The following is a 230,686-nucleotide window of genomic DNA, read 5'->3' on the forward strand; positions in this document are numbered from 1 at the left end:
TCGCCTTCTCGAGCAATAATTGCTGGAACCTGGTACCGATCCGATCCCCGCGAAATATATAGAACTCTAAATGGATATGATGCTTCGCCTGCTCCATCGCCTTGAACATCGCTTCATAAGTTGCCTCGCCATTCGTAAGCACCTCCGTCTCATTACAGCCACTAATTGGACTCTCAGATAAATGCGTCAGCAGCCGGAACAATCGCCCTTCCCGACGCAGTTCATAGTTATTGCTCTGGAATTTCCGGGTCACGATCGAAGAGTTCTGCCAGATCAGCTTTCTTTTTCTGCGAAAAATGGTCGTACCCTTCTTCCGAACCTTCCGCCTATTCTTATAATCTTGAGCAACGAAATAATAGACCGCAAATCCAATCACCGGAAAACAGAATAATATGAGCAGCCACGCCACAGTCTTCGATGGATGCCGGAATTCAACGATCAGGATCGTCGCTATTTGAAATATAAATACAGCTAACAAGATAGCGAGCCATGTCATACTTCGGATTCCCTCCCTCTTTGCTTTACGTCCCCGCTCAGAGGATATGATCGCTTTCGATCTCGCTATACTTATTTTTAACAACAATTATCGTAACCTATACGCATTCATAACCATCCTTGAACATCATTCGCAATATTTTTTCGGCATGTTTTGGCGGACAACCGAATAGAATCCCATCTATAGCAGTCTATTCCAATCGAATCGGTGCTTTTGTTCCGGTAGAAAGGAGAATCATGAAGAAACGATGGTTTACTAGCAAGATGACGCTGCTCGTGATTCGTGACGCGGATCAATCGGTCAGACAAATCGAAGTACCAATGTTGCTAGTCATCTCCGTTCCTCTCATTACTGCTGTGTCCCTAACTAGTTTTGTCCTCGGACTTGAAATGCGCTCTTCATCTCAGATTGAAGGGCTGCAAGGAAAAATATCCGCCAATGCCACAGCAAGCGCAAATACCATTGAGCAGAAAGACCACGCCATTACCTCTCTTCAGAACGAAGTCATTGAACTGTCCTCAGATGCGCAAATGATGAAAGAAGGAATCGAACGGATCCATAAGATGGAGAAGACGCTGCAAGGTCTGATCCGCAAATACGGCAAGACGGAGTCCACGAACGATTCAAGTGTTACCCCTCTCCCATGGGATGCGACAGAGGATGTCGGCGGTGAATATTTCCCAGTCAGTAATGAAGAGATTCTTCGACTCGCGCAGGATACGGCCATTGATCTGGAGCAAATGGAAACGGTCATTCAGGTCATGCAGCAGAACGTCTCGAAGACGGTTGAGCGGGTCCAGGATGTATTTCAGAACACGCCAACGGGTTGGCCAACGACATCTCATCGCTTGACCTCGAATTTCGGTTACCGCCGTGATCCGATGACAGGCAGAGCTGCATATCATGCCGGTGTCGATATTGCGGGGAAAGTGGGAGATCCTGTCTTCGCCGCCGCCGATGGGAAGGTCATTACGACTGGGTCCGACAATTCTCGCGGGAAGTATATTGTGATTGAGCACGCGAAAGGCTACGACACCTGGTATATGCATTTAAGTCGGATTGAGGTCGATGAAGGGGATGTTGTTGTCAAAGGGGATCGCATCGGGCGACTCGGCAATACGGGACGAAGCACGGGCCCCCATCTCCATTTCCAAATTGCAAGGGAAGACCAGCTTATTGATCCACTGCCTTTCATTACGAAACCGAAGGAGGAATAATACATGATGCGGCGACAGAAGAAACTACGTCTAACCGATACGTTAATCGGACAAGGAACGACAATGGATGGACATTTGACATGCCAGACGAACTTGCGAATCGAAGGACATTTTCAAGGGGAGATTGAAGTCAGCGGTACGGTGACCATCGGGGAACAAGGCGTTGCAACGGCGAACATTCAAGCCAGAGAACTGATTATTGCGGGCAAAGTCTTTGGTGATGTGACGACGAAGGGGAAATTAATCATTACTAGCAAAGGCCAATTCCATGGGAATTACCAAGGCTCTTCGATTATTATTCATGAGGGCGGCATCTTCCGTGGCGAGAGTCTAATGGAGAAGCTAGAGCCTCGGTCCATCGTTCAAGATTCAGAATTGCCTGCGATTACGAAGAAGAACAAGAAGCAGGCAGGCTAGAGGAAGTTCTCCGACGGCTGAGGCTGGTTGGGCAAGACCTCCTTGGTTCCCACCATAAATGATCGTAAAGGAGGTCTTGATTTACTTCAGGACAGGGGGACTCTGATGATTCACAAAATTTACGAACTGCTCTTGAATCTGAGAAAGAGAATAACAAGCCTCGCAGCAACCGAGCGGTACACCAACACGATAATATCCTGTTGTAAACACAATGCGCTGTCGCTGTACACTTTGCCTCGTATTGCATACCAAACAATAGATGGATTCCGTATGAGTCATCTTCACTCAACCCCCAATGAGCAGACTTGCAAATGATACTTACGATATTTTAATGTTACAATATGTATCGTATCAACGTTACAACATTTCTCGCAAATTGTCAATTCATACAGTATTAAATTTCATGCATTTCGGTTCACCCAGTCGACTAATGCTTCATGCCAATGACGCATCGGTGGAATTCCCGTTCGCGTCAGCGCTGCGGGATCTAATACAACCCGTTCTGGGCATCTGGCACGGTGCGTCGTACGTTGGGAAGAACGACTAGGCCATTCGAGCGCAGGGGTAAGCGCCCCAACGGCTTCTCTGAACTCTTGTATGGAACAGGAACCGCTATTCGTCACATGATAGAGACCGGAGCAATGCAGCTCTAGCAACCTCTCAACACTACGAATTAAATCTGGCACATAGGTTGGGCAACCAATCACGGAGGGGTCGACTTGCCATACCGATGAGCGGGACGAGCTTGCTGCACTGTGGATCTCTTCCTCTACAGGACGAGTTCCGAACAGCCAAGCGGTTCGAACGATTAATGATTGCGGTTGGATCGCCTGGACGAACCGGTCGCCAGCGACTTTGGATGCTCCGTACGTATGGACCGGCAATGGATATGCCGTCTCCTCATAAGATTGATCTGGCGTCCCTTGGAAGACTTGATCCGTGCTGAAATGAACCAGCTGCGCACCAACCGCTCTAGCAGCTAGTGCAACATGCCGTGCGCCGTACGCATTGATGCGATAGGCCTCCTCCGGCTCCTCCTCTGCAAGATCGATATTCGTGAAGCCTGCTGTATTCATCATGAGTTCCGGCTGATACGCCTCGCATACTTTCATGACGGACCCTGCGTCTTTCACATCAAGCTCTTGTCTGGTAAGGGCAAGGACTTCCGTGTGAGGTGCCCACGCCTCACGGATGGCTGAGCCTAACCTGCCCTGTCCCCCGATAATTAACACCCTTCCCCGAGAGCTCATCCTGCTTCGCCCTCGAGTACGAGCTGCGCATCCGCTAAGAATGGATGCTGTTCGTCTTTGGGCGACAACAGTGGGTGGTCCGTCGGCCATGGAATGGCTAGCGCAGGATCATCCCAACGAATGCCCCGATCATGTGCAGGCGCATAGAACTGATCCACCTTGTAGCTAACTTCAGTGTTCGGAACAATCGTACAGAAGCCATGGGCGAAGCCTTGAGGGACGAGCAGTTGGCGTTTATTCGCTGCGCTCAGTACATATCCAACCCATTGTCCGAAGGTCGGCGAGCCTGGACGAATATCGACAGCTACATCATAAATCGCACCTGTCAACACGCGCACCAGCTTCGTCTGCGCCTTGGGGGAGAGCTGATAGTGGAGGCCTCGCAGGGTCCCCGCAGGTTCTGACAAGGAATGATTATCCTGCACGAAGTGATAAGGAAGCCCGGCCGCTGCGTACTTCTCCTCGTGGTAACTCTCCATGAAGAACCCCCTTGCATCGCCGAAGACATCCGGTTCAATCAATACGACACCTTCTAACTTGGTCGGAATAACTCGCAAGCGTTCAACCTCCTCCGTGATATTACATGTAGAACTTATCGCGACTTTCACTTCAACTAAATCGATAAGCTGACCTGCAATGCAGCATCTGTACTGTTATATGCGAGGTCTCCCGGCTTTGATGCCCCGTGAAGGAAAACAACTTTGCCGCAGCGCCCTTCGCGCATGAGTTCGAAAGCTTCTTCATACCGGTCCAGTGTGAACGTATGTGTAACGAGCTGGTCTAGCGGCAGGATGCCGCGATCCAATAGCCCTTTCATCTGATACCATGTCTCATACATGCGGCGGCCTGTAATGCCTTCCACACGAATGCCCTTGAAGATGATCTGCCCCATATCCAGCGGCACATCCTGCGTTGGAATGCCGAGTAGCGAGACGCGTGCTCCGTTCGCCGCTCCCTCGAAGCCCTCGCGAATCGCATCTGGATGGCCTGACATCTCAAGCACGACCTCCGCGCCTTCACTGTTCGTATGCTCGCGAATCGCCTGCGACAACTTCACCTCTCCGCTATGTATCAAGACATCCGCGCCCATACGGTGTGCCATGTCCAAGCGATACGGATTAATATCTGCCGCGATGACCTGCGCTGCACCGCATGCTCTCGCTACGGCAATCGACATCAGTCCGATTAATCCTGCGCCAATGATGGCAACCGACTTGCCGACAATATCGCCCGACAGCACCGTCTGCACAGCATTCCCAAGCGGGTCCTGAAGACAAGCAATCTCGAATGGCATATCCGGCCGGTTGTGGATCACGTTGCTGGCTCTCACGACGGCATACTCCGCGAAGCATCCCGGCGCCGTAATGCCGAAGCTCAATGTGTTCAGGCATACATGCGATCTTCCCGTCCGGCACGGCTTGCATATTCCGCACACCATATGTCCTTCTGCAGAGACGTGGTCGCCAATCTTCACATGGGAGACCCTGCTGCCGACCTCTTCCACAACCCCAGCGAACTCGTGCCCGAAGACATGCCCCGTCACCACGGACTTCTCTGCCCACGCATCCCAGTTATAGATGTGCATATCCGTTCCACAGATGGAGCTCGCTACGACACGTACGAGCACCTCGTCCGGGCCGATCACCGGCACGGGTACCTCCTTCAGCACTGCGCCGGGCCCCCGGTGTTCTTTGACTAAGCCGATCATTGTTCTCATGTGTATTCCCTGCCTTTGTATTTTGTTATTCTTACAAAACAAATAGAACTGATCTTAAGCTCCATAACACAGCTCTGTAATCAGTTCTTTATCGATTATTTCTTTATGGCGTAACGTTAATAATATTTCCCGTATAATCTCTCCAGTTTGTTCCATCGTAATAAACAGGTTTTTTCTTTACTGTATCATAGTACGTATCGCCTTCAACTGGTGTCTTCGACACTTCCGTACTTCTTTTTAAATTAATGAACTTATCCTTTAAGACAACTTCCGTATATTTACCATTAGAATTGCTCGGTTTACTCCGATAGAACAATCTACCTGTCAGCGTTTGATAATTAAAGAAGCCTGCATTGTAATCGGTCGATGGAAACCCCGAAGTACTGTTCTCATCGATAATTGTTGGCGTGAGCAGGGTTTTTTCGTAGCCCTTATAATACAATGCTAATTTCTTAGCATTATACCAAACGGACCCAGAATCTATCGTTGACATGACCCCGTTATTAATATCTCCTTGCAGCTGCGACATTCTAAGCATTGGGATACGTTCCGCTAACTGTCTTCCCACCCAGGCCATGTCCGCTTCTATATGGTCGTCTACAGGTAAATTGCTTGGATTGACATTCCCTTGAATATAATGATGACCTTGTACGACCGAAATTGCTTTTATACTGTATTTTCTACCTATTTTGGTATCCAAAAAGATATTACCGCAAACAATTGTGAAGTCTGCACCAAATAGATTAATGCCGCATGTCTGGTCATGGCTAGTTGCAGGGTTTAGATCGAGGATATTCCAGTTTTGAATTCGATTATTCGTAAGGATGATGTTAGAACATCTGGATTCTGGATAACCTACTCCATTTACCGTAGCTATCCCTGATGTTGGAACGTTCTCGATGGAGTTGCCACTGACAACAATATCTTTCGAAGAATAGATATTAATAGCCCCAAAGCTATATTCCTTCATAGACGCCGCACTTATGCTATTACCCTCCACAACACATTGTCGAACTCCCCATAGTTCTATACCATCATATCGATTATTAATGCATATATTACTTACAATCGTTATATCATAGGTTTCATATTGTTTGGAGGAAAATGCTGTTATTCCCTCTTGGCCATTACCAATTACGATATTCCCTATCGCTATATTGCTGAAGCACTGACGTTCTACTGGATCTGTAATGCCTATATTGGCATCGAACAAAATCCCTTGACCACCACAGTTTTCAATATGATTATTTGCTATTTTGCAATATTTTGATGACGAAACATTAATTCCTGCATTATTGCCTGGCCCAACATTATTAAATAAAACTTTATTCTTAATCCGGTTCCCATCGACAAGAATGGTCGAGCAATCATTCAAATAGATGATCCGTTCCGTTGTGTTGAGTGTATCCTCAATATAATTATTGACTATCATCCCATCCGAGCATTGATAGAGGTACCATAATCCGGAATTTCCACTCACCATAAGATTATGAATTATAAAGTCTGTACATGAGTATAAATTGATACTTATTCTCCCAACAAGGTTAGCGATTTCAAAAGAGGATGCATTCGTTGCATTAATCACCGTATCGGCACTTGCTGCCGTATTTGATTGTAATACCGCACCGATATCACCTACGAGCCTTACATTGGACAGCATATTAATTGTACTCGCATTATAATTTCCTGGTGGAAGTACAACCGTCCCTCCAACAGCCGATGCTGTGTTAATCGCCGCCTGAATAGCCTTTGTATCATCGTTACTACCATTAGCCAATGCTCCGTACGATTGAGGATAAAATTCATTTGTTGGAGGTGGATCTGAAGCAGCCGAAATAGACACTTTACCAGCATTTATACCGCTAGTTTCATTAGAAGTACGATTACGGAATATGAATTGCATAACTTGCTTTAGCTTATCCTTTAATCCTGCCATAAAGCCTAACCTCCTTATCTGTCCTACACATATAGTCTATTTGATAATCATAGTATTCAGATAAGTGGTTATCGGTTATAGTCTTATATTGATTTATATGATTTTAATCCAGTCATTGTTACATCATGCTGCCGACTTTCCGAGAGTGCCATAGTATCATTCTGTTCCCAACTTGATATTTGATCGAGTTGGACGGCATCGTCTTGCATAAATAATGATTCATACTTTTTGACAATTTTCTCCCACGAATATTCGTTGTATATCCTTTCTTTTGCTAAATATTCAAGCTGCGCCACCATATCTACCGTATACCGCTCAACATGATGAACCAGAGTAGTCAGTGAACCTTGCTCTTTGGTAAAGTAAACAGCCCCATCCTCACCCACTTCTCGATTAAAGATAACATTCAACAGTAAGTTAATCTTCGTAGATGCTAGCGCCTCCAGCAAAGACGGATTTGTTCCTCCAACTTCGTGTCCATGAATGTAACCATAAGCAAGCTCCCGGATCTTCTTAAGCAACGCTTGATCATACACGGTACCGACAAACTTAATTCGATCATCTTGTTCAAAATTTGTTTTAATACGCAGCTCTTCATAAAATTTGTTATGCTCAACATTCGTAATAATTACAAGATTCTTTTTCGACTTTGACTTCATAAATTCGGCGATCATGAATTCATAATTATTCTCAGGAACAAACCGACCAATGATTAGATAATAATCATTGGGCCAAATTTGATATCGATCCATCCACTGAACGAGATTCGCATCATGATTCGCTATATCCGATCGTTCAACATCTGCCCCATAGGCAATAAATGTAGTAGTAGGATGATATTGCGCATAATCTTTATGAATATATTGCTCGATGCCTTTGGAATCGCAAACGAGAAGATCGGCATGTTTTACCATTAGTCGTTCTGATAATTTCCAATATTGTTTAATCCATCTGTTCCACTTTCCTCTTTTCCACTCATGACCATCTGGATTTACATATACCTGAACTCCCATGGCCATCAATTGCTTTTTATAGGCATAAAAAAAAGGCCCTATTCGACAGGCCAAGATATATATTACGCTATTATACAATTGATGCTTCTTAATATATTGAATACATGCCCGCAAGCTCAAAATGTCATATAATACCGCTCTAGCACTCCCTATAGATGGGACCTTTATACGGAAGCACCTCGCTTGTTGATATTGGAACTCCCCACCCTCATCCGAAAGGCACGCTACATGATATTGAATGTCTTGATTTTGTCTTCTTTCTGTCAACCGATCCACAAATGTCTCAAATCCACCATACTTTGCAGGGATACCCTTTGATCCAATGATAAATACATGCTGCTTCTTCATTTAACAACACCAACCTCCAAACCAGTATAGCCCTTCATTAATTGTTCAACATGTTCATACATCGAAAATCGCAAATCCATACAGACGAGATTTTGATTAATCTCTCTCAGAATCTCCCTTGAGTGAATTACTTCCCGTAGTCGGTTGGTTAGTTCATAAATATCCGGAAGCACAATAAGTCCGTTTATCCGATTTTGAATCAAATCTTTACATCCTACCTGATCTGTGACAAGCACGGGGACACCAAACGACATCGCTTCAAGCCCAATAAACCCGAACGTTTCTTTCCATATACTAGGAACAACAACAATATCGACCTGATCAAAGATCTGTTGCAATTCGTGATATTGATAACGACCATGAAAAATGTATCGGGACGAATCATACGTATCCGCATCATCCGATGAATCCCCGTATACATGAAGGATCCAATTCATTTCCCCTTGTAACCTCAGCTGCTCTAAACTCTGATGCAATAAAAAAAAGCCCTTGTAGCGATCTACCGGGCCTAAATAGGCAATGCGTAAAGGCTTATCTGTATGTTCGAAGTATCTTATACAACGTCGGTCCTGAATATCACGGTGCTGGATTGGAATAACCTGACCATTCCATTCCCCATACTTTTTATACTCTTGCTCCGCAATTGTGCTATTAAAATGAAACCAATCAATTAACTTGAGCATCCCCAAGTAGTACATGCGAAGATTAACATATTGCGCTGCTTGATGTCGATTAAAACTCCTAGTTGGATCTGACATTCTGCCATTCGCAGCCTTATCGGAATGCATTCTTTTTTTGATTTTCTTGCGTATTGCTTTTATTCCTTCGCTATTCTTAAAGAACCTATACACTTTCGACTGCATCAAATAAATCATAGTCATACTATAAGCTTCTTGATTACAACTTACACATCCAATGCCATGCAGATAATTATCACACAAATTCCCCGTTGCATCGATTAAATTAACACGAGGGCAAATACCATAATAATCATGCGATGTAAACACTACACGAATATTCAAAGCTCTAGCTGCTTCAATTAACTCTCTGTGTATTCCCATCAAAGTATGGAGATGAATCACATCGGGATTAATGTCTTGTAAAAATGATAAGTATACCTCTAACTGAACGGGTTTAATCCATAAAGCGGGATGTTTAACCCCACCAAGAAGAGATACGGGTAATGGATTAATGATTTCAAACACTTGAATACCTTGATGGTTCTTCTCTTCTCGTATCGTAGTATTTCTTCTTATTATATAACGGCCGGGATACAACAAATAGACTTGATGCTCTTTCTCAAGCTGTGTTCTCATGAGGTCATAACTATACTTTGTCAAACCTCCTGTACGAAAGGGGGGCAATCCTAAAGAAACATGTAAAATTCTCATGATTGTATCTCCGATATATTAGACTTTTTCATAGGCTCAAGCGATGGAGTGTGGCTAAAATTAAACTGCAATAAATCTTGCCGCATAAACACCTTATTAGCAATCAATCCATAAATGATCCAATTCATAGGATTCGTAAAATAACCTCCTGCAACCTGATAGCTTACGATAAAAATAAACAATGACCACTTCAGCATTCGCTCATCTTTATTCGTTCTCCAGAGGACGATAAAATGAAAAGCAAGAAGCAATACCATCATCGTCATCCCGCCTTCGGCCACGGCATACATAAATGAATTGGAAATGACCTCGACAAGTCCAACATTCGCATAAGCATTCTGAATCACAGGTGTATTTAAATTGCCAAATCCAATGCCAACAAAGTTAGAGTTTAGTAGCATCTGCTCCATCACACGAAAACTCGTATTAAACCGGTACACAACCGAACCATCGTTGCCGCTCACAATATCATTCAAACGCAAGTATAAGTTACTATTGCTAAAAATGATTATGAGCGTGGTAGCTACACTAGCAACGATAACTATGATGAACATTAATGCTCTTTGGATCGTAATGCTCTCTCTTAAGTAACAATAATACATGACCGTCATTGCAAGACCTAAACTTAGCATGCCTCCCATTCCAGCTGACAGCATCACTATGACAAAATTTATAACGATGAAAGATATACTTAACAGGTTTTTCTTATAATCTTTCTCTCGCAACACAAAGTACATTAGCATCATAATAACGATACATACATGAAAAGAGGCTTCACTCGGCTCAAAATACAGTAATGAAAAACGTTGTGTTTGATAAATGTTTACATTATCGTCCAAACGCCACAATAAGCTCGTTTTCATCACGAGCCCTAACGCCAATAATCCCATATACATCATCGAAATATAATCCAAGATTCTCTTTAACCTTATTTGCGGCAGCAGCAGTTCTCTCACACGCAAGAACAGAAAAATATTTAAATATATTTTAGCGATATTAACCATCATTCTCTGGATCTCAATATGATCATTTAGGAGCATTTGAAGCAGTGCATACAAAATAATCATATAGATATATCCGGCTGCAGTTAATGTTACTTTTCTTTGCTTCAAGATATCTATTCCGATTAACAGAAGGCTCACAAGATAAAAGAGATCTAAGTTAGGTGAAATAACCTGATGCAGCACGTATATCAAAGCAATTATCATTTCCATACTCTTACATCCCTTTTTCTTAGATTTATTTCGTTAATGTATTGATTTTCTTATCCATAAACGCCATCATCTGCATCGCCTGGGACTGTCTTGAAAATCTGCTGCGTTCCGAAAAATCATATTCTCTCTGCATGATTCTTGCTAACCCTTCTGCAATCTCTTCTTTTCGATGCGGTACGCATTCCCCGTAGTGGTCCTGAACGAGCTGAATCAATTCCCGATCTTCCGTCACAGCAATAATCGGCTTGCAAGCGGCTATATATTCAAAAGTTTTACCCGGAATAGCATAATCACTGCCTTGAACATGGGTCAGAATAACAGCGATGTCCGAACGCTTGAGCAGTTCCACCGCTTTTTCGTGCGCTACACTGCCCACGATGTCAATGGTTAATCCGGAACCTGAAAGTTCAACACTATGTATATCCTCTGCTGCTTGATCATCAAGCAGCCCTACGATTTGGAGGGTAATCTGGATCCCTGTCTGATGCTGAAAGCATTTAAGCCCTTCGATAAACGCTCGAATGTTACGTCCCTTATAGATCGAACCGATGTGTGCAAAAGTTAAATGCTCCACGGAGGGTTCGATAGGACGGTAAGCACAGGCGCTGAAATAATTCTCATCGTAACCATTACGAATCAGTCGAATATCCAGATGCCGATAGTCTTGCTGATAGTAATCTAAGATCCCTTGGGATACCGCTACAACGCCGTCAGCGAGCGCTGCAAGTTTCTGCTCTGCACGCCGATATGTCAATCTTGGCTGTCCTCCTCCGATGTTATGATTAATAATGTCTCGAATCTCTATGATGGCAGGGATGTCAGGCCGCTTCCGCTTAATGTAGTCCAGAATGTAGAGCCCGTATACTTCAGGTATGGTCACGAACACAGCCGCTACTTCCATACTGCGCAGCATGTCATCCAGTTGTTCGAATAAATCTTGATTCAATTGATTGAATTTATGTTGGCTGTACTTGTAATTGCGCCAAGAAGATATGACCCATTTCTGTCGCAGTAACTGTTCCGTACGAGCTCGCCACCACGATTTCTTCGGCTTCACTGCTCCATTCATCGTCTGGGTGAACATACTCTCCGCCGTCTGATAGGTATAGTTCACACCTGCGTATTTACTCGCAGATACAGCATATTTGCGATCGCTTAAGCACACGAGCTCATAATGTTCTCGGAAATAACGCATCAAGCCGGCAAACCTAACCGAAGCTACCACTGGCTGCCCTTCTATGTAATCTGAAATGATGATGACCTTCTTCATCTAGACTCCACCTTTTAAGATTGTGTACTCCCCTTGCAGCACAGGCACAGTAACAACCCCGGCCACGACATCGATCGCATGCAGATTTGGGAGGAGAATTCGACAAGGCTGCACCTCTTCGAACTTCAGCGTAATCTCTTGGCCTGTATACTTCGTGTCATGATCGAATATGAATCGATCCTCTTCTAACAGGACAACCTGCACATGATCTCGCACGTTCACGTAATTCGCGAGCTCCGTCCCCGTACAGTACCATACCTTTTTATCTTCTAAATAATGAAAGATCCCCACAAGACTCGTACAGTCATCAAATATATTCGGACTTTGTCTCTGGCCATCATCCCGAGCGGGTGCAATATGTTCTTGTATACTAATGACTAGACGATGCTCTAACAGATAATCAATTTCCCGCAGCTTCCAACGAACGATGGGCTTCCGTAATAGACGCTTGGCAATCCCTTTGACCGACATATCTGCTTGATATACCCCCCGCAGTAGTCCACCATCCAACGTGGATGGAATATCAATGACGCCCTGACTTGCGAATCGCTTCACATCATAATTCGTGAGCGGATTCTTATCTAGTCCACTGATCGGATCACCGTGTTCGCTCCCGCGATTCCAGTACCGGCACCACCATGTGAAGCCCGCCTGATTAATACTCTCGTCGGAATGTTCATTGCTCATATAACCGCAATACTTGCCGCCTTGAGGTCGCTCACCGATGGCATCTTCATAGATGGCAATCCCTTCTCCAATCCGCTCAACCGCCTCTTCTACACTTCTAAAGAGCTCCCACTCTTGGATGAAATCTGTAGCGCGAGAGCCAACCTTGCCATGAGTCGTTCCATGATATGCAATTTCGAATCGAGGATGATGATGGATGGACTGAAAAAAGTCCTTGCTTGCTTCATCCGCATTGATCGGCAGCGATACCTGCTTGAACAGGGGACGATCCATCATCCCGACGCGCACGCCAACAGGCACGAAGAAGGTGACTTTCACATCAGGGAAATGCACTAATAATCGCTCCTGCAGAAAACGAAACGAGGACCGGTCTTCATCTCTGAAGTAACCCCAGTCCTCGCCCCAATCAACCTGACCATTATTATTGGTATCGACCCACGTATTCGCCAGATCATCAATCATGAATAATACTGGCGATTCAGCATCGTTATACCATTTACACTTGTCAATGTGCATATCCCTTTCTCCTCACCGTATGAATAGCCTTTCGAACCCTTGCCATAAAACGAATGATTTTCACCTTGTTTTTGGATAAATTCCACATCGTAAACGAGTAGTTCACCTTAAACTGATCCGTCCACTTGAACTTCCATGGGTAGCTTCCAGCTCCGTAATCGATTTGGTGCCCTATCCCATGCTCGAAGATATATTGGATCATCTCCAGCATTAATACATCCGATAAACTGTGAAAATAAGAGTACTTCGGCGAATATCCCGTGTTCCATCCATAGAGCGTTCCGCGGTGCAAGTAGCAAATGCGATAGATAATAATCTCACCCGCTTCATCCTCGAGGATAAACGTTACAACTTGCTTGTTTCCCTCGAAGTAACGCTTGAAAAACTCTTCATTATGGCAATCATCAAAGATGCTTCTTCGCTCCATCCTTCCTTTCTGCGTCCGGAGGTACTCTTTTTCTAACTTATGAACCTCAGATACACGCTGGTAGAGCTCCTTATTATCATCTCCATAGTATACTTTCAACTTGTAATTCACTTCTTTACGGAACTTCTCATTTGTCTTCCTTGCTCTCGGGTAGACGCCCTCTTGAGCGAAATGCTGAAAGCTATCGAACCCCCCGAGCTTAAGGACTGGACAAGATGTCAGGTACCCGACTTGCGGGTTATATTTATCATGTCGAAACAGATAATATAGCAGCTGCGTTCCATTAGATAAATGGGTTAATTCGCATTTATCCCAAGCGTCCTTATGATCTTCAATTGCCGCAAAGATAGCTTTATAAACTTTCAGTTCAGACGACTCATTGGTCTTTTCCGAGATGAACGTCAGGTAATCGCCCTTACCTAGGAAGCAAAGTACGTCGTATGACATGCCTTTTTTCTCAAGATGCCGAATCATAAGCGGTGCGATGCCAACAACCCTGTTATCGCGATATATGCAAATCACGAACAGCTTCTTATCGCCAACCTTCTTATAGACCTGCCACCAAGCATAATTGTATTGAAAGGTGCTGTAATAGGTTGAATCCGGGTCTTGTTGCTCCAGCCGTTCCCAATCTTCCTGCAGTTGACGGAAGCCTTCATCGTCCGTAATAATTTTCGTATCCATGCTCAGTTCTTAGCCCCTTTTAAAAAATGATTTCCTGTACTTCCATGATATGCTGACTAGAGACAGGCAGTCCGCTTGCCCCATAGATCACACTCGCCCATAAGCCTCTCATCTTGGAGAATAACCGATAGAACTTCACTCGGTGCTTCGACATGTTCCACATTTTAAAGGAATAGTTCACTTTAAAATGACGTGTCCACTTAAACTTCCAAGCATAACTACCTGCACCGAAATCAATTTGATCGCCTAACTTCTGATCGAACACATATTGCAACGTCTCCAGCATCAGTACATTGGAGAGACTATGAAAATACGAATATTTCGGTGCATACCCGGCATTCCAATCATACAGCGTTCCATTATGCAAATAATTGATGCTATAGATAATAACCTCACCTGCCTCATCTTCCAGCAGGAACACTATGACTTCCTTATTTCTACTGAACATTTGCTTCAGAAAGTCTTCATTTTGCCTGTTCTCAAATAAGCTCTGCCGTTCTGTTCTTCCCTTCTGCGTCTGCATGAATTGCTGCTGCTGTCTATGAATGGTCGCTACCCGCTCATAGACCTCCTCGTTCGCATTTCCAACAAACGCTCTGAACGTATAGCCGACTTCCTTGCGAAACTTATCTCGCGTTTTCTTTAGTTTTCGATACTCTGAAGTTGTGGTGAACTGTTCGAACGTTCCGTATTCGAGCATCTGGATCACCGGACAGGCGGTTAAATATTTGACATGCTCATTGTACTGATCATGCCGCAACAAATAGTATAGAAGCTGTGTGTCTTGAGCCAAATGCGTAAGCTCGACTTTATCCCATTTGGCAGCATGTTCGTCAATGACACGGAACATAGCTTTCATAATCTTCAATTTCGAATCCCTTTCAGGATCGACCAAGAACGTGAAATAGTCCCCTTTTCCAATAAAGCATAAAGTGTCGCACTCCAGCAGCCTTGACCCTGAACGGCGAATCATAAGCGGGGCAATGCCTACCAGTTTGTTATCCTCATAACAGCAAATGATGAACAGTTCGCGCCGCGCGTCCCCACCAAACGTCTCCCACCAAGAATAATTAAACTGAAACGTACTATAATAGGACGTATTAAGATCAATCCGCTCCAATCGTTCCCAATCCTCTTGAATACGTTTAAACCCTTCCGCATCAGTAATGATTGTCGTATTCATGATTTCGCCTGTACTCCTTTATACGATAGTTTTCTTACCTTTCGAAGGATGACTTGCTGCAGGACATTCATAAGCTCATCTCGAGATATAAAACTACAGAATAGACTAACAAGGACAAATACGATACATAAGACCCCATTCAATAACAGTTCGAGTAGCAGCGATGGCCACATTTGCATGACTACAACATGGATTCCATAGATCGGAACAAAAACTACCAAATACTTATAAGGCTCCCACAGGCTTAATCGCAGTGGATAATACTTTGAACCGAAACGATAAAACAGGAGATTCGAAATCACGTAAGCAATGACCGTCGATAGCGCGGAACCATAGATCCCCATCCAGGGGATAAGAAGCATGTTACACAAAATATTGACTAGCGCAGCAATGACCGTAATGGCAGAGTTAAGCCGCATTTTATTCGCAATATGCAGCCCCAGAGAGTAAAATGCGATCGCTCCTGACAAGAAATAAGAGAGAGCAATAATGGGGATGACATAATTGGCATCGCGGTATTCTTCTGTTGCAACCAAGCTGACACCAATATTGGCGAACAACGATAATCCAAGCACGCATAACCAGCCTACGAAATTATAGAGTCGGAACATCTTCCCAATCCGTTCTTGTCCATTCTCTTCGTTGTAGACCTTATACTTAAATGGCGTGAATACCGAAGTGAATGGATTAATAAAAAACGGATTGATCAACATGCCGATTTTGTAACCAATCGAATACACGGCGACAGAAGACAAGTTCATAAACCCACGGATGAGAAATCGGTCACTTAAAGACAGGACCCATGCCGATATATCACCTAGCATCAGACCTGTCCCATAACTCAGCATCTTCCGAAGCTGATCTTGCTTCCATCTTAGCTTGAAGCTCTTCAGATGGATCAGGAACAGCACGATGAACACCGCTAAATTGCTGAATAGCTGTGCCTGAAGAATCCCGATGATGCCCATATCGAGCACTAGGAAAAAATACAGCGCGAGCAACAATGTCGTGACGATCGTCGCTATCTGTACCGCACTCGATTTCAAAGCTTGAAATTGCATAGCGTAGTAACTCGAATAGATTAAATTCAGACAGACAAGAACCGAGCTCATAATGACAAAAGGTAGGAATAAGTTCGATCCTGGTATCGAATCGAACAGCATCGGATAAATAAACGGATTAACCAGCCAAATGATCAAGACGCAGATGCTTCCCCATAGTAACGAGAAAGTTAATGCCGTGTTGCGTAGTTCCTGCCGATTCTCATACTCATTAAAGAATCGTACCATTCCCGAGAATACGCCGAGCGTTATGCCGAGCATGAGCAGCTGTTGGACACTCATAATTAAGTCAAATTGTCCATATTGCTCTTGCGTTAGATTGTTCGTATAGAGCGGGATAAGAACCAGATTCACCGATTGCGTGAATAGAGATGAGAAGAAATAGACAACGCCATTCGAGATCATCTTTTTATTGTCCATGCATGTCGGTGACCGCGATGTTTCTCGGTTTTCCTTTTCCGGCAACCCTTGTATACACCGCAATGAGTTCGTCGGCGTAATCCTGATTTCCGCAATGCGTTAACTGATCTTTCCATTGCGAATAGCGCTCGATGAGATCCAGCACTTTCATCGTCAGGTCCGAAACGGATCGGGACTCATACAGAATCGTACCCGCTGGTCTCGCACAGACGTCGCTTGCAATGGAAGGAACACGATAATGCAATGCTTCTGCGATCGTCACGCCATAACCATCCGTCACGGTAGGACGAATAAAGATATCGCTCACCTTCAGAATCGGATAGAACTCGGTATCGACCACTTCATAGAATTGAATCCGTGACGTGAGCTGGTAACTCTTGATTCGCTCTTTCAGTTGGTCATAATAACTTCGTTCTTCATGCGATTGCCCTGCTACCCCCATTACCGCAAATAGGAGCTTCACCCCTACCCCCCGCTGATGCAAAGCATGTACGACTTCAATCAGGAGATCGATTCCGTAGAGATCTTCACCTTGATGGAATCGAACATACCCATTTGCACTGACCACGATATCCTTACTCTCCATGAACTGATAGACGTGAGCGGGGATTGCCCTCGTATCCTCATCGCGCTCTACGGGATGGATATATGCAGGTAGTGTCATGACACGTTCCGGATGGAAACCGAGCTCCAGCAGCATGTGGGTCGTTGCCTCGTTCACGCAGATGATGGCATCGATTGACCGTAGACTCCGAAGCAGCATCTTTCGCTTCATCGGGCCTGATTGCTGGAGTTGAACCGCTAGACTCTCGCCATGAACGGTGAGGATTATTTTCTTGCCGAACAGCTTATAACACCCAAGCGCGATTCGCAGCCTCACATCAATCGTATGGAAATGAAAAAGATCCCCCGTCAAGAAAGGGATCTGGAGCATAAAGCGCTTGAAACTCTTCATCGGCTGCACATGCTGCAGCGGAACATCGATTTTCGATTCATTATAAATGGTATAAGAGATCCCCCGTTGCTCCAAAATGCCTGCTAGCCTCCGAAGATGAATCGAAATGCCGCCCAGTGGAGGCGGAATGGGACCAATTAGGTTAACTTTCATCCCCCACCCCTCGCCGTTCCAATGCACACATCAACGAATTTTAACTTGCCGGCAGGCGTCCTTGGAATTCGCTCTACCTTCTGTATCGATATGTTCATAGCATCCGTTAGTAGTTCAACCAATTTACGTGTCAGCAGCTGCATTTCTTCCATCACGACTTCCTCTGGGAGCACCGATTCGACGATCACATCAATCTCGTCGTACTGACGCTGGACGAATTGGCAAGCCGTAATTGTCTTGAAACCCCTCACCATGATGGCGAGCAATGCAGAGGAGACCATATCTCCATTCGGTTTGTACATAATTTCGGATACACGGCCATCAATCGAAGGTATGGAAGGAAATAAGTAACTCGGCTGATCCGCCGGGTGACTGAACTCCGGTATGGTATCAGATAGTTCATAACGAATGAACGGGGTGACATGATTGATAAAAGACGTTCCAATAATCCCGCCCGTCCCCGGATTACGCTCGACATAGCCGTATAACGGCAAAAAATGATAAGCGGATCGTTCAACGCGGCCCGCCATAATGACCCGTTCCGATTGACCATAATGGACATGCAGCTTAGCTCCTGGAAATACGTGCCGAATCGCTTGCTCCTGGTGGTCGTGGAACATTTCCGAAGCCACGAGTATCGCGTCAGGCCGATAGTTATGATTCAATCCTGACTCCGAGAGCAGCTTCGCGAATAGACTCAATGAGGAAGGATACCCATGTAGATAACGATAACCAGAGTCCAGAATCAATTTCATCATCCGGTGGATATTCTGCGCTGTTAATCGCGATACATTCAGACGAATCACGCGATGGAAGCGATCAACCACATATTCTTGATCTCCTTCGACAATCCCGCGCAACTCGATCCGCCCCTCACCCGGCTCATAACCAACGTCAGACCACAGGAAGCATGTGGCTGCCCACTCCCGTTGCTCCAAGGCCCGATTATAGTACAGCGTTAACGATGTCCCCGTTGTACCGCTCGTCGCACCGGTCGATAACTTTCGAATATCGAATTGCTTCGATACAAGAGACTGACCTCCTTCGCGTACCATCATTTTGTTGATGACAGGAATACGTTGCAAATCCGACTCATTCTTCAGTTCGGAAGGGTGGAATCCGTGTTCATCATATAAATGGCGATAGAAATCAGTGTTCTCGTACGCGTATTTCACGGTTTCGGTCAGCGCATTCCATTGTGCTTCGCGAATTTGCTCCGCTGTCATCTCTTTCATCTGCTCAAATTTGTTCCGCCATTGATAAAATTCCTGTCCAATATTGACATAACGGTATGGTGCATAAGCTAATATTCTCTTTGCTATCTTTTTGGCTATACTCACAGATTATCGCCCCTTCAATCCACTTCATCCCCAACGTATAATCGTACGTAGCATTGCTTCCTTCCCTTTGACCCGCAACAGCCGGCTAGGTACTTGCATCCCATACCGACGCGAGACCCCTTGATCTTGAAGCTCGATCGACTCCGCACCATCGAACAGCACCACGAACGCTTGACCACAAATCCGCAGCCGGATTTCTTCATCACACCGCTCTACTTCGGCCTCCGGTGATAACATATAAGAGGCTACGAGATGTGGCATAGATCGTCCTGCGTCCTCGGTCTGTTCGAACGTATCCACGATTTCGAGCTCGGCCTCACGTAAGAAGAATGCTCTCCGGTGGATAACGCCGCATTTCTGCACATACCCCTGGTGGCTCCCGGCGAAATAGTCCGTTCGGAAGTCTTCGCAGCGCGCGAAGCTCTGCTCGCGCATCAGGAATAGATTGCGCTCATCGAAGTCATTCTGCTCATATCCGTCTGCTTGTACGGTATTATGCACCTTCGTGCTGCGGAACACATTACGAATGCGGTAATCCGCCGTGTAGACATAGGAACCTGGATCCACAATAAGATTTTGGCCTGCGACATGCAGCACGAAACTTAATTGATCATTATGACTGTGCGCTCCATGTCCATGGAACGACAGATCGCCGCAGCGAATCAGGCAATAATCATTTGAATTTCGGAGCACATAATATCCGCCATCAGGGAATGATACAGATTGGAGCGGAACTCTTGCCTCATCATTTGACTTCACACCGCCTGCGATCCACATCGCGTCTTCTTGTTCGAATCGGCCCGCATCACGGAAATCATCTCGATCGAAGAACTCTCCTGCGACAGCGAGCAGATGGCGAAAATCATCCCGAACCCAGCTGCCGTAACGCGATACGATCAGCAGTCTGCCATCATCCGCATCGCCGATTAGCGGCGTCAGGCCATCCGGCTTCATGATCTGGTACATAAAATCATGCATTTTCGCAAGTCTTGCCTCGTATTCCTTCGTGAACGTGACGCCGTTGCGCGCGCACCAGATCGTCGGGATCAGGAACAGCTCCGCGACTAATCGATGATAGGAGGTCGAAGCCTCATAGTTCGATCCGTCGGGATTCACTTGCACGAACATTTCCCGCTCCATTTCGCGGCACCCGTATTCGAGCCAATTCCGAGGATGATTCCAGCTGGACTCCTTGGTGTCGAACACGAAATCTCCGAAATATAGCCCAAGCGCTACCAGTCCAGCCAGATTCGATAGATAGTGATTCCCGGTATGCTCCCCTTCATTCTCGAGATTCGTCATAATGAACAATCCATGTCGATAGAGCGAGGCGTTCAGCTGATTCCAGAATGATTCGCTCAACAGCGGACTATCTTGGAAAAAATACACCGCTGCGATCCAATTCACCGCCCGGATGGCCACATCCATCGTACATGTCCAATTAACGCTCATCTCGACCGGGTTCTGACGAATCCAATCCTCGATCTCCGCTTGGAACTCGAGCGTATACGTCTCATCCTGCGTCAACCAATAGGCCTTGCCTAACGTAAAAAAATGCTGACATCGTGACAGTTCCCAAGGGATCTTCACGTCTGCAGCATTGTCCAAATCAACAATCTTCAAATGTTTGTAGAACGAAGACGGGAACCGATATCCCGCCTTAAAATCCTCGTGCCACGGCAGCGATGCGCCTATGTACCGCTCCCCTGAACCTAGCAAATCAAACCGATGGGCACAAATTCGATCGGCATCATGAATAATTTCCACTTCACGTCCCGAATGTCTAAGAAACTTCACATAACGCTCTCGATCCTGTGGATCGAATAGAAATCGACTCGTGCTTCGGAATGCACGAAATGCCTCTGGCTGAAGCGTCAATGGGGCCCATTGAATCCGATACCGCCGATAGACGTGCTTTGTCTCCCGAGCAGCCTTGCCAGCGATCATCTTCACTGCCGCTTGAATCGGCATTCCCCTTAGCTTCCGCACCTTCTGCATCAAGGTGGACATGTCTACTCACACCCCAACCTTGATCCGGGACTGGTCCGTGAAGAACCCTCTCGTATCGATGACTATCTTCTCTTGCAATAGATCCCGGTCAATCCCTTGGAAGGCTTCATGATTCACGAGCAGCACCACGATATCCGATTTACGGATCGCTTCTTCCGTACCCGTCAGGCGGATATGCTCCGATGACAGTGATGCCGGCAGTGCCTGAATATGCGGTTCTACAACATGAATCGTTCCAAGCTCCATTCGCGAGAGATGCTGTACGATGGCCAAGGAAGGGCTCTCACGCAGATCATCGATATTTGCTTTAAAAGAAAGACCTAGACAAGCAATCACAGGAGATTTCAGTCTCTTTGCCCGCTCGGCAATTTTCTCGATCACATACCCAGGCTTATAATCATTTACAATCCTCGCCGTATGAATCAATCTGGCCTGCTCTGGCGCAGCATCGACGAGGAACCACGGGTCGACAGCGATACAGTGACCGCCGACACCCGGACCCGGCTGAAGGATATTGACCCTTGGGTGATGATTGGCGAGCCGAATCATCTCCCAGACATTAATATCGAGTTGATCACAGATCAGCGACAGCTCGTTGGCGAACGCGATATTCACATCGCGGAACGAATTCTCGGTCAACTTCGCCATTTCGGCCGTGCGCGCATTCGTCTCCAGAATTTTGCCGCTCACGAATTGCCTGTAGAACAAGACGGCTCGATTCGTCGATGGTCCGTCTACCCCGCCGATGATCCGATCGTTTTCGACCAATTCGCGCAGGATTTGCCCCGGCATCACCCGTTCCGGACAATGCGCAACATAGATTCGCTGCTGGATGGCATGCATGGCTTCCGATATGTTCAGATCGGTTCTAGCTTCCAGAATCCATTCCGTGATCTTCTCCGTTGTTCCGATCGGGCTCGTCGATTCCAAAATGACGATATTCCCTGGTCGCAGATACGGCACAATGGATTGAACCGCTTGTTCCACATAGGACAGATCCGGCTTTTGATGATCTTGAAAAGGAGTCGGTACCGCTAGGATGAAGACATCCGCCTCCGCCGGCTTTGTCGACACTTGCAGCTGACCGCTCTGTACTGCCGCTTTCACCATAATATCAAGGTCCGGCTCATAGATATGAACCTCACCTTGGCTGATCCGATCAACCGCATGCTGATTCACGTCAACGCCATGGACATGGAGCCCTTTAATCGCCAGCAGACTCGCCGTCGGAAGCCCAATATAACCTAACCCAACTACACATACCTTCTCTACCATAGGAGACCCTACCCTTATGTATAATTTTTAGAAAGCATCTTTCGTTCCAACCAATACGCGTACCGTTTTGAGGAGAATCAAGAGATCGAAGAGAATGGATTGTTTGCGAATATATTGAAGATCCAGTTCTACCATCTCTTTGAACCCGAGCTGATTCCGGCCGCTAACCTGCCAAAGACCCGTACATCCAGGGATGACGGTTAGTCGCTGCAGATCATAAGAGGTGTATTCATTCACTTCACGGGGGAGCGGCGGCCTAGGACCAACCAGACTCATTTCCCCTCGAATGACATTGAATAACTGCGGCAGCTCATCCAGACTCGTTCGGCGAATAATGCGCCCAATCGGCGTCACCCGCGGATCGTTCTTCATTTTGAACATCGCGCCTTGAATTTCATTCTTATGGAGTAGATCCTGCTGCCTCGCTTCCGCATCCCGTACCATGGATCGGAATTTATACATCTCGAATGGCTTCCCGTCCTTACCGATCCGAATCTGTCTGTAGATCCCAGGCGCTCCGGGCTCTTCGATCTTTATCAGAATCCAGAGAAATAACAGTAACGGCGAAATGACAACACATGCGATACAAGAAATTACGACATCGATAACCCGCTTCATCATGACAAAAAACAGATTGCTCGCCTGCTTATGTACTTGTAATTGAACTTCATAATCCCCCTGCCGTTGCGGCAAACTCACGACTATTCACCCCTCAATGTACTCTTCCTTGCTTCTCGGCCTGCAGCATCCGGTCCAGTTCTCTTAACAGATCTAACCTGAGCTCCTGCTCACGCAGCGCAAAATCCACTGTGGTCAGAATAAAGCCCAGCTTCTCACCCACATCAAATCGTTCCCCGATAAATTCATAGGCGATCGCCCCTTGCAGCAATTGAAGCTGTCCAATCGCATCTGTCAATTGAATTTCGCCTCCGTAGCCAATCTCTTGGCGATCGAGGAACGTAAAAATCTCCGGCGTGAGGACATATCTGCCCATAATCGCCAGATTCGATGGTGCTTCGCCTACTGCCGGCTTCTCTACCACCCTCTGAATGGAATAAGTCCGTCCGCTCGCGTCCAGCACATGCAATGGATCGATGATGCCGTAACGATGCGTCTGCTCGTATGGAACCGGACCTACGCCTAACACCGACCGTCCGTACATCTCATACTGTTCGATCAGTTGACCGATACAAGGCTTCTCCGATCGGACAATATCGTCTCCAAGCAGGACAGCGAAAGGCTCGTTCCCTATGAAATTTCGTGCACACCACACGGCATGACCTAACCCCTTCGCTTCCTTCTGCCGGATATAATGAATCTCCACTTTCGAGGATCGCTGCACCTGTTCGAGCAAATCCAGCTTCCCTTTTTCGAGCAGATTATTCTCGAGCTCATATGCGTAATCGAAATGGTCTTCAATCGCTCGTTTCCCCTTGCCGGTCACAATAATAATGTCTTCGATGCCGGAGGCAATGGCTTCTTCAACGATATACTGAATCGTTGGCTTATCGACGATCGGAAGCATTTCCTTCGGCATGGCTTTTGTCGCAGGTAAAAATCTCGTCCCGAGCCCTGCAGCTGGTATAATCGCTTTTCTCACTCTGCTCATTTCACGTTTCCCCCACTTACCATGTTCTTCATACGTATCAACCACCACATAACTCGTAGATCGACACATGAGCTATAGGGTCCGTAACCCCATAACTCATACTTCCATCACGAAGTATGATAACGGGCATTTAACCCGGCCTCACACCACACCACCGACGATGAACGTCTAAGGTACTTGCGTACCCACAGCATGACCGAGTGCCTACCGTGATAGAGGTGCAGTAGACATGACCTTGGGCGTTCATTCATTGTGTTGCAGGCCATAATAGTAGTAAGGATTCGCCTCGGACTTATGGAACTTCTTATTGTTCAGAACGACACCCAAGAGATGTGCTTGAACGTGCAGCAGCTTCTCTTTAGCCTTCACAATATGCTCCCGTTTCGCTTTACCTGCCATCACGACGAGAATGACACCATCGCTGACCGTCGAGATGACCAGTCCGTCAGCTACGGCCATCACGGGCGCCGTATCAATCAGGATCAGATCATATTCTACTTTCACCTGCTCAATCAGCTCGGTGAACTTCTCTGATGAGAGCAGCTCTGCCGGGTTCGGAGGAATCGGTCCTGAAGGGATGATCGAGAGATTCTCGATCGACGTCAGGCGCACCGTCTCATGATATGGGCATTGGTTCGCTAATATGTTCGAAAGTCCCAATTTGTTCGTCATGTTGAACATGGCATACAATGAGGGATGCCTTAAATCCCCGTCGATGAGCAGTACCTTCTTCCCTTCCTGCGCATAAGCCACGGCTAGATTGCTGATTGTTGTCGTCTTTCCTTCGCCGGCTAACGTCGAAGTGACAGCGAGCACACGCAGCTCATGCTTCCAGCTCGAGAATTGAATATTCGTACGCAGTCCCCGATAAGCTTCTGCGATCGGTGATCTTCGATTGATGTCCATGATTAATTTGGCTTCATTGGCTGATCGTCGCATATTGCTGCTCCCCCACTTTGCTCTTCGCTTTGACACGCGCTCTCGATCGGAGATCACGCTTGCTCATTCGTCCAACCGTTCCTAAGGTTGGCATATCTAGATAACGCTCGACATCATAGTCGGTCTTGATCGTATCGTCTAAATATTCCTTCAGGAGAACAATCCCTACGGCGATCAATAATGAAGCAACAAAAGCAATGACAATATTGAGTTTAATAAGCGGACTCACTGGCGCTGGGTCTGTCTGAGGCTGTGCGGTGTCGAGAATGGAGATATTATCAATTTTCATGATCTTGGGAATCTCTTCTTTGAATACCTGTGCAACAGCGTTCACGATGTTCATTGCTTGCGCATACGAGTTATCACGGATGGTGAGCGTAATAATCTGCGAGTTCTGGGTCGTAATCACTTTCAGCCGATCTCTTAAATCTTGTGCCGACACTTTCAGTTCGGCATGTTTGATGACGACCTGATCCATGATTTTGCCGGAGCTCAGAATCTCTTTATAGGAGTTAATCAGCATAATGTTCGAATTAATCTCGTTAATATCGAGAGAGGGTTTGCCTTCTGCGTCCAGATTGGACTTGTTCACAATTAGGGTGCTGGATGCCTCATAGGCCGGTTTCATCCCGTATATGCTGTATACGCCTGCCGCTGTCGTGCAGATGACGACCGTCAATAGCAGGAACCATACTCTTTTCCATAACATACGTATCAATAATTTCAGTTCCATGATTCATCCCTCCGCCTTGGCTAGATTTCATCCCTATGCTTCTGCTCAAGCAGAGCACTGACATTCGCTGTCATGATCTCCTCCCCCGAATGAGGTGAGCCGCATTCGCATGCAACTGTGACAGGTAGGTCGCCCCTGAGCATTCCACCACGATTTTGCTTCCTTCACGAATATAGAATTTCCGCTGATCAGGATCATGTGCATCGGATGCAATCAAATGAGCCCATTGCTTTTTGCAGATCCATTTCGCCGTCTCTTGAATCTTCTTGCCAAAATAACCAACGAGCGACTGTGTCGTAACTTGCAGTAATACACCATGTGTAAGCCAATGCTGTAACATCGCAGGTTGTTTAATAATCTCGAAATTTCGTTCTGGGTGAGCAATGATGATGTGAGTATGATGTCGATTCATATAAGCGAGGAAATCCATGAAGTAGTCTGGAACAAGTCTGGAAGGCAATTCGACGAGTAAATAAGAGGTGCCCGCTAACGTCTGGATGCGGCCTTTGCGATAATCTGTGCGATAAGCTTCGGTGAGGCGGAACTCCTGCCCCGGCAGAACCGTCAGTGGAATGCCTTGCTTCTTCAGCTTGGCGTTCAAGAGCCGCACTGCTCGTATAATCTTGGATGACGCATTATTGTATTTTCGAGTCGCGTGGTGAGGTGTTGCAATAATCGTATGTATTCCTTGCCTTACAGCCGCTTGAGCCATACGAATGGAGCCTTCTGACGTCTTTGGTCCATCATCACAATTCGGCAAAATATGACAATGCGTGTCGATCATATCGCTCACCTGATTCCCTTTTTTTGCGACTATTTCACTAATGCACGGCTGTCAGAAATATAGTAAAATGATATTCTAGTGATCCGATGACACAGATCGTAACAATATGCTATATAATTGATGAATTCGCTCTTGCTCAGGAATGATTGATCGAAGATAATCATGGAGTAATTTACTTAAGAGGAGCCTCTCAGCCTCAGTCTGAAGCAGCGTAACGCCGTATTCGTACAAGTTCTCTTCTTCAGTCCTCCACTCAACAGCGCCTCTCAGTTCCAAATGAACTTGAAGTATTCGCATTTCAATTCGCAATTCATAGTGGGACTCTACAGGAAACTTGAGGTGCGAGCATATTCGCAATCCTGAAGGGCTCATGTGGACGATAAGCACGGGATGCGTATTGCTCTTCACAGGCTCGCCATTGACGGCTTCAATAGATAATTGGCCGATTTGAGGTGGGATGAGCCGAAGTCTGATATTCTTTCTTCCGATAGGTTTTTGTTTATGTTGCATACACCGATTCCTTCTTCTATTGATGGGAATGAGCATGGTTAACCTAGCTAAAAAAAGGGAATAATGCTACTTGTTGTTTCATAATATCGTTTGTCGATACATTTTGTATCATAGATGACACTATTAATTTACGATACAATTTGTAACATGTCAAGCGTTTTTTATCGTTGTCGTATTTATATTGCATAGCATCCTTGGGGAGGAAAACATATGAAAAACGGGAATCGAATCTCAGAACTGCGGGAGCAAAAAGGGTGGACGCAAGAGGAGTTGGCAACGATGATCGGCATCAGCCGTGCAGCGCTGTCACACTATGAGAAGAACCGCAGAAAACCAGATTTTGAGACTTTAACGCAGTTAGCCGATTTATTCCAAGTCTCCATCGACTACCTCATTGGAAGAACGAATACCGCCCAGCACGCTCTAGATCCTGAAATTGAACAGTTCACGGAACAATTAGAGCTCTCCGATTCGGAACTCTTAGAACGCTTCAATCTTACCGTCGATGGACAACAATTAACCGATGATGAAGCCCGCCGCTTCATCGCATTCGTTCGTGCTGAACGCATGATGAAATCTTAAGAAGTGGAAAACATAACAATCCTCAATCAAGTGAATGAAAATTCTCTCTCCATTCATTTGACTGAGGATTGTTCGTTTGTTAAGAGGGATCGAGCAGCACACGCTTCTGTATGATCTCCAGTGGCCATCGATCTTCCTCAATTCCGAGCTGGTGCAGCAATTTCAAGACATCAATCTCAATCTTTGCCGGCGGCGCATCCGCGACCTTATGAACCGATTCGGTTCCAACAGCTTGCTCTTCGCTCATGTTATGTACCCTCGCTTCTCTCGATATTCCTATGTATGTCATCATCTGGCCGGCAGTTTTGGACTTCCTAATGGAACACAAGCCTTATTATAAATGAAGCGATCCCAGGATGTTGTCGTTATCTGGAAGGGATACTCCCGTTTTTCATTCTATTTTTGTCGAATCCATTTAGGTTTAGTTTAAAGTGTTAAAGTGGTCCTATAGAAGCTGTTATAACGACTCAATTCTATACGAAACCCATACGTTTGAGCATGTGTAGGGATGGGTATGGACTCCAATCGCGGTTTAAATCGCGTCTCCTTGTATGCATGTTGTCAGCGGTTTTTGTCACGATTTTAAAGACGAACGCTTCGCTTATCCACCCCATACCCATTCCCTTTTCTGATCTACTCCACGTCTACTTCAACTTATGAAAACAACAAAAAAACCTCAATCCGTTCTTGAACGGATTGAGGTTCTATCCACACTCGACTATACCTTTACCACTTCACGCATACTGGTCTCGAAAGCCGACATTAATGCCTTCTCGCCCTCAAGTCCTTTCGCTTCAGCTTTTGCGATGTATTCGAGCATTTTCTTATAATCCTTCGGAATCACACGGATGAACCGCGATAGTGTCGCATCCCAATCGGAGAGGATCCGCTCCCCGATCTTACTGCCCGTGTACCGAACATGTTCTTCGATCATCGTGCGCAGTTCCTTCACTTCTTCCGCATCCTCAACACGCTCGAGCAGCACCATCTCCAGATTCACGCGATTCATGAAGCTCTGATCCGTATCAAGAACATACGCGATACCGCCTGACATCCCAGCAGCAAAGTTACGTCCTGTAGCACCGAGTACAACGACTCGCCCACCTGTCATATACTCGCAACCATGATCACCAACGCCTTCTACCACGACATGTGCGCCGGAGTTCCGAACCGCGAATCGCTCACCCGCGATCCCGTTAATGTAAGCTTTACCAGATGTTGCGCCGTAGAACGCCGTATTCCCGATAATGACATTCTCTTCAGCCTGGAATGTTGCCTTCGCAGACGGTCTTACAATCAACTTACCACCGGATAACCCTTTGCCCACATAGTCGTTGGAATCCCCCTCCACCGCTAACGTCATCCCTTTCGGAATGAAAGCGCCGAGACTCTGGCCTGCTGTCCCTACAAAGTTGAAACGAATCGTATCCTCCGGTAGCCCTGCTGCACCATACAGGCGCGTCACTTCACTGCCGAGAATCGTCCCTGTTGCGCGATCCACGTTCGTGATCGGCAGCGTCGCTTCAACAGGTGTACCTGATGCGAGCGCCTGCTCAGCAAGCGGCACCAGCTTTCTCATGTCGAGCGTCAGCTCCAGGCCATGGTTCTGAGACTGCACACAATAGCGTTCGCTGTCCTCAGTCATTTCTGGTTGATACAACATCGAGGAGAGATCGACGCCTTTGGATTTCCAATGCGTGATCGCTTGCTTCGCGTCTAGATACTCTGTACGTCCAACCATCTCATTCACAGTACGGAATCCTAGCTCTGCCATAATCTCACGGAATTCTTGAGCAATGAATCGCATGTAATTCGCGACATGCTCAGGGTCACCTGTGAAATTCTTACGCAGCTCTGGATTTTGGGTCGCGACCCCTACCGGACACGTATCCAGTTGGCAGACACGCATCATGATGCAGCCAAGAACGATTAATGGCGATGTCGAGAATCCATACTCCTCGGCACCGAGCAACGCAGCAATAGCAACGTCGCGGCCGTTCATCATCTTCCCATCCGTCTCGACAACAACACGATCCCGAAGGTTATTGATCATGAGCGTCTGATGCGTCTCAGCAAGCCCTAACTCCCAAGGCATCCCTGCATGACGAATCGATCCTTGCGGCGATGCGCCGGTTCCGCCGTCATAACCGCTCACGAGAATGACATCTGCGCGGCCTTTCGCAACACCTGCTGCAATCGTACCCACGCCGACCTCGGATACAAGCTTTACATTGATACGGGCACGTGGATTAGCGTTCTTCAGGTCATAAATTAATTCAGCCAAATCTTCGATCGAATAGATATCATGATGCGGCGGCGGCGAGATCAGCCCCACGCCTGGCGTTGAGCCGCGAACTTCCGCAACCCAAGGATATACTTTACGTGCTGGCAGCTGACCGCCTTCACCTGGCTTCGCACCTTGCGCCATCTTGATCTGAATCTCATCAGCATTCACGAGATAGTTCGAAGTAACACCAAAGCGGCCCGATGCGACCTGCTTGATCGCGCTGCGGCGTAAATCGCCATTCGCATCCGGAATGAACCGTGCTGGATCTTCGCCGCCTTCGCCGGTATTACTTTTTCCTCCAATGCGGTTCATCGCAATCGCAAGGCTCTCATGCGCTTCTTTACTAATCGAACCAAAGGACATCGCCCCCGTCTTGAAGCGGCTCATAATCGATTCGATGGATTCCACTTCCTCAATCGGCACGGGAACTCCTGCATGCTTGAAATCTAGCAATGAACGTAGCGTTAGATGCTTCTTATTCTCACCCTGTACAAGGTTCGAGAATTTCTTGTATAGTTTGTAATCATTCGTGCGGCACGCATGCTGCAGCGTATGAATCGTCTGTGGGCTGAACAAATGATCTTCCCCGTCTTTACGCCATTGATACTCGCCACCCGAATCGAGCGTCAGATCATTGGCTGTTCCTTCCTCAAAAGCACGACGATGCGGAGCAAGCGTTTCTTCCGTAATCTCCTCAAGACCAATCCCGCCAATGCGAGAAGGCGTCCAGGTGAAATATGCATCCACGAATTCTTCTTTCAAGCCGACAGCTTCGAAGATTTGAGCTCCGCGGTACGATTGAATCGTCGAGATTCCCATCTTGGATAGAATTTTCACGACACCCTTCGTCGCAGCCTTAATGAAGTTCTTCACGGCTTTCTCATGAGTAACCCCGTGAAGCAATCCTTGGCGAATCATATCATCGAGCGTCTCGAAGGCAAGGTACGGGTTCACCGCACTGACGCCATAACCTAGCAGCAAGGCAAAATGATGTACTTCACGCGGTTCGCCGGATTCGAGCAAGATGCTGACTTTTGTTCTTGTGCCTTGGCGAATCAGATGGTGATGAAGCGTCGATACAGCCAGAAGGGCCGGAATCGCCGCGTTCTCCGCATCAATCCCACGGTCAGACAAAATAATGATGTTATGCCCCTTGGCAATGACCCGATCCGCCGCATCGCACATCACTTGCAGCGCATCACGCAGACCTTGGCTTCCCTCATTCGCGAAGAAGAACATCGGAATCGTAATCGACTTGAAACCTGGACGATGCAGATGGCGCAGCTTCGCGAACTCTTCATTCGACAAGACTGGTGTACTCAGATGAATCTGACGGCAGCTCTCTGGCTCCGGCTTCAATAGATTGCGCTCTGGACCGATCGTTGTGCCTGTCGCCGTAACGATTTCCTCCCGAATCGCATCGATCGGCGGGTTCGTCACTTGCGCGAACATTTGCTTGAAATAGTTATATAAACGTTGAGGATGATCCGATAGCACAGCTAGCGGAGCATCGTATCCCATGGATCCAATTGCTTCCTGTCCCGTTACCGCCATCGGCTCGAGCACTTTGCGCAGCTCTTCATAGCTGTATCCAAAAGCCAATTGACGACGGTGAACCGCTACACGGTCCGGTTCCGGAAGTTCCTTCGCATCCGGCAAATCTTCAAGCGCCACCAGATGCTCATCAAGCCATTCCTGATACGGATGCTCTGCAGCGATCTCCGCTTTGACTTCCTCGTCCGAAATAATTCGTCCTTGCGCAGTATCAACGAGCAGCATCCGACCTGGACGCAGACGGTCCTTATAGAGGATACGCTCTTGATCCAGCTCCAGTACGCCTGCCTCTGACGCAAGTACAATCATGTCGTCTTTGGTCACGACATAACGCGCCGGGCGAAGTCCATTCCGGTCAAGAATCGCACCGATCTGAACGCCATCCGTAAAGCCCATCGCAGCAGGGCCATCCCAAGGCTCCATTAACGAGCTGTGATATTGATAAAATGCACGTTTCGCTGGATCCATACTCTCATGGTTCGACCATGGCTCTGGCACCATCATCATTGCAACATGCGGCAGAGAGCGCCCTGCCAGATACAAGAACTCCAACGTATTATCGAACATCGCCGTATCCGAACCGTCTTGGTTAATGATCGGCATAATCTTCGCTATATCTTCTCCGAACACATCCGATGCAACCAACGTCTGACGCGCATGCATCCAGTTCACGTTCCCGCGAAGCGTGTTGATCTCACCGTTATGAATCAAATAACGGTAAGGATGGGCCCGCTCCCAGCTTGGGAACGTATTCGTACTGAATCTCGAGTGAATCAGCGCAATCGCGGATTCGAGCGCCGAATCCTGCAAGTCCACATAAAAATCTCCGACTTGCTCTGTCGTCAGCATCCCCTTGTAGACGACCTTTCGACAGGAAAAGCTTGAAATATAGAAGGTATCCGCGCCTTCTCCACCCGCGTAACGGATCGCTTGTTCAGCGCGTTTACGAATCACATACAATTTCCGTTCAAAAGCAAGATCATCCGCTGCAGCAAGCGCCTCGGAGCGACCGATGATCACTTGGCGCACAAAAGGCTTAACCGCTTTCGCCGATTTCCCCAGTTTCTCATCATTCGTCGGAACCGTTCTGTAACCGAGCAGCTGCTGTCCTTCCTCTTGTACGATCGATGCGAGAATCTCTTCATGCTTCGTCCGTAACGCTTCGTCTTGCGACATGAACAGCATCCCCACGCCATATTGTCCCGCTTCAGGCAGCGTAACACCCAACGCACCCATTTCTCGAACGAGGAACCGATGCGGGATCTGAATCATAATTCCTGCGCCGTCTCCTGTATTTGGTTCACTTCCTTGACCGCCGCGGTGCTCCATGTTCACCAAGACGGTTAGCGCTTGTCGTACAATTTCGTGCGACTTGTGACCTTTGATGTGCGCAACGAACCCCATACCACAGGCATCTTTTTCATATTGTGGATCGTATAATCCCTGTTTCGGAGGCAGGCCATTACCGTTCTGTATCATCGTAGCATCGCAACCTTTCAAAGAGTAATTAGAAGTTATTCAAAGTGTCAAAAACGTATACAGTGCCAATATTGTTCAATCATTGTATCACCCGTAAAAAGTCAAGACAATTTAATTCTTTTTATGGTCGTGATAAGAAAGTTTATACTATTTTCAGCAAAAAAATCTAAAGTTTGTGCAAAAATGTACATGGTAAAACGATAGAAAAAATGCTCCAGAAGCGCATATCTGTGCATTCTGGAGCATTTCTCATATTCTATACGATTATACTACTGCATTTTCCTTTTTATTACCATAGACAGCTTGGAAGAATACGAAAGTTAATACCAAGAAAATGGCCGCAAAGATGGATAAGATTCCAACATTATGCCACATCATGGCATGGTCGCCCATCGAAATGATCGCTTTGAATCCATTGACTGTATAAGTCATTGGGAGCCAAGCGCCTAACATTTGATAGAACTTCGGCGTCAATTCAACCGGGAAGGTACCGCCGCAAGTCGTCAATTGCAAGATCAAGATTACGATCGCAGCGAATCGTCCTGGGTTGCCCAGCGCCGTAACAAGACCTTGAACGATGAACATATACGTTAAGCTCGTTACAATACTGAATACCACGAACAAGGACACGCTTTCTACTTCCAGCCCTAGTCCGTACAGCAGAATCGCATCTGCGAATAGCGCTTGAAGGACACCGATACCAATTAGAATAAATGTCTTGCTCACGAACCGGCTCCAGCCAGAAGCATTCGCAACCGGGCTTTCACGCAGTGGAATGACAATCGTGGAGATCAAGGCGCCGACGAATAATCCTAGCGATAAGAAGTATGGCGCAAATCCCGTACCATAGTTCGGCACTTTGTTAATGCTCTTCTCAACGAGTGTTACAGGTGTCGCGAACATATCAACACGTTCATCTGTGCCATGGATACCCGACGTTTTATCTGCTGCATCATTCAGCTTTGTAGCCAGTTCACTAGAACCGTCTTTCAGCTTCACAAGACCTTCTGTTAACTTGCCTGCACCATCATTTAATTGCGTGGAACCGCTGGATAATTTAACAACAGCATCGCCAACTTGCTTCATGCCGCCAGGGAGCTGAGCCGTACCTGCTGCGAGCTTCTTGGCTCCGGCAGCAAGTGCTTTACCGCCAGCAGCCGCTTCAGACAGTTTCGTACCAAATTGCGTCATACCGCCTTGCAGCTGTGCTTGCCCTGCTTCAAGCTGTGTTGCGCCTTGGCTTAACTTCACTTGACCATCATGCAGATCCGCCGTACCTTTGGCAAGCGCTTGGCTGGCTGCGAGCAGCTGCTGCAATGCTGGGTTCTGTTCACTCTTCGTTGCTTGAATATATTGCTCAAGACCTTTTGCTAATTGCTCTGCGCCGCTCGACAATTTCGCACTGCCATCTACCGACGCATTCAAGCCTTGCGCCAATTGTTCTGTTCCTGCTTTAGCCTTATTCGCGCCTTGCAGCAACTGCTGCTGCGCACCAGTTAATTGCCCAAGACCGCCAGCAAGCTGCGATGCACCTGTCTGAAGCCCCTTCGCGCCTTGATCGACAGCTTGCGAACCTTTTTGAAGCTTATCAACGCCAGATTTCAATTGACTTGTGCCCGAGACGAGCAAGCCTAAATTCTTCTTAAGCAGATTTGCACCAGATTCCGCATCATTCACGCCGTTCGATAGCTTTGTTGCGCCATCACCGGCTGTTGTTAATCCTTCGGACACCTCTGTCAGCTGATCGAATACCGTCTCTGTATAAGATTTTGTAACCTCAGCGGATACTTCGGATTTCAGCGTCTGCATTCCCGTCCCACCGATTTGAGCAGCGAGGAAGTTGTGCCCTTCATTGGATTCAACGATGATTTCTGCTTGCTGTGGTTTTTCTTCCATTAAAGTCGTTGCTTTCTTCGAGAAATCTTCAGGAAGCTTTACAGTTAGATAATAACGATTATTGCGAAGGCCATCCTCTGCTTCCGCTTCATCGACGAAATGCCACTGGAAGGCTGGGTTCTCTTTCAATTTCTTCACGACATCGGAACCGACATCAAGGGATTTCCCTTCATAATTCGCCCCCTTATCCGCGTTCACGACTGCAACAGGCAGCTCGCTCATTTTCGCGTATGGATCCCAGAACGTTCCTAGGAAGATCCCGCTATACAATAATGGAATGAACAAAATTGCAATGACAGGAATTAATACTTTTGGACTTCTCACGATCGTGGAAATCTCTTTAGATAACACCGACATACCTTTCATATGCTTTCTCTCCTCTATCTGCTTATATATGATAATACTGAATGACCATTCTTGTCATTTAGTCATTCTTGGTGAAAATAAAAACGTCATCGAGTTATGACGCTCTTATACCTAAACTTTAGGCGACAATCCTTCTATAAAATACAATCGGAAATACTCTTTAATAGCTTCCTTCTCAAGCGGTTCATGCGTTTTGCGCCACTCCGCCGTTAATGCCACATATAACTTCAACATCACAAATGAAGTTACCGCAGGATCACATGCTCTCAATTCATTCTTCGCAATGCCCTGGCGAATCGCTTGCTCTATATACTGAAGAATCGTCGATTCAATCTTGCTCAGTCCTTCGTTCGCCTTTTGGGTCCCGAAATCCTTCACTTCATGCGACAACTGAATGACCAGCTCATGTTGACTGCGATAGTCCAGTGATCGATCCAGCACACGATACAGATTTTCGAAGAATGGCTTATCTGCCTGAATTTCTGCTTCAACAATATGCCCCAACTCTTGAATAACCTGCTGCAAGATCTCATCGAACAGCTCTTCTTTATTTGCGAAAAAAGTATAAATCGTTCCTTTTCCTACGTTTGCAATCTTCGCAATCTGATCCATTGTCGTCGCTTTGTATCCAAACAGTGCAAAAGATTTGGATGCGGCCTCAACCACTTGTTTTCTTCGATCAATGATCAACGTACAAACACTCCTTTCTTTCGTGTATAATATAATGGAGCCGAGAACTGACTGACCAGAATTCAAAACCGGTCACTTGGTCATTCATTACTTTACCATGCCTTTTTACCAATTGCAAGTGAAACAAAATCTTTTTTTCAATATATAAAATTTAAAGGTTTCACGAATAAACTGTTCTTAAATTTCTCGTTTAAAAGCTTCCCGTCTTATGAAATGGACGACGAAGTCGTTTATGCTTATTCATTCTTTCTCTTACATATTTATATATTTATGGATATTTTACATAGAATGCTCTATTCAATACTGCAATCCTTCGTTACAATGGAGTATAAGAAGTAGGTGAAAACATGCGAAAGAAACGGGTCCTTCTCTTATCCGAAGCATTCGGAACGGGGCATACCCAAGCCGCTTATGCCTTAGCTGTCGGCTTGAAGCAGTTGTCCCCCCAAGTGCATACGCGGGTTATAGAACTCGGTAAATTTCTAAATCCTACGGTAGGACCCTTAATCGTCTCCGCCTACCGGAAGACCGTGAGTACAAGACCTGAATTAGTCGGTAAACTCTACCGCAACAAATATAAGAAACCATTAAACCGCATTACCCAGCTCGCGCTGCATCGGATCTTCTATGCACAAGCCGCGAGTGTTATTCGACATTTGAGGCCGGATATGATCGTATGTACGCATCCTTTTCCGAATATTGTGATTTCCAGGCTGAAGCGGCTTGGACTCGATATCCCATTATTTACGCTCATTACGGATTATGACGCCCATGGAACATGGATCAATCCAGAAGTGAATAAATTCCTCGTCTCAACACCGCGCGTTAGAGAGCTGCTGCTCGCACGAGGCATTCATCAGAGCCGGATCGAGGTAACTGGCATTCCGGTTCATCCGAACTTCTGGAAGCCGCATAACCGCGATGAGATTCGGGCCGAATTCGGCTTTCATGCGGTTCCTACGGTTATGGTGATGGGCGGCGGATGGGGGCTTGTATTCGATGAAGGGCTGCTAACCTATATGGCGCAGTGGAAAGACAAGATCCAATTCATCTTCTGTATGGGCAGCAACCAGAAAATGATTCAGAAGATGCAAGCGGACCCGAACTATCAGCATCCGAACATTCACATTCTTGGTTACACGCATGAAGTCCACAAGATCATGGACGTCTCGGATCTGCTCATCTCGAAGCCTGGTGGGATGACGTGTACAGAAGGATTAGTCAAACGGATCCCAATGCTCTTCTATGATCCGATTCCTGGGCAGGAAGAAGAGAACTGTGAATATTTTGTTCAAAATGGACATGCCGAAATTCTCACATCGACGGAGACGCTTGATAAATGGTTCTCCCGTCTTGTGAATGATTATGATTCCGTCATCAGCCGCCGCACGCAGCAGCTGCAGCAGATGACAGCATCCTCATTCGATCATCCTTCGCATTGTTCCCAAGCTGTGCTTGATCTATTATAAGAAAAACCTCTATCGAAGTCCTGTCATGTGAGCGACCGCGAATAGAGGTTTTTTCATGCCAAATGAAACAAAGAAAGCAAGAAACGCCCAATTAAAGGGCAGTTCCTTGCCTCTCTCATTTACAGGATACTTCCGCCGAAAATAAAGCGATATTCAAACGGAGTGCCTACAAAGCTTTGAACCAGAACGCCGCCTGATTTTTTGGAATACGTATGAAGAACTTTACCATTGCCAAGGTACAGGCCTACATGCGTTACCCGTTGCTTTTGCTTATTAAGTTTCTTGTAATCCGCTGGTTTGGCCCCTTTATAGCTCATGAAGAACATCAGGTCACCGCGTTTCAAATTCTTCCAGTTCGTTGTCGTCTTCCCAATCTTCTTCACATAAGCAGCTTGCTTGCGCGAATCCGTCGGCATTGTAATGCCGGTCGCTTGGCGGTAAATCCAACGTACAAAATCAGAACAGTCGAATGTTTTCGAATTTTCCCGATTCGAGCCAAATTCATAAGGTGTGCCCAAGTAGTTCATACCCGATTTGACCACTTTTTCAATTTTCTGCGTTCGGGTCAGCTTCGGTGCTGCGGCGACGGAAGCCGAAGCACTCGGGCTCGCTATGTATGCGGCAGCAGCTCCACGCAATTTCGCGATATCATCCGCATGAGCAGCTTCTAACTGCTCGATCTCTCTCGGATCTGTTACTTGATTGGAAGCAGCAGAACCTTCATTCGGATCGAAATCGCCAAGTTCGTCGTCCCTGTCGATAGTCGTGTCATAAGTTACTGTGGATTGCTTCGATTCTACAATCGATTTGCTGGGTGCATTCGCATGGGCTGCTGGGATTGCAGTAAATGCCGAACCTACCATAGTAACCATTAATAGACCTAGAATTAATTTCTTCATGATGTATCCTCCAAGATGCGAAATATGATAAATAATCATCCATTGATGTCAATTTTGTTTCTATTTAATTACATTTACAGACATATAATCCTATCTATGTATTCACCTCCCATTTATGTCACTCCCTCATTATAGAGGGCTGTACACCCTACTTCTATGCGACTTTTCACTTATTTACCCCCATTTAATAGGTATATCGAACTATATCAAATACAACATTTATCCATTTTATATAAAAAATGAAATTAAAAAGATGTCAAAAATTTTATCTTTTCGACACCTAAACTAAAAAGCCCTAACGCTCTTCAGTTCCAACTGAAAAGAATTAAGGCTTCTTGCGGGTTAACGTGAATATCCCATTAATCTTCGCTTTGATGCTCGTAAGGCTCCATATGCACATGGACATGCATAATATTATGTTTCTTCTTCATTCGTCGCTCGATTTCGTCACTAATTCGATGCCCTTCCGCAATATTGAGCCCTGGATTCACTTGAACCACAACGTCGACGAGCACTTTATTGCCATGTACCCGAGCCTTCATATCTTTGATCGTCTCGACACCTGGAATGCGTGCGACACTCGAACGGAAATTAAGCAGCTGCTTCTCATCGAATCCATCGGTCAGGACAAGTGTCGCATCCGTGAAAATATCCCATGCGGTTTTGCAAATAAGGACCGCTACGAATAACGCTGCCACACGATCGAGCCATGGAAGCCCGAATTGAGCGCCAATAATCCCGATCGCCGCGCCAATACTAACGAAGACGTCGGAACGTGTGTCTTTGGCTGCTGCCATTAACGCTTGGTTATTGATCTGAATCGCGAGCTTGCGATTATACCGATAGACAAGATACATGAACACCGCAGAGATCAGCGCAACCCATGCCGAATTCATCTCCGGTACTGTTGTGCCTCCTCCAGCTATCCAATTGCGTATCGTCTCAATAAAGAGCTGAATGCCGACGGTGGCCATAATAAAGGAAGCCATCAGCGCCGCTACGGTCTCCGCTCTTAAATGCCCGTAGGGATGGTCTTGATCTGGCGGCTTCTGGGAAATTCGAAGTCCAATAAGTACCGCAACCGATGCAATGATATCCGTTAAATTATTCAGACCATCGGCCGTCAGTGCACTTGAACCGAAGATTACCCCGCAGATCAGCTTGAACGTGGATAAGATCAAATATGAGATAATGCTAATCCACGCGCCTCGTTCGCCTTTCTTCATATCTGAGTATGCGTCCAGAACAACACCTCCTATCACCCTTCTAATCTATTCATCGATGTTCCAATTTGAATACATTCTTTATCATTGTCTCCTTGAAGCAGACTGCAAAAACGTATACAATGGAAGGGTAGTCAATCCCTATTGAAACGAAGCCCAAGCTTCGATCTGTTGAAGGCAGGTGGAACTAAAATGTCTGAAACCAATGAACCGAAAAAAATAAACCTAGCGGATGCCATCAAACAAAAGCTTGCCCAAAAAAAGGCGCAGCAATCCGAGCAGAAGAATCAATTTAACGGCGCAGGCGGCACGAAGAAGCTCGTCACGCAAAATAACAAAAAGCCGAATAACCAGAGACGTCGTACAGGCGGATCGTAGGAGAAAAGACCGGGAAACGGTCTTTTTTCTTTTTGTGCGGGAAGGGAGGATGAAGTTGACAGGCAGGAGAGGGGCTGGGTATGTCCGCTTTCGTCGCTGTTGAAAACAGGAAGTCTGATTGAATATGTGATGGTCACTTCCCGTTTTAAAAGGCGAACGCTGGCGCTCTGTATCGGACATACCCTGCTCCCTTTTAGGCCAGTCAACTTCATTCAGCTTGCCGACCGTTTTCCGGTCGGGGGAGGGCAAAGGAGCCTTACCCCGTCTGAGCGGCGGGGTAAGGCTTGCTGGCGTTGCACTTGGCCATGCCTATCTCCTCACTTTCAACCATTCGTCCTATACCAAACAAAATTAGCTTGGCACTTCCCCTAATACCCCTAATACCCCTAATACCCCCTAGGCTATACTGAATATTTGCAGTAACTTCGGCTCGTATTGTGGCGATTTGGCGGCTACCGTGGGTTTTTACAGTAACTATGGTCGGTTTGAGCGATGTAGAAGGTGATATTGGCATGCTATCCTGCTAGAATCCAGTATAGCTGCCCGACAGCACCCAAATCGCGTCGCTTTATTGGATCGAATCCAGTATATCTGCATCATGCGCCCGATCACACAAAAAAAGCTCACCCTCCTGCAATCACATTCGGGTAAGCTTTCTCTGCATTATTCCGTTAGTTCCACCACTTATAATAAACCGTCACGTAAGAGGTTGGGCTAGTAATTTGCGGGTCGATCACGAGCGTCTTGCCTCCCACTGTGACAGACACCTCTTTCTTGTTCTTCTCGGCCTCTTCGATCTTCTTGAAGAAGGTGTTATCGACCTTGAAGCCATACAAATTCAGAATATCGAGCATCATATTCCGCTGCACCACATCAGTACAATTCGACAGTGAGACACCGCTGAAGCCTTTGATCTGCTGCTCGAACTGCACCGCTACCGACGTATCCGTCTGGTTCTGCTGCAATGTTTTCGTCAGAATGATCTTGTTCACGCCGTCATCGTACATGCGGTATCCGGTGTAGTTCGGGAATACTTTTTTCCGAATCGCCAGATACATCTCATCGCGGTACGAATCCCATGCGGTCGGCAGCTTCGGCAACCGAGCCTCGGATGTCACTTCGAGCGGTCTGTCATACATCTCCTGCATGCCATGATCCACCAGATTACGAATCAATTGCAGCACTTCGGCGCGCGTAATCGTTGCCCCGCCCATAAAGCCTTGGATCGTATTCTCGCCTTTCACGCGGCCGTTCGCATACTTTTTGCCGAGTACATACTGGATTGCTTGCTCACCTGCGTAATTCACACCATCGCTGCTCGAGACCAGCTCAGCCACATGCGCCCGGTTGACGTACTGGTTCCGGCTCTTCGGATTCGCGTATCCATCCACCGGGTAGTTCTTAAAATGAAGAAAATCATAATATTTGTCCGACCAATTGTCGGTAATGAAATTATCTTCTAAATCTTTGCCCGTAATCCCCACAACGAGCATCCGAATGAATTCCGCCTCCGTCACGTTCTGATTCGGCATGAACATCCCATTGTTGTAGCCCTTTACGATCCCTTTCTCAACGCCCCATTCGATCGTCGTCTTCGCCCAATGATTCTGTATGTCGCTGAAGGAAACACTGCCCGCCGCAGATACCGTTCCCGCAAAGAGCAATCCCCCTAACACGATCGCCGAAAAAACCTTGTAAAGCGTTTTCATACCTTGACCTCCATTGTCATGTTCTTCCACCTTATCCCGCGTGGGAGTAAGGCTACCGAACACATTCTACCTGTCAGAAAATCAGACGGTCAAGCACATTAGCAACAAAAGTCGAAAGATGGGTGAATCAGACTAAGCCTGTCGAATCAGTAGAAGACTTAAGTACTAGGACTCACCGTTTCTGATTTGTGAGCCGAGTCTGGTGTTAAGGCGATCCAGATCGAACCGCATAATAATAGAATACAGATAGCGAAAGGGAGCAGATGATTCATTTGATACAAAAGTGTGCTCGCGACAGGTGCGATGATCGCCGAGACGCCGTTCACAGATTGCGTCAACCCTGCCACTGCCCCCTGCTGCTCTTGCGGAACGGCCAGCGACGCCCCCGACATATATCCAGGCAATTGCAGCCCGCTGCCAATCCCAAAGATGAAAAACGCCACATAATATGCCAAGGAGGATGCCGTAGCCAAAAGGATGACGAATCCAATGATGGTCATGAGCGCTCCAATCCAGATCATCTGCAGCGGGGTAAGCACCCGCTTTCTCATCAGAACAAGCTGCGTCATCAGCATCGCAACACCCGTTAACGTTAGCGCCAATGCGAGCATTTTGGCGGTCGCAGACACCGATAGTCCCAGCCGGTCTTGGAAGTAAAAACCGGTATTCACCTGAATGGATACAATCGCGGTGAGCGCGAAAAGCCCAAGAGTCAAATACTTGCGCACGCCTCGGTGCCAAGGCATTAGCCGCTGCGGTTTTTTACCCATTCTTACTGTCGATGGCGGCAAAATAAAAATAACGGTCAAAAACGCAATCAGCGGCAGAATCGTTCCCGCATACAACGGCCAGATCAATCCGAACAGCACGAGCACCCCGCCCAGCGCAGGCCCGAACACGAGTCCCATGCCATTCGAAGCGCTGATGATCGCCATCCCGGACGAACGATCGCCGGAAGCCGTAATATCGGCCATATACGCTTGTGAGGCGGTTGGCACCGCGGGAATGAAGGCCCCCACGAGAAACCTGCCAATGCTAATCAAGATGAAAATCGTCAGCACCGGCAATGTGCCTCCAAATCCGAGCTGAATCTGGTACGTATAAATGGCATAGCTTGCGCACAAACCGAACAACCCGACCAAAATAATCGGCTTCCGGCCAAACCGATCGCTTAACCGTCCCCAGACCGGTCCCATTAGAGCCGTGCCGATCGCCCCGATCGTGACCATCCATCCTGCTTGACTCTCGCTTAAGTGCAGCTCCCGGACGATGGGGGACAGCACTGGCATAATAATCGATACCCCTAGATAAGAGATAAACGCACATATAAATATCAATACTTTCGTCATCTTCACAGACCTTGTCATCTGTCTACTCCTCCTTGATGGTGTTCTCTTCTCTCCTATGAGAAACATTATCATTTAGAGGAGCGACGCTCTCCCCCGGGAAGGATTTTTTATCCCCCAAGCGGGATTGCCCCATGCCAAAAAGCCCTTCGCATCGGCAGCAGCCAATCGAAGGACTCAATGAATATCAGCATTATCTAGAACATCTTGCAACCAGCTCACCTGGGTTTACACCGTATCGCTTACGGAAGGCAACGGTGAAATGACTCGGATTGGAATAACCTACAGCGCAAGCCGCTTCTCCGACATTCATCCCGCCATGCTGCAGCAGCTGCATCGCATACTCCAATCGTTGATCCCGCAGATAACCGAATAAGGTTGTTCCGAATACTTCCTTGAAGCCTGCCTTCAGCTTATAATCATTCAGCCCGACTATACGGGCAATTTCGATCGTCGAGGGCGGTTGGTCCATATGGGCGAGCAGCACATCGCGCGCATGCAGAATGCGTTCACGATCATCACGTCGCAACACGGACGCCGCTGGTTCCTTGCCCGAAGATTCGATCACATACCGCTGCAAATAATAGGCGAAGAGCTCCAACATTTTACCCTCCAACATCATTTTTCGAAGCGGCAGCGGATAATCGCAATACCGAATTTCATGCAGCAGGCGCTCCACGTGCGCATCCATCGGATGCTGAACCATCCGGTACCCCTGCTGTCCGATCCACCGCTGGATATCGAAGCCCTGACCAAGCCCGCTGCTCTCCAAATACTGCTTCATCAAAGAAAGCTCCATGCGCAGTTCAAGAAATTCCGTATCGATATCACGAACCAGCTCGACCACCGCGTGCATCTCCTGGATGATGGAAATGCGGCATTCTTGCGCCATCATAATGATTTCACGACCCTGCATATCGAAATGGTATCGCCCCTTCAAGCAGAATGTGAGCTCGATCGCCGGCTCTGCGGAGCGAAATACCAATACTTTGTCCTCTGCCAGCCGATAGCTAGACGTGATCATCTCCATCCCGTCACGCAATCTCATGCGCGCGATGAGGCCTTCGCCTAAGCCAGCAGGCATATTCACGGTCTCGATCCCACTCTCCGTGGAGAACACTTGCCCGATCTGGGATACATATTGATTGTACGTATGATGGAAAGCAGCCATCACTTGTGCTTTACTCACAGGCGTATGCACCTCCTAATCTCACGCTGATCGAACATCTGAACATCTAATTGAGAATCATTTTCATTATAATTTTAGTTGCTCCATCCTGCAAGAGAACAAAAAAAGAGCACAGAAGCCGCTGCAGGCTCTGCACTCTTTTCCATCTAACTTAGTTATATAGTTTCTCACGCAATTGTTTGATCTCATCGCTCTCAAGGTACTCATCGTACGACATTTGACGATCGATGATCCCGTTCGGCCCGATCTCAATAATGCGGTTCGCAACCGTCTGAATGAACTGATGGTCATGGGATACGAAGATCATTGTCTCTTTGTAATCGATCATGCCGTTGTTGAGCGCCGTAATGGATTCGAGATCCAAGTGGTTGGTAGGCTCATCAAGCAGGAGCACGTTCGCACCATGAAGCATCATTTTGGATAACATACAACGTACTTTCTCGCCCCCGGACAAGACAGAAGCTTTCTTCAGCGCTTCTTCACCGGAGAAGAGCATACGGCCGAGGAATCCACGCAAGAACGTCTCGTCTGGATCTTTGGAATATTGACGAAGCCAGTCAACCAAGTTGATATCAACGCCGTCGAAGTATTCTGCGTTATCTTTCGGGAAATAAGCCTGCGACGTCGTAATCCCCCAAGAGAATTCACCGCTATCTGCTGTCTTCTCACCCATCAGGATTTGGAACAACGTCGACTTCGCAAGACCATTTGGTCCCACAAGCGCGATTTTGTCACCTTTATTCACGATTAGATTCAAGTTCTCGAACAGCTTCTCGCCATCCACGCTCTTCGTCAAGCCTTCAATCGTAAGGATTTGTTTGCCGCCTTCACGATCTGCTTTGAAGTTAATGAACGGATATTTACGGTTCGAAGGACGAATGTCATCGAGCGTAATTTTCTCGAGCTGTTTCTTACGGGAAGTCGCTTGCTTCGATTTGGAAGCATTCGCGCTAAAACGTTGAATAAACGCTTGAAGCTCTTTAATTTTCTCTTCTTTCTTCTTGTTCGCATCGCGTACAAGTGTCAGAGCCAATTGGCTGGACTCATACCAGAAGTCATAGTTACCGACGTACATTTGGATTTTACCGAAGTCGATATCCGCAATGTGCGTACATACTTTATTCAAGAAGTGACGGTCATGGGATACCACGATAACAGTACCTTCATAATCCATCAAGAAGTTCTCTAACCAGCTGATCGATTCGATGTCCAAGTGGTTGGTAGGCTCATCGAGGAGCAGGTTATTCGGTTGGCCGAACAACGCTTGCGCGAGGAGAACGCGGACTTTCTCGTTACCGGAGAGCTCCGCCATTTTCTTGTCATGCAGATCACGAGGGATACCAAGACCGATCAAGAGCGCAGCCGCATCCGACTCCGCGTCCCAACCGTTCATCTCTGCGAATTCGCCTTCCAGCTCACCCGCACGCAGGCCGTCTTCTTCTGTGAAGTCTGCCTTCGCGTAGAGCGCGTCTTTCTCCTTCATAATGCTATATAACTTCTGGTGACCCATAATAACGGTCTCGAGTACCGCGAATTCATCGTATTCGAAATGGTTCTGTTTCAGCACGGCCATACGCTCGCCTGGTGTCATGCTTACGTCGCCTGTGTTCGCTTCAATTTCGCCGGAAAGAATCTTCAGGAACGTCGATTTCCCCGCTCCATTCGCTCCGATTAGTCCGTAGCAGTTGCCCGGTGTGAACTTTATATTGACATCTTCAAATAGCGGGCGCTTGCCATAACGCAAACTAACGCCTGTTACTGTAATCATGAATTAATCCGTCCTCCCTTAAAATAGAACCTGTATATCAGCTTCATCCTTACCAAATCCCTATTATAACACAAAATGATCCGATAAACGTACTGTTTCGCCGTGTGCGGGCACAATTATTCGCTCTTTCGCAATATTTTTGCGTCTGCGTTCTCCTTCGAGTCGATCAAGCGCTTCCTTCGGTGTGTCATCTGCTAACCGGAATGCTCCATAATGCATCGGAATCATGACTTTGGCGCGCGATTCGACGAACCCGCGAAGGGCCTCCTCCGGTGTGACATGCTGCGTCTGCATGAACCATTCCGGCTCATAGGCACCGATCGGCATCAGCGATACATCGATATTGAACCGTTCGCCAATTTCCTTGAATCCGCGGAAATATCCCGTATCCCCCACGAAATGGATCGTTGGGTACGGTGCCGTCGAAGACGGAATCGGCTCAATCATATACCCGCCCCAATGCGAAGTGTTCGTATCGGTGAGCGTACGTCTTGTCCAATGCTGCGTCGGCACGAAGGTAATCTGCACCTCGCCCAAGGTTAATGCTTCCCACCAGTGCAGCTCTGTCACATTGCTGAAGCCTTTGCGCAGCATCTTGCTCTTGAGTCCGGCTGGCACGACGAGCATCGTCTTCTCGTTATACAGCTTCCGCACGGAACTGATATGCAAATGGTCATAATGCGAATGGGAGATTAAGATCACGTCCATCGTCGGGAGCGCTGCAAGCGGCACACCCGGTTCAGCGAGTCGGCGCTGGAATCCCATACGCTTCGCCCACACCGGATCGGTCACGATATTTAAACCTGCATATTGTATGAAAAACGTCGAGTGTCCGATCCAAGTTACCGTCGGCTCTGTACGATTTTTCTTCAAATAATCAATTTCCGGCTCTACATTCGGGACGACGAAGCTGTAGTCTTTGGTCTTCGCACGCCGTTCTTTCTGCCATTGTCTTAAGCTCTTAAGGTCATTGTTCATCTTCATGAAGTCTAAATTGTGGAATCGTTCTTTTGCCATGCGTTCTGCGCTCCTTTCCCGTAGTTCTACTATAGCAAAATTTGGTCGTAAAACAAAAAAATCCGGCCTTCCTTCATAATTCACTTACGTAAGGATACCCTAGTGGGGTATAATAAGATCACCCAACAAATTGCAGACTTGGCTTCGAAGCTAATTCAGGTACTTTGCGGGGACCCGAAAATATGAATTCCAGGATGATCAACGAAGAACGTTGCACATCCATAGGAGGAAGGTCAATGAAATTAATATCCATTGAACCCACGCCAAGTCCGAATTCCATGAAGCTTCATCTGGATGAGAGGCTTGCGCCTGGCGTTCGTAAAACGTATACGCTAGACAATGAACGTTCCGCCCCGCCCTTCATCCAGCGCATGCTGGCGATCAGCGGCGTGAAGAGCGTGTTCCACACCGCCGATTTCGTGGCGCTAGACCGCCATCCGCGCGGTGATTGGGCAGCGATCCTCGGCGAGGTTCGCGACATTTTTGGCACGGCAGACGGCGGCGCGGCGCTCGCCGCATGGGACCCGAATGCGGCGGTGAGCTACGGGGAGGCACAAGTATTCGTGCAATATTTCCGCAGCATTCCGATGCAGATCCGCGTCAAAGCCGGCGTTAACGAAGAGCGGATCGGGCTTGGCGACCGCTTCACACAGGCGGTCACAGCCGTGGCGAGCGCGACGCTAATCAAGGAGCGTCGCTTGGTCGAATTTGGCGTGCGATATGGCGAGCTTGCCGACATCGCGCGTGAGGTGGAGCAAGAGCTCGAGGCGGCTTATCCGCCTGAGCGGTTGCAAGGGCTTGTCACGAAGGCGATCGCGCTCGGTGCGAGCGAGGAGCCTGTGATTGAGGAGCGCGGCGAGCTGACGGACAGCGAGCTCGAGGCGCTCCTGCGCGACGCGGACTGGCGCGTGCGGTACGCCGCGCTAGACCGCATGCAGCCGAGCTTGGCGCGGCTGCCGCTGCTCGCGGAAGCTTTGCGCGATGCGCAAAGCTCGATCCGCCGCCTCGCCGTGGTGTACCTCGGCGAGCTGCGCGCGCCTGAAGCGATGCCGCTCCTGTTCGCGGCATTGCGCGATTCGTCCGCGGCCGTGCGGCGGACGGCAGGCGACACCCTGTCCGATCTAGGCGATCCCGCCGCGATCGGACCGATGATTGAAGCGCTGAGCGACTCGAACAAGCTCGTTCGCTGGCGCGCCGCCCGCTTCCTGTACGAAGCCGGCGACGAGTCCGCGCTTTCCGCGCTGCAGACTGCGACGGCTGACCCTGAATTCGAGGTCAGCCTCCAAGCCAAAATGGCGGTCGAACGCATCGAATCTGGCGAAGCCGCAGCAGGCACCGTCTGGCAGCAGATGGCGCGCCGCGGCGACAGCGAATAATACAACGAAGGGAGTCCCCTTGTTTTCATGGGACTCCCTTTTCGTTTGGCGATATTCACGCTATACTACCTTTATATAAAATCTGAATTGGTCGTGAAGCACACGCCGCTTTGTACCCTCCCCTTTGTAGGTGGATCTGGGTCATAGCGGCTTTTTTGCGTGCGTGGCCATTTGGATTCCAAAGAGGAGGTATGGCATCATGTCCAAGTTCAACCAAGCATTTGACACGTGGTTGCATACAGCGATCACACAAGAACAGAACCATCGAAGGCGCGAAATTCTTGAGAAAGGACTCGGCCATGGTACGATGGATTTTCTACGAGCCATCTGGTTCCCCGCCGTACGGCACTTCGATGATCTGCATCCCGAATGGGAAGTTCGTGATTTTCATAATGGCTATCGGTATTTGGATCTAGCTTATATGCCTGGCGGCGATGTCAAAGGCGGCATCGAAATTCAGGGATACGGCCCCCATGCGAGGGATCTCGATGTTCGTCGGTTCAAGGACTTGTGCTGGCGCCATTGCCTGCTGGCACTCGACGACTGGCTCTTCCTGCCTGTTGCTTACCTTTCGATAACCGATGAACCTAAGCGCTGTCAGCAGCTCGTCCTGTCTTTTATCGGCAAATTTGTTGCAATCGATGCACCTGCTCACTTGAACTGGCTTGAAGCCGAGACGATTCGTTTCGCAAGGCGGCACCTCCGCCCATTCACACCATCGGAGTTGGCCAGTCATCTACGTGTGTCAGATCATCATGCGAGGCGGATCCTGCACAAGATGGTGGAACTGCGGCTGTTGTACGTGGCAAGTGGCAATCAGCGTTACCGGACGTTTGGCTTACGGACCACGTAATATTTCGTCCAGCACATGATCACTGAATGCACATACCCGATCCCCCGACACCGTCAGCCTAACGAACCCAGTAACCCTTATTCGCTTATTTTCAGCCACTTTTGATTTCTAACGAACGACAGGTACGCTATCCGGTCATTTTTCAGCTCTTTTCGCATCATTTAGCCCCAATAGCGTATCTGTGGTTCGTTAGCCCACGAAACGGCCCATTTCTCGCCAAATAAGGTTACCTCGATTCGTTAGACGCACGCTTGTCCCATAGTTGGATACTGGTAGGTTGCCAAGTTACTCCATCCGGGTACTTCCGTCCTAACAGCACACTCGCCCACCGCTCCCCTGCCTAACGAACCCAGTAACCCTTATTCGCTTATTTTCAGCCACTTTTGATTTCTAATGAACGACAGGTACGCTATCCGGTCATTTTTCAGCTCTTTTCGCAACATTTAGCCCCAATAGCGTATCTGTGGTTCGTTAGCCCACGAAACAGCCCAATTTTCGTCAAATAAGGTTACCTCGATTCGTTAGACGCACGCTTGTCCCATAGTTGGATACTGGTAGGTTGCCAAGTTACTCCGAATACTCATCAGCACCAGAACTCCAACCAGCAGGGGCTTTCATTACCAGACATGCAATCGCTACCGCTCCCCCCAATCTAACGAACCCAGTAACCCTTATTCGCTTATTTTCAGCCACTTTTGATTTCTAACGAACTACAGGTACGCTATCCGGTCATTTTTCAGCTCTTTTCGCATCATTTAGCCCCAATAGCGTATCTGTGGTTCGTTAGCCCACGAAACGGCCCGTTTTTCGTCAAATAAGGTTACCTCGATTCGTTAGACGCACGCTTGTCCTGTCGTTGGATACTGGTAGGTTGCCAAGTTACTCCGAATACTCATCAGCACCAGAACTCCAACCAGCAGGGGCTTTCATTACCAGACATGCAATCGCTACCGCTCCCCCCAATCTAACGAACCCAGTAGCCCTTATTCGCTTATTTTCAGCCACTTTTGATTTCTAACGAACTACAGGTACGCTATCCGGTCATTTTTCAGCTCTTTTCGCATCATTTAGCCCCAATAGCGTATCTGTGGTTCGTTAGCCCACGAAACAGCCCATTTCTCGCCAAATAAGGTTACCTCGATTCGTTAGACACCCGCTTGTCCCATAGTTGAATGCTGGCCACTGATCAAGTTACTCCGTCCGGCTACTTCCGTCCTGACAGCACACTCGCCCACCGCTCCCCCTGCCTAACGAACTCAGTAACCCTTATTCGCTTATTTTCAGCCACTTTTGATTTCTAACGAACGACAGGTACGCTATCCGATCATTTTTCAGCTCTTTTCGCATCATGTAGCCTCAATAGCGTATCTATGGTTCGTTAGCCCACGAAACGGTCCATTTCTCGCCAAATAAGCATACCTCGATTCGTTAGACGCCGATCCACCACGATCCCACACGAATCCGCCGCCCACCGACAGCACCTGCCAGCCGCTATCTACTACTCCATTGGTGCCCATAAGCACCTAGCGCCCCCTTGATCCACGCCTACGTCCACCCAATACCCCAAACATACTAATCTCCCTAATTACTGGAACAAATTCTGCCGTCAATACGTATGAATTAACAAAGGAAGGAGCTGATTGGATGTTCTTCATATTCGGTTTGATCATCATCGGTATTGGTCTGCTCAATGTCCTCAATCCCACCTTCGCCTGGTACATGAAGGAAGGCTGGAAGGTGAGCGGAGACTCTGAGCCGAGCGATACCTACCTCGCGCTAACCCGTTTTGGCGGCGTCGTCGCTATTATTATGGGGCTGTTCGTGATGATATCGGGCTTCGGCACGTAGCACGCCTAGACCCGTGCCCACCAGCACCACACGTCTCCGCTACACTTCTGCAAACTGCGTCTCATACAGCATCGCATACACACCATGCTGGGTTAGCAGCTCTGAATGGCGCCCCCGCTCCACAATGCGGCCGTCCTGCACAACTAGAATCTGTACCGCAGCTAGAATCGTCGACAGTCGATGCGCGATAACCAGTGTCGTACGGCCCTTCATCAGCTCTTGCAAGGCCTCCTGCACATAGCGCTCCGACTCGGAATCCAAATGCGAGGTAGCTTCGTCCAGCAGCAGGATGGTTGGGTTTTTCAGAATGGCCCTTGCAATGGAAATCCGCTGCCGTTCGCCGCCGGACAAGCGATGCCCGCGCTCTCCGACCATCGTGTCATACCCCTCCGGCAGCGATTGAATGAAATCATGAATATAGGCTTTACGACAAGCCTCTTCGATCTCTTCCTGCGTCGCATCTTCACGTGCGAACCGCAAATTCTCCCGCAATGTCGCGTGGAACAAGAACGACTCCTGCGTAACATAGCCGATATGGCGGCGCAGCTCCGCGAGCTTCACATCCCGTAGATCCATGCCGTCCACCTCGATGCTTCCTGCCGTTGGGTCGTAGAGCCGCGCAATAAGACTGATCAACGTGGATTTCCCTGCGCCGCTCGGACCAACAATTGCAACCACTTCAGTTGGCTTGGCCTCGAATGATACCCCCCGTAGTACCAATTCTTCCTCTTGCAGTCCGGCTTCATGACCCTCACCTGGATTCAGATCAGGCCCTCGTTGCCCGCCGGCATAACCGAACTTCACGTCTCGGAAGGTAATCCGGCCTGCTGGCGCATCCAATGCCTTTGCATCCGGTCCATCCTCCATCTCCGGCAACATATCCATGTATTCGAAGATTCGACCGAACACGCCCAGCGCCGTCACAACTTCCACATGCAAGTTCAACAAGGTTCCGAACGGCTGATATAACCGTCCCAGATAGGCGGCAAAAGCAACAATCGCCCCCACCGTCATCGTGCCTTGTATCACCGCATAGCCTCCATACAAATAAATAATCGCGGTGCCAATCGGTCCTAACACGCCGACGAACATCATGAACCAACGACCCATCAGATTGACCTTCAGCTCCATGTCCATCACTTGCTTATTCGTCGCTTGGAATTGTGCCGCCTGACTTTGTTCCCGCCCATAGATCCGAGTCAACAGCGCGCCCGAAATCCCGAACACCTCGCCAAGCTGGGAGGCCATCTGTGCACGCACCTTTTGCGTTTCCTGCCGCATTTTTTTACGAAGACGAGATACCTTACGCACCGGAATCATTGAAACTGGCAGGATAATCATCGACAACAGCGCCAAACGCCAATCCAGCACGAACAGGATAACCGTTGTTGTTACAACGACTACGCTCTGTGTTATCGTATTGACGACCAGATTTGTTACCACGCCTTGTACCGCCTGCACATCTTCGGTCACCCGCTGAATAACCTCACCAGACCGTGAATTCGTAAAAAATCCAATTGACTGTCGCTGTAAATTGCTGAACAACCCTTGCCGCAGATCACGCATAATCCCTTGGGCGACTTTAAAATTCATATAGTTCTGCCACACCCCAAGAACGCCGCTAAGGACAGGCAAGCCGATCAACAGTGCAACCATCACGAGCAACTGCCCACGATCCCCAGCTGGGATCGCATGGTCGATAATGACCTTCATCACCCAAGGAGGCCCGAGACCAATCACAGCACCCGCAAGCGCAAGAACGATAATAAAGCCGAGTAAGGCACGGTACTCTCGGAACAGCCTCCATACCCGTCGAAGGGATACGTCTTGCACGCTCTCTCTTAATGTTTTCTTCTGAATCGTCCGATCCGATCCTTCGAGACCACGCCAAATATTTTTCATGACCTATAACACCTCAATTCTATTCGTTCATTATAGGCCGATCAGGAGAGACATTTCACCCTCAATTTCAATAAAAAATCCCCCTGTCTAGGAGGATTATAAGCACTTTAAAGATATTAGCCTATTTAACGATGATTTTCCCTACCATAAAATTATGCGGTTTACAGTAGATCTCGTACTCCCCAGCTTCAGGGAAGGTCTTGGTGAACGTATCATTCTTCCCGAGGGGCTCACTGGTAAAGGAACCGTCCTTAGCAGTTACTGTATGCTCCACATCATCCTGGTTGGTAAATGTAACTGATGCGCCTGCTTCGATCGTCAGCTGATCGGGTTTAAAGGCGAATTCAGAAATACTGACCGCATATTTCTTGGCGGATTCCGCCTTATCTGCTACAGTCGGCTGATCAGACGCTGCCTTTGTCGTAAACGTGATCACTTGCTTCACTTCCGGCTTAATCGGTTGGTGATTATTCCCTACTAGTTGGACCGTTAAAGTGTGCTTGCCTGGTTTAACATGATCGAAGACGGCGGGTTCAGCGTTAATCATTTTATAGGCCGCTTTGGGGTCGCTTGCGTCGGTATCCAGCCAAATATGTACATGCCCCTGGCCTTCATGCGGTTCCGTATGCGTCCGGAAATCTGTGAGCGCATGGTTAAACACAGCAACCCCCACTTTTACCGTGTCGGTATACAACATTGCATCTTTCGTAGGGCCTAGAATTCTTACGGAAGGCGTATTCGCCGATTGTAACGAAACGTTTTTTTTCGCAGGGTCAAACTTCACATCCACCCCTAAATTCTCCGATACGAATCGGATCGGAACCATGGTAACGCCATTTACGACCTTCGCCGGTTCATCTAATGCTACAGGAATACCATTTAAGGTTGCTGTCTTCGACTCTAACGGGAGCAGGTAGATGTTAGATCCTTCGGTGACCTTAACCGTTCTGGTCTCGGCTTCATAACCAACGACAGCACCGATGGCTTCTGCTATGGGTCTATAAGGTACCAGGAGTCGCCCATTCATCAGCAACGGCTGCTCACTGAAGACAATCGCCTTGCCGTTGAATGTCGCAGACACACCCGTTGGCGATACTGGCGCCTTCGCCGCAACCGGCACCGTTCCGAGCATGGCTGCGAATAATGCAGTCGTTAGAAGCATTTTACTCATCTTATTCATCGTTCATCCTCCTTAAATGTACCGTACTTGACGGTGAATGCCTTTATTTAAGGGAACGAACACATGAGCAGTCCGGTTTGATGCGATGACCAATTTTTTCACGTACCCAGCACTTTCTTACCGCGAGGCTGCTCCCCGACCGCATCAGGCTCGAGCGTAATACCAATGGCTTCAAAAGGAACTTGTTGCTCCTTCATATCATACGTAAGCACGCCATTCCCTTGCTCATCGACAAGAAACACCCCTGCGCTTCTTCGCGCTCCATTGTGGATCAGCCACACCTGATAGGCTTCCTGTCCCTTCGCCTGCGATAATCCTTGCACGCTAAATACGAGCTTCTTCGCATCGCCTTGCTGCATTAGCCATGCACTGCCTTTAGCTGCATCGCTACTCGAGTCCGTCGCGTTCAATGTAAAGATTTGCAGGACTTGCGTCGGCAGGCTCGCACCAGTCTCCATCGCTTGAAGCCGATCCCGTAAGTGGTTATTATTCCAAGAAACCCCAATCAAGAGAAGCAAAAGAACCGATGCTGCGATCCATCCTGTATTCATAGTCCATTTTTTCTTCACCACAGGCTGCTCTACCTTAAAAATAGAATCCATGACCTCTGCTTTCAAATCCGCTGGCGCCTCGATTTCTTCTAATGCATATGGGATTGCATGCCACGCCTCCCGCATCTCTTCGAGTTCCCTCCTGCAGGCCTTGCAACTTCCGATATGATGTTCAATACGTCTCCGATCCTCTTCATTGATTTCACCGAGCATATATTCCATGAGTTGATCTGTGCCGTGACAGTTCGAGGTCTCCATTTATGTCTCCTCCTTTTCCTGCATCAAGTGATTTCTTAATATTTTCAACGTTTGGTGAAGTCGGCTTTTCACCGTACCTACGGGCTCATTACGCATTTGTGCGATTTCACGAAGCGAGTAGCCTTCCCAGTATAAGCACTGTATAAGTTCAACTTGGCTCTTGGATAAATGCTGATAAGATCGCTTCACTTGCTCCCGAATCAGCTTCTGAGATACGATGTGCTCCGGTGTGTTCTCTGTCCGGTCGGGCATGATCTCCCAGATCTCCGGCTCCATCGTAACTGCTGTCTGTTCTCTCCTCTGCTTACGGATATGGTCAATCGTAATATTCCGTGTCACCGTAATCAACCAATTGATATATTCACCCTTACTCGGATCATAACCCGTCCGGGTCGTCCACAAGCGCGTGAACACAGACTGCACAATGATTCTCGCCTGCTGCTCATCTTTCGTTGACTTCATGGCAAAAGAGTACACGAGCTTCACATATCGATCATATAACTCTTCCAAAGCCGGACGATGCTTGATCATCACAAGCTGCATGAGTTCAAGATCTGTCTTATTCTTCACGAGTTCCGCTCTCCCTCTTTTCTGGTCCCTGTTCTTGCACCCATTCTACCACAGAATTTCCCATGTGCTTTTTGAAAAATGAAGTTCATTAATTTTAACTGAAAAAAGCTGCCCTGCCCCCTCGTTCTTTCAGCCTATTCAACGAATTGGAAGCAACTAACATTGATCCCTCGCTGGTTCTCAGCTATACTAAAACTCAAATTTGCAATTGAATAGAAAACCCTCATCTTACGAAGGATGAGGTAGAGGTCGCGGTTGTTAAGAGTAAGAAAGCGGAGAGCCAGAGAAATGCTCAGTGATGCTATTCTAAAAGGAACCACCGCCGAAGTTCACTAAGGTACTCTGCCTTAGCGTGCTGGGGCTGCTGCTGAATAAGCGCAGAACTGTCACATGGGATGCATCCCATGTGTTGTGCTATCTTATTCGTACATCGTAGGAGCCGTAGGGGTTGAATTGAACCGCCGTACATTGCTACGGCGGTTTTTTGGCATTCTAGCAGCATATCGCTATATATTGTTCTGACATCTAAGAAGGAGTGTTATTATGTCTAAATCCACATCCCAAGCTGCTCCGGAGCTGCAACGCTCCCTCAAAGCTCGCCATCTCACGATGATCGCGCTGGGCGGATCCATTGGAACCGGCTTGTTCCTCGCTTCCGGCGGCGCGATTGCTACCGCAGGACCAGGCGGCGCCTTGCTCGCGTATGCCGCTGTCGGCATCATGGTATACTTCCTCATGACAAGTCTCGGGGAACTCGCCACGTATATGCCGGAATCCGGCTCATTCAGCACCTATGCCGGCCGGTTCGTCGATCCGTCCCTCGGCTTCGCACTCGGCTGGAACTTCTGGTACAACTGGGCGATTACGATCGCCGCAGAACTTGCGGCTGCCACGTTGATTATTAAATACTGGTTCCCGAACAGCTCCTCCTTCATCTGGAGTCTTCTGTTCCTTGCCATCATTTTCTTATTAAATGCGCTATCCGTTAAGGGCTACGGGGAATCTGAATATTGGTTCGCATTGATCAAAATTGCGGTCGTCATCGTCTTCCTCGTCGTCGGCGTCCTGATGATCTTCGGCATTATGGGAGGCAAGTCCCCAGGGTTCAGCAACTTTACGATGGACGGCGGTCCGTTCCATGGCGGGTTCCTGACGATCCTCGGCGTATTCATGGCTGCCGGTTTCTCCTTCCAGGGGACCGAACTCATTGGGGTAGCTGCCGGTGAGAGTGAAAATCCACGTGAAAATGTACCGCGCGCCATTCGTCAGATTTTCTGGCGTATCCTTATCTTCTATATTCTCGCGATCTTCGTCATTGCGATGTTAATCCCGTACACGAATCCGAACTTGGTGCGCGGCGGTCTTGAAGACATTGCGATTAGTCCGTTCACGATTATTTTCGAGAATGCGGGCCTTGCGTTTGCGGCAGCGGTCATGAACGCCGTTATTCTTACGTCGGTACTATCGGCAGGTAACTCAGGGATGTATGCATCCACGCGTGTCCTTTGGGTTCTCGCCAAAGAAGGCAAAGCACCGAAATTCCTCGGCAAGCTGAACCGTAACGGCGTACCGATCAACGCACTCATCGTCACGGCTGCCGTCGGGATGCTCGCCTTTCTCGCATCCTTCTTCGGTGATGGTGTCGTATACACATGGCTGCTCAATGCCTCAGGGATGTCTGGGTTCATCGCTTGGATCGGAATTGCGATTAGTCATTATCGCTTCCGTCGGGCCTTCACCGCACAAGGCCGCAGCCTGGATGAGCTGCCGTATCGCGCTAAATGGTTCCCATTCGGTCCGATTTTCGCCTTCATCATCTGTATGATCGTTATTCTCGGCCAGAATTATCAAGCATTCCTTGGGGAGACGATCGACTGGAATGGTGTGTTAATCTCCTACATTGGATTGCCGCTCTTCCTCATCGTCTGGCTCGGGTACAAATTCGTGAAGAAGACAAAAGTCATTCCACTGCACGAATGTCAGCTGGACCCGCCAGCTAAATAAAGTTTCAGACAAGCAAAAGCCTCTCGATCCACGTTCAACGTGATTCGAGAGGCTTCTTTTTAATAATCCCAGCTAGGTATGAACGGCCTGCTGCTCCCGCAAATGCGTTAGACAGCTCTGCGGCTTTCTCCCTACCACCAATACGCCATTGGCCACATATCCTTCTTCGCGATCGCGAAGTTCATGAATGAGACGTGATCGGAATAAATCAAGCTCCGCTTCGTAAGCAGCGTCCACCGCTAAGTTGCGCAGCTCTTGCGGATCTTCATCGAGATGGAACAACTGCTCCGACCCTGTCTGCGAATACCAGATGTACTTCCAATGACCGTCTGTTACATAATGATGCGATAAGGCGCCATAGGCATGTTCACCATGGAGATAGGTTCGCCACGGACGTTCCTGTGTCTCGTTGCAGAGCGGTACAACACTGTGTCCATCGACGGATGGAGGAATGACTGCCCCTGCTGCATGAAGGAGCGTAGGCATAATATCTCGCATTTCAACGACTTCCGATACAGTGCTGCCGATTTTGAATCCCAGCTTGCCTGTTCGATCGCTGATAATGAACGGGACTTTGGCGCTGCCTTCGTACGCAAGTGCTTTACGATAATAATGATGGTCGCCCATCATCTCGCCATGATCTGATGTGAACACAATGACCGTATTATTCAGCTCGCCATATTCATTCAAGGCATTGATTAATCGTCCAATTTGATAATCCAAATGCGTAATTAATGCGTAATAGCCCGCTCTGGCGCGCTGCAGTTCATCCGGCCGCAGCTTCTTGAGCCCTGTGACAGGACTTGCGCTGCCCGCTTCCGCTGCGAATTCATTCACCCAATCTCCTATCGGCGGATCTGGAAGCGTCTGATGGATATACATGTCCAGGTAAGCTTGCGGCGGATCGAACGGCGGATGCGGACGTACGAAGGACGTCCAGAGGAAGAAGGGCTTCGACGGATCGCGGCGTCGCAAGAAATCGATCGATTGCGTCACGGCCCAGTTCGTCGGATGCAGCCGTTCTGGCAAATGCCAAGGTAAGGTCACCGTCGATGCGTTGCAATCGAGCGCCATATCCATGATATCCTGATGCGAACCGGCTTGTTCGCGCAGCCAATGCAAGTAATCATCGCATTCATCGAAATGCCCTGCCGCAGATTGGCTCTTGCGATCCCGGTTATAGTGCATATAGCCGTCATGCAGCACGACATTGTGGAAGCCACAGAGATTGCGCGTCGGATACACATGCATCTTGCCGACACATTGCGTATGATAGCCTGCATTCGCCAGCTCTCCCGCCAACATATGCTCATACTGCCATGGGACCCGGTCTTCATACCCGACTCTGCCATGTGATTGTTGGCTCATCCCCGTCATGATCGCCGCCCTTGCCGGTACACAGGTTGGAGTCGCCGAATAGGCATTGCGAAACATGACGCCGCTCTCAGCCAGCCCGTCCAAATTCGGGGTGCGCACGACGGGATGCCCCGCGCTGCTTAGACAATCTGCACGCATCTGATCCACGGTAATCAACAAAATATTCGGTTTCATTCCTCTACCTCCGCTTCATAATCAATTCATTGCTAACGCTTAGATATATAGATGTACAACCTTTCCCTGATTTTACCACGGTTCGAATCCGCTCGATATGTATTGTTCTACGATCTTTTTGAAGGATATTTACATTTTGAGCACGAAGAGTTATTATGTAATTACGTAATTACGTATTACAATAAAATTATTTGAGGTGATCCTGTTGAAACGAAATGTTGAAGCGGAATTAGATGAATTGAAACTGCAACTAACGGAACTTCACGCTATGGTCAAACAACTGATCTCATCAAACCCTGCTCCTTCAGTCCATGCTTCGCACCCCCGCCCTGCAGCCATCACATCCCAAACCAATACAGTGCAAGACCCTGTTCACCAAGGCGGCGTGTATTTCTCCGGACATTTTCAAGGCAGTCTTTCCCGTTATCAGTGGGAGCCACAAGAACGCCGAGCCAGCCAACTGCTGGATTTAGATGGCGACAAGGTTGCTAAGATTCTATCCGCGCTTGGCCATCGTCAACGGCTGGATATTCTGCGCGCGGTCATACATGAGCCGCTTACGGGTGCCGAGATCGTCGAGCGCTTGAATATGGGGACAACGGGGCAGCTCTATCATCATATTAAAGCTCTTGTCGGTGCAAATCTCCTGATTCAAGAGGATCGCGGCGGCAAATATACGCTGCCGGATCACCGAGCTCTTCCCCTGCTCCTCTTGCTCGCCTCCGCAGGGGAACTGCTAGATACGAGCGACTATATGGAGCTAGCCCACGTGCGTGAAGATGCAAGCGGCTATCTTGGCAGCTCACCGGAAGCTTATGATCCGCTTGCGCTATTGCGATCCGTGATCGAGAACAGCATCATCGAACACCAAGCCGGTTATTGTTCTGAGATCAGCATCATCTGGCACGAGGACGGTAGTGTGACGGTTGCAGACAACGGCAGAGGCATCCCGGTAGGAGCAATCGGCGGCGCATCGAAATCGAATGTTCAAGCCGTCCTAACAGAGCTTCATCACAGCACAAGCGTATCCATTCCAGGATCGTGTTCGGACAAAGGAATCAATATCCCTGTCGTCAATGCCCTATCGGAGAGATTATCCGTAGAGGTACGCCGAGAAGGCAAAATCTATCGTCAAGACTATAAGCACGGCATCCCGCTATCCAACGTGAATATCGTGGGACTCACTCGCGACACAGGCACGAGCATCACCTTCCTACCTGATCCCGACATCTTCCGCGTATCCTTCGATCGCCATCGACTGACTTCGCTCATGGATGCCATCCAGGCTAGCAACGCCGGTCTAACCGTGCACGTGCTGGAAGACGAATATCAATAATCCTACATTGTGGCGTTTTGGTTCCAAATTAAAAAAGCTGCCGATAGAATCGGCAGCTTAACTTAAAGTGCGCTGAACACATCAAGAACCCCAGAACACTTCCGTCTCATAATCGAAAGATACTTTTCCGTTCTCAGCATTCCGCTCAAACAATGCACGCAGCGCATCCATCATCGCTTCATAGCTTGGATCCCCAGGGACTGGAATGTACGATGAAGACAACACGCGTCCTGCGAGCCCTTCTAGATCAAATCGCTGATGATTCGGAAATGTACCGATCTGCATGTCTCCTGCTTCGAAAAACGCCCCCAATGCATCCGGCGTAATATTTTTCTGCGTTACCGTCTTATAATCCGTACCAAACGTATGTAAGAATCGATCATATTCTTCCCGGAATGGCGTTCCTTCGGTCAGGCGATTGTTCCATATCAGCACGATCTTGCCCCCTGGCTTCAGAATGCGTTCGAACTCCTTCCGTGCCGCTGTCCGATCGAACCAGTGGAACGCCTGAGCACAGACGATAAAATCGACGGAATGATCCATGAGTCCTGTCTCTTCAGCAGATCCAGGCACTGCGCGATAATTCGGTGCTCCCTCCAGATCCTTCAAGGCTGCTTCACGCATCTCCTTATTCGGCTCGACAGCAATCACCTGACTGCCCCGCTCCAAGAGCAGCTTGGAAAATATCCCTGTCCCTGCTCCTACATCCGCGACGACACTTTCTTGCTTCAGCCCAATCACGCCGTACAAATAATCCATGACTTCTTGCGGATAACTCGGACGGTACAACACATACGTATCGACCCGGTTCGAGAACCGTTCCTTGCTATTCATAAGATCACGCTCCTTCTTAACTATCATTACAGTTCAACACAGGATTATCAACCTATTCGCACAAAAAAAGACGCCATCATAGGACGTCTGTCGTTCATATATGGTTATCGACGGGTCATCTTCGCAATCTGCGGGAGGATCAATCCTAACGCGATCAAGAGACAAGCCGTCACAATGTTCATGATGAACTGGAAGTACCATTCGCTAGTGTAAGCTTCGACCTTCGGGAACATCCCCATAATACAGGCGAAAGCCGTGAAGATGAAACACCAGAGACCAATGATGAAACCCCATGTTTTATTTTTGACGAATTGGTATTCCGACTTGAATTTGTCCGCCGCTTTCATGAGCGCCATGAAAGCAAGGAAGACGAATAAGTAACGAAGCGGCATGACGATGGAGTTGAGATCCAACAGCCAGTTATATAGCGAATTCATATTACCGATGCCTAAGGCTGGAATAATAATTAGAATACCGACCAGGACCCCCGTCATTAGGTAGCCGTTCACCGGTGTGCCGCGAGCGTTCGTCTTCAGTAAGCCTTCCGGAATATACCTCCGGTCCGCGTCGCTTAATAGTACTTTGAGCGGCGCATCGATCGAGAAGGCAAGTGCTGAGATCTGAGCAAGCGTGTTCGCAATCGCATACAGGATCATCAATCCATTGCCTAAGCCGTAATATCCGCCAAGAATCTGAAAGGCGTAATATTGTCCGTTCATCTTCAGATCGGCTGGAATGTTGCTCGAATCGAACATCAACCCCATCGAGAAGGAACCGAGCAAGGCGCAGACGGCAACCATGATCGCGAGCGCAATCATCCCCCGCGGAAATTCACGCGCCGGATTACGTGTCTGATTGACGTACGGAGAGATTTTCTCCGCACCGCCGACCGCGAAGACGAGCATGGAGATCGTCGTGAAGTAGGCGAAGTTAAAGTCCGGGATGAACGATTTGAACGTAATATTCGCCGTAGCGATTTTCGCACCCGTTAGAGCCGGAGCCGTAATCGCCAGCAAGATGTACAGCAGGGACATAATGAAGACCGCAAGTCCCGCAATAGTACCGATTCGCTTCAGGGAAGCTAGCCCGTACGACGCAATCCATAAAAATATAAGAAAGACGACAAGACAAGCCGTCTGAATAATGAAGGGGGAATATTTCGATGTCAATCCGCCCGTCCCCGTAAATGCCCAGCCCAATGCGATAAGAATCCCTTGCGGCTTCTGAGCCAAATAAGGCACGTGAACCACCCAGTACGTCCATGCTGCGAAAAAAGCGATGGTAGGGCCCATCGTTTCCTTAATCCAGCTGCTGACGCCGCCTTTTCCTTCTTTGAAAGTAGAACCCATCTGACCGACCATTAGCGCATAAGGCACGAAATATAACGCAATGATCAGAATCCATGATGTAATAACCGTTAATCCTTGGTTCGCATAGTTGTTGACGACGTTCCCGAACCCCCATACCGACACGAAGGCGATTAGGGCGACGTTGTACCAGCGAAGCTTTTTCTGTTCGATGCTATTCATTTGTTCTTCGTCTTGCTCCTCTCTAAGCTGTCCGTTTAGCCTAATTAATCTACCCCTATCGTGTCCATTTCGCTATGAATTAAGCCACAGCGACACAAAAAAACCTAGCCCCTCCAAGCGATACTTCGGTTTGGATAGAGTCAGGTCTGAACAAACCTCTATCGAGGTTTATTTCGAAGATGAGCGACCGCGATCAGAAGTAGGTTTTATCGCCAATGGTCAAAAAAAAATCGGTCCTATAAGGACCGATTCATTGGCATGACGGCGTTTGGCTGAAGTTCCTTGAACGATTGACGATACAAGTAACCAATACCCGTCGCGACTAAACTTAGTAACCCACAAATGACATAGATCGCTGCGATGCCGAACAGATCCGATAGAACCCCCAGCACCACCACCGAAATACCAAAGATAAACGTATTGAGCGTAGACATCGCTGCGAGCACCTTCGGCAGCAGCTCCTCCTCCACGCTCAGCTGCCTTATCGTCGTAACGGCTACCGTACGCATCTCAACCAGCGGCCCCATGAATAAAGCGAGCGCCAGCGCAATCCAAGCGCTCGTCATATACCCGAAAACCATGGTCAGCACACCATAGCCCATCATCCCAATCATCATGGCGCCGAATCGATTGCGATTAAGCCACGAGCTGATCGCGACGATACATAAGCCGCCGACAATGGCTCCGATAAAGTACGAGACATTGATATAGCCCCACCATGTCTCGTCTTTATTCAGCACCGTCTTCACATAAGCGAGCAAGAAGGCGCCAGCCCAGACCGAGCCCGCTAACCCTTCTAAGAAATCCATAATCGCGAGCGAACGAAGCGCCGGACGCGACCAGATGATCAGCCATCCCTCGCGAAGACGCTGCCATGCACCGGCTTTAGGTACGGACGCCTCATCTTCATCTGACGTCGATTTCTTCGCTTGCTTCAGCTTCGGCTCATGCACCAACGAAGTCATCAGGAACGCGAGGAAATACATAACGGCAATGCTGAGGAGCGTGTACGTCCCGCCGAGCCAATTGAATACAATCGCTCCTCCAGCCCAGCCCGCGAGCTGAACAATTTGATTGGAGGTTCCGAAAATACCGTTCGCCTTCATGACGTGATCCGAGTTGTCGAGAAGTCTTGGAATCAGGGCACTAGTTGCGGGCGAAGTCCAACCGTCCAGGAAGGCCCAGAACATGATCAGCAGGAGCATTATCCAGAGCGTGCCAGGACTTAGCGATTGCCATGCATACCAACCGATGATGCAGAACAAAATGAACTGTAGGAATTGCGAGCTTTTGAGTAAGAACGTTAATGGATAACGATCCAGCAAGAGCGGAGAAGCGAGCCCGCTAACACTCTGGCTAATCATTCTCACGAGTGGAACAAGCGCCGTATACGTCACCGAATTACTAATATGATACATGAGGGTTACGATTGTGATCGTTGCCATCACATCTGCTAGATTGGACAACGTCTGTCCGAATATCAAATTTCTGACTGAACGATTAAACACCGATTCCATTCCTTTTATTTTTATTTCAGAGTAATTTCAAGCAGAATATCGCCCGTATTTTCAAAATCGCGATAGCTGTATCGAATGGATCCATGGAACCCGCTAATCTCTTGCAGAGCTTTGCCCAGATCATCGGCCAGTGTTGTCTTGCGCGTATAGCGCACCTTCACCGTTGAATCGCCTGCGCGCACCGCCTGCTCGATTTTCGTCGATAACCCAGATACGGACGTGACAATATTTTCAGACTTGAGGTAAATATAATTAAGCTCTGTCTCTAACTTTGTGTAAAACGCAGAACGGCCTGCATCATTCTTCTTCAGCTGCTCTACTGTCTTATCGTAGGATTCCGTTGCTGCAGGATAAACCTTCGTCCACTGATGATCTACGCGAAGCTGCTTATCTGTGCGCAAATAATAATGATAGCTGACTTTGCCCTTCTGATCCGGGACGGGATCATCCCACGTCGTATCCAAATGGTACCACTTGCCATCCAAGTTTACGACATTCCAAGCATGCAGCTGTCCTCCGGCTTTTCCTTCGGCGATTCGATTCGTAATGCCTGCTTCCTTCAGCATCCGGTACGTTAGCAAGGCATAACCTTGGCAGACCGTCTTGCCTTCCTTCAGGCCGAGATACGCCGTATCATTCTTAAGTGATGTGTCATAAGCTAAATTCAGAACAACCCAGTCATGAATCGCTTTGACCTTCTCATGCGCATTCATATTCTTGTTAATGATGGTAGGCAGTACTGCCTTCACCTTACTTGTCACGTACGCGGTCTGATCCGCGTCTTCGCGGTAGTCCATATAAATCGTAATGCTCGAGGATAATAGCGAACTCTTGTATTGATAGGAATATTGACGAACCATGAACTGAACGTAAGGATCCATAGCCATCGCATCCTGCAGTGCCTTCTCTAGCTTGGTCTTTGATACACTGTCATGGATGGAATAGGTCATGACGGTCTCGCGATTCAACATCGACTGATAAATTTCTTTTGTGAGCCCTTCCATTGAATTCACCGTAGGTGTATCCACCGCCGCTGTAACAGGATTATTAATGACTTCTACCACAGCAAAACTTAGTGTGCTTACCAACAATATCTTGAACATTTGCCTTGCGAAACGAGGCACAACTCAACCCCCTTGTGAACTAACGCTGAATTTCAGTATCAATTTTACCCTGAAGTTCAACAAGCTTCATAATCGTCTCTGCCGCTTCTGCACGTGTGATCGTAGATTTCGGATGGAACTTGCCTCCGTCTGTGTTCATGACTCCTAATTTCAGCATGAGTGCAACCGCGCCTTTGCTCTGTACTTCTGCAGCATCCTGCAGCTGCGTCACTTCTACATCTTTGGTTAAGAATTTCGCTAGTTGCTCGTATTGTAGTATACGAGTGACCGATTCGGCAAGTTGTTCACGGGTAATTTCGGTCTCTGGTCTCAAGCTTTCAGTTGGATTTCGCTTCAGCCATTTCTTCTCGACGAAGAAGGAAGCCGCGGAATAATACGGACTGTCAAAGGAAATATCCTTGAAAAGTGGCTTATCATCGCGGTAGCTAGCATAAGGCTGCACGCTACTTGTGATCCATTGCATCCATTCCCCGAGCTTAATTGGCTGGCTTGGCTTCACGAGACCTTCTTCATTCGGCTTCAGGACGCCTGCCTGCAGTAATTTCGTTAGCGCGGCTTCCGAAGCCGTGCCTTGAATATCCTTAGCCGTCTGCGCTGAATTTTGCCCAGCTTGATACCAGTACGATTGGAACTTGCCTGTTACAGCGTTCAGCAGAGACTTTTCCTCAGGATTAAATTTCGGGCTATAGACTAAGCGCTGCTCTTGTTGATTGCTCGCATTGGGATTGTTGTAGTCGTATGGACCTACACGCGTATATTGCAGCTGCATCTCGAACTGATTCAAAAACGCAGTGCGTGCTTCTTCCGCCGTAATCGAAGGTTTCAGCGCCTTCATCGCTTCTCGGTCGATTGACCGGGTGGAATCATCATAATTCACGAGCTCTCCGCGGCTCCCTAGTTCGATGCGAACGTTGTTATAGTTCACCGGAATATCGCCTAGGAACTGCTGATACTCGAAGTAAAACCCGCCATTATTCTGTATGTTCTGTTCCGATGGGGTGCGGAGCTTCAAATTCGCGGCCGCGTCCGGGTACAGGAGGTTGATCCAGTAATTCGCTTTTTTCTCCGCATCAGTCAGGCTTATCTCTGGTTTTTTCTTCTCCTTCGTATTGGCATTTCGGTAGGACATATATGGATTGCCTATCGCTATGATCTGACCCGTCTTGGCATTCACTCGTGCGTTAAATTGTTTATCGAACCCATCCGGTCCTACCGGATTCGGTTGATCCCATGACAAATACCATATTTTGACCGATGGATCATTCCAGTCATTCTGCATATTCTGGTTCATCCGTTTATTCTCAGCAGGCGGTTTCAACACGTTCAGAACGATCGCTTTGGCCTGATCCGCTGTTAACTCACCTCCTTGATGCGCCGCATACTGCTTCGCTGTAGGGGTAATGCTCTTATATGTATTCGTATTCAGGTTCGGCTTGGCTTCTTTGCCGGTCTGAGGGTCAACGAATTTGCCGCTCTTCGCATCCACTATGCCAAATTGCACATTCGCAGGCTGGTAAGCGAGCATCATGTCCTTCGAATTGCCGTACGGTTCACCGACAGGCAGATAAGCGAGCTCCATTTTGAGAAGCTCTGCGTAGTATGATTTGGCTTTCTCAGCCGTGATAGATGGCGTAGCCGATGGATAGCTCAATCCCGACATTGAACGGGAATAGCTGAAGATATTTCCTTCCCCATCTACTGATATATTGATAGTCTCATCCGAGGGCAGCCCGTTCACAGGAATATTGTATGAAAAAGAATAATTCGCAGGCCCGAACAGCCCCGAGTTATAAGCGTACATTATGTTATTCTGCGCATTAAGCGTCTTGACGTCGATACTTGGCACGATTCGCCCAATCAACTTCTCAGCAATTTCCTTTGCTTGCTCTCTCGAGTACGTCGGCGGATATTTCACTTGCCCTTTGCTCACTTCACTCCATGGGCTGAAATCCGCCTGCAGAATCTCGCCCGTTAATGCATCGACCCGGCTGCCAAAGCCATAACCGCTATTCCCGATCTGATATTTCCACTGAATCGTCCAGACCATTTCATTTCTCGGCGGATAGACATTCGGATCGCCTAACGTCACGTTCTCCACTTCTGCATCTTTGAATTGCGGGAAGAGATCTCTGATCTTCGCAACAGCCTCGTCTTTCGAGATGTTCGGTGTCTTCTTCTCTGCCGTTTGATTCTTTGCGGGTTGCGAACTACTATTCACTGACGTAGAGAACGTTCCTGAATTTGACGTTCCATCCTTCACGCTCTCTGCAGCGGCAACCTGCTGGATAAGACATACGCTTAGCGTCGTGGCGATCGCCGCTTTTTTAATCAACACCGCTCGGCGGTTATTCTTGGATTTCAATGACATCAATCCTCCTAATCATCAACCAGATATTTCCTTACATATCTTGTTAAACGATGAAGGAGGAAAAAAGTTCCTATTATTTTCGTCTATTCCCTCAAATTAGGACCTCTGCGCTATACGCTGATCCGTCCCAAGGAGATGCCGTCGAAAAAAGGGAATGACGTGTCCCCAGAATTGCTGATCTTGCTCAGAACAGCTATGACCCTGAATCTCAATAAATAAATGCTCCACCTTCGTGTTCACGTGGTCAATAATGTATTGCAGCTCCGAATGCGGAATGAACCCATCATGCCTGGAATGAACGAGGAAAACAGGAATATTCGCACCCTGTGCATTGCGATTAAGGACATGGATAACGTTCATATTTTTGAACAGTTGAGGGGTAATCCGTGCACGCAGCAACCAGATGAACATCACCATATATGCGAGCGGGAACATGGGAATATGAATGCGGCTGCATTCCGACTGCAATACCGTCCGAAGTCGAATTGGCATCGAGTCGGTGATGACGGCCTGTACCGAAAGTCCAAGATCAAGCGCCAGGATCGAGCCCAATCCGCCCAGCGAGTGACCCACGACGCCAATAGCGTCCTGCTGCACGTCGGGGCGAGTACGCACGTATTCAACTGCAGCCAGAAGATCGTCGCGGAACGTAAAGGAGGAAGAGGCTGGGATCTCTTCACTGTCGCCATGACAGCGCACATCGAACAGGAAGATGGAGAACCTGGCATCATACAAAGGATCGACATACCGGAGGGAATATGCGCGGTTCGAGCCCCAGCCATGGACGATGATAATCGTCGGTGCCGTCGGCTGCTCCTGCGTCGCGATGTCACGGCTTGGGATGAACCATCCGCAGCACTGCTTGTCGCCGCTACGGAATTTCACATCTTCATAGGGCTGCTTCGGCACCGCATCATTGACTCGCCGCAGCGGCGTCTGTGATCGCACCCCGAGCAGCCACACCAGCACAAGGATGAGCGCGACCACAAGAACAGCTACCTGTAAGATCATCATGCCCTGCATTCGAAGCACCTCCGATATCACTTTCATGCCAATTGAAAATTACCTGTAGTGTTCCCCGATCTGCTGAAAAAAGTGATGGAAAGCATATGAAAAAGCTGTCCATTGTCACCTTGGTATTCCAGTAGTGGGAGGGGCAGTTGCTGGGCGGGGATGAGCGAATTACTGTGGCCGGGCCGCGGAACTGCGAGCGAAATAACTGCTTTTTGGCAATTATTTGAGCTGGGGCGCGCTTCTGCGAGTGAAATAACTGCCTTTTTGGCAGTTAATTGAGCTGGGATGCGCGACTGCGAGCGAATTAACTGCTTTTTGGCAGTTATTTGAGCTGGAGCGTGCGACTACGAGCGAAATAACTGCTTTTTAGCAGTTATTTGGGCTGGAACACGCGACTACGAGCAAATTAACTGCCTTTTGGCAGTTATTTGAGCTGGGATGCGCGACTGCGAGCAAAATAACTGCCTTTTGGCAGTTATTTGGGGCGGAATGTGCCTCTGCGAGCGAAATAACTGCCTTTTTGCAGTTATTTGAGCCGGAACACGCGACTGCGAGCAAATTAACTGCCTTTTTGCAGTTATTTGAGCTAGAACGCGCCTCTGCGAGCGAAATAACTGCCTTTTTGCAGTTATTTGTAGCTGGAACGCGCGACTGCGAGCAAATTAACTGCCTTTTTGCAGTTATTTGAGCTGAAACGCACCAATACGAGCAAATTAACTGCATTTTCGCAGTTAATTCTCCCCCAACACAAAAAGACTTCCATATCCTCTCGGACATGGAAGTCTTCATTACTCAGCGTGTCGTCTTCGCCGCTGCCGCGTCCACATACGCCCTCGCATTCGCTGTCATCTGCTCGAAATCGCCGCTGGCGATCAGATCCGGCCGCACCAGCTTCGTACCGAGGCCGACAGCTGCGGCCCCAGCCGCGAACGTATCCGCGATATTGCCGAGATCAACGCCGCCTGTCGCCATGATCGGAATATGATCGAGCGGTGCGCGGATCTCGCGCAGATACGAAAGCCCGAGCGATGCCATCGGGAACAGCTTCACCAGCTTCGCTCCAGCATTCCAGGCACGAACGATCTCGGTTGGCGTCATCACGCCTGGCCAGACGTCCACACCACGCTCCGCACCGTACGCGATCACCTGCTCATCCAAATTCGGCGAGATCAGGAACTGTGCACCTGCCGCCACCGCTTCCTTCGCCATCGCGACATTCAATACCGTACCGGCCCCAATGTAGGCCTGTCCATCGAACGACTCGCGCCAGCGCGAAATAATCGGCAGCGCCCCAGTCGTATTCATGGTGACCTCCATGAAGGCTACACCGCCATCGACCAGCGCCTTCGCCGCCGCATCCGCTTGATGATCCGCAATACCGCGGAAGATCGCGACCATGCGATGCTGCAATAACTCCGTCGTTAAATCCAACTCCACTCGTCCTTTCCTACCGAATCATCCTTCAGGCCTTTAATGCCGCGGTGCCCATAACATGACGGACACCCCGACAATACAAATGCCTGCGCCAAGCCAATCGTACAGATCCGGCGTCTTCCGATCCACCATCCATCCCCATAAGACCGCCAGCACGATGAACACGCCGCCGTAAGCCGCATAGACACGGCCGAAAGAAGGGAATTTCTGCAACGTCGGGATGACGCCGTAGGCGATCAGAATCACCGATCCAACAATGCCGTACCACATCGGCCTCGCTTCACGAAGCCATAGCCATACGAGATACCCGCCGCCGATCTCTGCGAGCCCTGCAATCAAGAACAAAATAATCGCAATAACCATTCCAACCGACCGTTAGGCCTGCTTGGACACGCTGCTGTTCGCGAATGCCGCACTGCCAATAACCCCGCCGTTATCGATGAGTTCGCCGACCCGAATGCTCAGACGCTCCAAGTATCCTTTGTAAACCGAACGCTCCAGCTCTTCGCGCATCGGCTTCAATAGACGTTCACCTGCCATTGCGCCGCCTCCGCCAATGACGACCACGTCCGGGCTGAACAAGCTGATGGAATAAGCCAAGCCTTTTCCGAGCACCTTACCGGTATAATTCATAATATCAATCGCAAGCTGATCGCCGGCATCAAAAGCCTTCGATACTTCCGCCGCCGTTAGCTCGCCCTTCTCATACACGTCACGCAGCGAGCTCTCACGTCCCGCAGCTAACGCTTCGGATGCTTGGCGCGCAATCCCCGTCGCCGATACGACGGTCTCGAGGCAGCCTGTTAGTCCGCAGCCGCAAGGCGTCTTCTCGCCATCAATCGTCACATGGCCTAACTCGCCTGCCATATAGCCGCTGCCGTAGAACAACTCACCATTCGATACGGTCGCTGCGGCAAGGCCTGTCCCGATCGTTACGCCATGCACGACATCTGCGCCTTTTCCGGCACCTTTCATCGCTTCACCAAAAATGTACATCCGCACATCATTATCTATAAATACAGGCACGCCAATTTTCTCACTCAATAAATCTGCGAATGGCAAATCTCTCCACTGCAGGTTCGAGTTGAATGTCACATACCCTCTCTTCGGATCAATAAATCCAGGGATCCCCGCGCCAACCGCCTTCAGTTCGCTGCGATCCACTTTCGCATTTTCCAGCAACTCGTCGATCATCGATACCATTTTGTTCAGTACATGATCACTGCCCAGATGCCGTTCCGTCGGCCGCTTAAGCGTTTGCAACAAGTTGTACTCCATATCGACCAGACCGCATACAATGTTCGTTCCTCCAACATCAATCCCTACCAAATAACTCACAACGTCTCCTCCTGCTCTCTACAAGGAAATAGAATCTCGCAATCTACCGTCCATTATATCATAACGGCTCTTTCCGGTTCGGAAAATTCTTAATTTCGCCCCATTTGCAAAAGGATTATTAAGGTAAAATTTCGGCGTATTCTATATAATACTAATGTGATGCAGATCACCACGATCTCGATATCGAATTCATGTACGGGGGTTATCCAGTGACCATTGTTGATATTAGTGAAATTGATGCCTCGTTATTCATTACGATTGCCGTCTTCTTGATGGTCATTTGCCCGCTGCTCAGCCTGGGGGTATTGCGACTTTTTCAAGAGAAGAAGCGTGCTGGTCTCTCCTATATCGGGGGATCCATTGTCGGCTACATTATTTTCCTTGTTGTGATAAAAATGTTCTTCTGAACGCATGTCATCGATGAACTACATAGGTTTGCAATTCATTCCTCCCACTCTCGCGTTCCGCTTACCATAGCGCCGCGCAAGTGGGATTTCTATTTTGTACCTCACGGCGATTGTTGAGATTTTCGCGCAATTTCACTATAATAGAGCGGTTGTGCTGTTTACATCCAGAGGAGGATACATCATGAACAATGATTCCACAGCAATGCAATCCTCGAGACTGCATTACTTCATAATGATTACGGTTATTATCGTGACGGGCGCGAGTCAAGGACTGCTGCTGCCGCTGCTGACGGTCCTGCTCGAGCATATGGGCGTCTCATCCGACTTGAACGGATTGAATGCGGCGATGCTGTATATCGGTATCTTTTCCACCCTCTTTTTCGTAGAGAAACTACTAGCCTATTTCGGTTTCAAAAAACTCATATCCTTATCCTTGATGCTCGTCATCGCTGCCTTAGTGCTGTTCCCGATGTTTCAGAATATCTGGATTTGGTTCGCACTGCGATTCCTAGTCGGTGTCGGCGATAGCGCACTGCACTACGCATCCCAGCTCTGGGTGCTGACATCGAGCAATGAGCAGAACCGGGGACGCAACCTCTCCTTCTACGGGATGAGTTACGGGATCGGGTTCAGTATTGGGCCGCTCGGCATGAATTTGCTTGTCTTTGGCGATTGGGTACCTTTCGCAGCGATCGGCGTGTTATGCACCATCGTGCTGCTCCTCATTGTATTCATTCTGCCTGACTATCAGGTCATGGGGACCAACAAAGAAAATGCGCCTGTGCTGGAACGCCGCTATACACGGTCCTTCCAATGGGCATGGTTCGCGCTTCTACCCGCGTTCCTATACGGCTATACCGAAGCATCGATGAATAGCAGCTTCCCGATTTACGCGCTGCGCATTGGGCTCGAGCAGAACTGGATTTCCTTCCTGCTGCCGTTCTTTGGGATCGGAGGATTGATCCTCCAGTTGCCGCTTGGCGTACTCAGTGACCGGATTGGCCGTAAAAAAGTGCTCATGGGCGCAGGCTTCCTCGGCGGGGTTGCCTTCCTGCTCATTCCGCTCTATGGTGCGAATCCGACGGCCATCCTGGTTCTATTTATGATTGCGGGCGGTATGCTGGGTTCCTTCTTCTCGCTGGGGCTCGCTTTTGCAGCAGATATTCTACCCAAAGCTTATCTGCCTTCGGCCAACGTCGTTGCCAGCTTCATCTTCAGCATCGGCAGCATTCTTGCGCCGAACTTGGCTGGGATCGGCATGCAGCATATTTCGATTTCATCGCTCTTCTGGCTGCTGGGCGGTATCTTCATCGTGTTCGCCGCACTTGGATTCTGGTTCAGACAGAAACAAGCAGAGCAAGTGCGTATCCGCGAATCGGTGCTTGACGCCTAGCCCTACAGACGCGTATGATACTGGAAATGAAATATTTGCTAAACGACGTTGAAAAAGGGGAAGTAGGAGCGCGAACGAGGACTTGCAGAGAGCCGGTGGGAGCTGTGAACCGGTGTCCACCGCACTTTGAATGGCCTTTGGAGTTGTCTTCCGAACCGCTGCTGCGAGAGTAGGAAGTACCGGGGTTCCCGCCGTTATCCAGGGAGCGATATCGATGAGCTGGACTAGACTGGCGAATTCCGTATCGTTAGAGCGGATCCGTTCTCCCTTTCCAAGGCGAGCAACGAATCAATAAAGGTGGTACCACGAAGCTTTCGTCCTTTCATAGGGCGAAGGCTTTTTTTGTTGGTATAGAATACTTCATCGCGTGAAGTTAATGTATCACGTTGCGGGGTTATTTTGAAAGGAGGTGATGGTCATGGAAGATGGTTGGTGGTGGCGATGGTTCATTCACAGTAACGGTAAATTTAATCGAAAGGGTCGCCAGCCTCATGTTGGCGGCTCCCTAAGGAGGATTTCTGATGTTAAAAGAACGTGTATTAACCGGAGACCGCACGACAGGCCGACTACACCTTGGCCATTACGCCGGAAGTTTACAGAATCGTGTACAGCTGCAGCATCAATATGATACATTCATCATGTTAGCCGATGTCCAGGCTTTAACGACCCATTTTGATCGGCCCGAAATGATTCGCGAACATGTGCGTGAAGTAGCACTCGATTATCTAGCAGTAGGCATTGATCCGGAGCATGCGAATATCTTCATCCAATCGATGATTCCGGAAATCGCCGAGCTGACGGTATACTTCTCGATGTTCGTGCGGATCAATCATTTGCGCCATAACCCTACAATCAAAGCGGAATCCCGCGGCGGCAATTTTGATGAGCTCTACTACGGTTTCCTCGGCTACCCGATCAGCCAGACGGCGGATATTACGTTCTGCAAAGCAACGATCATTCCTGTCGGCGAGGATCAGCTGCCGCATCTCGAGAGCTCGCGCTACATCGTGCGGCGGTTCAACGAGCTCTACGGCCCGGTATTCCCTGAGCCGCAAGCGATGCTAAGCAAGTTCCCCCGCCTCACGGGGCTCGACGGCAATGCGAAGATGAGCAAGAGCCTCGGTAATGCCATTGCGTTAAGTGCGAGCCCCGAAGAGATTGCGCTCAAAGTACGGAAAGCCGTAACAGATCCTGCGCGCATTCATAAGCATGACCCAGGGCATCCTGAGCGTTGTCCCATTTATCATTATCACCAGGCGTTTCGCTCGACTGAGGCTGCCGAGATTCATACTGCGTGCGAGCAAGGCAAGATCGGCTGTACAGCCTGCAAGCAGCACATCACGAACACCCTTCAAGAGCTTCTCGCCCCAATGCGTGAACGACGGGCTGACTATGAAACAAAGCCAAAATTCGTCGATGAAATGCTCCAGCACGGGACCGAACACGCTCGCAGCATCGCACGCCATACCATGGAAGAGGTGCGTGAAGCGATGGGGATTCAATATTTCAAATCACATATATAAGAAGGGAACGCATCGTATATGATCCATTATCTTGAATACTGCTTAAGCAAGCCGGGCACCACCTTAACTTTCCCCTTCGGTAATGAAGTACGCGTCCTGAAGGTCGGGACGAAAATGTTCGCACTGATGTCATCCGACGATCCTGCACCCGATATCAGCTTGAAATGCGATCCGGTCCGCGCGGCTTCGCTTCGGGAACAATATACCGACATTAAGCCCGGGTATCATCTGAACAAAAAGCATTGGAACACCGTTACCCTGGACGGCGATCTCACCGATGAAGAGATCAAGATGCTGATCGATCACTCGTATGAGCTTGTCTTTAAAGGATTGACAAAGGCGGAAAAAGCCGAGATTACGGGATAACCTGTAGGTAGGCAAGGACGAAGAAGCAAGCTTACAGCTTGCTTCTTTTTGTGTGATCGATTATGTTTTTGAGTCTTATGAATAACATGTGAATTTTTCCATATTCTGTTGTCGAAGTCCGGTGAATCGAGTATGATCAGAATAGAACGATCGTTCAATAGATAAGGATGACCCATGATGAAAAGACATTACGATAGTGACCAGACTCGCAAGGAGATCGCCGAGAAAGCCGCACATCTGTTTGCGCAAAAAGGGTTCGCAGGCACCTCGATCTCCGATATCTCGCGAGAGACAGGTTACAGTAAAGGGCATGTGTATTACCATTTCGAGAACAAAGAGAAGCTGTTCCTCTACCTCGCGAAGGACGGCATGCGCGTATGGGCCGAGAAATGGAACGCCATCTCCCCGAACTATGATTCAGCCACCGAGAAGCTATATGCGATGGCCACCTTCGTGTTGAATAACTATCATACGCCTCTGCTCAAGGTCGGCCAAGAACTCACTGCCAATCCGAACGTGCAGCCTGAGACCATGCAGGAGCTCTATGGGCTGGCTGCCACGCCGATGCAAGCTTACGCAACAATCCTCCAACAGGGGATGGATACGGGGGAGTTCGCGATCGCTGACTTGGAGGCGACGACTTTTCTGCTCGGCACCTGGTTCGGCGCGTTATGCCAGCATATCTATACGATGGAATACGAGCAGCTTCACGGGATGTTCCGTCAATGCGTTACGATATTCCTAGGCGGGGTTCGGCAGTCATAAATGACTGCTTTCGCCTTGATTAGAACGATCGTTCCAATTGTTCTAATGTAGCATTTCAATGACAAAGAATAGGATGTGGAACAAATGACAGCAGCACAACAAATCGCCATCGTGACCGGAGGCGGATCAGGTATTGGCCGAGCCATTGGACTTGAGTTAGCTCGCGAGCAAATCTTCGTCATCATCGCTGATATCGATCCACAAGGACGAGAGCAGACAGTGCAAGACATTTCACAAGCTGGCGGCAACGCGCGCGGCGTTCACCTTGACGTCACCGACCCATCCCAGGTCGAGGCAGTCATCCGCGATGTTCAGCAAGAATTTGGGCGGCTTGACTATATGTTCAACAATGCGGGCATCTCCATGTGCGGAGAGTTGTACGATACGACGAACGAGCATTGGGAACGGATCATCAATGTGAATCTGTGGGGCGTAATTCATGGTACGCGCTTTGCCTACGAGATTATGAAACAGCAAGGCTTTGGTTATATCGCCAATACCGCATCGGCGACCGGACTCGGTCCTTCACCTACGGCGGCGGCCTATGCCACCACGAAGCACGCTGTCGTCGGTCTGACAACGTCACTGCATTATGAAGCGGAGACATTCGGCGTCTACGTCAGCGCTTTATGCCCTGCCTTTGTGGATACACCTATCTTCGGGAAGAGCGAGACGCCTGGTATGGATAAAGCCAAAATCCAAGCCCAGATGAAAAAACAAAAGCTGATGCGCCCTGACCAGTTCGCACGCATTGCCGTGAAGGGGCTAAAGCGCAATGAACCGATCATCTGCCCGATGCCGCTGCGGCGTACGATGGATGTCGTGTTCACTCTGTTCCCGTCGCTCCACCGAAAGCTCATGCGGTTCGTCTGCAAGACCGCTCGACAAGCCAGCATCGCGGCGCCCGTTCCGCATGATAGCCCCTCGGCAGACAGGGCTCTATAAGGAAAAGCCGCTGATCTCGGTTGATTCCCGGTCCAGCGGCTTCCTTGATGTGCTTACGCCTTCGCGACATGCTCCGCAAAATGCCGTCCCCAGTGCGGCCGCGACCCGTCAAGATCCGTGAAGTCGTATACTTCGGACAGTCCCCACGTGCTATAAGAACCGCCTGTTTTCTCAAGTACATCTGGATCGCTTGCCAACGCGACAAGCGCCCGTCCGATATAATACGGCGTCTCGGATGCGATAAAGTTCGGATCCTTCTTCGCGCCTTCCTGCCAATTCGCTTCCGTCACTTCGAAATACTCCAGCATTTCTTCCGACCGCAGGAATCCTGGCGTTAACGATACGGCTGCGATGCCATGCGGCTTCAAATCCGCTGCCATCGCTTGCGCCAGATGGATGTTCGAGATTTTCGCCAAGCTGTAATAGAGATTGCCGCGGTAATCATAGTTCACCCCGTCCGTGATCTCGATGATCAATCCCTGCTTGCGCGGTATCATCAACTGCACCCCGTAATAACTGGTTACCATATGGGTTCGTACGGCACGTTCCTGCACGCGCAAGCCATTCTCTAGCGAATGCTCCCAGAAAGGCTTCGTCCAATCAATCAACGATTCGCCGCCCCAAATGTCATTGACGAGAATATCGAGACGTCCCTGTTCCTGCTTCACCCGTTCGAAGAGCGCAACCACTTCAGATTCCACCGTATGATCCACGCGGACCGGGAATGCCTTTCCGCCTCTCGCCTCGATCATCTCCGCCGTCTCATCGATCGTCTCACGACGTCCAATATCCGATAGACGACTCCGTACACTGCGTCCCGTCACATAGACTGTCGCGCCCGCTTCCCCTAGCGATACGGCGATCGCTCGTCCAGCGCCGCGGGTACCTCCTGCGACAACTGCTATTTTTCCAGCCAATGGTTTACTCATAAAGTTATCCACCTCTCGTATTTGCTTGTTACTTGTATTTAATGTATCATTCGAATCATGACATCTATTGTCATATATGATTTTATCGAAAGAGAGGGCTGTTCTACATGCGCGGTGACCGTCTATTATCGATTCTATTATGTCTTCAAAGCCATGGAAAAATGACCACATCCGAACTTGCTGCCAAGCTTGAGGTGTCTGAACGAACGATCCATCGGGATATGGAAGCCCTTAGCACGGCCGGGATTCCGGTCTATGCGGAACGCGGCTCAAGCGGCGGATGGGCGCTCATGGAAGGTTATCGGACCAATCTTACAGGACTGCACGCGGATGAGATGATGTCGCTATTGCTAGCTCGTCCTTCGGAAGCGCTGTCCGAATTAGGACTTCATAAAGAATACGATTCCGCGCTGCTCAAGCTGCTCGCTTCGCTGCCCCAAACCCTGCAAGACGACGCCTCCTTCGTTCGCGAACGCATTCATATTGACGGAGCCGGCTGGAATGCGGCAGGTCACAGCGCTGCTTGGCTGTCTCTAGTGCAAGAAGCCGTATGGGAGGCGAAGCAGCTTGTGATTCGCTATGCCTCCACCTCATCGCAGACTGAAGCATCAGAACGAACTATTGAGCCGCTTGGCCTCGTCGTCAAAGGCAACATATGGTATGTCGCCGCCCGCACACTTGAAGGGGATTATCGCACCTATCGGATCTCGCGGATTGAACATGCGAACAAGACCGAGCAGATCTTCGAGCGCCCCGTCAACTTCAATCTTGCCGCCTACTGGGATGCGTCCGTGCAGAGCTTCAAGACCAATCTCCCTCGATACGAAGCCGTCATTCAAGCGCACAACGCCATTCTTACCCGTATGGAGTTTGCGCGCTTTGCAACGGTTCTGGACCGAGAACCGCTAGACGGCAAAGTGCAGTGGAGCACCGCTCGCATCCAATTCGATACGCTTGAATCCGCAGCTTCCTACTTGCTGGGCTATGGACCGGAAGCCATCGTCGTTGCTCCGCAAGCGCTTCATGATCTTGTCGTGCAACAAGCAGAGGCGATCGTGAAGGCGTACCGCAATGCCGAGAACAACACAAAGGGCTGAACAGTCAATGCCGCTGTCCAGCCCCTTCGCCTAACCCCGTTATCGATTCGATGTGATCGAAATATCCGAATATCCGAGTGTTTTCAATTGTGCTTGCGTCAGGAAGACGCGGTCGTTCATAATTCTACTATTATCCGGCGTCAGTATGATTTGCCGTGAATCGACTTGAATCGTATAACGATATCTTGGTTTCGTTACTTGATCCTTCGGAGGCTCAAGCTTGACTTGCCAATGCAGCTTCTGCGCCAACTCGCGCATCGGAATCCATTGAATCCCCTGGCTGCTGAAGACATATGGAACCGGGGCCTCCTGCCCGCCAATATGGACCGTATGGAGAAAATCCTTGATGACCGCAACTGGACGAACAGGCAGCTTCCAGACGTCCAGATTCTCATCGAGCTTCGGTTGCTGTTCGTAATCTAGCTGCGACGCTGCGAATAGAAGCTTCCGCTCCTTCTCATCGACGAATGGACGGGATTTTTTCGTACCAAGGTCGTATACCAATTCTTGACGAGTGGGCTCATTCTTGACATAGACCATCTGGTTGCTCTTGATATCATAGACATATAATGTGCCTAACAAGACCTGCTCCCATTTCTTCGATGCGGGATCGTACGTCACAACCTCATTCTGGCGCTCTTGCTCATTGTATCGTTTCAGAATGATCTTATTGTCCGTCGTCCAGGCCGCCCTTGCATATCCGTAACTCTCATGCCATTCGACAATCTCGCCTGTCTTGGTATTACGCATCCAATAGACATAGCGTTTATCTCCAGGCGTACGGTAATGCGATTGCTCAACAAAAGCCCATTTGCCGCTAGGCGACAACATAAAATTCAGCCCTTCGCGAACGGTGTCATCTGTCCAATTATAGTAGGACGGCTGCTGCTCCATTTCGAAATTATACGATACCTGTACGTTCGGTTCGTCTTTGGGATTCCAGTGGCTTACCCAATCAAAGCCCTCTCCCCATCGGCTTAAACTGCCATCCGACTTGCGCTCCACAATAACATTCCAATATTCGTTCCCGTCATGCCCGCTTACATTATAATAGACCGACCCTGTTTTCTCATCAATCCATCCAACGTGTTGATAATCAATTTTCGGCGCGACATCCGGTCGATTTTCGACGACCATCCCTGATGGCGCACTCGACTCCGCCGCCGCATAACCAATGCTGCCGCCCATCAGCAGCATACAACTCATTGCCAATAGCGCGACCGCTCTCCTCTTCCCATACATGCTCACATACAACACTCCCCACAGCCATAGATTCATAGTTTATAGTTTGGAAATAAATGTATCGACCATCCTTTAGACGCCGACATGACAGAAAGGTTGCAAGCCTCCTTTAATCGGTATTGAAGACACGATCCGTTATCATTTTGCTGAAGATGTCCTGCGTATGTGGCGAAATCTGCGTCCGAACCGGTTCAAGCTGATCTTGGACCTCCTTGTTGCCGAAATCATAACGATTCGCTTGAAGCACCTTGGCGAAATGCGTTAATGTCTGGCCCAGCATCTCCGATGTCACGCCTTGAGCTGGCCTTTCTCTTTTCAGCAACGTCAAATAACGATCCAAATAATCGGCTTTGTCTTCAATACCGCCATCGAAAACATACGCGATTCGCCGCGATATCTTCTTCTCCCCCGTACTCGATGCCGTCGTAAACGGCGGGAGCCAGCCCTCATTCCGATACACGACCACAATCTCATAGCTTCCTGCGGTAATCCGCGGATCCGTGAAATCAATCAAGAACTGCCGTACACCCGGATTGACATAGATTTCTTTGAGCGGGATGCCATTCTCCTTCTCATTGCCCGTATAGGGCTCAGGCACAAGATATGCCCCGATTGTATCCCCTTTGAACTTCACGATCGCGGCATCATCCTTGGACACATAGAACTCTGTACTCTGGATAGCGATAGAAGGGAACCAGGCATTTTTAACAGATGGATATAGATAGAAAGCGATCATGAAGAGGAACATCATGATGACATATAGCCCGTAGCTTTTGCTGATATAAGGTTTGGTTGAAGTCACGCGAACAATGAAGTAGAACCCGATCAGTACAAGCGCGATGACCGCCGCCATGATGAGGTAGCTAATCGAGTGAAGCGATTGATTCCGCAAGACATTCGCCAATAAATAGATAAATAAGAACGGGAAGGTTAACGCGGACAACATACTAAGTCCGCAGTAATAGAGCACGATCGTAAAATATTTCTCGACCTTCGCCATCGTAATGCGAGAATCGGGAATAAAGTAAAACGCAAAATGAAAAAGATAGAGAAATATCGCGATAAAAACCGAGCAGACCATCCCTTTGATCATATACATTACGAAGTTCCACATCATGTTCAGATCGAGCTGATTATCGACAAAAATATCCCGTTCCAACGCGCTGGCTCGGTTGAATAGGTAGACCAGCGCCACAATAATTGCGCCGATGATAATCGTGTGCCTGATGTTCACCCGGTCGATCGTCGACAGTCCATCCTCCGCCAGTGCAGCTACACTCGGCTTCGAACGGTCTGACTTCTTCTTTCTGGGTGCCCACCTCCATCTCCATCGATGTGGTTTGTGCGATTTCACACGCGACAATTCGACTTCTGTCTCCATGGGTGTTCTCCTCTCTGTTTAAAATAGATATGGCTGCTCTGCTTCATCCTCTGGCGTCAATGCCTCGACTGGTGCAATGCATGCCGGGCTGTCGTTCTTAACACTCCCAACGGTGCTGGACACGGCATAACGCGTCATGGTCGATTCGGGGAATGGCTTCAGTAATGGCAACAGCTTGTCCGGATTCGTCTGATGGCGATCCAGCCAATAGGGTTCATCATCCTTGCGCAGAATGACGGGCATGCGATCGTGTACATCCGACACCAGGCTGTTCGGCGTTGTCGTAATAATCGAGAAGGTGCTGATCTTGGCGCCGTCCTCCGGGTTCACCCAGGTATCGAATAAGGCCGCCATGCTAAATATCCCCTCATCCTTCATCATGAACCGCATCGGCTGCTTCTTGCTGCCCACTGCCTTCCACTCGTAGAATGAATCGGCCGGGATGATGCAGCGTTTGCGATAGACAAGATTACGATACGAGGGCTTCTCTAACAGCGTCTCGGCTTTGGCATTGATCATGCCGCCGGCCTTCCGTTGATCCTTCGCCCAGTTCGGGACGAGTCCCCAGCGCAGCGGGCCTAGACGATTGCGTGTGCCATCGTTGACAATGGCAGGGACGCTCTGCATCGGAGCGACATTGTATCTCGGCAAATAAAAGGAGTTATCCGCTTCGTCGATATAGAATCGCACGAGCAGTTCTTCGAAGGTCATCGTAATGGTAAATCGTCCGCACATCGGTGGGAACCTCCTCCGTCATAGATTTCGTACCGGCAAATCGGTTATCATGAACATATACTTCCATCTTAGTGCAAGAATGAAAGGGGAACAAGGACATGTCTAGTACAGAAAAAATAAAATTAACCTCTTACTCTACAAAAGGCGGGTGCGGATGCAAAATCGGCCCTGCGGATTTATCACAAGTCATTCGTACGCTGCCGCCTGCGATCCCGAACCCGAATCTCCTCGTCGGCATTGATACGAGTGATGACGCAGGTGTCTATAAATTAACGGACGAGCTCGCGATCGTGCAGACCGTCGACTTCTTCACACCGATCGTTGATGATCCGTATGCCTTCGGCCAAATTGCAGCGGCGAATGCCATCAGCGATATTTATGCGATGGGCGGCAAACCGCTGACTGCGCTTAATATTGTAGCTTTTCCGATCCATACGCTGGACAAACAGGTCTTAGCAGACATTCTGCGCGGGGCGCAGGACAAAATGAACGAAGCCGGCGTGACGCTCGTTGGCGGACACTCGATCGACGACAAGGAGCCGAAGTTCGGTCTCGCCGTGACCGGTCTTGTCCACCCGGACAAAGTACGTGCCAATGCCGGAGCGAAGCCAGGGGACAAGCTGATCCTGACGAAACCGATCGGTGTCGGCATTCTCACCACGTCGATCAAGAAGGATCAACTAAGCGATGCGGAAGTCGAACGCGTCACGCGCGTCATGGCGACGTTGAACAAGACGGCTGCGGAGACGATGGAACCTTTCGACGTCCACGCTTGCACGGATGTAACTGGATTCGGCCTGATGGGGCACGGCCTCGAGATGGCGAAGGGCAGCGGCGTCGGCCTAATCATTGATGCCGCACGCGTTCCTATCTTGCCACGTGTTCGCGAGCTTGCTGAAGCCGGCTTCGTGCCGGGCGGAACAAAGAACAACTTCGTTCACGTCCAAGATGCCATTACCTTCCCAGCCGAGCTCGATCAGGTGGGACAATGGATCTTATGCGATGCCGTGACCTCCGGCGGTCTGTTGATTTCCGTCGCAGGAGAGCAGGCCGAAACCCTACTTCAACAACTGCAGCAAGCCGGCGTCGAAGCGAGCATCATCGGCGAGACGACCGATCAACATCCAGGACGCATCGTTGTGCGCTAAAAAGGGGTCCTCTCACGTGTTCCAAGATATTACGATCGAACAATTGCTAGCACGAAGAACAAAGGGGGAGCTGACGTTAATCGATGTCCGCTCGCCATCCGAATATCAAGAAAATACGATCCCAGGCAGCTTAAATATCCCGATCTTCGACGATGCCGAGCGCGCCGAGATCGGCACGATCTACAAACAAGTGAGCGTCGAAGCCGCCAAAGAGCGCGGGCTCGAGATCGTCTCCGCCAAGCTGCCGGCCTTCATCCGCACCTTCGCGCAAATCAAAGGTCCGAAGGTTGTCTTCTGCTGGCGCGGCGGCATGCGGAGCAAGACGTCCGCAACAGTCCTCGACCTGATGGGAATCAAAGCCTCGCGCCTCATTGGCGGTATTCGCACTTACCGTCAATGGGTCGTAAGTACGCTGGAAGAGCTGGAACTGCCTCCGGCCGCATATGTCATCAATGGCAACACAGGTTCGGGCAAGACGCTGATTCTGCGTCGTCTGATGGCCGAGGGCTATCCCGTCTTGGACCTGGAAGCGATGGCTGGTCATCGCGGCTCGATCTTTGGGCACATCGGACTGCGCGCGAACAATCAGAAGTCCTTTGAAGCGCTGCTCGTGGAGCAGGTACTCACGCTGCAGGATGCGCCATATGTTCTCATAGAGGGCGAGAGCAAGCGCATCGGCAAAGCCGTCCTGCCTGAGCCTGTCGTGCAAATGAAAGAAGCCGGTACACAGCTCTTCATCGAACTGCCGCTCGAAGAACGAGTACGACATATTCTCGAAGACTACCAGCCGATGCAGCACAAAGATGCGCTGATGCAGGCCTTCAAGCATATTAAGAATCGCATCCATACGCCCATTGCGAAGGAGATCGAAGCAAATCTGCTGATTGGACAATACGAGCGTGCGGTGAAGCTGCTGCTGGAGCATTATTATGATCCTCGCTATGCGCATGCGATGAGCCAATACGAAGGGGAGCAAATCGTGATCCAAGCGGGTACGATCGAGGAAGCGATCGAGGCTGTGAGAGCGCAGCTTCCTAAGAAGAATCAGCGATAGATGATTTACGAAAAGATAGCCCAGGGGGCTATCTTTTTTTCTTGAAAAGGGTATGGGTGATCCTTGTCGAATTACGTCTACATGACAATTTCAAGGAGTGAACCCATTTTGAGTAAACGGATCAAATTACAGCTATCCATGATGCTTGCATTCATGTTCAGCCTTGCCGCCATGCCTCTTACCTTTGCGGAGAGCTCCCTCATTCCGGACAAAAATCTGGAACAAGCAATTCGCATCGAGCTCAAGAAGCCGACTGGTGCAATTACGAAAAAAGATTTGGCGTCTCTGACGTCGCTCTATCCCGAAGATCCCGAGAAGAAAGTCGGCAGCTTATCAGGGCTCGAGCATGCCGTTAATATAGAGAGCCTCATGCTCCCGGGACTAGGTATTAAAGATATCAGCCCGCTGAAGGAACTACATAAAGTCACCTTTTTGGCGCTGAATGGCAATCAAATCAGCCAATTGGAACCGCTGCAAGGGTTACACCAATTAGAGCAGCTCATGATCGATGCGAATGAAATCGAGAAGCTCGATGCATTAGCAGGATTGACCAATTTGACGGACTTGTTAATCGGTCATAATCGGATTAAGGAGCTGTCGCCGATCCAATCGCTAACCAAACTGAGTTGGCTCATCGTCAGCGATAACCAGATCGAGTCGCTTGAACCGCTTAGAAATCATCCGAATATTGAACATCTATACATCGAGAACAATCAAATCCAAGACATTAGCGTCTTAACGACTCTACCAAAGCTGCAAGAGGTATCGCTGAGCAACAACCCTCTGGACGCTAATGCAGAGAAAGTTCTGACCGAACTTACCGCCAAAGGCGTGAAAGTGCTTGAGGATGCAGATGACCAATCTGATGAGCAATCGACACCGCCTTCTGAGCCAGACGGAATCACCGTTCTGTTGAATAACGAGCTAATGAAATTCCAAGCCCCGCCAATCCAAAAGAATGGTTCTGTGCTGGTTCCATTCCGATCGATTTTCGAAGCCTTGGGACTTAAAGTCGACTGGGATCCCAAGGCGCAAACCATCACGGGCAGTAAGGCCAATACGCTTATCAAGCTAAAAGTCGGGTCCGGCACGGCAGAAGTAAACGGGAAGCAGATGAAACTGACGGCAGCGCCATCGACGATTGGCGGCAGCACCTACGTTCCGTTACGTTTTATTGGCGAAGCTGTGGATGCCAAGGTGGACTGGCTGGAGATGGTTCAAAGCGCTGCGATTTATACGAAGCAGCCATTTGCGACCAAAGACAAGAAAATTCAAATCACAGCTTACCAAGACTGGAGTGACGTGACTTCTTCTATTGAGAATACAGGAGATCACCAGCTAGTCTTATTCTCCTCCGTGATGAGCACGATGGTTATTCAGCATTATAGCAAGAGCGATTTAGATATGAGCTTCGACGAATATGTTAGCTTCGCCAAAAAAGATCTCACAGATAAATATGGGATGAAAATGACGGAGCAATCCGTAAAAGTTGGGAAAATCGATGCGAAGCAGTTGAGCTACAGCTTAATCATCAAAAATAAAACCATTGAATATCGAATGATCCTTTTCGAGCAAAACAATGAATTCTATACCCTATTGCTAACGACTCCACCGCAGGTTAGCAAACAAGCCAACGCCGAGTTTAACGAAATTCTCGCGAGTATAAAAATTCCTTAGCAAAATGAATAACGCCCGTTCCCTTGCTCGAATTTCGAAGAGCGGGCGTTTCATTGTAAATCCCCCTTGCTATGCCAGTACAAGTGATATGGGAAGTGAAATAACTGCTTTGCAGTTATTTGGGGCGTGCGGCGCTACTTCGGGCGAAATAACTGCTTTTGGGCAGTTATTTGTGGCGCGCGGCGCCACTTCGAGCGATTTAACTGCTTTTGGGCAGTTATTTGCGGCGCTCGGTGCCACTTCGAACGATTTAACCGCCTTTTAGCAGTTATTTACGGCGCTTAGCGCTACTTCGATGCGAATTAACTGCTTTTTGGCAGTTATTTGCGGCGCTTAGCGCTACTTCGATGCGATTTAACTGCTTTTTGGCAGTTATTTGGGGCGCGCGGCGCTACTTCGATGCGAATTAACTGCTTTTTGGCAGTTATTTGTGATGCTCGGCGCCACTTCGGCCGATTTAACTGCTTTTTGGCAGTTATTTGCGCGCGCCTACCTATACCATCCCGCAAAAAAGAAAACCGTTCTTTCAACCTTCGGCCCCATAACGCGCCTCTGTCAAAAGAACGGTTCTATACACTCTATATCTCCGGAATCACTATCTCCACTTCCCGCTTCAATTGCGACGATCGCAAGATGCCATCCAGAATCGCTTGATTCCGCAGAATCTGCTCTCCTGGAATCGGCGCAGGCTCGCCGGCGCGTAAGGCACGGACGAAGTCCTTCACCTTCTCCTCGAACACATTCAGCTTATGCTCGATAATCGGAATGGCGCTCTCGGTATGATGGCCTTGGATATCATGGAACAGCGAGATCGAGCCGACGCTGCCATCCCATACCCCGCTCCATGGCCCTTTGCCGGCTGGCGTTACCTTCATACCCGCATCGGTACCGAGGAACATCGTCGCCCCAAGCGTATCCATATGCATCGCCCAAGAGGTCTTGAAGTTCAGCACCAAGTCGCCCTCGAAGCGCACGATCGCAACCCCGAAATCCTCCACATCGAACTTCGATGCTTCCCCGTGGTATTTCGGATTTGTCCCGAAATAATTCGACGTATATGCCGAGACGGTTAACGGCTTTGGATACCCGAGTGTGTTCAACGCCAAGTCAAGCGAATAGCAGCCGATGTCTGCCATCGCGCCTGCACCCGCGATCTCTTGTCGGATGAACGAGCCGCCCGGCATGCCGCGTCGACGTCCACCGCCGGTCTCCACGTAGTAAACTTTGCCCAACTGACCGGACTCGACCAGTTTTTTAATCGTGCTCATATTCGGGTCATAGCGCGGCTGGAATCCCACATTGAGCATGAAACCGGTCTTCTTCGCCACCTGGACCATGTCGATCGCTTCTTCGAGCGTAACCGACATCGGCTTCTCCACCATCACATGTTTACCCGCATTCAGCGCGTCGATCGTCGTCTGGTAATGTGCCACATTCGGTGTGCAGATACTTACGCCGTCCAAATCCAGCTCCAGCAGGCGAAGGTGGTCTTCATAAGCTGCGGCGCCCTGTAGCCCCCATCGCTGGATGAACTGCTCCGCACGGCCCGGCATAATGTCCGCCACCGCGACGACTTCAACATCTTCCATTCGTTTATAGGCCTCAACATGGCCGCCAGCAATACCGCCGCTTCCAATAATCCCAATCCGAATTGCTCTTCCCATGGCCATTTGTCACCTATCCTCTCGCATTCATTCTTCGATATAGCGATGGCGTCATCGCATACCGTTTACGGAATACCGTATGCAGGTAGCTTCCATTCGAGAAACCTTCCTTGAGCGCAATATCCTCAATCGGCATCGTCGTCTCGACCAACCGTCGACATACCGCGTTCAGTCGCACATCCTCCACAATCTCACTGAACGAACGTCCATCGCCTTGCTCCTTCAGAATACGCTGCAGCTGCCGTGAGCTGATGTGCAACTTATCTGCAACATCGCTCAGCACCAATTGGCCTGTCGAGTTCGTCTGAATATATTCTAGCGCCAACTGATAGCGATAAGCCTTCATATCCCGGAATGGCAGCTCGGCTTCATTCGGTTCAGAATAATAAGCGCGCACCGCACGCAGCAAGATTTGGACAATGCATTGCTTAATCGTCGTATATACCCCATTGTACCGCTGTGCCGTCGCCTGGTAGGCTTCTAGGAAGTATGGCATCGCCCTGTAAATATCCATCGTCGGCTTCAGAGGTAGCTGCCTCAGCTTCTCCACACAATCGCGCGCTTCATCCACTTCCCAAGGGTTGATGAGCGCATCTGCAAGCACAGACTCCTCATCTCGCTCAACAATATCCACATGAAGACATAACTCTTCCATCGACTCGCGAGAATCCGCCTCTTGATAATGCAGCACATCCGGACCGGTCAGATAGAACATGCCTTCGCGAAGGGTGTACGGCTCATCCACCAGGATGACACTCCCTTTACCGCGAGGGATGAAGTGAAATTCAAATTCCGCATGCTTATGGAACGACACGATCTTCCCTGGTGCAAAAGATGTGAGATGGAACCGGAGAACGCGAATTTCATAATTGCCCCATGTAATGCTCAAATCGAGCCTTTCTAGCGCATCTTGGCGATCTCGCATCACTTCATAAGGAAAACTGCTCATTCCATACACCTCTCATAACATAAGCTTAGTATAGCCCGATTTAGGCCTTCAGCTCATCCAATCGAATACTGCGCTGTTCACGCGCCGATTGATTCGCTGCCTCCATTAATTTCGTTAATTCCACCGCGATCGCGATGTTCTCGTCTGCTGTTGTATCGTTCTTAATATGGTTAATCCATTGCTCGAATGCGCTCTCACGTTTTGCAGGCAACGGCTGCTCTACCCATGCTTCAGATGCTTCTTTCCCAGGGTTCGATGTGCGCAGCAATAATTTCTCATCCGGCGTACCGAATAAGAGTGTGCCTTCCGTACCGTGCACTTCAATCGTAAATGGCGAGAAGTTATTGACGAATCCCGCTTCCACGATCCCCACAGCGCCTGAAGCCGTCGATAGTGTCGCCACCGCGTTATCTTCTACTTCTTTGCCTGTGATATAACCGAATTGTGCCTGTACGCCCACCGGCTGTTCCCCGAGGAATACCCGTGTCAAATACATCGGATGGCAGCCAAGGTCGATCAATGCCCCACCGAGACACTCCTTCAGACCATAGAAATGCTCAGGCAGCCAACCTGCCGTCGCACCATTGTGGGAAAGACGCACGCGAACGAGCGTTACTTTGCCGAGCAGCCCTTGATCCAAAATGTCGCGAATGGCAAGCGTATAGTTATCATTTAATCTTGGAAGAGACACGGTTAATTTGACGTTATTCTCTTTCACCGCGTTCAGAATATCATTGACTTCATGAAGAGTCGGAGCCAGAACTTTCTCGGTAAAAATATGCTTGCCCGCACGTGCAGCAGCTGTAATGACTTCATGGTGCATCGATGTCGGCGCATCCACAATCACGCCATCAATGTCTTCCCGTTGCAGCATTTCTGCAAGAGAACTATGGAACTGGGCACCTTGTTTGTCTGCTGCTTCTTGACCGCGCGCCGGGTTCTCGTCCCATACGGCAACGATCTCCGCTTCTGGATGCTCCTGTGCTTGCTTCGTGTAATCCCATGCGTGTACATGCCAATAACTAATTTTTCCGATTCTAATCATTCTTAAGCTCACCTCTGTATTTAATATTAGGACATCATGAACATAATCTATCATATCATTTCGGGATATTTCACTATGTTTACACGACAGATAATTCAAAATTCACGACATAAATTATATACGTCGCATTTTTATAGAGGGTTCCGATCGATGTGATGAATTTCATGGAAAAGACATTGGTCTTATGCCTGATTACCGTATATAATTGGTAATGTGTTCAATTTGAACGAGCTAAAGTTATTTAGGAGGCGTATACCATGTTCAGCAACATCGGAGCTAGCGGATTTATCATGATCATTATTCTAGCGCTTATTATATTCGGTCCCAGCAAATTACCCGAGCTTGGCCGCGCCGCAGGCAGAACGCTGCGCGAATTCAAAAATGCGACGAATGGTCTCATGTCCGACAATGAACCCGCGAAGAAGGAATCCTCTGCTGTGCAGCGATCCGAATCCGAAGAAAAAGACAAAAACGCGCAGCAATAAGCTGCGGTTAGGTGATAAGGATGCCCGAGAAACTACAAGCCGTCTTACAACATATCGGTGATCTGCGCAGAAGATTGGTGTGGATCATCGCAGTGCTTTTCCTAACGGCCATCATTGGCCTTTTTATTTCCCAACAATTGATCGCTTATCTCAAGAGTGTTCCGCCGGGATCGACGTTCGAATGGAACGCGTTCTCGCCGTGGGATGCCATTAAAGTCTATATGAATGTGACGATCGCATTCGCCTGCGTCATTACGCTGCCGTTCACTTTGTTTCAGATTTGGCGTTTCGTGAAGCCAGGACTGCGGAAGAAGGAGCAGAAGGCCACTTTGCGATACATCCCGTTCGTCTGTCTGATGCTGGTCGTCGGACTAGCCTTCGCCTACTTTGTTGTCTTTCCGATGGCATTTAAGTTCACGACCCGGATGACTGAGAATATGCACCTCATTCCAACGTATGGCGTATCGCAATATTTCGGCTTCATGTTCAGCTTAGTGATCCCTGTCGCTCTAGCATTCGAGTTGCCGGTCCTCGTCATGTTCCTGACGAAGCTGCGTATTCTGAATCCGAAGAAACTGCACAAGTTCAGAAGATATGCCTACTTCATCCTAGTCATCATCGCAACCATGATCTCGCCGCCGGAATTTATCTCGCATCTCATGGTTGCCGTCCCGCTGCTCGTCCTGTATGAGATTAGCGTCGGCATATCCAGCATCGTCTACCGCAAGCAGCTTATCGCCGATCAACAATTTGAAGCCGATGAAGATCGGCAGCACATCGCTTAGGAGGACATCGACACCATGATTACTGGCTTATACGAGGCCCACTTGCCGGTGCGCAGCTTGGCGGTCTCCATCCCATTCTATGAGCGGCTTGGATTAACCTTCGCCAGGTGGCAAGGAGAACACACTGCCTTTTTGTGGATTGAGCAAGGAAAGAGCTGGCTCGGCTTATGGGAGGGAGAGCAGGTCAACCTCCCTTACCATGCGTCTATCCGCCATATCGCCTTTACGACAACATACGAGCAGCTGCGGCATGCCGCGGATTGGCTCCGGTCAATGCAGATTGAGCCCGTCATCTTCCCGGGACAAGCAACAGGCGACCCCGTCGTTCGGCCAGATCAGGGGAATGCCTCAATTTATTTCGATGATCCTGACGGGAACAGCCTGGAGCTTATGGCGAACATCGAGGTTCCCGCTCCGCTGCGTCAGATGACGTCCCTATTAACCATCGAAGAATGGGAAGCGAAGCTCCGTACGATGTAGAACAAATGCATAACATAACCCCCAATCACGGTGAGGAACCTACAATTTGTATGGTGCTTCACCGTGATTTGCATGGTTTCCCCCTCAATCCGATCGTGATATGATAGTCTCGTCATTTTATATATTTTTCCAACAGAAATGGAGGAATTCGCAATGAGCAAGATCCACGCTGCACCTGCCGTTGTTCCGAGTTTAAGAGAATGGACAGGCGGGACAGGGCAATTCCAGTTCCATCACACGACGCGTATCGTTATCGATGGGAAAGACAGCGATGTGCTACGAGAACTTGCAAGCGCTTTACAGGATGAATTGAAACACGTGACCGGGCTTGAACTCACCGTTCAATCTGCGCCAGCCGCAGAGCAAGGCGACCTCTTACTGACCTTGAGCGATGAAGACGCAGCCCTTGGCGAAGAAGGGTATGTCCTCTCTGTGACAGAGCGCATCAGCATCCAAGCACCGGCAGCGGCGGGCATTTTCTATGGAACACGGACATTGCTGCAAATCCTGACGCTAGATACCGAGGGCCATGTTCATGTCCCGCAAGGCATTGTACGTGATTATCCGTCGTATCGCCGCCGCGGCATCATGCTCGATGTCGGTCGCCGATATTATTCGGTACAGTATCTCGAAGAGACGATTAAGCGTCTCGCATGGCATAAGTTGAACACGTTCCAGCTGCACTTCAGCGAATGGAACGGCTTCCGCTTGCAGAGTGAGACGTATCCGGGACTCGCATCGACCAAATCCTACAGCAGAGCAGATATCGATCATCTGCAGGCCGTTGCCAAGCGTTATCATGTCATGATCATTCCCGAGATTGAAATGCCGGGTCATTGCGCGATTCTGAATAAATATAATCCAGATTTGAAGTTCACTTGCCCTTCGATGGATATGGATACGACCGGCTGGAGTATCCCAGAATTTACGGTGGACTATACGAAGCCTGAGACACGGGAATGGCTGAAGAGGCTCGTCGATGAATTCATTCCTTGGTTCGATTCGCCTTACTTCCATATTGGTTCCGATGAGATTCAGACGGAGGAGTGCATGAAAGCTTCGCCGGTCCTCGTCGATTATCAACAGAAACAGAACCATCCGAAAGTCGGTGACAGCTTCATTGAATTTATTAATGAGATGAGCGAGCACGTGAAGCAGGCTGGCAAAATTCCGATGAACTGGAACGGTTTCGAAGACTATGATCCGAGCATTGCGCTGCATCCGGATAACGTCATTACGGTCTGGAGCGACGAAGGAAGCCCTTCGAAGCAAGCGATCGATTTCGCGCAGGAAGGTTATGCCGTCTATGCTTCGCCGGGCAATGTCCTCTATGTCACGCCGGGCAAGCAGCTCGTGCCGAACAACGCCTATGTGTACGAAGCTTGGGAACCGACAGCACATTCGAACGTCATCGGTTATTTCATGTCGATCTGGTCCGACTACTGGGATCAAGTCCAGACGCCGGACGGCCGTATTGGTTATGAGAGCGGACGCTCCTTCAAAGGTGAAGAAGTCGGCGACGGTGTCTATGTCATTCTAGAATCCAATTTTGAAGAAGCATCACGAGGTCCAAGACAGATTCTGTCCGAGCGTATGTGGGGCGGTCCGCGGTCCGCGACGGTGGGTGCTTTCTTCGAGCGCGTGGAACGGATCGGGGATGAGCCTTCAGTTCGAGGATTTGCAGGGCAGCATAATGCATAACTAATCCCTGACTCAAGCTTGCTTCCTGATCACAAGAAGTTCATACTGTAAGGTAGATCAATTGGGAGCCTGCACAGGCTTGAACTTTTTCATAAAAAGGAGTAAATACGCATGCAACAAGAAACGTTGGATTTGTTCCGCAAATTAACAGAGTTCCCTGCCGCGTCCGGCTTTGAACGCGGGCTTCGCGCGCTTGTCAAAAAAGAAATCTCGAAATACACCGATGAAATCATTCATGATGCGCTCGGCGGCGTGTTCGGCGTTATGCGCGGGAACGAAGAGGGTCCTCGCGTCATGGTGACAGGGCATCTAGATGAAGTGGGATTCATGTCCACCCAAATCACGGATACAGGCATGATCAAATTCACGACGCTCGGCGGCTGGTGGGGACAAGTCATCCTTGCGCAGCAAGTGGATGTCATCACACCAAACGGTCCGATCCGCGGTGTTGTGGGGTCCATTCCGAAGCATCTCTTGGATGAAGCCACGGCGAACAAGCCGGTAGACCCGAAAGTGATGTACATTGATGTCGGTGCGGACAGCCGTGAAGAAGCCGAAGCAGCTGGCATTCGCCCAGGCCAACAAATCGTGCCGGTTTGCGAATTTACGCCGATGCTCAATCCGAAGAAGATTATGGCCAAAGCGTGGGATAACCGCTATGGCGTAGGTCTTGCGATTGAACTCATGAAGGAATTACATAACGAGAAAGTGCAATTGCCGAACATCTTATTCGCAGGGGCTACCGTGCAAGAAGAGGTTGGACTACGTGGTGCGCGTACAGCGGCAAATCTGATTCAACCTGATATTTTCTACGGACTCGATTGCAGCGCTGCGAATGATATGACAGGCGACCGCAATTCCTTCGGCCATTTGGGCAAAGGCGCTTTGCTTCGCATCTTCGATCCAACGATGATTACTCATCGCGGCCTAATCGAATTCGTGCAGGACATTGCAGATACACACAAAATCCCTTACCAATACTTCGTATCGCCAGGCGGCACGGATGCAGGCCAAATTCATATGAGCGGCATCGGCGTTCCTTCGACGATTATCGGCGTCGTGGGCCGTTACATCCATACGCCTGCTTCGATTGTGCACACCGACGACATCGATGCAGCCAAAGAACTGCTCATTCAGCTTGTGAAGCACACCGACCGCACAACATACAATACGATCGTGGAGAACAGCTAAACCCTGCTTCCTCTACATCAATAACAAAAAAAAGAAACCCCACAGCCTATCGCAAAGGTTCACAAGAACCGATGCCCAGTCTGTGGGGTTTTATTCGTAGAATCAAACGATCTAGGCCTTCCAGCTCTCGATTGGCAGCCAAATAACCCCGCAGGTCGCGCGTAAGGAATAAATCTTAGGCACGAACAACGGGGCATATGGGGCAAGACATAACACAAAATGGCTTACAATGTCACTGTAAAATACACACTAAGTCCGATCACCAACACAGACGAAATACTGCATAAAATCGTGTGCAGCCCCTCCATCCGATGCTTCACCGCATAGATCAACTGCCGAATCGCAAAAAGAACGCCAACGACATTCAAGACAATCACCAGCACCGTAAATACATTCATGAATGTCGACGAACCCGCCGCCATATCATGATGATGCATCGAGGCCATCGTACTCATCAGCATAGGGGCCGAGAGCCAATGCACTGTATGCAGTACAATAACAGCTAGTAGAGATAGGACTGAAGCTGCCGAATACTTCGACTGCACCCGCATGCGCAACATTCTCGATAACATGCTCACCACATCCTTCTTCCGTTGATGGCAGATGTTCGCGAGGAACTTCTCTTACTCATTATACGGGGGAAGCTTCAGAACATTCGCAATGATTCCGGCGTGCTGCTCGCAGCTGCTTCGTCTACGATCTGGACAAACGCAGACGGGTTTTGTCGAATACGTGCCCCAATCCGCTGTAATGTGGCAGGGGCGAACTGATGGAACATTTGATCCAGCGGCGAGATCGCAGCGAACATTAACTTATCATCTAACTCGTGGTGGGTGTCATGTTGTGAAGTGAATATCTTCTCTATCTCCTCGAGCAGCAGCAGCATGGTGTCTTCTTCGAAATACTGAACCGCCTTCTTCAGACTCGTCCAGAACATCGGCTGCGCAATAAAATACGCGCTCCACCAATAGAACTCGGCTTGGGATTCTATGGCATGATGATGATAAGAACAATACATAAATAACGCTTGTTGACCCGGGGTCAGCTCTCGATAGAACTGAACCTTGGCTACGACGCCGTCTCTGCCTATCGTTTCGTTCTCCCGCATCATCGCTTTGTAGGTCGTGATGATCGGCTTAAAACATACCCATACCAAGCCTTCATCCGTTGAGGAATGAAAGGCCTGGCGCTCCACTTGAAAGTCCATCTTTATACCCACTCCCTATGTATAAATATACAAGATATGGAAGTAGTCGGATAGGTGTTTCTTTTGATTTTATTGCATTTATGTTTGAAATTTCCAAATTTAATCGAATTCGACAAAATATTATAACAAAAATCGTTCCCCTATGAGATGACGCTCTGAGGGAACGATTCTGTATGCCGTTATACCAAATGGCACGCTACATAATGGTCATGGCCGACGTGACGAAAAGCTGGAGCTTCGGCCTTGCACTGCTCCGTCGCAAATGGGCATCGCGTATGGAACTTGCATCCTGACGGCGGATTCGCCGGGCTTGGAATATCCCCCTTCAACACAATGCGATCCCGCTTCAGCTTCGGAATCGGAATCGGTACCGCAGACAGCAGTGCCTTCGTGTAAGGATGCAAGGGATTACGGAACAATTCGTCCCGCGGCGCCGTTTCCATCATGGAGCCCAAATACATCACGCCAATCCGCGTGCATAAATGTTCGACGACACTTAAGTCATGCGAGATGAATAAATAGGTCAGTCCCTGCGATTCCTGCAATCCGCGGAACAAGTTAATGATTTGAGCTTGAATGGATACATCCAGCGCGGAGACCGGTTCATCGGCAATGATCAGGTCTGGATTCAGGACGAGCGCACGCGCGATCCCGATCCGCTGCCGTTGGCCGCCGGAGAATTCATGCGGGAACCGATCGTAATGGTACGAGGACAACCCGCAGGCCGCCAGCACCTCTTCGACGCGATCCCGAATCTCGCCCTTCTGCAATAGACCGTGATCGAGCAGCGCTTCACCAATGGCATCGCCTACGCGAACGCGCGGATTGAGCGAACTATATGGGTCTTGGAAAATGAGCTGCATTTGCGGACGAAGCTTCCGCAGCTCCTTCGGAGCCAGCGTATGAAGATCAATCCCCTTGAACAACACTTCACCCGATGTCTTGTCCGTCAAGCGCAGTATCGTACGTCCAACGGTGCTCTTCCCGCTGCCTGACTCGCCGACAAGACCGAAAGTCTCGCCTGCTCGGATCGACAAGCTAATATCATCGACAGCCTTCACATGGCCGATTGTACGATTGAACAACCCGCCTGTAATCGGGAAATATTTCTTTAGGTTTCTCACTTCAACGATCGGTTCAGACATGAACAGCCGCCTCCTCATATAACCAACAAGCCACCTTCTGGCGGTCTGCGATGTCTCTTAACTGCGGCTCTTTCGATTCACAGATCGCCATGCACTGGCCGCAGCGATCATGGAAATAACACGATTCCGTCAAAGTCAATGGATTCGGAACTTGTCCTGGAATGGAATACAACTGATCCTGCCGCTGATTAATAATCGGCTTCGACTTCAACAAACCTTGCGTATACGGATGTCTCGGGTTGTTGAATAGCTCGACGACTTCGCCTTCCTCGACGATTTTGCCGGAATACATCACGATCACATAATCCGCCATTTCCGCAACAACACCCAGATCATGCGTAATCAAGAGGATCGACATGTTCGAATGCGATTTAATATCCCGAAGCATATCCAGAATCTGCGCTTGGATCGTCACATCGAGCGCCGTCGTCGGCTCATCGGCGATGAGGAGCTTTGGATTGCAGGAGATCGCAATAGCGATCATGATCCGCTGCAGCATACCTCCGCTGAGCTCATGCGGATACGAATGGAAGATCTGCTCCGCACGCGAGATTCCGACCTGTTCAATCAGCTCGATCGCACGCTTGCGCGCCTCCTTCTTGCTCATCTTCAGATGCTCGATCAGCGGCTCCGTAATCTGTTGACCAATCGGGAGTACCGGATTCAGCGAGGACATAGGCTCCTGGAAGATCATCGCAATATCGTGTCCGCGAATCGTGCGCATCTCATTTTTGCTCATTTTCAGCAAATCTTCGCCTTCAAACCCGATCCGTCCGTTCACGACTTTCCCTGCAGGCCCTTCGATTAATCCCATAATGGACATAGCTGTCATACTCTTCCCGCAACCGGATTCGCCAACGATGCAGACAGTCTCTCCTTCACGCACGCGTAGGCTAATATCGTCAATCGCCTTTACCGTACCTTCCTCCGTGTAGAAATACGTACTTAAATGGTCGATTTCAAGTGTGTTCTTCATCCTCTTCACCTACTTCTTATGTTTGGGGTCCAGCACGTCCCGAAGCCCGTCACCGAATATATTAATGGCGATTACCGTTGAGAAAATCGCGAAGCCTGGCGGAATCCACAGCCACGGATGCTTCTCGAAGTCAATGATGCTATTCGCCGCATCAATCATATTCCCCCATGTTGCCGTAGGCGGCATGACCCCAAGTCCGAAGTAGCTCAGAACTGACTCCGATAGAATCGCTCCGCCGATATTCAGCGTTGCTACAACAATTAAGAGCGGGAAGAGATTCGGAAGCAAATGATGGAACAATTTCCGGCGGTCTCGAAGACCTAGAACAACAGCTGCTTGCATGAACTCGCGTTCACGAAGACTGAGCATCTGCCCCCGGACAAGTCTCGCAAGCCCCGGCCAGCCGACGAAGCTCAGCATCATCATGACGATATACATACGATAATCCGTCGGAATTTTCCACTCGGACAATAATGCCCCGAGAATGAACAAGATCGGCAGACTCGGAATCGAGAGCAGCAGATCTGCAATCCGCATGATGATTTGATCCACGATTCCCCGGTAGTATCCCGCGATCGCTCCGAGCAAGCTGCCAATAAATACCGATAACAGCATCGATGCTAAGCCGACAGTTAGTGAGATTCGACCCGCTTGGAGCAGACGTGTAAGCACATCGCGCCCTAGCATATCCGTCCCTAGCCAATGTTTGAGATTCGGTGCATTGTTCATCGCCGTCACGTTCACCTTGCCGTCCGTGTAAGGTGAGAAGAACGGTCCAATAAAGCACGCCACGAACATAAATACAATAAAAATAAAGCCCGATACCGCTAATTTATTCTTGAGCAGCTTCCGCATGGACTGCGTCCATAATGACGTACGAACAGCGGGGAGCTTGCTGCTACGACCTTTGACAACTTCACCTTGCACCATAGCCATTGGGCTCCTCCTCACAGTTTCACGCGCGGATCCGCGATGTTATATAGAATGTCGGATATAAGCGTACCGATGACCGTCAGAACGGCGATGAACATCGTAAACCCCATCAGCAGCGGATAATCTCTGGCGCCGAAGGATTGCATATACAGCTGTCCGATCCCCGGCCAATTGAATATTTTCTCAATGATAAGCGATCCCCCGAACAGCCCCGGCAGCTCGAAGCCGACGAGCGTAATTGCAGGCAGCAGCGCATTGCGCAGCGCGTGACGGAATAATACCTTCTTCTCCGTCATCCCTTTGGCACGGGCTGTGCGGATATAGTCCTGCTTGATGACATCAATCATATTACTGCGGAAATAGCGGGTTAACGATCCAACGCCAAGCAGTGTCATGACGATCACAGGCAGCGCCATATGGTTGATAACTTCCTTGATATACGCTAGCCCCGTCGCATTGCTGCCCGTTGTCATCATACCGCCCGGCGGCAGCCACTTCAGATCGACGGCAAGCGTCTTAATCAAAAATAACCCGATAAAGAAAGATGGAATCGACATCGCAGCGAAAATCCCGATCATCACAAGCGTATCGAACCATGAATATTGCCGATAAGCGGAGATGACCCCAATAATGACGGCGAGCAGCCACGTGAAAAATGTTGAAGTAATGGCGAGCAAAAACGAATTCCAAATATATTCATTGAATAGGGTCAAAACTGGCTTTTGCTGTGCAAGCGAATAGCCGAAATCCCCATGCAGTGCATTTTTCATCCAGAGCAGATAACGATCAATCAGCGGCTTGTTCAAGCCGTAAATCTCGCGAAGCTCCGCTTTCCGCTCCGCTGTCAGCTTCATGTTGCTGGATACGAAATCCCCAGGCGTCAAGGCATATAAGAAGAAAATCAACATCGATGCGCCGAGTAATATTAAGACCATATAGATCAGACGTTTGGTTAGATACGTGCTCATATTTGGCTCCTTAATAGTCCATCCCCTGTCTGCACGACAAGGGACGGAAGAGGTTGTATTATTTCAAAGTCCATTCCGGCAAACTCGCCGAGATGCCTTGCGATGGATTGATTTTGATATTCTCAATACGGCCGTTGTACGCCAGGATCAATTTACTGTAGCTCGTGAAGATGTACGGAGCGTCTTCATTGATGACTTGATACAACTCTTTATAGATCGCTTTGCGCTCCTCGATGTCAGTTGTTGCAAGTCCTTTCGTATAGAGCTCTTTGACCTTCGGATTGTCGTACCCCTTCACTTCACCATCGACGAAGGACATCACGCCTTCCGATGGGTCACCTAGAATCGATGTAGAGAAGGAGACAAGATCGTAATCCCCGCTCTCGAACTTCGCAATCTGTGCATTGAAGTCCGCGAATTGTTCTGCTTCAAGTTGAACACCGATCGCTGCATAGTTTTCTTTGGCCACGGCGATGAAAATATCCGTACCTTTCTTCTTGGAACCAATGAAGTGGATACTCAACTTCTTGCCGTCTTTCTCGCGGATACCGTCCGTTCCTTCCTTCCAGCCTGCTTCATCCAGCAATTGCTTTGCTTTCTCTGGATCATACTTGTACGGGTTGATACCTTCTTCGGTATAAGCCCATGAGCTCTGCTGCGTCGGGATGTTCGCGATGGTCGCGGCTCCTTGGTTCGAATCCACATAGATGGTCTGGCGGTCGAGACCATAGGTTAATGCTTGACGAACAAGCTTATCCTTGAGTGCTTCATGCTCCATATTGAATTGAAGATACCCATAGTTGCTCGCGGTATACGGCTCTAAGTTCAAGAAGCCCAGCTTTTGCAGACGGTCAATATTGTCCGTAGTCGCTTGGAAGCTGCCGTAGTCCTGCTCCCCTGTCTCAATGAATTGGAACGCGTCGCCTTCCGTTGTTTTGTAGATGAAATGTTCAGTCTTCGGCTTACCTGCATAGTAATTCTCATTCGCTACAAAGCGTACTTCCTGACCAGGAATAAATTTATCCAGCTTGTAAGGTCCATTGCCGAGCGGCTTCGCATGTAAGTTCTTGATGTAATCCAGTTGGCCGAACTTGTAGTCTTTGCCGTAATAAGCTTTGGACAAGACATCTGTTCCAAGCACGGTAAGCGCCGTTGCATTGACCTTCTCGAGCGTGACCGAAATGGTAAGTGGGTCGATAATCTTGATCCCTTCGATCGAAGAGGCTTTGCCTTCTTTGTACGCTTTGCCGCCCTTAATATTCGTCGATAGGATATCGTATTGGCCGTCATAGGCTTTGTCGTGCAGAATCGTCCAAGTGAATGCCACATCATCCGCCGTAAGCGGCGATCCGTCGCTAAATTTCAAATCTTTGCGAAGGTGATATGTATACGTTAATTGATCGTCCGAGATGTCCCATTTCTCTGCAAGGCCAGGGATCGGAAGACCTTTCTCATCGACTTTGACGAGCGAGGAGTAGAGGACCGAAGAGACGTTGCCGTCATAGCCGCTCTGATGGAAAAATGGCGTGAATGCTCCGCTCGGATCCGTTAAACCGACGATAATCGTATCCGTACGTTTCTTCGCATTCTCAGGAAGCTTCGCTAGATCTGTCGCTTTGACCAAACTCGTAATGCCGCCGGCTGCCGGTGTTGGAGTCTGTTCGGAAGTTGTCGCTCCCGCTTCGGTCTTGCCGCTGTCCGCCGCAGGCGTCGAAGCAGGTGAAGAGCAAGCCGACAGTAAGAGTGCCCCGCTAATGATAACCGTTAGTACTGAAAATAAACCCTTTCTCATAACATGTCTCCCCGTTTCCAATAAATTGAATTACACATTAAATTCCGACCCGAAAGGTATGAATTAGGTTTGATTGGTTTTATTATAAGAATCAAAACGTGTTCTGTAAAGAGAGAACCCAAAAAAAGTTTTGTATAAAAAGAATATGTATTAAAGATCTCAATCAGAAGAACAGAAGTGAGTCTTCAACTAAACAAAAAAAAAACGCCTCCGGCGTCCTGACAAGGACGGGAAGCGTCTAAGTGAAACATCATGGCGTGCTCTATTCAGAAAAGTTAGCAAGGCAGGCTGTGCTATCTTATTGCGATATCGTTGCGATATAGCGATACAAAATCTCGTCAATTTGCCTAATCGCCTTAAGCCGAAGACTATAGTGCGTCGTAACCTCACCTTCAATATGGGCATGGATGAATCCAGCACTGCGCAGCTTGCCAATATGATCGTGGGTAATTCCTTTGGAAATTTTCAGATGACGAACAATTTCGGTAAACGGCTGCGGTCCATTGTGCAAATAGCGTAAAATCTTCATGCGGCTCTTCTCGCCAATGGTTCGAAGAATCCGATAATGGTGCGGAGAGAGCTCACCCGGCTCATCCACGTACACCCTCGCCGCATAGTGGCAAAGCGTTACTTTGCCAAAGTGCCAAATGACATTCAATGGTTGAAAATGATATTGCGGGACAAGTATCAATTCTTCAAGACCCGGGATGGGGGTGAACAGCATGCCGTTCGTCGTATCGTCAACGAAATCCTCCGGCGACAGCTGCGTCAACATCTCCGTCCGTCTTGTCGCTTCTGCATGGAGCAACTGAATAATCTCGGGGTCCAGCTGACGGAAATACTCTTCGTTCCATGCGGTCAACAGCTGAACGGCATGCGTACGGAATGCCTCCATCTGAGCTGGGAATTCATTGCCATATTGCGACAGCAGTTCGTAGAGTTCGCCTACGGAATGCCCCTCAATCCACGCCACGAGCTCTTCCGGAGACGTCGAATCCGGACAGACGAGGGCCAGCAAATAGATAAATCTCCAATCGCCATTCACCTCGGTATTACCCAGCATATCTCGGAGTTCAGGCGATAATCGCTCCTGCGTCGTCTCCACCCAATCCATCGATAAATCGATTTTCTTATAGGACTTGCGGCATAAATAAGTATGCAGACTGCTAATAAATTCATGCAAAGGCGTAAAACTTACGCGCAAGCGATAATCCAATGCCACACCCCTCCGCTCCTTTCCAATCCCCCATGTGTATAGGTATTTTTATCTTCTAAATGTATAGAAAAGTGTATATTTAATCAAGCGGTTCTGTATCGTACCTCGTCCCCCTTCATTCGCCGCTTGCAATTATTCATCAGATTTTGTATAGTGATTCACAATAAATAAATTCATTTTCGTTGATCGGGAGAGTAATTCATGTGATGCGTCCAAGCGAGCCGGGGCAGTGGGAGCCGGTACGACAGCATGGGTGAACCGGACCCGGGAGAAAATCTTCCGAACAAGCGCGCTGCAGCCGTTCACAGTAGGGAGATTCGGCGCCGTCCGTTATCGGTTAGAGGGGTTAGACATGACTTGTCTAACAACAAGAGTGGTACCGCGAAGCAACAGCCTTCGTCTCTTCATTGAGACGGGGGCTTTTTCTATGTCTAGGGAGGAATTTCGTATGAGATTACAAACTTTCATCATCACACATATCGAGCAAGCCATCACACGTCTGTATCAGCTGTCTCTCAATTCCGAAGAAGGAGGCAAACCGCAAGCTGCCGTTCGGATCGAGCAGCCTTCTCATATGGAACACGGCGATTATTCCACGAATATCGCGATGCAACTCGCCAAAGTGCTGCGCAAATCGCCGATGATCTTGGCTTCGGAGATTGCTGCTCAGCTCGAGCAGGAAGGTAAGCTGGAACAGCTCGTCGAGAAAATCGAGGTCGCGCCGCCAGGATTCATCAACCTCTTCATCGATTGGAGCGTGTGGGCGAGTCGGGACTGGCAGTTGGAGCAACGCAGGGCACAAAAGGCGATTGTCGAGCATACGTCGATCAATCCGAACAAATCAGCCCATATCGGGCATTTGCGCAATGCCTGCATAGGCGACAGTATCGTCCGTCTGCTTAACCGCGCGGGCGTGCAAGTCGAGGTACACAATTACATCGATGACCTCGGCAATCAGCTCGCCGATACGGTCGTCGGGATGCTGCATACGCCGCTGAAGAACGAGCATGCGCGATTCGGGGATTTCTGCTGGGATGTCTATTCCTCGCTGCACCGCGAATACAAGGTTCGCCCTGACTTAGAACAAGAGCGTTCCACCGTCCTTCACGCTTTGGAGGAAGGCCATAATAATACCGCTTGGATGGGTATGCTGGTAGCTGAGCGCATTGTGCGTGAGCAGCTGGAGGAGATGGAGCAGTTCGGCATCGGTTATCACCTACTCGTCTGGGAGAGCAATATTGTACGGGAGGGCTTCTGGGATGCGGCCTTTCAACTGCTGCAGCAGACACCGCAATTCAAGCAGGAGACGGCTGGCAAGCTAGCGGGATGCTGGGTGTTGAAGCAAGGGGATACGAATCATGAGGCACAGGGGGACGCGGATCAGCTCGAAGGGGATCATGAGCATCAGCTGGATAAGGTGCTAGTACGGTCGAACGGCATCTTGACCTATACGGCCAAAGATATTGCCTACCATCTCTGGAAGTTCGGCTTGCTGGGCAAAGATTTCGGTTACAAGCGGTTCGCGGACGGACTCTATACGACCACAGCCGCCAGCCTTGGCGCCCCTGTGGCCGACGCGTTTGGGCATGCCGATACCGTGATCAACGTCATCGATGCTCGCCAAGCGTATCCGCAGATGATGGTGAAGCAGGCGCTGGAGGTACTCGGCTTCCAAGACCAAGCAGATCAGCTCCGTCACATCAGCTATGGCGTCGTCTCGCTTAGTCCACGTTCGGCGGCGGACCTCGGCATCGATACGTCGGACGGCAAGAGTGCCTACGCCATGTCCGGCCGCCAAGGCATCGGCATCAAAATCTCGCGACTGCTCGATCTGATGGAGCAAGTGATCGCAGACAACCGGTCGAACCCGGACGGCTTGTCCAGCCGGTTGATCGCCGCCGCTTCGATCCGCTACTATCTGCTGCGGTTCAATCTGCAGACCGAAGTCGTCTTCGACCTGCAGCAGGCGACCGAAATCTCAGGCAATACCGGGGTCTACCTGTTGTATGCCTACGCGAGAGCCAGTACGCTCATGCATCGCGCTTCGGCAGAGCATGGCATCACGCCGCAGCTTCCTGCAGCGTTCCCTGACCTGCACCGCGCAGAATATGCGCTGCTCAGACAGCTCGCGTTATGGCCGGATACACTGCATGCCGCTGTGGAGGAATTATCGCCGAGCCTCATCTGCACGTACGCCCATGAGCTTGCGACGCTATTCAACAACTTCTACGGCGCCTGCCCGATTCTGAAGGGCGACGACGCTTCGAAGGCGTTCCGAGTCTGGTTGACTTCGAGGTTCCACGAGACGCTTGGCGACGCACTAAATACGCTCGGGCTGCCGACGCCAGAGCGTATGTGATCAAGGGGAATGATTTCTGTCGTGACTGGAAATCGCGGCGGATGGATCCTGGATCGTAAATCGTGGGCCATAGATCGCAAATCATGGTTCGCGGGTTAGACCCACTCTCCGTCTTCCGGAATCCGCACGTTGTAAGACTTCCCTGATGCGTCGAGGGCATCGCGTAGCTTGTCACGTGTCACATGGCAGTGATTGATCGCGTCCATGTGCACGGCAACGACCTGCGTATACGGGGCGTGCTCGCACACGGCGATGACATCCGCTGCATCCATCGTGATTGGATCGCCCATCACGAACTGAGCGCCGCCGGCGTTCACGACCGTGACATCGGGATGATACGCATCCAGCGCTTGCACGACATCGTCGCACCAGATTGTATCGCCTGCAATATATAACGTTGGTTCATTCGCCGCTTGCAGGACGAAGCCGGATACTTGGCCCATCCATTGTCCGATTTCCCCGGTACCATGTTGACCCTGGGTACGGTGAATCGTGATCCCATTGGTTGAGATCGTTGATTCAATGGACGTGACATCCGTGAAGCCATGCCCATGAAGCTGCTCCTCGTTGCCCGGCTGGCATACCACCGGAGTTGTCTTCGGTAGACGCGCAATCGCTGCTTCGTCGAAATGGTCCTGATGCAGATGCGAGACGAGCATCAAGTCCGGTTGAGCCCATACGGCTGCGTCTGCTGGCAGCGGTACGAGCGGATTTCTACGGTCATTATTGGAGTTGATAATCGGCGGATTCGCTTCCGCATCACTAAACATCGGATCTACCAGGATCTTGACGCCTGCATATTCCAGCCATAATGTCGCGTTTCTGATTAATTGGATTTTCATTCTTACAACCTCCTTATCTTCCTGTTACAATGATACACAGAGTCACGGACCGCAGGGAATAATCAGGTGAAAGCAATCAACGTGTTTTCCTTTCACAATGTAAGCATTTCGGTACAGCATGGGGTCCCATTAGGCTGCTAAGGAGGTTTCGCACATGAATGATGTTACGATCGACGCGGTGGATTTGGACATATTGCAATTATTAATCGAGGATGCGAACCGGTCGCACAAAGAAATCGGCCAGAGCGTCCACCTTACCGGGCAAGCGGTCGGTGCGCGCGTGCGCAAGCTGCAGGATATCGGCGTCATCGAAGGCTATACGGTAAGATGGAACCCGGAGAAGCTCGGCCAAGCCGTGCAAGCGCTCGTCACCGTGTTCCTCACCTCGCATACGGCGCATCAACGCTTCCGCGCCTTCGTCGACAGCTCTGACGAGATCGTCGAGGCTCATCGCGTTAGCGGCGAAGGCTGCTATTGGATGCGCATCCGCGTTGGCTCGCCTTCTGCGCTAAGCGCATTTCTCGAACAGCTGCTGGAATTCGCGAATTATAAGGTCAGTCTGACGATTGATCAGGTGAAATAGGAAAAGGGAGAACGCACCCGTGATTGGGCGGCGCTCTCCCTTTTTTGTTGTGCTAAATAAAGGCTGAAGCCGAAGCGATATTGTAGTACTGCTCGTGACTTAGCCTTGTGGCACATCGGGGCATCAGGTCATAGAGGCGTGGGACATATTAGTCGTTCTACGTGATCACGGCATGGCAGCGTGGCTATCCTGGATCATTGCAGGAACTTGACACGAAAATACCACGGGATGCGGGCTATGTTGGATTTTTACAGTAACTTTAGACATACGAGGCTGATCATGCAGCAAAACTCGCTTCTACCCTGCAAATATCCACTATAGCTCGCAAAACATAGAAAAGAAGACCGCTATGCTGGATGAAATCCAGTATAACGGTCTTCTACGTCATGACTGTAGGTTGGGTAGTAACTTATATCCTCACTCGTGCAAGACGATACGAAGCATCGTATCCAGTGATCCGCATCGCGCGCCCCCGCCCTTGAATCGCGTCATGCGAGCACGCGCGGATGGTACAATTCCGGCTGGAGGCATCTTGGCGGCCTGATCTATCGATCTGGCGGTAGCGTTCCTCCGGTGCGGCAGCCAAGACGACGGCCTGATGGGATAAACTGTATTAAAGCAGTTCATAGTCATCGTGATGCGACCGGACGAGCAAATAACTGTTTTTTTGCAGTTAATTTAGCGGAAACATGACTTGCCGAGCAAAATAACTGCTTTTTTGCAGTTAATTTAGACGCTAGTGTGACCGATCGAGTGAATTAACTGCTTTTTTGCAGTTAATCGAAGCCGACTCGCGCCCAACCGAGCTAATTAACTGCTTTTTTGCAGTTAATTTAGTCGGAACGCGGCCTATCGAGCGGAATAACTGCTTTTTTGCAGTTAATTTAGATGCTAGCGTGGCCGATCGAGTGAATTAACTGCATTTTTGCAGTTATTGTAGTCGGAACGCAACCGATCCAGCGAATTAACTGCAAAAACGCAATGAGCCGCCCAACGTTCTTCGCAGAACGTTGGGCGGCTCTATATCTCAGCTTATACCAAACGCCAATCCATTACGCACGCGCCGGCTTCACGCCAATCGTCACGATCTCGCATGGCCCAAGCGGCAGCGTTACGCCGTCCGTTGCATCGCTTGCGAACGGCTCCGCAGGCTGCTCCAAGATCGTCGTCTTGTACAGCTGCGCCGTCCCAATCGACGCCTGCAGCGCCATATCAACCGGCTGCTCGCTCATGTTGTACCAACGCAGCATCATATCGCCCGTCTCCGGATTCATCTTCAAGGAGGAGAATGCCGCAGCCGGTGATTCCCAGCTGAACGGTGCGCATACCGCGCTCACGCGCCCCGCTTGCACGCCCGTCTGGCAAGCCGTCCAAGGCACTTGGAACTGATATGCTTCCGCATAGGCGCCAGATGCGATGCCGTCACCGTCATGTGGGATGACTTCCATGCGCACCGTATGTTCGCCAATGCACTGCGCTTCCGGCGTCGGGAAGTAGCCCCAGTCGCCGAGTTCGCCAACGCTGCGAAGCAGCGTCACGGCAATCGTATTGCGTCCATCGCGGAGTACTTCGTATTCGTTCAATCCGAAGTTCGCTACCGTCAGACCTGCTCCCGCTTCGCTCACGTCGACGAAAGCTTGCTGGTGCTGCGCATTGCTCGGGTTCGTCCACTCCGGTGCAGGCTCGATCGAACGCTTCGCAATCTCGAACATCGAGTCAACGTCATGCACGCTCGCCGTTACGTTCGTCGGGAACAAAGCGCGAAGACGATGATCCTTCGCTTGATTGTTATACGACGTCTCGATCTGTAAGCCACGACCGTGACGATCCAGCGTCAGCACTGTACGAATAGTGAATGGCACCATTTTCGTCGAACGCTGCGCCTTGCGCACGGACCAGCCAACCAACTCGCGCTGCTCGATCTCGAGCAGTTCCTCGGCCGATGCCGGGATTTCCCAAGCATGGACGATCTCGAACGAAGCGCGGTACGCGGAATCCTCCAGCACGCGAATCTGCGCAGGAAGTCCTCTCGTCGTTAACGCTTGTTCGCCATCCGGCTGCTTGTACATATATTCATTGCCGATATCGCCCGTACTCTCATACACGCCAAGATCAGTAAATACGCGTCCTGTCCGCTTATCCGTAAGCGCGAAGGAGCCGTCTCCCGTGATCTCAACTTGCAGCAGATGATTCGCCATGCTGCGTTCACCCGTTACAAGCGAACTCAATTGCGACGCCTCTTCATCGCGTTTCACCCACGCATACGTCTTAAGCCCCATCGCAGGAATGCCCTCAGCTTCGAACGTCAATCGAACTTTACGCGTCAAGAATGGTTGACGGAATTTATCGTTCGGCAGATCATAGTCGAAGACCACACCCAGATCCTCTACCGTACAAGGAATCGCGTTGCCTTCCGTGTCCACGAGCACGCGTCCTGCTAAACTCACGGCTTTCATGCGTTCCGTTCTCTCCTTCGCGGACAGCACATCGCGTTCATAGATCTTCGCCACTTCCAGCTCGACCGACACGACACCCGTGCGGCTCCAACCTGTTGTATTGAACACGACCAGCGGCAGCGGCTCTTCGCCATGTGCGCTGAAGCCCGTTGTATCAATAGCGTCCGCAATCGTGCGTGCGCTGGCATCTACGATCGATTCCGCGACATGACGGCTCTTATCGAAGCGCGTCACCATCTCGCGATGCACCTCGTCCACGCTGCATCCGCAGATGCTGTCATGCGGATGGTTCTGCATGAGCGTCTTCCATGCATACGTGAGCAGATCATGCGGATAAGGACGGCCGAGCAGATCCGCGAACGTCGCGAGCGGCTCCGCCACTTTTTCCAATAGCATCTGTCCTGTCTGGTTCATCTGCTTCAAGTAGACGCGTGCGGACGCCGTATTCACGAGTGTGCCCCATCCATCCGTCCGCTGGCTGCGCAGCTCGCCGCGCACTGAAGATAGTTCCTTCTCCATCGCACCTTCGACCGCTGCGAGATAATCGATGAAATTCGAATGAACGAATTCCGTATCCGGATAGAGCTCCTTCGCCACACGAATCGCTTCCGGCACATCCAGCTGAATCGGTTGATGATCGCAGCCGTTCATGAAGAGCAGTTCCCGCGTCGATGCATATTTCTCCGCATCCGCAAGTTTGCGATCCCAGAATTTCTTTGCTTCTTCTTTATCCGTCGGCACTTCGTTCCCGTTCGAATACCAGTTCGCGAACAGAATTCCGAGCACCTTCGAACCATCCGGTCCTTCCCACGTCAGCTCGGAGAACGAGGACTCATAACCCCCGTCCGATACCGTATTGTTGAAGCCTGTCGGCTTCACACCGCGGCCGAAGAATGCGTTCGTAATGCCAGATTGCTGCATTAACTGCGGCGTCTGTCCGACAAGACCGAACGTATCGGGGAAATAACCGATTTTGGCAGGTTCGCCGAACCGCTTCGAGTCCTCATGGCCGACCTGCATATTGCGTACGTTCGCTTCGCCGCTCGTCAGGAACGCATCCTGAAGAATGTACCAAGGGCCGATAATAATTCGGCCTTCTTGGATGTATTTTGTCAGACGCTCGCGCTGTCCGGGACGAACCTGTAAATAGTCTTCGAGGATAATCGTCTGCCCGTCGAAGCAGAAGCTCTTGAACTCCGGATCTTGATCCAGCTTGTCGAGCAGTGCGTCTACCAGTTCAACAAGGCGTACATGATGCTTCTCGTAAGGGAGATACCATTCCCGATCCCAGTGCGTATGCGAAATAATATGTGCTGTTCTACGTTGTTCCATCGCTTATTCTCTTCCTTTCACTTCAATGTTCACTTCTTGCGGACGATAAGTCGATACGAGCTGGCCTGCTTGATCCGTTGCGAATAGAATCGAGCGCTCCGCAGGGAGTGTGAATCGATAGGTCATGCCCGATACCGGATCCTTGATCTCCACTGGCGCATCCCATGCATATTCGGATACGAAAATATACACGTTGCCGTTCTTGAACGCCAGCTTCTGGCCATATACCCCTGGCAGTTCGCTACCTGTAAGCCAATCCATGACTGGGCTCACGCCTGCTTGACCCGCTGCATAGCGGTACAACGCTTCAATGACTTCATCCCGTTCATTGAGCTCGACGGCAAGCGGACTCCATATAATCCGTCCTTGGCCAACCATCACTTCCACGATTGCATCCCCATCCGATGCCTGCTGCACTGCAGGCACTTCCTTCGCCAGCTGCGCAATGCGGCGTTGACCGAAGGATACCCGGTAACGCTTGTCGCCGATCAACAGCATCTCTTCCCGGCGTACATTGCCAAGCTTCCGCTCGCCAAAAACGTCGTTCAAGCGGTTCGATGTCTGCCAGTAGGCTCCGATGCCGACCGGACCGGTGATGAGCAAGGTTGCGCCCGTCTCCTTTACGATCTCGACAAGCTGTTCCATCGCCTTATCGTCGATGTTATGCGCGCTCGGCAGAACGATCAGCTTCGCCGGATTGACGCGCAAATCTTCGAGGTGGTATTCCGACGTACCGCGGAACGGCCATTTCAGGCTGTAATTCATGACGCGCGTAATACGCGTCGTTGCGTCGAATGCAAACTTCCGATTCGAGAAATCATTCGAATACGGGAATATCACCGCGATATCTTCCAGCTTCCGATCTTCGAACAGGTCGCGGTTCTCGTTCATGAACTGACCGAAATCATAAGATACGTCCGCCTCCGGCTTCTCTGTCCCATCAGCGCGCAATGCGCCGATATGCGATTCATTCGCGTTATCCATATAGAAGTTCGTATTCCAAATCCATTGAATCGCGCCGGCGCCACCTGTGGAGAAGGCATACGCATATTTGCGTTCCAAAATGCTACGCAGTTCGAACTCCGAACGCTTCGCGCGTCCATCCGGCGTCTCGACGTACATAATGCCCGTCTCTTGAATCATGTTCGGTTTATTCGCCGTCTTCGCGAAGATGCCGTCCCACACCAATTGATCATTCAACCACCAAGAATGGACCGTCGTATAATCGACCGCTTCTTCATAGAAGAATGGCGATGGACGCTGCGCTCCGAGCGCTTCATCCTGACCAACGGTGACCAAATGATTCGGAACGATGTCCTTGATCGTATCCGTGAGCTCCTTCGCCCAGCGGTTATGCATATCCATCGAGAATAAGCAGTAATCGAGCCAACGCGTTCCTTTTTTCCCTTGGTGCATGTTCTGCACGTCGAAGTTAATCTCTTCTTCTTCCGGCGGCAGAATGACATCGAAGCTCGGCAATTGTACCGGCGACATGTTCCAGCGCTCCTGCAAGAGTTCAATTGAACCATGGCGTTCTTGCAGCCAGGTACGGTATGCCTCACGCTCATAAGGATCATGTGCGGAACGAGGACCCGCAGAGAAAATTTTCTCCGGTGCGAACATGGAAGGTTCGTTGATTAAATCCCAGTCGACATTCACCGTATCCCGATGACGGCTTACGATGGCGCGAATGAAACGCTTCTGCGCCTCGACGCTCTGTGGATCGAGGTACGGATTCACACCTTCCCACGTCTCCGGCGTGAAGGAGAAGAACGTGAAGGTCAGCTGCAGATCATGACGCTTCGCCGTCAAGATAAACGCATCGATGGCACGGAGCACTTCCTCCGAAGCATGGCCGTCTACTTGCATAATGTTCCGGTACGCCGTCCATACGCCTGTACGAATCCAATTGATGCCGGCTTTCTTCATCTGAGCCATATCGCGATCCCACACATCCACATTCGGCAAGAACAAAAATTTACGTGCGACATCCGACGTCATGTAGGTCATCCCGACAACCGGGAGCGGACGTCCATCCTTCACGAAATAATCGCGGTTCGCAGAGACCGGTTCGCCCTCGCGAAGCAACGCCGCGTCATGTCCCCAGAATCCTTGGCGGAGGACACGCACTTCACCGCTAGCCGAAGTCGCTGTAGCGCAAAGTTGATATAAGCCGCTGCGAATCTCGATTGGCACCGGAATACGTACGTACTGCTGTTCACAACGAGCTTCCGCTTCCACGCAGTGCGTCCAACAAGGCGCTTCTTCATCTTGGTGCGTTAAGGTAAGATCAAATGTCCATCCTTCGACAGCCTCAGCATTGCGCTGCAAGTTCTGCGTCTGAAGCGTAAGGAGCGGACGCTCTCCCGCTTCATAATTGGCATAGTTCGGCTTGATTGAAATTTCCGTCAGACCTTTACCGCAAAATGCTGCCAGCTTCGCCAGCACATCCGCACCGCCTTGTGCCCAGAAAGACGCATGAAGCGGCGCATGCACGAATACCCAGCGCGATCCGACGAAAGTTCCTCGCGAGTTCTCCCATAACACAACTGGCGCGCTAAGCTCCCGGTCCTCTGCACTTTTGCCGATCAACAGCGGCGTAATCTGCGTGCTCATCGTACCTGCCGAACCCATCTGCAGTGGCAAATCCGCATTCTTCGTCGTATGTGGAACAAGGTTCCACGAATCCTCAACCGGGAACAATCCCGCATAATCTGCGAGCAACGGATATGCCGCCGAAGCCTCGACGCGCACCACTTTATCCGCACTCACTTGCAATGCTTCATGAATATAGAGCTCTTGATGGTAACCCGTCTGCTCGGCTTCCACAATCCACTTGCCGTTCTCTTCGCGCACCGGGTGTTTGAAAGGCGCCCCGCCGACACTAAGAAGTCCGCCGCCATTTTTTAAATATTGAATGATACCGTTCCAAGCGGCTTTTGGAAAATACGGCGCGTGCATGTTCACGAAACAGCCGCCTTCCGCGCCTTGTAGTGCCGCAGCAAGACCTTCAGCCCCTACGACGGTTCCGAATTTAGCTAATGCTTCTACTGAAATGCCTTCGGCATGGATGTTAGGAAATGATGGATCAAAGAAAAAAATAGCTTTTGTACTCAAAACAATCCCTCTTTCATTGCGATTTCGATGTGTTCGGGCTTCCATTCCCCTGTGCTGCCTGACTTTGAAGCATATTTAACGTACGCATCGCTCAGCGCGAAATCCCGCGATGCGGATGGCGATGTCATCCCCAATTCAAGCGTTTTCAACCTAGCTAAAACCATGCAATCTATCGAAAGACCCTTTCGGCCAATGCTTCGTCTGTTCATCTAGTGCAACCACAGTGGACATATTTCCCGAATATTGTAACGGAAGGCGTAGTCTGCCGCAATTCAATATTGCGACACAAACCGAAATCCGCCCTTATATTATGTCGTGATTTTATATATCCATCGTTCCTTATGTCATCCCGGATTCTGCTCGGATCTCTCCGGCACTCTTGCCCGTATACGTTTTGAATCGCTTGTAGAATGTATCCAACTTACGAAATCCGATCTCTGTCGCAATTTCATATATTTTTTTATCCGTTATTAGTACAAGGAAGTTCGCGCGCTCAAACCAAACTCTAAATCTTTGAATGACATTTGAACCGTGCTCTTGAATACTTGTCCCCAATACGTTGAATTCTACATACTGATGATGAGTATCAAGCTTACGATTTTGCGAAGTACGAACTCTTTTCTCGATAGCTATAACCTGTCCCAAGAGGGCTTCCCCGCACCTAAGGATAGGTTATATGCGTATAGATCGAGTACCTCTTAACTACAATCCAATAGAAAATGACCTCAGAATCTTATAATCGATTGTTGTGCTCTGAGGCAAGGGTACGTTGGCGCATTGACATGGCAAGGAACGGTTCCGTATAATTTTCACGAAACCATTTGGTTGCAAATCGAAACATCATATTAGGAGGTACATCTCATGACAACAAATACACCGGAGACACTCCCGGATATCGTAAAAGAAATTGAATTTAACGCCCCGATTCAAAAAGTGTGGGATTCGGTATCAAGTGCGGAAGGCATTGCCGCGTGGTTCATGCCAAATGATTTCGAACCGGTGCTGGGACATAAATTCACGATTACATCTACCTACGCGGTGTCGCCGTGTGAAGTGCTCGAGATCGATCCACCGAACAAGCTGGTATTCAGCTGGGGTGAAGATTGGGTCATCACGTTCGAGTTGAGAGCGATTGAAGATCGGACAGCATTCACGTTGATTCATGGCGGTTGGGTGGACAAGGTGGCGCCAGACACGGGAATTCCTTACTCCGTCGCTCGCGACCGCATGAATGGAGGCTGGGATTCGGCTGTGCTGCCACGGCTTAAAGCGTATGTTGAGGGTACGGCATGACGGCTGCACCAAAATATGACATATTTCAAGCAATTGCGGATCCAACCCGCCGGAAGCTGCTGCATCTGCTCGCGGAAGAGAAGGAGCTGCCTGTCAGTGTGATCAGCAGCAATTTCCCGATGAGCCGTACGGCCGTCTCGAAGCATTTGCATGTGCTGGAGAGCGCCGGACTCGTCTCGGAGCGCAAGATTGGGCGCGAGACCAGATACCGTCTGCATGCCGCGCCGCTGCGTGAGCTTAAGGATTGGCTCGCGTATTATGAGCAGTTCTGGGACAACAAACTCGCGATGTTGAAGCATCTGGTGGAGGCGGCGGATGAAGAGTTGAAGTCTGAGCGGAATCCATCGAATGTAACCGGACCGCTTAAGCCGCTCTGATTGCTGCAGTAAAGGTCCATGGGATGAAAGGAGTTAACCACGATGAGAATTCATATCCTCGTTGCAGACGATGATCCGCATATCCGCGAGCTGCTGCGTTTTATTCTGGAAAAGGAAGGGTATGTCCCGCATGAAGCGGAAGATGGCGAGCAAGCGATGCACATTCTGGAGCACGAACAAGTGCATCTTGCGGTGATTGATGTGATGATGCCGGGCAAGACGGGCCTCGAGCTCTGCGAAGAGATTCGGCGGCACCATGATCTGCCCGTCATTCTATTAACGGCAAAAGGTGAAATGGAAGATAAGGAGAAGGGCTTCCTGTCCGGCACGGATGATTATATGGTCAAGCCCTTTGAACCGAAGGAGCTGCTGTTCCGGATTCGCGCGCTGCTGCGCCGGTATCAACTGGTATCCGCCGAGACAATTAAGCTCGGTCGTACCTTGATTGATCGTAGAAGCTATGAGATTCATGCGGGCGGGGACACACTTGTGCTGCCGCTCAAGGAATTCGAGCTGCTGTCGCATCTCGCAAGCAACCCTGGGCGGATCTTCACACGGGAGCAATTGCTGCAAGCGATCTGGGGATCCGATTATGAAGGGGACAGCCGTACGATCGATGTCCATATCAAACGTCTCCGCGAACGGTTCCATGACAGACCGGAAGACTTCATTATTACGACCGTTCGTGGGCTAGGGTACAAGCTCGAGGTGACCGAGACGTGAGAACCCTATACGTTCGCATCGTGATGATCTTCCTGCTGATTACGTTCTTAGGAGGAATTCTTGCCCTCATTGTCACGAACTTCTATTATCTTGGACATATTCGAGATTCGAACGAGAAAAAAATAATGAGCATCGGGGAGGACATTCGCTCCCTCTACGTGCAGAATCCGGACATGGAACTTGGCAGCTATCTGACGCATATCGCGAACCTTGGATATCAGATTTATGCCGTCGACAGTGACTTGAACGGAACCTATTATGGCACTCCCTTCAAACACAAACAGTTCAATGGCGAACATATCAAGCATGTCCTGCAAGGCGGTGTCTATAACGGCATCAAGCAGGAATCCCAATGGCTCAAGATCAATAGTCTATTCGAAAACAGCCTGCGCAACAGCGTCGGTCTGCCTGTGCAAGTTCATGGCGAGCCTTATGCCCTCTTCATTCGTCCGAACATGGAGCAGCAGATCGGCGAAGTGCGGATCATCCTCGCTCTGCTGATCGGCTTCTCGTTCTTGTTCAGCATCATCTTGATCGTCGTCCTGTCGCGCTTCATCGTCAAGCCGATCAAGAAGCTGACCGATGCGACGCATCGCATTGTCGGCGGTGATTACCGGATGGAGCTCGACGTTACGCGGCGCGACGAGATCGGAAATCTGGCGCGGGACTTCACGCATATGGCGCGGTCGATCAAGCAATTGGATAACATGCGGCAGGAGTTCGTCGCGAACGTCTCGCATGAGATTCAATCGCCATTGACGTCGATTCAGGGCTTCGCCCAATCGATCTTGGAGAAGAAGACGACCCCAGAGGAAGAGGAGCGGTATTTGCGCATCATTGAGGAGGAGAGCCGGCGTCTCTCTTCCTTGAGCAAACAATTGTTAACCTTGGCGACGCTCGACAAGGAAGATCATATCCTGAAGCGCTCGAGTTTCCGGCTGGATGAGCAGATCCGGCAGATTTTCATCGTGACGGAACAGCAATGGTCCGATCGCGATCTTGAGCTGGATCTCGATCTCGCCGAGGTGGTCGTGAGCGCAGATCAGCAGCTGCTCTACCAGGTGTGGTACAACTTGATCACGAACGCGATCAAGTTCACGAACCCTGGGGGCATGCTGCGGGTCACCCTGGCAGCGGAGGCTAGGCTCGCTGTCGTGCGGATCGCTGACTCCGGCATCGGCATCCCGGAGGACGAGCTTGCGCATATCTTCGACCGCTTCTACAAAGCGGACAAGACGCGCACTCGGGCGCAGGGCGGCAGCGGCCTCGGGCTGTCCATCGCGAGAAAGGTCACCACGCTGCACGGCGGGCGCATCGAGGTCGCGAGCCGCTTGGGCGAGGGCACCGAGTTCACGGTGCGGTTGCCCGTGGGGTGAGCAGGCTCGCGCAACCGCCTTCGCCACTGCGGAGGCGGTGTGGCGGCAGGCGAGTTGCTGTGAGCTGCGGGCTGGGTGGTGTGATCGGAATAACTGCTTTGGGGCAGTTATTTCGGTGCATCGCGACTAATCCGAGACAATTAACTGACTTTTTGCAGTTATTTCAGCGCATCGCAGCCGACTCGAGCCATTTAACTGCTTTTTTGCAGTTATTTCGGCGCATCGCGGCTAATACGAGCCAATTAACTGCTTTTGGGCAGTTATTTCGGCGCATCGCGGCTAATACGAGCCAATTAACTGACTTTTGGCAGTTATTTCGACGCATCGCGGTTAAGCCGAGCCAATTAACTGCTTTTTGGCAGTTATTTCGGCGCATCTCGACTAATCCGAGACAATTAACTGACTTTTTGCAGTTATTTCGGTGCATCGCGACTAATCCGAGACAATTAACTGCTTTTTTGCAGTTATTTCGGCGGGTCGCAGCCAGTTCGAGCCAATTAACTGTCTTTTGGCAGTTATTTCGGCGCATCGCGACTAATACGAGCCAATTAACTGACTTTGGGCAGTTATTTCGACGCATCGCGGCCAATACGAGCCAATTAACTGCCTATGGGCAGTTATTTCGGCGCATCACGGCCAGTGCGAGCTAAATAACTGACTTTTAGCAGTTATTTCGGCGCATCACGGCCAGTGCGAGCTAATTAACTGCCTTTTGGCAGTTATTTCGGCACAATGCGGCTAACCCGAGCTAAATAACTGCCTTTTTGCAGTTATTTCGGCATCTCGCCCCCCCGTCCGAACCAAATAACTGACTTTTTGCAGTTATTTCGGCAGCCGATCCCGACGCCACGCCACCCCCCCACCCAAAAGAGACCCACCTGCACTCCGCAGGACCGGGTCTCTTTTTTTCGTATCACGCCGTACTTGTAATCCACTGTTCATCATCCGTTCATACTCCAGGTCTACAATGCATCGTATCAAGTAAGAGATAGGAGGCCTTGAACGATGCACCGTTTTTTCCAATCGTTAGCGAATCGCATCAGTACCCGCAAGGGCGCTTGGACCGTGCTCACCATATGGCTCGTCGTCATCATCGTATTAAGCGGCGTAGCACCCAGCTCGAAGAAGTATGCCGTCAGCAGCGGCGAAGGCAGCATTCACGAGAATACACCTTCCGCCATCGCCGAACAGCTGATGAACGAACAATTCCCAACCGAAGATGGCCCTGTTGGGTTACTCGTCTTCCATGCGAAGCAGGCCATCACAACCGAGCAACGCGCCAAGATCTCCGAAGTCAGCACTTGGCTGGCATCGGATCAGAAGCCGGTGCATGTCTCCAGTGCGCTGCCTTTTCACAAGTTCCCGAAACAAGTGCAGGACCAGATGTTCTCGGAGGATCAGACCACCCTATTACTCAACATTGCCTTGGATAAAAATCTCGATTCCGCACAGCTCTATGATACGATGCAGCTGATTCGAGACAAAGTCGCTCAGATCGATATGCTAGATATGCAATTTGAAATCACAGGCCCTGCCGGGATTGCCGCCGATACGACAAGCCTGTTCAAAAATGCCGACTTCGTGCTCATGTTCGCCACCGTCGGGCTCATTCTCATCATTCTGATCGTCATCTACCGTTCGCCGCTCATGGCCGTCATTCCGCTCATCATCGCGGGGCTCGTGTACCAAGTCACCGACCGTATCCTCGGACTCGCGGCCAAAAACGAATGGTTCGTCGTCGACAAACAGGCGCTCTCGATCATGATGATCCTGCTCTTCGCCGTTCTGACTGACTACTGTCTCTTCATCGTCGCCCGCTACCGCGAGGCTCTGAAGACCATGGACTCCAAATACGAAGCGATGCGCGTCGCCTTCGGCCAAGTGGCGGAACCGATTGCCTTCAGCGGCGGTACCGTGCTCATCGCGATGCTAACGTTGTTCGCGGCGATCTTCAAGCCGTACCACAACTTCGCACCGGTCTTCTCCGTCGCGATGGTCGTCATTCTACTCGGCGGATTGACCCTAATCCCAGCGATCTATACCCTGTTCGGACGCCGTGGATTCTGGCCGTTCATGCCGAAGCAGGAACTTCACACCGCTCCGAAAAAGAAGCCAGGTTTCTGGGCGCGCATGGGCGGTGTCGTCACGAGAAAGCCAGGGATAACTTCCGGCATTCTACTGCTGTTCCTAATTCTGTCGTCTATCAATGTCACGGGGATGAATTACTCCTTCAACCTGATGAAATCTTTTCCGAGTGATACGTCATCGAGACAAGGATTCGAGCTCTTGGAAGAGCAATTCCCGCCAGGGCAATTGGCGCCCGTTACAGTGCTGCTCCAATCCAATAAAGAAATTGTCATCGACGCGGCCTATATCGAGAAATTAACAAAGCTAACAAAAGCGCTTGAAGCCGAAGGCGGCATCCATGATATTCGCCCGAACGTCACGCCGGCACTAGCGGCACCGGATGCGAAGCTGCCGGACAAATTCATATCTGATCAGAAGCATACGTTGCAATTGAAGGTAACGCTGCAAGCGAACCCTTATGATCCTGAAGCGCTTGATGTCGTCCGCAACTTACAAGACAAGAGCGAATCCATCTTAGAGCAGGCCGACTTCGATCCGGCGCAGAACACCCTGCATTTCGCGGGACAGACGGCACAGCAGCTCGATGTGCGCGGCATGAATGCGCAGGATACGATCGTTACGTTCTCACTCGTCACCCTTCTTATCGCGCTGATGCTCACGTTCCAAGCCCGGTCAATCAAGTTCGCTGTCACGATGATCGTCACGATGCTGCTCTCGTATACCGCAACGCTCGGACTCGGCTGGATCGTGTTCCATGACATCCTCGGTTACGACGCGATTAGCTATAGACTGCCTGTATATACGTTCGTCTTCCTGATCGCACTCGGCGTCGATTACAACATTATGCTCGTCTCCCGCATCCGGGAAGAAGCGAAGCATCACCCTTGGACTGAAGCGATCAGCCGCGGCGTAGCCAAGACTGGAGGCGTCATCTCCTCCGCCGGGATCATTCTCGCAGCCACGTTCTGCGTGCTCATCACCCAACCGCTGCAAGAGCTGTTCTTGTTCGGATTCACGATGGCAATGGGGATCTTGATCGACACATTCCTCGTGCGCGGTATGCTGCTGCCGGCGTTAATGACGCTCTTGGGGCCACGCAGCACATCTGTAAAAACACCGCTCCATCAAGATCATACCCGGTCGTAACTCAACCTGGATCGGCGCTGCGCAACATGTTGTAATGTTCTGTTCATTCTCCGTTCATATTCATCTCGTATGATGGATCGCGTACATGAACGATTCTGATTTCATCCATAACATCGATAAGGAGATTTCATCCTATGAAAAAGAGTTATTATGCCGCATTCTTTTATCTCATCATTGGCATGTTGTCCGGTGTATTCTACCGGGAGTATACCAAATATTCCAACTTCGACGGGCAATCCGTGCTCAGCGTCGCCCACACCCATCTGCTCGTGCTGGGATTTTTATTTTTCCTCGTCGTGCTGATCCTGTGCAAACTATTCGAGATTCATAAGCATAAACAATTTAACCTCTGGTTCATCGTCTATAATGTCGCGTTCATCATCATGATTGGCGCATTAATCGCACGTGGCATTCTGCAGATCGAAGGATCCGATTTCGCAGGTCTTCCGCATATCGCAGGACTTTCGCATACCATCATGTTCGTAGCACTCATCTGGCTCCTCTTGTTGTTCCGTAAAAAAATCAAAGAGTAGTAGTGCCCGCTTCGCACGCAGCCCATCCTTCAACCTGAAGGGTGGGTTTTTGTGATTCCCAGCGACCGAGCGCTATGCTAGACTATGGTCATCATCTGAACCACGAAGGAGGCAACCATGACATCCATCGCAGTCGACTGGGGATCATCCCGAGTCCTATTAACATGGCAGCCAAGCGCCGAACTGCCGCCACGGCATCTTATCACGAGCGTGCACGGTTTCTGCTTCTACCATCAGCAATTACTAATCGTAGACCTCCATGATCGCGGCTGGGATTTCCCGGGCGGGCATATTGAAATCGGAGAGACGCCAGAGGCATGCTTTCGCCGGGAAGCGATGGAAGAAGGCTACGTCGAGGGCGATTGTACGCTGCTTGGCTACACGATCATCGATCACAGCGAGAATCCGAATTGGAGCGAATCCAGCCCCTATCCGAAAATTGGATATCAAGTATTCTACCGGATGGGGATTACGACCCTGCATCCTTTTGCAGCAGGTTATGAATCATCGCGAAGAGAACTGATTAATCCTCACCATGTCGCTGACTATTACCGTGGCTGGCACGCCGTGTACCAAGAAATTTTGGAGTGCGCGATGCTGGACGAGCACAGGTGAAAAAGACCTTCCCCGCGGAAGGTCTTCCTCTTGTTTAATTCACGCTGCTCGACCAGATCACGTAGGCGTGCTGATCTTTAATCGCACCTAGCTCGCGCAAAAGCGCAGCCACTGGAGATGCTTCCACCGCTTGGCCGTCCCATGTCTCGATGACCCACTTGCGCGCACCCGTCAATCGGATGAAACGCTGGATGATATACTGCATCGTTGGTTTATTCAGCAGGCTCGGTAACGTAGCAGCAGGATCTGAGCCAAGCGTCACGACTCGCTTCCCTTTATTCTCAATCCATAGCGCACAGCGACCATTGAGAAGCACCACAACGTTCCCCTGTCTTCTCGTGAACTGGATCTCAGCCGTATCCGGCCAATCCAGCAGAAGGCCATACAGGTTCATCGGGTCGGTCGCGGTCAATACAGCGATACGGTCTTGCGACATCGTCACAGGGAGCTGAAGCTGTTCGAGCGTCTCCGGCTTTGCGAATTGCAGCGAATCTACGCCCTTTATCCAGAACCCGCGCGTCAGCATACCCATCTGCTCCAGCTGTTTGCAGGCATCATAGACCTGATCCCACACAAAAATAGATTGCATCGCAGCCGTCTCTTTCGTCAGGATGAGATAAGTGTCCAACAGATGCTCGATCCAAGCCGCAGCGGATCGTTCCATCGGCAGTTCTGAGTCCGCAATCGATTCAAGCAAATACCATCGTCCGAGTCCGGATTTAAAGGCACCTTGCGATTTCGCTGGCTTCGAGCCGTGCAGCCGCAGCGGCGAGAACTGGTCGTTCGAGACCACGCCCGCCCAGACCAGATCGATCAGCAGGTCCATAATCTCCGAAGGCGCAAAGGCCATCTCTCGACTTAATGCGGTCAGGAAGCTGGCCCCTTTGCTTCGCATCAGCTCTACCAACTGGGGATGAATCTCAGCTGAAGCCGCCTGACAGAGAGGCGTGTACAGGGGTTTGGACTCCGCGAGAAAGAAAGCAACACGTCCTTCTTTCTCCCCCGCTTCTCGCCTTCCGAGCCAGATGACCTCTCCTTCCGCACATAATTGGTCGAGCCACTCCTTGCGATACAGCTGCATTCGCGCTGGAAAAATACTCGTCTCCCACTGGGCTAAAGGGAGGAACAGCCCTTGCATACGTGCGATGATGTTACGAAGCCCCTCCGGACCCTGCTCTTGATCCTCACGATACAAATCATGCCGACTGCAAACATCGTGACCGTAGCGTGGCGCCTCTACAGGTTCGACTTGCTTGCGCAATTGTCCCGACGCCTTGCGAATGGCCCGCTCTGCCGCCGTTCGGCTCATCCAAGTCATCTCTTTCTCCGACTCTTGGAATGGCGCAGGCTCAATTCGTTCTTGATCCAACTGTTCCTCGATAAACTTGTCAACTTGAGCTGTCGACAGGCCATAGGCGGCGACGAGCTGACTCGCCATAAAATAGAGCTCCCGCTCCATATAACGCTCCAACACGAAAGCCGCGGCCATCGTATCCTCCGTAAGCTTTGCATACGTATCGACCTCATCCGAGCAAATCCAGCGTTTGGCGCCTTGCAGAGAAACCGATTGAATCCGCTGCGCATCGACCAGTTCATCCGTCCATCGCAACGTCTCCTCCGCGTCACGTGTCGCATGAATAAGCTCCGTCGTGCTCAGGTCTCCTTTGCGCTTCAAATATGTCCACAGATCTTGAGATGACTGAATAGCTTGTTCTTCTTTCAGCATGTCCGCAGATGGGGCAGGGAGCAAAGACGCGGAGAACATCTCCCCAGCGAGATCCCGATTAATGCTGAGCAGATGCAGCTGAATATCTTTGCCGATAGCATCCGACTCATACATCTGGTTATTGGCCGAATCTAGAGCGAACTGCCATGCGAACGGGGAGGGTGTCTTGCGATCATCGATCACGAGTTCAAGCGTCCCCGTGTGAATCTCCGACAGCAGCTGCTTCAACCGATGCAGGTCCAACAACTCATACAGACAGACCTGCATCGTCTCCTCGATGAACGGAAATTGTGCCGCATGCGGCACCGCCGCGCGCAGAAGTTCTTGGCTGCGCAGCCGCTGCTTCCATGCCGGCGTACGCGTAAAGCTGCGCGGCAGCAGCAAGGATGTCTCCGCGATGCGGCGGAAGGTCATGCCGAACAGCGGCGAAGCCGGAATCGCGTCGACCAGCAGCTCTTCGACCTTATGCAGCGGCATGCTGAACAGCGACTGGACCACACGCACATCCCAATCCGGCAGAATGAATTCGATCCCGTTATCTTTGAGTGATGTATTCACATGCACATTGAATAAGCGCTCCAGACTGATTTGCAGGACAAGCTGCCACGTTCGGTTCAGTCTTTTGCCGAACCAGCTGTGGATGACCAGATGATGCCGTAGATGATCGTCCTGATAATGCTCCACAATGATCCGCCGATCGGTTGGCATCGGTGCGGCATCGAGCTGGGATCGCATATAGCCGACGAGCTGCTCCGCAGCGCTCGCATCCATGCCGTAGTCTTGCATCAGCCACGCGGTGACTATCTCTTTGGTCTCGGTCTCTAGCTTCGAGGCCATCGTCTGATGGAACCGTCCGATCTGACAGGACAATTCGAAGGACCTTCCCGACGCTTCGGCGCGCCAGAACGGAATTTCACTTACTTCGTTCGCCGCCTCGACGACATAGACGCGATCGTTCTTAATCGATTGAATCCGCCAGGAGGACGTCCCCAGCTGGAACACATCGCCGATCCGGCTCTCATAAATATATTCTTCTTCGAGTTCACCGAGCTTCAGGCGCGACTGGGCATGGTGAATCGGATAGCTGGTGCTCTGCGGGATCGTGCCCGCCCCCATGATGGCGGACATCATCGTCGTCCGGGTTGGCGACAGCATGCCCAATGCCTGATTCCACTCGAACAAAGGGCGGACGAACGGAAAATACCCCGACAACACGCGCAGCGCATCATGCAGCCGTTCGAGCGTCAAGCTCCGGTAGCTGTCGCTGCCCTTCAGTACGGCATACAATTGCTCCACAGACCACGCTTCACTCGCGACCATCGCAACAATCTGCTGCGATAAGATGCCAAGATCGTTCGACGGAATCGTGATCGCTTCGATCTGACGCTGGGTGATGAGATGCGCTTGCACAGCACATTCGGAGAGAATGCCTCGTGATCTAGCGATCATCGTCCCTCGGCTAATATCTCCAACGGCATGGCCCGCTCGCCCGATCCGCTGAATGCCGGATGCCGTGCTCGGCGGCGCATCAATCTGAATGACCAGGTCAATATGGCCAATGTCTATCCCGAGTTCGAGAGATGAGGTGGCGACAAGGCAGGAGAGCTCCCCGGCCTTCAGCGCCCGTTCGACCTCAAGTCGATTCTCGCGCGACATGCTCCCGTGGTGCGCTCTCGCGCGCTCCATGCCTGCCTCTAGATTCAAATGGCGGGTCAGCCGTTCACAGAGCCTGCGGTTATTCGCGAAGATTAAGGTCGTCCGATGCTCCTTCATTAGCGATTGAAGCCGCTCAACAAGCGGAGCCCATATCTCTTCCTTGTTGTTCGTCATGACAGTCCGATCCGGCAGCATCACGGACACGCGATAGGTCTTGTCCATCGCACTCTCAATGATACCAACACGCCGCGGCAGATCGTTCCCTTCGTCGGCTGTATCGCTGCTCTTAGCAGATCGTTCCCATCCGCCCATGAATTGCGCTACGAGTTCAATCGGCCGCTGCGTCGCAGAGACGCCGATGCGCTGCAAAGAACGGCCCGTCAGCGCAACGAGCCGCTCGAGCGTGACGGATAGATGCATACCACGGGCATCCCCAGCCAGACTATGAATCTCGTCAATGATAACCTGTTCCACCGTTTTCAGGATTTCCCGAGATTTCGGAGAAGTCAGCAGCAGGTAGAGCGACTCCGGCGTGGTGATCAACACATCGGGCGGCTGACGCAACATCGCGGCGCGCACCCGCTGCGGGGTATCGCCCGTCCGAATCCCGATGCGAAGCCCTGGCCACGCCAAACCTGACGTCACGGCAACCTGCTCCATCTCGTCCGCGAATTGCAGCATATGATGATGCACATCATTATTGAGCGCCTTCAGCGGCGTAACATAGAGCAGCTTTACCCCCTTCTTGAGCTCGTCTTGCGTATTGACCTGCTCTTTACCACGTATAATTCGCTCCAGACATGGCATTAAGGCGGCAAGCGTCTTGCCCGAGCCCGTCGGTGCAGCAATCAACAAGTGATCATGATGCTGGATTTCACGCCATACACTCCGCTGCACCTCGGTGGCTTCACCGAATTGCGCTTGGAACCACGCACCGAGTACCGCGTGAAATGATGATAATTCCCCCGTCAGCATCAACAATCCCCCTTATCGTCAACAATGTCATATGATGCCATTATAAATAATTTTACATCATTATCCAATGAAGGCTGTCCTAACTCATTTTCCTGTCTGTTCATCTCTTGCGCAAGATAGCCAGATAACACTCCGAAAATAAAATAAGCCCCTCGTATTGCATTAGCATACGAGGGGCAGTGTGCTTCATTGCGCTATGAACTCTTCATCGAAGAGAATTTCTATTATTATCTCCAATCAAGTAAATATTTGTCGATCCTATCCTCTTTATACATTCAATATCTTCCGCGCAACCATCGCCAAGTCATTAATATCAACTTTACCGTCGCCATTCACATCGGCCCGCTTCGCTAGCGACCAGCCCGCATCCGATTCGGATGTGCCGTAATTCGCCGCCACGATGGCGAGATCACCGATCCGAACGACACCGTCACCATTCACGTCTTCAGGAATGACTGGACCCGCAGGTGTGACTTGGATCGCTGCCGAAGCTTGCGCCGCTGTCGTCTCCACCCCGTTCGCATCGCCAAGTATCGCCGATTCAACGCGCATTTGCCCGGTCGCTGTTGACGTCACTTGCTTAGCCCGGAAGATAAGTTTGAGCAGCGATACATCGCCGGTGACTGCATTCGACTCACCCGCACTCGCTAAGATGAACCGAAGCTGTCCCGGTTCAGGATGCGACGTCTTCAGCACTTGTAAGCCTTCGCGCTCCGCCTTGCCTTCCACGAATTCGAATCGACTCGCATCATAGCTTAGGCGAATATCCTGCGCGAATACGGGATCTTTCACATCGGCCAGCCCAAGGCGTACATCAACTTCCTGACCTGCGGTAACTTGCGCTGGTGCACTTAACGTTGCACTGAGCTTCATATCTGCAGTCGTGAAGGTACTGCTGTATGCTCCGACCCCGATCCCCTCGTTGTTCTGCACTGCCCCCTTCGGGATTAAGATCGTATACTGTAACGCCGGTAACAGCTTGCTGCTTGGCTTCATCTGCAGTGTGCTGCCTTGAACGTCAACAGCAGTGGGTACCACCGTCTCACCTTGCCGAAGCTGAATGAGGTCGAATGCCTGCCCCGCCTGAATCCCCTGATCGAATTGAACGGAGATGACTTGATCTCGCGGCACATCCTTCGCTTCATTCGCCGGAGTCGATTGGACCACAACCGGTGCTGCAGCCGCCTGCTGAAGCTGGAACGCATGCGTTACTCCCTTCGAACCTGCGGTCTGAATCTCGACCTTGAGCGTCGGCGTCGTCTGCAGCACGGTGATTGTGTTGTCCTTACTGACAACCGTAAGGTCCGACCGATTCCATTCCAGCGTAACCTTGGACTGCGCCTGCGTCGGGTCAGAAACACCGACCTGCCACGCCCTGCCAGCCTTATGCATGATCACCGAAGCCGGGGTCGATGCTGACAGCTCGCCTAGGGTTCCTGCCTGCCAGAAATTCATCGCCGTTAAGCCGAGCTTCGTCTCCTCCACCGCTTGCAGACTCCCCGTATTGCTAAGCACACGAATATCCGGATTGTCGCTGTACCGCTCCGTCTCCTGTACGCTCTTATTCGGCAGCAGCGTATACGCATAAGTTGCCTCCGACGGATTCGTACCGTGCCCCACCGCGAGCGAGAGATAATTCCTCGTCACGGATGCCGTGTCCGTAAATTCGACCTTCTGATTAATATCGGACCACGCATTCGTTCGTGCTTCCCGCAAACCTACAACATCTGTTGCCTCCGGGAAATAATAACCGATATCTGCGCCTGTCGCATTCCCTTGCAAATGCGCCCAGTGAACGCTAGGAACGGCCTCATCCCAGCCTAACGCCGACGATTTCGATCCCCCATCGATCGTCAGCGCGTTGTCTCCATTCGCATTCAGCTTACGATTCTCCACGATCGTCTCCACCGCGCTCCCATCCGTTGCCTGAATGCCTGCCCCAAGCGCTACAATTTCGTCGTCGAACAGGAACCAGGATTTCTTGCCGCGCAGCGTGCTGTTCCGAGGCGCAAGATCCATCCCTACAGCTCCGTACTGTCCTTCGATCGCAGCACCGCCTACCCAAGCTCGATCATTGGTTCCGCTTGTCCGAGTCTTGCCGTCCGATGTCACGCCAGGCAATCGATACGGATCCACCGTCGGCCAGAAATCGTCATTGAACTGCGTCAAATCGTTATTGTATAGATACGTCATCCCGTCGCCCGTATACCAGGCTGCGAGATTCTCGCTGTTCCCCGTCTCATAATTGGCGATGCGTTTCGAAGTCATGCTGATACCGAATCCAAACCCTGGGCGCAAATGTACGGCCCGATCCATCGCTGGGAATTGCTTGTGCAGGATCAACTCTTCCTTCGGAGCGACACCCGAATCCTGCAGCAGGGACTTGACCAGCTGCATATCGGAGATCGGAAGCCCGGCAGCGAACGAATCAGCAGATCGACTAGACTCGATCCAATGTTTGGCCATGCGCCGAATCTTATCCGCTTCCTCGGCCGGCGCAGCCTGCGATAGCCGCAGTAAAATCACGACAGCTGCCTGACCGATCGTATCGTCCTGCCACGCTTTCCTCGAAATCGCCCTGCCGCGAACCATGTCCATCATCACTCCTCGATAGATGAGAGGCTCGAACGAGTCTTGAATCCAACGATAAATATTGCTCGTCCCCGGATCCGTCACCTCCCAGCTCGAACCCTTCAGCAGAACGAGCAAATCGGCGAGGTGATCGATAAGCACGTAGCCATAACTGCCGGTATAAGCGATATTGGAGTGCTGAATGAAGGAACCATCCTTGTAGAACCCATCCCCTGATGTCACATAGGCGAATACTTGCGAGAGGGCGTCGCGGCCTTGCGCGACTTTCGTGCCGTTTTTACCGATGATGCCGCGTAAGGCTACGATGAGCGACTTGTCCACCCGGTTCGCGCCTGTCTCGGTCAAAGTCGGTGAATTGGTCCGTTTCGTCGGATCGAACACGAACTTGTCGATCGCTCGGATATAGTTCGCCCGCTGCGTCTCTGATAAGTCGCTGTACATCAACGTCATAAGATCGTTCAGCGTCATCGGCGAGCCGATCTCCCAATCCCACCAATTGCCCCGCTCGGTCGCTTTCTCGTTATAACGCTGGGCATATAGCCAATCGAGCGCATCCAAAATATCTTGACGCAGCAGCGGATCTTGATAATACTTCGAACCGACCGTCGCGTACGCGAGCGCCATGTCCTTCAGCCGATTGTAACCGGCCGTAATATCCGCCGAATATTGCGCTTGCGCAGAAGGTGCGTTCAAATCGCTCCACAAATAGGTTCGGTTCGCGGCCTTATTCAGCGTATCCCAATATCCTGTCACATTCGCATTCTTCACCTTCGACTCCATCGTTCGAAGCGCTGCCGCAATATCTTGATCGACCGGATTGTAGTCCGAGCCTCCCGTTAACTTCGCACGCCAGTTGGCCAGCAGCACCGGGAACATCGTATCGATGCGAATCGTTGCTTTGACCTCTGAGCTCTCGGTCCCATCGATCAAGGCTGCTTTGGCATAGATATCCGTCTCCCCTTGCTCTCGGACGGTGACAGGGCCCGAATACGTTTGCCACGTTCCCTCCTTCTTCACCTTGTAGAGCAGTTCACGAACTTTCCCTTCCTCCGCAGGATCAACCTGCAACGTAAACGTCACTTCTTGCTCGCTCCAACCTTCCTGGCTTAAGGCGATCGTCAATGGCGAAGGGCCGTATACCTCAAATTCTATCAGTGAGTAACCGTATTGCGTTGCCCGCTTCGTTCCGAGCATTCGCACATATCTCGCATTCTCTGTCTCGAACGTAATCTCATCGGTTCCCCCGTCGCCTGTCGTCGTTACGAATACGTCCTTCCACGTCCCACCGTCGTTCGAAACTTGAATTTTGTATCCGCTTCCATAAGCAGACTCCCAAAATAACTTCACGCTGTTAATCGGCATCGACTTGCCTAAATCCACGTAAATCCATTCCGCATCCGTCCGATTGCTCGACCACCGTGTCGCCATGCTGCCATCGAATGCATTCGCAGCATAAAACGCCGTCGTTCCTTCCACCGAAGAGGATAATGCTGTTTTCCCCTCCGCCATGTTCACCGTCCTACCCGTAGCTGCCGCGCCATACGCCGTCATCGAAGGGGCAATCGGCAGCATGGAGCACATCAGACTTACCGTTAATCCGAGCAGTAGATTCCGTCGCCAGTTCACCTGCAGACCTCCTTTTCATGAGTGAAAATAAGGATTCAACGAGACAACACAAAAAAGGCACGCGCAAGAAGAGTTGCCTCTTAAAGCTCATGCCTGAATTCAGTAACACGCTTAGGGCTTGAATCTATCCCTAACATAGTGCATCCCTGTACGCTTCGCAATACATTCGACAAAGGTTCCTAGGTTTCTTAGAAATCTCTGTTAATCTGCATGCTTTCGCTACGCCTTCCGCCCCTCCGGCTTATGCTCTGGCTGCTCATGCACCACACTTCCATCGGTCTCGCGAATCCATGTCTCGAACTGCTTCTCACCCTGCTTCAGGCGGATGACACGTGCACCGGTCGGCACAAGGTCATGACGTACGCCGTCCACGAAGCTAACATAACGCGTCGAACGCCCATAACAGAGGCGAATCCCGTGCAGCTCGCCCCAGAAATCATTGCCATGATCATGCCCGACGAAGGTGCCCATCACATCGCCCATATCGACCATTGCCGAGAGCATTCCCGAATTGATATTCGGCGCAGAGCACCAGTTATCGTAGCGATGTCCATAACAAGTATGGAAGTCCCACAAATCGTTATACTCTGGCAGCGGAATGTGGAAGAACGCAAGTGCAGGCAGTGGCTCACCGCCGTTCTGCGCCGTCAATTCACGCGATCTGCCAATGTACCAATCAATCTGGCTGCGGCGGATCCAGTCATAACCGCCAACCCGATGCCCTTGCTGCGCATAGTCGCCACTGTCAAGGAAATAGAGCGCCGCTTCCGTGCGATCACCCTCATGACCTGCGACTTGAACAATGAAGTTCCCTGCGCCATCGACGCCTTCTGGATCTTCTTCCGCAACGTTATGCGCGAACTCCAATTGCAGTGCGTGCATCTGCTTCCGTGGCACTTCGCCTTCCGAATCATGGTTGCCGAACACCGCCGCCCATGGAATGCCGCGCGCTTCAACAGCTTCCACCGCACGACGGAACGACTCGAGCGGATTACGCGCCCGGTTGCTCGCGACAACATCTCCAGCGAATACGACAAGATCCGGCTTCTCCGCATCCATCACCCGCTCCATGAGTGCCTTCGTCTCTGCATCATACAGCGGCGTCTCCGGGTCATAATCAAATTCATCCAGAAACTCAACATCCGAAAATTGCACAATGACAAATGAACCGTCTTCTCGAAATTTTAATGGTTTTTTCATCTTCGATTCTCCTCTGCCCGGATATCCACTGCAATAGCGCACACTTTCACACAATAATACAACTAATCACAATATTCAATAGATTTCATGAAGATCGTGTGAAGATTTAATCAGCAAAATAATCCAACAAGTGCGCAAGGCTATATAGAGACTCCAACTTTTTATCGATTTAGAATGAACGTATCCGGATTTCCATAGAGCTAGCAATTCATTCATTTGTGGCAAGTGTTTTATATCTTATAAAAATTGAATTGGAGGGTCACGAAATGAAATTAGCTAAGAAAAGTTGGACAATTTTGTTACTCGTTGTGATGTTATCCACTCTTCTCATCGCTTGTGGAAAAACGAATGAAAACAACGACAACAATAATACACCCAGCTCGGTTGAAGGAAGTACGACGCCTAACCAAGAAAACAATTCCCTGGACGGCTCGCAGCAAGGTGAAGGAGCATCCGCTGATCCCGTGACAATCACCGTCGCATTTCCGTGGGGGGAAGAAATTTTTAACAATCGATTCAAAGAAATTGATGAGAAATTGCCCAATATCGATATAAAAATGGTTGCCTGTGAGTGTAAATCCACGTCGCTGCAAGAATTGTTCGCAAGTGGAATCAATCCTGATATCATCTTTCCGAACTATGGAATCTCTCACGTTGAAAGCCTTGATATCATACATCCTCTTGATGATTTAGCAAAAAGCAACAATTTTGACGTAGACACGTTAAACCCGGGACTTGTATCTTATATTCGATCATTGGATTCAGAGGGAAGATTAATCGGTATTCCAGACGGCACAGGCTATACGTCCCTTTTCTATAATAAAGAAATTTTCGATTTATTCGGCGAACCGTATCCTACAGAGAAAATGACGTGGGATCAGGCCTTCGACTTGGCTAGGAAAATGACAGGACAGCGCAATGGTGTTTCCTATCTTGGACTTGAACTCGGCGGCAGAGGGAATGTTGGCGATGGTGCCGCCGTACCGCTTAAAGAATTGGCCGTGAATAGGACAGATCCGAATACCGGCGAAGTGCTCATTACGAAGGATCCTGCCTTCTCGAAATATTTAGAACTGATGAAGAAGTATTACAGCATACCAGGTGTAAGATCTGAAGAAGCAAAGAATTCCGATTTGTTCGGAAAAAAACAAGCCGCGATGACGGTGAATTGGACCGCCTATTTCGTCGGCGGGAATCCATTTGAAGATGTAGAATATCTAAAAAATAATATCGCCATGCTGCCTGTACCTGTATGGGCTGATCAACCGAATATCGGTCCTGCCTTAGGGACGACACCGATGATCATTTCTAACTTGAGCGAGCACAAAGCAGAGGCATTCAGCGTGTTGAAGGAATATGTATCTGTAGCGAACCAGACCAAAATCTCAAAATCAATGGCATCCGGGCCTGTGCTTACCGAGGTTGCCGATCAGTATGGTTCAGATATAGAAAATTATGTTGGGCAGGACGTCACGTCTGTGTTCAAGTTAACGCCTGCAACATATAAAGGCAGACAGAGCCTGTGGGATCAGTATGTTAATCTTGACCTTGCAAAGTTTGCTGATTCGGATATGAACATTCAGGAATTTCTAAGAGTCATAAAAGAAGAAGCGGAAACGGCAATTACAGAGGCAAAAACGCAAAATGCGAAAAAGTAACGGAAAAGTCCTCTATCGAAGCAAATAAAAAAACTACGCGAGCTGGCATCGGTGCTCAACCGTGTCAGCTTCTTTCGTTTTCGCTCGGCGTAGAACTTGGTGAATGCCTGGTTATACTTTGTGCAGCTTGTTTGCGGAATTCGGAAGGCGAGCATCTCCGATACTTCCTAAAAACTCTAATGAAATAATTGATATCATTGAATCCAACTCGGTGAGCAATTTGTGTAATGGGCAAACTTGAATTCATGATCATCTCCTCTCCCTTTCTAATCCGACACAAATTAACATACTCGATAAATGTTTGTCCTGTTATCTTTTTAAACGTCCTACAAAAATGAAAGGGGCTCATTCTAGCGATCCTTGATATATCTTTCAGTGTGAATGCCTCACCGTAATGTTCCTCTACAAACATCATCACGTCACGAAGATCCTCTGTCTTTCTTCGATTTGCACGTTCCGCAGGACGATCAGCAGCCACATAACCGTATGCTCTTATTAGTGTGACGACGAGCTGATACAGGTGAGATTTAATGACTAATTCATATCCGCACTTTTTCGCATTCAGTTCAGCGGCAATATGAAGAATGGCTTCTTTAAAGTAACCATAGTGTTCATCCCCAGATTGTACAATTTTCGGCAAAGACAGCTTGCCATGTAATAACGGTTCATGAACGAGATGCATCGATTCCGCAGCTAACAATATGGATTTATTGATTAAGATCGCATGGTATTCAGGGACTTCTTCCTTTTCGATTAAATACGCCCCATGAATCTCCCCCTCTTCAATGAAGAAAAGATCTCCTTCTGTTCCAATATACGAAAAACCTCCAATAAAGAGCTGCATTCGCCCTTTCCTGACATAGATCATTTCCATCACGTGATCATGCCAATGAGAGACGAAAAGGGCATTCCCATAGGCATGCGCTTGAAACAGATTGAACGGAAGATAGTTGCTGATTAAATAAGCCGGTTGGTTCGTTGGCGCCTGAAAAGATAACATCGGACAGACTCCTTTCATGAAGATTTGAATCTATAGACTTGTAGAACCTGAGACAATGCCTCAGGCTCTAATCAAATCTTCCCCCCCTTTATCCGAGGGTTCATTCCGTTATATTATTCCTAGCCTTGTTTTTTCTTCGCTTTTTCGTCCGCAATTTTCGCTTCCAGCTTTTCTTGTAAGGTGCGCAAGTATTCTGGGATATTCATATCTGAACTTGCAAAACCAGGCAAACTTTCAACGATCATGCTGTCAGCTACTTTATTCCACTTCGAGCTTTTGCCTTCCAACAATTTTGCATGATCCGGGAAATAGGCGCTTACATTTTGACCGTTATAAATGTCCTTTTCACTGCCGAATACCGAAATGATATCCCGATTTTTCAGCACCGTCGGGTATCCTGCAGCAGAAAACTTCTTCTGCATATCATCCGCCACAACCTCTTTCATCCACTGGAAAGCAGCGTCTTTGTTCTCGCTGTACTTGTTCAGCACATACATATGCGCTGTCGTTGTTGGCGCATCTTGATCGACGCCTCCCCAGATCGGCAGGCGTACGGCGTTCGTATTCGCCCTTACATTCTCGGGAATTCCCCATTCCATATAGGTCGGCCATGAGACTAACATCGCAGCCGTGCCGCTTGCAAAGAAGCTTGCTTGCTTCTCTTTATTGCGTTCATATAATCCCGGAATGCTATAGAACTTTTTCATGAACTCAAAATATCTTGTTACGGCCGGCTCGGTCGTAAGCAATACGTCATCCGTTCCAGGATCAACGACGTTCGCGATCAGCTCTTTGAGCGGGGCAAGCGTATCGTCGGTCACACTATTCTGCCACCCTAGTTCCAGCCCCCGATAGGCGACGCCATCCCGCTCCCCGGTCAGCTTCTTAGCGAGCTCAAGTGTTTCATCCCATGTCATTTGGTCCGTTGGATAAGGAACGCCGAACATATCAAAAATTTCTTTGTTGTAAAAGAGCGTATACGTATCGGCAAACGTCGGCACGCCAATCATGGAGCCGTTGTCGTCGAAGGACCGAAATAACGAAACGACGGAGGGGTCGATCCTGCTCATGTCCAGTCCGTAAATCTTCGACCATTCATCAATCGGCTCCACCATATCCAACTCTTGCAAGCCGTCAATTCCTTTGGACGTATAAATGATATCCGGGACGACACCCTTCGCATTCAACTCCTGCAAAGCTTCCAACGTCGGCTGACCTTGAATCCATTTCACTTTAATATTTTTTCCTTCTGCTTGAAGCTTATCTTCAATGGGCTGCATCAGCCCAGAGATCTGGTCCAGACCCCATTCATGCTGAATTGTGATGGTCGTTTCCTTGCTGAAATCCGTCACCGCTTTGCTAGTCGGATCATCATTCGTGTTCGATGCTACCGTTTCAACAGAATCTGTCGTGGATGCAGTTTCTTTTTCATTACTTCCTTCCGAACTACTGCCGCTGCAGCCTGACAAGATGGTTGTTAACAAGAAAACAAAAGCAATGATCAGAGAGACTGATTTGTTCATCATTTCATCCTCCTCAGCGTCATTCAATACTTATTTTCCGTTAAGCGACATCAAAGAACATCAAGGATTACATTTTCACCATACCTTAGAAGGAACAGCTTTACTCGACTAAGCCAGTTCTCTCCACACTTTCGATAAAATAACGCTGTGCGAACAGATAGATCAACACGGGTGGCAGGATCGTCAAGAAGCTGGCCCCCATCTTAATCGGCTCTGCCACATATTCCGGGAAGCCGCCATTCTGAATGAATTGTCCTAAAGCCGTGTCAATGAACGTCATCTTCATCGCCAGCGGCATATCGCCCGTCGGACTGAGGAACATGCGCGGATAATAGGTATCATTCCACGTCCAGACGAAGGAGAATAGGAAGACGACCAGAATCGCAGGCCTAGCAAGCGGGAACATCACGCGGAAGTAGAACTTCAGCGCCGTGGCCCCGTCGATTCGTGCTGCCTCTTCCAGCGACTTCGAATGGGTCATGAAGAACTGCCTGAAGATGACGACGAACAAAGCTCCTTTGACCCCGAATCCGAAGATCGACGGCAGGATCAATGTGACCAGATGACCGTTCAGTCCCAATTTGGTATAGAACATAATGGTCGGCAGGATAATGACCTGCGGCGGAATGATGAACGCAAGCATCAGGAGGAAGAAAATCGTCCGTTTGAACGGTACATCCAATCGCGCCAGCGCATAGCCCGCCAACCCACAGGATATACAATGCAGTACCGCGACGCTCACAGCGATGAACAAGCTGATCATGAGCGAATTCTCGTAGTTCAGCAGCTTCCACGCCTCGGCCACATGGCCTAGATAGATGGAGGATGGTACCCATGTCACCGTCGGATCTACGAGATCTTTGACATTCATAACCATCTTCACGAGCATCTTCAGCATCGGATTCATGTAAATATACGAAGTAATAATTAGGACCGCATACAAGATCAGCTTAAACACAAGCCCTTGGTTAATTTCCTTTCCAAGCACCACATTCCGCATTTGCCTGACTCGGCGCTTCGTTAGAAATCGGCGGCCCTTCACGTCAGATAATATCGTCCGCATCTGCGTGTCCCCTCCCCTCTAGGCGTATGTTTTGGCATGTCTACGATTCATGAACGAATAGATCAAGATCACAAGCCCTAGAAAAATGATAATAATGAAGAAGTAAATCCAAGCCAGTGCACTGTTAAACCCGTAATTTCCTGTGTTCACCAGTTCAATGACCGGATTGGATGGGAAGGTGAACATATCAACGACAGTGTAGATTAAGTTAAGCAGAATGAATGGCGACATTGCCGGAAGCGTAATTTTCCAGAAGACTTCCCATGGGGTGGCCCCGTCAATTCGCGCCGATTCATACGCCGAAGTGGAGATGGTCTGCAGCCCGGCGAGGAAGATTAGAATCTGTACCCCGGAGTACCATAATACAAGCACGAAGTGATTCAGAACTTCCTTAACCGGCTTCGCCCAAGAGCTGTCTCCGAGAAATGTATCCAGATAACCGCCTAGCTCGAATCGCTCCAAGAACCCGAGATTTCCTTCCCCCTGATTAATAAACTGCAGGAGCACGGCCCCCGTCGAGAAGATAACTGGCAGGAAGAAGATGGCGCGGAACAAGAATCGCCCATACAGCTTCTGGTTCAATAGAATCGAGATCATCAAGGCAAAAATAACGATCACCGGCACCATCAGAACGACTTCTTGAAAATACGGAATCAACTTATCATAGAGCGCTGAGCTGTTCAGAATGATCTCCCGGTAGAACTTCAGCCCGACGAAATCATATGCCACCTTATTCGGTAGTATCTTCACGGTATGAAAGCTCATGTAGAGTGAAAAAAGGAGCGGAAACCCTAAGAAGGCGATAAAGCCGAACACCCACGGCGCTATGAATAGCGACCCTTCAAGCTTCCGCAAGGAACGAGCGGTAAGCATGCGTTTGCGACGCATAAGATCACGCACCTCCCTCTACCACAATAAAGTCTCTCGCTTTCACGACATGCTTCAAATCGACGTTATAAGGCGCCTCGTTGTAATTCACAATAATGCGTTTGCCTGTAGCGTAAGTCGTCTCGAACACGTCCTGTGCGAGCTGACGATGATTGGTTATGAATTCGCCCTGGACATTCCCTAGCGCTTCACTGTACCGCTGATATTGCGATACGATCTCTTGGATCCAATCTTTATAATACGTGCTATAGAACCGATCCAAATGCGTGGACTTGAGCAGTTCCTGTGGTCTAGCATACGTCACGATATAGGACGGCACTGCCCCGTATTCAATTCCTTTGAGGAAGTTCTCTTCATAATCGTCACTTAAATTCGCGTAATCGAAAGAATACGTCACAAGGCCGTGCAGGACCATTTCCGTAAAAGGAATAGCGCGATCCACGAACAAATCATACGAGTTCGTCGCAAACACATTGTGCATATGATTCACATACGGCAAGGTATACAGGTTGCCATCCGCCACTTGAACTTGGCCAAGCGCTTGCTTCGTCTGGTTCATAATCTCTTGCTGAATGTGCATGGCTTCCTCTCGTGATGCCTTATGTTCCTCGTTATAATCCGTATTCAGTTGATTCCCGATGCCCTGGCCGTACATATAACCATCCACCGCTAGATCCTTGGCATGCTGAAGATCATCCTGAATGACCGTCTGCATGAATTTTGGACTCACAAACGTGGTGCGTCGCTCATCCCAGGAATAGAATTCGATGACGGATGAACCGAGATCACGCAGTCCATCCCGCTTCACACGGAATCCGTCTTTGCCGGTATTGTTGAACGTATACGAGGAGGCATCCAGATAGACTGGAAAGCCGCTTGCATGCGCAAAATCAATGAATTGCTTCATGCCTTCATCCCCGCCAAGCTTCGCCCCCACCGGGAATACCCCGCCAAATTTGCTGTATCCGCCATTCTGCCAGCCGAGATACGTAATGGACATGTCATCGACGCCGAGGGCACCCAGCTCCTGTACAATTTCTTTCGCTTCCCCGGTCGTTGTGAGCGGGAGATACGAATCCCATAGAAATCCTTGCTCCGTGTCCGCCCCGAGAATATGCAGCTGAAGCTTCATCTCGGCTTCCTTGCCTTGAAGCGGCTTCAATCCCTGCTCATCGATCAAATACTGGCGATACCGATCTGCCATCTGCGCATAATCCACACCCGACTGTTGTAAGAAGTAGTATCGTACGGAACGATCCGATTTCGTCATTTCTTTGCTGTACATCAGATACCCGTTCTTCTTCTTCGTATCGGTCGGTTGGAAGAACTTGAACCGGTACTGGAATTCCGCGGCGGCCCAGTTGTATTGGCTGAAGGAGCCGGAAGGCGCCGCCACAACGTTCGCATAATCATCGCCTTCGCGAATGACGCCGACCATCGCCTGATCGGCGGATTTGATACCGAAGACCGGCATTTTGACCGATTTGCGTTCCGACATGATGTTGCGATTGCTATAAGCCCAATCATCGCCGTAGACGCGCTCCGTGTACAAGTTCTGCGTGCCAGCGCGGTATTTCTTAAAATCGATCACCGCCCCAGACCCGTCCGGGATGAGCAGGAACCCATCTTCGTCATCCGATGTCTGTGCGCCGAGGAAAGGGAAGAGTCGAAGTGAGACAAGTCTTGCCAGCGGATCTTTCTTCTTCGTCTTCAATTCTTCCGCCGTATAGACGCGTTCGTCCTTCAGACCTTCGGACAGTACCTTCGTCTCGACGTAGTCCTCACCGAGTGTCACTTCCACCGGGATGGTGAATCCAAGCTCAGGTAGCTCATATTGAATTCGGAATCCGTGCTCTGTCGCTTCGAATTGTGATACCGTTCCCTTCTGAGCAATCAAGTTCGATTCCTTGAGCAAGTCCTTGCGAATATTAAACTCAACATAACGAAACATGAAGGGTGATGCGAGATGATCCTTCCAAGCCGCCGTATTGGATTTCTCCTTCCAATCCTCGGGATTCGGGAATGACCGCCACACGTCTCCCGTCTGCTTATTTACCACTACGAAATGTCCTGTATTCAGATCCACTTTCAATTGTAACCGCTGATTCTCTACCAGAAGTTTGAACGTCCGCTCATCAGGTAATCCGCTTGTTACCGGCGTCCCTGCTGCTGCGATCTTCACGCTAGCCGGCTTCGCCTTTTCTTGTTGCGCCGCTAGCTGAATGGACGAGGTTGCCGATTGCTGCTGCGACGAGGTAGATCCAGAATCGGATGAGGCGAAAATCAACCCCGCAACCGCAGACACAGATATGATGCATGCCGTCATCGTGAGCAGTAATTTCTTCGAACGAAATAATCGCATCACATCGATACCTCCTGATAAATCGTGTAGATGAAGTTGCTGAACTCGGAAGACAGGCCGACCAGAATGAAGATCATCACCCATAGAATCATCATCGTCACGGCGGTAAGCAGAATATTGACGACCGTCTCACCCACGCCGTAATTCTGCATCGCTTGGATATTCCAGAAGAAGAGCAGCCCGCTCCAGAGCATCATCGCCCATTCAATCGCATGATAGATCGATGCTTCGCTTAGCGTGAGCCCGTTCGAGATCAAAGCGAGCGGCAAGCCGAACAACACAACAGGGAAGAGCGCGTAGGAGCTGCCCATGAATACGTCCTTGAACCTTGCCTCCCCTTGCCGAATCGAACCGATCAAATAATTGCAGATAACCCATGATAACCAGACCGACATGAAGATGATCAGCATCGAGCTGGCACCCTTCTCATAATCCGGAACGGGATTGAACGTGAAACTGGAGTAATACGTCTTCACCAGAATCATGACGAGTGTCAGGACGAGAAGGATCAATGCGCTAATATAACTACCTTTGTGCCGATACCGAAGATCGCCGAATCCATCAATCGGATGCTTCAGAATATAGAACACATGCTTGAACTGCTGATACCATCGCTGGTGGTCGAGCAGCGTCGTCTTCGGCAGAATTCTGAACTTGTACTTTCGCTTCAACAGTCCGATGATCCAGATCAAGACGCCAAGTCCAATAAGGATATTCGCGAACATCGCAAAATTCTTCTGGAACCATCCTAACCGCAGCTGCCAGAATGAATCGGAGAATCCGTCCTCATCCCCAGCAAGCTTGAACATATCACGTGCGAGTTCGTAATCCCCGCGGTAGAAAGCAGCCTGCGCAATGCCTTGAAAGGCTGGGGAGAAGTGGGCATTCAGCTTCAGCACCTTATTCCAGTACTTCTCGCCTTCGATATATTTGCCGTCCTGCATGAACTTGTACGCCGCCTGCACAGTCGATCCGAATTCCGTCGGCTTATAGACTTGAACAAGATTGAGCGCTTCGTCCAGGATGAATACTTCGTTCCGTGAATTGGTGGCGATCGCTGTCGGCGCCTTCGTTAACCCAATTAACGAATTTCCCGTCGTTGAACTGCCGCTCCAATAGAACAGCAATTCGCCATTCCCGTCATACTGGGAAATGATGTTCCGCGACTTATCGATCATGAGGATATTCCCGTTTCGATCGACGGAAACGTCGGTTAACTGCGGCTCGATCGGTTCGCTGCTATCGCGCCGATAAGCTTTGTTCTTGTCGAAATCGATATCCTTCTCTTTCCACAAGTCTTCGCCGCGGATGTTAAGCTTCTTCACCTGCTCCGACTTGGAGCCTGAGACAGTATAGATGAAGCCTTGTTCGTCAATTTCAATGTTACGGATCGTTACGGGCAGCAGGCGGACTTGCCGGCTTAGCTGCTCCTTCGTATAGAATTGTCTGCGGATTTTGTCCATGAGATTGACTTCCGTCTTGTTCGTTCCGAAGAACTTCAGGAAGTTCCCCTCGGGATCAAATTCGATAATGCCGTTATAGCTCCCTTTGGATACCACATAGATGAATCCGCGTTGGTCGACGACCATGTTCGTCGGTTCATAGACGAATTGTTCATTCATGAAGCTCGACTTCGGCCGTTTTATCTCTTGCAGGAGTCGACCCTCCCGATTGGTGTGCACGACCCGTTTGTTGCCCGTATCCGCGATGAAGATGTCCCCTTGCTCGGTCACGAACACCCCGTGCGGCTGATTCAGCGGACTCTCTGGCAGCGTAATGATCCGCACCAGCTCACCGCTCGGATTCAGATGAATGATGCGATTGTTATCCGTATCGGCAATGAAGATGTGATCGTTCCGATCAATGAACAAATCTTGCGGCCGTTGCATCGGCGTATAGCTCATCTCGCCTTGCTTGTTCAGCGTCGGAATATCTCTCGCGATGACGCCTTTCGGTGCGTAGGCAGGTTGGGTCATAATCGTACGATCATAGCTGTCCTTCGTAAATGTCCGGTATGGCACATCTGCGAACGCAGCGGTTGGAAACAGTGTTATCGTCATCAAGCAAACAAGCCATAACGCTAGCTTCCGTCTGCCGTGATTGGTTTTCATGTCTTTACCCCCTTCTCCTATCGCTTATTTAATCCCCGAATGCGCCATCGTTGTAATGACCTTCCGCTGGGAGACTAAGAACACAAGCAAGGATGGAATGAACATGATCAATGCGCCGGCCGCCGCCGCGCCTTGCCTTGCCACCGAGTTGGCCAAGTTCGACGTTAGCGTCCCCATATAGAACGGCAGGGTCTTCATCGCGTCATCCTGCATGAACAAGGTCGACGTCTCCGCATTCCCCCAAGCCGATTGGAACGCCAGAATCGTAATCGTCGCCATCGCCGGCGATACAATCGGAATGACGATGCGCAGGAAGATGAAGAACTCCGGTGCGCCGTCAATTTTGGCCGCTTCAATTAATTCGTTCGGAACCTGGTCCATGAACTGTTTCAGGAGGAATACCCCAACAGGCATGGCAATCATCGGCAGTACGTGTCCAAGGTATGTATTCATGATGCCAAGGCTCTGTACAACCACGAATCGCGGAATCGCAATCGCTTCCGTCGCGAATAAGAGCGAGGTGAGGACCAAGCCGAACACCAGCTTCGACCCGGGGAACTTGTGCTTCGCGAGCGGATAAGCGCACATCGCGCCGAAGATCACCATCCCAAGCGTGGCTAAGAACGTTACGACGATGCTGTTGAAGATATATCTGGCAACCGGCACCACCGTCGATTCGGTTAAGGCCAGCAGCTCAGAGAAGTTCTGGATTGTCGGTTCTCTGACCACGAAGGTCGGAGGGAACAAGAACAATTCATGCAGTGGCTTAAACGCATGGTTAAAGATATAGAAGAGCGGCAGCAGCATGAAAATAGCCAGTGGCGTTAGGCCGATGGCTATGCCGATCTGCGTACGATCCACTTGCCTTACGGCAAAGATGAAATCCTGCCATCTCCCCGCCCATGTCCGCTTCGTCGTCATCAATGGAATCTCTTGCATCATTCATCCTCCTTCGGTCCGAACAGCTTCCAGAACAGCTTGCTCAGCAGGAAGCACATGATGAGCAGTACGATGGAGATCGCACTGGCATAACCCAGTTCAAAACGTATAAAGCCAAAGTCCCCAATATGATCGATCATGAGCTGCCCGGCATAGTTCGGCGTCGGATTGCTTCCCGTCAGCGTTGAACCGAGCCCCCCCGACTTGAGCGTATGAACGATGGACATAATCGCGGCGAACAGCATTTGCGGCTTCATCATCGGGATCGTGATATACCATACTTCCTGCAGCCGGCTCGAAATGCCGTCGATTCGCCCGGCCTCATACAATTGTTTATCCACGTTAAGAATACCCGCCAAAATCGCCAGGAAGCCGATCCCCATACTGGACCAGATCGAGATCACGATCATGATGTTCAGCAAATAATCTTTATCGATCAGGAAGTATAGCGGCTTGTCGATCAAGCCCCATTTGAGCAAGAAGCTATTGATATAACCGGACCGATCACCCGTGAACATAACCGTCCATACGACCGTCATCGCCACCCCTGCGGACAAGGACGGTGCATACATCGCTAAGGCATACCAGGTACGAAGCGTCGATGGCAACTGTGCGATTAACCACGCGAGAATAAAGGCGAAGATGTAACCAATTGGGCCAACGAACAACGCGAACTTGAATGAGTTCGGCAGGACATGCTGCAAGAATACGATATCCTGCGAGAACAGATTCTGATAGTTCATCCACCCCCGCCACGTCGGGAACTCAATCGCATTGAAGTACGTGAAGCTTAGCAAGAAGCCAGCGACAACCGGGATCAGAATGAAGATCACAAACAATACGAGAAAAGGAAGGATAAACAAATAGGACAACCGGTATTTCCATATTTCACTGAACAAGTAGCTCAGCTTCTGCGATAATCTACTCTTCGTCTGACCAAGCCCTGCTGGTGCAGGACTTGGATGGTCAGAAAGGATCGGTGTTCTAGTCGACATCCACTTCCGCTCCCTTCCATGGTACTGTCACTTGAGGAAGATCCAGCTTCTTCAATACATTGCCGTCGCTGTCCGTGAAGTTGAACTCCTGCTGCTTGCGCCGGAGCTCCCGATTGATTTCTTTGATCGCTTTCTCCAAGGATATCCGTACATTCTCCCCGTCAATTGCGACGCGGTTCCACGCGAATCCGAGCTCCCGCAGCGTCATATAACCGCCGGGAACGTTCGGAATATCTTTGATCCATTTCCACTGTTCGAGAATGGCCTGCAAATCTTCGGTCTTCCATGGCATATTCACGAACGCATTCACGTTCGCCGAATTCCACCGGAATGCCTCGCCGCGATACTGCTCCAGATTTAGTCCATATTCGGTCTGGATTTCATCCGACATGTACCACTGAAGGAACTTCCAGGCCAAATCTTGTTTTTCCTTCGGCGTATCGTTGAACAGGACGCTAGCCGTCGGTGTAATGCCTGCACCGCCAGACCATCTGGCGATCGTGCCGTCGGGTTGCTTCGTCCCCGGAATCGGTGCGATGCCCCATTCGTTCAGAATTTCCGGCGCTGCGACAAGCAACTGCATGTATTGATTGAAATCCGCAATGCCGATCGGCAGCGTCCCATCCCGGAACTGGTTATAGAAGCTGGCCACTTGTCGTTCCAACCCGTAGACATTGAAGAGATCCGTCCACTTCTTGAACGCTTCGAATGCTTGCGGTTCGCCAAGCGCCGTCGATAGGCCATCCTGCGTATACAGCTCTACTCCATTCTGGAAGAACAAGTAGGAGAAGTCGGCCGGATCGACATAGAAATTGCTCTCATTCTGGAGTAGGGTTGGCAGCATCGCATAGACATCATCCCAAGTATTTGGTACCGACAGCCCGAGCTGCTTCAGAATGTCCTTGCGATAGAACAGCACTTTGAAATTGGTCGTCTCTGGAATTCCGTAAATGCCGCCGTCATAGCGATACGGAATCATCGCGCCAGGATGGAAGCTGTCGACAAGTTTGTCGGCCCCCGGCAGTTGATGCAGATCTAGTGCCGCGTGACGCAGAGCCAAATCGAAAATAGACGTATTCGTCACGCCAATAGCGACATCCGGCAGGATGCCCGCGGCTTTACCCAAGACGAGCAAGTCAGGCGACTGGATCAAATTCACCTTCACACGGACACCCGTCTGCGGGGTGAATTTCTCATCAGAGAGCTGCTGCAGTTCATCGACGTAGTCTCGCCCCTTGAACATCCAGACATTAAGCTCTTGATCATTCTGGCGGCTCAGCTGATTATCCGCCGTGAACGAGTAGTAGAGGGACGCGAACATCCCACCGACCTTCTCGAAGAATCCTGCTTCCATCCGCGGCAACGCCGCATCGACGGGTGCGATGAACAGCTTATCAATTTGTAATTGGCTATCCATCAATTGCGACCGCTGGGATTCCAGCTTCTCCTGCAGCGATCCGATCGTTAATTGGCTATACGGAATCTCGTTCGGTTCATCAAGCAGATCCTTCAGATCCTGCACCGAGGTGCGGAACGTCTGCGACACGCTGTTCGTCTCTTGATTGATCTGACCCATCTGTTCGGTGAGCAATTCGAATTGCTGCTTCAGCCGCTGCAGACGGTCCGTAATGCCTGGAATGTCCTTCGCAACGTCCCATACACGGTACTCATCTTCACTGTTGCCTGTCGCGATGCGAATCTCTTGCGAAATATTGCGAATCTCCGAGGACATTTGATCGATCAACGCAAGCATTGGCACATAAGGCTCATAGCCCGCTTCGAGCCGAATCGAATGTTTTCCCTTGGTCAAATGGAAAGTGTACGGCTCATTTTCTCCTTGCTCTAGCGTTGCTCCATACCAATCGGAGTGGTAGGCGAAGGGATAGTTCGAGAGCTCCTTGAACGGAACTCGCCCGTCGATGGAGATCGTTCGGAAAGCCGATAGATTTTTGCGGAAGTTCTGTTTGACGCGGAAAGCGATCTTGTAAAGACCATCCTCCGGCACATCGAAATCCCATGATACCGCTTGCCCTCCCTTATACCAGACCGAACCGCCAATCGTATTGAAGCGCACAAGATCTAATGATTTCGGCGTTGTTAACGGGCTCCGGTCATATTGCGTTTGAATGGATGATGAGTTTTTGGATGTGAAATTCTCCGCTTCAAGTTCGATGATGTTCTGCGCGGTTGCTGTGGTTGAAGGGTATGCCTGATGTACTTCATCATAGGATTGAATTGTTGAAGGCGCTTGCAAACGAATAGATTTTATCGCTACTGGCTGACGCAGCACCGCGATGCGAATGGTATTCTTCCCTTTCTTCAAATGCCATAAGAGCGGCGTCGCATAAGCGTTCTGGGAATCACGAATCACCTTGCTCTTCCAGCCTGTAATCTCGGTTAACAGTGAACGCAGCTGATTCCCGTCCGCATCGAATTTCTCCGGCTTCTGGTCGACGAATTCCCGCTCGAACGAGATGCTGTGCGCCTCCCGGTAAGGGAATTGTCCATTCAGCTGGATCGTCATCATCACCGGCTGTTTGCTGCCGCCATCTTCCTCCGTATACGGGAAATACTCAGCAGCCATTTCATAAAGCCCCTCTTGCTCCACATCCACCACATATTCGATCCATCCTCGCGGCTTAGACCAGAGCAGTACGTCGTTCTCCCCTTGATAGGAGCCCATCTGCACGGCAGCGTCTGGCGATTGATTCGCAATTGACTTTAAATGGATTGGAATGTCTCTCATTCCTGCTGGAACCTGATCCTTCTCCCACTGCTTCTTCACTTCGTAGAAGTAAGGATCCTGCGAGAGGGGATTGCTCATGATTTCTGAGGGATCGGCTTTTGCCTGCTCTCCGTCTGAATGGCGCGGAAAACCGGCTACACCAAGTACAGCCACAGAAAGAATCATGATGATCAAGGGATAGCTGACTGCCTTGTACCATCGTTTTGCCATCTGTCTCCCTCCATTAATCCGTTAATAAAATTTCAGTCTCTTTGTGGAAAAAGAGCGCTTTGTTCATATCCACGGCGACAGACGCGCGCATGCCGTCATCAAAGTGATACCTCGGATGCGCCCGGGCCACGAACCGTTTATCCATCCCGATATCCATGTGATAATAGCGATCCGATCCGACGAACTCGCTGAATTCCATAATCCCGTTCACCGTGGAGTGTGGATACGTCTCAAGCATGATCTCCTCAAAGCTGATATTCTCCGGACGAATCCCGAGAATCACGACACGATCCACGAGGTTCAGCTTGCGTAATTGTGAAGCATGGCGCTCCGTTAATTGCAGCGAGAATCGATTCGTGTGGAATTCAAGGTACCCGTTATTCTCTTGCAGTTTGCCTTGAATGAAGTTCATTGGCGGGTTCCCGATAAATTTGGCGACGAACAGATTCGTCGGATGGTTATAGACACGTTCCGGTGTATCCACCTGCTGGACGATCCCTTTCTCCATGACCACAATCCGGTCGCCCATCGTCATGGCCTCAATCTGATCATGCGTCACGTAGATGGTGGTTACACCGATTTTCTTATGTAAGCTGACAATTTCGGAGCGCATCAGGACGCGAAGCTTCGCATCCAAGTTCGAGAGCGGTTCATCCATTAAGAAGGCTTGCGGCGTTCTTACGATGGCCCGTCCCAGCGCGACCCGCTGGCGTTGGCCCCCGGAGAGCTCCTTCGGCCTGCGATCGAGGAAGTTCTCGATTTCGAGTACGCGTGCCGCCCGCTTCACCGCGAGGTCAATCTCATGCTTCGGGAGCTTCCGCATCCGCAATCCGAACGCAATATTTTCGTATACTGACATATTTGGATACAGCGCATAATTCTGGAACACCATCGAGATATCCCGTTCCTTGGGAGGGATGTCATTCACGATCGTATCGCCGATATAGATTTCACCTTCCGATACATCTTCAAGCCCTGCGAGCATGCGCAGCGTAGTCGATTTCCCACAGCCTGAAGATCCAACGAAGACGAGAAATTCTTGATCCTTCACATCCAAATTAAAGTCCTTCACGGCATATTCCTGATATTTTCCATAGCGCTTGTGCACATGATTAAACACGATTCTCGACATGATACCCCTCCTAGGCTATAGATGTGCATATCTATATACCTTGATACTAGCAATTTTAGTGTGAGCATAGTGTGTGATTGTTGTGGATTTCGTGTGAAGATGGGACAACGAGTGGAATGAGAGTGGGCGAATACTCGTTATGTTTGAGCACGGGGAGGGGATTGGCAGGAGGCACCACCCGCTGTTAAAAAACGTGTGGATTGAATGAAATTTAGCGGAGTTCACACGTTTTTTAAAGGCGGACGCTACCGCTTCTCCACCCCCTGCCCATCCTCCTTCTATTCCACGTTAGTGCGGGGTTCGACTTCTTTACAACCCACTCGTAGTGCCTGTGGGAGGTGAGAAGGGCTATAGTGGATTTTCGCAGTGTAGGTATTCACATTGGCCGCTCGACAGTGTCTATATTGGATTCCTGCACTATTTTTTGCACTTTTGCATAGGAAAATGGAGATCTGAGCCTGCTATCCTGCTACGATCCAACATAGCACCAAGATAGCGTGAAAAAGGGCTTCTACACTGCACAGAATCCAACATAGGGCGCAAGTTGGAAGAGATAACCCAACCCACAAAATACCCAACAGAAGAACGACTTCATCGCAAATAGCGCGATAAGCGTTCTGACACCAAACATAAAAAGGCCGCCCCCATGTAAATTCACTGGGACAGCCTCTTATTAACCACATTATACTTCTATCTCCATACGCGCCTGACACAACACCCTCATCAATGCGAGTTGGATCGCCGAAATCACGTAAGCGCTAATCACAATTCCCACGAGGACCGCATATGGACTCCACCACTGATGAATGAGCGTGCTCATCAACCCGGACGGGACGAACAACCCGAGTACGAGCAGCATCGTCTTCACCCAAGATTGCTTGAAGTATTGCCAACTGCGGTGCAGAGCCGTACCCAGCTGACTTCGATCCAAGACGATCGTGAACTCCAGATAGATGAACAGGATCCGCAGCACGATGAAGACCACTAAAGCTAGAAACAGACCAATTTCTTGGAACAGCATCACCAGCAAGGTCGTCACCGCGGTCTTGGCAAACATGATCATCAAATAGAGAAATACAAATCGAATCCCATAAGCCCTGCCGTCTCGCATAAACTGTCCGAGGGTCGCCGTCTCACCAAGCGCCGCCTGCCGAAGCGTGCTAATATACCCGCCTTGCGCAAAGGTCATCAAGAGCAGCATCGCTATGACCACAGCCCAGCCAATCGTCGGCACGCCAGGAAGGTTCATGAATTGAAGCTGATTCGGCAGTAATGGAATATTAATCAAATAGCTGACCGATGGTACACCCATCTCAAGAATAAGCCGATACGAGATCATAGGCGTTCCAACAAACCCAACAAGCGCTAGCCCGAGCACGAAAGCGAGCAGATCCAGGGCAATCGGGCATAAGATTAGTATCGGATAACGAAGAACCTGCGCAAAGGCGCGTTGAATCCCCATCCTGGTTGTACCTCCATGGTCACATGATATATCGCAGTATCCCAGCCTTACACTTGCTTAATGTATGGACTTGGCCAGCGGTAAATGTAGTCGAAACGTCGAACCCTCGCCTAACTCGCTCTCGGCATCGATCGTTCCTCCATGGGCTTCGATCAAAGCTTTGGCAATGCTTAAGCCTACCCCAATCCCGCCCGTGCCGCGCGAACGCGCTTTATCCGCACGATAGAATCGGTTGAAGATCAGCGGCAAATCATGCTCTGAGATACCGATCCCACTGTCGATACAGTACATGGTCACGGTATGCGCATCCTTCATCGTCAATCCGACCGCAATCGTGCCGCCCGTTGGCGTATATTTAATCGCATTCGATATCACATTCGTAATCACTTGAATCAGACGATCTGCATCGACCCGAACCGGGCATGGCACATGCAAATGATGTAGATGACATGTAATGCCTTTATCTTTGACGAGAAAGATCATGTTCTCATAGACATCCTTCACCAGTTCCCTCAGATCGACCTGCTGCATAGCCAATTGAAACCTCGCACCTTCTGCCTCCGACAACTTCTCGACCTCATCTACCAGCCGACATAGTCGATCAATCTCGGAATAGATGCGATTCAAATTCTCTTCATTGACCGGATAAATACCGTCGATCAGTGCTTCCATACGTGAAAGCATTGAAGTGAGCGGTGTTCGCAATTCATGCGTCAAATCCTGCATCGACTGTTTGCGCCATGTCTCCTGCTTCGTGAAATCCGCAGATAACGTATTAATCGCTTCGGTGAGCTGGTCCAGTTCCTTCGTTCCGGCTGTCGGGATGACAATGTCGCGATGTCCGCTCGTAATGAGCGCCGCCATCTCCCCGCTTGTCCGCATAGACCGCGATAACCATCGCGCCAAGAGATAGCTCACGAGAATTGCAATAAGAACCACGACAATTATGCTTCCTTGATTTTGATGCACGAGATTGCTAGCCAGAAATGCGAGATACGGGATATGCTGGACATTATTCAAATCAACGAATGTATCTAAATAACCAAGCAGCACCCCATTGACCGAAATCGGTACACTTACCGTATACGGTTTAGTCCATTGATGCGATTTAGGGACAGAATCGAACAGCACGTTCTGATGATCCGGCCCATAATAACGGACATGCATGGCGTAGATGTTAACCGCCTTCCGCATCCACTCCGTCTGCTCCTTTGAGAGCATCCCCGGTTCAAGATTCGAGCGGAGAGTAAAGGCCATTTTATGCGTCTGATCGCGGATCACTTGCTGCTTATACGCTGTCAATGATTCATTCCATGTCAGGCTGAGGAACAAACCCGCGACCACCATTAGAAGAATCGATGTCATCATCAGCGTAAAAAACAGAATGAATTGTGTTCTCCGCAGCATACCGTACTTCCCCATCAGAATCCCTCATCCGAGTGATAGGCGAACTTGTAACCGCCACCAATTTTGGTCACGATGTAGACCGGATTTTTGTGATCTTCTTCGATCTTCTTGCGAATATTTTTAATATGCGTATCCGTCGTACGGCCGTCCCCGATATCTCGATACCCTTGCACTTCATAGGATAATTCTTGCCTTGAATACAGTTTGTTCGGATTCTTCACCAGCACGCTGAGCAGCTTGAATTCCGTAATGGTGAGATTCGCCGGTTTGGAATTCACATAGACTTCCTTCGACTCAAAGTTAATAACGAGATTGCCCCGGTTGAACCGCATGACGGTCTGATTGTTCACGGAGAACATATTCATCCGGCGCTGGATCGCACGAATACGCGCAATCACTTCTTTCATCCGGAACGGCTTCGTAATATAATCATCCGCCCCGAGATTCAGCCCGTTGATTGTGTCCATCTCCTGCGCCTTGGACGTAATCATAATAATCGGGATGTTCGAAAATTTGCGAATTTGCTTGCAAATCTCCTCTCCTGATACACCCGGTATCATCAAATCCAGCAGCAGCAAATCAAACTTAAAATTGTAAATTTTCTGAAGCGCATCATTACCATCTTCGGAAGTATGCACCGTCCAACCTTCGTTAATGAGATACGACTGTAATACATTGCGAATCGAATCATCGTCCTCTACGATGAGAATGTTCATGCTGCTGTCACCCCTCAGAACTATAGTTGATTTGAAGCGATCTATAAGAGCGCGGCGGCTCTATGGGCTGCTGAAGTTTGTTGCCTAGAAAGGACTCTATTAATATAGCATCGAACCCTACTTGGCTCAAGGATTTCCTCTACTACCAGATTTGCACAAAAACACCCGACCATCTCTATAAGAAATGATCGAGTGCTCCATGCCGCACGACTTAATGCGCCTTCGCCATCGCTTCTTTAATTTTCGTCTCCGACTCTTCCTTCAGTACGCGCAGGAACTCTTGGATATTCATGTCGGACTCTGCGAATTTGGAGAGACTGCCGGGGATATCGACATATTGATCCCACTTACTAACCGTTTTCGGCACTGCCGCTTCGCGGGAGAAGAAGGCTTGAATATTTTTACCTTTGTAGATATCGAGATCGGCGCCGAATTCTGCATAGACTTTCGGATCGGTGAGCACTGGCGGGTCTCCCGCCTTCGCCAACTTTGTCTGCTTCTCCGCTGACACGTATTCGGCCAGCACCTGGAATGCAGCATCTTTATGTTCACTATATTTATTAATCACATAAGGATGGGAACCAGACGGAGGCGCGATGTTAGGTAAATCTGCCCATACCGGCACAGGGACCGAGTCCATATTTTTAGCGACTTCTGGATCACCAATGCCCCATTTGATGTACCCCGGCCACGATACGATCATCGCAACATTCTTTTTCCCGAAGGCATAGTCTTTTCTAGCTTCGGGGTCGCGATCGTATATACCGGGGATACTATAGAATTTCTTCATCAGTTCCAGATATTTCGTCATTTCAGGCTTCTTATCGATCAAGACTTCACCCGTCTTCGGATCCGTCAGATTCGTATTCAATTCGAGCAGCGGCACGAGCGCTTCGTAGCCTGAGAATCCAGGACCCATCTCAAGGCCTCGATATTGGATGCCATCACGTTCACCTGTTAACTGCTTCGCAAGATCAACCATTTCCTCCCACGTCATATTTTCGGATGGATACGGCACCCCGAACAAATCGAACACTTCTTTGTTGTAGTACATCGTATAGTTGTCGCTGCTCGAAGGCATACCTGTAAGCTTGCCCTCAGGATTAACCGCACGCCAGTAGGCCAGAATCGAAGGATCAATCGCGCTCTCATCGAAATTATGCTTCGCCATCAGATCATCGAGCGGCTCAATCATGCCTAGCTCCTCTAGCGGTTCAATGCCCCAGTTCGCGAATATAATATCCGGAACGATCTGCTTCGCATTCAGCTCTTGCAGCGGCTCCAGCTTCGCTTGCGCATCGACCAATTCAATCTTGATATTCGGAAGCTTCTCATCAATATCTTTAAATAGATTATCGAAAAAGCCTTGTCCCCATGGATACAAAATTTTCACCGTTACTTCTTCTGTCGAACCTGTAGTCGTTGTATCTCCTTGTGCGACGGCGTCAGTTGTCTCCTTCGCCGTCTCCGTAGCTTCTTTCTGTTCGCTAGGAGCTGATGAACCGCATCCAGCAAACAATGTTATCATCATCGATAGAACAAGCAGCAGAACGAATGGATGTTTCATTTTCATACGACATTGGCCTCCCAAGATAGTCATGTACTCCATACAAGCTAGCGATTCTCTGGTGAATTTTTGTCTGGTACCCCTCTTTTATTTGCAGAATATGGAATCGAATTCAGAGAAATCATAACAAATACGATGTGAAGATGGTGTGAGTTTTCCGTGGAAATTCTGCGAAGAGTGGGCATCTTACAGGCCTTGTCGTAATAATAAACAATCGCATCCAGGCATACAAAAAGGCCGTATTCCGCCCCAAGACAGGAGTAAAATACGACCTTTGATCTACGCTAAATCATCTGTTATTTACTTGTAATCCCAACCGTCACAATCTCACATGGACCTACCGCGAGGGACAATTGTCCTGCATCATTCTGCTCGATCCGAGCGCCGCGTTCTTCTAAGATGTTACTCTTGAACGCATTGTCGAATGGCAAGTGATACGCAAGATCCAGGGTTGTTGCTTCGCGGCTCATGTTGAACCAACGGAGCATCAGATTGCCCGAACCTTCATGCAATTTCATCGAGGAGAACGCTAGCTCTGTGTTCTCGAACGAGTAAGGTGCGAACGTTGACGCCATCGTTCCGCTGTGTACGCCAGTCTGAGCAGTCGTCCAAGGGATCTGGAATTGATATGCCTCTGCATATGCTCCGGATTGGATGCCGTCGCCGTCATGCGGAATCACTTCCATACGTACAGTATGCTCTCCGAGGCACTGCGCTTCTGGTGTTGGGAAATAACCCCAGTCGCCAAGCTCTCCTACGGAGCGAAGCAGCGTAACTGCAATCGTGTTGCGGCCATCGCGCAATACTTCGTATTCGTTCAGTCCAAAGTTCGCTACAGTTAAGCCAGCGCCTGCCTCGGATACATCCACGAAAGCTTGCTGATGCTGCGTATTGCTTGGGTTCTCCCATTCTGCAGCCGGTTCATTGTCGCGAACCGGAATCTCGAACATGGAGTCGACATTGTGAACCGCCGTGTTCAGGTCCGTAGGGAACAATGCGCGCACACGGTGATCCTTCGCTTGGTTGTTGAAAGATGCTTCGATCAGGACGCCTTTGCCACTCTTGTTCAAGCTGATGATCGTACGAATGGTGAGTGGTACCATCACGTTCGAACGTTGTGCCTTCCGGTTCGGATAGTACACGCATGCATGTTGTTCCACATCGAGCAATTCATCTGCCGATGCTGGAATCTCCCAGTGATGCGTCACTTCCACCGAAGCGCGGTATGGTGTGTCTTCCACAACGCGAATCTCCGCGGACAGACCTTTCGTCGTCAGCGCTGTCTCACCTGTTGGCTGCTTGTACATATATTCATTACCGATATCGCCTGTATTCTCATATACACCGAGATCACGGTACGTACGACCGGACTTCTTAACGGTTAATGTGAATGATCCATCCTCAGCGATTTCAACCTTAAGTCCTTCATTCTCCATGGTACGCTCGCCGCTTAGTAACGAAGCCGTTGATACGGCAGCCCCCGCTTGGCGAACCCAAGCATAGGTCGTTAAGCCCATCGCAGGTACCTTCGACGCTTCGAACGTCAGCTTCACTTGGCGGCACATGTATGGTTGACGGAAAGCGTCATCCGGCAGATCATAGCCGAACTGAAGGCCAAGATCTTCTACCGTACAAGGAATGACATTGCCCTCTGCATCTACAAGTACACGACCTGTAATATCGAGATTACGAACGCGATCTGTCGCTTCATCCAGCGTATAACCGTCGCGGAAGTAGAGACGTTCGGCATCCACCGTAATCGTCACAACGCCTGCACGTTCCCAGCCCGTTGTGTTGAATACAACGACAGGACGCGCGTCTTGGCCGTATTTCTCGAAGCTCGATGTATCGATGTTGTCCGCAATCGCTTGCTTCACGTCATCAACAATCGATTCTGCGACATGACGGCTCTTATCGAACCGTGCCACCATCTCGCGGTGCACCTCATCGACGCTGCAGCCGCAAATGCTGTCATGCGGATGGTTCTGCATGAGTGTCTTCCAAGCATACGTGAACAAGTGATGCGGATAAGCATCGCCTACGCCTGCCAAATGTGCCATCGAAGCCAGCGGCTCTGCCACTTTCTCCAGCATCATCTGACCGAGCTGATTCATCTGCTTCAAATAAACACGTGCAGAAGCTGTGTTCACGAGCGTGCCCCAACCGTCTGTACGTTGGCTGCGAAGCTCGCCATGAACCGTCGATAAGTCGCGGTCAAGCGCATGGTCCAACGCGCTCAAATAATCTTTGAAATTCGAATGGATGAAAGATGTATCCGGGTATAGCTCCCGTGCGACGCGAATCGCTTCCGGAAGATCAAGCTGAATCGGTTGATGGTCTACCCCGTTCATGAACAGCAGCTCGCCTGTCGATGCATATTTCTCTGCATCTGCCAGCTTTCTCTCCCAATATTCTTTCGCCTGCTCCGGATCAGCAGGTACTTCATTCCCGTTCGAATACCAGTTCGCGAACAAGATGCCCAGCACCTTCGAGCCGTCCGGGCCTTCCCATGTAAGTTCGGAGAAGGATGATTCGTATCCCCCGTCAGAGACGGTATTATTGAAGCCCGTCGGCTTCACACCGCGTCCGAAGAACGCATTCTGGATACCCGATTGCTGCATTAACTGCGGTGTCTGCCCTACAAGACCAAACGTATCTGGGAAGTAACCGATTTTAGATACATTGCCATAACGCAATGCATCTTGATGACCGACTTGCATGTTGCGTACGTTCGCCTCGCCGCTCGTCAAGAACGCATCCTGCAGGATGTACCAAGGACCGATCATGATGCGACCGTCGCGAATATGCTTCGCAAGGCGATCCTTCTGGTCCGGACGAACTTGAAGATAATCTTCAATAATAATCGTCTGTCCATCCAGGAAGAAGCTGCGATATTCCGGATCTTGATCCAGCTTATCGAGCAATGTATCCATTAATTTAACAAGACGTACGTGGTGCTTCTCGTATGGCAAGTACCACTCCCGATCCCAGTGCGTATGCGATACGATGTGAGCTGTTCTCTTCTTCGTCATGGCTTGTTCCCCCTATTCTGCGGTTACCGCAATGTCCACCTCATGCGGACGATATACTGATATGATCTGTCCTGCCGCATCCGTCGCGAACAACACCGATCTTTCTTCTGCTAGTGTAAATTGATATGTCTTACTCGTATCGGTATCTCTAACTTGGATCGTTGTATCCATTGCGTATTCCGATACGAAAATATATAAGAAGCCGTCCTTGAACCGCAGCTTGCGTCCATAGACACCTGCAAGATCGCCGCCTTGCAGCCATTCGAGGTCATGTTTGCAGCCAGCCGCATCCACCGCGTAACGGTAGAGCTCCTCTACAGCTTCCGTGCGTTCGTTCAATTCGATCGGCAACGGGCTCCAGATCAGTCGGCCTTGGCCCAGCTTCACGTCAATCACCGTATCTCCATCTCCGTCGCGCGCTTCCTTGCTCACTTCCGCAATCCGACGATGACCGAAGGATACCGGAATCGCCTTATCGCCAAGCTTCAGCATCTCTTCGCGGCGGACATTGCGGAGTTCTGCCTTGCCGAGCAGATCTGATAAGCGATCAGTTGATTGCCAGTACGCGTTCAATCCAATCGGTCCGGTAACGAGCAGCGTTGCTCCGGTTTGCTCTACCATTTCGATCAATTTTGCCCATGCCGCATCCTCGAAGTTATGCGCGCTTGGCAGAATAATTAATCTGGCTGGATTCTGTTCCAATGCTTCAAGATGATATTCCGATACGGCGCGGAACGGCAGGTTGAGCTGATACGACAAGACACGCGTTAACCGTGTCGTTGCATCGAATGCGAGCTTGCGATTCGAGAAATCATTCGAATACGGGAATACCGCAACGATCTCTTCCAATGCACGTTCTTGGAACAGGTCGCGAATCTCGCCCATGAATTGCCCGAAATGATAAGAGACATCCGCTTCAGGCTTCTCCGTACCATCTGCACGAAGCGCGCCAATATGAGATTCATTCGCATTATCCATGTAGAAGTTCGTATTCCAGATCCAGTGAATCGCCCCTGCACCACCTGTTGCGAACGCATAAGCATACTTGCGTTCAAGAATGTTCCGCAGCTCCTGCTCGCTGCGCTTCGCCCGGCCATCCGGATTCTCCACATACATGATGCCAGTCTCTTGAATAACATTCGGCTTATTCGCCGTCTTTGCGAAAATCCCGTCCCAGATCAGGTAGTCATTCAGCCACCAGGAGTGAACTGTCGTATAATCCACCGCTTCTTCATAGAAGAACGGGGATGGACGCTGCGCTCCGAGTGCTTCATCCTGTCCTACCGTCACGAGATGATCCGGGACGATATCCTTAATCGTATCGTATAACGCCTTCGCCCAGCGGTTATGCATCTCCATCGAGAACAAGCAGTAATCAAGCCAACGCGTTCCTTTTTTCCCTTGATGCATGTCTTGTACGTCGAAATTGATCTCTTTGGGCCCTGGAATCGTCGCCGCTTCGAAGCTTGGAAGCTGATCCGGCGTCATGTTCCAGCGCTCTTGGAGCACCTCAATCCGCCCATGGCGCTGCTCGAGCCAAGCCGTGAAGGCTTCCTTCTCGAAGCGGTCGCCGCATGAACGCGGTCCTTCGGAGAAGATCAATTCCGGTTCGAACATCGAAGGTTCGTTGATCAAATCCCAATCCACATGCGTCGTTGCCTTATGACGGGATACAATCGAACGAATGAACCGTTTCTGCGCTTCCACACTCTGCGGATCGAGATAAGGGTTCGTCCCTTCCCACGTCTCCGGTGTGAAAGAGAAGAAGGTGAAGGTCACTTGTAAATTGTGTTTCTTCGCCGTTAGGAAGAATGCATCAATCGCACGCAGTACTTCCTCCGAAGCGTGTCCGTCCACTTGCATCACGTTCCGGTAAGCTGTCCAAATGCCCGTACGAATCCAGTTGATGCCGGCTTTGGCCATCTGCGCCATATCCCGGTCCCATACATCGGTATTCGGCAGGAACAAGAATTTCCGCGCCACATCCGACGTCATGTAGGTCATGCCGACGATCGGCAGCGGACGTCCATCCTTCTCGAAATAATCACGGCCGCTCTTGATCGGACTTCCAGCGGTCAATAACGCTTCATCGTTGCCCCAGAAGCCTTGACGAAGCACCCGAACCTCGCCGTCTTCCATCGTGATCGTGCAAGTTACAACATAAGGACCGCTGCTAATCTCGAGCGGAACCGGCATGCGAAGATATTCCACCTCGCGCGTTACTTCTAATATAAGGGAGTTTTCCCACCGATCGGTTCCGTCTTGCCGCTCAACGATAATCTCGACCTGCATCGATTCGAATCGCTTGTCGAAATTCACGCCACGTTCGATCCGCTGCGCCTGCAAGGTTAATACGGCATGCTCACCTGGATCATAGGTCGCATAGTTCGGCTTGATCCATAGCTCTGTAGCATCCTTCGCGCAGAAGGTTGACCATGCAGCAAGTACTGCTAATCCGCCTTCATCGAAGAAACGCGACGTAAGCGGTGCATTCACGAATAACCAGCGTGAACCGCCGAACTCGCCGCGCACATTCTCCCACAGCACGACGGGTGCCGCGATCTCGCGTCCTTCTTGGCTAACCGCCTTCAGCAGCGGATAGATCTGCGTACTCATCGTTCCCGCAGAGCCCATTTGCTGCGGCAAATCGGCATTCTTCGTCGTATGCGGCACAAGATTCCATGTCTGATCGATTTCGAACAGCGATTCTTGACCGCGCAGCAGTGGAATGGTCTCCAGCGCCGCCAGCGTTGTCCGCTGCGCATCGACACGCAGCATCTCATGAATGTAGAGCTGCTGATGATAAGCTGTCTGCTCAGGCTCGATGACCCAGCTGCCGGATTCACGACGTACAGGGAATTTGAACGGTGCGCCGCCAATACTGACCAGCCCATGGCCTTGACGCAAATACGTGAGAATGCCCGTCCAAGCTTCTTTTGGGAAATAAGGCGCATGCATGTTAACGAAGCAGCCCGCGGAAGCCGAAAGAAGGGCTTCTGCAAGCCCTTCGCTATCGACAACGGTCCCAATCTGACGAAGGTCCGCTGCGCTGATTTCATCCAGCGCAGACGGACTCGGGAATGTTGGATCATAGAATACGATGGCAGAACGGATCATAGAATGCCCTCTTTCATCGCCTTGTACACAAGTTGTGAGAACAAGCTGTTCGACCAAGCGAACCATTTACGCGTAAAGACGCTCGGATCGTCCGCATGGAAACCTTCGTGCATATAGCCTGTATCTGCATCCGTGCGCTCGAGCATCGCGATCATCTCGAGCTTCTCTTCTTTCGTTGTTGCTGTAATGCCTTGCATCGACAATGCCATATGCCAGATGTAATCTTTCGGCGTATGCGGGCTGCCGATTCCTTTCGCTGCTTTCCCTTCGAAGTAGAACGGGTTCTCTTTGGAAAGTGCAAATCTTCTTGTATTCTGATAGATCGGATCATCCGCACTCACATACCCAAGGTAAGGGATCGACATCAAGCCTGGTGTACCTGCATCGTCCATGAGGCAGTAGTTGCCGAAGCCGTCTGTCTCATACGCGTAGATTGGTCCGAACTCTGGATGACGATAGATACCATAGATCTGAATACCATGGTTAATGTCCGCTTCGAGGTCTTTCAGTTCTTGCAAGAAGTCCATATCACGGAACACCCATTCCGCGAACTCTTGCATGTGGCGAAGAGCCACAACCGCGAACATGTTGCCCGGAATATTATAGTGGAAGTCGCACGCATCATCGCTGGAGCGGAAGCCTGACCATACCATTCCGGTATAGTTCACTGGCATGCCCAATCCGTTGTTGCGAAGCGAATCTTCAGGAATCCCGTTATTCCGCGTGAAGCGGTAAGGCGACAATTCGAAATGGCGTTGTTCCGTCTTGAACAAGTCATAGATGACGCGCATCGCGGATTTGAAGCCTGCATCGAAGATGTCCGTTAATTCTGTCTCTTTCCAATACATATAAGCGAGTCGCATCGAGAAGCAGAGCGAGTCGATCTCGAACTTACGCTCCCACACCCAAGGGGACATTTCCGTGATGTCCGCCTTGTTCCAATGCCAGTCATTCGCCGATTCATTGAATGCATTCGCATAAGGATCGATGTGGATATAGTTGATGTGACGTTTGATCAGTCCGCTTAGGATACGCTGTAAATCCTTGTCTTCCTTCGCGAACGGGACATAGTGGATGACTTGCTCAACGGAATCACGAAGCCAAGAAGCTGGAATGTCACCCGTGATGACAAATGTCGTTCCATCTTCCATTAATTTCGTTGTCGTCTCCAGTGTGTTCGGGAAGCAGTTCTTGAATAATTGCAAGAGCTTCGGACGATGCGCAAGCTTCTCCTCCGCTTCTTGAATCACCTCTTGAATCGCTTGTGGCAGCTGCAGCTCCGGCATCGGAATTTTTGGCAGTCTAAATTGTTCCATGATTAAGTCTCCCCCAATTTAATTACTCTTTTACCGCACCAATCGTTAGACCTTGAATGAAATAACGTTGGAAGAATGGATAAGCGAAGATGATCGGACCTGTCGCAAGTACAACCATCGCCATCCGTGATGTATCCTGTGGCAAGGATTGCAATAAGCCCACGCCCAAGGATGGATTATTCGTATTCTGCAATAGGAACTGCATACTGTTCTCGATCCGCATGAGCATCGATTGCAGTGGTACAAGATCCGGATTATCAATATACAGCAAGGCGTTGAACCAGTCATTCCAGTAACCTAATGTACTGAATAGACCGATCGTTGCCAGACCCGGCAGAGACAACGGAAGGATGAGTCGGCAGAAAATTCCGAACTCGCCTGCACCGTCAATTTTACCGGATTCGATGATCGCTTCTGGCACCGAGGTGACGAAGAAAGTCCTCATAATCATGATGTAGAAGGCATTCCCTGCCATCGGCAGGATCAGCGCTAGCAATGTGTCTTTCATGCCAAGCAATTGCGTTACAACGATATACGTCGGAACAAGTCCACCATTGAATAGCATCGTAAAGAAGGCGAAGAAGCCGAAGAAATTACGATATTTGAAGCTTTTGCGGGAAATCGCATAAGCAAATGTTGCCGTTAGAATCAAGCTGACGAGTGTACCAATCAGCGTAACGGTAATGGTAATTCCGTAGGAACGAAACAGCTGATCTCCTGCTTTGAATAGATAACGGTAAGCATCAAGGCTCCATTTCTCAGGGAAGATACTATATCCGTTCGCCGCAAGCGTTTGCTCGTCCGTGAACGAGATGATGGTAACGAATAAGAACGGGAAGACGCAGGCAAAGGCGAACAACCCAGCTATAACATTAAACACGACATTTAACCCGACGGGCAATTTATGAAAATCACGCGATTTAAGCACTTTTGTTGACATATCCATTTCCTCCTTTCTAGGCGATCTTTAGAATAATGCGTTGTCCTTGTCCCATTTACGAACGATCCAGTTCGAGAGGATAACAAGCGTAAATCCGATCACCGATTGATATAAGCCAGCTGCAGTACTCATGCCAATCTCACCTGTTGCTTTGAGACCGCGGTATACGTACGTATCGATAACGTTCGTAACGGAGTAGAGTGCGCCCGAATCTCTTGGTACTTGATAAAAGAGACCAAAGTCTGCATAGAAGATACGTCCAATTGCAAGCAATGTTAGGATTGTCATTAGTGGTTTAAGCATTGGGAGCGTAATGTTGCGAATTTGCTGCCATTTACTAGCCCCGTCGATCATTGCCGCCTCGTAGAGTGATTTATCAATCCCCATGATGGCCGCCAAATACACAACGCTGTTATATCCAACGGATTTCCACAGGAAGACTAGAATAATGATAAATGGCCAGTATGCTTTCTCGGTATACCATTGCGTCGGTTCAGCGCCGAACCAACTGCCGATTTGATTGATCATCCCTTTATCAAAGCTCAAGAAACTGAACACGAAATAACCAACAATAACCCAAGATAAGAAATAAGGCAGGAACATACCGGTCTGATACACTTTTGCAAGCTTCTTATTCGTGATTTCCGCAAGAATAATCGCCATCGCTACCGCAAGAACAAGACCGACAATAATGAAGAAGATGTTATATAATAACGTGTTACGCGTAATGACATAGGCATCATTGGTACTGAATAAGAACTTAAAGTTATCCCATCCTACCCATTTGCTTTCCACGATGCTTGCCCAGAATCCATCACGGCTGTTACGGTATTCCTTAAACGCAATAACAACTCCGGCCATTGGCAAATAGGAGAAGAACAGGAACCATAAGGTCGCCGGCAAAGCCATCAGCAGAAGTACTTTATTCTTATTGATATCCTTGAAGAATCCGCCGATCCTTTTCATACGATCACCTCTCGAATCAATATTGAGAATGAATTAGGCGAATGATCGACATCCGCCCAATTCGTTACGTTCATAACTTTATTTTTGGGATGCTTTCCAAGCGTCCACTTGACTTTGTGCTTCAGCAATAATTTTATCTAGGCCAGCAGCTTTGAATTTCGCCGTTGCTTGTGGAATGAATTTGTCTGGATCCACAGTTCCTGTCATAAGCGAAGCCCAGAATTCTTCTTTAACGTTCTGTACTGCTGCGATTTCTGTTGTTACTTTGGATGGATCGAAGTTAAATCCTAGAAGCGGTGCTTTTTCACCTGTTGCGTTGAATTTTTTGAACTCGTCCCATTTATTCTCAGGGTCGTTTTTGTCACGGTATGTGATCATTACGTTACCTAGGGAGAATGTTGGCATATCGTAGTTCTTCGATTCAGGCAAGTTTTCCATCGCATCGTCGCCTACTTTTTTGTAGTGAACGCCTTCGATACCGGAGTCAATCATGTTACGAAGTACAGGATCAGTATTGAGCAAGTTCAAGAATTCCATTGCTTTCTCAGGGTATTTCGAGTTAGCCGAGATCGCTTGCATCGAACCCATAACGGACCAGTTGTAGATCAATGGTTGGCTAGCCGCTTTGGATACAACTGGGTAGCCAAGGCTTTGGGACCAGAGGTTATCTGCGAACGGTTGGTTCGTTGCTTTATCTGTTAACCATTTGCCTGTTGCTTGTACGTCAGACAAGGAAGTAAGTGTTGCAGCTTCCGTTGGCACATAACCAGCTTTGTAGTATTTGTGCATCGTTTCAAGCGTTTGTTTCATCTCAGGTGTCTCAAGGATGTTAACAACTTTGAGATCTTTATCGCCGACTTTAACCGCCATTGGCATGTTCTCGATGATGTAATCGAAAGGCACGATCGGGTTAAATGTTTTGTCTACTGCAAGTGCATAAGTACCTGGTTCGTTTTCTTTGATTGTCTTAAGCAAAGGCTCAAGGCTCTCGAGAGTGCTTACGTTATCCAAGTTCAATTTGTATTTATCAACAAGGTTTTTGTTGAAGCGCCATACGGATTGTGCTGGAAGCTCTTTGTTCGCAGGAACACCGTAGTTGTGTCCGTCGACTTTGGAACCTTCAAGGAATGCTGGATCAAGCGTATCTACGATACCTTTGCCGTATTTCGGAAGAAGATCGTCGATCGGCAAGAATGCGCCTTTACGTGCATTTTGTACATAATCGAATGCCCAAGATGATGTGAACATCAGGTCCATTGGTGTACCCGAAGCCGTCATAACTTGCATTTTTTGGGTATAGTCACCCCAGTCGATCATGTTCATTTTTACAGTTGCGCCAATTTTCTCTTTTGTATATTTGCTAACCTCTTCCATGACACGATCCACATCTTTTTGTGGTGTTCCGATCGTGTACCAGATCAGTTCTACGGGTTTCTCAGGTGTTCCACTGCTCTCTTCTTTTTTGCCCCCGCAAGCACTTAGGGATAATGACAGCGCTAACATCAGCACTAAAGTCGTTACAAAGCTTTTTCTCACTTTACTCATTTTTTGTTTCCCTCCTGTTGTACTTCTCAATAACTGACCCCCGTTTGGGGATATATTTACAGTACCGCATGAAAGCATTTTCAAATAGGCGACAAAGTAAATGATCCATGTCCAAACTAAAGAAAAAAAAGACTACTCTAATTATTGATTAGAGTAGTCCTTTATATTCCGTTGGGGAGATTCCCACATATTTCTTGAACTGTTTGTAGAAGTATCCTGTCTCCCAATAGCCCACATCCCGTGCAATCTCATGGACTTTCAGGTTCGTGGTCTTCAGCATTTCCTTCGCTTTATCGATCCTGTATTTATTAATATACTCGGTGAACGTCTCGTTCGTCTCCTTGTGGAACAGCTGACCCAAATAGACCGGATGGATGTTATATTGCTGTCCCATCAGCTTCAGCGACAACTCTTCCGCGTAGGATTTGTGAATGTAGTTAAGCACCTGCTGCACCACAGGACTCTTCACATCGGAGATAAGGAACTCGACGGCGGTATCGCATACGCTGTGAATGGCCTCACTCAGATCATCGATCGTGCTCGCTGTTCGGACTTGATTAAATGCATCATGGAATAGATCGGTCTCTTCCGTATGACGGATGGCCTTGAGCTCCACTTTGAACCGCACGATCATCTCCAACGCAATATTCTGAATGTCATGCGGCATAATACCAGGAAGGCTCTGAATACGACTAAAATCCTCTTGTATCAATTGATGCAGCGCTTCCCGGTCCTTCGCGACGAGCAATTTCGTATATTGCACCCAATCCAGCCGGAAATCCACGCGCTCCAGCTCCTGACGAATCGGCAGCTCACTGTAATCCATCATATCCTGCTCGGGATAGATCCAGAAGTACGCCTGCGTCTTCTTCGCGTTCTGGTAGCTCGTCCCCGCATGCGGGAGCGATTCGACGCTGCCGATCGAAATCCGAAGCGGATGGTAATTGCTGAGTCGACCGTGCAATTCTTGGAGCCATGTCTTCAACTCGCCACAACCTTGATCCGGGTCCTGGATACACGCTAGCAAGATCAAATCTCCATCAATATCACGGAAGCAGGTATATGCCTTATGGTTCTTCAATTGTCTGGAGATCAGTTCGAACACCTCGGGCTGCTTGACCTCCGGACTGAATACAACCGCAGCAATATAAGGCGTGTCGAATGAAATATCGAGCAGATCCATCCGTTCCTTGAACTCGATCGGCCCGATCTGATTCGTCACCCAGCGGTGAAGCGTATTGTCCTTGAGAATCTGCGTGCTGAACTCCGTGATCATCCGTTCTTCCCGGAACGTATTCAGCTTCTCCACCGTATTCTGCAGCGTCGCTCTCAGCTCTTCCACATTGATCGGCTTGAGCAAATAGTTCTCGATTCCAAGGCGCATGCCTTCTTTCAGATAAGTAAATTCGTTGAATCCGCTCAGCACGATGACCTTCAGCTCGTCATGGAACTCCCGTGCATTGCGAATCAGCTCAAGGCCCGTCATGACAGGCATCGAAATGTCCGTAATCAAAATGTCCACGAGCGTCTGCTGCATCGCATCCAATGCCTTGCGCCCATTTTCGGCATGACCTACAATCTCGAGACCCAGTGCAGCCCAATCGATAATATCGTATAGGCCTTCAATAATAAAAGGCTCGTCATCGACAATAAATACTCTATACATCTTTACTCTCCTTCTCTTCGATGTCAGGCAGCAGCACCTTCACAATCGTGCCTTCGTCATCCTGACTCTGAAGTTCAACGCCATAGGGATTGCCGTATAATAGCTGAAGCCGATCATGCACACTGCGGAGTCCGAAGGACTGGCCTTCCGGCGCATCGGGATGCAAGGAAGCACGAATCTGTTCTAAGCGATCAGCTGCGATGCCCTGTCCATTATCCTCAATCTGAACCAGAATCCCCTCATCGGCGCGCATGGCACGAATTTGGATGACATTATCCATCCGATCGGTTCGAAGCCCGTGAACAATATAGTTCTCAATAATCGGCTGCAGCGACATTTGCAAGACGCGTTTGTTGCTTAGTTCGAAATCACAATCAATCGTATATGAGAATTTGTCCTTGTATCGAATCCGGAACAATTCGAGATATAATTGGCAGGCTTCCAGTTCATCCTTCAGCAAATAAATTTCCTTCTGATGTACGAAGCTGCGGAATAATGCCGACAGACTGTAGATCATTTCCCCGACATCCTGCGCCCCTTGCGAAATCGCCCGCATACGAATCACTTCCAGGGTATTGTAGAGAAAATGGGGATTGATCCTTGCCTGCAAAGCCATGAGTTCTGTTTGCTTTTGCTTAATATCTGCCTTATACACCCGATCGATGTATTGATTCAGATCCAACAGCATATCGTTGAAGCTGTGCGCAATCTGGCCAAGCTGGTCTTCGTTCGGATCATGAATTTGAGCGGTCAAATTCCCTTCCTTCACTTCCTTCGTGAAACGGATGATCTCATTGGTGCGTCTTGCGAACCGGATGATGAAGATGGATGGGAACAGGATTGCGACAAGGATACAAATTGCGCTAACACTTAGAATCGTATTGCGTACGCCGTTATAGGCGTCCTGCATTTCATCTTTCGAGATCATGCCGAGGACCATATAACCGCCTTTATTCTGCGACAGCTTGGTCATATATTCGTTATTCACAAGCTCGCTGCTCTCATAGAAAGAGTTGATCGTTGCCATATCCGGATAAGTCTGACCATACATCTGCCCGAGCGAATCGAATAATACGCCGCCATCGTTAGTGAGTACGAGGATTCGGCCTTTGAGCGTATCCTTCAGATCGCCGAGCGTCTTCCAGATACTATCCGAATTGTAGAAGACGAGTAGCTGCCCGATATTCGTGAGCGATTGCTTGTCATTCAGCTGCAGTCGAAGCGAGAACAGATGCGTATTCCACTGATTAAGCGCCTTGCGTACCCAGATGTTCGGAAGTGTAATGTTGCCGCCTTCCAGCGCCATCACATCGGGGATGTAGGTGTGCACGACGTCAGTCTTCCGTACCTTGAGCTGCTGATACTGGTTATATTCATACATCGTCTGCTGCCCTGAACTGTATAAGATGAGGTTGCTAATATCCTCGTCGTCCTCCATCTTGTTCTTGAAATATTGCAGCGTCTCCGACCATACACTGTTCGAATTCTTGTAATATTGATCGAGATTATACTGGATATACTCATAGAACGGATGTTCCAGGAAATACGTCACGCCTGCTGACAAGGCCGAATCGCGGTACACGCCTTCGACCATCATATGCACGGCATCATACTTCGACGAGATATAGCTATTGACGCGCTGCATCGCTTGCTGCTGACTTTCCAGCTCTCGGTTAATGACCGTCTCTGACATCGAGCGGAACATGAGATAAGAGAACGTAATGATGGTCACGATCGTGATGAAGGAGAACAGAAGAATCAGCTTCATGAACAAGTTGTTTTGAAAATAAGTGCGGTAGAGGCTGCCTAATTTCATGCTGTACATCCCTTCATTCGTAGTCAGTAGTTGATTATATCACGACTTGTACAGAAGTCGAAATGACGCGAAATGACCAGAAACCATCCCATTTGTTCTTCATCGGTATCGATATCGATTTTTTGAATACAAAAAAACGACCCAAGGAATCTTTCCTTGGATCGTTCACATTGCTTCTATACATCTACTTCTCGCGGGCTTCCTCATCGTTGCTACCCTAGCAAGAATAGCATTTAAGGCATGTTCACGCCTCTTGAACTAACGTAGAGCTGATACCACTCTTCGCGTGTCATCAACTGCGCTTGACGCTCCGCATCCTTCGTTGCCAGAATACGTTCAACATTAGCCGAACCAATGACAGGCTGAATACCTGCCGGGTGACGCATTAACCAACCGAGGACGATCGCCTCTGGCGTCGTATTTTTCTCAGCAGCCATCCGCTGTACCATCGCTGCGGTCGCTTGAATGTTCGCAGGCTCGCCTTCCACGCTGCGACCAGTTAATCGTCCTTGTGCAAGCGGTGCCCACGCTTGGATCTGAACCTTTTCCATCTGGCAATATTCCATCAGACCCTCAGCGAAGTTCACGTTCACGCCTGCTTGTTGATTCACATGAACCCCTTGATCAAGCCAATCGAGCTTCGCAAGACTCATCTCCAGCTGATTCACTACCAGCGGCTCGGTTAGTGCGCTATTTAAGAATTTGATTTGCGACGCACTCATATTCGATACACCGAAATAACGAACTTTACCCGATGCTTTTAATTGTCCGAACGCTTCTGCTACTTCATCAGGCTCCATCAGCGGGTCTGGACGGTGCAACAGCAGAACATCCAGGTAGTCCACGTTCAGACGCTGCATGGATGCATCCACAGAAGATAGAATATGCTCTTTCGAGAAGTCAAATCGTCCAGGTACATCGCCTTCCGCGAATCGAATCCCGCATTTGGTCTGGATCACGAGTTGTTCGCGCAGCTCTGGTCTGCTCTTCAGAATGCGGCCGAATGCTTCTTCCGCCTTCCCCATGGTGTAGATATTCGCATGATCGATCATGGAGATGCCGATGGACATCGCCGCGTCCAACGCTTTCTCCGCCTTCAGTACATCCTCTGTTAATAGCGGATCACGGTTCCATCCGCCACCAAACGGCATGCATCCCATAATGACTCGGCTTGCGGCAATACCGCGCTGTTGTAAAGGTATGATCTTCATAAGTTGTAGCCTCCTGTGCAGTTGCGAATTATGACAACATTCACATTCATTATACACAGGTTGAAGGTAATCTCACGAATTTTTTACATGCTCGCGATATCCTTTCATCGTAAACATAGGAAAAACCCTAGTACATAAATGCACTAGGGTGATCTATTCACTAACGCTACGTTATCGTGATACGCAAAGTTATATTTTTACCGCCATAGGAGAAGGTAATGACGGCCTTGCCTTTGCTCACTGCGGTAATCGTGCCGTGACTAACGGTCGCTTTGCCATTTGTTTTGGACTGGGCGAGAGTCGTTACATCCGTGCGGTTTCCACTGCTGTACACGGCTAGGACCTGATACGTCGTCGTTTGACTCGGAGCAAGCTTCGTTGTCGATGCCGTGACCGTCAGCTTCTGCAGCTTAGGCGTGACCTGAACCGGAATTTCTACGGTATGGTCACCGTATTTGCCGACGATTTTCGTCGTGCCTTCCATCAGTCCCTTTACGCTTGATCCTGTTACTTTGGCGATTTGCGCATTTTCGGATGTCCATGCTGCCTTGCTTGTTAACGTTACTTTTTTACCACTGGAATACGTTCCGATGAGTTTGATCGGCTTCGCGGAGCCCGCTTCAATCACTAGAGAAGTCGGTTGTACCTCGATGCTCACCAAGTTCTCCTGCAAAGTAACAGGAAGTGACACGTCTTTGCCGCCATAGTACAGCTTTACGCTGGCCTGCCCCTGAGACTGACCGGTCGCAATCACTGTGCGGTTGCTCTCTTGAATGCCCTTGCCGTCCACTTTTGCCGTTACCTGTGAGGAGACATCTACCGTACGCCCACCTTCATAAACCGCCTGGACGGAATAAGTGGCTGATTTACCGGGCGTCAGGACCAACTTCGCAGGGGTGACGACAAGTTTATTTATCTTCGGCGTAATCTGAACAGGAATTTCGAACGTTCGCTCGCCCATCACGCCCGTAACAACCGTATTGCCTTCCGAAATGCCCTTTATCGTCGCGCCGCTAACCTTCGCCACCTGATCATTACCGGATTTCCATTGGATTTTCGAAGTGATCGATACTTTTTTCCCGCTGGCGAAATAACCCATAACTTGAATCGGCTTAGAGGTACCTGCACTTAAGGAGACGGAAGACGGCTCGATTTGAAACTTCACGAAATCCTCTTGGATTTGAACAGGGACGGAAACCGTCTGATTGCCGTATGTCCCTTTTAACTTCGCCGAGGTTCCATATCTGGCGCTCACTTTGTTACCGCTAATGATCAACATGTCCGAACTAGGCTGCCATGTGACCGACCCCGTCACGTCCTCGATCTTCCCATCCTTATGCAGGGCGTTTACTCTAGGAAGGTCCGTTTCTTTTCCTATGACCAGACTTAACGATTTGGGCGCTGCGATCAATTTAAATGAAGCCGCCGCTGCACTACTCTTGGCTTGCATGCTCGCCGGCCATAATAAAGTAAAGATCACCATCGTGCATACGACTAGCCATCCAAGGCAGAAGTGACCTTTTCTCGATTTAACGATTGAATTCATACGTTTCTTGTTTCTCCTCTCTCTGGCAACTCGGTTCTCTCCACTTGATGCCTTATGCTGAACCCTAACGCTGGGTCCGCATTTCTATCCAATATGATCTGAGCGTCAAAGGCTCTACTTCTTATAACGGCTGAGCATGAGAAAACATTTAACGAATATGGATACTTTTGCAAACAGGCACCCTACCCATTCGCCTGACCATAGAGAAATTCATTCACGCTTGAAGAGCCCATGAGTATGATCGAAGTTACGAGCTGAAGGACGAGCGTCAGAATCGAAAATATCCATAAATTTATCGATAATGGTCCGTTAATCGCACCCAACATTAGACCACAGACGAATAGGAGCAAATTCAGGATGGAATACAGAATGAATAGCCATTTCGCTCTACGATTGCCATAAAAGATACAAACAATAATGACGAACCACACGATACTCCCGAGGAGATTCGAATAGATGCCCTCTCTTAAACTTAAAATCTCTACAATCAGGATCAATACCAAATTTAATAGCGTTAATCCTCTCGCAATCTGACGGCCTTTTCGATACTGCTGCGCGATGAAATCATTCATCATAGCTTCCTCCTCCCCTGTGCATCATCTGAATTCATCCACTCCTATTATATGCTCTATCTTCATAAATCTACCATTCTTGTAGGGGGTAATTATGATATAGTGACCTAGAGGTGAAATAACCCATGCAAATTCATCGTATGTTCGAGATTGTCTATCTCCTCATGCATAAGAAGACGGTCACCGCCAAGGAGCTAGCCGACCATTTCGAAGTGTCACCCCGCACCGTATACCGAGACATCGATACGCTATGCGAAGCCGGCATACCGGTCTATACGCTCAAAGGCAAAGGCGGCGGCATTCGACTCCTCGATAACTTCGTGCTGAACAAGTCGATGTTATCCGAACAAGAACAGGAGGAAATTCTCGCTTCGCTCTCTGGGCTGAACGCCGTCACGGGCGAGATGGAGCAGGTCCTTGCGAAGCTTAGCGGCTTCTTCAACAAGAAGATGCCTAGTTGGATTGAGGTCGATCTGTCCCAATGGGGCGAAGCACATTCAGACTATTATCAACTCCTGCGCACCGCGATTCTACAGCGCTGGGTCATTCGATTCGCATATTTCAACAGCTCTAGCGAGTTATCGATACGTACTGTCGAGCCGCTCCAGCTATGGTTCAAACATAAAACATGGTATGTCAAAGGTTACTGTCAGCAGAAGCAGGCCATGAGACTGTTCAAGCTGACGCGAATGAGGCACATCGAGCTTCTTGAAGAGCATTTTGAACGTGAGCTACCTCCATCGTCCCACGAGTACCCTGCACATCAAGCCTCGACGGCCCAGCTCGTACTACGCATTGATGCTTCGCAAGCCTATCGTATCTACGATGAATTCGATGAAAGCCAGCATTCGAGAGATGAAGATGGGAACTTCGTTGTCACGGTCCGATTCCCCGAAGACGAATGGGTCTACGGCTTCATACTGTCCTTCGGCCATTATGCCGAAGTGCTGGAGCCCCTGCACATCAGGCACATCATTCGTGAGCGGCTCCAGCTTACTACAGCAAAATATTTATAATATGACATTCGGTTGTCACATTCCATCCCGTACAATGAACTCATTAAATCGAAAGGATGTGGATGTAAATGGAAACAACATTTTGTCAGAGCTGCGGCATGCCGCTAAACAGTGACGGGGAGCTTCACGGAACCAACACGGATGGAAGCAAGAATGCCGACTATTGCACTTATTGCTATCAGGAAGGCAAGTTTACGGAGGACATGTCTATGGATGACATGATTGAATTCTGTGTACCGCACATGGTAGAGGGTAATCCCGGCATGACGGAGGCAGAGGCGCGGGCCAGCATGAAGGCATTCTTTCCGAAGCTGAAGCGTTGGGTAGTACAATAGATTGATGAACCGAAGGAGACCAAGATGGAGTGGATATCAGCCAAGACTCTGTTGAGTAAAAATAAGCACCAAGACTGGTTCGGGCACGACTATACGATGAATCTGTACCGTGGATGTCACCATGGGTGCATTTACTGCGATTCTCGCAGCAGCTGCTATGGCATCGATCATTTCGACCTGGTGCGCGGCAAAGAGAACACAGAAGACATGCTGCGGCGTGAGCTTGCCAGCAAACGAACACCTGGCGTGATCGGCATGGGTTCGATGAGCGATCCCTACAATCATGATGATGTAGAGCATCAACTCACACGCAAAGCGCTGAAGCTCATTCATCAGTACCGATTCGGCGTGTCGATCGCAACTAAGAGCGAATACGTCATCCGGGATATCGACCTTCTCGCACAGATCCAGACACAGGCACCCGTCAATGTCAGTCTGTCCATTACGACGGCCAATGATATGCTCAGTCAGCAGATCGAACGCCGTGTCTCTCCATCCTCCGCCAGGTTCCAAGCCTTGAAAGAGTTATCTGCAGCAGGCATCTATGCCGGCGTGCTGCTCATGCCTATCCTGCCATTTATCACGGATCACGCATCCAATATCCGTGAGATCGTTAGACGTGCACAAGAGGCTGGCGCCAAATATATCTATCCTTCATTCGGCATGACGCTGCGTGAGAACCAACGGGAGCATTATTTTCGCTGGCTGGACAAGCTGTACCCCGGACTCAAGGAACAATACATCCACACGTATGGCATGCGATACGGCTGCATGTCAACGCGAAGACGCCAGTTGGAGCAAGTCTTCCAAGAGGCATGTGAAAAATACGGGATCATCTACCGCATGCCGCAGATCATCACGGCGTACAAGTGGGATCGCGGGCCCATGCAGCTCGAATTGTTCTAGACGACCACACAGAACATGAAGAAATCCAGGAGCCCCCAGGGCCAAAACAACATGATGGTCGGTATTACCCAACACTCCATAGATGATCGATCCATTTGCCGACCGGCGCAAAGACGACATTGAGCGGTGTAGCAATGGTCACCTTAGGCCAAGAATAGATATCTGCCAGACTCATATACAGACACCACCCGATCACACCGACGTACAAGACAAGTTCTTTGGTATGCCCCTTCTTGCGCATTGTACGGGTACCCGCGTAGAGCATAACGGCATAGAACAATATCCATACTCCTGTTTTCATGGCAGATCAACTCTCATCATCAGAATTTGTACTCTTAAATGTTTTGCTCGTGAGCCCGACGCGATCCATCGAAATCTTAATATGGGGTTCGATTTGAATGTGACTGAAGGTCTCTTCCCAGTTGTTCTTCATTTTTGCCCATTCTCTCGGATACTTACGATGAACAGCGTCTGCGAACCCGAAGACATCAACTTTAAGCCGCCTCGCTGCTACCCAAGATTGGTTTACCATCTTCTTCACTTCTTCTTGCACCTGCTGTTCCAATTGTTTAACCGCTGACGGCTGCGTCAGGTCCACCTTACAGCTACTCTCCAAGAGATAACCCGTCGCTTTGATATCGATATCCATCGCGATCTTGCCTTTCCGCATCATGGGCTTCAGCTTGGTGGCAGACTTCTGTATACGAAAGGTCATGTTGTATTTCTTGTCCTGCGGTTTACAGCGAAAGGCCAGATTGCAAGCACGAACTTTATTCGCGATAAATGATACGCCAAGACCTTCTTCCCGCGTCAGCCAACCTGCGAATTTATCCCCGCGCATCACGGCAAGTCTTCCAATCCGTAGTTTCGCCTGCTCATACGTTTTTTTTAGAACATCCAAGGATCTACCATCCTCATTATCACCTGCGAACACGATTTCCGGTATGACACCGCCCTTCGCGTCACTGGTTATCGCCATAGCAAGCTCAAACATCATGACACCTGGCACAATAGACGTATTCTTTGTTTCATTATTAATAATCTCGCGAATGCCTTGGCCTGGTATTTTCTCCGTATGGACCAATCGTTCGAGAATCGACCTGGCATTGCCCTGCGTAATCAAGACATTAACCGTCTCGCGCGCATCGGTATTCCTATAATGGAGGTCAAGAATCTGATTAATCCCGTGCCGAGCAACCTCTTCGCTAATGATTAAGGCACTATTATGGGCAAAAAACAACTGACGCGGCGTCTCCATGCTGCTCTTGCCAACCGCTTCCCGAATCGTACGACCCTCGGATGAGAATACCGTGACCGGGGATTGCGAGCCGCCGCCCCCAGCAAGACCAGTACCTGACGATATCGCCGACGGGATAATGACCTGATAGGAATTGACCCATTTGTCACCGTTAAAATCAAAGGAGGACGCAGAGACGATGGATAGCTCATTCAACTCGATACGATTCCAACAGCCCGACAGAAGACTGCATCCCAGGAACAGCGCGACCAATCTGATTATTATCCTCATGTTATTTCCCTGCTTTCATCGGGTTCGGCTGAATAAAACGAAGGAGCAGCCACACGACAAGGGGGACTAAAATATTAAACGTGACTGCATACGGAATCAGCGATGTTTTGGAGAAATACGCTAAATCCACAGACTTCGGCCAAGCATACAAGGTCGTGAAAATGGTAAACAGTCCAAAGCCTATTAAAAACGGCTGTTGATTGCGAATCCGGAATGTCTCCACAAAGCAATGAAACGTGGCGAACATCACAATGGACATTTTGACATACATCATGCAGATCCATATCGAAATGAACAGCAGATCAATCCGTTCCAGGAAGCTGCCGATTTGAATGATTCCGATCATATAGAACGTCGGATAGGACATAATCGAGATTAGTTTGGTGCCAATGATCGTAATCGCCGCGATCACAATGATCCCCAGTTCGATGCATGTCAGCACGATCCCCCAGATACCTACCTTCCCCGCTTCTTCCGGCTTGTTCATGAAGGGGGCGATCAACAGGAGGATCGATATTTGCAAGAGCCAAGTGAAAGGTGTTATGCTTCCATGTACAACCTTGCTCAGCGGATGATCCCACACGGGGAGCAGATTCTCGACATGAATGTCCTTCATCAGCAGAATCCCTGTCACGATGAATACAACGATAGACAATGGCATGACAATCACATTGATTTGCGCAATATTGACAATTCCTTTGCTAACCCCGAACATCACGACCACGACAGTTATAATTAAGAGGAAGTAGACTGGCGTTCTAGACAAGACATTCTCCCCGATAAAATTCACGAACTCACGCATCTCAATCACGACAGATATCAGATAGTAGTAAGTGAGCAAGATACCGATCAACGTCCCGACCTTGCTGCCTAACCGCTCTCGCAACCATTCTACAAACGTGGTCTGTGTATTCTGCCTACAAATTGATCCAATCAAAAGGGAGAACAAGATGCCTACGAGCATCGCAATGATTATGGATGCCCAGGCATCCTGCCCTGACAACTGGACGACTACACTTGGAACCGACAGAATCGCTGTAGGGGCAATTGTGCTCATCATTAACAAAATCCCTTGCAGCTTCGTTATTTTGGTTTGCATGAGCCATCCCCCTTTTTCCTCATGAGTTCGATTGTTGATCAGACGGATTCGATTGTCCTGTATGCTCTTGCCTTACGTTATTATCCGTTACTGTCTCTGGCCGTGTATTCATTTTCCACCATGGAGCGCGTATGAAAATATCTTTGAGATTTCGGTATTTCAGCGGAGCGACCGGCACCAGATAAGGAACGCCGAAGGAACGCAGACTAGCCATATGGATCAGCAAGAACATCAGACCCGATATAATGCCGAACAACCCTAATGTCGCACCAAGGAGCATCAGCATGAACCGGGTCAATCGCGCAGCAATGGCCATATTGATTGCTGGAATAACGAAATTCGCGATCGCCGTGAACGACACGACGATGACCATCGCGCCGGAGACGAGACCTGCTTGAACCGCAGCCTGCCCCAAGACGAGCGCCCCGACAATGGATATCGCAGGACCAATGACGCGCGGCATCCGGACGCCTGCTTCACGCAATACCTCAAAGGTGATCTCCATCAGAAGAGCTTCGAGCAGCGCTGGAAATGGAACCCCATCCCGCTGTGCGGCCAGTCCAATTAGCAAGGTCGTCGGAAGCATCTCTTGATGAAAGGTCGTGATCGCAATATAGAGCGATGGCAGCAGCATCGACACAAAGAAGGATATATAGCGAATCAACCGTAAGAAGGTTGAAATATCGTAACGTTGATAGTAATCTTCGCTAGATTGGAAGAACTTGAAGAACGTCACTGGCGTGAGCAGAACGAACGGGGATCCATCCACGATAATCACGACCTGTCCTTCGAGGATCCCCGCGGATGCGGCATCCGGTCGCTCGGTATTGATCATCGTAGGGAACACCGTCATTTTGGCATCCTGAATATATTCCTCGATGTATGCACCCTCCAGAATTCCGTCGATATGGATCGCGTCGATCCGACGATGAACTTCTTGTACAATATCTTCCTTGGCGACCCCCTTCAGATAGACCACTGCGACATTGGTCTGCGTCTTCTTTCCGACCACTTTGGCATCGATCCGAAGATCGGGCGATTTGATCTTACGCCGGATAAGAGAAGTATTCGTCCGCAAGCACTCCGTAAAGCCGTCCTTAGGTCCACGAATCACCGTCTGCGAACTTGGCTCTTCGACGGACCTCAAGTTTCCTCCGGCCATATCGGCTAGAAGCGACTTCGTGTTGCCGTCGACCAGAACAGCGACATTTCCGTTGAATATCGAGTGGATCACCTTATCCATTTGATCGGATTCCGTGACCCCGCCAGCCGCCAGCGCATGGTTCTTCAAAAATTGATAGAAGCTGTCACCGCTCTGGAGCTTGAACATTTCGCGCTCGGTCTGCTTCGAAATTTCTGCAATCATCTCATTCACGCTTGCACAATCGACTAACCCATCGACGTACACAAGCGCAAATTGGCGGCTGTTTCGATTCATTCCTGTAGCGGCATCCCCCATGATCCGAATAACAATATCAGGGCTGTCCCCTAATCGGGTGTGGATCATATCGAGGTTGGTCTGCAGATTCATTGAGATCGGCTGCGTCTGACTCTCCTTGGAAGCATCACCTTGCTTCCTGTCGGTATTGTTGCTATCGTTACTTGCGGATGAACCGCTCGTTGGGTGGTTCTTGAAAATATCCATAATTTCCTCTGATGAATTCATGTTTTAGCAAAAAGTACCTTTAGCGTTTCCAGATGTCGTCATTTCATGCATCAATAGGGATATACGCGTAAATATAGGCGTGAAAAAACCGCTCGGTTATGCCCGAACGGTTCTGTTGATGAGGTGCATATATCACTTTAAATTCTCAGGGTTTAATGCCTGTAACGATTCAGGAATGAACAAGCCGTCCTTACGAATGAGAACATCGTCGAACCAAATTTCTCCGCCGCCATATTCAGGTCGCTGGATTTGCACAATGTCCCAGTGTAACTCGGACCAATTTTCGTTCCCCGGTGAACCTGCTGGAACACATCCCGGCGTGAAATGGAAGCTGCCCCATATTTTCTCGTCAAATAACGTGTCCTTCATGACATGCTCAATATATGGATTCAGGCCGATGCCGAATTCGCCAAAATACCGTGCATTGAAGTCGACATCGAGCAATGTATTGATTCGATCGGTATCATTCGCCGTTGCTTGTACAATCCGACCCTCTCTAATCTCAAACCGTATATTCTCGTAGACAAACCCTTCTTTGAGCGAAGGGGTATTGTACGATATTACGCCGTTCACGGAATCTCTCACAGGCATCGTATAGACTTCGCCATCAGGCAGATTCATCTGTCCGGAATCCTTAAATGTCGGCATATCTAGAATGGAGAAGGTTAAGTCCGTTCCTGGCCCGATAATACGGACACGATCCGTCCGATCCATGAGTTCTACCAAATGACCCATCGCATGATCCATCTTCGCGTAGTCCAAATTGCAGACATTAAAATAGAGATCCTCCATATCTTCTAGCGACATGTTCGCCTGCTGCGCCATCGCATGATTCGGATACCGAACAATGCACCATTTTGTATCGTGATATCGTTTGCCGTTAATCTGCTGCGCATAGTGTTTGCGATAAATGGCCATCTTCTCCGCCGGGATCCCGCTGTATTCGCTCAAGTTCTCTCCCGCTCGAATCAGGATGTAAGCTTGCATATCGTTCACACGATTTAAGTCATAAGAGGCCATCGCGGCCATCTGCTCTTCGGTGCAGTTCAGGATCATTTCTCTCCATAACTCATGATTATGGATAATGAGAAAAGGGACACCGCCTACAGCATACGCTTGTTTGATTAATGCTTTGGCTAGTAGAACCTCAAGACCGTCCACTTCGATTAATAGTTTCTCCCCGGGCGCTAGCTTCACAGAATATTGAATGAGATTTCTAGCGAGCTGCTCGATTCTTGGATCTTTCATGGTAGACCTCCTCTTGGTGAGCTTCACGGTTAACGACTTGCTTCAGTCATTTCATGAATGTTATTCCTTTTCGTGAATACGAGGATAATCTCCTTTATTTGTATATGGCTACAAAAAAGTCCTCTGACGCATGCTTACCCCATGCTTCAGAAGACCCTATGTGGTTACTTCGATTGTATAAGTCCTTCTACTTCCGCCAGTGTCGGCATCGCAGGGATGCCTCCCTTCCGAGTTGTCGCCAACGCGCCCATCGCATTCGCAAACGTCAACAAGCTGTCGAGTTGATCGGGCGACCAAGCCGTAATGGACTGGCCCGCCTGTAGGATGCTGTATATCGCTCCCGCCATAAACGCATCACCCGCGCCCGTCGTATCGATGGCTTGCACCGCGAACCCAACATGCTCACCTATACGTGATCCTGCACGATAGAAGCTTCCCGCACCGCCACGCGTCACGAGCAGCAGCTGGATCTTGAATTGATCGCACAACAGCTTTGATCCAGCTTCCAGATCTACTGTCCCAGTCAGGAACTCCAGCTCCTCCTCCGACACCTTCACCACGTCCGCGAGACCAAGTCCAACGCCAATCAGCTCCTTCGCAAGCGCCTCGCTAGCCCATAGCGCCGGTCTTAAATTCGGATCGAACGAGACGAGCACTCCGTGCTGCTTCGCATGCTGAACTGCTGCTAGCGTAGCCGATCGGACAGGCTCATCCGTCATCGAGATCGAGCCGAAATGGAACACCTTCGCTGCAGCAATACGTACGAACGGTACTTCATCTACCGTCAACAGCTGATCTGCCCCCGGGTTGCGGTAGAAGGAGAACGAGCGATCTCCGTCCTCCGCAAGATGCACGAATGCAAGCGTCGTATTCGCTGTAGCAGACATGACGAGGCCGGTTGTATCAACGCCGCTGCTAGCGAGCGCATCGCGGAGGCCATGTCCGAAGGCATCCTGGCCGACCTTGCCGATGAAGCCCGACGTGCGGCCCAGCCTTGCGATGGCTGCTACGACGTTCGCCGGCGCGCCGCCCGGATTGCGTTCGAATAACGGCTGACCGTGTTCTGATTTGCCATACGGCGTAAAATCGATTAATAGTTCACCTAATGTGATTACATCTGTCATGTCAGATCACCTTCATTTCATACGATAACTGCTAGTACTATGGTCGGCCCGGCCCACCTCCATTGGCAGCTGCACCAACCTCTTGCCAACAGCAACTTCCTATTTCATTTATACCATAGCCCGGCCGCCGCGTACCATGGAACTTGACTCGGTCGGCGGAATAACTGCTTTTTTGCAGTTATTTCGCGCGCCGAGCGACTTCTTCAGCGGAATAACTGCTTTTTTGCAGTTATTTCAGCGCACCGAGCGACTTCTTCAGCGGAATAACTGCTTTTTTGCAGTTATTTCAGCGCACCGAGCGACTTCCGCAACGGAATAACTGCTTTTTTGCAGTTATTTCAGCGCGCCAAGCGACTTCTGCGGTGGAATAATTGCTTTTTTGCAGTTATTTCAGCGCGCCGAGCGACTTCTTCGGCGGAATAACTGCTTTTCTGCAGTTATTTCAGTGCACCGAGCGGCTTCTTCAGCGGAATAACTGCTTTTTTGCAGTTTTTTCAGCGCACGGAGCGACTTCTTCGGCGGAATAACTGCTTTTTTGCAGTTATTTCGCGCGCCGAGCGACTTCTTCAGCGGAATAACTGCTTTTTTGCAGTTATTTCAGCGCGCCAAGCGACTTCTGCGGTGGAATAACTGCTTTTTTGCAGTTATTTCAGCGCGCCAAGCGACTTCTGCGGTGGAATAACTGCTTTTTTGCAGTTATTTCACACGCCGAGCGACTTCTTCAGCGGAATAGCTGCCTTTTTGCAGTTATTGAGCGCGCACGAGCGACTTCTTCAGCGGAATAACTGCCTTTTTGCAGTTATTTCAGCGCGCCGAGCGACTTCTTCGGTGGAATAACTGCCTTTTTGCAGTTATTTCAGCGCGCCGAGCGACTTCTGCGGTGGAATAACTGCCTTTTTGCAGTTATTTCAGCGCGCCAAGCGACTTCTGCGGTGGAATAACTGCTTTTTTGCAGTTATTTCAGCGCGCCGAGCGACTTCTTCGGCGGAATAACTGCCTTTTTGCAGTTATTTCAGCGCGCCGAGCGACTTCTTCGGCGGAATAACTGCTTTTTTGCAGTTATTTCAGTGCACCGAGCCACTTCTTCAGCGGAATAACTGCTTTTTTGCAGTTATTTCACCGCACGAGCGACTTCTTCGGCGGAATAACTGCTTTTTTGCAGTTATTTCAGCGCACCGAGCGACTCTAGAACAAATTTTTAGACAAACATTCCAAATGATGGTAATATCCGAATATGAAAGTACTATCATCAATCCTATGCAAATGATTCGTTAAAGTGCTATTAATTTGCTCAATGATCATGATCCTTCATTATCCATTCGTAGACAATTAGGAGTGAAAGTTATTAAAAATTACAAAAACCCATTTGTTTTTTTTATTATCTTTCTAGGTGTACTAACCCTTCCTCTGACAATAAATGCTTCACTAAGTTATTTTCAAACTGAAAGAATAACCAGAGATGTAGGAGTAGCGTTAAGTGAGTATTTTGATGGAAATGGTACAAGAAAAGTAGTTATTAAGGATATTTGGATAAAAAAACTCACCTCTTTTCTCACAGGTGCAAAAGGTTTTGAATATGGATTTGATTATTACTCAGAAGATCAATGGAAGAAATACGAATGTAGAAGTGAGGGGAACTCAAAGCATTTTACTTTTAGTATAAATGATGATTTTACCTGTTCTTCCAGCAATAATCTAGTATATGATAATAATGCAAATGCCATGGTACAAATTCATCAAAATGATATTTATAAAGATTACTCTTTTAAGGCTCTCATCTGGGATGATTTCGAAAAACAACTCTTATTATTATATGGGTTCATTGTTCTTGTTATAGATATGATCATAACTCTTGTTTGGATAATTATCAGATTTATTAAAGGCAAGATAAAGGTAGAAAACTATTGAGTGATAAGGAAGCATATCTTCATAGCCGCGTAAATCGCGGCTTTTTTTATCTTTTCTGTAGAGAACCAGGGAAATGATCCGATTGTCGTTCTCAATTCCGCACGCCGAGTAACACTTCCAAAGCCCCCCATAAGTTACTAGTACGACAAGTCACCGCCAAGCCTATTGCATAGCGGTGGTCCTGTAACTTTTCGCTCACATTTAAGAAGCCAATATACGATATTAGATTATATAATAGATTTACATATATTACATAGAATGGAGCGAGGAGATTCAATGGGATTCTTGAAAAAAATTTTCGGCGGCAAAAATAACGGAGAGACGTCCAAGGACGGCACGACCATCTACACCTACGACGAGAAGGCCGATTATGCGCCGCCTGCGCCAATGGCTTACACGGATGAAATCATTACTCATTTCGAGACGGTCTTTCCCGGACGAACCAGTAGCGTCTTTCACGAGATAATATCCGACATGATCCATATCGATGTAAATATTATGGAGCCGACGGAAGAAGAGCCATTCTGGGTACTATACACGAGCGGGATGAGCGACTTGCCGATGACGATTCCGGACGAGGTGTTAGCCCAGATGGACGAACCGCTCGACAGGGCGGAAGTCATGATGTTCCTTCCGGCTTCCTGGGAACTCACCGAGGAGTCGTTCAAAGACGACAACAACTTTTGGCCGATCCGGCTCATGAAGCAAATGGCCCGGTTCCCCCATCAATACCATACGTGGTTGGGTTACGGACATACCATCCCCAATTACGCAGAATACGAGCCTTATGCGGATGGTACAGGATTGAACGGCGTCATGCTCTATCAATTAAAAGAAGAGATCAGCATCATCCACACCCAGGACGGAAATCAGATTCATGCCTATTTCTTGCTCCCACTCTACAAAGAAGAAATGGATTATAAGCTGGAGCACGGCATGGATGCATTACTGGATCGGTTGTCCGACCTAGAAGATGACGTGCTCATGTTAGATGCGAACAGAACAAATTCTTGTCAATCGTCTTAGAGGATACATTAGCAAAAGGAAAACCGCCAAGCACATGCGCTTAGCGGTTTTTCTTACGGCATCTGAATCGACTCGATCATCTCCATGACAGCCTTCTGCCACGTGTCCTTCTCATCGGCTGGCGCGCTAAACTTCATCTCAAGAAACGCTCCGTCTAATTCCGCCCAACCGACGAGACGGTACGTGTCACCTTTCTTGGATGGCATGATAACTTCATTCACCGCAATATGCTTTCCATGAATGAGCATCGTCTCGTCCTTCAACCACTCTAGCTTTTCTCCTTCACCTTCTTGTTCGAGGATGCCTTTCATCTTCAATCGTCCTCTATCGATATCAGCATCGGTCACCCTTTGCTCTGGATCATGCCATATCTCGAGCTTAGCTTTTTTATCGCTATCCGTATAGATGAGCTTCGTGTTCGATGTCTCATTCGATTGCACCTCCAACCCCGCCGGGAGCTTCAGTGACATCAAATTCGAGAACACCTTGATGACTCCTTGCTCAGCAGCCTCATTTTCCATCTTGTTATTTTCTTTGACTTCGTGCCCTTGTTCCTGTTGATCCTGCTCCACTGTCAATGTGGCCTCCATGCTACCCTTCTCTCCGCTGTCTGGGGAACTGCAAGCAGAAAGGCTTGCTACGATCGTGATCAACCATACCATCATCCATTTTTTCATTCGGATTCCACCCTTACCTCTTCGAATTTTCCATCTACTCATTTAAATACGTCGTCACACGGTTCGCGACCAAATCCGCCACCGCTTGCGCCGATTTCTGACCGCTATAGTAAGCCTTCGCTTCTTCTTCGATGATGGCTTGAATCTTCGATTCATTCTTTTGAGGCGTGACGGCATGGTTCACCATCTGCTTGATCATGTCGATGTCTCTCTTCTCCACCGGAATCGCGGAACCCATTGGCGACTCGATCGTACCTTTGTCCTCAAGATCCTTGAACGTCTTCTCATTTACCTTTTTATTGACAGAGAACCCTTGTAGTCCGGGCATCGTCTGGATCTCTTCGGACAATAAGAATTTCATGAAATCCCACGCTTCCGCCTGTACTTTCGAATTTCGATTCATCCCTAAGTTCTTATGCATTACGAAGGTGCCTCCAGCCTGTTGCCCCGCAGCGAGCGGCTTGCGATAAATTTTCCCTTGCTCATAAAACATCGCCGGCCCTACGAAATAATCTTCAGGCGATAGGATCAATGCCGGAGCAAAGAAATAATCTCCTGCGTTCACTTCCGTTTCCGTAACCACCTTATCTGCATACATCGTCTTTACTTGTTCCATCAGCTGAGCGAATGCATGGCTATCAAAGCTAGCAGGGCGCTTCTCTTCATCGACAATACGGGTATAGTTATCGACGAACAGATTGTTCAACATCTGCTCAGGCGGCGTATTCCCCATCGAATACGTGTGACCGCCGGATGCCGCCAGACGTTGGCCCACCGATGTGAACTCCCCCCATGTCCAAGTGCTGTCATCGAATGTTACACCGGACTGCTGAATTGCCTTTGCATCACCCATCAGACTGTCTAAGAAGAACCGCAGCGGCAACGAGTAGAGCCCTCCTCGCATCTTGGCCCCATCCAGGATGTTCATCTCATACGTATTGGAATCAAAGGCAGGGTCCTGCTTCATCAATTCGTTCAAGTTCACCAACGCTTGCTTGTCTACGTATTTCCCAACCGGAAGACCGCTCACATCTAGTGCAATCAGATCGGCCCCTTTACCGGACAAAAGCTCTGTATTGGTGGTATTCACATATTTCTCGAGATCACCTTCTGGATTGGAGCCTTCCCCTTGACTGTATGCCTTGATCTGAATATCCACATCGGGATGCTTCTCTTCATACATTTTCTCTGCTTGAGAATACACAGGATCTGCCTGGTATACAGATAAGACAACAATTTTCTTGCCTTCCTGCCCCTGCTTTCCTTCTTTCTTCCCCTCACCAGCCTGTCCGCTAGCGCATGCTGACAGCATCAGCGTTAAGGCAACGATTAAACTGAGTATGCTACTTTTTTTCATCCTACACCTCTCCTCTCCATTCTCCATGCAATCAATGCGGCCCAGATCACATTAGACCCTTATACGCTGACCTTCGGTTAGCGGCTCACTACTCTCCACGATTATGCGATCTTGCGTATATGCCCCTTGTAACACCAAAGTTTCTTGACCATTCGTGCCTCCTAATCGGACTGGAGCTTTGCGAACGATAAATGTATTACCCAGCGGGCCTGAACGCTCATCGACGATAAGCACATAGCTGTTCTTCCCTTCTTGACGGATGGCTTGATTCGATACGAGCATACTACCCTCAGCCTTCTCCGATTGCGTCATGTCCACGCGCACAAGGTCATTCGTTTGTACCTGCGGATGTTTAACCTTCACCGTGATCCGTTGACCCGAAGCCAGCTGAGACGCACTCCCTCCATCCCCCTCTTGGGCGGAAGACCCACCAACTGCATCGGTCAAGGACCGAATGTCCGCAATGACCCCTTCTACCGGAACATTAGCCCCATCATGCTCGACTTGAACCTTCATCTTCTCCCCGGCATGCAGTTCCCGGCTCATGGCATCCGGGATGACAATCTCGAATTGATAGCCTTGCTGCAGATTAGCTAAGCTGACATCCGGGCCACCGCTTCCCGAGGGTAGCTGCGGCGTCGCCTGCACTCGCGTCACCACGCCGTCAAAAGGCGCAACGATCTGTCTGCGGTCCCTACCTTCCTCTTGCATCGTGTTCACTTTTCGCTCCTGAACGCCAATCGCGATTCGCGCACGCTCCAGCTCCCGCTTCGTGCTGCGCGCTTGCATCTCGTCATTATTTTGTACGGCTGCAATATAGGCGTCTTGCAAGCCACCCATCGAGAGCCGCTGCTCCTCCAATCCCGCCTGTGCATCCAGTATTTCTTGCGCTGCCGCTGGATTCTCATAGGTAATCAATGGCTGCCCCTTCGCGACATGATCCCCCTCTTTCACATGAACCTTCTGAACAGTCCATTCCGGCTTGTTCGATAAATCGATCTGCTGCCGAGGCATAAGCCGAGCCGTGCCACGCCACTCGGTGACTAACTCGCCTTGCCTCCCTAGTTCGGTCCGCACCTTTGGCAATTGCATCGTCAGCAATGTATTGCTCGATAGGGTGAGCAGAAGGAGCAATCCGATGAACAGGCCGGAAAACCACGCTATTTTTCGTTTTTTTCTCGACTCCGCCGTTTCTATCATCTCAGTAGCCATCCGATCCCTCCTCTCCTCTCAATCGCTACCCTTTGATCCCCGACATCTGAACCCCTTCGATAAAATAAGACTCCGCATAGACGAACAACAGAACCATTGGCGTCATATAGACCATCGATGCGGCAAAACCGTTGCCCTGGGCTTCCTTATGAATGCGCGATAAATAAAGCGATAATGGCTGCTTGAATGCATCCTCCAAGAAGATCAAGGGCTGCTCGACCATATTCCAATAATCAACGAACAACAAGACGATCAGCGCCGCAATCCCCGGCTTCATCAAAGGCAGCATAATTCGATAGAAAATGCGGTAATGTCCGGCACCATCCATCTGAGCCGCTTCAACCAGCGCATAGGGAATGGAGAGCATAAATTGTCTCAGCATGAACACGCCGAATGCCGCGAATATCCCTGGCAAAATAATCGCACTAGCTTTATTCATCAATCCAAGCTTGTCAGCAATAATATAATTGGGAACCAAGGTCACTTGGAAAGGCATCAGCATCGTCATCAGGTACACCCGAAACCAACCTTCTCTCCCCTTGAACCGGAGCTTAGCAAAAGCGTACGCGGCCAGCGCACTGACAACCGTCTGTCCCGCAATGATCGCCACAACCATAGCGATGGAGTTCCATAACATGAACAAATACGTCGGCGTCGCAAGCAACACGTTCCCATACTGCTCGAAGGACAGCCAATCCGGGATAAGCTTCAGATTTACGAATACAGACGGCTCCCCTTGCGTAATGTCTGGCATTTTACCCACCAGTCCGTAATTGCCGCGAATTTCTTGCTCCGTCATGAGTGAATTTGTGAAAGTAATCACAATAGGTAGAATCATCATAAGCCCAATGCATGCCATCACCAGTGTGACCGATAGATTCCGAATGAAACCCTTCTTCTTCATTCTTCCTCCCGCATCATTCCATAAATTGTGTATATCGCTTCTCTAACCGAAGCAGCAACGCCACGATGATAAAGATACCGATCACCATCAGCGTCGCAGCCGCAGACAGCTTCTGCACATCCATCGCGATGAACATATTGTTCATATAGTGCTGAAGGGTATAGATGCTGTCATGCGGGTAATCTCCGGCGATCAGGTATGTTTCTCGGAAAATTTTGAACGTATTCATAATCGACATCAGGACGACGAAGACCATCGTCGGCGTTAGATAGACAAGCGTAATCCCATAACATTGTCGCCACTTGCCCGCTCCCTCCAAATCGGCTGTCTCATAGTAATCTCTCGGGATGCCTTGCAGCCCTGCAAGGAAAAGAATAATGTTGTAGCCCATATGCTTCCAAAGGTAGAACACGGAGATTACACCTCTCGCCCAGGCCGATTTCATCCAGTCTATCTGCTCAAGCCCAGCAGCATGCATCCAAGCGTTAAGGGATCCATTCCAATCAAAAAGCACTTGCCACACCATCACGACGGAGGCGACGGGCACAACCAACGGCAGAACATAAGCCATCCGTAGAAATTGACGCAGATAAAGATTCCGGTTCAGCACAAGCGCGATCCCAAGCGACATCACAAGCATCAGGGGGACATTCACCGCGGTGAACCAGAATGTATTCGAGACAGCTTTGCGATAGGAATCGCTGTTCAGCAGCTCCTGATAATTCGCGAGCCCAACAAATGAACCGCCGACCGTACGGTTGAGCACCGAGTAGACAAGCCCCATCCCGAACGGAATGAGATAGAATAGAGCAAAGCCGATAGCACTTGGCAACAAGAACGTTACAGCCACCAGTCCTTCTCTACGGCGGAAACGAACCCGCTTCATGACTGCTCCGGATCATAAAATGCAACGCTTGTACTTCCTTCTTGAAGGTTCACTTGGAACATCGCCTTGCCATCCGCCGTACGTTTATAGACGACGATGGAATGACCTTGCGATTGTGCACCTTCGGCAGCGACATCTGTTACTTCGGGCTCATACCCATCGATAGGAAGACCCAATTGCTTCAAGAATGCGTTTGCCATCGCGATCGCTTCCGATTCTTGCAATTTAGAAGGATGCGGGGCAAACGGCTCTATGCCTACGACTTGAACGAAATAAAGCTGTCCCGTCTCCACATCGACATTCGCTGTCACCTCTTGATGCGGCTCCTCGAATGTCTTGCCTTTCTCCATCAAAATGACATTCAATCGGTGAATCGGCTTGCCTCCGTTGATTCCTTTGGCAATTTGCGCGCTCGAGATGTCGAAGTTCTTCGTCTCGGGGAACCCACGGTAAATACGTGCAAGCAATGCCTGTGCTGCCTGATTCCCGCTAATCTCATCCGCATAGAGGTTCGTCGTGACATAATCTGAATCCTTATCTTTGGTGACAAAGCTTCGCACATCTTCCGTCCCGGAGAAATTGAGCAAAGCTCGAATCTGTGCCGCAACGGCAGGTCCGGTATAGATGACAACCGGCGTGAGCAGGATGACTGCAAGCACACATGCAACCATGCGCACTTTAAAAGTTGATTTTGATTTTAATTTTTCATTGCGATAACGCTCATAAGAATTTTGTTGAATGCGCTTCTGCATATCTGATGGATTTTCCATTGCTTCCGCACAATCTTTCAGCTTATCGCGCAGTTGTTGTTCAATGGACATAAAGTTCTTGCTCCTTTTCTAGTTCGCTGTTAGGGCTAAGTTCGCGAAGCTTCGCTAGTGCTGCGTGATGTCTGGACTTGACCGTGCCTATAGGAATGCCCAGCAATTCTGCGACTTCATCGAAGGTATAGTCATGATAGTAACGCAGAATAATCACCGTTCGAAGTTTATAGGATAACTGATGAACGATAGCCAGCATCTCCTGATGGGTCTCGGCCTTGAGTACCTCACGATCGGAGAAGAGATGCTCTTCCACCTCCAAGAGCCGCTTCTTCTCGAAAATTCGGAACCTCCGCCAGCTCTTGGTTCTCCACTTCTGTATTTGCTTTAGCGCGATGCCATGCATCCAGAATCGGAAGGGACGTTTCGCATTATACTTATCGATGGACCGCCACAGCTGGAAATAAATCTCGTTCATGACATCTTCGATTTCATTTTTTTCCGTCATCAGAAAGACAGCGGAGCGATAAATTTCGGGGAATGACCAGTCATAGATCACCTGAAACGCAGACGGATCCCCCTCCTTCATCCGTTCAATCCAATGCTCGATATTAATATCTTTCATGAAAAAAGGGCCCTCCTTGGTAAGCTTACATCCTATATTGCCACGTTTGCTCAAAAAGGTTCGATTTTATCATAGGATAATTAAGGAAAATGTTAAATCCAAAAAAGCGAGCCCCCCTGTCACGATCGACGAAGTGTCCCGCTCTCATCCTTTCTTATGCAATATAGACTTCAGCTCAATGTATCAAATGATCCATGCGTCGCCTCCTTAATGGTGGCTCTCCTGTTCCAATTGAATCACCGAACCTTCAAAAAAACCTTCATTCACAATCTTCGCGTCCCAGTCAGCCTGGATATTCCCATCCAGCTTCCCTTCGATCACAAGCTGTGCGTTACCATGTAGAATCACATCCCCACGTACGAATCCCTCAATCGTGCAACTGCAGTCCGGATCCACAACAATATTCCCCTCATAATGACCTTCGATCACAAGTGGGCTGGAAGGATTAAATACGTGCCAACTCCCACGGCTATCATTGGTTTGGTTCTCCGTCCGCTTTAGCTCTTCTACAACTTTCTCCAGCATGTTGCATGCGATGCTTAAATCTGCAGACGTGTGAAGGGCTGAATCCAGCGGCTGGATAATCTCCCAGACTCGATTCTCCGGATCACCCTCTCGAATGATGGAGAGAACACTGTTATATTTCTGGATCGCAGCGGGGACCGCCGTCTCATGCAGGCCAATCGTATTGATCTCCTCCGCTATTTGTTGCAAACTCCGTACGATAATCGGTGTGTAATCGATCATGTTCTCAATCTTCCTCTCATTTCGAAATGGATTTCACTTCAAGCTGCTCGTCTTCTACTTGGCGCTTCATCGCGAGTAAACGGCATATTTCGAGACCGCGATGGATGCGCCATTTCACGGTCGTCATCGGTAGTCCTGTTATTCTCGAGATTTTCGCCATCGTCATATCTTCAACATAATGCATATATACGGGCTTCCTATATTTGTCGGGCAATTCTTTCAATAGCTTACTAAGGTCAATGCGAAGGTCCGTCGTTTCGATTGGCGTTATCGCAGGCTGCTGCACCTGGAACTGTTGTAGGGCTTCGAGTTCCATCGTATCGGTTACGACTTGTGGAGTCTTCTTATGATTCGTTAGCCATTTCCGGCAACAGTTCGTTCCGATTTGCATCAGCCATGAACGGAACATCTGCGGGTCGCACAGCGACTCTTCGAGCCAAATAACTGCTTTTTAGCAGTTATTTCGGCCGCACAGCGACTCTTCGAACCATTTAACTGCTTTTTAGCAGTTATTTCGGCCGCACAGCGACTCTTCGAACCATTTAACTGCTTTTTGGCAGTTATTTCGGCCGTACAGCGACTTTTCGAACCATTTAACTGCTTTTTGGCAGTTATTTCGGCCGTACAGCGATTCTTCGAGCCAAATAACTGTTTTTTTGCAGTTATTCCGCCAGCTCAGACCCACCGCTTGCGCCGACTCTCTGCACATACCCAACACAAAACCCCCAGTGCACCTCACTGGGGGTTCCCTTCTCACATATATTAATCCCGGAGTGGCACCGTAATCCGCTGCTTCTCATGCACATAGATCACTTCGGTGTATCCCGCCGCTTCGAGCAGATCCATCGCCTCGTCGAGCAATGTCCCGATATCGTCCGGGAAGTGCGAATCCGAGCTCATCGTGATCGGCACGCCGTGTTTGTTCAAGATGTGCAGGAAGGATGTACTTGGACAAGCCTCCTTCACAGGGTAACGATACGCCAATCCCGTGTTGATCTCCGTCGCCACATTCGCTTCCTTCAACGTCTTCGCCACGTCCTCATAGAGCGGCAGCAGCAGGCTCTCATCCGGCCGATAATTGAATACTTTCAAATTGTCCAAATGCGCAATAATATCGAACAATCCGCTGCGCGCCGCCATTTTGACATAGTCAAACCCTTTGGCATACAGCTCCACCAGATCGCGGTTCTCGAACAACTCCTGTGCCTCCGGATTATCGAATCCCCAGCCATCGACGAAATGAACCGAACCGATAACATAATCGAGCTCATATTGCGATAGCAGCGCGCCCAACTCCTCATCCCCGCCAGGGAAGAAGTCGGCCTCGACGCCGAGCGATACCGGATATCCTGCCGCCTTCGCACGGCGCACCGCATCCAAATACGGCTCAATCGACGTCACGCATACCCGATCCAACCAATACTGTTGCATCCGTCCCAGCGGTGAATCGTCCAGAACCATATGCTTCTCGTAGTAGGAACGGAACTCCGTGAACCGATACAGATGGTCCACCATGCCGAACCGTTCGATCCCCTTCTTCTTGCCTTCTTCAAAATAATAGGCGAGCCACGTATCACTGAAACAGCCTGTCTCCATCCGCTCCTTCAACAGCTCCGACAATTCGTTCACCCATGCCAAGGAATGGGATGGCGCATGCAGCGTCCCCCGATCCCGATGCACATTCTCTAACGCGCGTGCCGTCCGTCCAATCCATGCTGAGCCGTACGGCCCTTCTTCCAGATGGAAATGAAAATCTACTTTCATCGTCTGTCTCCCCCTCTATTCTGCAATATATATTTCGTTCCCCGTCTCTCGCCACTGCTGCGCCCAATCGGTTGAACAACCACGATCCGTAATCAGCATCGATACCTGCTTGATATCCGCAATTTTGGCAAAAGCACTCTGGCCCAGCTTCGAATGGTCCGCCACGACGATCGATTCCTCCGCCCGCGTCATCATGCAGCGCGAGATACTCGCCTCATTTACGTTGTAATCACTGATGCCGTCCTTCAGTGACACACCGCCGACCGAGATGAATGCCTTGTTCACCTTAAACTGCTGCAAGCTGCTCTCTGTCATCGATCCTGTTGCTGCTTGCGCCTGAGTATCCATTTGCCCCCCAACGAAAATCAGCTGGCCCTTGAACATCTCCATCGCATAGAGCATCACCGGAACTGAGTGCGTCACGACCGTCACATCGGCACGATCCCGCAGCGCCTTAAGCACCTCGAGCGTCGTCGTCCCGTTGTCAATCATGATCGTCTCCCCCTCTTGCACGAGTGAGGCTGCGTAGGCGCCTATGGCGGCTTTCTCGTCCGACTGCATCAAGGAACGTTTCATGAACGGCGGTTCCATCACATTTTCCCGCGTCTTAACCGCGCCACCGTAGACCTTCTTCAAGCGCCCTTCCTTCTCCAGGCGATCAAGGTCCCGGCGTATCGTCTCCGTCGTTACACTCAGCTGTTCGGCGAGCGGAAGCACCTGCACCTTCTCATCCTTATCGAGCCAATCCAAGATCGTCTTCTTTCGTTCTTCAAAAGTTAGTGACATTATGATTCCATCCTTATCATTGTCAATATGTTGTTTTCGGTTGTTTGTATTGTTTTTATGTTGTATTCATATGATTTATTCTAGATTTTGTGTCTGTTGGTGTCAATGCTTATCGGACAATCTTCAAATAAATTTTACCAAATTTATCAAAATGATAGAATAGATGCAATGGGTTACAAGCGATGGATCCATCGCTAACAGCTATAATGTGAGGAGAAATAATTAACCGTCGGATAACGACCAAGCATCTCGTTCGCAGCGTCTTTTTGGGGACTCAAATTGAACGGACAGCTTACGGAGAAAGAGGAGCAGCAGTTCATTTCACTAAAGGCGCTACGCCAGCTCTAACAGAGATCAATGGGATTGTTTTCCCCGTACGCACACATCAAAAAAGGGATGCGAGCATCTCACATCCCTTCTCTTTTCCTATCGACACATCTCCTATGCTTCTGCACTTATCAATCGACGACGCTTCACCCACCGCATGAGCAATCCATGGCTCGGGGAGAAAATGAGCGCAATGACGAAGATCAACCCCGCTACCGTCACCATCATCCCAGCAATGGACGCATCGAGCCACGCAGCAGCGTAGTAGCCAAGAACCGCGCAAGCAATACCGATCAGCACGCTATAGAGGATCATCACCGATAAGCGCTCGGTTAATAGATACGCAGTCGCCGCAGGCACAATCAGCATGCCAACGACGAGGATCGCGCCAACGCTCTCGAAGCTTGCAACCGTCGTCATCGACACCAGCCCCATCAACAAGTAATGGAACAAGGCAACCGGGATGCCGCATGCGAGCGCCATCGCCGGATCAAATGCGCAGAGCTTGAACTGCTTGTAGAACAGTCCAATCACGACGAAGATCGCGAGCAGCGTGATGCCGAGAATCCATACCGCCTTCGGAATGCCTTCGATCCCGAACACGCTCATCGTATTCCAGTGCACATACGCAATCTCGCCGAACAAGACGCAATCCAGATCCAGATCGACCTGTCTCGCATTCAGACTCACGAGCACGACACCGACCGCGAACAATGCGGTAAATACGACGCCGATCGAAGCATCGGACTGCAGCCCGCTCTGCTGGAACATCTGAATCAAGAATACGGTGACGAGGCCCAGCACCGATGCGCCAAGCAGCATCGCGAGCGAGTCGCGTGATCCACTCATCATGAAGGCAATAACAATGCCCGGCAATACGGAGTGACTGATCGCATCCCCGATTAAGGACATGCGGCGCAAGACGAGGAAGCAGCCCAAAATACCGCAAGCCGTCGCTACCAATGCGCCCGTCGCAATAATCCAGAACTCCATCATAGCGACTCCTCCTTCCGCAACCGAACGTCTTGGCGCTGCATTTCCCGCACCCGTTCCGCAGCACGAATAGCTTCATTGCCCCGGATCTGGCGAATTGCCTTCGCACATATCCCGCGTCTTGGCGCGAATAAAACGGAGAAGCCAAACACCGTGGTCGCTGCAAGTACGCTTAATGGACCTGTCGGCAAATTGCTCGTCGTTGTACTGATCAAGGTACCGATCACACCGCTGATCGCTCCGAATACACCGCTAAGAACTACCATGACGCCTAACCGATCGGTCCAATAACGTGCCGATACCGCTGGCGTAATGAGCAGCGCTGCGACCAAGACGACGCCAACCGCTTGAATACCGACCACGACCGTCATAACGAGGAAGAACATCAGCAGCTGCTCGAGCAGACCTACTGGGAAGCCCAGTCCCCGCGCGAAGCCCGGATCGAAGCTTAACAATTTAAATTCCTTGAACAACAATGTACACGCAATGACGATTACCGCCGATACCCCGATCATGAGGTAGACGTCGCTATGAATCATCGAAGCCGCCTGACCGAATAAGAACTTATCCAATCCACTCTGATTCCCGTTCGGCGAATGCTGAATTTGCGTGAGCAAGACAATACCAATCCCGAAGAACACCGAGAGCACGATCCCCATCGCGGCATCGGCTTTAATCCGCGTATATCGCGTGATCACGGTGATCGAATACGTCGCAATAAGCCCCGATACGAACGCGCCGACGAAGAATAACGGCAGCGATTTGACGCCGGTCAGCATGAACGCGATACATATCCCTGGCAGTGCCGCATGGGCGAGTGTATCACCGATCAAGCTCTGCTTCCGCAAATACGCGAAGCTTCCGATCATCCCGCTCATCAGTCCGAGCAGCATACATCCCATAAGGATCCACTGCGTGTTCGGATCCGCCAGGACGGACCATGAAAATCCCATCATTAGGCTCACCTCGAATCGACGAGAATGGCCTCGTCTTCATGATCGAATACAGCCAGCCGTCCACCATAGGTCTGGTGAAGCAGCGATTTCGTAAATACATCTTCTGTCGGACCGTATGCGACCATCTCGACATTCAACAACATCACCCAATCGAAATATTCCTTAACCGTCGCAAGGTCATGATGAACGACCAATACGGTCTTCCCTTGTGCTTTTAACTCATTTAATAATGTAATAATGGCTCGTTCCGTCATCGCATCCACACCGACGAACGGTTCATCCATGAAATATAAGTCCGCGTTCTGCGCAAGCGCTCTGGCTAAGAATACCCGCTGCTGCTGTCCGCCGGAGAGCTGCGAAATTTGGCGGTGCGCATAATCAGCCATCCCAACCTTGCGAAGGCAATCCATCGCGATCTCCCGCTCTTTGACCCCCGGTCGTCTGAACCAACCCAAATGGCCGTACCGTCCCATCATGACGACATCCAGCGCATTCGTCGGGAAATCCCAATCGACGGATTCACGCTGCGGTACATAGCCTACTTTGCGTCGCATCTCTTTGTACGGTTTGCTGTAGATTTGCGTCTCCCCGCTAACGCGCGGAATCAAGCCTAAGATGGCTTTGATCATTGTCGATTTCCCCGCACCGTTCGGGCCGATAATCCCAATCAACTTGCCTTCCGGCACCTCGAACGAGACATTGCGCAATACGGGCTTCTTCTGATAGGCAACCGTCAACCCTTCAACCGTCAGAGGGGATACTTCCTGCCCCCGATACCTCTGATTCATCGTCTTTCCTCCTCTTTCCCTTTTGCCAACCTGCTACTATTTCAACGCCTTCACAATAACATCCACGTTATGACGGACCATTCCGATGTACGTGCCTTCCTTCGTTCCGGGTTGCCCCATCGCATCCGAGAACAACTCACCGCCAATCTCGACGGTATGTCCTTTCTTCTTCGCGCCTTCAATCACCGCTTCGATCGCTTTCGTGGATACACTGGACTCCACGAACACGGCCTTAATCTGATGCTCTACCAGGTAATCTCGCAGATCGCTCACGTCTTTGCTGCCATATTCCGATGCGGTACTAATCCCCTGCAGCCCCATCACCTGAATGTTATAGGCTTTTCCAAAATAGTGGAATGCATCATGCGCCGTCACCAAAATGCGATGCGCCTCCGGAATCTGGCCAATCCGTTCACGCGCATAACCATCCGTCTCTTTTAACTTCAGCAAATACGCTTCTGCATTCTTACGATAATCCTCGGCATTGGCACTATCCGCTTCGATTAGCGAATCGCGAATGACTTCCGTTGCCTTCATCCAATTCTGTACGTTGAACCAAATATGCGGGTCATGGGAATCGGTTGCTACCGGATCCGATAAGAGCTCTGCTTCAGGAATTGTCTTTGAGACAGCCACCGTTGTCTTATGAGAGCTCATTTTCTCCAGAATGTCGACCATCTTCCCTTCGAGATGCAGACCGTTGTAGAACACGATGTCTGCGCCGTCCAGCTTCTTCATATCCCCTTGCGAGGCCTTGTATAGATGCGGGTCAACGCCCGGTCCCATTAACGATGTCACCGTCACATGATCTCCGCCGACTTGCGCCGTCACATCGCCGATCATGCCGATCGTTGCTACGATGTTTAATTTTCCGTCAGTGCCTCCGTCTTTGTTCCCATCGTTATTGCCGCATGCCGTGAGGGCAATTGCAGCACTGAGCACCACCACCATCATAATCAACCGCCTAAGCGGCGCCTTCTTTACGGATAATCTCGTTTGCATGGAACACCTACTCCTTCAACATGTTTTAGTATATAAATATTTGTTTGTCTAACACAAATAAGTTTACCTAATTCTGTTTTTTTAATTATATTCAAAAAAGTTTCCCATATGCAACATTTATTTTATAAAGAATTTTTTAGGCACAAAAAAAAGCAGGGCATGCACCCTGCTTCTCGCGTTTCTATTCTATTTATTTCATGCTGTTCCAACGCGTCACTTCATCGACAGATAAACGAACAGTCGGATGACCTGGCTTCGCTGCTTTGCCTAAGGCAATCAACATAATGTTCTCATAATGCGCCGGAACATCGAACATCTCGTTGAATTTCGCTGCATCATATCCGCCCATCGGTACCGTATCATACCCTTTTGCACGAGCTGCCAGCATCAGCTGCATGCTGATCAGGCCGCCATCGATATGAACAATTTTCTTCTTCCGCGCTTCATCCATACGGTCATATCCGTTCTCCACCGTGGCCATCATTTGCTTTTTCACGTCTTCGCTCATATGGCCTGCTTCCACAGATCTGGAGTAAATTTTCTCCCCTTCATGGTACCAGTTCATGTCTCCAAAAACAGCAATAACCGCAGCCGCATCAACCACTTGTTGCTGGTTATATGCGATCGGCAGCAATTTTTCTTTTAAATCTTGATCATCGATTACAAGAAAACGCCACGGTTGAAGATTGCTTGAAGAAGGCGCAAGAATGGCTTCCTGCAGCAGCTCCTCAATCTCTTGCTTCGAGATTTTCACGGCAGGATCATAATAACGTACGGAATGGCGTTCATGAAGCACCTTGAAAAAATCCTGTTGCTGTTCGACTTGCGTTGACATGGTTAACTCCTCCTACACATCTATCTGTGGTATATTTCGCACAGTTAAGTGATAGTTTATCTGTGCTCTTAATTGCACAGTATATACCTGTGATTGCACGATGTCAATCGGGCTCACATGTTCGCTCGACCAAATCCGCAATCGTGTAGTTGCTTAGCACCGTAAGCACGCTCTGGTCAATCTCTGTCGTAATATCATACATTACCGATTTCATTTTCATACCGAATGAATTCTCTCCGGTTGCCTCCGTCATCCCGCTGCAACGCGCTTCATCAATCTGCAGCACTTTATAGACTTCTGCCAGTGTAATGAGCTCCGGACTCTTGCTTAGACGGTATCCACCTTCACGCCCTTCACGCGTCTCAATGATATGTTCTCGCGCCAAGACGGCAAGAATACGTCTCAACAACGTTGCTTCAGATTGCATCGACGTCGCGATATCGCTGCTCGGACATGTACTGGAATGCTTCGCAAGAATGACGAGCGCTTGTAACGACAAACTGAACGTCTTGTAGGTCGATGGGCAGGCTTTCGGCTGTTTCTTCGATGGCTGCTGCGATTCCATGTTCCTTCCCCCTCCGCTGATAGTCACTGCTTCCTAGCATTGTATCGCAATCGTTCGTTTCCAGCAAGCATCGTCAGGCAAGATGAAACACCTCAGACGTCTTTCCAAAGACGGTAAGCGTTTCTTATATTTCGCAAAAAAGCTCTCGCCAAGGCGAGAGCTATCTTCTCTATTTACATTTCATCGATCAGTTTCAGCTCAATTACGGTATTACGCGGATCTGGCAGCGGATACGTCGAATGCTCCGGACGATGGAAATTCATGAATGCGTCCGTCGAATACTGTGAAGCGTTCCATGGCAGTGACAGGAAGACTTCCGAACCGTCAGCGAGCACGCGCGCTTGTTTGATTTTGCCTGCTAATCCTGGCAAATGGATCGGTCCAATATTCTCCTCATAAATGTGCGCATAGACGGTATTGCCCTTCTGCGTGTAGCGGCCCCAGTCCGGTTTCGGCAGGTCGGCTTTGCCGCAGCCGTAGATACTTTCGCCATTCGCGTTCATCCACTCGCCGACTTCCTCCAAGATCCGAAGGGACTCCACCGGAATCTCCCCGTTCGCATTCGGGCCGACGTTCAGCAGCATGTTGCCGTTCTTGCTGACGCATTCCACGAGCTTGCGAATGACAGTCTGCGGCGTCTTATACGTGTGGTCGTGCGCAGCATAACCCCAGTTGTTGTTGAGCGTGATACATGCTTCCCATGGTAGGGAACGCCCTTCATTGTCGGTTAAGCCCTCCGTCGGAATGATCTGCTCCGGCGAGCAGAAATCCCCGGAATAGACATTCGGATTGCTCGTCATAATTGATGCCTGGCCATCATTCACCTCAAGGCGGTTATCGATGATCAGATGCGGCTGAATGCTGCGGATCATCTCCATCAGCTCTGTCGCGCGCCACTTCTCGCCGCTCATTTCGCCGTAGGAGAAGTCGAACCACATAATGTCGAGCTTGCCGTAGTTGGTGAGCAGTTCTCTGACTTGGCCGTGCATATATTCGAGGTAACGCGGGAATGTCGCCGGATCGCGCTGATAGTCCTTATTATCGCGCATCGGATGATGTAGATCGCCGTAAGCTGGGTAATCCTCATGATGCCAATCGATAATCGAATAGTAGAGGCCTACCTTGATGCCTTCCGCGCGAAAAGCATCCAAAAACTCACGCACCAAATCCCGCCCGCTCGGCGTATTCGTCGATTTATAATCCGTTAATTGGCTGTCGAATAAGCAGAATCCATCATGATGCTTCGCTGTAAGAACAGCGTATTTCATCCCGGCCTGTTTTGCAGCGCGAGCCCACTCTGTCGGATTGTATCGCTGTGGATTGAACGCGTCAAAATACGGCTGATACTGCTCCACTGTCAACCGTTCGCCGTTGCGCACCCATTCACCGCGCGCCGGGATCGCGTATAGCCCCCAGTGAATGAACATCCCGAACCGATCTTGCAGGAACCATTTCGTGCGCTCAGTCCGCTCTTCGATAAGCTTGTTTTGCGTCGTAATCATCTGTTCTCGCCCACCTTTTCTTATTCGTCGTTGCATTCAGCTTAACAGAGCTATGGTATAATGGACAGGTGTGAAAATAACCTCCTTTCGTATAAAACTAACTTCTGTAGGACGGCGATGAACTGCATGGGAATGATGAATAACGTCTTCGAGGAGCTGCTTCAGAATTTGCAGATTCACCTGCTCGAAGCGCGACTGACGAAGTGTCCACCCGACTGGCAGGACATGCATTATACACCCAATTACAACAAGCTGTATTTCATCTGCGAGGGGGAAGGCTGGCTGCAAATCGGGGAGCAAGAGCTCTACCCGAAGCCGGGACAGCTCTGCCTCATGCCTGCGCACATCGAGCAATCGTACGCGGCGATTAACGCAAATACGTATTTCAAATATTGGATTCATTTCACAGCCAAGGTCGGCCCGTTCGATCTGTTCCAGTGGCTGGATGTGCCGTTTATTCTGGACGTGGGCGACTACGAGCAAGTCGAGTCCTGGTTCAAGCAATTGGCCCTGTTAGTGAGGCAGCAGTCCTTGCCTGCTCGGCTGCAGGAGAAAGCGATCCTGCTGCAGCTCGTCGCTTATTTCCTGGAGTCGGTGCCCGTGGAGATTCTGAGCACCCATCTCGAGGAAATCGACCGGCTCAGCCAGATCCAACAGTACATCGAGCGCCATCTTCATACGCAGATTACGGTGGATCAGATTGCGAAGTCGTTCCACCTGCACCCGAACTATTTCATCAAATATTTCAAGAAGCATTTCGGCATGCCCCCGCTCAAATATATGCGCCAGAAGCGAATTCAGCTCGCCAAGCGGCTGCTCACCACGACGACGCTGCCGATTGGGGAGATCGCGGTGGCGACGGGCTGGGACGACTCGAACCATCTCGGCAAAATCTTCCGCAAGGAGACGGGCTACAGCCCGTCGGCGTACCGCGCGCAGTTTCGCACGAATGCGTAAGGGCGAGCGCGGGGGCGATGAGGCGTAGCGCAAATGCGGGCTCGCCGCAGCGCTTGCGGTTCTGCAGCCGCCCAAGGCTGGGCACGGCGTAACACCGCTAACGAACCCTGCGATGCTTATTCGCGCTGATAATCGCTGGTCGGCGCTGTAACGAATCCTGGTAACGCTATTCGGCCAAAATGGGAGCATATTTCACCATTTTGTGCGCAATAGCGTTACCTCGATTCGTTAGCGCGGAATTATTGCGATTCTCGCCGCAATAAGCATCCTACGGTTCGTTAGCCGTGGGTGAACATGGAAAGGACACAGAATCACGCCCGTTTCTATGCACATTTGATGGGTTCGCACGCTGTATTTGCACAAGTCTAGCTAATTCTACGCACAATAACTACCTTTTTGCAGTTATTTGATCATTCTCTACCGGTTTTGAGCTAAATAACTGCTTTTTTGCAGTTATTTGATCTTTCTCCTCCAACTTTGAGCTCAATAACCGCCTTTTTTGCAGTTATTTGATCTTTCTCCACCTACTTTGAGCTCAATAACTGCTTTTTTGCAGTTATTTGATCATACTCCACCTACTTTGAGCTCAATAACTGCTTTTTTGCAGTTATTTGATCGTTTTCCTCCAACTTTGAGCTCAATAACTGCTTTTTTGCAGTTATTTGATCTTTCTCCTCCGGCTTTGAGCTCAATAACTGCTTTTTTGCAGTTATTTGATCATACTCCACCTACTTTGAGCTCAATAACTGCTTTTTTGCAGTTATTTGATCATGCTCCTCCGGTTTTGAGCTCAATAACTGCTTTTTTGCAGTTATTTGATCTTTCTCCTCCGGCTTTGAGCTCAATAACTGCTTTTTTGCAGTTATTTGATCATTCTTCACCGACTTTGAGCTCAATAACTGCCTTTTTGCAGTTATTTGATCATACTCCACCTACTTTGAGCTCAATAACTGCTTTTTTGCAGTTATTTGATCATACTCCACCTACTTTGAGCTCAATAACTGCTTTTTTGCAGTTATTTCCTCCCCTTACCGACATGACCCGAAACTTCATCGCATGTCGTTGATACCAATCGCTCCATCACTCGCAACCATAGCAAAAAGAAGCCGCCTTACGGCAGCCTCTCATTTCAAAGATCCATACAATGATCAGGCCAGCTTAGCTGCCCCCTAATCTCAACGGAAGTCTAATCCAGCCAGCCCTTCTCGTGCGCGATACTGATCGCCTCGATCCGCGTATTCGCGCCAATCTTGCTCATCGCTTCGGACATGTAGTTGCGCACCGTCCCATGCGAGAGGAATAACGTCGCACCAATGTCCTGCATTGTCATCCCTTGCGCCGCGTATTTGAGCACCTCGCGTTCGCGCGGCGACAGCGGGCACGGGTCCTCCCAAACGGCGAGCGACAGCTCGGGGCTGATGACCCGCTTCCCTTGGTGAATCTGCCGAATCGCATCCGCGAGCTCATGGCTCGGCGTATCCTTCAGCAGGTAACCCGAGATGCCGGCTGCGATCCCTCGCTGCAAATACCCCGGTCTTGCGAACGTCGTGAGGATCATGACTTTACCCGGAATGTTCTCCCGCTTCATCGTCTCCGCCACATCGAGGCCCGTTTTGAGTGGCATCTCAATATCTAGAATGACCACATCCGGCTTCAGCTCATGGATCAACTGCAACGCGACCTCTCCGTTCTCGGCCTGACCCACCACTTCAATATCATCTTCCAGCGACAGCAACGTCGCGAGCGCTCCGCGCAATAATCCTTGATCTTCTCCTAATATCAATCGAATCATGTTCGATCAACCTCCTTGATGACTGCGAATCGTGCGTGGGATATGAAGTCCGATCCGCATCCCCGCATGAGGCGCCGATTGGATCGTCAGATGACCATCGACCAGCATCAACCGCTGTCTTAGACCTGCAATGCCGCTCCCGCTCGCCGATTTAATCTCCTGTTCATCCATCCCTTGTCCATTGTCCGTTACGCGCAGAATCACGCTGCCCTCTTCAATCTCCAGCTCGGCCCGACATTCCGTCGCGCGGCTATGCCTTACGACATTCGTGAGCACTTCGCGGAAGCTCATGGCCAGGATCGTCTCTTGCAGTGGCGACAGCGGTGTTCGAACGGCTTGCGAAACAAGCTCAGCACCATTCCCCGTCTTGTCCGCTTTTACGTCATACACACGATCATCGATCATAAGCGCAATTCCCGCCGCAGCGCACAACGACCTCGCATGCGCATACTCCTCCGCGAGACGCACCACGCGCATCTCCGTCACGAGCTCGCGCATTTGCTTCAACGCCGCCCTTGCGGTATCCGTGAGCTCGCGTGCTTCAGCCATCGCTTTCTCCGGCGCACGCGGAATTAGTTTCTCGGTGAGCTCGCCCTTCAGCGCAATGAGCGACAAGGTGTGCCCCAGCGTATCATGCAGTTCACGAGCAATCCGCTGCCGCTCTTCTTGCTGCGCCATCCGCTCTAGCTGCTCGGTTGCCGCTTTGAGCCGCTCCGCCATCGTCTTGAACTTCGCCGCATTGCGAATGATGAAGGGCATAATGCATACCCCGAAGATCGGCGGAATCAGGATGAACAGCATCACCGAGCCAATTTTCTCAAAATACGGAATCGATGCCCATGTTGTTACGGCAGCGAACACAACGGCAACCACCATAATAAACCGAGGCCGCTGCTTGCTAAGCGGTAACGACAGAATGAATCCGAGATAGGCGGATCCTGGCTCATAGGCTATGACATAGAACAAGATGATCGCGAGTTGAACGATCAGAAAATGCTGCACATAACGCACTCTCCAGAACTGCTCGCGGTAGGCTGCAAGGAACACCACAAACAAAAGGAGCCCCGGCCATACGCTGGCAAGAGGCTCTCGAAGCATGAAAAACAATGGAATCACACAATTGGCAAGCGCGATATAAGGGACGATCCCTTCCCGCTCCGGGAATAACTTCCATGTACTCTTCTCCACTTACAACGCTTCCCGTCTATTCAGAATATACCCTGATAATACCATAAATACGATACCAACGACTAGGAGAATGACAACATCTAAGAGTGCCGGGCCGCTGCCGTTCAACATATTCCATGCCCCGTGTGCGTAACGGTAGGATGGCAGCCATTCGCCAACATTTTGCATCCATGCAGGCAAGGTATGAAGCGGCATCCATAGGCCTCCCAGAATCGCAAGACCCATTTGAAGAATATTTGCTATCGCAATGACCGCATCGGCATTTTTCATCGTTCCGAGGAGAGAACCCATCGCCAAGAATGGCAAACTTCCAACCCATAACCAACCACCACAAATCAACCACTGACTAATCGACAAATCAATGCTGTAGACCAAACCCGCAGCGCCGAAAATAACGGCAATCGTAAGCAAATGAACGATCATATGCGCAACCATCTTACTACCAATCCATGTGGAAGCTGTTAATGGCGTTAATTTCAACAAGCGAACCCAACCATCGCGGCGCTCATACGACAAGCGGATACCGAACTGGCTCATCGCCGTACCGATTAAGCTAAAGGCAGTCATCGAGATCATCGCGAATGGCGCATACGTCGTCGATTGCACTTTCATATCCGATCCATTCAAGCTGGCGAACAAGAAGTAGAAGCCGAGCGGCATGAGGATCGAGAAGAGTAGGAAGAAGGGACTGCGGATAATACGTAGACTTTCAGCTTTGGTCTGTGCGATAAACATATTCATAAGGGATCATCCTCCGTAGATTCATTTGTTTTTGTTCAATTAGGTGGTTTTTATCGTTAATGATTTATTGTGTTAATACCCGGAACGCATCCCCGAGCTTCGCTGAGGAGACATCGATATCCGAAACGCCCCAGGACGATTTAAACAGTTCCGCGAGGATCTGATCCGTATCTTGAACATGCAATCGAATGCGGGCACCCGTGATCTCTACCTTCTCTACTCCAGGCAGCGTGAGCAGTTCAGCTTCTGTAACGATCGTCTGTGTGTGAAAAGAAATCGTGCGCAGCGCAGTTTGGGCTTTCAAGGCGGCCGGCGTGCCTTCCGCGACGACGCGTCCTTTGGCGATCATCGTGATATAATCCGCCACAGCATCCGCTTCCTCCAGGTCATGCGTTGTAAGGATTATCGTTCGTCCTCGTGCCGCCATCGCGCGAATCGTATCCCAGAAGCGGCCGCGTGCTTCAATATCCATGCCGACCGTCGGTTCATCCAGCAGGATCAGCTCTGGGTCACCTGCAAGGCACTGTGCAAACGCAAGACGTCGGCGTTGTCCACCGGATAACGAGGACGCGCGTTTTTTCGCTTCGCCATGCAGCCCTGAGATGTCGAGCAGCTGCTCGAGCGAGAGCGGCTTCTTGTAGTAGCTGCGGAACAATTGGAGGACTTCATCCACTCGCAGCCCGTCTGGAGCTTTCGCATCTTGCATCATCGCCCCGACCCGTTCACGCAGGGCCTTGGTCCCCGCCGGTTGACCCAACACTTGAATACCTCCAGATGTTGGCTTCAGGAGCCCGAGAATCATCGAGATCGTCGTCGTCTTCCCTGCGCCATTCGGTCCGAGCAATGCTGTAATCTTTCCAGGCTCGAATGTCATGCTAATATGGTCTACTGCTTGAAAAGCACCGAACTTCTTCACGAGATCTTTAACTTCAATTGCATATGTCATGGTTAATCATCCTTTATCGTAAGTGTTGTTGTTGCGTGTTCCTTATGACTTTATTGTAGGGGATCGCGAGGGACACGAGTTAGTGGACGATGTCAGAGATTCCATATGACAAATGTCAGAAATGCAATATCCGCATAAAGTGGCACTTTGGCTTCGAAGTAATTCAGATACTTTGCGGGGGGCCTCGGTAACATGACATAACAAAAAAACAGCCCCATCAGGAATCATCCTGATGGAGGCTGTTTTGCGATTATCGTTCTAGCGACTAGTCGATAAACTTGATTTTGGTTAGCAATTGATGAAGCGCAGCAGCAACCGTCTCACGCGTCGTTGCCATTGTCGGAAGGAACTGCCCTTTTTGCGCATCGTCTCCGTCAATAATGCCTGCCGAGGACAATGCCTTCACACTTTCCTTTGCATAATCGGAGATTTGGTCATCATCCGAATAGCCTTGGAACGACGGGTTAGATGCTTTTAATTCAATACCCGTTAACTTCAACGCACGTGCCAAAATGACCGTTAGCTCTTGACGCGTCACATTCGCATTCGGAGCGAATTGTCCATTGCCAAGTCCTTGAATCAATCCGGCTTGCGATGCAGCTGCGATATCACTTGCATACCACTCGAAGCCCTTCACATCCGAGAAGGTCGGAGCGGCAGAGTTCGTCCGCAAGCCAAGCGAGCGAACCAACAATGCCGTGAACTCAGCGCGAGTTAAGTTGTTCTTCGGTGCAAATGACGTCTCAGAAGTTCCATCGATAATCAACTTGTTCGCTAATGCCGTTATATCTGATGCAGCCCACGATGCAGCAATATCATCGAACTTCACCGTACGGCTTACCGCAGCAAATAACGAGAAGCCAGGACGTGATACAGTTACAATCGTCGTGCCGTCTTTTTGCGGTGTGAACACCGATGCCACAGGTGTAATTAGGCCGCTCTCTTCGAATAATACTCCTGCCGTATTCGGTTCCACTGTGCCTGGAATAGAGAACGAACGCTTGATAAATGTTGCATGCGGCACTTGAACCGCTGTCCTTGTTGAATCTTTCACCCAGGATGCTTCGAATGCAACCGGCGTACCCAGTACCTTCGCACCAGGCAGCTTTGCCGCGAACTTCGCTTTTGCATCTTCAACCTGCTTCACGACCAACTCAAATCCTTGGCCTGCTGGCGCTTTGGTAAACACGGAGACAGGGATCGAAATCGCCGATCCTGCTGCACTGACGACCATGACGTTCTTCGATGGCATCGCTTGAAGCTGCTTGATCTGTTCCGCCGTCAACGTCAACTTCGTTGCAGTGCCTGCGTTCGCAGATCCGGTGAGAATGAATGCTGCGGATGAACTGCCCGCCGATTCAACGGCCTTTTTCAGATCGCTGTCCGCAATCGTCACTGTCGTTACACCATCGGCTGTCGCCGATTTCGAGCTCACCGTAACTTGCTTCAAGCCTTGATCAATGACCGCACCCGCAACCGGCGTTACAGTTGCTGTAGGTGTAGGTGAAGGCGTAGACGGACTTGGACTAGATCCTGAACCTGAACCCGTGCCTGGATCTGGCGTCGTTCCGCCACCTGTCGAGTTATCGACGCGGAATGATGTATAACCATAGTATTCGATTCGATTATCATCCTCGTCCTCAATCACATTTCCTTCTTCATCAACTTGCTGTCCAACAGCAACGATTTTGTATATGCCATCTTTCAAGTAAGCTTTGGTCGGATTACCTGTAGCATCTAACACAAGTTTCCCTTTGCTATCAACGGGGTAGTATTCATTTGTAAGATTAAACGAATATACACCCTTGGCGAACCGATCAGCCAAATTATCTTTCACCATCTGATCAAAGACTCCTATCGTCACGTCATTCAGGTCAACGACGTCAGCTTCCAATAGATTCACATCATTGGTTGTTAGTCTGAAAGAGAGAGTCGTTGATTTCTGACTGCGGTTCGGATAAATGGTCGCATTCGTTAGAGCAACCTCTTGGACACCGAACCCCGTCTCAGGCGTGGAATCGCCAACGCGTACAACGAATGGCAAATGCAAGTCAGGAGCTCCAGGGCTCGTAAGTCGAACTTGTCCCCCATACCATTTCTCGTTTGGTACGTCTTTACCAACTGTTAGTTTTAGTTGGAACGACGATGCATGATTAGCAGAGACCTGAATGACATCCTGACTCAATTTAACATCTATGCCAGGGGTATTCCATACTAATGAAGCTGTATACGTCATCTCTTTTGAACTCATATTTTTTAGTTGCAGTGTCTTTACTGATGGCTGTGTTCCCGGAGACACCACGCCAAAACTCGCCGATGGGTTATAATTAATCACGTTCTGCGGTTTGTAGTTTTTGTCCAAAATCGTAATTGGTTCAAGCGCTTGCAGTAGTGCAGGCGTCTCCAACGCACGGTCTACATCAGCACGACCCGGACCTTGCTGGTAAACATCGTATCCTGGCAGCACCTCTGCTGTATTGGCAAGTGCAGCTCGGATATCAAAAGGCGACCAGGTTGGGTGAGCTTGCTTCAACAATAAAGCTAAGCCTGCCACATGAGGCGTCGCCATACTCGTCCCGCTGATCCGATTGTATGCCTTCGCATAAGACACTCCCGGTTTGCCCTTGCCATACGCAGGCCATGTCGACAACACATTCACACCCGGACCCATAATATCAGGCTTGATGCTCAAATTCGTATCCCCATTTGGTCCCCATGAAGTGAAATCTGCTAGTTTATCGCCAGAAATTGCACCAGTCGTAATCTTTTTATCGATTTCAAAATGAAGTGAGGCTCCAGGATTCTCAAGAATCGTTCTAGCAAGCGCTCGGCCTTGTTCACCTTTCATATCAAACGTCGGAATAAACTCGTAACTGTCTCCGAAGTTCCCCCCATAATAAGTATCAAGGGTAGGCGAGATCTTCTCACTTAAGTCGGCCTGGGTAGGATCACTAGCCAGCGCCCTGCCATTAAAGATCGCAATTGCTTTTGCTCCCTGTGCTTTTGCTTCCTTGATTTTATCAACGAAGGCATATGATCCTCGAGATACGAGTACGATTTTACCTGTGACATTCTTACCGTCATAATCAGCCTTTGCTCCAAGCCCCGCATAGACAACCTCCTGAGGAGACGTTCCAATAATATTCACGAAATCTTCTCGCCCTGTCTCCCAAGCCATCACGTTATAACCATATGTCATATATGTAACGCTAGTAACCGAAGGATCCGGATAATGCATGCTTGGCGTAACTACACCCGCGAATGTTTTGGTACCGCTTGTCACAGCACCTACCGCTATTGCAAGCTGCGATGTCGCTGGGGCTCCCATCGTGAAGTAGCCCGGCCCGGCATTTCCGTTCGCTATAACGGCTATAACTCCCGTCAGTACAGCATTGTTGATCGCGATTGCATCTGGTGAATTAACATCCTTCTCGGCATCGGAACCAAGCGATAAGTTAATGACATCCATCCCGTCCTTGACGGCGCGTTCAATCCCGTCAATAACTTGTGCCGAGGAGCCTGATGCTCTTGTTGGTTGTTCCAAATTACGTCCAAGTACCTTGTATACATATAATTCGGCATCATAAGCGACGCCTCTTTGTGCGACATCACCCGATTTGTTGGCAAATCGCCCCACAATCGTCCCCGATACATGTGTACCGTGGGATGTACCTGGGAAACCTTTGTGATAATCTACATCTTCTTCAACCGTTAATGGAACTTCTTCATAAGGATCATTATCGTTATAGAATGAGTCATAGCCACCTTTATAAGCTGGTGCGATATCAGGGTGAGTATAATCCACACCCGTATCAATGACGCCCACTTTGAGCCCTGCGCCCGTCAGATCTTTAGCCCATGCTTTATTGGCTCCGATCTGTTCTAGCGGAAAAGAATCATAGACAGGGTCCGCAGCGTTAGTATCGGATGTCTCGATTGGCATCGCATACCATGTCCGATTCTCTTGAATTGATTTCACGCCAGGGATCTGTGCAAGTGTTGGAATCTCATTGGCTGGTATTGTCACTTCAAATCCATTCAGAACTGTATTGTACGTATAATTCACTTGCAAGTTGATTCCTTGATCTGACGCTTCATCCAGTACATCGGCTTGCTGAGACTTCACCGCTGACTCTGTCGCCGTCGAAGCGAGCGAACTAATCCCTTGCTTTGCCGCATATTTTCCTACCGCTGCAGGTTGCCCGGTAAGCTGAACAATCACTCGCACCTTATTCGTTGACTTTGTATTGATTTGCGGGGAAACATACGTTGGCTGAAGTGCTTCTGCCAGCATGCTGGTTACTTGATGACTTGGTAATTGAAAATTCGTCGTGTTCTCAGCTGATGCAAGTCCAGGAAGGGTACCGATTGTCAGTCCTAGAGCAAGTGTAAGCATCGGTAGTTTACGAGATAATCGTTTTCTCTTCATTACAAACTCTCCATTCGTAATAGAATCGTTTGATTACACTACCAAAAAACACAGATGAACTCCTTTCCACTTTTATACCAATTACCCTCCAAAACTAGCGAATAAATGGTATGTAGATTCTACCACTGGTTTAATATAAATTCTATAATTATTTGTAAATTTTTACATTTATTAATCACGTTAATTGATAGATTAGAGATTTATACTAAAAAAACTCCCTGCCCTATCTCGAACAAGGAGTTAAATGCAAATTACAACATAATACATATATTTACATGTTATTAATCTGTATACTTCACATCATCAAAACTCACGCTAGTCGGGATCTGTACAACGCTTATACGCATCCTACCTCTGCTTTTTATCTCATCAATCATCATTATGGTGATAATATCTTCACTCTTCTGGAAGCATTAAAAACACCCTCTCATCCTTCAAGGAGCGAGAGGGTATTTCGTTATATATTGCTACGATTAACTGGCCTGCCGCTGCCGCAGCACAACAGCCTTCTCTTTCTTCCGTAACCGTCCCTCGCCCGGAGGCGTAATGAACATCGCGATCAGCAGCGATACGGCACTCAATGCGGCAATGACGACGAACGTAACATGGAATCCGCCGAGCAGCGCCGACAGGAACGAACCCGTTAACGCGCCAAGTCCGAAGCCTTGATAGATGATGCCGTAGTTCTTGCTCTGATTCTTCAATCCGAAGAAATCAGCCACAATCGCGGGGAACACTGTAATGTTGCCGCCGAAGCAGAAAGCGATCACGGACACGCAAGCGAAGAAGATAAGTTCGTTTAATTGAACGTAGTTTAATACAAGAACGGATACGGCTGTCGCGAAGATCGCTCCTGTGACCACTTTCATCCGTCCGACCCGGTCTGACAATGCGCCAAGGATGATCCGGCCCATCGTATTGAAGATCGCGACCATCGCGACGGCATTGGCAGCCGTAGCCACGTCGAGCCCTGCCAGCTTCACGCCGATGTCTTTTACAATTCCGATCAAATACAAGCCACTCATACAAGCCGTGAAGAAGATAACGAACAGGAGATACGCTTCTTTGGTACGCAGCATTTCCCGAACAGTATAGTCGCGCTGCATTGTTTTCTTCGCATTCTGCTGTGCAGCATCCGTCACTACAACAGCTTCACGAAGCAGGAAGGAACCGGCTGCAATCATCACCATCGCAATCACGCCCCAGTATAAGAACGTCTGCGATACGCCCACGGATGGAATCAAGCTCGCATTAACATATTTGAAGAGCAAGCTGCCTGTCCCAAACGCCCCGACCGAAATCCCGGACACGAGCCCTTTATGATTCGGGAACCACTTGATTAAATTCGATAGCGACGTAATATAGGCCGTACCGTCAGCGAAGCCTACCACGACGCCCATGAACAGATAGATCATCCAGAGCGATGAAGCCATCGAGCTCACCATCAATCCAAGCCCTAACACGATTCCTGAAAAAAGAATGAGGCGCCGAAGGCCGATCCGTTCTTGGATTTTGCCGGCGAACAAGGTGGCGAAGGCGAGTGCGAAGCTCGTTATCGAGAACGTCATCGAAATGGAACTAAGCCCCCAGCCGAATTTCTCCTCTAACGGTTGGTTGAACAGACTCCATGTATAGATCGTTCCTAGTCCCATCTGAACGATAATTGTACCTAATACGATCAGCCAACGATTAACCTTTGGTGATTGCATCACGATTCCCCGCTTTCATGCTGTACTTGTGTTCTTGTTGATGGCTTCATTGTACAAGAGAAAGCGCAACCATAGCGGGAATCTGCATGAAATGACGTTAAATCGGAATGAACTGCATTTAGAGGTGCATGAGCTGCCTGAATTCCTTCACTTTGCTGCGGCTGACCGGAATTTCCTTCTCGCAATCGCGCAGGCGCAGCAGGTACGTATTGTTGAACCACGGGACGATCTCATGAATTTGCTTCAGATTTACGGTAAAAGATCGGTGGCTGCGAAAAAACTGATCCTGCGGCAGCATCGCATGGAACTCCGAGATGCTCATCGGCATCGTGTATTGCCCGCTCTTCGTATAGACCTGCGTCACCTTCTCCTGTGCTTCCGCATAATAAATCTCCCCGGAGTCCGTCACGATAATGTTGTCGTTCTTCAGCAGGTTGATGCGCTTGCTAGGCGCCACCGCCGGACGCGATCCAGTTGTCTCACCGCTTCTCGTATATGCCGCCTCCAGCTTCTGCAGCATGGCCGCGATCCGCCGTTCATCGTAAGGCTTCAGAATATAATCGAAGGCTTCCAATTCGAAAGCCTGCGCCGCATGCTCTTTGTACGCCGTCGTGAAGACAATGAACGGTTTGCGTGCGAATTTGCTAATATTGTTCGCGAGCAGCATCCCATCTAGGGATGGGATATTAATGTCGAGGAAGATTGCATCCACCTCGTGCTCCTGCAGGTACTTCAAGACGTCGAGTCCGTCGTCGAACTGTCCCACAATGTCGATCTGGCTGTGCTCTGTAATTAAATATTCTAGTTCTTCCCTAGCCAGCTCTTCGTCTTCTACGATGATCGCTCTCATGATGCCTCCTTGGGTATGTCAAAAAATATATCGGTCCCCTTCGCAAGCCGCCGTATCGTCAATCCATGCCCATAGAGCAGCCGAACCCTTCGATGCACATTAAATAACCCAATATGATGTGCGGCAATGCGCTCTTCCATCACATTCTCGATGACGGCTTCATCAATTCCGACGCCGGTATCCTGCACGCCAATCCGAACCGCCGTTCCGAGATCCTTGACCGAAATGGTCACCGTTCCCGGCCCCTTATCCTTCAGTATACCGTGGATGATCGCATTCTCTACCAGCGGTTGGATGACGAGACTCGGAATCTGAACCACGACTTCGTCGACATCATAATCAACCGTCAGCCGATTGCCGAACCGTGCCTTCTCGATTTCGACGTAATTCCGCACCTGCTCCAGCTCCTTATGAATATCGATCTGCTCGTCCGTCAGCTCCAAGTTGTATCGCATATACCCAGACAGATTCACGATGAGTTCCCTCGCCCGGTCGGGTTTCGTTCGAATAGAGGAACCTATAGCATTAAGCGCATTAAACAAAAAATGCGGTTGTATTGTCGTCTGGAGCGCCTTCAACTCCGCCTTGTTCGCCATCTCCTTCATCTCGCCTACGCGGGATACCTCCATTAACGTCGAGATAATCTGCGAGAGACCAACCGCCATCGTCTGCAGCGAGTACGTAATTTTGTAAGCCTTGCGATAGTAGATTTTCAACGTCCCTGTCACTTCATCACGCTCTTTTAGAGGTATGATCAACAGTGATTGTATACCCGGCATCGTCTCATGAATCGCATGGTTGCTCATCTTGAACTCCCCGGTTCGGATCACTTCCTTCGTCAGGTCCGTCATGATCTCATGATGAATAGAATAACGGTCTTCGCCGAACCCTACATACGCAAGTACATTTCGCAAATCCGTGATGGCCACGGCATCTGCTTGAATATCTTCACGAATGATCCCGCAAATCGTATGGAGTGACTCCGGATTCACCGAGCGAAAATACGGCAGCGTCTTGTTCGCGATATCGAGTGCCAGCTTGGCCTGACGGGCGGCGATATTCTCTTTCTCGGATTCAACACTCTGAATTAAGAGAATCATAAGTCCAACATTGACTTGTCCCACGATCATCGGAAGTGCGATCTTCGATGCAATATCCAGCCCTAGCTCAGGCGGATTCGCATAAAGAATGATGAGCAGCATCGTCAGCGCTTCACAGATCATTCCGGCGATAATTCCTGCGAGCCAGCGCCATTGCTTGGACACCTGCAGATGAATATAGCTCGCGACGAATCCGGCAATAATACTCGTAATGAGGCAAGGAATGGAGGTCACACCGCCAATATCAATGAGATACCGATGAATTCCAGATACGAACCCGACGATAATCCCTACCCATGGGCCGAACAGAATCCCCCCGGACATGATGACAATGATACGAACATTCACGAGGGAGCCTTCCACATCAATCCCGGAATACGTCCCGAAAATCGCAAACAAACAGAAGACCAGCGTAATCACGGCATACTCGCGCGGGGATTGCGTGTCCTTCTGCAGTACATGTCTCACACTGGAGATTCGAATCATGAAAAATAAAATAATGAGCAATAAGGCCGCACGTTCAAATAATTGCAACAGCATCGTCCTTATTCACCTCACTTCCTGCAATGGTCTTGTTGTCTAGTCCTGATGAACATTTGTATAGTGTACCACATGAGTAAAATTTCATTTACAGGAAACGGCCCCAATCGACGACAAAAAAGGCCACCCCATTCTCACAGGTTGGCCTTCTCTTCTATTCTACCGTCTCGCTGCGTTCAACTCGAGAAGCGCAATGCTCGGCTAATCAGTACCGGAAGCACTGATGTATGGTTCTCCTCCGCAAAGACGCGGAACTCTACCTTGAGCCCTTGGCCTTCTAATGGAGCTAATCGAATTGCCATCGCTTCGGCTAATTCATACATCCGGCTAGGATGTCGTTCTTCAAGTTCTCCCATCGCAATCATTAACCGTGCCTCTTCTGCCTGTTGTCCCGCACCCGAATGCAAACGCTGCACGAATTCTGCTTCTTCCTCACGCAGCAGCTGACGACCGAAATGAATCGACGGACTGCCAGCAATATAGGTCTGAAAAGCCTTTGGCTTCGTGAACAGCGTATGCAAGACGAAGAGCCCGCCTAGCGAATGTCCGAACAAACTCTGCTTCGTCCGATCGATCTGCACATGCTGCGATATTAGCGGCTTTACTTCCTCCTCTATGACACGGAGGAACCGATCTGCCCCGCCATATTCCGGCCACGACTCTCGCCCTGGCGGTGAAGGCAATTCTTCGCGCGGGATCGGGAGCGAGTAATCGACCATCCGGGCCGGGTCGAACGGCTCCTCCGTCCGATAGCCGATCCCGACGATGACCTGCGGCAGCACGCCGGTCTTCTCCGGTCTGCGGCTCTGCAGCCGCACTGCTTCCATCATCGTGCCGAACACGGAATTGCCATCGAGCACATAGGTGACGGGATACCCCGCTTCCGGCGGCGGGCTGTGAGGGATCGCGACCATAATCTGATATTCGCGATCCGTATGCTCGGACCGAATGAACTGCTGCCACGTTCTCGGCAGTGCTACCCTTGGCATCGACATCGTCATCGATGCCGTCTGTTCTTCTGAACTTTGCAACCGACATGCACCTCCTTCATGTTCTACTCGCGATATAACCATGCAAGCGCACCAGGGAATCTCCGCGCGAACGCTCCCGCTTCGTGCGTCGCACCCTCATCCATGATGAGCACAAGCTCTTCCGTTCCGAAGCCGTTCGCTTGCAGCTTGGCATGCATGACCTCTGTCCGGCTCAGCATCTCGCGTTGAGCCGTCTGTTTGCCCTGGCCTTCCAAGCTTCCTACGTCCATATAGATCCGCCGCCTGCCTTCACATCGCGCCATCGGCTGCGACGCTGCAAATTCTACGAATCCCTCATACCAATACGATCCGGAGATCGAGCCGATTCTTCCGAATACATCAGGGTATCGGTATGCGCCATACATCGAGATCAGCCCGCCAAGCGATTTGCCGAGCAGTCCCGTCATCTCCGATCCGGCATCTGTCCGAAACGTTCGATCGATATAGGGTTTGCATCGATCGACTATGAAGGAGAGATACGCATCCCCTTGACCGCCGAAGTCTGAAGTTGTCCGTTGATCTGACAACCTGGCTGCGGCCCATGGCGTATACTCATCGGTTCGTGCAGCCGACGCGATGCCGACCATGATGAGCTCGGGGAGCCTCCGGTCCGCAAACATCGCCTCAATCTCCGATAGCGTATGATGGTGGGACGGGTCGAACAAATCACCCCGATCATGGATATAGATGACGGGGTAGCTCTTGACCATTTTCCGAGCATAACTAGGCGGCAAATAAATGAGCAGCTCGCGCTGCTCTAATTCATGTACACATAATTGTCCGTTCATCACTTGTCCTCCTATTTCCGCCCCCGACGAAGCAGATAAATGAAGTAAGGGACGCCCACAATCGAGATCACGATGCCGACCGGCAGCTCCACCGGCTGAAATACCGTTTTCGAGATGAAATCGGAAGCCACGACGAGCAGCATCCCCATCACGCCGCTGATCGGCAGCACATAGCGATGACGTATGCCGACCAGCCGTCTCGTAATGTGCGGCGCGATCAATCCGACGAAGCTGATGTTACCGGATACCGATACACAGGCGCTAACAACCCCAATACAGCAGAGCAATAGGATGCTTTTCTCTTTCTCTGTCGCAACCCCAAGGCTCTTCACGCTGTTCTCCTCGAGCTGGAACAGATCGAGCAGATGGGCCTTCCACATCATGATCGGAAGAAGAATAATTAGCCAAGGCAGCATAGCGGCAATATAGGTCCAATTGGCATCCCAAATGCTTCCCGTTAACCAGACGGTCGCCATCTCGAAGTCATTCGGCTTCATTTTAAGCGATAAATATAAGGAAACCGCCCCAAAACCCGATCCGATCGCAATGCCCACTAGAATAAGCCGCTGCGGATCCAGCTTCCCGCGATTCCAAGCGAACAGGTAGATGAGGACGGCTGCCCCTAGTCCGCCTGCAAGGCCGAATAACGGCTTCGCCATGATCGCGAACCACCCCGTGCCTTGAATACTGCCTTGGATGAAGAACATAAAGACAACAATAGCTGCCCCCGCGCCCGCATTGATCCCCAGAATCCCTGGATCTGCCAGTCCGTTACGCATTAATCCTTGCACCACCGCACCAACAACACCAAGTCCGAAGCCGACCAGCATCGCGATGACGATCCGCGGCAATCGGAATTCGAAGATAACCAGATCATGCGATGGATCCGGGTTGATCCGCAGCAGGGTCTTCCCGACTTCCGCAAGCGTCATGTCGAATGCGCCGTTGGTCAAGCTCACATATACCGCAGCCAGCGTCAAAAGAACGCCCATCAATAGAACGAACCCGAATCGCGTCATTCCAGATTTAAGCATGTGTGCCGCCCCCTCGTTTACGTATTAAGTAGAGGAAGAACGGTACGCCGATGAGTGAAGTAACGACGCCAATCGGCGTCTCGAACGGATAATTCAAGAACCGGCTGAGCACATCGGATAGTCCGAGGAACATCGCCCCAAGGACGCCGGCAGCCGGGACGATCCGTCGATAATCAATACCGACAAGGAATCGCGTGATATGCGGGACGATGAGTCCTACGAACGCGATCTTCCCCGCGAGCGCAACGGAGATACCAGTCAGAATAACGACAGCTAGCGTCGCAATGACTTTGACCAGCACCGTGCGTTGTCCGAGCCCCTTCGAGATATCTTCCCCCAGCGATAACACCGTCACCGACTTCGAGATTGCCAGTGCCAGAACTAAGCCGACAATACCGAACGGGATCGCGACCTTCACAAGCTCTGGCGTCATGAGATGCATTCGGGCGTTATACCAGAAGCTCACATCCTGTGAGATCTGAAAATATGAAGCAAGTCCCGCCGACACACCGCTTAGGAATGTCCCGGTTATCAGACCAATGACCGCCATATTCACAGGCGACATGCCGCCAGGCACCAGCGTTGCTAGGCTGAAGACAGCCACTACGCCGATCACCGAGCCGATTAGCGAGAAGAAGACCATCTCCAGCGCTGAACTGCTCCCCGGCATGAACACCATGCAGATCGTAATGGCGAAGGCCGATCCGTCTGAGACCCCCATGATCGATGGCGAAGCAAGATAATTGCGTGTCATCCCTTGCATCAATGCCCCGGACACAGCCAAGAACGCTCCGATCAGGAGCGCTCCGATGGCTCTTGGCAGTCGTGAGTGGATCACGATCTGATGATCGACGTTCTCGGGGTCAAAATGAAAGAGTGCATCCCACACCGTGCTCATGGGCAAGTTCTTTGCGCCAAATAGAATCGATGCGATCACAATGCCGACCATGATGAGGGGGGAGCCCCATAGGAGCAAGCTCCCTATTCCTTTAACTCGTCGCATACATACCACTCACTTCATTGTGATTAGTTCAACTTCTCAGCCAGCGCCTTCAAGAAGTTGATCTTGCTCCATGCTGTTCCACCTTGTGCATCCGGGTCGATGAGGTTAACAAATACCTGGTTGTCCTTCACAGCTTTCAAGTTCTTCCAGATCGGGTTGCCCTCGATATCCTTCATCACTGCAGGCGTAGCCTTGTTCTCGGATTCGGAATATTGAAGGATGACATAATCCGGGTTCATCTCACTCAATTTCTCAAGGGAAAGATTCTCTTGCCCTTTCGCCGCTTTCACTTCTGCCGGCACGGTAAATCCAAGGTCCGTGTACAGCAGCGGATTGAAGAATACTTTATCCGAGTAGAGCATCAAGTTGCCTGCCCGAACACGAAGGGCAACGACTTTCTTATCTTTCAACGTAGATTGAATTTTGCCTTTCGTCGTTTCGAGCTCATCTTGATATTGCTTCAGGATTTTCTCCGCCTCATCCTGTTTACCGGTTAATTCCGCGAGCAACCGAAGGTTCGCATCCCAGTTCTCCGACAAGTGGGATATCGGGAAGGTCGGCGCGATTTTGCTCAGCTTCTCGCCGACTTCCGGTTTGAATTTCGAGGAGCTTAAGATGACGTCCGGCTTCATTTTCAGGATACTCTCGAAGTTCAATTGAATTTTCTCGCCTGTGGATTCGCTCTTGCTGGTGATCGATTGGAATAGGTCCGCGAACTTCCCGCCCTGCGTCATCGCACCGACTGGTTCCACGTTTAATACCAATGCATCTTCCATAGACTCCACACTGCCCGTGATTGCGATGCGCTCCACTTTGGCTGGTACCGTGTAATCTTGTCCCAAATATTGAATGACGCGCGTATCACCCTCTGCCTTATTCTCTGCTGGCTCAGACGATGCCGCCGTCGCTGTCGATTCCGTTGTCTCTGCCTTTAGCGCTGCTGTATCTGCCTTCGAACCGCATGCAGCAAGAGCTGCTGCGAGAATTGCGATCATACTGATCATTAATAACTTCTTCATGTTCTTTCTCCATCTCCCTATTCGAGTTCATCTTGGATCGCATCATTATAATTGATAACGATTCTCATTCTTAATTATAGGGAGAGGTGTACCCTCGGACAATGGACAAAATCCGGCATTTCTCATGGACGATTTCCTGATACCAAGTGCAGCGTCTCCTTCACGACACGTTCCATTGCATCCGCAGTGTAATGCCGCCAAGGGTCAGAATTCAGACGGTAGAAATGATGCAAGCGCACGGACTTCATCTCCTGCCAGCGTGGATCGTACTGCATCGTCTCCCAATGCTGCAAGGTCTCTTCCTCCTGCTGTACGAGCACGAAGAGATGATCCACGTCCAGATTGGACAATGCATCGAGTGTCAATCGTTCCTCATAGAGCGCTTCTGAATAAATCGATAACGGTTTCATCTGCAAATCGCCGTAGAACACCTCCGCAATCGCGCGATTGCTATAGGCATAGATCGCATTCCGTGTTATTCGAATGACAAGACAGGTCCCCTCCTGTACAATCGCATGCAGTTGTTCTCTTGCACGAACGGCTTGTCTCTCATATTTCTTCAGCCAGACCTCGGCCTCTTCCGTCTCGCCCAACAGCTCCGCCGTTAGCATAAGCTGCTCGCGCCAAGACAGTCCTTGCGCAGGAATGTAATAGACGGTAGCTATCTGTTCGAGCTGCAACTTCTCCTCCTCGGATACTTCCGAAGGACATAGGATCAGCTCCGGACGATGCGCTTGCAGCTCCTGAATTTTCGAGGAGGACGCATCATGCTGCCGATAAGCACGAAGATGAACCGGGATGTCTGCATGATAGGTTCGATAATAATGGGACGTCCACTTGGGATGAAGCGGCGCTGCAAAAGGGATGATCTGAAGCGGCAGCAACAGCCCGATCATATTGAGACTATAAGCAGCAACTCTTCGATGTCTCCGCTTCATATAGACGGTGGGTGCCACGCCAATCTCTTTTTTGAATTTACGGCTGAAATAGAATTCATCCTGGTAACCAACTTGGTGAGCTATATCCCGCAGCTTCAAATTAGGCTTCGCCATCAATAGCTTCGCCCGATTCATGCGCAGCTCCGTTAGGTAGTCCATGGGGCTCATTCCATAATGCTTCTTGAAGACGTCGCCGAAATATTTGGGGCTTAAATCCATCCTGCGTGCAAGCTGTTCGATGGTCATGCTCTGATCCAGATGGCGCTCCATATGCATACGGACTTGCTCCAAAGTGGAACCGGAAGGCTGCTGCTTCATCCGGTAGCATTGCATCACATGATAGAGCAGCTGCTCAAATGTAAATTGGCTTCGAAATCTCTCGAGTGGATCCTGGCTCTCGTGATAGTGCAGCACGGACTCGCACAGAGGAACGAGCGTATCCGAAGGCAGAGTAGCTGCCTCGCCTTTGCATAGTTGTAACTCTCCCCGAAGAGGATACAACCGACGCTTAAATCCCCCTTGCTCTTGATATATATCCATTCGGAATAAATAGAGCTCCGTATCGATCCCTTCGTCCGAATCCACACTAAACGTATCGTCTGCCGGACAGAAATAAATCGCATGCGACTGCATCCGGTGCATTGTCTCTCCAATCGTCACGCTTCCTTGCCCCTGCCGGATATAGATCAATACATACGACTGCGTCAACTGCGGGGGAATGCTCAGCGCCCCTCCTTGCAGACAAGCTGCATCACGCAGGCGGAACATGAGCCCTGCCATCGCACTCCCTTCATTCAAGTTCATTTTATCTGGTTGCTGCTCACTTCGAGTCACAGGATCACACCTTTCTCCATTCAAAAAAGCTATCAGCCCCGCTCATGGGACGATAGCTTCACCTTAGCCAACACTATATGGATACGCCGCTCTTCGAGGATTTCACATCGTATGTCGCATGCGATCGACTAACTAGATACTCAGGCTGCGGCTTCCCTCTGGACTGGCGATGCCCTTCGATATGCGCTTCGCTCGTCTCCCATTTCTTCCAAGCTTCTTCCGATTCCCAGCGAATGAGCACGATCACTTCTTCGTCGTTGCCGCGGCGTGTACGCTTCACGAGCACACTCAAATCGATGAACCCTTCCGACTTCTCAATAATGCCTTCTCCGGTAAACCGTTGAACAATTTGGTCCGAGAAGCCTTCTTTCACGACAATCGTCTTCGTCTCGATGAACATTTCGATTACCTCCCATGGTCTTTTATAACGTGTATGTATACTCACATTCTATTGATAATGATTATCACTGTCAATTTCTTTTTGGTAGCGGATGACAACAGTACCCTCTAGAGCACAACGAAAAAGCGGGCACTCCACCCTCTACCTCGAGGACGAAATACCCACTTTTGATGGAACCTTTTTATAATCTCAACAAATAATTATTTCTTGTTCGCTTTCCATGCATCGAGTTGTGCTTGCATTTCAGCTTGTACTTTGTCGAGGCCTGCAGCTTTGAATTTCTCAATCGCTTTTGGCACATAGACCTTCGGATCAACCGATCCTGTGAATAGGGAAGGATAGAATTCTTCCTTCACGTTCTGAAGCGCTGCGATTTCAGTCTTCACGCTGTCCGGATTGAAGGAGAAACCAAGCAATGGCGCGTTTTTGGCCGAGTTGTTGAATTCAGCGAATTTCTCCCACTTGTCTTTTGGATCTGTAGGCATTTTATCAAGGATAAAGAAGTTACCAAGCGTAAATGTCGGCATGTCATAACGTTCTGTTTTTGCTGGCAAATATTCAACCGTCTGGTCATCGATACGTTTGTAGTGCTCGCCTTCGATTCCGTTGTTCACGAGGTTACGAAGGTATTTGTCTGTGTTCAGCAAGTTCAAGAATTGCATTGCTTTCTCAGGATATTTGGACGACGCGGAAATCGCATGCATCGAACCAAGAACGGACCAGTTATACACGTAAGCTTCTGTGTAAGGGACCGATACAACTGGATAACCTAAGGATTGGCTCCACAGATTGTCTGCGAACGGCTGTGTATCCGGCATATCAACGAACCATTTGCCCGTCTTCATCTCATCGCCATTCGCTGCCGAAGCCACGTCTTGCTTCAAGTAACCTTTTTGGTAGTACTCATGCATCGTTGTGAAATCTCTCATCGTCTCTGGTTGTTCCAGAATGTTCACGATTTTGAGGTCGCCATTATCATTCAGCGATACGCCAAGCGGCAAGTTCTCGTTGATTAGGTCATAGTACAGACCGAATTTGAAGTTCTTATCACCGGAAAGCGGATACAATCCTTTCTCTCCTTCTTTCACTTTCGCAAGCAGCGGCTCCAGATCTTGCAACGTTTTTACGCTGTTAATGTCCAGCTTGTACTTGTCGACATACTGCTTGTTGAAGCGGAATACTTTCTGCGCCGGCAGCTCTTTGTTCACCGGAATAGCGAACGTCTGTCCATCAATTTTAGCGCCTGCGAGGAAGGATGGGTGAATCGCCTTCTTCATGTCTTGTCCATATTTCTCAATGAGATCATCCATTGGATAGAACAAGCCTTTCTTCGCGTTCGTCACATAATCGAATGCCCAAGAAGATGTAAACGCAATATCATAAGGTTCGCCGGTTGCTGCGATGACGCCCATCTTCTGGTTGTAATCACCGAAGTCGAACATTTTCATTTTGATCGTGACGCCGATTTTCTCTTTCGTATATTCGCTCACTTTCTCCATGACTTTGTTAAGGTCCTTCTGCGGCGCACCAATCGTGTACCAGAGAAGCTCTACCGGCTGCTCAGCTGTACCCTTGTCAGCGCTTTCAACTTGGTCCTTATTCTTACTTCCACACCCAGCCAAGACGATAGATGTCAGCATCAACAGACAAAATGTCGTGAGCAGCAATTTCTTTGCTTTGGTCATGTTGTTTCAATCCCCTTCTGTATGAAATTCAAGCGGTTCAATTGGTAAATCCTGAATACTTCTTAAGATTATACAAAATAATACGCTTACAAAAGTCGACAAACTATAGATTTCGTGTACAAACTAAAGAAAGTCGTATAATTCGATGATTCGGAATCCCTACTCCGTCTCCGGAACGGCATATACAGACGAAATTGTTCAACATTTATTGACATTTCGGAATAGATCCATGATTTCGCACGGAATATTGTTGATTATTCACTTTTATATCATATACTTAGTATATCAACATTAATACGATATTAGGGTGATGAAGTGGAAGCGCATTTATATGAACAAATTTATCACTATATCATTCAAGAGATTAAGGATGGCCGCTTGAATGAAGGAGATCGCGTATCTTCGGAAAAAGATTTGGCTGAACAATTCGGGGTCAGTCGGATCACGTCCAAAAAAGCGTTAGAGAAGCTGGCTGATACCGGGATTATTAAGCGAATCCAAGGCAAGGGCTCCTTTGTCACTGATCAGCTTACCGGGAGGCAGGAACCGAAGCACTATGCTGCAGAGATCAAAGTCGCACACGCCTCGGAGGAGGAAAGACGGCTGATTGGGTTTATCATTCCTAACTTCTCGGATGAATTCGGCTTGAAGCTGCTTCGTGCGATTGAGCGACAGACCGCAGCCTATCAATACGAGCTCATTGTCAAACGCACCTCCGGCGACCGGGAAGAAGAAAAACGTGCCATCCAGCTCTTCGTCAGCCTGGGTGTCAAAGGGCTGCTCATGACACCGATTCACGGCGAACATTATAACCCCGATCTGCTTCGGCTTGTGCTGGACCAATTCCCAATCGTGCTCGTCGACCGCTATTTAAAAGGGATTCCGGTCTGCTCAATCTACACGGACAATCAAAAGGCCGCCACCGACCTCACACTTCACTTGATCAACCAAGGGCATAAAAAAATCGCCTTCTTGTCCCCACCCGAAGAGAACACAACAACGCTAGAGGAACGATTGCTCGGGTATACGCTCGCCTTCACCCAGGAAGGCATGGATTTGAATGAGGATTATATCTTGAAAAATTTCAAGAGCACGCTTCCCGCCGCGGATCACACAGCGAGAGAACATGATGAAGAGAACCTGAAGCGTTTCCTGGCGCAGCACCCTTATGTGAAGGCTTTCGTCGTCTCGGAGTTCCTCGTTGCTACGCTGCTGGCCCAAGTTATCTATGCCCTGGGCTATCCGCTGGATGAATACGAAATTGTATGTTTTGACGCCATGGATGATCATCTTGGGCGCACAATCTTTACCCATATTCAGCAGGACGAACAGCAGATGGGCGAAGTGGCCGTCGATATGCTGATCTCGCAAATCGATGGTACCGACGTTCCAGAGCAACGAATCGTTGCCCACCGCATGATCAAACGAACCCATTGAAAATCGTTCCTACAGCACGCTAATTCCAACGTGTCGAACAAGTCAATTTGACTTTTCGGCATTTTTTTTATGTCGCAATTTCACAATTGACATGTTATATAATGACATAATAATATACTCAGTATAACATTGTATTCATTTACATCATCTGACAGTTTAGCATTCCAAACTTTAGGGGGTTAATGAATGAAAAAAACATGGAAAACAGCAATGCTCACGTTAGTCAATCTTCTCACTGCATCGCTTTTTGTAACCGCTTGCGGGACGAGTACAGGCACAGGGAATGCCGACGAACCAGGCGTTACGACCGTCACATTATGGCACGGCCTGACTTCGATCGATCTGGACAACATGAACAACGTCGTCAAAGTATTCGAGGAGAAAAATCCGACCGTCAAAATCAAATTAGTCTATACCGAGTCCAGCGAAGGATCAGACCAGAAGCTGCTCACAGCTGTCGCCGGCGGCAATCCGCCTGATGCAGCCCTCTTCGACCGTTTCAAAGTTGGAACCTGGGCAGCGCAAGGTTCATTGACCGACTTATCCGACATGGCAGAGAAATCAGGTATCCGCAAGGAGATGTATTACCCGTTCGCTTGGGACGAATCCAGTTATCAAGGCAAGCTGTACGCCATTCCGCTCGATACCGATGCCCGCCTCTTGTTCTACAACAAAGATCACTTTAAAGAAGTGGGACTCGACCCGGAGAACCCGCCGAAGACGATTGCAGAGCTCGAATCCGCGGCTGAGAAATTGACGATCAAGGAAGGCAAACGGTTCAAACGTGTCGGCTTCATCCCATGGTATTCCCAAGGCTGGCTCTATACATGGGGCTGGGTGTTCGGAGGGCAATTCCAGGACGCTGCAACAGGCAAGATCACAGCCAATGATCCGAAAGTCGTCGAAGCCCTTCAGTGGATGACCGATTTCGGGAAGAAATACAATGTCGAGGACATCACGGGGTTCACGAGCGCTGCAGGCACGGAAGAAATGGACCCGTTCATCTCCGGGCAGATCAGCATGAAGGTCACTGGCAACTTCGCGGTGAAGGGCATTAAAAAATTCAATCCGAAGCTGAATTACGGCGTGACGCAGATCCCTTCCCCTTCGGGCAAAGACTTCACGACCTGGTCCGGCGGCGGTTCCATTATCATCCCGAAAGGCGCAAAGAATGCGGAAGTCGCGTGGAAATTCCTCGAGTTCCTCGGCAAAGAGGAAGGTCAGGAGCTCGTAAATAAAGACTCCAACCTCTCTGTTATCGATGCGGTGAACGTGAAGTACGGGTACAAAGATGATCCGATCATGAAAGAATTCATTAACGTGCTGCCGAATTCGCATAACCGTCCCGTGATCCCTGAAGGTCAGCTGCTCTGGAACGAGCTGGCTTCCGCGACGGAAAAATCGACGCACGGCAATGGGACGCCGAAGGAGAATCTGGACCGCGTCACGGAGACTGTCAACAAAGCGCTCGAGAAGTACAACAAATAAATGGACCCATCGGCAGAGGGCACGACCTGGCCCTCTCTCCCCCGATGGACTGGTAAAGGAGAATGTACATGGAGAAACTGGCTGGTGCCGCGCCGGCAGCCGCAGTTCCTGCAACAAGACGCAAACGTTCCTTGCGCCGAATAGGCATCACGGGTTGGCTGTTCGCTTCCCCTTGGATCCTCGGCCTCCTCTGCTTCTATGCCGTCCCCATGTTGTCGTCGATCTATTTCAGCTTCACGACGTACAGCATCCTGCAGCCCGGCGAATTCGTCGGCTTGAGCAATTACGTCGAGTTGTTCAATGACCCGCTATTCTGGAAATCCATCTATAATACGATCTATTTCGCCGTGTTCTTCGTGCCGTTAAGTATCTTCGTCGGCGTATCGCTCGCGATGATGCTGAATATGAAAGTCAAAGGAATGGCCATGTTCCGCACGATCTTCTTCCTGCCCACCTTGGTGCCGCAAGTTGCGTTGTCGGTGCTCTGGATGTGGCTGCTGCATCCGAACTTCGGACTCGTGAACGGGATGCTCGCCAGCATCGGGATCGACGGCCCGCCTTGGCTCGGCGGTGAAGCGTGGTCCAAGCCTTCGCTCATCCTCATGTCGTTATGGGGAATTGGGCAAGCCGTTGTCATTTACCTGGCGGGATTAGGCGACATCTCGGAGGAATACTACGAAGCGGCTGCCATCGACGGCGCCAGCTGGTTCCAGAAGACAAGGGCCGTGACCCTTCCGCTGCTGACGCCCGTCATTTTCTACAATCTCGTGATGGGGACAATTGGCGCATTTCAGCAGTTCACCCTGCCTTATACGCTTACCAAAGGGCAAGGCACGCCATCGAATTCGATGACATTCTATGTCATGTATTTATATGAGAATGGATTCCGCTATTTCAAAATGGGCTACGCTTCCGCGATGGCCTGGATCTTATTCGTGATCGTCATGGCCCTAACGGCGCTGATCTTCGTCACGTCCAAACGTTGGGTTCATTATCAAGGGAAATAAGGAGGAAAAATGGGGATGAATCCTGCCGCTGTCAAAACGATCAACCGTACACTGGCTTATGTATGCCTGATTGCCGCATCCGCGTTCTTTATCATACCGTTCATCTGGCTGCTATCGACCTCGCTGAAGCCGCTAACGCAGATATTCAGCTTTCCGCCCGAATGGATCCCGAAGCCGTTCTTATGGAGCAACTACTCGCGGGCCATCGAATACATTCCGTTCTGGACGTTCCTTAGGAATACGGCCGTCATTACCATCTTCAGCACGCTCGGCGTGATCGTGTCTTGTCCGATCGTAGCCTACAGCTTCGCCAAGCTTGAATGGCGCGGCCGAGGCACGCTCTTCTTCATTACACTTGCGGTCATGATGATTCCGAGCCAAGTCACGCTCATCCCGCTGTTCTTGCTGTTTACGAAATTAGGATGGGTTGGAACACCGCTCCCGCTCATTATTCCACAGTTCTTCGGGGTGCCGATCTATATCTTCCTGATGCGCCAATTCTTCCTCGGGCTGCCGGATGCGCTGCGCGAAGCGGCCAGGTTGGACGGTGCTAGTGAATTCCGCATTTATCTGCAGATCATGTTTCCGCTGGCCAAATCCGCCGTCCTCTCAGTCGCGCTATTCCAATTCATGGCGAGTTGGACGGATTTCATGGGTCCCCTGCTCTATCTGACCAACGAAATATCGTATACCGTCTCGCTGGGCTTGCAGCAATTCCAGAGCCAGAAAGGCTCCGAGTGGGGCATGCTTATGGCGGTCTCCACGCTCATGACGCTGCCGATCATCGTCCTGTTCTTCTTCCTTCAGAAGACATTCATTCGTGGCATTACGTTTAGCGGGATCAAAGGTTAACATCATAAATCTTCGTCAGGCATTGGCTGCTACAGCGCAATGCCTTTATTCTTGCGATACATCGTCGGTGACATGTTCATCCGGGCCTGGAATACACGCGCGAAGGTGGAATATGACTTAAAGCCCGCTTCATACGCGACATCTGTAATTTTGAGCGTCGTGCTGACGAGCAGGTTGCAGGCATGGGCGATACGGATACGCTCGAGAATAGCGTAATAGTTCTCTCCGGCCAACTGCTTGAAGGAGGCGCTGATGTACGAGACGCTGTAGTTGAATTTCTTCGCTAACATCTCGAGCGTAATATCTTCTTTGAAATGAAGATATACGTACGAGATGATCTCCCGCATTCCCTTGGAGAGGGCAACCTCTTGCAGATTGGCCTGACTCGGCGAAATGTACCGCTGACGATATCGGTTGAACAACACGAAGACTTGAACGAGCTTCGCGATGAACATGACGCGGTTCCATGTCTGCTCCGCTTGGTATTCTGCGTACATTTGATCGAATAACAGCCTGACCTCGGCAGCCGTCTCGTCATCGAGCCGGTAGGTCGTGCTCGCGTCGAACTCGGCGCCCCGCAGCAGACGATGCAGATCGAACAGCGTATCGCCGCCGAAGAAAGCCTTTAAGCCGATTGCACCAACATACAGGTACAGCTCTTCGCCCGGATCGATCTCGATTTCGTGGACTTGATGCGGGAATAGGAGCGAGAACGTGCCTGGTACCAGCTCTTTGCTGACGCCATCGATGATCTCCACGCCTCGTCCTTGAATCACGTAAGTGAATTCGACGAACTGGTGGACATGCGGTGGGATGTGCGTATCAAGATGGTGAATTTTTAAGGTAAAAGGGAAATCGCCATGAACTTCATCGTCGCCTTGCAAATAGTACGGAAACATATGAAATGCCTCTTTCTGAGCAGAATAGGAATGATCAACTCACCCTATTTTAGCATGAATAGTGATAGATATTCTAAAATATTGATAGGCGGTCAACCGGGTTGATTCACTACAATGAGTATATATCTTGATAGATATCATCCAAGGAGTGATCTAATGAAATACATTGACTATGTGAATCCCCTGCAAGGGACCGATTCCATCTACCCATATTCGAACGGCAACACGCTGCCGCTTACCTCATTGCCCTTCGCGATGAACGCTTGGGCGCTTCAGACCTCCGAAGCTGGCGGCGGCTGGTGGTTCAGCCCGAACCATAACCGCACAGAAGGCTTCCGCTTGACGCACCAACCAAGTCCATGGATTGGCGACTACGGTCATATGACCTTCATCCCGCAGACAGGCCCTCTGAAGACTTCGGGCCACGACCGTTCGTCTTCCTTCCGCAAGAAGGACTTCATCGTGCGTCCAGACTACATGAAGATTCATCTGCTGCGCTATCAGACGACGATGGAGCTTGCGCCGACAACACGTTGTGCGAGCATTCGCTTAACGTATAAACGCCGTGATGAAGCCCGGTTCATTCTAGCGCCATTCCCAGGCGAGTCTGCGATGAAGATCGACTCGACGAGCAACACGTTGACAGGCTATACAACTGCCAAAGCAGGCGGTACGCCGGAGAACTACCGGATGTATTTCGCGATCCGCTTCAACTGTGCGATCAACGGGGAACACAGCGGATTATTCGATGCGCAGCATAACACCAACTCGGATCTTAGCGGTACGGGCGAACGTCTAGGCGCATACGTAAGCTTCGAGCTTCCGTCAGACGGCATCGTCGAAGCAAGCTTCAGCACATCCTTTATCAGCCAGGAGCAAGCCTTCACGAACCTCGATCGCGAGATTGGCACGCAGTCATTCGAAGCTATCCGCCAAGCGGCAACAGCGATTTGGGAGAAGCAGCTCGGCGTCATTGAGGTCGAGAGTGACGATGAAGACAAGTTGAAGACCTTCTACACGAGCCTATATCGGACATCCCTGTTCCCGCATGCGATTCACGAATATACCGCAGACGGCGAGCAGGTTCACTTCAGCCCGTACAACGGCAAGATTGAGCAGGGTCCGCTCTATGCCGACATCGGCTTCTGGGACACCTACCGGACATCCTTCCCTCTATATAACTTGCTGTATCCATCCTTCGTGAATGAGATGATGCAAGGCTGGGTCAATGCTTACAAAGAAACTGGCTGGATGCCGAAGTGGGCGTCACCGGGCGAACGCAGCATGATGCCAGGTACGCTAATCGACGTCTCCTTCGCCGATGCGATCGTCAAAGGCAATACCGGATTCGATGTCGAGACCGCATTCGAAGGGCTTCACAAGCATGCAACAACCGTATCGAAGGACCATCGTTATGGACGCAAAGGCATGGGCGAATATTTGAAATTCGAATATATGCCTGCCGATATTCACACGCACGAGAGCGTATGCAATACACTGGACTACGTCTACGGCGACTTCTGTATCGCGCAAATCGCCAAGCATCTGGGACGTGAGGAAGAGTACACACAGCTCATGAAACGTGCTGAACAGTACAGGCATCTCTACGATCCAACTGTCGGCTTCATGCGCGGCAAGCTGCAGGATGGCAGCTGGCTTGAACCATTCGACCCAACCATGTGGGGCGGACCGTATACCGAAGGCGGCGCTTATCAGAGCAGCTGGGCGGTGCAGCATGACCTGCTAGGGCTCGCGGATTGCATGGGCGGACGCGAAGCAGCCAAAGAACGTCTGGATGCGCTGTTCGCGGCAGAACCAGAATTCAAGATCGGTTCCTACGGGTTCGAGATCCACGAGATGTCGGAAATGGCGAACGTCGACTTCGGACAATTCGCGATCAGCAACCAGCCGAGCTTCCACTTCCCGTACATTTATACCGCACTCGGCTATCCTGCGCTAACGCAGCACTGGGTTCGCCGGACGATGGATGAATTATTCAGTTCCCGCCCTGACGGCTTGCCAGGCGATGAAGATAACGGCAGTCTATGCGCGTGGTATGTATTCGGCGCAATGGGCTTCTATCCACTCAGCCCAGGGGTTCCTGAATATGTGCTAGGTACACCTTACTTCAAGAAGATGACTGTTCATCTGGAGAGCGGCAA

Annotated in this window: 188 protein-coding genes, 1 riboswitch and 2 other annotated features (2 of these 191 running past the window's edge); of the genes, 49 read left to right on the forward strand and 139 right to left on the reverse strand. The window is 49.7% G+C overall.

The features are described 5' to 3' along the window. Positions 1-496, reverse strand: partial view of a cardiolipin synthase gene (cls, locus tag GCU39_RS19905; protein WP_152395103.1) — the 5' end (the start) only. It extends 935 nt beyond the left edge of the window; the window shows 496 of its 1,431 coding nt (coding positions 1-496); the start codon lies at positions 494-496; the stop codon falls past the left edge of the window. A 236-nt stretch (positions 497-732) separates the two neighbouring features. Between cls and GCU39_RS19910 the strand changes: the two genes are divergently transcribed. Together GCU39_RS19910 and GCU39_RS19915 are read left to right on the forward strand one after the other, a co-directional pair. Further along, positions 733-1,713 carry a M23 family metallopeptidase gene (locus GCU39_RS19910; protein WP_152395104.1) on the forward strand — a complete coding sequence of 327 codons (981 nt, stop codon included), beginning with the start codon at positions 733-735 and terminating at the stop codon, positions 1,711-1,713. A gap of 3 nt (positions 1,714-1,716) precedes the next feature. After that, positions 1,717-2,130 carry a bactofilin family protein gene (locus GCU39_RS19915; protein ID WP_152395105.1) on the forward strand — a complete coding sequence of 138 codons (414 nt, stop codon included), beginning with the start codon at positions 1,717-1,719 and terminating at the stop codon, positions 2,128-2,130. A 401-nt stretch (positions 2,131-2,531) separates the two neighbouring features. On the opposite strand, the gene GCU39_RS19920 is transcribed toward GCU39_RS19915, so the two are convergent. The 22 genes from GCU39_RS19920 to GCU39_RS20025 all read right to left on the reverse strand — a co-directional run bounded on the left by GCU39_RS19920 (position 2,532) and on the right by GCU39_RS20025 (position 27,555). Next, positions 2,532-3,362 (reverse strand): SDR family oxidoreductase, encoded by an 831-nt coding sequence (locus GCU39_RS19920; RefSeq protein WP_193726557.1) that lies wholly within the window; start codon positions 3,360-3,362, stop codon positions 2,532-2,534. Positions 3,363-3,376: 14 nt separating this feature from the next. Continuing rightward, positions 3,377-3,937: a dTDP-4-dehydrorhamnose 3,5-epimerase gene (gene rfbC / locus GCU39_RS19925; protein WP_152395107.1), complete on the reverse strand. Its 561-nt coding sequence runs from the start codon at positions 3,935-3,937 to the stop codon at positions 3,377-3,379. Positions 3,938-3,993: 56 nt separating this feature from the next. Beyond that, entirely contained in the window at positions 3,994-5,097 is a 1,104-nt protein-coding gene (tdh, locus tag GCU39_RS19930; protein ID WP_152395108.1) for an L-threonine 3-dehydrogenase, read from the reverse strand. Positions 5,098-5,200: 103 nt separating this feature from the next. Beyond that, complete coding sequence (locus GCU39_RS19935) at positions 5,201-7,033, reverse strand: glycosyl hydrolase family 28-related protein (protein WP_152395109.1); 1,833 nt, start codon at positions 7,031-7,033, stop codon at positions 5,201-5,203. A gap of 83 nt (positions 7,034-7,116) precedes the next feature. Beyond that, positions 7,117-8,394 (reverse strand): beta 1-4 rhamnosyltransferase Cps2T, encoded by a 1,278-nt coding sequence (gene cps2T / locus GCU39_RS19940; RefSeq protein WP_152395110.1) that lies wholly within the window; start codon positions 8,392-8,394, stop codon positions 7,117-7,119. Beyond that, complete coding sequence (locus GCU39_RS19945) at positions 8,391-9,785, reverse strand: glycosyltransferase (RefSeq protein WP_152395111.1); 1,395 nt, start codon at positions 9,783-9,785, stop codon at positions 8,391-8,393. Before GCU39_RS19945 ends, cps2T begins: the two co-directional genes overlap by 4 nt. Further along, complete coding sequence (locus tag GCU39_RS19950; RefSeq protein ID WP_152395112.1) at positions 9,782-10,999, reverse strand: O-antigen ligase family protein; 1,218 nt, start codon at positions 10,997-10,999, stop codon at positions 9,782-9,784. Before GCU39_RS19950 ends, GCU39_RS19945 begins: the two co-directional genes overlap by 4 nt. A 25-nt stretch (positions 11,000-11,024) precedes the next feature. Next, positions 11,025-12,269, reverse strand: a complete 1,245-nt coding sequence (locus tag GCU39_RS19955) for a glycosyltransferase (protein WP_152395113.1) — start codon at positions 12,267-12,269, stop codon at positions 11,025-11,027. Continuing rightward, positions 12,270-13,472, reverse strand: a complete 1,203-nt coding sequence (locus GCU39_RS19960; protein ID WP_152395114.1) for a polysaccharide deacetylase family protein — start codon at positions 13,470-13,472, stop codon at positions 12,270-12,272. Beyond that, positions 13,462-14,583 carry a GNAT family N-acetyltransferase gene (locus GCU39_RS19965; protein WP_152395115.1) on the reverse strand — a complete coding sequence of 374 codons (1,122 nt, stop codon included), beginning with the start codon at positions 14,581-14,583 and terminating at the stop codon, positions 13,462-13,464. The genes GCU39_RS19960 and GCU39_RS19965 overlap by 11 nt, the downstream gene beginning before the upstream one ends. 19 nt (positions 14,584-14,602) lie before the next feature. Beyond that, positions 14,603-15,766 (reverse strand): GNAT family N-acetyltransferase, encoded by a 1,164-nt coding sequence (locus tag GCU39_RS19970; protein WP_152395116.1) that lies wholly within the window; start codon positions 15,764-15,766, stop codon positions 14,603-14,605. After that, entirely contained in the window at positions 15,763-17,247 is a 1,485-nt protein-coding gene (locus GCU39_RS19975; protein ID WP_152395117.1) for a lipopolysaccharide biosynthesis protein, read from the reverse strand. The genes GCU39_RS19970 and GCU39_RS19975 overlap by 4 nt, the downstream gene beginning before the upstream one ends. After that, entirely contained in the window at positions 17,237-18,355 is a 1,119-nt protein-coding gene (locus tag GCU39_RS19980; RefSeq protein WP_152395118.1) for a glycosyltransferase family 4 protein, read from the reverse strand. Before GCU39_RS19980 ends, GCU39_RS19975 begins: the two co-directional genes overlap by 11 nt. Further along, positions 18,352-19,695, reverse strand: a complete 1,344-nt coding sequence (locus GCU39_RS19985; RefSeq protein ID WP_152395119.1) for a hypothetical protein — start codon at positions 19,693-19,695, stop codon at positions 18,352-18,354. The genes GCU39_RS19980 and GCU39_RS19985 overlap by 4 nt, the downstream gene beginning before the upstream one ends. Positions 19,696-19,719: 24 nt before the next feature. Continuing rightward, positions 19,720-21,705, reverse strand: coding sequence for a heparinase II/III family protein (locus tag GCU39_RS19990; protein WP_152395120.1), 1,986 nt, complete (start codon positions 21,703-21,705; stop codon positions 19,720-19,722). 6 nt (positions 21,706-21,711) lie between these two features. Next, on the reverse strand, positions 21,712-22,980 hold the full coding sequence (gene wecC / locus GCU39_RS19995) for a UDP-N-acetyl-D-mannosamine dehydrogenase (protein WP_152395121.1): 1,269 nt from the start codon (positions 22,978-22,980) through the stop codon (positions 21,712-21,714). Between the two features lie 27 nt (positions 22,981-23,007). Beyond that, positions 23,008-23,673 (reverse strand): sugar transferase, encoded by a 666-nt coding sequence (locus GCU39_RS20000; RefSeq protein WP_227793653.1) that lies wholly within the window; start codon positions 23,671-23,673, stop codon positions 23,008-23,010. Positions 23,674-23,692: 19 nt separating this feature from the next. After that, positions 23,693-24,589 (reverse strand): UTP--glucose-1-phosphate uridylyltransferase GalU, encoded by an 897-nt coding sequence (gene galU, locus GCU39_RS20005; RefSeq protein ID WP_152395122.1) that lies wholly within the window; start codon positions 24,587-24,589, stop codon positions 23,693-23,695. Positions 24,590-24,832: 243 nt separating this feature from the next. Then, positions 24,833-25,528, reverse strand: coding sequence for a CpsD/CapB family tyrosine-protein kinase (locus GCU39_RS20010; RefSeq protein ID WP_152395123.1), 696 nt, complete (start codon positions 25,526-25,528; stop codon positions 24,833-24,835). After that, the gene (locus tag GCU39_RS20015; protein ID WP_152395124.1) at positions 25,509-26,261 is read right to left on the reverse strand and encodes a YveK family protein; all 753 of its coding nucleotides are present in this window, start codon (positions 26,259-26,261) and stop codon (positions 25,509-25,511) included. Before GCU39_RS20015 ends, GCU39_RS20010 begins: the two co-directional genes overlap by 20 nt. 70 nt (positions 26,262-26,331) lie before the next feature. Further along, positions 26,332-27,045: a tyrosine-protein phosphatase gene (locus tag GCU39_RS20020; RefSeq protein ID WP_227793654.1), complete on the reverse strand. Its 714-nt coding sequence runs from the start codon at positions 27,043-27,045 to the stop codon at positions 26,332-26,334. A 75-nt stretch (positions 27,046-27,120) separates the two neighbouring features. Further along, complete coding sequence (locus tag GCU39_RS20025; protein ID WP_152395126.1) at positions 27,121-27,555, reverse strand: hypothetical protein; 435 nt, start codon at positions 27,553-27,555, stop codon at positions 27,121-27,123. Between the two features lie 210 nt (positions 27,556-27,765). Between GCU39_RS20025 and GCU39_RS20030 the strand changes: the two genes are divergently transcribed. Beyond that, complete coding sequence (locus GCU39_RS20030; protein WP_152395127.1) at positions 27,766-28,137, forward strand: helix-turn-helix domain-containing protein; 372 nt, start codon at positions 27,766-27,768, stop codon at positions 28,135-28,137. 79 nt (positions 28,138-28,216) lie between these two features. Here GCU39_RS20030 and GCU39_RS31600 read toward each other — a convergent pair whose 3' ends face one another. The 4 genes from GCU39_RS31600 to GCU39_RS20045 form a co-directional block, all read right to left on the reverse strand. Beyond that, positions 28,217-28,384, reverse strand: a complete 168-nt coding sequence (locus tag GCU39_RS31600; RefSeq protein ID WP_193726558.1) for a hypothetical protein — start codon at positions 28,382-28,384, stop codon at positions 28,217-28,219. 471 nt (positions 28,385-28,855) lie between these two features. Next, positions 28,856-33,457: a glutamate synthase large subunit gene (gene gltB, locus GCU39_RS20035; RefSeq protein ID WP_152395128.1), complete on the reverse strand. Its 4,602-nt coding sequence runs from the start codon at positions 33,455-33,457 to the stop codon at positions 28,856-28,858. A gap of 264 nt (positions 33,458-33,721) precedes the next feature. Then, a complete protein-coding gene (locus GCU39_RS20040; protein ID WP_152395129.1) occupies positions 33,722-35,719 on the reverse strand; it encodes a YhgE/Pip domain-containing protein in 1,998 nt (665 codons plus the stop codon). 111 nt (positions 35,720-35,830) lie between these two features. Beyond that, a complete protein-coding gene (locus GCU39_RS20045; protein WP_152395130.1) occupies positions 35,831-36,409 on the reverse strand; it encodes a TetR/AcrR family transcriptional regulator in 579 nt (192 codons plus the stop codon). 347 nt (positions 36,410-36,756) lie between these two features. Between GCU39_RS20045 and GCU39_RS20050 the strand changes: the two genes are divergently transcribed. Then, positions 36,757-37,878 (forward strand): MGDG synthase family glycosyltransferase, encoded by a 1,122-nt coding sequence (locus GCU39_RS20050; RefSeq protein ID WP_152395131.1) that lies wholly within the window; start codon positions 36,757-36,759, stop codon positions 37,876-37,878. A 119-nt stretch (positions 37,879-37,997) separates the two neighbouring features. On the opposite strand, the gene GCU39_RS20055 is transcribed toward GCU39_RS20050, so the two are convergent. Together GCU39_RS20055 and GCU39_RS20060 are read right to left on the reverse strand one after the other, a co-directional pair. Then, positions 37,998-38,777: a C40 family peptidase gene (locus GCU39_RS20055; protein WP_227793278.1), complete on the reverse strand. Its 780-nt coding sequence runs from the start codon at positions 38,775-38,777 to the stop codon at positions 37,998-38,000. A 359-nt stretch (positions 38,778-39,136) separates the two neighbouring features. After that, complete coding sequence (locus GCU39_RS20060; protein ID WP_321575595.1) at positions 39,137-40,003, reverse strand: cation diffusion facilitator family transporter; 867 nt, start codon at positions 40,001-40,003, stop codon at positions 39,137-39,139. A gap of 189 nt (positions 40,004-40,192) precedes the next feature. Here GCU39_RS20060 and GCU39_RS20065 point away from each other — a divergent pair, with 189 nt between their 5' ends. Beyond that, complete coding sequence (locus GCU39_RS20065; RefSeq protein WP_152395132.1) at positions 40,193-40,378, forward strand: hypothetical protein; 186 nt, start codon at positions 40,193-40,195, stop codon at positions 40,376-40,378. Positions 40,379-41,049: 671 nt separating this feature from the next. Here the strand turns inward: GCU39_RS20065 and GCU39_RS20070 are convergent. The 5 genes from GCU39_RS20070 to GCU39_RS20090 form a co-directional block, all read right to left on the reverse strand. Then, complete coding sequence (locus tag GCU39_RS20070; protein WP_152395133.1) at positions 41,050-42,087, reverse strand: S-layer homology domain-containing protein; 1,038 nt, start codon at positions 42,085-42,087, stop codon at positions 41,050-41,052. A 158-nt stretch (positions 42,088-42,245) separates the two neighbouring features. Next, a complete protein-coding gene (locus GCU39_RS20075; RefSeq protein ID WP_152395134.1) occupies positions 42,246-43,454 on the reverse strand; it encodes an MFS transporter in 1,209 nt (402 codons plus the stop codon). Positions 43,455-43,626: 172 nt separating this feature from the next. After that, positions 43,627-44,622 (reverse strand): helix-turn-helix transcriptional regulator, encoded by a 996-nt coding sequence (locus GCU39_RS20080; RefSeq protein WP_152395135.1) that lies wholly within the window; start codon positions 44,620-44,622, stop codon positions 43,627-43,629. 151 nt (positions 44,623-44,773) lie between these two features. Beyond that, positions 44,774-46,390: an ABC-F family ATP-binding cassette domain-containing protein gene (locus GCU39_RS20085; RefSeq protein ID WP_152395136.1), complete on the reverse strand. Its 1,617-nt coding sequence runs from the start codon at positions 46,388-46,390 to the stop codon at positions 44,774-44,776. Positions 46,391-46,453: 63 nt separating this feature from the next. After that, positions 46,454-47,407, reverse strand: coding sequence for an MBL fold metallo-hydrolase (locus GCU39_RS20090; RefSeq protein ID WP_152395137.1), 954 nt, complete (start codon positions 47,405-47,407; stop codon positions 46,454-46,456). A 236-nt stretch (positions 47,408-47,643) separates the two neighbouring features. On the opposite strand from GCU39_RS20090, the gene GCU39_RS20095 reads away from it, so the two are divergent. Together GCU39_RS20095 and GCU39_RS20100 are read left to right on the forward strand one after the other, a co-directional pair. After that, positions 47,644-48,783 (forward strand): conserved virulence factor C family protein, encoded by a 1,140-nt coding sequence (locus GCU39_RS20095; protein ID WP_152395138.1) that lies wholly within the window; start codon positions 47,644-47,646, stop codon positions 48,781-48,783. A gap of 199 nt (positions 48,784-48,982) precedes the next feature. Continuing rightward, positions 48,983-49,636: a transcriptional regulator gene (locus GCU39_RS20100; RefSeq protein ID WP_152395139.1), complete on the forward strand. Its 654-nt coding sequence runs from the start codon at positions 48,983-48,985 to the stop codon at positions 49,634-49,636. Between the two features lie 1,346 nt (positions 49,637-50,982). Here GCU39_RS20100 and GCU39_RS31605 read toward each other — a convergent pair. Beyond that, on the reverse strand, positions 50,983-51,153 hold the full coding sequence (locus tag GCU39_RS31605; RefSeq protein ID WP_193726559.1) for a hypothetical protein: 171 nt from the start codon (positions 51,151-51,153) through the stop codon (positions 50,983-50,985). 145 nt (positions 51,154-51,298) lie between these two features. Between GCU39_RS31605 and GCU39_RS20105 the strand changes: the two genes are divergently transcribed. Next, a complete protein-coding gene (locus tag GCU39_RS20105) occupies positions 51,299-51,484 on the forward strand; it encodes a DUF6199 family natural product biosynthesis protein (RefSeq protein ID WP_227793279.1) in 186 nt (61 codons plus the stop codon). Positions 51,485-51,523: 39 nt separating this feature from the next. On the opposite strand, the gene GCU39_RS20110 is transcribed toward GCU39_RS20105, so the two are convergent. The 4 genes from GCU39_RS20110 to GCU39_RS20125 form a co-directional block, all read right to left on the reverse strand. Continuing rightward, positions 51,524-53,386, reverse strand: a complete 1,863-nt coding sequence (locus GCU39_RS20110; protein WP_152395141.1) for an ABC transporter ATP-binding protein — start codon at positions 53,384-53,386, stop codon at positions 51,524-51,526. A 121-nt stretch (positions 53,387-53,507) separates the two neighbouring features. Further along, the gene (locus tag GCU39_RS20115; RefSeq protein ID WP_152395142.1) at positions 53,508-54,566 is read right to left on the reverse strand and encodes a stalk domain-containing protein; all 1,059 of its coding nucleotides are present in this window, start codon (positions 54,564-54,566) and stop codon (positions 53,508-53,510) included. A 98-nt stretch (positions 54,567-54,664) separates the two neighbouring features. After that, the gene (locus tag GCU39_RS20120) at positions 54,665-55,375 is read right to left on the reverse strand and encodes an anti-sigma factor (protein WP_152395143.1); all 711 of its coding nucleotides are present in this window, start codon (positions 55,373-55,375) and stop codon (positions 54,665-54,667) included. After that, entirely contained in the window at positions 55,376-55,945 is a 570-nt protein-coding gene (locus GCU39_RS20125; RefSeq protein ID WP_152395144.1) for an RNA polymerase sigma factor, read from the reverse strand. A 235-nt stretch (positions 55,946-56,180) separates the two neighbouring features. After that, positions 56,181-56,370, forward strand: a riboswitch (Lysine riboswitch). 118 nt (positions 56,371-56,488) lie between these two features. Between GCU39_RS20125 and GCU39_RS20130 the strand changes: the two genes are divergently transcribed. Further along, positions 56,489-57,949, forward strand: coding sequence for an amino acid permease (locus GCU39_RS20130; protein WP_152395145.1), 1,461 nt, complete (start codon positions 56,489-56,491; stop codon positions 57,947-57,949). A 72-nt stretch (positions 57,950-58,021) separates the two neighbouring features. On the opposite strand, the gene GCU39_RS20135 is transcribed toward GCU39_RS20130, so the two are convergent. Next, on the reverse strand, positions 58,022-59,500 hold the full coding sequence (locus GCU39_RS20135) for an arylsulfatase (protein ID WP_152395146.1): 1,479 nt from the start codon (positions 59,498-59,500) through the stop codon (positions 58,022-58,024). 196 nt (positions 59,501-59,696) lie between these two features. Here GCU39_RS20135 and GCU39_RS20140 point away from each other — a divergent pair, with 196 nt between their 5' ends. After that, complete coding sequence (locus tag GCU39_RS20140; RefSeq protein WP_227793280.1) at positions 59,697-60,836, forward strand: helix-turn-helix domain-containing protein; 1,140 nt, start codon at positions 59,697-59,699, stop codon at positions 60,834-60,836. Positions 60,837-60,917: 81 nt separating this feature from the next. On the opposite strand, the gene GCU39_RS20145 is transcribed toward GCU39_RS20140, so the two are convergent. From GCU39_RS20145 to GCU39_RS20185, 9 genes are all read right to left on the reverse strand, one after another. Continuing rightward, positions 60,918-61,670 carry a class I SAM-dependent methyltransferase gene (locus GCU39_RS20145; RefSeq protein ID WP_152395148.1) on the reverse strand — a complete coding sequence of 251 codons (753 nt, stop codon included), beginning with the start codon at positions 61,668-61,670 and terminating at the stop codon, positions 60,918-60,920. Positions 61,671-61,774: 104 nt separating this feature from the next. Further along, positions 61,775-63,199, reverse strand: a complete 1,425-nt coding sequence (locus GCU39_RS20150) for an amino acid permease (protein WP_152395149.1) — start codon at positions 63,197-63,199, stop codon at positions 61,775-61,777. A 236-nt stretch (positions 63,200-63,435) separates the two neighbouring features. Continuing rightward, positions 63,436-64,683, reverse strand: a complete 1,248-nt coding sequence (locus tag GCU39_RS20155) for an MFS transporter (RefSeq protein WP_193726560.1) — start codon at positions 64,681-64,683, stop codon at positions 63,436-63,438. A 44-nt stretch (positions 64,684-64,727) separates the two neighbouring features. Beyond that, the gene (locus GCU39_RS20160; RefSeq protein WP_193726561.1) at positions 64,728-65,819 is read right to left on the reverse strand and encodes a transglutaminase domain-containing protein; all 1,092 of its coding nucleotides are present in this window, start codon (positions 65,817-65,819) and stop codon (positions 64,728-64,730) included. A 40-nt stretch (positions 65,820-65,859) separates the two neighbouring features. Then, positions 65,860-68,208, reverse strand: coding sequence for an S-layer homology domain-containing protein (locus tag GCU39_RS20165; RefSeq protein WP_152395152.1), 2,349 nt, complete (start codon positions 68,206-68,208; stop codon positions 65,860-65,862). A gap of 96 nt (positions 68,209-68,304) precedes the next feature. Then, positions 68,305-69,258 carry an alpha/beta hydrolase gene (locus GCU39_RS20170; RefSeq protein WP_152395153.1) on the reverse strand — a complete coding sequence of 318 codons (954 nt, stop codon included), beginning with the start codon at positions 69,256-69,258 and terminating at the stop codon, positions 68,305-68,307. A gap of 756 nt (positions 69,259-70,014) precedes the next feature. Then, positions 70,015-70,659 carry a bifunctional 4-hydroxy-2-oxoglutarate aldolase/2-dehydro-3-deoxy-phosphogluconate aldolase gene (locus GCU39_RS20175; protein ID WP_152395154.1) on the reverse strand — a complete coding sequence of 215 codons (645 nt, stop codon included), beginning with the start codon at positions 70,657-70,659 and terminating at the stop codon, positions 70,015-70,017. Positions 70,660-70,692: 33 nt separating this feature from the next. Next, positions 70,693-71,019 (reverse strand): YnfA family protein, encoded by a 327-nt coding sequence (locus tag GCU39_RS20180; RefSeq protein WP_152395155.1) that lies wholly within the window; start codon positions 71,017-71,019, stop codon positions 70,693-70,695. Between the two features lie 12 nt (positions 71,020-71,031). Continuing rightward, positions 71,032-71,994, reverse strand: a complete 963-nt coding sequence (locus GCU39_RS20185) for an ROK family protein (protein WP_152395156.1) — start codon at positions 71,992-71,994, stop codon at positions 71,032-71,034. A gap of 209 nt (positions 71,995-72,203) precedes the next feature. On the opposite strand from GCU39_RS20185, the gene GCU39_RS20190 reads away from it, so the two are divergent. The 6 genes from GCU39_RS20190 to GCU39_RS20215 all read left to right on the forward strand — a co-directional run bounded on the left by GCU39_RS20190 (position 72,204) and on the right by GCU39_RS20215 (position 77,393). Beyond that, the gene (locus GCU39_RS20190) at positions 72,204-72,401 is read left to right on the forward strand and encodes a hypothetical protein (RefSeq protein WP_152395157.1); all 198 of its coding nucleotides are present in this window, start codon (positions 72,204-72,206) and stop codon (positions 72,399-72,401) included. Between the two features lie 181 nt (positions 72,402-72,582). Next, entirely contained in the window at positions 72,583-73,794 is a 1,212-nt protein-coding gene (locus tag GCU39_RS20195) for an MFS transporter (protein WP_265333411.1), read from the forward strand. Between the two features lie 39 nt (positions 73,795-73,833). Further along, positions 73,834-74,119: a binding site (T-box leader), on the forward strand. 196 nt (positions 74,120-74,315) lie between these two features. Then, a complete protein-coding gene (gene trpS / locus GCU39_RS20200; RefSeq protein ID WP_152395158.1) occupies positions 74,316-75,317 on the forward strand; it encodes a tryptophan--tRNA ligase in 1,002 nt (333 codons plus the stop codon). Positions 75,318-75,335: 18 nt separating this feature from the next. Continuing rightward, positions 75,336-75,683 (forward strand): MmcQ/YjbR family DNA-binding protein, encoded by a 348-nt coding sequence (locus GCU39_RS20205; protein WP_152395159.1) that lies wholly within the window; start codon positions 75,336-75,338, stop codon positions 75,681-75,683. Positions 75,684-75,857: 174 nt separating this feature from the next. Beyond that, positions 75,858-76,448 carry a TetR/AcrR family transcriptional regulator gene (locus tag GCU39_RS20210; RefSeq protein WP_152395160.1) on the forward strand — a complete coding sequence of 197 codons (591 nt, stop codon included), beginning with the start codon at positions 75,858-75,860 and terminating at the stop codon, positions 76,446-76,448. Positions 76,449-76,532: 84 nt separating this feature from the next. After that, a complete protein-coding gene (locus GCU39_RS20215) occupies positions 76,533-77,393 on the forward strand; it encodes an SDR family NAD(P)-dependent oxidoreductase (protein WP_152395161.1) in 861 nt (286 codons plus the stop codon). Positions 77,394-77,446: 53 nt separating this feature from the next. Here the strand turns inward: GCU39_RS20215 and GCU39_RS20220 are convergent, their stop codons facing one another. Continuing rightward, positions 77,447-78,322: an SDR family oxidoreductase gene (locus tag GCU39_RS20220; protein ID WP_152395162.1), complete on the reverse strand. Its 876-nt coding sequence runs from the start codon at positions 78,320-78,322 to the stop codon at positions 77,447-77,449. A 107-nt stretch (positions 78,323-78,429) separates the two neighbouring features. Between GCU39_RS20220 and GCU39_RS20225 the strand changes: the two genes are divergently transcribed. Next, the gene (locus GCU39_RS20225) at positions 78,430-79,419 is read left to right on the forward strand and encodes a helix-turn-helix transcriptional regulator (RefSeq protein WP_152395163.1); all 990 of its coding nucleotides are present in this window, start codon (positions 78,430-78,432) and stop codon (positions 79,417-79,419) included. 39 nt (positions 79,420-79,458) lie between these two features. On the opposite strand, the gene GCU39_RS20230 is transcribed toward GCU39_RS20225, so the two are convergent. The 3 genes from GCU39_RS20230 to GCU39_RS20240 form a co-directional block, all read right to left on the reverse strand. After that, complete coding sequence (locus GCU39_RS20230) at positions 79,459-80,697, reverse strand: hypothetical protein (RefSeq protein WP_193726562.1); 1,239 nt, start codon at positions 80,695-80,697, stop codon at positions 79,459-79,461. A 73-nt stretch (positions 80,698-80,770) separates the two neighbouring features. Further along, positions 80,771-82,042, reverse strand: coding sequence for a hypothetical protein (locus tag GCU39_RS20235; protein WP_152395165.1), 1,272 nt, complete (start codon positions 82,040-82,042; stop codon positions 80,771-80,773). 18 nt (positions 82,043-82,060) lie between these two features. Continuing rightward, the gene (locus GCU39_RS20240) at positions 82,061-82,777 is read right to left on the reverse strand and encodes an SOS response-associated peptidase (RefSeq protein WP_152395166.1); all 717 of its coding nucleotides are present in this window, start codon (positions 82,775-82,777) and stop codon (positions 82,061-82,063) included. 98 nt (positions 82,778-82,875) lie between these two features. Here GCU39_RS20240 and selD point away from each other — a divergent pair, with 98 nt between their 5' ends. The 4 genes from selD (at position 82,876) to GCU39_RS31610 (ending at position 86,921) form a co-directional block, all read left to right on the forward strand. Continuing rightward, complete coding sequence (gene selD / locus GCU39_RS20245; RefSeq protein ID WP_152395167.1) at positions 82,876-83,925, forward strand: selenide, water dikinase SelD; 1,050 nt, start codon at positions 82,876-82,878, stop codon at positions 83,923-83,925. Positions 83,926-83,941: 16 nt separating this feature from the next. Continuing rightward, a complete protein-coding gene (mnmH, locus tag GCU39_RS20250; RefSeq protein ID WP_152395168.1) occupies positions 83,942-84,979 on the forward strand; it encodes a tRNA 2-selenouridine(34) synthase MnmH in 1,038 nt (345 codons plus the stop codon). 108 nt (positions 84,980-85,087) lie between these two features. Then, positions 85,088-86,656: a stalk domain-containing protein gene (locus GCU39_RS20255; RefSeq protein WP_193726563.1), complete on the forward strand. Its 1,569-nt coding sequence runs from the start codon at positions 85,088-85,090 to the stop codon at positions 86,654-86,656. Positions 86,657-86,660: 4 nt separating this feature from the next. Next, complete coding sequence (locus GCU39_RS31610; RefSeq protein ID WP_193726564.1) at positions 86,661-86,921, forward strand: hypothetical protein; 261 nt, start codon at positions 86,661-86,663, stop codon at positions 86,919-86,921. 313 nt (positions 86,922-87,234) lie between these two features. On the opposite strand, the gene GCU39_RS20260 is transcribed toward GCU39_RS31610, so the two are convergent. Genes GCU39_RS20260 through GCU39_RS20270 form a run of 3 tightly spaced genes read right to left on the reverse strand, consistent with a single transcriptional unit; the run spans position 87,235 to position 90,314 of the window. Further along, a complete protein-coding gene (locus GCU39_RS20260; protein WP_152395170.1) occupies positions 87,235-88,320 on the reverse strand; it encodes a Gfo/Idh/MocA family protein in 1,086 nt (361 codons plus the stop codon). A gap of 13 nt (positions 88,321-88,333) precedes the next feature. Further along, positions 88,334-89,269, reverse strand: coding sequence for an AraC family transcriptional regulator (locus GCU39_RS20265; protein ID WP_152395171.1), 936 nt, complete (start codon positions 89,267-89,269; stop codon positions 88,334-88,336). Positions 89,270-89,309: 40 nt separating this feature from the next. Continuing rightward, the gene (locus tag GCU39_RS20270; RefSeq protein ID WP_152395172.1) at positions 89,310-90,314 is read right to left on the reverse strand and encodes a Gfo/Idh/MocA family protein; all 1,005 of its coding nucleotides are present in this window, start codon (positions 90,312-90,314) and stop codon (positions 89,310-89,312) included. 257 nt (positions 90,315-90,571) lie between these two features. Between GCU39_RS20270 and GCU39_RS20275 the strand changes: the two genes are divergently transcribed. The 5 genes from GCU39_RS20275 to GCU39_RS20295 all read left to right on the forward strand — a co-directional run bounded on the left by GCU39_RS20275 (position 90,572) and on the right by GCU39_RS20295 (position 94,956). Beyond that, positions 90,572-90,799 carry a twin-arginine translocase TatA/TatE family subunit gene (locus GCU39_RS20275; protein WP_152395173.1) on the forward strand — a complete coding sequence of 76 codons (228 nt, stop codon included), beginning with the start codon at positions 90,572-90,574 and terminating at the stop codon, positions 90,797-90,799. Between the two features lie 20 nt (positions 90,800-90,819). After that, the gene (tatC, locus tag GCU39_RS20280; RefSeq protein ID WP_152395174.1) at positions 90,820-91,584 is read left to right on the forward strand and encodes a twin-arginine translocase subunit TatC; all 765 of its coding nucleotides are present in this window, start codon (positions 90,820-90,822) and stop codon (positions 91,582-91,584) included. A 15-nt stretch (positions 91,585-91,599) separates the two neighbouring features. After that, on the forward strand, positions 91,600-92,064 hold the full coding sequence (locus GCU39_RS20285) for a VOC family protein (protein WP_152395175.1): 465 nt from the start codon (positions 91,600-91,602) through the stop codon (positions 92,062-92,064). Positions 92,065-92,217: 153 nt separating this feature from the next. Next, positions 92,218-93,765, forward strand: a complete 1,548-nt coding sequence (locus GCU39_RS20290; protein WP_193726565.1) for a beta-N-acetylhexosaminidase — start codon at positions 92,218-92,220, stop codon at positions 93,763-93,765. Between the two features lie 111 nt (positions 93,766-93,876). Further along, positions 93,877-94,956, forward strand: coding sequence for a M42 family metallopeptidase (locus GCU39_RS20295; protein WP_152395177.1), 1,080 nt, complete (start codon positions 93,877-93,879; stop codon positions 94,954-94,956). A 224-nt stretch (positions 94,957-95,180) separates the two neighbouring features. On the opposite strand, the gene GCU39_RS20300 is transcribed toward GCU39_RS20295, so the two are convergent. From GCU39_RS20300 to GCU39_RS20335, 8 genes are all read right to left on the reverse strand, one after another. Further along, positions 95,181-95,528, reverse strand: coding sequence for a hypothetical protein (locus tag GCU39_RS20300; protein WP_152395178.1), 348 nt, complete (start codon positions 95,526-95,528; stop codon positions 95,181-95,183). A 74-nt stretch (positions 95,529-95,602) separates the two neighbouring features. Beyond that, positions 95,603-96,163, reverse strand: a complete 561-nt coding sequence (locus GCU39_RS20305; protein WP_152395179.1) for a hypothetical protein — start codon at positions 96,161-96,163, stop codon at positions 95,603-95,605. Between the two features lie 179 nt (positions 96,164-96,342). Continuing rightward, the gene (locus GCU39_RS20310) at positions 96,343-97,308 is read right to left on the reverse strand and encodes an ABC transporter ATP-binding protein (protein ID WP_152395180.1); all 966 of its coding nucleotides are present in this window, start codon (positions 97,306-97,308) and stop codon (positions 96,343-96,345) included. Beyond that, the gene (locus tag GCU39_RS20315) at positions 97,301-98,284 is read right to left on the reverse strand and encodes an ABC transporter ATP-binding protein (protein ID WP_152395181.1); all 984 of its coding nucleotides are present in this window, start codon (positions 98,282-98,284) and stop codon (positions 97,301-97,303) included. Before GCU39_RS20315 ends, GCU39_RS20310 begins: the two co-directional genes overlap by 8 nt. Before the next feature lie 9 nt (positions 98,285-98,293). Then, a complete protein-coding gene (gene opp4C, locus GCU39_RS20320; RefSeq protein WP_152395182.1) occupies positions 98,294-99,220 on the reverse strand; it encodes an oligopeptide ABC transporter permease in 927 nt (308 codons plus the stop codon). Positions 99,221-99,231: 11 nt separating this feature from the next. Further along, positions 99,232-100,185, reverse strand: a complete 954-nt coding sequence (locus GCU39_RS20325) for an ABC transporter permease (RefSeq protein ID WP_152395183.1) — start codon at positions 100,183-100,185, stop codon at positions 99,232-99,234. Positions 100,186-100,243: 58 nt separating this feature from the next. Then, positions 100,244-101,977, reverse strand: a complete 1,734-nt coding sequence (locus GCU39_RS20330) for an ABC transporter substrate-binding protein (protein ID WP_152395184.1) — start codon at positions 101,975-101,977, stop codon at positions 100,244-100,246. Positions 101,978-102,275: 298 nt separating this feature from the next. Next, positions 102,276-103,199 carry an ArsR/SmtB family transcription factor gene (locus GCU39_RS20335; RefSeq protein ID WP_152395185.1) on the reverse strand — a complete coding sequence of 308 codons (924 nt, stop codon included), beginning with the start codon at positions 103,197-103,199 and terminating at the stop codon, positions 102,276-102,278. A 167-nt stretch (positions 103,200-103,366) separates the two neighbouring features. Then, positions 103,367-103,600 (forward strand) — a binding site (T-box leader). 41 nt (positions 103,601-103,641) lie between these two features. Here GCU39_RS20335 and GCU39_RS20340 point away from each other — a divergent pair. Continuing rightward, positions 103,642-105,552 carry an arginine--tRNA ligase gene (locus GCU39_RS20340; protein WP_152395186.1) on the forward strand — a complete coding sequence of 637 codons (1,911 nt, stop codon included), beginning with the start codon at positions 103,642-103,644 and terminating at the stop codon, positions 105,550-105,552. Positions 105,553-105,647: 95 nt separating this feature from the next. On the opposite strand, the gene GCU39_RS20345 is transcribed toward GCU39_RS20340, so the two are convergent. Then, positions 105,648-106,394: an MBL fold metallo-hydrolase gene (locus GCU39_RS20345; protein WP_152395187.1), complete on the reverse strand. Its 747-nt coding sequence runs from the start codon at positions 106,392-106,394 to the stop codon at positions 105,648-105,650. A gap of 154 nt (positions 106,395-106,548) precedes the next feature. On the opposite strand from GCU39_RS20345, the gene GCU39_RS20350 reads away from it, so the two are divergent. Continuing rightward, positions 106,549-106,977, forward strand: coding sequence for an Lrp/AsnC family transcriptional regulator (locus GCU39_RS20350; protein WP_152395188.1), 429 nt, complete (start codon positions 106,549-106,551; stop codon positions 106,975-106,977). 1,052 nt (positions 106,978-108,029) lie between these two features. Here GCU39_RS20350 and GCU39_RS20355 read toward each other — a convergent pair. From GCU39_RS20355 to GCU39_RS20365, 4 genes are all read right to left on the reverse strand, one after another. Further along, the gene (locus tag GCU39_RS20355) at positions 108,030-110,765 is read right to left on the reverse strand and encodes an alpha-mannosidase (RefSeq protein ID WP_152395189.1); all 2,736 of its coding nucleotides are present in this window, start codon (positions 110,763-110,765) and stop codon (positions 108,030-108,032) included. A gap of 3 nt (positions 110,766-110,768) precedes the next feature. Next, complete coding sequence (locus tag GCU39_RS20360) at positions 110,769-113,882, reverse strand: beta-galactosidase (RefSeq protein ID WP_152395190.1); 3,114 nt, start codon at positions 113,880-113,882, stop codon at positions 110,769-110,771. Further along, positions 113,879-114,046 (reverse strand): hypothetical protein, encoded by a 168-nt coding sequence (locus GCU39_RS31615; RefSeq protein WP_193726566.1) that lies wholly within the window; start codon positions 114,044-114,046, stop codon positions 113,879-113,881. The genes GCU39_RS20360 and GCU39_RS31615 overlap by 4 nt, the downstream gene beginning before the upstream one ends. Before the next feature lie 175 nt (positions 114,047-114,221). Next, complete coding sequence (locus GCU39_RS20365) at positions 114,222-114,437, reverse strand: helix-turn-helix transcriptional regulator (protein WP_152395191.1); 216 nt, start codon at positions 114,435-114,437, stop codon at positions 114,222-114,224. Between the two features lie 306 nt (positions 114,438-114,743). Between GCU39_RS20365 and GCU39_RS20370 the strand changes: the two genes are divergently transcribed. The 8 genes from GCU39_RS20370 to GCU39_RS20405 all read left to right on the forward strand — a co-directional run bounded on the left by GCU39_RS20370 (position 114,744) and on the right by GCU39_RS20405 (position 122,033). Next, complete coding sequence (locus GCU39_RS20370; protein ID WP_152395192.1) at positions 114,744-115,175, forward strand: SRPBCC family protein; 432 nt, start codon at positions 114,744-114,746, stop codon at positions 115,173-115,175. Continuing rightward, positions 115,172-115,552: an ArsR/SmtB family transcription factor gene (locus GCU39_RS20375; RefSeq protein ID WP_152395193.1), complete on the forward strand. Its 381-nt coding sequence runs from the start codon at positions 115,172-115,174 to the stop codon at positions 115,550-115,552. Before GCU39_RS20370 ends, GCU39_RS20375 begins: the two co-directional genes overlap by 4 nt. Before the next feature lie 42 nt (positions 115,553-115,594). Further along, positions 115,595-116,275: a response regulator transcription factor gene (locus tag GCU39_RS20380; protein ID WP_152395194.1), complete on the forward strand. Its 681-nt coding sequence runs from the start codon at positions 115,595-115,597 to the stop codon at positions 116,273-116,275. Continuing rightward, on the forward strand, positions 116,272-117,651 hold the full coding sequence (locus GCU39_RS20385; protein WP_152395195.1) for a sensor histidine kinase: 1,380 nt from the start codon (positions 116,272-116,274) through the stop codon (positions 117,649-117,651). The genes GCU39_RS20380 and GCU39_RS20385 overlap by 4 nt, the downstream gene beginning before the upstream one ends. Positions 117,652-118,058: 407 nt before the next feature. Further along, on the forward strand, positions 118,059-118,301 hold the full coding sequence (locus GCU39_RS31620) for a hypothetical protein (protein ID WP_193726567.1): 243 nt from the start codon (positions 118,059-118,061) through the stop codon (positions 118,299-118,301). Positions 118,302-118,656: 355 nt separating this feature from the next. After that, entirely contained in the window at positions 118,657-120,885 is a 2,229-nt protein-coding gene (locus GCU39_RS20395) for an MMPL family transporter (protein WP_152395197.1), read from the forward strand. 134 nt (positions 120,886-121,019) lie between these two features. Next, a complete protein-coding gene (locus GCU39_RS20400) occupies positions 121,020-121,418 on the forward strand; it encodes a DUF2871 domain-containing protein (protein WP_152395198.1) in 399 nt (132 codons plus the stop codon). 117 nt (positions 121,419-121,535) lie between these two features. Then, positions 121,536-122,033 carry an NUDIX hydrolase gene (locus GCU39_RS20405; RefSeq protein ID WP_152395199.1) on the forward strand — a complete coding sequence of 166 codons (498 nt, stop codon included), beginning with the start codon at positions 121,536-121,538 and terminating at the stop codon, positions 122,031-122,033. Positions 122,034-122,067: 34 nt separating this feature from the next. On the opposite strand, the gene GCU39_RS20410 is transcribed toward GCU39_RS20405, so the two are convergent. From GCU39_RS20410 to GCU39_RS20420, 3 genes are all read right to left on the reverse strand, one after another. Next, on the reverse strand, positions 122,068-126,390 hold the full coding sequence (locus tag GCU39_RS20410; protein ID WP_152395200.1) for a DEAD/DEAH box helicase: 4,323 nt from the start codon (positions 126,388-126,390) through the stop codon (positions 122,068-122,070). 267 nt (positions 126,391-126,657) lie between these two features. Continuing rightward, positions 126,658-130,608, reverse strand: a complete 3,951-nt coding sequence (locus GCU39_RS20415; protein ID WP_152395201.1) for a polysaccharide lyase family 8 super-sandwich domain-containing protein — start codon at positions 130,606-130,608, stop codon at positions 126,658-126,660. A 219-nt stretch (positions 130,609-130,827) separates the two neighbouring features. Then, complete coding sequence (locus GCU39_RS20420; protein ID WP_152395202.1) at positions 130,828-131,808, reverse strand: metallophosphoesterase family protein; 981 nt, start codon at positions 131,806-131,808, stop codon at positions 130,828-130,830. A gap of 266 nt (positions 131,809-132,074) precedes the next feature. On the opposite strand from GCU39_RS20420, the gene GCU39_RS20425 reads away from it, so the two are divergent. Further along, complete coding sequence (locus GCU39_RS20425; RefSeq protein WP_152395203.1) at positions 132,075-133,466, forward strand: ABC transporter substrate-binding protein; 1,392 nt, start codon at positions 132,075-132,077, stop codon at positions 133,464-133,466. A 64-nt stretch (positions 133,467-133,530) separates the two neighbouring features. Here GCU39_RS20425 and GCU39_RS20430 read toward each other — a convergent pair whose 3' ends face one another. The 25 genes from GCU39_RS20430 to GCU39_RS20550 all read right to left on the reverse strand — a co-directional run bounded on the left by GCU39_RS20430 (position 133,531) and on the right by GCU39_RS20550 (position 171,317). Then, positions 133,531-134,466 carry a helix-turn-helix transcriptional regulator gene (locus GCU39_RS20430; protein ID WP_193726568.1) on the reverse strand — a complete coding sequence of 312 codons (936 nt, stop codon included), beginning with the start codon at positions 134,464-134,466 and terminating at the stop codon, positions 133,531-133,533. Positions 134,467-134,585: 119 nt separating this feature from the next. Continuing rightward, positions 134,586-135,992 (reverse strand): ABC transporter substrate-binding protein, encoded by a 1,407-nt coding sequence (locus GCU39_RS20435; RefSeq protein ID WP_152395205.1) that lies wholly within the window; start codon positions 135,990-135,992, stop codon positions 134,586-134,588. Positions 135,993-136,089: 97 nt separating this feature from the next. Then, positions 136,090-137,052, reverse strand: coding sequence for a carbohydrate ABC transporter permease (locus GCU39_RS20440; protein ID WP_152395206.1), 963 nt, complete (start codon positions 137,050-137,052; stop codon positions 136,090-136,092). An 18-nt stretch (positions 137,053-137,070) separates the two neighbouring features. Next, positions 137,071-137,940: a carbohydrate ABC transporter permease gene (locus tag GCU39_RS20445; RefSeq protein ID WP_152395207.1), complete on the reverse strand. Its 870-nt coding sequence runs from the start codon at positions 137,938-137,940 to the stop codon at positions 137,071-137,073. A 4-nt stretch (positions 137,941-137,944) separates the two neighbouring features. Beyond that, positions 137,945-140,302 carry a DUF5696 domain-containing protein gene (locus tag GCU39_RS20450; RefSeq protein ID WP_152395208.1) on the reverse strand — a complete coding sequence of 786 codons (2,358 nt, stop codon included), beginning with the start codon at positions 140,300-140,302 and terminating at the stop codon, positions 137,945-137,947. Beyond that, the gene (locus GCU39_RS20455; RefSeq protein WP_152395209.1) at positions 140,302-142,413 is read right to left on the reverse strand and encodes a YIP1 family protein; all 2,112 of its coding nucleotides are present in this window, start codon (positions 142,411-142,413) and stop codon (positions 140,302-140,304) included. The genes GCU39_RS20450 and GCU39_RS20455 overlap by 1 nt, the downstream gene beginning before the upstream one ends. A gap of 24 nt (positions 142,414-142,437) precedes the next feature. Next, positions 142,438-143,352, reverse strand: a complete 915-nt coding sequence (locus GCU39_RS20460) for a carbohydrate ABC transporter permease (protein WP_152397351.1) — start codon at positions 143,350-143,352, stop codon at positions 142,438-142,440. After that, complete coding sequence (locus GCU39_RS20465; RefSeq protein ID WP_193726569.1) at positions 143,352-144,347, reverse strand: carbohydrate ABC transporter permease; 996 nt, start codon at positions 144,345-144,347, stop codon at positions 143,352-143,354. Before GCU39_RS20465 ends, GCU39_RS20460 begins: the two co-directional genes overlap by 1 nt. Then, on the reverse strand, positions 144,337-147,303 hold the full coding sequence (locus GCU39_RS20470; protein ID WP_152395210.1) for an extracellular solute-binding protein: 2,967 nt from the start codon (positions 147,301-147,303) through the stop codon (positions 144,337-144,339). Before GCU39_RS20470 ends, GCU39_RS20465 begins: the two co-directional genes overlap by 11 nt. 13 nt (positions 147,304-147,316) lie before the next feature. Further along, on the reverse strand, positions 147,317-148,435 hold the full coding sequence (locus tag GCU39_RS20475; RefSeq protein ID WP_152395211.1) for an ABC transporter ATP-binding protein: 1,119 nt from the start codon (positions 148,433-148,435) through the stop codon (positions 147,317-147,319). Between the two features lie 682 nt (positions 148,436-149,117). Beyond that, complete coding sequence (locus GCU39_RS20480) at positions 149,118-149,897, reverse strand: hypothetical protein (RefSeq protein ID WP_152395212.1); 780 nt, start codon at positions 149,895-149,897, stop codon at positions 149,118-149,120. Between the two features lie 57 nt (positions 149,898-149,954). After that, positions 149,955-151,319: a sensor histidine kinase gene (locus tag GCU39_RS20485; RefSeq protein ID WP_152395213.1), complete on the reverse strand. Its 1,365-nt coding sequence runs from the start codon at positions 151,317-151,319 to the stop codon at positions 149,955-149,957. Further along, entirely contained in the window at positions 151,319-152,020 is a 702-nt protein-coding gene (locus tag GCU39_RS20490; RefSeq protein ID WP_152395214.1) for a response regulator transcription factor, read from the reverse strand. Before GCU39_RS20490 ends, GCU39_RS20485 begins: the two co-directional genes overlap by 1 nt. A 211-nt stretch (positions 152,021-152,231) precedes the next feature. Continuing rightward, the gene (locus GCU39_RS20495) at positions 152,232-153,593 is read right to left on the reverse strand and encodes an ABC transporter substrate-binding protein (RefSeq protein WP_152395215.1); all 1,362 of its coding nucleotides are present in this window, start codon (positions 153,591-153,593) and stop codon (positions 152,232-152,234) included. 290 nt (positions 153,594-153,883) lie between these two features. Beyond that, on the reverse strand, positions 153,884-156,619 hold the full coding sequence (locus tag GCU39_RS20500) for an alpha-mannosidase (protein ID WP_152395216.1): 2,736 nt from the start codon (positions 156,617-156,619) through the stop codon (positions 153,884-153,886). Positions 156,620-156,631: 12 nt separating this feature from the next. Next, positions 156,632-159,736 (reverse strand): beta-galactosidase, encoded by a 3,105-nt coding sequence (locus GCU39_RS20505; protein WP_152395217.1) that lies wholly within the window; start codon positions 159,734-159,736, stop codon positions 156,632-156,634. Next, a complete protein-coding gene (locus tag GCU39_RS20510) occupies positions 159,733-161,052 on the reverse strand; it encodes a glycoside hydrolase family 125 protein (protein ID WP_152395218.1) in 1,320 nt (439 codons plus the stop codon). Before GCU39_RS20510 ends, GCU39_RS20505 begins: the two co-directional genes overlap by 4 nt. A 22-nt stretch (positions 161,053-161,074) precedes the next feature. After that, complete coding sequence (locus tag GCU39_RS20515) at positions 161,075-161,992, reverse strand: carbohydrate ABC transporter permease (RefSeq protein ID WP_152395219.1); 918 nt, start codon at positions 161,990-161,992, stop codon at positions 161,075-161,077. Positions 161,993-162,019: 27 nt separating this feature from the next. Beyond that, positions 162,020-162,958, reverse strand: coding sequence for an ABC transporter permease (locus GCU39_RS20520; RefSeq protein WP_152395220.1), 939 nt, complete (start codon positions 162,956-162,958; stop codon positions 162,020-162,022). A gap of 78 nt (positions 162,959-163,036) precedes the next feature. Next, positions 163,037-164,503 (reverse strand): ABC transporter substrate-binding protein, encoded by a 1,467-nt coding sequence (locus tag GCU39_RS20525; protein WP_152395221.1) that lies wholly within the window; start codon positions 164,501-164,503, stop codon positions 163,037-163,039. A gap of 148 nt (positions 164,504-164,651) precedes the next feature. Then, entirely contained in the window at positions 164,652-166,169 is a 1,518-nt protein-coding gene (locus GCU39_RS20530) for a response regulator transcription factor (protein WP_152395222.1), read from the reverse strand. After that, a complete protein-coding gene (locus tag GCU39_RS20535) occupies positions 166,162-167,985 on the reverse strand; it encodes a sensor histidine kinase (protein ID WP_152395223.1) in 1,824 nt (607 codons plus the stop codon). The genes GCU39_RS20530 and GCU39_RS20535 overlap by 8 nt, the downstream gene beginning before the upstream one ends. A 233-nt stretch (positions 167,986-168,218) precedes the next feature. Next, complete coding sequence (locus GCU39_RS20540) at positions 168,219-169,196, reverse strand: aldo/keto reductase (protein WP_152395224.1); 978 nt, start codon at positions 169,194-169,196, stop codon at positions 168,219-168,221. Between the two features lie 166 nt (positions 169,197-169,362). Further along, positions 169,363-170,742 carry an Ig-like domain-containing protein gene (locus tag GCU39_RS20545; RefSeq protein ID WP_152395225.1) on the reverse strand — a complete coding sequence of 460 codons (1,380 nt, stop codon included), beginning with the start codon at positions 170,740-170,742 and terminating at the stop codon, positions 169,363-169,365. A gap of 182 nt (positions 170,743-170,924) precedes the next feature. After that, the gene (locus GCU39_RS20550; protein ID WP_152395226.1) at positions 170,925-171,317 is read right to left on the reverse strand and encodes a hypothetical protein; all 393 of its coding nucleotides are present in this window, start codon (positions 171,315-171,317) and stop codon (positions 170,925-170,927) included. Between the two features lie 122 nt (positions 171,318-171,439). On the opposite strand from GCU39_RS20550, the gene GCU39_RS20555 reads away from it, so the two are divergent. From GCU39_RS20555 to GCU39_RS20565, 3 genes are all read left to right on the forward strand, one after another. Continuing rightward, positions 171,440-172,330 carry a helix-turn-helix transcriptional regulator gene (locus GCU39_RS20555; RefSeq protein ID WP_152395227.1) on the forward strand — a complete coding sequence of 297 codons (891 nt, stop codon included), beginning with the start codon at positions 171,440-171,442 and terminating at the stop codon, positions 172,328-172,330. A 68-nt stretch (positions 172,331-172,398) separates the two neighbouring features. After that, positions 172,399-172,665, forward strand: coding sequence for a zinc ribbon domain-containing protein (locus tag GCU39_RS20560; protein ID WP_152395228.1), 267 nt, complete (start codon positions 172,399-172,401; stop codon positions 172,663-172,665). A gap of 24 nt (positions 172,666-172,689) precedes the next feature. Beyond that, entirely contained in the window at positions 172,690-173,571 is an 882-nt protein-coding gene (locus GCU39_RS20565; RefSeq protein WP_152395229.1) for an SPL family radical SAM protein, read from the forward strand. Positions 173,572-173,635: 64 nt separating this feature from the next. Here GCU39_RS20565 and GCU39_RS20570 read toward each other — a convergent pair whose 3' ends face one another. The 6 genes from GCU39_RS20570 to GCU39_RS20595 all read right to left on the reverse strand — a co-directional run bounded on the left by GCU39_RS20570 (position 173,636) and on the right by GCU39_RS20595 (position 180,236). After that, positions 173,636-173,872: a hypothetical protein gene (locus tag GCU39_RS20570; RefSeq protein ID WP_152395230.1), complete on the reverse strand. Its 237-nt coding sequence runs from the start codon at positions 173,870-173,872 to the stop codon at positions 173,636-173,638. Between the two features lie 6 nt (positions 173,873-173,878). After that, positions 173,879-175,099, reverse strand: a complete 1,221-nt coding sequence (locus GCU39_RS20575; RefSeq protein WP_152395231.1) for a Ger(x)C family spore germination protein — start codon at positions 175,097-175,099, stop codon at positions 173,879-173,881. Position 175,100: 1 nt separating this feature from the next. After that, positions 175,101-176,198, reverse strand: a complete 1,098-nt coding sequence (locus tag GCU39_RS20580) for a GerAB/ArcD/ProY family transporter (protein WP_152395232.1) — start codon at positions 176,196-176,198, stop codon at positions 175,101-175,103. A gap of 19 nt (positions 176,199-176,217) precedes the next feature. After that, positions 176,218-177,843, reverse strand: coding sequence for a spore germination protein (locus GCU39_RS20585; RefSeq protein ID WP_152397353.1), 1,626 nt, complete (start codon positions 177,841-177,843; stop codon positions 176,218-176,220). A gap of 153 nt (positions 177,844-177,996) precedes the next feature. After that, positions 177,997-179,112 (reverse strand): aminopeptidase, encoded by a 1,116-nt coding sequence (locus tag GCU39_RS20590; RefSeq protein WP_152395233.1) that lies wholly within the window; start codon positions 179,110-179,112, stop codon positions 177,997-177,999. Between the two features lie 164 nt (positions 179,113-179,276). Next, on the reverse strand, positions 179,277-180,236 hold the full coding sequence (locus GCU39_RS20595) for a carbohydrate kinase family protein (protein ID WP_152395234.1): 960 nt from the start codon (positions 180,234-180,236) through the stop codon (positions 179,277-179,279). 1,287 nt (positions 180,237-181,523) lie between these two features. Here GCU39_RS20595 and GCU39_RS20600 point away from each other — a divergent pair. Next, a complete protein-coding gene (locus GCU39_RS20600) occupies positions 181,524-182,144 on the forward strand; it encodes a hypothetical protein (protein WP_152395235.1) in 621 nt (206 codons plus the stop codon). Positions 182,145-182,420: 276 nt separating this feature from the next. Beyond that, the gene (locus GCU39_RS20605; RefSeq protein ID WP_152395236.1) at positions 182,421-183,170 is read left to right on the forward strand and encodes a suppressor of fused domain protein; all 750 of its coding nucleotides are present in this window, start codon (positions 182,421-182,423) and stop codon (positions 183,168-183,170) included. A gap of 53 nt (positions 183,171-183,223) precedes the next feature. Here the strand turns inward: GCU39_RS20605 and GCU39_RS20610 are convergent, their stop codons facing one another. From GCU39_RS20610 to GCU39_RS20700, 19 genes are all read right to left on the reverse strand, one after another. Further along, positions 183,224-183,847, reverse strand: coding sequence for a hypothetical protein (locus GCU39_RS20610; RefSeq protein WP_152395237.1), 624 nt, complete (start codon positions 183,845-183,847; stop codon positions 183,224-183,226). Positions 183,848-183,881: 34 nt separating this feature from the next. Beyond that, a complete protein-coding gene (locus tag GCU39_RS20615; RefSeq protein ID WP_152395238.1) occupies positions 183,882-185,204 on the reverse strand; it encodes an ABC transporter substrate-binding protein in 1,323 nt (440 codons plus the stop codon). A 51-nt stretch (positions 185,205-185,255) separates the two neighbouring features. Further along, on the reverse strand, positions 185,256-186,416 hold the full coding sequence (locus GCU39_RS20620) for an efflux RND transporter periplasmic adaptor subunit (RefSeq protein ID WP_152395239.1): 1,161 nt from the start codon (positions 186,414-186,416) through the stop codon (positions 185,256-185,258). 25 nt (positions 186,417-186,441) lie between these two features. After that, on the reverse strand, positions 186,442-187,320 hold the full coding sequence (locus tag GCU39_RS20625) for a carbohydrate ABC transporter permease (RefSeq protein ID WP_152395240.1): 879 nt from the start codon (positions 187,318-187,320) through the stop codon (positions 186,442-186,444). A gap of 13 nt (positions 187,321-187,333) precedes the next feature. Next, the gene (locus GCU39_RS20630) at positions 187,334-188,206 is read right to left on the reverse strand and encodes a carbohydrate ABC transporter permease (RefSeq protein ID WP_193726570.1); all 873 of its coding nucleotides are present in this window, start codon (positions 188,204-188,206) and stop codon (positions 187,334-187,336) included. Then, on the reverse strand, positions 188,203-189,027 hold the full coding sequence (locus tag GCU39_RS20635) for a hypothetical protein (RefSeq protein ID WP_152395241.1): 825 nt from the start codon (positions 189,025-189,027) through the stop codon (positions 188,203-188,205). Before GCU39_RS20635 ends, GCU39_RS20630 begins: the two co-directional genes overlap by 4 nt. Beyond that, positions 189,017-189,592: a sigma-70 family RNA polymerase sigma factor gene (locus GCU39_RS20640; protein WP_152395242.1), complete on the reverse strand. Its 576-nt coding sequence runs from the start codon at positions 189,590-189,592 to the stop codon at positions 189,017-189,019. Before GCU39_RS20640 ends, GCU39_RS20635 begins: the two co-directional genes overlap by 11 nt. Positions 189,593-189,799: 207 nt before the next feature. Further along, positions 189,800-190,339 carry a bactofilin family protein gene (locus GCU39_RS20645; RefSeq protein WP_152395243.1) on the reverse strand — a complete coding sequence of 180 codons (540 nt, stop codon included), beginning with the start codon at positions 190,337-190,339 and terminating at the stop codon, positions 189,800-189,802. A gap of 16 nt (positions 190,340-190,355) precedes the next feature. Continuing rightward, positions 190,356-190,748, reverse strand: a complete 393-nt coding sequence (locus GCU39_RS20650; protein WP_152395244.1) for an RNA polymerase sigma factor — start codon at positions 190,746-190,748, stop codon at positions 190,356-190,358. 93 nt (positions 190,749-190,841) lie between these two features. Continuing rightward, positions 190,842-191,054, reverse strand: coding sequence for a hypothetical protein (locus GCU39_RS20655; protein WP_152395245.1), 213 nt, complete (start codon positions 191,052-191,054; stop codon positions 190,842-190,844). A gap of 47 nt (positions 191,055-191,101) precedes the next feature. After that, the gene (locus tag GCU39_RS20660; protein ID WP_152395246.1) at positions 191,102-192,103 is read right to left on the reverse strand and encodes a PHP domain-containing protein; all 1,002 of its coding nucleotides are present in this window, start codon (positions 192,101-192,103) and stop codon (positions 191,102-191,104) included. A gap of 15 nt (positions 192,104-192,118) precedes the next feature. Next, entirely contained in the window at positions 192,119-192,889 is a 771-nt protein-coding gene (locus GCU39_RS20665; RefSeq protein ID WP_152395247.1) for a DeoR/GlpR family DNA-binding transcription regulator, read from the reverse strand. Positions 192,890-193,330: 441 nt separating this feature from the next. Continuing rightward, on the reverse strand, positions 193,331-194,212 hold the full coding sequence (locus GCU39_RS20670; protein WP_152395248.1) for a metal ABC transporter permease: 882 nt from the start codon (positions 194,210-194,212) through the stop codon (positions 193,331-193,333). Next, positions 194,209-195,165 carry a metal ABC transporter permease gene (locus tag GCU39_RS20675; RefSeq protein WP_407671574.1) on the reverse strand — a complete coding sequence of 319 codons (957 nt, stop codon included), beginning with the start codon at positions 195,163-195,165 and terminating at the stop codon, positions 194,209-194,211. Before GCU39_RS20675 ends, GCU39_RS20670 begins: the two co-directional genes overlap by 4 nt. Positions 195,166-195,170: 5 nt before the next feature. Continuing rightward, positions 195,171-195,953 (reverse strand): metal ABC transporter ATP-binding protein, encoded by a 783-nt coding sequence (locus GCU39_RS20680; RefSeq protein ID WP_152395249.1) that lies wholly within the window; start codon positions 195,951-195,953, stop codon positions 195,171-195,173. Between the two features lie 36 nt (positions 195,954-195,989). Further along, a complete protein-coding gene (locus tag GCU39_RS20685) occupies positions 195,990-196,955 on the reverse strand; it encodes a metal ABC transporter solute-binding protein, Zn/Mn family (RefSeq protein WP_152395250.1) in 966 nt (321 codons plus the stop codon). 190 nt (positions 196,956-197,145) lie between these two features. Beyond that, positions 197,146-197,790, reverse strand: a complete 645-nt coding sequence (locus GCU39_RS20690; RefSeq protein WP_152395251.1) for a nitroreductase family protein — start codon at positions 197,788-197,790, stop codon at positions 197,146-197,148. A 103-nt stretch (positions 197,791-197,893) separates the two neighbouring features. Beyond that, positions 197,894-198,355, reverse strand: coding sequence for an RrF2 family transcriptional regulator (locus GCU39_RS20695; RefSeq protein WP_152395252.1), 462 nt, complete (start codon positions 198,353-198,355; stop codon positions 197,894-197,896). Positions 198,356-198,528: 173 nt separating this feature from the next. Then, positions 198,529-199,857, reverse strand: a complete 1,329-nt coding sequence (locus GCU39_RS20700) for an alpha-L-fucosidase (RefSeq protein ID WP_152395253.1) — start codon at positions 199,855-199,857, stop codon at positions 198,529-198,531. A 126-nt stretch (positions 199,858-199,983) separates the two neighbouring features. Here GCU39_RS20700 and GCU39_RS20705 point away from each other — a divergent pair, with 126 nt between their 5' ends. Together GCU39_RS20705 and GCU39_RS20710 are read left to right on the forward strand one after the other, a co-directional pair. Then, positions 199,984-200,814: an AraC family transcriptional regulator gene (locus GCU39_RS20705; RefSeq protein ID WP_227793283.1), complete on the forward strand. Its 831-nt coding sequence runs from the start codon at positions 199,984-199,986 to the stop codon at positions 200,812-200,814. 499 nt (positions 200,815-201,313) lie between these two features. After that, on the forward strand, positions 201,314-201,880 hold the full coding sequence (locus GCU39_RS20710; RefSeq protein WP_193726571.1) for a hypothetical protein: 567 nt from the start codon (positions 201,314-201,316) through the stop codon (positions 201,878-201,880). A 120-nt stretch (positions 201,881-202,000) separates the two neighbouring features. On the opposite strand, the gene GCU39_RS20715 is transcribed toward GCU39_RS20710, so the two are convergent. The 16 genes from GCU39_RS20715 to GCU39_RS20790 form a co-directional block, all read right to left on the reverse strand. Further along, positions 202,001-202,606, reverse strand: a complete 606-nt coding sequence (locus GCU39_RS20715) for a response regulator transcription factor (protein WP_152395256.1) — start codon at positions 202,604-202,606, stop codon at positions 202,001-202,003. A 6-nt stretch (positions 202,607-202,612) separates the two neighbouring features. Beyond that, positions 202,613-203,794, reverse strand: a complete 1,182-nt coding sequence (locus GCU39_RS20720; protein ID WP_152395257.1) for a sensor histidine kinase — start codon at positions 203,792-203,794, stop codon at positions 202,613-202,615. Continuing rightward, positions 203,795-204,535 (reverse strand): ABC transporter permease, encoded by a 741-nt coding sequence (locus GCU39_RS20725; RefSeq protein WP_152395258.1) that lies wholly within the window; start codon positions 204,533-204,535, stop codon positions 203,795-203,797. Positions 204,536-204,599: 64 nt separating this feature from the next. Continuing rightward, the gene (locus GCU39_RS20730; protein ID WP_152395259.1) at positions 204,600-205,481 is read right to left on the reverse strand and encodes an ABC transporter ATP-binding protein; all 882 of its coding nucleotides are present in this window, start codon (positions 205,479-205,481) and stop codon (positions 204,600-204,602) included. Between the two features lie 265 nt (positions 205,482-205,746). After that, positions 205,747-209,910 (reverse strand): S8 family serine peptidase, encoded by a 4,164-nt coding sequence (locus GCU39_RS20735; RefSeq protein WP_152395260.1) that lies wholly within the window; start codon positions 209,908-209,910, stop codon positions 205,747-205,749. Between the two features lie 473 nt (positions 209,911-210,383). After that, a complete protein-coding gene (locus GCU39_RS20740; RefSeq protein WP_152395261.1) occupies positions 210,384-211,619 on the reverse strand; it encodes an L-lactate MFS transporter in 1,236 nt (411 codons plus the stop codon). 118 nt (positions 211,620-211,737) lie between these two features. Beyond that, positions 211,738-212,469, reverse strand: coding sequence for a LytR/AlgR family response regulator transcription factor (locus GCU39_RS20745; protein ID WP_152395262.1), 732 nt, complete (start codon positions 212,467-212,469; stop codon positions 211,738-211,740). Then, complete coding sequence (locus GCU39_RS20750) at positions 212,466-214,109, reverse strand: sensor histidine kinase (RefSeq protein WP_152395263.1); 1,644 nt, start codon at positions 214,107-214,109, stop codon at positions 212,466-212,468. Before GCU39_RS20750 ends, GCU39_RS20745 begins: the two co-directional genes overlap by 4 nt. A gap of 176 nt (positions 214,110-214,285) precedes the next feature. Beyond that, positions 214,286-215,110, reverse strand: a complete 825-nt coding sequence (locus GCU39_RS20755; RefSeq protein WP_152397356.1) for an alpha/beta hydrolase — start codon at positions 215,108-215,110, stop codon at positions 214,286-214,288. A gap of 53 nt (positions 215,111-215,163) precedes the next feature. Then, positions 215,164-215,928, reverse strand: coding sequence for an alpha/beta hydrolase (locus GCU39_RS20760; RefSeq protein WP_152395264.1), 765 nt, complete (start codon positions 215,926-215,928; stop codon positions 215,164-215,166). Positions 215,929-215,939: 11 nt separating this feature from the next. Further along, on the reverse strand, positions 215,940-216,962 hold the full coding sequence (locus GCU39_RS20765) for a FecCD family ABC transporter permease (RefSeq protein WP_152395265.1): 1,023 nt from the start codon (positions 216,960-216,962) through the stop codon (positions 215,940-215,942). Continuing rightward, positions 216,955-217,965: a FecCD family ABC transporter permease gene (locus GCU39_RS20770; RefSeq protein ID WP_152395266.1), complete on the reverse strand. Its 1,011-nt coding sequence runs from the start codon at positions 217,963-217,965 to the stop codon at positions 216,955-216,957. The genes GCU39_RS20765 and GCU39_RS20770 overlap by 8 nt, the downstream gene beginning before the upstream one ends. Before the next feature lie 23 nt (positions 217,966-217,988). Next, the gene (locus tag GCU39_RS20775; RefSeq protein WP_152395267.1) at positions 217,989-218,984 is read right to left on the reverse strand and encodes an ABC transporter substrate-binding protein; all 996 of its coding nucleotides are present in this window, start codon (positions 218,982-218,984) and stop codon (positions 217,989-217,991) included. A gap of 122 nt (positions 218,985-219,106) precedes the next feature. Beyond that, complete coding sequence (locus GCU39_RS20780; RefSeq protein WP_152395268.1) at positions 219,107-220,756, reverse strand: helix-turn-helix domain-containing protein; 1,650 nt, start codon at positions 220,754-220,756, stop codon at positions 219,107-219,109. Between the two features lie 73 nt (positions 220,757-220,829). Next, positions 220,830-221,156 carry an antibiotic biosynthesis monooxygenase family protein gene (locus GCU39_RS20785; RefSeq protein WP_152395269.1) on the reverse strand — a complete coding sequence of 109 codons (327 nt, stop codon included), beginning with the start codon at positions 221,154-221,156 and terminating at the stop codon, positions 220,830-220,832. A 200-nt stretch (positions 221,157-221,356) separates the two neighbouring features. Next, on the reverse strand, positions 221,357-222,841 hold the full coding sequence (locus tag GCU39_RS20790; RefSeq protein ID WP_152395270.1) for an ABC transporter substrate-binding protein: 1,485 nt from the start codon (positions 222,839-222,841) through the stop codon (positions 221,357-221,359). A gap of 315 nt (positions 222,842-223,156) precedes the next feature. On the opposite strand from GCU39_RS20790, the gene GCU39_RS20795 reads away from it, so the two are divergent. The 4 genes from GCU39_RS20795 to GCU39_RS20810 all read left to right on the forward strand — a co-directional run bounded on the left by GCU39_RS20795 (position 223,157) and on the right by GCU39_RS20810 (position 227,625). Beyond that, a complete protein-coding gene (locus GCU39_RS20795) occupies positions 223,157-224,278 on the forward strand; it encodes a GntR family transcriptional regulator (RefSeq protein WP_152395271.1) in 1,122 nt (373 codons plus the stop codon). 186 nt (positions 224,279-224,464) lie between these two features. Next, a complete protein-coding gene (locus tag GCU39_RS20800; protein WP_227793285.1) occupies positions 224,465-225,766 on the forward strand; it encodes an ABC transporter substrate-binding protein in 1,302 nt (433 codons plus the stop codon). Between the two features lie 68 nt (positions 225,767-225,834). Then, positions 225,835-226,773 carry a carbohydrate ABC transporter permease gene (locus tag GCU39_RS20805; protein WP_152395272.1) on the forward strand — a complete coding sequence of 313 codons (939 nt, stop codon included), beginning with the start codon at positions 225,835-225,837 and terminating at the stop codon, positions 226,771-226,773. A gap of 15 nt (positions 226,774-226,788) precedes the next feature. Next, entirely contained in the window at positions 226,789-227,625 is an 837-nt protein-coding gene (locus tag GCU39_RS20810) for a carbohydrate ABC transporter permease (RefSeq protein WP_152395273.1), read from the forward strand. 29 nt (positions 227,626-227,654) lie between these two features. Here GCU39_RS20810 and GCU39_RS20815 read toward each other — a convergent pair whose 3' ends face one another. After that, positions 227,655-228,524: an AraC family transcriptional regulator gene (locus tag GCU39_RS20815; protein WP_152395274.1), complete on the reverse strand. Its 870-nt coding sequence runs from the start codon at positions 228,522-228,524 to the stop codon at positions 227,655-227,657. Positions 228,525-228,680: 156 nt separating this feature from the next. On the opposite strand from GCU39_RS20815, the gene GCU39_RS20820 reads away from it, so the two are divergent. Beyond that, positions 228,681-230,686, forward strand: the 5' portion of a protein-coding gene (locus tag GCU39_RS20820) for a GH92 family glycosyl hydrolase (protein ID WP_152395275.1). The gene runs 205 nt beyond the window's last position; 2,006 of the gene's 2,211 nt are visible here — the first part of the coding sequence; its start codon is at positions 228,681-228,683; its stop codon lies off the right edge, out of view.

This window comes from Paenibacillus guangzhouensis (genome assembly GCF_009363075.1).
Lineage (GTDB): Bacteria > Bacillota > Bacilli > Paenibacillales > Paenibacillaceae > Paenibacillus_K > Paenibacillus_K guangzhouensis.

Bases quoted from the DNA above. Each gene is read 5' to 3' on its own strand.
- GCU39_RS19910 (WP_152395104.1), top strand. From the start codon at position 733: ATGAAGAAACGATGGTTTACTAGCAAGATGACGCTGCTCGTGATTCGT.
- GCU39_RS19915 (WP_152395105.1), top strand. From the start codon at position 1,717: ATGATGCGGCGACAGAAGAAACTACGTCTAACCGATACGTTAATCGGA.
- tdh (WP_152395108.1), bottom strand. From the start codon at position 5,097: ATGAGAACAATGATCGGCTTAGTCAAAGAACACCGGGGGCCCGGCGCA.
- GCU39_RS19935 (WP_152395109.1), bottom strand. From the start codon at position 7,033: ATGGCAGGATTAAAGGATAAGCTAAAGCAAGTTATGCAATTCATATTC.
- cps2T (WP_152395110.1), bottom strand. From the start codon at position 8,394: ATGAAGAAGCAGCATGTATTTATCATTGGATCAAAGGGTATCCCTGCA.
- GCU39_RS19945 (WP_152395111.1), bottom strand. From the start codon at position 9,785: ATGAGAATTTTACATGTTTCTTTAGGATTGCCCCCCTTTCGTACAGGA.
- GCU39_RS19950 (WP_152395112.1), bottom strand. From the start codon at position 10,999: ATGGAAATGATAATTGCTTTGATATACGTGCTGCATCAGGTTATTTCA.
- GCU39_RS19955 (WP_152395113.1), bottom strand. From the start codon at position 12,269: ATGAAGAAGGTCATCATCATTTCAGATTACATAGAAGGGCAGCCAGTG.
- GCU39_RS19960 (WP_152395114.1), bottom strand. From the start codon at position 13,472: ATGCACATTGACAAGTGTAAATGGTATAACGATGCTGAATCGCCAGTA.
- GCU39_RS19965 (WP_152395115.1), bottom strand. From the start codon at position 14,583: ATGGATACGAAAATTATTACGGACGATGAAGGCTTCCGTCAACTGCAG.
- GCU39_RS19970 (WP_152395116.1), bottom strand. From the start codon at position 15,766: ATGAATACGACAATCATTACTGATGCGGAAGGGTTTAAACGTATTCAA.
- GCU39_RS19975 (WP_152395117.1), bottom strand. From the start codon at position 17,247: ATGGACAATAAAAAGATGATCTCGAATGGCGTTGTCTATTTCTTCTCA.
- GCU39_RS19980 (WP_152395118.1), bottom strand. From the start codon at position 18,355: ATGAAAGTTAACCTAATTGGTCCCATTCCGCCTCCACTGGGCGGCATT.
- GCU39_RS19990 (WP_152395120.1), bottom strand. From the start codon at position 21,705: ATGTCCACCTTGATGCAGAAGGTGCGGAAGCTAAGGGGAATGCCGATT.
- wecC (WP_152395121.1), bottom strand. From the start codon at position 22,980: ATGGTAGAGAAGGTATGTGTAGTTGGGTTAGGTTATATTGGGCTTCCG.
- galU (WP_152395122.1), bottom strand. From the start codon at position 24,589: ATGAGCAGAGTGAGAAAAGCGATTATACCAGCTGCAGGGCTCGGGACG.
- GCU39_RS20010 (WP_152395123.1), bottom strand. From the start codon at position 25,528: ATGCGACGATCAGCCAATGAAGCCAAATTAATCATGGACATCAATCGA.
- GCU39_RS20015 (WP_152395124.1), bottom strand. From the start codon at position 26,261: ATGGAACTGAAATTATTGATACGTATGTTATGGAAAAGAGTATGGTTC.
- GCU39_RS20020 (WP_227793654.1), bottom strand. From the start codon at position 27,045: ATGATCGACACGCATTGTCATATTTTGCCGAATTGTGATGATGGACCA.
- GCU39_RS20025 (WP_152395126.1), bottom strand. From the start codon at position 27,555: ATGCAACATAAACAAAAACCTATCGGAAGAAAGAATATCAGACTTCGG.
- GCU39_RS20030 (WP_152395127.1), top strand. From the start codon at position 27,766: ATGAAAAACGGGAATCGAATCTCAGAACTGCGGGAGCAAAAAGGGTGG.
- GCU39_RS31600 (WP_193726558.1), bottom strand. From the start codon at position 28,384: ATGAGCGAAGAGCAAGCTGTTGGAACCGAATCGGTTCATAAGGTCGCG.
- gltB (WP_152395128.1), bottom strand. From the start codon at position 33,457: ATGATACAGAACGGTAATGGCCTGCCTCCGAAACAGGGATTATACGAT.
- GCU39_RS20040 (WP_152395129.1), bottom strand. From the start codon at position 35,719: ATGAAAGGTATGTCGGTGTTATCTAAAGAGATTTCCACGATCGTGAGA.
- GCU39_RS20050 (WP_152395131.1), top strand. From the start codon at position 36,757: ATGCGAAAGAAACGGGTCCTTCTCTTATCCGAAGCATTCGGAACGGGG.
- GCU39_RS20055 (WP_227793278.1), bottom strand. From the start codon at position 38,777: ATGAAGAAATTAATTCTAGGTCTATTAATGGTTACTATGGTAGGTTCG.
- GCU39_RS20060 (WP_321575595.1), bottom strand. From the start codon at position 40,003: ATGAAGAAAGGCGAACGAGGCGCGTGGATTAGCATTATCTCATATTTG.
- GCU39_RS20065 (WP_152395132.1), top strand. From the start codon at position 40,193: ATGTCTGAAACCAATGAACCGAAAAAAATAAACCTAGCGGATGCCATC.
- GCU39_RS20070 (WP_152395133.1), bottom strand. From the start codon at position 42,087: ATGAAAACGCTTTACAAGGTTTTTTCGGCGATCGTGTTAGGGGGATTG.
- GCU39_RS20075 (WP_152395134.1), bottom strand. From the start codon at position 43,454: ATGACAAGGTCTGTGAAGATGACGAAAGTATTGATATTTATATGTGCG.
- GCU39_RS20085 (WP_152395136.1), bottom strand. From the start codon at position 46,390: ATGATTACAGTAACAGGCGTTAGTTTGCGTTATGGCAAGCGCCCGCTA.
- GCU39_RS20090 (WP_152395137.1), bottom strand. From the start codon at position 47,407: ATGGCAAAAGAACGATTCCACAATTTAGACTTCATGAAGATGAACAAT.
- GCU39_RS20095 (WP_152395138.1), top strand. From the start codon at position 47,644: ATGAAATTAATATCCATTGAACCCACGCCAAGTCCGAATTCCATGAAG.
- GCU39_RS20100 (WP_152395139.1), top strand. From the start codon at position 48,983: ATGTCCAAGTTCAACCAAGCATTTGACACGTGGTTGCATACAGCGATC.
- GCU39_RS31605 (WP_193726559.1), bottom strand. From the start codon at position 51,153: ATGGGCACCAATGGAGTAGTAGATAGCGGCTGGCAGGTGCTGTCGGTG.
- GCU39_RS20110 (WP_152395141.1), bottom strand. From the start codon at position 53,386: ATGAAAAATATTTGGCGTGGTCTCGAAGGATCGGATCGGACGATTCAG.
- GCU39_RS20115 (WP_152395142.1), bottom strand. From the start codon at position 54,566: ATGAATAAGATGAGTAAAATGCTTCTAACGACTGCATTATTCGCAGCC.
- GCU39_RS20120 (WP_152395143.1), bottom strand. From the start codon at position 55,375: ATGGAGACCTCGAACTGTCACGGCACAGATCAACTCATGGAATATATG.
- GCU39_RS20130 (WP_152395145.1), top strand. From the start codon at position 56,489: ATGTCTAAATCCACATCCCAAGCTGCTCCGGAGCTGCAACGCTCCCTC.
- GCU39_RS20135 (WP_152395146.1), bottom strand. From the start codon at position 59,500: ATGAAACCGAATATTTTGTTGATTACCGTGGATCAGATGCGTGCAGAT.
- GCU39_RS20145 (WP_152395148.1), bottom strand. From the start codon at position 61,670: ATGAATAGCAAGGAACGGTTCTCGAACCGGGTCGATACGTATGTGTTG.
- GCU39_RS20150 (WP_152395149.1), bottom strand. From the start codon at position 63,199: ATGAATAGCATCGAACAGAAAAAGCTTCGCTGGTACAACGTCGCCCTA.
- GCU39_RS20160 (WP_193726561.1), bottom strand. From the start codon at position 65,819: ATGTTCAAGATATTGTTGGTAAGCACACTAAGTTTTGCTGTGGTAGAA.
- GCU39_RS20165 (WP_152395152.1), bottom strand. From the start codon at position 68,208: ATGTCATTGAAATCCAAGAATAACCGCCGAGCGGTGTTGATTAAAAAA.
- GCU39_RS20170 (WP_152395153.1), bottom strand. From the start codon at position 69,258: ATGAAAGTGATATCGGAGGTGCTTCGAATGCAGGGCATGATGATCTTA.
- GCU39_RS20180 (WP_152395155.1), bottom strand. From the start codon at position 71,019: ATGGTTATTGCGATTATTTTGTTCTTGATTGCAGGGCTCGCAGAGATC.
- GCU39_RS20195 (WP_265333411.1), top strand. From the start codon at position 72,583: ATGAACAATGATTCCACAGCAATGCAATCCTCGAGACTGCATTACTTC.
- trpS (WP_152395158.1), top strand. From the start codon at position 74,316: ATGTTAAAAGAACGTGTATTAACCGGAGACCGCACGACAGGCCGACTA.
- GCU39_RS20205 (WP_152395159.1), top strand. From the start codon at position 75,336: ATGATCCATTATCTTGAATACTGCTTAAGCAAGCCGGGCACCACCTTA.
- GCU39_RS20210 (WP_152395160.1), top strand. From the start codon at position 75,858: ATGATGAAAAGACATTACGATAGTGACCAGACTCGCAAGGAGATCGCC.
- GCU39_RS20215 (WP_152395161.1), top strand. From the start codon at position 76,533: ATGACAGCAGCACAACAAATCGCCATCGTGACCGGAGGCGGATCAGGT.
- GCU39_RS20220 (WP_152395162.1), bottom strand. From the start codon at position 78,322: ATGAGTAAACCATTGGCTGGAAAAATAGCAGTTGTCGCAGGAGGTACC.
- GCU39_RS20225 (WP_152395163.1), top strand. From the start codon at position 78,430: ATGCGCGGTGACCGTCTATTATCGATTCTATTATGTCTTCAAAGCCAT.
- GCU39_RS20230 (WP_193726562.1), bottom strand. From the start codon at position 80,697: ATGAATCTATGGCTGTGGGGAGTGTTGTATGTGAGCATGTATGGGAAG.
- GCU39_RS20235 (WP_152395165.1), bottom strand. From the start codon at position 82,042: ATGGAGACAGAAGTCGAATTGTCGCGTGTGAAATCGCACAAACCACAT.
- GCU39_RS20240 (WP_152395166.1), bottom strand. From the start codon at position 82,777: ATGTGCGGACGATTTACCATTACGATGACCTTCGAAGAACTGCTCGTG.
- selD (WP_152395167.1), top strand. From the start codon at position 82,876: ATGTCTAGTACAGAAAAAATAAAATTAACCTCTTACTCTACAAAAGGC.
- GCU39_RS31610 (WP_193726564.1), top strand. From the start codon at position 86,661: ATGAATAACGCCCGTTCCCTTGCTCGAATTTCGAAGAGCGGGCGTTTC.
- GCU39_RS20260 (WP_152395170.1), bottom strand. From the start codon at position 88,320: ATGGGAAGAGCAATTCGGATTGGGATTATTGGAAGCGGCGGTATTGCT.
- GCU39_RS20265 (WP_152395171.1), bottom strand. From the start codon at position 89,269: ATGAGCAGTTTTCCTTATGAAGTGATGCGAGATCGCCAAGATGCGCTA.
- GCU39_RS20270 (WP_152395172.1), bottom strand. From the start codon at position 90,314: ATGATTAGAATCGGAAAAATTAGTTATTGGCATGTACACGCATGGGAT.
- GCU39_RS20275 (WP_152395173.1), top strand. From the start codon at position 90,572: ATGTTCAGCAACATCGGAGCTAGCGGATTTATCATGATCATTATTCTA.
- tatC (WP_152395174.1), top strand. From the start codon at position 90,820: ATGCCCGAGAAACTACAAGCCGTCTTACAACATATCGGTGATCTGCGC.
- GCU39_RS20285 (WP_152395175.1), top strand. From the start codon at position 91,600: ATGATTACTGGCTTATACGAGGCCCACTTGCCGGTGCGCAGCTTGGCG.
- GCU39_RS20290 (WP_193726565.1), top strand. From the start codon at position 92,218: ATGAGCAAGATCCACGCTGCACCTGCCGTTGTTCCGAGTTTAAGAGAA.
- GCU39_RS20295 (WP_152395177.1), top strand. From the start codon at position 93,877: ATGCAACAAGAAACGTTGGATTTGTTCCGCAAATTAACAGAGTTCCCT.
- GCU39_RS20300 (WP_152395178.1), bottom strand. From the start codon at position 95,528: ATGTTATCGAGAATGTTGCGCATGCGGGTGCAGTCGAAGTATTCGGCA.
- GCU39_RS20305 (WP_152395179.1), bottom strand. From the start codon at position 96,163: ATGGACTTTCAAGTGGAGCGCCAGGCCTTTCATTCCTCAACGGATGAA.
- GCU39_RS20310 (WP_152395180.1), bottom strand. From the start codon at position 97,308: ATGTCTGAACCGATCGTTGAAGTGAGAAACCTAAAGAAATATTTCCCG.
- GCU39_RS20315 (WP_152395181.1), bottom strand. From the start codon at position 98,284: ATGAAGAACACACTTGAAATCGACCATTTAAGTACGTATTTCTACACG.
- opp4C (WP_152395182.1), bottom strand. From the start codon at position 99,220: ATGGCTATGGTGCAAGGTGAAGTTGTCAAAGGTCGTAGCAGCAAGCTC.
- GCU39_RS20325 (WP_152395183.1), bottom strand. From the start codon at position 100,185: ATGAGCACGTATCTAACCAAACGTCTGATCTATATGGTCTTAATATTA.
- GCU39_RS20330 (WP_152395184.1), bottom strand. From the start codon at position 101,977: ATGAGAAAGGGTTTATTTTCAGTACTAACGGTTATCATTAGCGGGGCA.
- GCU39_RS20340 (WP_152395186.1), top strand. From the start codon at position 103,642: ATGAGATTACAAACTTTCATCATCACACATATCGAGCAAGCCATCACA.
- GCU39_RS20345 (WP_152395187.1), bottom strand. From the start codon at position 106,394: ATGAAAATCCAATTAATCAGAAACGCGACATTATGGCTGGAATATGCA.
- GCU39_RS20350 (WP_152395188.1), top strand. From the start codon at position 106,549: ATGAATGATGTTACGATCGACGCGGTGGATTTGGACATATTGCAATTA.
- GCU39_RS20355 (WP_152395189.1), bottom strand. From the start codon at position 110,765: ATGGAACAACGTAGAACAGCACATATTATTTCGCATACGCACTGGGAT.
- GCU39_RS31615 (WP_193726566.1), bottom strand. From the start codon at position 114,046: ATGGTTTTAGCTAGGTTGAAAACGCTTGAATTGGGGATGACATCGCCA.
- GCU39_RS20370 (WP_152395192.1), top strand. From the start codon at position 114,744: ATGACAACAAATACACCGGAGACACTCCCGGATATCGTAAAAGAAATT.
- GCU39_RS20375 (WP_152395193.1), top strand. From the start codon at position 115,172: ATGACGGCTGCACCAAAATATGACATATTTCAAGCAATTGCGGATCCA.
- GCU39_RS20380 (WP_152395194.1), top strand. From the start codon at position 115,595: ATGAGAATTCATATCCTCGTTGCAGACGATGATCCGCATATCCGCGAG.
- GCU39_RS20395 (WP_152395197.1), top strand. From the start codon at position 118,657: ATGCACCGTTTTTTCCAATCGTTAGCGAATCGCATCAGTACCCGCAAG.
- GCU39_RS20400 (WP_152395198.1), top strand. From the start codon at position 121,020: ATGAAAAAGAGTTATTATGCCGCATTCTTTTATCTCATCATTGGCATG.
- GCU39_RS20405 (WP_152395199.1), top strand. From the start codon at position 121,536: ATGACATCCATCGCAGTCGACTGGGGATCATCCCGAGTCCTATTAACA.
- GCU39_RS20410 (WP_152395200.1), bottom strand. From the start codon at position 126,390: ATGCTGACGGGGGAATTATCATCATTTCACGCGGTACTCGGTGCGTGG.
- GCU39_RS20420 (WP_152395202.1), bottom strand. From the start codon at position 131,808: ATGAAAAAACCATTAAAATTTCGAGAAGACGGTTCATTTGTCATTGTG.
- GCU39_RS20425 (WP_152395203.1), top strand. From the start codon at position 132,075: ATGAAATTAGCTAAGAAAAGTTGGACAATTTTGTTACTCGTTGTGATG.
- GCU39_RS20430 (WP_193726568.1), bottom strand. From the start codon at position 134,466: ATGTTATCTTTTCAGGCGCCAACGAACCAACCGGCTTATTTAATCAGC.
- GCU39_RS20435 (WP_152395205.1), bottom strand. From the start codon at position 135,992: ATGATGAACAAATCAGTCTCTCTGATCATTGCTTTTGTTTTCTTGTTA.
- GCU39_RS20440 (WP_152395206.1), bottom strand. From the start codon at position 137,052: ATGCGGACGATATTATCTGACGTGAAGGGCCGCCGATTTCTAACGAAG.
- GCU39_RS20445 (WP_152395207.1), bottom strand. From the start codon at position 137,940: ATGCGTCGCAAACGCATGCTTACCGCTCGTTCCTTGCGGAAGCTTGAA.
- GCU39_RS20450 (WP_152395208.1), bottom strand. From the start codon at position 140,302: ATGCGATTATTTCGTTCGAAGAAATTACTGCTCACGATGACGGCATGC.
- GCU39_RS20455 (WP_152395209.1), bottom strand. From the start codon at position 142,413: ATGAAAACCAATCACGGCAGACGGAAGCTAGCGTTATGGCTTGTTTGC.
- GCU39_RS20460 (WP_152397351.1), bottom strand. From the start codon at position 143,352: ATGCAAGAGATTCCATTGATGACGACGAAGCGGACATGGGCGGGGAGA.
- GCU39_RS20465 (WP_193726569.1), bottom strand. From the start codon at position 144,347: ATGTCGACTAGAACACCGATCCTTTCTGACCATCCAAGTCCTGCACCA.
- GCU39_RS20470 (WP_152395210.1), bottom strand. From the start codon at position 147,303: ATGGCAAAACGATGGTACAAGGCAGTCAGCTATCCCTTGATCATCATG.
- GCU39_RS20475 (WP_152395211.1), bottom strand. From the start codon at position 148,435: ATGTCGAGAATCGTGTTTAATCATGTGCACAAGCGCTATGGAAAATAT.
- GCU39_RS20480 (WP_152395212.1), bottom strand. From the start codon at position 149,897: ATGGGGATTCAACGCGCCTTTGCGCAGGTTCTTCGTTATCCGATACTA.
- GCU39_RS20485 (WP_152395213.1), bottom strand. From the start codon at position 151,319: ATGGGGAAGTACGGTATGCTGCGGAGAACACAATTCATTCTGTTTTTT.
- GCU39_RS20490 (WP_152395214.1), bottom strand. From the start codon at position 152,020: ATGAACATTCTCATCGTAGAGGACGATGATTCGATTCGCAATGTATTA.
- GCU39_RS20495 (WP_152395215.1), bottom strand. From the start codon at position 153,593: ATGAAAATGAAACATCCATTCGTTCTGCTGCTTGTTCTATCGATGATG.
- GCU39_RS20500 (WP_152395216.1), bottom strand. From the start codon at position 156,619: ATGACGAAGAAGAGAACAGCTCACATCGTATCGCATACGCACTGGGAT.
- GCU39_RS20505 (WP_152395217.1), bottom strand. From the start codon at position 159,736: ATGATCCGTTCTGCCATCGTATTCTATGATCCAACATTCCCGAGTCCG.
- GCU39_RS20510 (WP_152395218.1), bottom strand. From the start codon at position 161,052: ATGGAACAATTTAGACTGCCAAAAATTCCGATGCCGGAGCTGCAGCTG.
- GCU39_RS20515 (WP_152395219.1), bottom strand. From the start codon at position 161,992: ATGTCAACAAAAGTGCTTAAATCGCGTGATTTTCATAAATTGCCCGTC.
- GCU39_RS20520 (WP_152395220.1), bottom strand. From the start codon at position 162,958: ATGAAAAGGATCGGCGGATTCTTCAAGGATATCAATAAGAATAAAGTA.
- GCU39_RS20525 (WP_152395221.1), bottom strand. From the start codon at position 164,503: ATGAGTAAAGTGAGAAAAAGCTTTGTAACGACTTTAGTGCTGATGTTA.
- GCU39_RS20530 (WP_152395222.1), bottom strand. From the start codon at position 166,169: ATGTATAGAGTATTTATTGTCGATGACGAGCCTTTTATTATTGAAGGC.
- GCU39_RS20535 (WP_152395223.1), bottom strand. From the start codon at position 167,985: ATGAAATTAGGCAGCCTCTACCGCACTTATTTTCAAAACAACTTGTTC.
- GCU39_RS20540 (WP_152395224.1), bottom strand. From the start codon at position 169,196: ATGAAGATCATACCTTTACAACAGCGCGGTATTGCCGCAAGCCGAGTC.
- GCU39_RS20545 (WP_152395225.1), bottom strand. From the start codon at position 170,742: ATGAATTCAATCGTTAAATCGAGAAAAGGTCACTTCTGCCTTGGATGG.
- GCU39_RS20550 (WP_152395226.1), bottom strand. From the start codon at position 171,317: ATGATGAATGATTTCATCGCGCAGCAGTATCGAAAAGGCCGTCAGATT.
- GCU39_RS20555 (WP_152395227.1), top strand. From the start codon at position 171,440: ATGCAAATTCATCGTATGTTCGAGATTGTCTATCTCCTCATGCATAAG.
- GCU39_RS20560 (WP_152395228.1), top strand. From the start codon at position 172,399: ATGGAAACAACATTTTGTCAGAGCTGCGGCATGCCGCTAAACAGTGAC.
- GCU39_RS20565 (WP_152395229.1), top strand. From the start codon at position 172,690: ATGGAGTGGATATCAGCCAAGACTCTGTTGAGTAAAAATAAGCACCAA.
- GCU39_RS20570 (WP_152395230.1), bottom strand. From the start codon at position 173,872: ATGAAAACAGGAGTATGGATATTGTTCTATGCCGTTATGCTCTACGCG.
- GCU39_RS20575 (WP_152395231.1), bottom strand. From the start codon at position 175,099: ATGAGGATAATAATCAGATTGGTCGCGCTGTTCCTGGGATGCAGTCTT.
- GCU39_RS20580 (WP_152395232.1), bottom strand. From the start codon at position 176,198: ATGCAAACCAAAATAACGAAGCTGCAAGGGATTTTGTTAATGATGAGC.
- GCU39_RS20585 (WP_152397353.1), bottom strand. From the start codon at position 177,843: ATGGATATTTTCAAGAACCACCCAACGAGCGGTTCATCCGCAAGTAAC.
- GCU39_RS20590 (WP_152395233.1), bottom strand. From the start codon at position 179,112: ATGAAAGATCCAAGAATCGAGCAGCTCGCTAGAAATCTCATTCAATAT.
- GCU39_RS20595 (WP_152395234.1), bottom strand. From the start codon at position 180,236: ATGACAGATGTAATCACATTAGGTGAACTATTAATCGATTTTACGCCG.
- GCU39_RS20605 (WP_152395236.1), top strand. From the start codon at position 182,421: ATGGGATTCTTGAAAAAAATTTTCGGCGGCAAAAATAACGGAGAGACG.
- GCU39_RS20610 (WP_152395237.1), bottom strand. From the start codon at position 183,847: ATGAAAAAATGGATGATGGTATGGTTGATCACGATCGTAGCAAGCCTT.
- GCU39_RS20615 (WP_152395238.1), bottom strand. From the start codon at position 185,204: ATGAAAAAAAGTAGCATACTCAGTTTAATCGTTGCCTTAACGCTGATG.
- GCU39_RS20620 (WP_152395239.1), bottom strand. From the start codon at position 186,416: ATGGCTACTGAGATGATAGAAACGGCGGAGTCGAGAAAAAAACGAAAA.
- GCU39_RS20625 (WP_152395240.1), bottom strand. From the start codon at position 187,320: ATGAAGAAGAAGGGTTTCATTCGGAATCTATCGGTCACACTGGTGATG.
- GCU39_RS20630 (WP_193726570.1), bottom strand. From the start codon at position 188,206: ATGAAGCGGGTTCGTTTCCGCCGTAGAGAAGGACTGGTGGCTGTAACG.
- GCU39_RS20635 (WP_152395241.1), bottom strand. From the start codon at position 189,027: ATGTCCATTGAACAACAACTGCGCGATAAGCTGAAAGATTGTGCGGAA.
- GCU39_RS20640 (WP_152395242.1), bottom strand. From the start codon at position 189,592: ATGAAAGATATTAATATCGAGCATTGGATTGAACGGATGAAGGAGGGG.
- GCU39_RS20645 (WP_152395243.1), bottom strand. From the start codon at position 190,339: ATGATCGATTACACACCGATTATCGTACGGAGTTTGCAACAAATAGCG.
- GCU39_RS20650 (WP_152395244.1), bottom strand. From the start codon at position 190,748: ATGTTCCGTTCATGGCTGATGCAAATCGGAACGAACTGTTGCCGGAAA.
- GCU39_RS20660 (WP_152395246.1), bottom strand. From the start codon at position 192,103: ATGAAAGTAGATTTTCATTTCCATCTGGAAGAAGGGCCGTACGGCTCA.
- GCU39_RS20665 (WP_152395247.1), bottom strand. From the start codon at position 192,889: ATGTCACTAACTTTTGAAGAACGAAAGAAGACGATCTTGGATTGGCTC.
- GCU39_RS20670 (WP_152395248.1), bottom strand. From the start codon at position 194,212: ATGATGGAGTTCTGGATTATTGCGACGGGCGCATTGGTAGCGACGGCT.
- GCU39_RS20675 (WP_407671574.1), bottom strand. From the start codon at position 195,165: ATGATGGGATTTTCATGGTCCGTCCTGGCGGATCCGAACACGCAGTGG.
- GCU39_RS20680 (WP_152395249.1), bottom strand. From the start codon at position 195,953: ATGAATCAGAGGTATCGGGGGCAGGAAGTATCCCCTCTGACGGTTGAA.
- GCU39_RS20685 (WP_152395250.1), bottom strand. From the start codon at position 196,955: ATGCAAACGAGATTATCCGTAAAGAAGGCGCCGCTTAGGCGGTTGATT.
- GCU39_RS20690 (WP_152395251.1), bottom strand. From the start codon at position 197,790: ATGTCAACGCAAGTCGAACAGCAACAGGATTTTTTCAAGGTGCTTCAT.
- GCU39_RS20695 (WP_152395252.1), bottom strand. From the start codon at position 198,355: ATGGAATCGCAGCAGCCATCGAAGAAACAGCCGAAAGCCTGCCCATCG.
- GCU39_RS20700 (WP_152395253.1), bottom strand. From the start codon at position 199,857: ATGATTACGACGCAAAACAAGCTTATCGAAGAGCGGACTGAGCGCACG.
- GCU39_RS20705 (WP_227793283.1), top strand. From the start codon at position 199,984: ATGGGAATGATGAATAACGTCTTCGAGGAGCTGCTTCAGAATTTGCAG.
- GCU39_RS20715 (WP_152395256.1), bottom strand. From the start codon at position 202,606: ATGATTCGATTGATATTAGGAGAAGATCAAGGATTATTGCGCGGAGCG.
- GCU39_RS20725 (WP_152395258.1), bottom strand. From the start codon at position 204,535: ATGAATATGTTTATCGCACAGACCAAAGCTGAAAGTCTACGTATTATC.
- GCU39_RS20730 (WP_152395259.1), bottom strand. From the start codon at position 205,481: ATGACATATGCAATTGAAGTTAAAGATCTCGTGAAGAAGTTCGGTGCT.
- GCU39_RS20735 (WP_152395260.1), bottom strand. From the start codon at position 209,910: ATGAAGAGAAAACGATTATCTCGTAAACTACCGATGCTTACACTTGCT.
- GCU39_RS20740 (WP_152395261.1), bottom strand. From the start codon at position 211,619: ATGCAATCACCAAAGGTTAATCGTTGGCTGATCGTATTAGGTACAATT.
- GCU39_RS20745 (WP_152395262.1), bottom strand. From the start codon at position 212,469: ATGAGAGCGATCATCGTAGAAGACGAAGAGCTGGCTAGGGAAGAACTA.
- GCU39_RS20750 (WP_152395263.1), bottom strand. From the start codon at position 214,109: ATGCTGTTGCAATTATTTGAACGTGCGGCCTTATTGCTCATTATTTTA.
- GCU39_RS20755 (WP_152397356.1), bottom strand. From the start codon at position 215,110: ATGACGATGTCGATGCCAAGGGTAGCACTGCCGAGAACGTGGCAGCAG.
- GCU39_RS20760 (WP_152395264.1), bottom strand. From the start codon at position 215,928: ATGAACGGACAATTATGTGTACATGAATTAGAGCAGCGCGAGCTGCTC.
- GCU39_RS20765 (WP_152395265.1), bottom strand. From the start codon at position 216,962: ATGCTTAAATCTGGAATGACGCGATTCGGGTTCGTTCTATTGATGGGC.
- GCU39_RS20770 (WP_152395266.1), bottom strand. From the start codon at position 217,965: ATGCGACGAGTTAAAGGAATAGGGAGCTTGCTCCTATGGGGCTCCCCC.
- GCU39_RS20775 (WP_152395267.1), bottom strand. From the start codon at position 218,984: ATGAAGAAGTTATTAATGATCAGTATGATCGCAATTCTCGCAGCAGCT.
- GCU39_RS20785 (WP_152395269.1), bottom strand. From the start codon at position 221,156: ATGTTCATCGAGACGAAGACGATTGTCGTGAAAGAAGGCTTCTCGGAC.
- GCU39_RS20790 (WP_152395270.1), bottom strand. From the start codon at position 222,841: ATGACCAAAGCAAAGAAATTGCTGCTCACGACATTTTGTCTGTTGATG.
- GCU39_RS20800 (WP_227793285.1), top strand. From the start codon at position 224,465: ATGAAAAAAACATGGAAAACAGCAATGCTCACGTTAGTCAATCTTCTC.
- GCU39_RS20805 (WP_152395272.1), top strand. From the start codon at position 225,835: ATGGAGAAACTGGCTGGTGCCGCGCCGGCAGCCGCAGTTCCTGCAACA.
- GCU39_RS20810 (WP_152395273.1), top strand. From the start codon at position 226,789: ATGAATCCTGCCGCTGTCAAAACGATCAACCGTACACTGGCTTATGTA.
- GCU39_RS20815 (WP_152395274.1), bottom strand. From the start codon at position 228,524: ATGTTTCCGTACTATTTGCAAGGCGACGATGAAGTTCATGGCGATTTC.